This window comes from Mesorhizobium sp. B2-5-11 (genome assembly GCF_006440835.1).
Lineage (GTDB): Bacteria > Pseudomonadota > Alphaproteobacteria > Rhizobiales > Rhizobiaceae > Mesorhizobium.
Genome location: NZ_VFUK01000006.1, coordinates 1 through 227,228, shown reverse-complemented (window position 1 = coordinate 227,228; position 227,228 = coordinate 1). Strand labels below are relative to the sequence as shown.

Below are 227,228 nucleotides of genomic sequence, written 5' to 3'. Positions count from 1 at the left end.
AGCTCATGAAAGCCGGGCTGCTGCCGCATCCGGATGCTCTGACCGCCAACGGCAAGACAATGGGCGACAATTGCCGCGATGCCGTCAACGAGAACCGCGAGGTCATCCGCACTGTCGCCGAGCCGCTGAAGGCCAATGCCGGCTTCATCAATCTCAAGGGCAATCTGTTCGATTCGGCAATCATGAAGACCAGCGGCATCTCGCCCGAATTCCGCGAGCGCTATCTCTCCAACCCGAAGGACCCCGAGGCCTTCGAGGGCAATGCCATGGTCTTCGACGGTCCGGAGGATTACCACGCCCGCATCGACGACCCGGCGCAAGGGATCGACGAGCACACCATCCTGTTCATGCGCGGCGCCGGTCCGGTCGGCTATCCCGGCGGCGCCGAGGTCGTCAACATGCAGCCGCCGGCCTATCTCATCAAGAAGGGCATCCACGCGCTGGCCTGCATCGGCGACGGCCGCCAGTCCGGCACGTCAGGCTCGCCCTCCATCCTCAACGCCTCGCCGGAAGCCGCCATCGGCGGCGGGCTTGCGTTGCTCAAGACAGGCGACCGCGTTCGCATCGACCTGAAAAAGGGCACGGCCAACATTCTCGTCACCGATGACGAGATCACCCGCCGCCGCGCCGAGCTGCAGAACAATGGCGGCTACCATTATCCCGAGCACCAGACGCCGTGGCAGGAAATCCAGCGCGGTATGGTGGACCAGTTCTCGGGCGGCATGGTGCTGAAACCGGCGGTGAAATACCAGGACGTCGCTCATACGAAGGGCGTGCCCCGGGACAATCACTGATTATTCCCCGGGACATTCATCGATTGTTTGAAGCGACAATTGACGGATAGCGATCGACGATCGGCGGCCTGATCGGTCGCCGGTCGTTTTTTCGTTTCGTGGCCCGCTATGGACCGAGGACATTGCGTCCTTGACAAGCCTGCCCAACAAATCCACCATCGCTGCAAGGGGTTCATCGCGACGACCCCGTGAGGCGTCAGCCCAACGTTCGCGTCCAGGCTTCTCTTTCAGGAGGTGGACGCCATGCCGTCAACAACCGCTGTCACCGTGCCGCAACTGATCCGTATGGTCGGTTTGCCGGGCGCGCCTGCAATCCTCGATATCCGTACCGAGGACGACTACAACGCCGATCCACGTTTGCTGCCGGCGTCGTACCGGCGCGATTTCAAAACCGTCCAGACTTGGGCAGCCGACTTCGCCGGTGGCCGCGTGGCGGTCGTCTGCCAGCAGGGAAAAAAGCTCTCGCAAGGCGTCGCCGCATGGCTGCGCCATGAAGGGATTGCCGCCGAATCGCTCGAAGGCGGCTTCGAAGCCTGGCGGGACGCCCACGGCCTTCTGGTCCGTGCCGACAGGATGCCGCCTCGTGACGACAAGGGCCGCACCGTCTGGGTGACGCGGGCCCGGCCCAAAGTCGATCGCATCGCCTGCCCCTGGCTGATCCGCCGTTTCGTCGATCCTCAAGCGGTCTTCCTGTTCGTCGACGCCGCGGAAGTGCCCGATGTCGCCGATCGTTTTCAGGCCGTGCCTTTCGACATCGACAATGCGTTCTGGAGCCATCGCGGCGAGCGCTGCACCTTCGACACGATGCTCGAGGAGTTCGGGCTCGAATCCGAAGCGCTCGACCGCCTCGCCGTGATCGTGCGCGCAGCCGACACGGCCAGCCTCGACCTGGTTCCGCAGGCGGCGGGATTTCTCGCCGCCTCGCTTGGCTTGTCGCGCATGTTTCGCGATGACCTGCAACAATTGGATGCCGGCATGCTGCTTTACGACGCGTTCTTCCGCTGGTGCCGCGACGCCACCGACGAGACGCACAATTGGCCGGCGGGAGCGAAGGCGTCATGAACTCCCTCCTTTCCGAGGAAAGTGCCGACCTCATCGAGGCGCCCGCGGTCCCGAGCTTCCGCGAGGCCACGAAACTCTGGGCGAAGATCGGGTTGCTCAGTTTCGGCGGACCGGCCGGGCAGATCGCGCTCATGCACAGGGAATTGGTCGAGGAAAAGCGCTGGATCGGCGAGCAGCGTTTCCTGCATGCGCTGAACTACTGCATGCTGCTGCCTGGCCCCGAGGCCCAGCAACTCGCCATCTACATCGGCTGGCTGCTGCACAAGACGGTCGGCGGTCTTGTCGCCGGCATCCTCTTCGTCGTGCCCGGGGCGGTCGTCATGCTGACCTTGAGCATCCTCTATGCGCTCTATGGCGATGCGCCGCTGGTCGACTCGCTGTTTTTCGGGGTGAAGGCGGCGGTGCTGGCGATCGTGGTCGAGGCCGTGATCCGCATCGGCCGGCGCGCCTTGAAGAACCGGGTTATGGCGGCGATCGCGCTTTGCGCCTTTGTCGGCATCTACGTGCTCAACGTCCCCTTTCCGCTCCTCGTCCTGTTTGCAGGACTGGTGGGATGGGTCGGAAACGGCATCGCGCCGGCCCTGTTTTCTGGCGCCGCGCATGGCAAGGACGAAGCTCCCGACGCCACGGGCGCGGTCGATCTGATGTTCGAGCGCGGCGAACTGGCCCACACCAGGCCGACGCGATGGCACGCGCCGCGCACCATCGCGATCTGGCTGCCGATCTGGCTTGGACCGGTTGTGCTGATCTGGGCGTTCACATCGGCAAACAGCGTCTGGACGCAGATCGGCGGCTTCTTCAGCCTCATGGCGGTCGTCACTTTCGGCGGCGCCTATGCCGTTCTGGCCTATGTCGCGCAAGCGGCCGTCGGTTCTCTTGGCTGGCTTGCGCCAGGCGAAATGGTCGATGGCCTGGGCCTTGCCGAAACCACGCCAGGACCGCTCATCCTGGTCCTGCAGTTCGTCGGCTTCCTTGCAGGCTTGCGCCATTCCGGATCGCCATATCCGTTGTTTGCCGGATCGCTTGGAGCGCTGCTTACGCTGTGGGTTACCTTCACGCCGTGCTTCTTCTGGATATTCCTCGGCGCGCCCTACATCCAGGCGCTGCGCGGCAACAAGGCATTGTCGGCGGCATTGGGCGCGATCACCGCGGCGGTCGTCGGCGTCATCATGAATCTGGCCCTGTGGTTCGCCTTGCACGTCATCTTCCGCGACGTGCGCGCGACGGGGCTCGGAATGGAGATGCCGGTGCTGTCCTCGATCGACTGGCGTGCCGCGCTGCTGTCCTGCGCTACCATGATCGCCATCCTCAAGCTGAAAATCGGCATGCTGCCGACGCTTGCCGGATCGGCCCTGGCGGGTGTCTTATTGCTTGCGGCGAGTGGGTAGCTTCGGCACGGAGGAGACCATGGAAACGGTCAACGTTCGCTATATCGTCAATGACGTCGACAGGGCGATCGCCTTCTACCGCGACCATCTCGGCTTCACGGTCGCCATGCACCCGGCGCCGTCCTTCGCCATGCTTTCCAGGGGCAACCTGCGGCTTCTGCTCAATGCCGCTGGCGGCCCTGGTGGGGCGTCGCAGCCGATGCCCGACGGCAGCGTGCCCGAACCCGGTGGCTGGAACCGCATTCAGATCGAGGTCGAGGATCTCGAAGGCGTGGTTCGCAAGCTGAAAACTGCCGGCCAGGCTTTCAGGAACGACGTCGTCAAGGGCATGGGCGGCAGCCAGATATTGCTGCGGGACCCATCCGGCAATCTGGTGGAACTGTTCGAACCGGGGCGCAGATAATGCGTCGCTGTCACGAATAGCCAGCTGACATGGGCAGAAACCACCTGCACGGCATTTGCATTCCGTTGCCAGGCCACTCAATTTGCTGGGAAACAGATTGGACCATGATGGCCAAACGACGCTCTTCCCTCGGTTTCCTCGGCATGTTCGGCCGTTCAAGCGACCTCAGGCAGCTCGATGCCGCATTGCGCGGAGCCGACTTGCATCCCGCCCTTGTGCCGGAGGGCGTAAAGCTCACCATCGTCAACCTGATGAAGGATCACTGGCCCGACGAGCCGCCGCCGCAGGCTTATGCGCAAGTGGCGTGTTTGTTCAGCTATTGTATTGCTGGGCCTGAGGCATTCGAGCGCTCTCATGGCGCGCAGCCGCGGCAGGACGTGGAGCGTCGGATAGAGGCCGCGGTCGATGCCGGAGACAGTTTCGACGCCCAGATCGTGCTGATGGCGCTACACGCCAAGCTGGTCAATACCGAGGTCGTCGAACATTATGGGCTGAGCGCGGATTAACCTATTTTCAAAGGGGGGGCGTTCTCAGCCGCCCATGCCGTTGCGCGGCAGCTTGATCATGTCGCCGAAGCGGGCGCGCAGCCTGTCGTCGAGCGGCTTCGGCACATGGCGCGGGAAGCGTTCGGCGAGGATGCGCTTCTTCTCGACGATCGCCCGCTGCAATATGTCGGGTCGGCCCTTCTCGTTCCATTCCTTCGGCGAAAACCGGTCGCCGACGGCGGGGTAGAAATATTCGGTCTGCATCAGCTTCAGCGTCTGCTCGTTGCCGAGATAGTGGCCCGGGCCTTTCAGGCAGACATCAGCAATGGTGTCGATCGACAGCGCGTCGTCCGTCACCTCGATGCCGCGCACGCAGCGCAGGCAATGGCCCAGCATGTCGTTGTCGATGATCAGGCTTTCCAGGCAGAAGCCGAGCAGGGACGCATGCATGCCGGCCGATTCGTAGACCAGGTTGAGGCCGGAAAGGCCGGCCATCACATTGGTAATGCCTTTTTCATAGCCGGACTGGATGTCGGGCAGTTTCGAATCCGTCATGCCTGCGGCCGAACCGCCTGGCAGGTCGTAGAACTGCGCCATCTGCGCGCAGGCCGCGGTCAGCACCGCCTGTTCGGCCGAGCCGCCGGACATGGCGCCGGTGCGCAGATCCGACACGAACGGCCAGGTACCGAAGATCGCCGGATGGCCCGGCTTGATGGTGTTGACATAGACAAGGCCGGCCAGCACTTCGGCCACGGCTTGCACCACCGCACCCGCGATCGCCGCCGGAGCGGTGGCCCCGGCCTGTCCGGCCGAAAGCAGCAGGATCGGGATGCCGCCTTCGACGCAGGCCTCGAGCACGCCGCAGGCGTCCTCGGCGAATTTCATCGGCGGCACGACGAAACAGTTGGAGTTCGACACGAACGGCCGGGCCCGGAAATTCTCCTCGCCGCCGGCGATCGCGTAGAGCATTTCGAGCGCCGGTTGCACGTTCTCCCGCACCGTGAAGGACGTGCCGACATGCTTGGACGTGCCCATCACGCAGGCATAGAGCGTGTTGAAGTCCATTTCGAGCGGATCGGGAATATCGCGCGGCACCATGGGCCGCTGGAAGAAATGGATGTTATCGAGCCCGTCGACGATGCGCGCGGCATCATAGATGTCCTGCAGCAAGGATTCGCGATACTCGCGCTTCTCGACGTCGACAAGATGCACGGCAGCACCCGCCGTGCCGTAATGCACGCGCTTGCCCTGGATCACCATGTCGTGCTTCGGGTCCTGGCCGTGCAGCGTGAAATGCCGCGCCGCCCGCTTGATCGTGTCGAGCACCAGTGCGCGCGGGAAACGGATACGGCCGTCGTCGCCATGGCTGGCGCCGGCCTTGGTCAGCGCCTCGATGCAGGACGGGATTGCGTTGGCGAAGCCGACCGTCTCCAGCAGGGTCAGCACCGCTTCGTGGATGCGCTCGCAATCAGTGCCGCGCAGGGGGCCATAGCTCCCCCCCTCAAGGCCGGCGCGAACCGGCCTGATGTCGTCGGCGAGCGGCGCCGCCCGCATGGCGCGACGCGCTTCGCGTCCGCCGGAGCGGCGCGAACGCTGGTCGGCCGCTTCCTGCTTTTCGACAGCCACTGACATGGAAGCACTCCACCTTTTCTCGGAAGCAGGGCGGCGGTTGGTCCACCATCGGCTGCTTCGTCCCCTTTAGGCCTCGACTATGCCGCCGGCATTGGCACAGCCTATGAGCCAGCCGGTCCGGTTGCATATGCCAGTGCTAAAGAAGCAGGAGCCGCTGTTGCGCGGCTCCCGGGAGGTGGTCAGGCCCAGGTGATCAGGCGGCGGCCGGCCTGCGGCCCGCGGCGGTTGCAAGTTCGCGGATACCGGGCTCGATATGCTGCAGCGCGATCGAGGAGATGCCCAAGCGCATGAAACGCGAAGGCTTTTCGGTGCGGTCGAAGAAGCGGTCGCCTGGTTCGATGATGACGCTGCGCGAGGCGGCGGCCTCGGCCAGTCCGCGGGAATCGGTGCCGCGCGGTCCCTCCAGCCACAGCGACGTGCCGCCGGCCGAGTCGGTCGAACGCCACTCGGGCAGGAAAGCGGAAATCGCATGGACCAGGCGCTTGCGCCGCTCGTCGAAGGCGCTCGACAGCCGCCGCACCAGCGCTTCGTGGTGGCCGAGCGACAGGAACAGCGCGACCGCGCGCTGGTTGTTGGCCGGCGGATGGCGCAGCATGAAGCGGCGCAGCGCCCTGAGTTCGGCGATTAGTCCAGCCGAGGCCACGATGTAGCCAAGCCGCAGGCCCGGAGCCAGCGTCTTCGACATCGAGCCGACATAGATCACGCGGCCGGAGCGGTCGAGGCTCTTCAAGGCTTGCTGCGGCGCCTCGTCGAGAAGCTGGCTGTCATAGCCGTCCTCGATGATGATCTGGTTGTAGCGGTTGGCGCGCGCCAGAAGGTCCTGCCGGCGTTCCGCCGACAGCGGCACCATGGTCGGGCAATGATGGCTGGGCGTGACGAAGACAAAGCCGGAATCGTTGGGAATCGAAGAGGTTACGATGCCGGACTGGTCGACCGGCACCGGCTGGATGTCGGCGCCGGCGAGCCGGAAGATCGAGCGTGCGTCGGGGTAGCCCGGATCCTCCATCGCCACCTTCGAGCCCTTGGTCATCAAAAGCGTCGCCAGCATGTAGAGCGCGTTCTGGGCGCCCAGCGTGACGATGATCTCGTCGGGGTTGGCGAAGATGCCGCGCCTGGGCAGCAGCCGCGCCTGGATCTGCTCGATCAGCAGCGGATCGTCGCGATCGACCATGTCGGAGGCCCAGTTGCGGATCTCCAGCACGGCAAGCGCCATGCGGTTGCACTCGCGCCACTCGGCGGTCGGGAACAGCGCCGGATCGAACTGGCCATAGACGAAGGGGTAGGACGACTTGATCCAGTTCTCGTGCTTGGCTGGCGGCGGCATGTCGCTGGCCGCGATCTGCCGGCGTGCCTTCCAGTCGATCTCGTTGGCCTGGTCGGGCGCCTTCTGGTGCGGCTTGGCCGGCGTCGCCAAAACGTCGGGATTGACGAAATGGCCGCGCCGCTCGCGCGCCACCAGGAAGCCCTGGTCGACCAGTTGCTGGAAGGCCAGCACCACGGTTCCGCGCGCCACGCCGAGTTTTTCGGCCAATATCCGGCATGACGGAAGCGGCATCGAAGCGGCGATCTGGCGGTCGAGAATAGCGGCCACGATCGCCTGGCGGATCTGTGCCTGCAAAGTCTGGCCGGATTCGGCCGAAATCCGGAACAGGCCGGACCATATGGCCGTGTCGTTGCGCTGTGGCATGGGAAATGTTCCTCGATGGCCAGCTTTTTTCGTTTGGCTGGACCAGTCGAATGTAACGGTGGCACAAGGGGTTGCGCCAATCAATTTTTCTGATCTTTGGGATTTATGCCAGTGATCTTTCGGCCTTCGCATCCCGTGTAACGCAGTGCGTCATCGCCGCGTATTGACCGGACGGAATTCGGCTCAATAGTTTGGCGCGACGACACGCGCCGGAAACATCCGGTCTGCTAAGATAATTTAACAGTCCCAGGAGCCCGCCGGTGGATCAGTCAGCCTTCCAAAAACAGCTTGCCGCCTTGCGCGACCATCGCGCCGCGGCAGCCGGCGATATGCGCCAGGCCTTCGCCGCCGATCCGCAGCGGTTCAAGACGTTCTCCGCCAGCGACGGCGACCTGTTGCTCGACTGGTCGAAATGCGCCGTCGATGCGCGCACGATGGACCTGCTGGAGAATCTGGCTGACGCCGCCGATCTCGAAGGCCGCCGCGCCGCCATGTTCGCCGGCAAGAAGATCAACGTTACAGAGGGCCGCGCTGTTCTGCACACCGCCCTGCGCAACCTGACCGGCAAGGGCATCATGCTCGACGGGCAGGATGTGAAGGCGGAGGTCATTGCCGTATTGGACGCGATGGGCGCCTTCGCCGACGCGGTGCGTTCCGGCAAGGCGACAGGCGCCACCGGCAAGAAGATCACCGACATCGTCAATATCGGCATCGGCGGCTCCGATCTCGGCCCGGCCATGGCGACGTTGGCGCTGGCGCCCTATCATGACGGTCCGCGCGCGCACTATGTCTCCAACATCGACGGCGCCCATATCCACGACACGCTGAAGGGCCTTTCCGCCGAGAGCACGCTTTTTATCGTCGCCTCCAAGACCTTCACCACGGTCGAAACGATGACCAATGCGCAGACGGCGCGCGACTGGGTCCAGAAGGCGCTCGGCAAGGAAGCGATCGGCAAGCACTTCGCCGCTGTCTCGACGGCACTCGACCTGGTGGCGAAGTTCGGCATCGAGCCGGACCGCGTCTTCGGCTTCTGGGATTGGGTCGGCGGCCGCTATTCTGTGTGGGGCGCCATCGGCCTTCCCGTGATGATCGCCATTGGTCCACGCGATTTCCGCGCCTTCCTCGATGGCGCGCACGAAATGGACGAACACTTCCGCACAGCGCCGCTGGCCAAAAACCTGCCGGTGCTGCTTGGCCTTGTCGGCTGGTGGCATCGCGTCGTTTGCAAATACCCGGCCCGCGCGGTCATCCCCTATGACCAGCGCCTGTCCAGGCTGCCGGCCTATCTCCAGCAGCTCGACATGGAATCGAACGGCAAGAGCGTCACCCTGGACGGCGGCCCCGTGGCGACGCCGACCGGGCCGCTGGTCTGGGGCGAGCCCGGCACCAACGGCCAGCATGCGTTCTTCCAGCTCCTGCACCAGGGAACCGATTTCATTCCGGTCGAATTCCTCGCCGCGGCGAACGGCCACGAGCCGGAGCTGAAGCACCATCACGACCTGCTGCTCGCCAACTGCCTGGCGCAGTCGGAAGCCTTTATGAGGGGCCGCACGCTGGAGGAAGCGCGCGCGCAGATGCTGTCCAAGGGCATGAAGCCGGCCGATGTCGATCGCATTGCCCCGCACCGCGTCTTCTCCGGCAACCGGCCCTCGGTGACCATTCTTTATCGCAAGCTCGACCCGCGCACGCTCGGCCGCCTGATCGCTCTCTACGAACACCGCGTCTTCGTCGAGGGAACGCTGTTCGACATCAACTCCTTCGACCAGTGGGGCGTCGAGCTCGGCAAGGAACTGGCCACCGGCCTTCTGCCAGTCGTGGAAGGCAAGGAAAGTGCCGCAAAGCGGGATGCCTCGACCGCCGGCCTGGTGGAACACATCCACCAATTGCGTGGTTCGGAGTGACTGAGTTGGCAGACATCAAGGGAATATTGTTCGACAAGGACGGAACGCTTGTCGACTTCAATGCGACCTGGCTCGGGGTTGCCGACTTCATGGCCATGGACGCCTCCGAAGGCGACCGCTGGAAGGCCGACAGGCTGCTTGCGGCCGCGGGCTTCGATTTCGCCAACAGGCGCTTCAAGCCCGACTCCATCTTTGCCTCCGGCACCAATCTCGACGTCGTCGAATTGTGGTTTCCGCGCCTGTCCGATGAAGACCAGATGCTGGCCGTCGCCCGCTTCAACCAGATCACCTCGGTGCAGGGCTCGGCGATGGCGGTGGCTCTGCCGGGCATCGTCGAAACGCTCGGCACCTTGCACGCAAGGTCCTATCGGCTCGGCGTCGCCACCAACGATTCGACCAGCGGCGCGGAAAAAACGCTGGTAACGCTCGGCGTCGCGCAGCTGTTCGACGCCGCCTACGGCTATGACGCGGTGGCCAATCCCAAGCCGGCGCCGGATACGATCCAGGCCTTCTGCGATCTCACCGGCCTGAAGCCGACGCAGGTCGCCATGATCGGCGATAACCGCCACGATCTCGAAATGGCTCGTGCCGGCGGCTGCGGCCTGGCGGTCGGCGTGCTCTCGGGCACCGGCACGCGTGAATCTCTGGCCGGAATTGCCGACGTGATCCTGGATTCGGTTGTCGACCTGCCGGATTTCCTTTCAGCGCGGGTCAAGGAGACGATCTGATCTCGTCGCTAGCGGCGTCTCGGCTTCGAAGGAAAAGACGCCGCTCGGCCTGCTTGCGGCGCCCTTCGCGTCGCCGAATCCGGCACCTGATATTCGGCGAGCAGCCTGAGCCGCGACAATGGTAGATCGGCGCGGCGCGGGTCGCCGATCAGGACCTCGACGCCAGCGGCAAGGCAGCGGTCGAGGAAGGGGATCATGCGTTGGGTGACATCGGGTCCGTAGAACACGTCGCCAGCCAGCACAAGGTCGACCGCTGGTGGCGGACCGGTGGTAATGTCTTTGCAGATCACCGAGATCGTGACGCCGTTGTCTTTTGCATTGAGACCGAGCGCGGCGACGCCGTTTCGGTCGATCTCGGCGGCGATCACTTCGCGGGCCCCGGCCTTCGCGGCAGCGATGCCGACAATGCCGGAACCGGCACCAAGGTCGAGCACGCGGCGTCCCCCCACGGTCATCGGATGGTCGAGGACATAGCGCGCGAGCACGGTGCCGCCGGCCCATGCGTAGGCCCAGTAGGGCGGTTGTGGCTCCGGTGCATCTTCCGCATCGCCTTCGGGCTCGACGAGCCGTCTCAATCCGCTGCTGGGGTGCGCCGTGTAAAACCGGATTTCTGGAAGCGCAGGCGCAGGGACAAGGCGCATGTTGGCCTTGATGAACTCGGCCGGGTCGAGGCGCTGGCGCCGGTCCGGCGCATCGTCGCCGGCAAGATCGTGGTCCAAGCCGGCTCCTATTCGCGCAATGCGCGCCGCAGGATCTTTCCGACCGGCGTCTTCGGCAGTTCTGTCCTGAATTCGATGTATCTGGGCCGCTTGTAGCCGGTCAGGTTCTCACGGCAATAGGCGGTGATGGCCTCGGCGGTCAGCGCCTGGTCCTTCTTGACGATGAACAGTTTCGGCACTTCGCCCGAATGCTCGTCCGGCACGCCGATTGCCGCCACTTCGAGCACGCCGGGATGCAGCGCCACGACTTCCTCGAGCTCGGTCGGATAGACGTTGAAGCCGGAAACGAGGATCATGTCCTTCTTGCGGTCGACGATCTTGGTGTAGCCGCGCTCGTCCATGAAGCCCATGTCGCCCGACTTGAAGAAGCCGTCCTTGGTCATCACCTTGGCGGTCTCGTCAGGCCGGTTCCAGTAGCCCGCCATCACCTGCGGCCCCTTGATGCAGATTTCGCCGACCTCGCCGAGCGGCAAATTGTTGTCCTCCTCGTCGCGGATGGCGATCTCGGTAGACGGCAGCGGCAGGCCGATCGTGCCGGTGAATTCGCCGGAGCTGAACTTGTTGGCCGTTGCCACGGGCGACGTCTCCGACAGGCCGTAGCCTTCACTGACCGGGCAGCCCGTCAGCGCCTTCCAGCGCTCGGCGACGCCCTTCTGCACCGCCATGCCGCCGCCCAGCGTCAGGAGCAGCGGCTTGAAGTCGAGCTTGCGGAAATCCTCATTGTTGAGCAGCGCGTTGAACAGCGTGTTGAGGCCTGGAAAGATATGGATCGGATACTTGCCCATTTCCTTGACGAAGCCGGGGATGTCGCGCGGGTTGGGGATCAGTATGTTCTGTCCACCCATTTGCATGCCCATCAGCGCATTCACGGTCAGCGCGAAGATATGATAGAGCGGCAGTGCGCAGATGAGGTTGAGATGGGCGGGTTTTGGCTTGACCGTGTAAGCGTCCTGCAGCCACAGCGAATTCTGCGCGACATTGGCCAGCACGTTGCTGTGCAGCAGGATAGCACCCTTCGAGATTCCCGTAGTGCCGCCGGTATATTGCAGGAACGCGATATCGTCGGCCGCCACCTTGGCCGGCTTGAAACCCATGCCGCTGCCCACCTTCAGCGCCGCGTTGAACTTGACATGGCCGGGCAATGACCAGGCCGGCACCATCTTCTTGACGCGGCGCACCACCAGATTGACGATGCTTCCCTTGAGCCCGCCGAGCATGTCGCCCATGGCCGCGACGACGACGTGCTTGACCGACGTCCTGGCGATCACCGCTTGCAAGGTGCTGGCGAAGTTCTCCAGGATGATGATCGCTTGTGCCCCGGAATCCTTGAGCTGGTGTTCCAGCTCGCGCGGCGTGTAGAGAGGGTTGACGTTGACCACCGTGTAGCCGGCGCGCGCCACCGCCATCATCGCCACCGGATATTGCAGCACGTTCGGCATCATCAGGGCGACGCGTGCGCCTTTGGGCAACCCGGTCGATTGCAGGTAGGCGCCGAACGCCGCCGAAAGCCGTTCGAGTTCCGCATAGGTGATCGACTTGCCCATGCAGGTGAAGGCCGGCTGGCCGGCAAATTGCTTGCAGGCGGCAACGAGGAAATCGCCGATGGAGCTGTAGGGCAGGGCGCCGATCTCGGCCGGCATGTTCTCCGGGTAGCTTTCCAGCCAGGGCTTTTCCGGCAAGCCTGCGGCAAGGGCGGTGAGCGCTTTCGGCAATCGCTTGGCGGCCGCCGGTCTCGAGGCCGCCGGTGCCGGCTTGGCCACGGATGCGGCTTGTGCGGCCCCAGTCTTGCTAGTCCGGGTCGCCCCGGTCTTGCTCGCGCCAGTCTTCGTCGTCCCGGCCTTGGTCGAACTGGTCTTTGTCGTCCCGGTTTTAGCAGTTCCGGCCTTCGCCGACGTCTTTGCGGGGACGGCTTTGGCCGCCGGCTTCGCGGCCGGTTTGACAACAGCGTCCGCCTTGCCGGCGGAAGGTTTCCCTGCGACCTTTGCCTTTGTGCTCTTTGCGCCCTTTGCGTTCTTGGCGGAGGGCGTTGGCTGCTTGTCGGCGCCCGCGGCCGGCTTCAGGGTCGCCTTGGCCGTCTTCGGCGGAGCCGTCCTGTTCGATGCTTTTGCCAACCGTCCCTCCCTGTTTTGTTCGCCCCTGCCGCGCTCGCCTCCTGCTAAGAGAGGCGTCCCCCGCTGCCGACGGTGCCTTGTCTATGTATGGCCTCTATCGGCGGGCGTGCAAGCCTTGCCCCAGCGGCAAGCCGTCGAAAGATTTGCCGCCGAAAATCTTTCCCGCCACGGGCGCAGCGGCCCTGCATCGTCCGGCATCCCCGGTCATATGAAAGCGGGCGCGACGTTGATCTCGTAAGATTGGTGATCAATAAAAAAATGCGGTCGTTAATAATGTTGTGAATAGAAAAAAATACTGAATTTTTCCATTTTTTTGCGGAGAGGAGGATTTTTTTCCCGCTTACCATGGGGTAGGCAAACTGGGTGTTCCAAAGCCGGAGAAACGGTGCTTATATGCGCGCTTCGCGAGCCTGATAGAGGGGCTTGGAAAAACATCAGGGAGTGCTCAATGAGGAAGAAACTGACTTTTGCAGCCGCGTTGCTGGCTGCAAGCGTCCTGGGCGGCGTGGCCAACGCAAAAACCTTGGTCTACTGCGCCGAAGCTTCGCCGGAAGGCTTTGACCCGGCGCCCTACACCGCGGGACAGACGTTCGATGCGTCTTCGCGTACGGTCTTCAACCGCCTCGTCGAATTCGATCATGGCAAGACAACGGTCTCGCCGGGCCTGGCCGAAAGCTGGTCCATTTCCGACGATGGCAAGGAATACACGTTCAAGCTTCGCAAGGGTGTGAAGTTCGCCGCTACCGACTATTTCACCCCGACGCGCGACTTCAACGCCGACGACGTGGTGTTCTCGTTCCAGCGTCAGGTCGACAAGAACGGCCCCTGGTTCCAGTACATACCGGGCATTGCCTACCAGTATTACAATGACCAGTTCGGCGACAACATCACCAAGGTCGAGAAGGTCGACGACCTGACGGTGAAGTTCACCCTCAAGGAGCCGGCGATCACTTTGATCCCGACGCTGGGCATGGACTTCGCCTCAATCGTTTCCAAGGAATATGCCGACAAGCTGCAGGCGGACAAGACGCCTGAACTGTTCAACCAGAAGCCGATTGGCACCGGCCCGTTCATCTTCGTCGATTACCAGACCGACGCTGCCATCCGCTACAAGGCCAACCCCGACTATTGGGGCGGCAAGCAGAAGATCGACGACCTTGTCTTCGCCATCACCACCGATCCGGCGGTCCGTGCGCAGAAGCTGAAGGCCGGCGAGTGCAATATCATGTCCTACCCGGCGCCGGCCGACATCGCCGGCCTGCAGGCCGATCCGAACCTGAAGGTCGACGAGCAGGAAGGCCTCAATGTCGGTGCGCTGATGTACAACACCCAGCAGAAGCCGTTCGACGACGTGCGCGTGCGCAAGGCGCTCAACATGGCCATCAACAAGAAGGCTATCATCGACGCGGTCTTCCAGGGCGCCGGCCAGGTGGCCGTCAACCCGATCCCGCCGACCATGTGGTCCTACAACAAGGACGTGAAGGACGATCCGTACGATCCGGATGCGGCCAAGAAGATGCTCGAAGAGGCCGGCGTCAAGGACCTCAAGATGAATGTCTGGGCCATGCCTGTGTCGCGCCCCTACATGCCGAACGCGCGCCGCACCGCCGAGCTGATCCAGGCCGACTTCGCCAAGGTCGGCGTCACAGTCAACATCGTCAGCTACGATTGGGGTGAATACCTCAAGCGCGCTTCGGCGGTCGATCACGACGGCGCCGTCATCGTCGGCTGGACCGGTGACAATGGCGATCCGGACAACTTCCTCGGTGTGCTCTTGAGCTGCGCTTCCGTCGGTTCGAACAACCGCGCGGAATGGTGCAACAAGGACTTCGATGCGCTCATCAACAAGGCCAAGACGGTTTCCGACCAGGCCGAGCGCACCAAGCTCTACGAACAGGCGCAGGTCATCTTCAAGGAACAGGCACCGTGGGCGACGCTCGCACACTCCAAGGTGTTCATGCCGATGCAGAAGACCGTCTCCGGCTTTGCGATGGATCCGCTCGGCATCCATCGCTTCGACGGCGTCGATATCGCCGAATAAGGTTCGCGAAACGGGGCGGCGCCACAGCGCCGTCCCACCTCGCCCGCCATGCTGCGTTATATCCTCGGCAAGCTCGCCCTCATCGTCCCGACCTTCATCGGGATAACCATCCTCGCCTTCGGCTTCGTGCGCATCCTGCCCGGTGATCCGGTGCTGGTGCTCGCGGGCGAACGCGGCCTGTCGCCCGAACGTCACGCTGCGCTGATGCACCAGTTCGGCTTCGACCTGCCGATCTGGCGACAGTACCTGACCTATCTGGCCAATATCCTCAGCGGTGATTTCGGCACCTCGTTTTCCACCAAGACGCCGGTGCTCAAGGATTTCCTGGTGCGGTTCCCGGCGACGGTCGAACTTGCCATCTTCGCCATGATCTTCGCCATCGTCATCGGCGTCGCCTTCGGCATCTTCGCCGCGATCCGCCGCGGCTCCTGGTTCGACCAACTGACCATGGGAACGGCGCTGGCAGGCTATTCCATGCCGATCTTCTGGTGGGGGCTGCTGCTGATCATCGTGTTCTCCGGCATGCTGCACTGGACACCGGTTTCCGGCCGCATCGACCTTCTCTATTTCTTCAAGCCGGTAACCGGCTTCATGACCATCGATTCCCTGATCTCCGGACAGAAGGGTGCATTCCGCTCGGCCCTGTCGCACCTCGTCCTGCCCACCATCGTGCTCGGCACCATTCCGCTTGCCGTCATCGCCAGGCAGACGCGGTCGGCCATGCTCGAGGTCCTCGGCGAGGACTATGTGCGCACCGCGCGCGCCAAGGGCCTGGCGCCTCGCCGCGTCATCGGGCTGCACGCTTTCCGCAATGCGCTGATCCCGGTCGTCACCACCATTGGCCTGCAGGTCGGCACGCTCCTGACCGGCGCCATCCTGACCGAGAGCATTTTTTCGTGGCCAGGCATCGGCAAATGGATGATCGACGCTATTTCCAAGCGCGACTATTTCACCGTGCAAGGCGGGTTGCTTTTGATCGCGCTCATCGTCATGTCGGTGAACCTCATCGTCGACGTGCTCTATGCCGTCATCAACCCGCGTATCCGGGCGAATTGACATGACCAACGAAGGCCCTGCCACAATCGAAGCCGCGACCGTCGTCAGGCCGCAGGACGCCCGGCTGCAGATGTTCGCCGAGTTCTGGCACTATTTCTCGATCAACAAGGGCGCGGTGATCGGCCTCTTCGTCTTCGCGCTGCTGATCCTGATCGCCGTCTTCGCGCCGCTGCTCGCCCCGCATTCGCCGGACGACCAGTTCCGCGACTTCTTCCTGACGCCGCCGGCCTGGCAGGCGGGCGGCAACGCCCAGTTCCTGCTCGGTACCGACGCCGTCGGCCGCGACATTCTCTCGCGCCTGATCTACGGCTCGCGCTTCTCGCTCGCCATCGGCTTCGTCGTCGTCACCACGGCGCTGATCTCCGGCGTCATCCTCGGCCTGCTCGCCGGCTACTGCCGCGGCTGGGTGGATACGCTCATCATGCGCATCATGGACATCATCCTGGCCTTCCCGTCGCTGCTGCTGGCGCTGGTGCTGGTCGCCGTTCTCGGACCTGGGCTGGTCAACGCCATGATCGCCATTGCCTTCGTGCTGCAGCCGCACTTCGCCCGGCTCACCCGCGCCGCCGTGATGGCGGAGAAGAACCGCGAATATGTCATCTCGGCCAAGGTCGCGGGCGCCAGCCATTTCAGGCTGATGCTGGTCACCATCCTGCCCAACTGCATCGCGCCGCTGATCGTGCAGGCGACGCTGTCCTTCTCCAACGCCATCCTCGAGGCCGCGGCGCTGGGCTTCCTCGGCATGGGCGCGCAGCCGCCGACCCCGGAATGGGGCACGATGCTGGCCGAAGCACGCGAGTTCATCCTGCGCGCCTGGTGGGTGGTGACCTTCCCGGGCCTGGCCATCCTGATCACCGTCTTTGCCATCAACCTGATCGGCGACGGCCTGCGCGACGCGCTCGACCCCAAGCTGAAGAGGTCGTGAGCATGTCCCTGCTCGAGATCAAGAATCTCACCGTTTCCTTCGACACCGCCGCCGGTCCGTTCATGGCCGTGCAGGGCATCGACCTGTCGATCGAGCCGCGCGAAGTGCTGGCGATCGTCGGCGAATCCGGTTCCGGCAAATCGGTGGCGATGCTGGCGGTGATGGGGCTGCTGCCCAACACCGCGACCGTCAAGGCCGACCGCATGGCCTTCGACGGCGTCGATCTGCTGAAGCTCAGCCCGTCCGAGCGGCGCAAGATCGTCGGCAAGGATATCTCCATGATCTTCCAGGAGCCGATCGCCAGCCTCAACCCGTGCTTCACCGCCGGCTTCCAGATCGAGGAGGTGCTGCGCTTCCATATGGGCATGGACCGCGCCCAGCGCCGCGCGCGCGCCATCGAATTGATGAAGCTCGTCGGCATTGCCGATCCGGAAGAACGGCTGAGCTCGTTTCCGCACCAGATGTCGGGCGGCCAGTGCCAGCGCGTCATGATCGCCATCGCCATCGCCTGCAATCCGAAGCTCTTGATCGCGGACGAGCCGACCACCGCGCTCGATGTCACCATCCAGAAGCAGATCCTTGATCTCCTGGTTTCGCTGCAGGCCAAATACGGCATGGGCCTGATCATGATCACCCACAATATGGGCGTGGTGGCCGAGACCGCCGACCGCGTCATCGTCCAGTACAAGGGCCGCAAGATGGAAGAGGCCGACGTGCTGTCGCTGTTCGAGAGCCCGAAAAGCAACTACACGCGCGCGCTGCTGTCGGCGCTGCCGGAGAACGCGGTCGGCGACCGGCTGCCGACCGTTTCCGACATGCTGTTCGAGCCGGCGCCCTCGGCCGCGGGAGCCTCCGCATGAGCACCACCGTCCTCGAAGGCAAGAACATCGTTCGCGACTACCATATCGGCGGCGGCCTGTTCAGCGGGCCGCGCACGGTGCACGCGGTCAAGGGCGTCTCGTTCACCGTGGACAAGGGCAAGACGCTCGCCATCGTCGGCGAAAGCGGCTGCGGCAAGTCCACGCTCGCCCGCATCATCACGCTCATCGATCCGGCGACATCGGGCGAACTGTTCATCGACGGCAACAAGGTCGACATCGCCAGGGGCGGATTGACCAGGGAGATGCGCCGCAAGGTGCAGATCGTCTTCCAGAACCCCTACGGATCGCTCAACCCGCGCCAGAAGATCGGCGACGTGCTGGGCGAGCCGCTGCTGATCAACACCGACAAGACGGCCGCCGAGCGGCGCGACCTCGCCATGAAGATGCTGAAGAAGGTCGGCCTCGGTCACGAGCACTACAACCGCTATCCGCACATGTTCTCGGGCGGCCAGCGCCAGCGCATCGCCATCGCCCGTGCGCTGATGCTGAACCCGAGCCTTCTGGTGCTGGACGAGCCGGTCTCGGCGCTCGATCTTTCGGTGCAGGCACAGGTGCTCAACCTGCTCGCCGACCTGCAGGACGAATTCCAGCTGACCTATGTCTTCATCAGCCACGATCTCTCCGTGGTGCGCTACATCGCCGACGACGTGATGGTGATGTATTTCGGCGAGGCGGTCGAATACGGCTCGCGCGACGAGGTCTTTTCAGACCCCAAGCACAGCTACACCAGGACGCTGTTCGCCGCCACGCCGCGCGCCGATGTCGCCAGCATCAAGGCGAGGCTGGCGAAGAAGAAAGCGGCGTGACTCCAATTCGTCATCCTAGGGCGGAGCGCCGCAACGCGGTGCGGAGACCCTAGGATCCATGCCGTTATCTCAGCCGAAAAGCGCTGCGGAGCAGGTTGTGCACCGTGGTAATGCTCGCATATCACGGCATGAATCCTCGGGTCTGCGCCGCGTCGCTCCGCTCCTTGCTCCGCCCGTGGATGACGAAACGGAGGCAGTCACGCCTCCGGTTTCTCTCGCGAAAAGGGTCGAGCGCTACGACAGCTTCGCGATGACAGCCCGCAGCGCTTCACCGAAACGCCTGACTTCCTCGACCGTATTGTAGTGCACCAGCGAGGCGCGGATGGCGCCGCTGTCCATCGACAGGTTGAGGCGCTTCATCAGGCGCGGGGCGTACATGTGGCCGTCGCGAATGCCGATCTGCATCTCGGCCATTTCCTCGACGATCCGCTGCGGCGACAATTTGCCGATGTTGAAACAGAAGGTCGGCACGCGTTCGTTGATCCGGGCCTCCTCGGAAACGCCGTAGATTGTTGCCCCGCAGCTCTTCAGCACAGCCAGCATCTCGCGCGCCAGCACCAACTCGTAGTCGCGGATGGCGCCCATGCCGGCGACGATGTTTTCGCGCCGCGAGCGGTTGTTGGACGGAGCAAGATTGCGGCCGATGAGCTCGAGATACTGCACGGCCGCATCCATGCCCGACACGTTCTCGTAAATGAAGGTGCCGGCCTCGACCTTGTAGGGCGGCTCGTCGGGGATGAAGTCCTCGCGGAAGGTCGGCAGTCGCTTCAGCGTTTCGAAGCGGCCCCACAGGAAACCCATATGCGGCGAGAAATTCTTGTAGCCGGAACAGACGAGATAGTCGCAATCCCATGCCTGGACGTCGATCAGCCCATGCGGCCCGTAATGCACGCAGTCGAGGAACACTTCGGCGCCGGCGGCGTGCGCGATCCCTGCCACCGAAGCGACGTCGACGATCGAGCCGATGGAATGCGCCGTCACCGTGCAGGCGACAAGCCGGGTACGATCGGAAACAAGCGGGCGCAGATCGTCGATATGCAGGTTGCCGTCCTCGCGCATGCGCCACCACTTGAACTTGGCGCCGGCGGATTCGAGTGCCAGCCATGTCGCGATGTTGGCGTCATGGTCCATGTCGGTGACGACGATCTCGTCGCGCTCTCCAAGCATCTGGCCGATGCCGAGGCTGACTAGGCGGATGAACGAGGTGGCGTTCATGCCGAAGCAGATCTCGGATGGGCTGTAGGCATTGATCAGCAGTGCCACGCTTGTCCGCGCATCGGCGACCGATTGGTCAACGGTGACGCTGCGGCCATAGCGGCCGCCGCGCTGCACATTGTGCGATACCAGATGGTTGGTCACCGCATCGAGCACGCTCTGCGGAATCTGCGCGCCGGCGGCGTTGTCCAGGAAGATGAAGTCGCCTGCCCGCTGCAAGGCCGGAAACATCGCCCGGATTCTTTCAACAGGGAATGCGCCGGAAGTGCCGGTCGCATTGGCGGCTTGATGCTTGTTCATGGTCGTCTCCTGCGAAGTGCTCGGTAGAGGGGAAGTTGAAGGCGCGGTCAGCGCGTCTTCTCGGTTTTGAAACGGCCTTCAAGCAGGCTGACGAGGCGAACCATCGGCCACAGGAAGATGAGATAGACCAGGGCTGCGCCGATCAGCGGCGAGGGGTTGGCGTAGAGCGACTGCGCATTGGTCGCTTCTTTCAAAAGTTCCGGCAGCGCCACGGTGGAGGCGAGCGAGGTGTCCTTGAACATCGAGACGCAGTTGCTGGTCATCGGCGGGATGACCACGCGCACCGCCTGCGGCAGCACCACCTTGCGCAAGGTCAAAAGGAACGGCAGGCCGAGCGCCTGCGACGCCTCGAACTGGCCGCGCGGAATGCTTTCGATGCCGGAGCGGAACACTTCCGCCGAATAGGCCGACATGATGATGGCGAAGGCCGTCACGGCGGAAGCCCAGGACGACAGGCGGATGCCGAGGAAGGGCAGCGCATAGTAGATCAGGATCAGCACCACCAGCACCGGCAGCGCGCGGAAGATGTCGGTGTAGCCGACCGCCAGCCATCTGAGCGGCTTCGGCGCATAAAGCCGCAACAGGCTGATCACCAGGCCGATGGGGATGCCGATGCCGATGCTGAGCAGGCCGAGCAGCAGCGTGTTGAGAAAGCCGCGCAGCAGCGCCGGCAGACTGGACGCGATGACGTCGGCGTTGAAGAACGTATCGAGCAGCGACATGGGAGGCTTTCCCGAACCGTTTGGCGTCCCTTGACGCCGGAGCAGAGGTCCGGAACAGCGAAAGCGGTTTTGCCGCGCCGCGCTGGTTCCGGGAGACTATGTATCAAACGGAACGTGCCGGCCTTTCGAGCCGGCACGTTCTCCTTGGCGGCCGCCGCTCAGGCCTTCGGCACCGGCATTTCCTTGGCGGTCGAGGAATCGGCGGGCGCGTCGCTGCCGAACCACTTCTTGTGGATCGCGGCCAGCGTGCCGTCCTTCTTCATTGCCGTCAGCGCGTCGTTGAGCTTGCCGAGCAGCGGGTGGTCCTTGGTCATCATCAGCCCGTACTGTTCGCCGGTCTTGATGCGTTCCTTGACGGTGAGATCCTTCATCTTGGTGAAGGAGTACTGCATGCCCGGAATGTCGCTGACAGCCGCGTCGATGCGCCCGGCGCTGAGGTCGAGCAAAAGGTTCTGCTGTGTGTCATAGCCCTTTACGTCGCTGAGGCCATCGGCCTCCTGATGCGCCTTGACCCAGGTCTCGCCGGTCGAGCCGGACAGCACGCCGACGATCTTGCCCTTGAGGTCGGCCTCGGCCTTGATCGGGCTGTCGGTCTTGGTGGCGATGCCCATGTCGGAATCATAGTAAGGCTGCGTGAACGACTGCGACTTCAGCCGCTCCGGCGTGATGGTGATCGACGAGATGGCGACATCGATGCGCTTCGAGGTGGTGGCGGCGAACAGCGCCTGGAAGCCGAGATCGGCGATGTCGGTGGTCATGCCGACGCGCTTTGCCGCTTCGTTGACGATGTCGACTTCAAAGCCCTCGAAAGTGCCGCTCTCGTTCTTGTACTCGAACGGAGGGTTGGTCGGGTAGGCGCCGACATTGAGCACATCGGCGGCATAGGCGGTTGCCGGTCCGGCGGCGATGCCGATGGCGGCCGCGAGGAGGATGAGATTGCGACGGGTCAGGCTCATTGTTGGTCCCTCTGGGGTGTTCCCTCTGGTTGTTGATCGGGCGGGCTGATGCCCGCACGGTTTCTTGCCGCCCCACCTCCCAGCGGGGCGTCAATTCATGCTCGCCGCCATACGGTCGGGCGCTGTCCGGTCGCGGCAGACGCACATGGGCGGGAAGGCAAGGTTGGCGATGCTCTCGGTATGCGGATCGCGGATCTGGCGCGCGCACGCCATCGCACGCATGGCGCGTGTCGGAGGATGACTGGGGGCAGCATGAACGACAACGACTGAAACCCTTTGATCCCACCCGATGCACCACGATGGATGTCCGGCAAGCCCGTCCGGAACGGCAGTCGCCATCGATCGAGGAATGCTTATCCAAACCGCGGCAGTTTTCAAGGCAAAAGTTTTAAGCTTAAAAAGTTGGCGGCGACGGCGCCTGGCAAACCTTTCGATAGCGCTAGCTGCGGCCGCTACCGCCCAGCTCAACATCCGCGCCGGCTTTGCCGGCGGCAGCGCCAGCCCCCAGAAACATCGTGTCGCTGGCCAGGATAAAGAAACTGGCGCCGAGTGTCGCCCATTGGGCGACATCCTGCGGCCTCGCGCAGAAGATCCCGGATGTCCTGCCATGCGCGATCGTCACATCGATGATCCTGTGTATCGCTTGCGCGAGCTTGTCGGCGCCTTTCGGGCCGATCGCATCGATCGATACGGAGAGATCGCCGGGCCCGACGAAGGTCACGTCGACACCCTCGACGGCGGCGATCGCCTCGATATTGGCCAGCCCTTCCGATGTCTCGACCTGAACCGCCACGACGATGCTGTCATTGGCCTGAGCGAGATATTCGGAGATGCGGTAGCCATAGCCGGCGGCCCGCCCGGGCCCGACGCCGCGCTCGCCGGTCGGCGGATAACGCGAGGCCTTCACCGCCGCCTGCGCCTGGGCAGCGGTCGAGACGCGCGGGACGAGCACGCCTTGCGCGCCGCTGTCCAATGCCGCGGCGATCGCTTCCGGTGCATGGCCGGGCACGCGCACAATGGCCGGCACGCGATGGATGTCGGCCGCGCGCACCATCGCCTCGATCATGTCGCGCGAAATCTGGGCATGTTCCCAATCGATGCAGAGGAAATCGAGACCGGACTGCGCCATCACCTCGACCGCAACGGGATGCGGAATGGCGGCAAAGGAACCGACGAGGCTTTCCCTACAGATGCATTTGTGGCGAAACCCGCTCATCGTTCCATCCCCTTGTTGTCGTGCCGGAATTCATATCCGCAAACAGCGGCGAGGCGAAGCTATTTCAGGCTTGAAATATTTTCGCGCGGGCCTAGCGTGTCGATCTCCCGCCGCGAGTTCCGGACATGATCAAAGCGCATCCCCTGCACGGCCCAAACAGACTGAAGCTCGGCGTCTTCTCGACCAATGCCGACGGCGGCCTTGCCATATCGGATGTGCCTGAACGCTGGACGGCAAGCTGGCACGACAATCTGACGGCGGCGCAGATCGCCGACCGCGCGGGGCTGGAATTCCTGCTGCCGATTGCGCGCTGGCGCGGCTTTGGTGGCCGCAACAGGGTGCGCGAATGGTCGTTCGAGACCTTCACCTGGGCGGCGGCGCTCAGTGTGGCCACCCAGCAGATCGGCCTGTTCATGACCGTGCATGTGCCCCTCGTGCATCCGCTGTACGCCGCCAAGGCGCTGGCGACGGTCGATCATATCAGCCAGGGCCGTGCCGGCCTCAACATCGTCTGCGGCTGGAACCCGAAGGAATTCGGCATGTTCGGCACGCCGCTGGTCGAGAAGGGGTATGATCAGGCCGCCGAATGGATCGAAATTCTGGAAAGGCTTTATGCGTCGGCTGAACCTCTCGACTATGAGGGCACTTATTATCGTCTCAAGGAAGCCGTGAGCCGGCCGGCCAGCCTGCAAGTTCCGCGACCAGTGACGATGAACGCGGCTTTCGGCGGTCCGGGCCGCGATTTCGCTGCCGCCAGATGTGACTATCTGTTCACGACCTTTTCCGAGATGGCCGATGCCGGCAAACATGTCGCCGATATCAGTGAGCGGGCCGACAAGGCTGGCCGCGAGGTCGGCGTCTACACCGTGGCGCATGTCGTCTGCCGGCCGACGATGGAGGAGGCGCAGGCCTATTACACACGCTATGCCGTCGATCTGGCCGACCGTGAGGCGGTCGATGCCCATATGGCCGGCAAAAAGGAATTCTCGCGGTCGCACGACCCGTATGCCTATGACCGCTATCGCCAGCGTTTCGCCGGCGGCGCCGGCACCTATCCCTTGGTCGGAACGCCCGAAACGATCGCAGCCGATATGGCCGCCATTGCCGGGCATGGCTACCAGGGCATTGCGCTGTCCTTCGTCAACTACACGCAGGAACTCCCCTATTTCTGCGATCACGTGCTGCCGCTGCTGGAGCAGGCCGGCCTTCGCGGAAAATAGTCTGGCCCATGCCTTCCTGATTTCTCATCCTGGGGTCTGCGCCGTATCGCTACGCTCCTTGCTGCACCCAGGATGACGAAGCGACGGCCGATTATTCCGGAATAACCGCGGTGGCCTGAATCTCCACCTTGGCTCGGTCCTCGACCAGTGCCATCACCTGCATCGCGGCCATCGCCGGGAAATGCCGGCCGATTACCTTGCGATAGGCCTCGCCTATACCCCTGAGATTGGCCAGATATTCAGCCTTGTCGGTGAAATACCACGTCATCGACGTGATGTGCCGCGGCTCAGCTCCGGCCTCCGCCAGCACCGCGACGATATTTTGAAGCGTCTGCCGCACCTGGCCGACGAAATCGTCGGTCTCGAACTGGCACTGGCCATTCCAGCCGACCTGTCCGCCGACGAACACGAGCCTGCCGCGCGCTGCAACGCCATTGGCATAGCCGACCGGTTTTGCCCAGCCTTCCGGCTGCAGGATCTCGTGCATTTCAACTCTCCAATATCGGTCCGCAATATCCGCGTTCGAAAACAGTCCAGTCCGACGACGCGCCCTGTTCAGGCAGCGCCCATCACCTGCCGCGCGATCACCACCTTCTGCACGTCGGAAGCACCCTCGTAGATGCGCAGCGCGCGGATCTCGCGATACAGGCTTTCGACGATGTGACCCTTGCGGACGCCGTCGCCGCCATGCAGTTGCACCGCTTTGTCGATCACCTCCTGCGCCTTGTCGGTGGCGAACAGTTTGGCCATCGCCGCCTCGCGCGTTACCCGCGCCGCGCCCATGTCCTTGGTCCAGGCGGCGCGGTAGACCAAAAGCGCCGCGGCATCGACGTCGAGCGCCATGTCGGCGATATGGCCCTGCACCATCTGCAGCTCGGCCATCGGCGCGCCGAACAGCTTGCGTTCGGCCACCCGCTTGATGCTTTCATCGAGTGCGCGGCGAGCAAAGCCGAGTGCCGCCGCGCCGACGGTCGAGCGGAACACGTCGAGCACCGACATGGCGATGCGAAAGCCGTCGCCCGGTTTGCCGATCAGCGCCGAGGCGGGCAGGCGGACCTGATCGAAAGACAGTCGTGCCAGCGGATGCGGCGCTATGACTTCCAGGCGCTCCGCGATGCCGAGGCCCTTGCTGTCCCCGGGCACGATGAAGGCTGATAGCCCCTTGGCGGCGGGTGCCTCGCCTGTGCGGGCAAAGACGACATAGAGATCGGCGATGCCGCCATTGGAGATCCAGGTCTTTTCGCCCGAAAGGACATAGCCGTCACCATCGCGGGTCGCTGTCATCTCCATATTGGCGACATCCGATCCCGAGCGCGGTTCCGACAGCGCAAAGGCGGAAATGACCTTGCCGGCGCGCGTCTTCGAAAGCCATTGCTGTTGTTCCGGCGTGCCGAACAGGCTGAGCGCTCCGGTGCCGAGCCCTTGCATGGCGAAGGCGAAATCGGCGAGCCCGTCATGCCGCGCCAGCGTCTCACGCGTGATGCACAAGGTGCGCACGTCGAGCGGTCCCGGATTGTCGGTGTCGAGCGCCGTCGGCTTCAGCCAGCCGTCCCGGCCGAGTTTTTGCACCAGCTCGCGGCAGGCGGCGTCGACGTCATGGTGATCGACGGGTAGGTTCTTCGCGCACCATGCCTCGAGGTGCCCGGCCAGTTCGCGATGACGGTCTTCGAAGAACGGCCAGTCGAGGAAGGAGCGGTCAGGCATTTCTGCCTCCGCTATTCTCCAGAGTCCGTGCTCTACGGCGCCCCCCTCTGTCCTGCCGGACATCTCCCCCTCTAGGGGGAAGATCGATCCTCATCTCGGCTTTCGCAAATCGCCTGCGCCGCAGGATGGCTGCCGCCGCCGAAGCTGCCAATCTCCCCCCTAGAGGGGGAGATGGCCGGCAGGCCAGAGGGGGGCGCTGTCCCGCCAACGTCTCCATCAACCTGCTCATCCTCAATTCCCCTCGAACACCGGGTTTTCCTTGGCAACAAACGCCTTGTACGCCCGCTCGAAATCGCGCGTCTGCATGCAGATCGCCTGCGCCTGCGCTTCCGCCTCGATCGCCTGGTCGAGGCCCATCGACCATTCCTGGTTCAACTGCGTCTTGGTGATGCCATGGGCGAAGGTCGGGCCGGAGACGATGCGCGCCGCCATGTCGAGCGCGTCGGCCTCGAGCGATGCCGCCTCTACAAGCCTGTTGTAAAACCCCCAGCGCTCGCCTTCGGCAGCCGTCATGGTGCGGCCGGTGTAGAGCAGTTCGGCGGCGCGGCCCTGGCCGATGATGCGCGGCAGGATCGCGCAGGCTCCCATGTCGCAGCCGGCAAGACCGACGCGGGTGAACAGGAATGCCGTCTTGGCGTCCGGCGTGGCGATGCGGATGTCGGAGCTCATGGCGATGATGGCGCCGGCGCCGACCGCCACGCCGTCGACCGCCGCGATGATCGGCTTGCCGCAATTCAGCATCGCCTTTACGAAATCGCCGGTCATGCGGGTGAAGGCCAGGAGTTGCTTCATGTCCATCTTGACCAGCGGGCCGATAATGTCGTGGACATCGCCGCCGGAGCAGAAATTGCCGCCATTGGACAGGAACACCACGGCATCGACATCGTCGGCATAGACGAGGTCGCGGAATGTATCGCGCAGTTCCGCATAGCTGTCGAAGGTCAGCGGGTTCTTGCGCTCCGGCCGGTCGAGCCGGACCTTGGCGATCCGGCCTTCGACCTGCCAGAGGAAATGCTTCGGCTTGAAGCCGGCCATCTTGCTCATTCGCGTCCCTCCCAGTTGCTGCGGAACGAGGTCAGCATGCCGGTCAGCCGGCGCGCGTCGTCCTCGCTCACCTTGCCCAGCAATTCGCCGACCCAGCCCTCGTGAGCGGCAGCGATGACTGCGAAGGACTTCGAGCCCTCATCCGTCAGCCGCACCATCGAGGTGCGGCGGTCGCCATTGCGGCGGGCGCGCGCGACCAGCCCCTCGGATACGAGCCGATCTACGATGCCCGTGACATTGCCGTTGGATACCAGCAGGAAGCGCGACAGATCGCTCATCAGCATGCCTTCGGGCGCTCGGTAGAGCGCGGCCATCACGTCGAAGCGCGGCAACGTCGTGTTGAATTCCTTCTTCAGGCGCTCGCGCAGTTCGGCCTCGATCGTGCGCGAGGCGCGCAGCAGCCTGATCCACAGCCGCAAGCGGTCCTTGCCGGGTCCCGACGGCGCGGGCAGGGGGCCGGCTACCATGTTTCGCCTCCTGAGATCGAAATTGCCTGTCCGGTGATCGACGCTGCCGCATCGCCGCACAGCCACAGCACGGCCGCGGCAATTTCCTGCGGCTGGATGAAGCGGCCTTGCGGATTGGTCGCGGCAAGGCTCGCCCGCGCCTGCTCCACCGAGCGGTCGGTTTTTTCCACGATCCGCTGGATGGACTCCTCCAGCATTTCGGTTTCCACAAAACCCGGGCACACCGCGTTGACGGTCACGCCGGACTTCGCCGTCTCGGCGGCAAGCGCCCGCATCAGGCCGACGACGCCATGCTTGGCCGCCACGTAAGGCGCAACATAGGCGTAGCCTTTCAGTCCGGCGGTAGACGCGATGAAGACGATGCGGCCCGCCCTGCGCGCGGCCATGCCGGCGAGCGCCGGCTTCACCGTCAGGAAAGCGCCGGTCAGGTTGACGTCCAGCGTCCGCTGCCAGTCGGCCAGCGTGGTCTTGTGCGCCGGCGTGCTGCCCGCCATGCCGGCATTAGCGACGACGATGTCGAACGGCCCGCGCGCGGCCTCCGCCGTCTCGTAAAGCGATGCCATCGCCGCCTCATTGGTGACATCGGCAGTGATGGCGAAAACGCCTTTGCTTTCGCCAGCCACCTTGGCCAGCTCCGCCTCGCGGCGGCCGCATATGGTGACGTCGATGCCGGCACCAGCCAGCGCCAGAGCGATCGCTCGGCCGACACCAGACCCGCCGCCGGTGACAAGGGCATGGCTGCCGGCGATCATCGCGGCGGCCGTCATACTTTCAGCCCCGCTGCGGCATCGCGTTCGGCCAGCCGGTAGATCTGGTCGCGCCCGGGCAGATAGGGATCGGGCCATTTGACGCCACGGTCGCCGAGCGCCACCGCCGCATGCAGCGTCCAGTAGGGATCGGCGAGATGCGGCCGTGCCAGCGCCACCAGGTCGGCGCGGCCGGCCATCAGGATCGAATTGACATGGTCCGGCTCATAGATGTTGCCGACCGCCATCGTCGCCATGCCGACCTCGTTGCGGATGCGGTCGGAAAACGGCGTCTGGAACATGCGGCCATAGACCGGCTTTGCCAGCACCGAAGTTTGTCCTGCCGAGACGTCGCAAATGTCGACGCCGGCCTCATGCAACAGCCGCGCGATCTCGACGGCGTCGGCGGGTGTTACGCCTTCGATGCCGACCCAGTCATTGGCCGAAATGCGCATTGAGATCGGCTTCTGCGCCGGCCAGGCGGCGCGTACGGCGCGAAAGATTTCAAGGGGATATCGCATGCGGTTTTCCAGCGAACCGCCATACGCATCCGTGCGCCGGTTGGTGACCGGCGTGATGAAGGACGACAGGAGATAGCCGTGCGCGGCGTGGATCTCGAGCATGTCGAAGCCGCAGCGGTCGGCCATCTCAGCCGAAGCCACGAACTCGTCGCGCACTCTGTCCATGTCGGCGCGGTCCATCGCCTTCGGCACCTGATTCTGCGGCGACCAAGCGACCGCCGATGCCGCCATGACTGGCCAGTTACCCGAGGCGAGCGGCACGTCCGTGCCTTCCCACCCAACCTGGGTCGAACCCTTGGCGCCGGAATGGCCGATCTGTGCGCAGATCTTCGCCTCGGTCTCGGTATGGACGAAATCGACCAGCCGTTTCCACGCCGCCTCATGTTCGGGCGCATAGAAGCCCGGGCAGCCGGGCGTGATCCGCCCTTCGGGGCTGACGCAGGTCATCTCGATATAGATGAGCCCGGCGCCGCCCTTGGCACGCTCGGCATAGTGCGTGAAATGCCAGTCCGTCGGGCAGCCGTCGACGGCCTTGTACTGCGCCATCGGCGAAACGACCACGCGGTTGCTGAGCCGCATGTCGCGCAGCTTGAAGGGCGCGAACATCGGCGCGCGGCGCAGCCTGTTGGCGCCGGCGCCCGCCTGGCGCTGGAACCATTCCTCCGCGCTTTCAAGCCACTCCGCGTCGCGCAGCCGTAGGTTTTCGTGGCTGATGCGCTGCGAACGGGTCAGCAGCGAATAGTTGAACTGCACCGGATCGAGGCCGAGATAGCGCTCGACTTCCTCGAACCATTCGAGCGAATTGCGTGCCGCCGACTGCAGCTTCAGCACCTCGGTGCGGCGCGCATCCTCATATTTGCGGAAGGCGGCGTCGAGGTCCGGTTCGGTTTCGACATACTCGGCCAGCGCAACCGCGCTTTCCAGCGCCAGCTTGGTGCCGGAGCCGATCGAGAAATGCGCTGAAGCCGCCGCGTCGCCCATCAGCGCCAGATTCTCAGACGACCAGCGCTCGCACAGCACGCGCGGGAAATTGATCCAGGCCGAACCCCTGATGTGGTTGGCATTGGTCATCAGCTTGTGGCCGCCAAGATGCTTTTCGAAGATGCGCTCGCAGACGGCGATGGATTCCTGCTGCGTCATGGCGCCGAAGCCGAAGGCGGCCCAGGTCTGTTCGCTGCACTCGACGATGAAGGTCGCGGTGTCGCTGTCGAACTGGTAGGCGTGCGCCCACACCCAGCCATGCTCGGTCTTTTCGAAGATGAAGGTGAAGGCGTCGTCGAATTTCTGGTGGGTGCCGAGCCACACGAACTTGCATTTGCGCGTGTCGATGTCGGGCTTGAAGATGTCGACGAAGCTGTTGCGCGCCCTGGAATTCAGCCCGTCTGCGGCGACGACCAGGTCATGCGTCTCCATATAGGGCCGGGGATCGGCGATGTCGGTCTCGAACATCAGCCTGACACCGAGCTCGCGTGCGCGCCGTTGCAACAGGATCAAGAGCCGCTTGCGGCCGATGCCGCAGAAGCCATGGCCTGAGGATACAGTGCGCACGCCGTCATGGACCACGGCGATGTCGTCCCAATACGCAAAATGCTTCTTGATCCAGACGGCGCTGACCGGATCGTTCCTGGCCAGATTCTCGAGCGTTTCGGCTGACAGAACGACGCCCCAGCCGAACGTGTCGTCGGCGCGATTACGCTCGAAAACCGTCACATCGTGCGCGGCGTCCCTCAGCTTCATCGAAATGGCGAAGTAAAGGCCGGCTGGTCCGCCGCCGAGAACCGCAACCTTCATCTGTGCGATCTCCTCTTCGCTTGCTTGGTTTCAGTATCGCGCCGGGGCCTAGATATTTCAAGCTTAAAGTTTTATATCGAAACGATTATGCGAAATAGCGGGCCGCGCGCTCGCGCATCGCCGCGCGCGGCCCGTGGGGTCACTTTTCCGGGTTCTTCGGGCTCCACAGCACCGTCTCGGCACCCTTCTCGTAAGCCATGCCGTCGGGATAGCTGATCGCTTCCAGCTGCAAGCCCCAAGGCGCCTGGAAGTAAAGGATGGTCTGGCCGGCGGCGGGTCCTTCCTTGACCGGCAGCGGCCCCAACCTGGTCTTTACGCCCTTGGCCTCGAGATAGGCTTTCGCCGCCGCGACGTCGTCGACATAGAAGGCGATGTGAAAACCGCCAATGTCGCTGTTCTTCGGTGTCAGGTCCTTCTGGTCCGGCGCGGTGTATTTGAACAGCTCTATGTTCGACCCCGTGCCGCAGCGAACCATGGTGACCTGCTCGATGACGGCCTTCGGATCGACGCCGAGAAGATCCTGCATGAAGGTGCCCTTGTCGTCGGCGAACGGGCCGAACGACATCGCCTTCTTGCAGCCGACCACGTCGGTGAAGAAATCGACCGCCTGCTTCATGTCGGGAACCGTGATGCCGGTGTGGTCGTGCCCGCGCATACCGGGGATCGAGCTTGCTGCCGCCATACCGGTGCTGCCGAGGATGGCGGCAGCGAGTGCTGCATTTCGAATTGTTGTCTTCATGTCAGTTTCTCCTCCATTTGGCGGGGCTTTGTCATTGGCCGGTCGCACATCCGAGCCCGCTTTTCGGCGTGCGTATGCATTCATGTCGGAGCCTTGGCAGCGGAAGGAATATCCAGCCAGCCGTCGTCGATTTCGGGCAGTGGGATGGCCGCGATCAGGTCGCGCGTGTAGGTCTGTCGGGGATTTTCGAAGAGAGCGTCCGGCGCGCTCGCTTCGACGATCCTGCCTTCGCGCATGACGATGACCTGCCGGCACAGCCGCCGGATGACCGACAGATCGTGGCTGATGAAGGCGACCGTCAGCCCCATCTCCTCCGCCAGTTTCTCCAGAAGGGTGAGGATCTGCGCCTGCGTCGAGACGTCGAGGCCGGAGACGATCTCGTCGGCCAGCACGAATTTCGGCGCCAGCGCCAGCGCGCGCGCTATGCCGACGCGCTGGCGCTGGCCGCCCGACAGTTCGTGGCGGTAGCGGCCGGCGAAGCTCTGCGGCAGGCCGACGCGCTGCAAGGCCTCGGCCACGCGGTCCCTGAGATTGTCGCCAAGCCCGTTCTGCTTCAGCGGCGCGGCAATGATGCTGGCAATGGTGCGGCGCGGGTTGAGCGACGACATAGGATCCTGGAAGATCATCTGCAGATCGCGGCGCAGCGGCCGCAACTCCGCCTCCGGCAGATGTGTGATGTCTATGCCGTCGAAGCTGATGCTGCCGGCGCTGGGCTCCAGCAGTCGTACCAGGGCACGGCCGAGCGTCGACTTGCCGGATCCGGACTCGCCGACGATGCCGGTCACCGATCCCTTGGGCAGGTCGAAGTCCAGGCCTTTTAGGATTTCCGCCAGCGGCGCGCGGCCGATCAGCGGCTTGCGGGTCATGTCGGGCAGCGCGACTTTCAGACCGCGCACGGAAAACAGCGGCTCAGCCATGCGGTCGCCTCCACGCCTGGTCCGCGGCCGCAATCTCCGTGGCAAGCCCGGCCAGCACTGCCTCGTCGACCGGCTTTAGCGAGGCGAGGGGATCGGTGTAGCGCGGCGTTGCCGCCATCAGTGCCCGTGTGTAGGGGTGCTGCGGTGCCGCGAAGAGGGCAGCTGTTTCGGCCTCTTCCACGACCTTGCCGGCATAGAGCACCGAGACCTTCTGGCTGATCTTGGCGACGACGCCGAGGTCGTGGGTGACGAACAGGATCGCCGTGCCGTGTTCGCGCTGCAACGCAGCGATGAGCCGCAGGATCTGCTTCTGCACGGTGACGTCGAGCGCCGTGGTCGGCTCGTCGGCGACGATCAGCCGGGGCTCGGCGGCGAAGGCTGCGGCGATCAGCACGCGCTGGCGCATGCCGCCGGAAAGCTCGTGCGGGTAGCTTTTCAGTACCCGGTCGGGGTCACGGATCTGCACCTCGTCCAGCAATTGCCGGATGCGGGTTTCGGCCCTCTCGCCGCTCCAGCCGAGGATGCGCACCAGCCGGTCGGTCGTTTGCGGGCCGATGCGGCGCGACGGGTTGAGCGCGGTCAGCGGATCCTGCGGGATCAGTGCGGTGCGCGCGCCGATCAGCGTGCGCCGTGCCTTCGGGTTGAGCTTGCCGAGGTCTTCGCCCTCGAGCCGCATATCGCCCTCGACGATGCGCACGCTCGACGGCAAGACGCCAAGTACCGCCTTGCCGATCATCGTCTTGCCGGCGCCGCTTTCACCGACCAGTGCTCGCACTTCGCCGGGCTGCACGGCAAGCGACACCGAGCGCAGCACGCGCTGGCCGTTCGGCAGCACGGCGCTCAACTCCTTGATATCGAGACAGGCGCTCATCGCAGCACCGGATCGAAACGTGTCTTCAGCGCCTCGCCGAACTGGCTGAACGACAGCACGGTCAGGATCAGTGTGATCAGCGGGAATACCAGCACCCACCAGGCCTGGTGGATCGACAGCCGGCCCTCGGCGATGATGCCGCCCCAGGTCGGGTCGTCGGTCGAGATCGACAGGTTGACGAAGGACAGGATCGCCTCGACGATGACGGCGATGCCCATTTCCAGCGACAGCAGCGCCACGATCGATGGCACCACATTGGGCAGCACTTCGCGCAGCATGATGCCGATGCGGCCATAGCCGGCGATGCGGGCGTTCTCGACATAGTCCATGCGCGACTGGCCCATCGCCTCGGCGCGGATGACCCGGCAGAAACGCGTCCAGTCGATGATCGCGATCGCCAGGATGACAGAGCTCAAACCCGTGCCGAGCACGGCAACCAAAAGGATGGCGAACAGCACCGGCGGGAATGCCATCCAGACATCGACGATGCGCGAGATGATGCGGTCGGCCCAGCCGCCGAAATAGCCAGCGATCAAGCCCAGGGTCGAGCCGACAAGGCAGGCGGCGCTGGCGGCGGCGAACGCAACGATGAAGGCGATGCGCCCGCCGAAGATCAGGCGTGACAAGAGATCCCGGCCGAGGCTGTCGGTGCCCAGCCAATAGCCGGGCTCCGCGCCATCGAGCCAGAACGGCGGCAAACGTTCGAGCATAAGATCCTGCGCGAGCGGGTCCCGCGGCGCGACCAGCGGCGCCAGGATCGCCGCCAGCAGCACCAGCAGCAGCCAGCCGCCGGCCAGCCAAAGCCTGGCGCTTGAGCCGTGTCTCGAGATGCGGCTCTCATCCATGGCGCAGCCTCGGATTGAGCAGGGCGTACATCATATCCACCGCGAGATTGATCAGCACGAACAACAGCGCGAAGACCAGCACGATGCCCTGGATCAGCGGCAGGTCGCGGTTGATGACCGCGTCGATCGCCATGTTGCCGAGACCCTCATAGGAAAACAGCCGCTCGACGATGACCGTGCCCCCGATCAGGAAGGTGAACTGCACGCCGACCAGCGTCAGCGTGGGCAGGGCGGCATTCTTCAGCGCCTCGCGCAGGATGACCTGCGTTTCCGAAAAACCCTTCACCCGCGCCAGCACGACATAGTCGAGGTCGAGCACTTCCTTCAGCGATTGTTTCAGTAGCTGCGAGATGATCGCCGCCAGCGGCAATGCCAACGCCACTGCCGGCATAAGCATGTGCTTCAGGAGATCCCATGTGAGATCGAGGCGGAGCCGAAGCAAGCTTTCGAACAGATAGAACTGGCTGACGAAGGGCAGGTCGAGTTGCGGCGAGACCCGGCCGGAAATGTCGAAGATCGGCACCAGCACCCCGAACAGCAGGATCAGCACCAGGCCCCAGAGGAAGTCGGGAATGGAAAGTGCCGCCCCGCTGGCGATGTCGATGCCGGCTTCCACCGCCGTGCCTCGTTCGCGGGCGCCGAGGATGGCCGTCGTCCCCCCGATCGCCACCGCCATGATAAGCGCGACGATGGCGAGTTCCAGCGTTGCCGGCAGCCGGTTGAAGACAAGCCCGAGCACGTCTTGCCGCAGCGAGATCGAGGTGCCGAAATCGCCTTTGACGACGCCGGACAGCCAGATGAAGAACTGCTCGACAATCGTCTTGTCGAGGCCGTAGAGCGCCCGCAGCCGGGCGATGTCGACATCGGTCGCGCCGGGCGGCAGCATCATGGCGATCGGATCGCCGGGAGCGATGCGGATCACGACGAAGACGACGACGGCCACGCCGAACAGCGTGATCAGCATCGTCAAAAGACGGATCAGGAATCGTTGCAGGAGCATGTAAATCTTTGCTGGAGCCCGGAGGCTCGTATGCCGAAAGAAGATGCGCGCCGTCGCTATGGACGGCGCGCGGCAAACCCGGGCCGATATTAGGCCGGGGTCATCAGGGCCGGTAGCAGCGCGCCGGACACATGCTGGACGACGTTGACACCCTTGGCATGAACGATTGGCTGCGCGTACTGCATCAGCGGCAGCACATAGGCCTGCTCGGCGATATATTTGTCCACCGCCTTCCAGCCGGCGATGCGCTTGGCCTCGTCCTTCTCACCCCACAGCGGGTTGATCATGTCGATCAGATCCTGGCTGTCCCACACCGAGTGCGGGCTCGGACCATACATGGCAAAACCGGTCGAGGTGGTCGGGTCGCCGATGGCATTGCCCCAGTTGTAGAAGGCCGCCGGCGCCAGCTTGTCGGCGGCGCGCAGTTCGTAGTGCTTGGCGATCTCGTAGACCTCGATCGTCGCCTCGATGCCGACCTTGCGCCACATGCCGACGATCGCCTGGATCATCTCGTAGTCCTTGGGCTTGAAGCCCTTGGTCGTCTGGATGGTGAACTTGACCGGCTTTTCCGGCGAATAGCCGGAAGCGGCCAGCAATTGCTTGGCCTTTTCCGGATTGTGCTCGACCTTGATCGACGCGTCGTAGGCCGCGTATTCCGGCGTTTCCAGCGTGGCGAGCGGCTGGCCGTAGCCGCGCAGCAGCCGCTTGACCAGAAGCTCCTTGTCGACCGCCATGACGGCTGCCTGGCGCACGTTCTTGTCCAGCATCGCCTCGACGTCGTTGAAGAAGATCATGCCGATGTCGGAAACATTCTTGATCGAGCCGGCAAGACCGTCCTTGGCGATCAGGCGGTCATACTCCTCATAGGGAATCTCGAGCGTCACCTGCGAGGAGCCGGACTCGATTTCGGCGACACGGCTCGCCGCGTCTGTGACGAATTTGATCGTCACGTTCTCGAATGCCGGCTTGCCGCCCCAGTACTTCGGATTGGCCTTCAGCCGCAGGAAGGCGTTGCGTTCGAACTTCTCGACCATGTACGGGCCGGTGCCGATCGGAGCCTTTTCGAAACCTTCGGCGCCCACCTTCTCGTAATAGGCCTTCGGCATGATGTAGCCCGTGAGGAACGACATCCACTTGAAGTAGACCGGGTCGAACTGCACGACATCGCCCGTGATCTTGTTGCCCTCGATCTTGAAGTTGTTGACGTTCTTCCACACGAACTGGATCGGGTTGCCGGTCTTTTCATCGCCGGCCCGCTGCAACGACCAGACCACGTCCTCGGGCGTGAACGGCGAGCCGTCATGCCAGGTTACGCCCTCGCGCACCGTCATCATGATCTTGGTGCGGTCGTCATTCCAGCCCCACTCGGTGAGCAGCCCCGGCGCGAAGGACAGGTCCGGCTTCTGCGGGATGAACTGATCGAACACCGACTGGTAGAGGCCCTGGATGGTCGGGTTGACCGCCGAAGGTCCGGTGGTCGGATCCCAGGACGGCAGGTTGACATTGTAGGCGATGGTCAGTTCGCCGGCCGCCGCCCCGGCGATCTTCGGCAGGCCGATGGCCGTCGCCCCGAGTGCGGCGGCACCGTATCCGAGCAATTCGCGTCTGTTGATTGTCATGGTCGTTCCCCTTGTTGGTTTTTCTGTTTTCCGTGCACGGCTTCGTTGTTTGATCAGTGGGTTCCCTGGGCAACCGTACCTTGCCTTGCTCCACCCCAATGCCTTTCGGCTGCTACCTCCCGCCAAGCTGTTGCGCCAGCATGAAGCCCGAGGCGGCACCCGTGCCGGCGCCCGGCCATGTGGCGGCACCGGTGAGATGCAGATTGGCCACAGGCGTGTTCCAACCGGCGTAGCCGCGTGCCGGGCGAAACAGGAAATTCTGTGCCAGGTGGTGGCTACCACAAACCTGGTCGCCGCCGACGAGGTTCGGGTTCTCGCGCTCGAGGTCGATGGGCGAGAACACGGCCTGGCCAAGGATCTTGGCTCGCAGGCCGGGCGCGTAGGTTTCGACGATGTCGAGCACGCGCTCGGCATAGCGATCCTTGACCTGATCCCAATGCGCGGGCGTGATCTTGCCGGCGGCGTCGCCAAGGATTTCTGCCGGCAGCATGCGCACCTGCACCCACAGCACATGCTTGCCTTGAGGCGCGCGCGACGGATCGACCGCGGTTGGTTGGCCGAGGACCAGCACCGGCTCGTCCGGCAGCACGCCCGCCATCGCCTGCTGATAGGTGCGCGACATGGCGTCGAGCGACGGTGACAGATGCACATAGGCGAACTGCCGCAACTCGGCGCCGGCGCGCCAGTCCGGCAGATCGTCCAGCGCCAGATGGATCATCATGGTGCCCGGCGCGTGGCGGAATTTTTGCATCGCCGTGTTGAAGCCGGCGTCGCCGGAACCGTTGGGCAAAAGCGTGCCGGCCAACGCCTTGGGTGCAACGCCGGCAATGACCGCCCTGGTGGCCGTGTGCGTCTCACCGGACTTGAGCCGCACACCCGTCGCCTTGCCGGCCGAAACCGTGATTTCGGCCACCTCGGCGTTGGTGAAGATCTTGCCGCCGGCGCCCGTGACCATCCCCGATAAGGCACGAATGATGGTGTGGGCGCCGCCCTTGCCCAGCACCATGCCGAAACTCTGGTTGGCCATGGATTCCAGATAAGGGAACACGGCACCGCCTGCGATGTCGGGCGCAAAGTCGAGATGCATGCCCCAGGTGGCGAGCGTCGCCCGCACATGGGGCGACTCGAAAGTCTCCTCCAGCCACGCGCGGGGCGAGGAAAGCAGCAGGCGCCCGGTATCGAGCGCGCCGGTAAGGCCCTTCTTGCGCCAAAGGTTCCACGCCGTGCCGGCAAGGGCGCGGGCGCTCATCGGTGATCCCAAGAGGCGAAACAGATGCTCTGCTTCCGCCGGGAAGGCGGCGACCAGCTTGCGCCACGTGGCGGCATCGGCGGCGGAGAAGGCAGCCATGCGCGCGGCCGTCTTTTCCAGATCGTTGCTGACGCCGAACCAGCGTCCGTCCGGGAAGGCGCTGGCGAAACAGTCGGCGACCGGCGCGAATTCCAGCCCGTGGGCGTTCAATTCATTTGCATATTTCCGGTGGAAGGCCGAGCCGGCGAACAGGCTCAGATTCATCGCACCGAAATCGTGCCGAAAACCCGGCAGCGTGAACTCGCGGGTCTGGACGGCGCCGCCGATCGTTGCACTGCGCTCAAAAACCCCGGTTCTCCAGCCTTTGAGTGCCAGATGCGTGGCGCAAGCCAGACTGTTGTGGCCCGCCCCGACAAAGATGGCGTCGAACTCGCTCACGCCCCGCACCCATTTCCTTTATGCTTAAAGATAATTGCAGATGCATATGTTTTCGTCTAGTAGGATATTAAGGGCCGAGACGAGCCTTCAGCACATCAGACAAGAGGGAACAGAGACCATGGACACGCAACAACTCCTCGGCGAAGTCGCCGGCCAGCTTCTTTCAGGCGCCATCAAGGTGGTCGACCTGTCGGCGCCGCTCGGTCCTGACACGCCGCTGATCAAGCTGCCGCCGGAACTTGCCGTCGACACGCCGAAGGTCGAGATCCATAACATCTCCCGTTACGACAAGAATGGTCCCTGGTGGGCCTGGAACTGGCTGAAGCTCGGCGAACACTCGGGCACGCATTTCGACGCGCCGCAGCACTGGATCAGCGGCAAGGATTATCCGGATGGCGCCACCGACACCATTCCGGCGCAGAACTTTATTGGTCCGGTCAATGTCATCGACTGCTCCAAGGAAGCCGCCGCAGACCATGATTTCCTGCTCACCGTCGATCACATCAAGGCGTGGGAAGCCAAGCATGGCGCCATCAACGCCGGCGAATGGGTGGTGATGCGCACCGACTGGTACAAGCGCAACGGCTCGGAAGCCGAATTCCTCAACGCCAACGAGACCGGCCCACACACGCCCGGCCCGACGGCGGAAGCAATCCAGTTCCTGATCAGCAAGGACATCAAGGGCTGGGGCTCGGAGACGATCGGCACCGATGCCGGCAAGGCCGGCGGCATGGAGCCGCCATTCCCGGCCCACACGCTGATGCACAAGGCCAACCGCTATGGTCTGGCCAGCCTGTGCAACCTCGACCAGTTGCCGCCGAAGGGCGCCATCCTGATCGCCGCGCCGCTCAAGATCGAGCACGGCACCGGCAGCCCGATCCGCGCCCTGGCGCTGGTGCCGGGCAAATAGGGCGAAGTGGATCTTCGGGAGAAGATCATGCGCGCGGGCGATGCGATAGGGAGGCAGACTGGCGGCGCTCGCGCTCTACGGCGCCCCCCTCTGCCCTGCCGGGCATCTCCCCCACTTGGGGGGAGATTGGCGGCTCGGGCGCCGCATACCATCCTGCGACGTTGGAAATTGGCGAAAGCCGAGATGACGGCCAATCTCCCCCCTTGTGGGGGAGATGCCCGGCAGGGCAGAGGGGGGCGCCGTAGAGCGCTGTCCCACGCAATTGAATCCCACCCGCCGACGAAAAGCCACCGCCAATGAACGCCCCCGACCACATCATCGTCGGCAGCGGCATCAACGCGCTGGTCTGCGCGGCGATGCTGGGCGGCAAGGGCGCAAAGGTACTCGTGCTGGAGCGCAGCGACCGCATTGGCGGCTGCATGCGCACCGAGGAAATCACCGCGCCCGGTTTCATCCATGATGTGATGGCGACGACATTCGTGCTGTTCATTACCTCGCCGGCTTACGCGGCGCTGGGCAAGGACTTGGCCCGGCATGGCCTGGAGTTCTGTCACGCGGCCACCCCGACGGGGGTGCTGCGGCCCGACGGCAGCCATGCCGTGCTCAGCACCGACCGCGCCGCCAACATCGCCGCCTTCAATGCGATCGCCGCAGGCGACGGCGACCAGCACGCCGAGGATGTCGGCGGCATCGAGCGCAATGCCGGGCTGCTGTTCGGCCTGCTCGGCGGCAGCCTGTGGACCTACCCGACGGCGAAGCTGCTCGCCGGTGATGCCTGGCGGCGGAGCCCGCGCGGGCTGGCCGCCTTTCTCGGCGATGCGTTGGTGCCGGCGCGCGGATGGCTGGAGAGCACCTATCGGTCCGAAACCATACGCGCGCTGTGGGCACCGTGGGTCCTGCATGCCGGACTTGGGCCGGAAGATGCTTTCTCCGGCCAGATCGCCAAGGTCATCGCCTTCGCGCTGGAAGCTGCGGGCGCGCCGATCGTCAAGGGCGGGGCGAAGAACCTGCTGTCGGCCTTCGAGGCGCTTGTCAAAGAGCGCGGCGGGGTCATCTCCACCGAGGCCGACGTTGCCTCGATCATCCTGACCGAAGGTCGCGCCACCGGCGTGCGGCTGGCCTCGGGCGAAACCGTCCATGCGAAGAAGAGCGTCATCTGCTCGGTCACGCCAACGCAGCTTTACGGTCGGCTGCTCGGCAGTGACGGCCCCAAAACCGACGTCGAAGCGACGCAAAAATACCGCTACGGCAAAGGCAATTTCCAGATCCACTATGCCCTCGACAAGCCGCCTTCATGGCGAGGCCAGGGGTTGGACAAGGTGGCGCTGCTGCATCTGACGCCTGGGTTGGACGGGGTATCGAAGGCCTGCAACGAGGCGGTGCGGGGCATGCTGCCCGAAGTGCCGACCATCTGCGTCGGCCAGCCGCACGCGCTCGATCCCTCGCGTTGCCCGCAAGGCAAGGCGATCCTGTGGCTGCAACTGCCCGAGGCTCCCCGTCACATCAAGGGTGATGCCGCCGGCAAGCTGCAGGCACCGGCGGACGGGCAGTGGACCGACGCGCTGCGCGAGGCCTATGCCGATCGCGCCGAAGCGATCCTTGCCAGTCATATCGATGGCTTCAAGGACAGCGTCATCGCGCGCCGCGCCTATTCGCCTGCTGATCTCGAAGCGATGAACATCAATCTGGTCGGCGGCGACCCCTATGGCGGGTCCTCGACCGTCGACCAGTCCTTCCTGTGGCGGCCGTTCAAGACCAGCCGCAATCACCAGACCGGCATCAAGAACCTCTACCATATCGGCGCCTCGACCCATCCGGGCGCGGGCCTCGGCGGCGGCTCCGGCTTTCTCCTGGCGGGGAGACTGTGATGGAGCAGAAAATCGCGGAAAAGCGCCAGCGCATTTCGACCTTGGGCCAGATCGGCCTGCAGCAATTCGCGCCCTATCTGATGAACCGCATCATGGGCCGCTACAACGCCACCTTGCGCGACGATTTCCGCAAGCAGGGCCTGACCATTTCGCAGGTGCGGGCGCTCGCGGTGCTGTCGGTCACCGACGGCGTCACCGTCAACGACCTCTCGGTCTATACGGTGATCGAGCAGTCGACCTTGAGCCGCACGCTCGACACCCTTGAGGGGCAGGGGCTTGTGCGGCGCGAGCAGGGGGTTAGCGACAGTCGCATCCGCCATGTGTTCCTGACCGACGAGGGCCGCACCGAGTTCACCCGTGCCTGGCCGGCCATGCATGACGCTTTCGAGGCCATGTTCGACGATGTCGACGATGCCGAATATGCAGCGCTGATCGCGACATTGCAGAAGATGCTGAAGAACATTCGCAAGCACGACATCTAGAGCTACGCGCCGCCGAAGCCGGGCGGCAACGGAAGGAGGCCAAAAATGGCCGAACGGTCTTTTGCCAAGGAAGTCGAAAAGCTGAGGCTCGGCGCGGGCGAGGAATTTGCCGGCGAAGGCATCCTCGCCATCACCAAGGCGCTGCTGCAATGCGGCGTCGGCTATGTCGGCGGCTACCAGGGTGCGCCGATCAGCCATCTCATGGACGTGCTGGCCGACGCACAGAACATTCTGGGCGAACTCGGCGTGCATTTCGAGGCGAGCGCCTCGGAAGCCACCGCCACCGCCATGCTGGCGGCCTCGGTGCATTATCCGATCCGCGGCGCGGCGACCTTCAAGTCGACGGTCGGCACCAATGTCGCCTCCGACGCGCTCGCTAATCTGGCATCTGGCGGCGTCACCGGCGGCGCGCTGATCATCGTCGGCGAGGACTATGGCGAGGGCTCCTCGATCATGCAGGAGCGCAGCCATGCCTTCGCCATGAAAAGCCAGGTCTGGCTGCTCGATCCGCGCCCGAACCTGCCCTCGATCGTCAAGGCCGTGGAAGACGGCTTCGAGTTGTCCGAGGCCTCCAACACGCCTGTCATGCTGCAGGTGCGCATCCGCTGCTGCCATGTCCACGGTCATTTCACCGCCAAAGACAACAAGCGGCCGCCGATGACGGTGGCCGATGCGCTGGAGGCGCCCCGCCGCGACACCGGCCGCATCGTGCTGCCGCCCGCTTCCTTCCTGCACGAGAAGGAGAAGGTCGCGAAGCGCTGGCCGGCGGCGGTGGATTTCATCAAGAGCCGCAAGATCAACGAGATCTTCGGTTCCGATCACGGCTCCGTCGGCATCGTCATGCAGGGCGGCATGTACAATTCCGTCATCCGCGCTTTGCAGCGGCTCGGCCTTGCCGACACCTATGGCGAGACCGACGTGCCGCTCTACGTGCTCAATGCCGTGTATCCGTTGATCGACGACGAGTTTCTGTCCTTCTGCGAAGGCAAGCAGGCGGTGCTGGTCGTCGAGGAAGGCCAGCCCAACTACATCGAACAGGCCTTTGCCGCCATGCTGCACAAGGCCGGGCGTGGCACCCGCCTGGTCGGCAAGGAGCACCTGCCGATGGCCGGCGAATATACCGGCCAGGTCATGCTCGACGGCATCGGCGCCTTCCTGCGCACCGAGGCGCCGCATCTTCTGCCCGGCGAAGTGCGGGCTCCCAACAAGGTCGGCGACGGCGTCGACACGGCGGACCTGATCAATGTCGTTCCAGGTCGACCGCCCGGTTTCTGCATCGGCTGCCCGGAGCGGCCGATCTTTGCCGCGACAAAACTGGTCGAACAGGAACTCGGCAAGCACCACATCGCGTCCGACATCGGCTGCCACCTGTTCTCGATCATGCCGCCCTTCGAACTCGGCGCCACCACAATGGGCTACGGGCTCGGCCCGGCCTCGGCCTCGGCCTTCAATTCACCCGACGCCAAGCGCCGCTCGATCTCCTTCGTCGGCGATGGCGGCTTCTGGCACAACGGCCTGACCTCCTCGATCGGCAATGCGGTGTTCAACAAGAACGACGGCGTCATCGTCATCGTCGACAATTTCTACTCGGCCGCGACGGGAGGACAGGATATCCTGTCGTCTCGCGCCGGCAACAAGACCAAGTCGACGAAGCATCCCATCACCGAGGCCGTGAAAGGTATGGGCGTCAAGTGGCTGCGCCATGTCGACCGCACCTATGACGTCGGCAAGATGCAGGACACGCTGCGCGAGGCGCTGACCACGGACGAGAAAGGCCCGAAAGTCATCGTCGCCTCGTCGGAATGCATGCTCAACCGCCAGCGCCGCGAAAAGCCCCTGGTCGACAAGGCGATCAAGGGTGGGACGCGCGTCGTCAAGCCGAAGTTCGGTGTCGACGAGGATATCTGCACCGGCGACCACGCCTGCATGCGGCTGTCCGGCTGCCCGTCGCTGTCGGTGAAGTCGCTCGACGATCCGCTGCGCGACGATCCCGTCGCGAGCATCGACCAGAACTGCGTCGGCTGCGGCAATTGCGGCGAAGTCGCCGATGCGGCGGTGCTGTGCCCGTCCTTCTATCGCGCCGATGTCGTGCACAATCCGAGCCGCTGGGACCGTTTCCTCGAGAGCGCCCGGCGCGCCGTCATCGGTCTTTTGCAGCGTCGCCGCGAAGGCCGCCGTCTGGTGTTCGCCGATGCTTGATCACAACGCCTCATTACGCCCGAAGACAGGCGCCGCCGACGACGAACGCGTTATCAAGCTTGCGGTGCTTGCCGTCGGCGGCCAGGGCGGCGGCGTGCTTGCCGATTGGATCACCGACGTCGCCGAGCGCAACGGTTACGTGGCGCAATCGACCTCGGTGGCCGGCGTCGCCCAGCGCACCGGCGCCACCATCTACTATGTCGAGATGGCCCGTGACACCGGCCGCCTGCCGGTCTTCGCGCTGTCGCCCTCGCAAGGCGACGTCGACATATTGATCGCCGCCGAGCTGATGGAAGCCGGCCGCGCCATCATCCGCGGCTTTGTCACTCCCGACCGCACGACGTTGATCACCTCTTCGCACCGCATCGCCGCCGTGTCGGAAAAGATCGAGCCCGGCGACGGCAGGGCGTCGTCGTCGAAGGTGCACGCGACGGCTGAAGCCGCATCGAAGCGCTTCATCGCTTTCGATATGGAAAAGATCGCCGCCGACAGCGGCTCGATGATCTCGGCCAGTCTGCTTGGCGCGCTGGCCGGCTCCGACGCTCTGCCGTTCACGCGCGAAAGCTACCAGGAGGCGATCGGCGCCGGTGGCCGCGGCGTCAAGGCCAGCCTCGCCGCCTTCGCCGCCGCCTATGATCGCGCGCGCGGCACGGCATCATCGGCTGCGCCAAAGCCGGCGGAAGCGGCTGTCGTCGGCTCCGCCCTGGCCGCTGGACAGGTGAGTGGCCCGCAAGACCTCCTGCGAGGCTGGCAGGCCCTGGCCGCCCGCATCGACGTGATGCCCGTGGCGGTGCGCGACATGGCGCTGCGCGGTCTGCGAAAGGTCGTGGACTATCAGGACATTGCCTACGGACGCGAATATCTCGACCGCCTGGACAAAGCCGTCGTGCTGGACGGGCCTGATCGAGCCTATGCCCTCTCGATCGCCGCCGCCAAGCATTTGGCGAACGCCCTATGCTACGACGACATGATCCGCGTCGCCGACCTGAAGACGCGCTCGACCCGCGACAGGCGCGTGCGCAAGGAGGTCGGCGTCAGGGATGGCTCGGTCCTGCAGGTGACCGAGTATTTCCATCCGCGCATCGAGGAGTTCTGCGGCACGCTGCCGGCGGGGCTGGGCAGCTACATCGAGAACCGGCCGAAGCTCGCCGCCTTCCTTGACCGTCGCATCAATCGCGGCCGACGCATCCGTACCGATAGTTTTGCCGGCTTCACCGCTCTGTGGTTCATCGGCGGCCTGCGCCGCTGGCGCCGCCGCCTGCTGCGCCACAAGGTGGAAGCCGCACATCTGGAGAGCTGGTACGCGCTGGCGCTGGGCCATGCGCGTGAGGACTATGCATTGGCCGTCGAGATCCTGAACTGCCGCCGGCTGATCAAGGGCTACAGCGACACCCATGTCCGTGCCCAGTCGAAGTTCGACCGCGTGCTGTCGGCGCTCGACCTGCTCAAGGGGCGCGCCGACGCCGCTGACTGGATCAGGCGGCTGCGCGAGGCGGCGCTGAAGGACGAGAAGGGCGACATGCTCGACGGCGCCCTCAAGACGGTGGCGACGCTGGGGGCCGGGCCGACACACTGAGGCCGCGTCGCGCCGTCACCGTGTTTCGACTTGTGAATGAAGCGGCGCAGCTTGCGGGAAAAGATGCAGCAGTCCTGAATCGGCGCGGCGGCGCAGATGTGCCTCCACCTCGGCCCGGTCAGCACAGCCATGGAACCTGCCGCCGCAATGGTCACGCAACCGCACCAGATCAGACATGACGGGTGACATCGGCAGGCCGGCGGCATCGAGCAGGCTTGCGCTGAGAAAGGCAATATCGAGCGACGCCATATCGGGCATCGGGTGACGCAGTGGATGATGGAACGTCGTGAGGGTGTAGAAGGTGCGATAGGCGAGCGAGTCAAGCTTGGCCAGCGCGTCACTGCCTGCGGTCGCATCGACAAACGGCTTGGTTGCCGAGGACTGGTGGTCGCCGAATTCGAGCACCACGGCGCCGCGCGTGCCGGCCTCCGCTTCCCGTTGCTTAAGAAAATCCTGAAGGTCGCCGCGCGCGATCGCCATGCGGCGCAGATATTCGCCGACCTGGAAATCGTCCGCGAAAGGCTCGCCTTCCATCTTCAATCCCGGCTCCATCCGCCCCTCATAGGGCGAGTGCGGAAACATGGTCTGGATTTCGAGGAACAGTGGCCGGCCGTCTTCCCGGCGGTGCCTGGCGATGAATGCCTCCGCCGCGTGATAATAGAAACGGTCGCGCAGATGGTAGAAGGGCGCGGCGATATCCTTGATGTCGAGGACGTTCTCGAACCCGATCGACTTCAAGAAAGGCCCCTCGTTGACGAAGGTAAAGTCCATCGGCGTCATGACGGCCGTTCGATAGCCGCAGCGCGCCAGCAACTCCGGCAACGCGCCGGCGACCTTATCCTGTAGCGTGATCGTCAGATAGGGACTTCGCCAGCCGAAATCGGTGGCCGAAACCCCGGTCATCAAGGACAAATTGCTGATCCAGGTGCCGCCGCCGAACGTCTCGACCTGCATCGGGCGGGGCTCGCCGGCGGCAGGTGCAAATCGCTGCAGGAATCCCGCGCCGCTGGCGATCTGCGGAAAATAGCTTGGATCGGACTGGCTTTCGCTCAACACGAAGAAAATATCGGGAAGCGCTGCCCGGTCGCCGCAGTCGACCGTGTCGGCGAAGGGTGGCTGTGGCGCGACGGCCTGCAGCCGCTGCTCGAACGCCGGCTCGACGACCAGGTTGCGCAGATCCATCAGTGAGATGAAGAAGGCCGACATGTGCCGGCCCTGCATATAGTAGAAGTACCGGTCCTTCGAAGCCTCGGCGGGAAAGGTCAGCGGCACCAGCGTGACGAGGACGGCCAGAAGCAGGGCGCGCGCCGATGCGGGCCAGCCAAGCTTCCGGTCGGCGCGAAAGATCAGGATCGCTGCGGCGATGCCAACCACCAACGCCGCGGCGACAGGCAGGATGAGGTGGAGATAGGAGCCGAGCAGGAAGCGATACACTCCCGGATCCGAGGACACGAAGATCGTGTCGTAGAAGTGCAGCGAGAACCCCTTCATCCGGAACTTGACCGCCGAGATCAGCGTCACCAGGGCAACGGCCATCCAGGCGAGATAGACGGAAAAGGCGAGGCGCCCCGATGTCAGGAACACCGCTCCCGCGAGCGCCGCCACCAATGTCAGCGAGAACGGCACCGACAGCCATTCATGCTCGGCCCGGCCGGCACCAAAAACGCCCGCGAGGCTGATCAGCACCAACGCCAGCGGATGGCAGAGGGCCCGCAAAGGCCCTTGAAGTCGAGATATGGCTTTCCCCACGAACATGTCTGTGCGTTCCTTTGGGGGAGCTTTGTGTCATTTGCAGCTTTCGAACAATTCCATAGTAAATTTAACCTTAATCGCCATCTGCAACCGGAATTCAGACGACCAGATCGCGCATCGGCTTCATCGCCGCGGACTCCGGGAACACCTTGTCGCCGAGCACCGCCGCCGAAAGCCCGAACTGGTCGGCGAGCAGGCCTTTCAGCACCGCCCTGACATCGCTGGTCGGTGCCAGGTCGCGCTGCTCGTAGAGCTGGGCCGGCTTCAGGCCCGGCCAGTCGGCTATGACGCGGCCGCCCTTGATCGCGCCGCCGGCGAGCAGCACCACCGACCAGGGCGGCGTCCGGCGGCATGGAGCCTTTGGCCGGGATAGCCACGTCAGCTCCTTGTTCAGGCCCAGCGCGGCGCGTGAACCCGTTCTCGGCGCGATGCGCTCAGGTCGGATCGGTTGCTGCGGTCGAGGGGGCCAGGCCGGTGAAGCGGCTGGCCCCGCGCACGCTTACCAGTGGCGCCAGCGGTGCCAGACCCGATGTGGGTGCCAGACACGATGGGGGTGCCAGACGTGGAAGACCGGGCCGGGCCGATAATAACGCGGATACACAACCACCCGATTGGGCACGCAGCGCCCCCAGTGGTTGGGATGCCAGCCGGGGCCGCAACCCCATGCCACATGCTCGATCAGCGCCGGGGCGCTTGGCTGGGCCAGCATCGGCGTGGCGGATGCCGCCGCAACGGTCGCGGCCGTTCCGGTCAAGGCAAGCGCGGCGGCGGCCGCGTATTGTGTCAGACGGTTCATGACGATACTCCAAATGGTCTCGAAGTTGAAAACCTGTTCGCACCAAGCTGTCCGGCAGGTGTGCCCTTCTTGCCTTAAACGGCGGCTTCGGCGCATTCCGTCGGTGCTTATGGCGATTTTTTTGGCGCCGGCGGCAACCCGGCGCGTCTTGTCAGCCCCTCAGCCAGAACGCCGCGATCCTCTGCCGAACTTGCCGCGGCGAACTCGACGATGCGCTGCTCCAGCCGCATGCGCATGGTGACGTCGGCGTTGCGGGCCCGCTCGAGCGCGGCTGTCAGGGCTGCCGTGTCGAGGGTGGGCTGCCGCAGCAGGTCGGCGGCCTCGCGCCTGGCCTGCTGGCCGTCGAGGATGACCTGGCGGGATTCGCGCCGGACCTCACGCAACGCCTTGCGGAATATCCTGCGTTCCTGGTCCGGAAGCCGGCCTCCGACCGCTTCCAGCGAATAGCCCTGGCCCGCCTTGCCACTTCTCAGCCAGACTGCGCCGCCGGCAAGGGCGCCGGCCAGGAAGACGTTCAGCGCCACGGACGCGATGAGGAGCTTGCGGCCCGTGCTCATAGGTTTTCCTCGATCGTGTCGTCGGGACCGGCATCGCCGAACGCCGTCGTATTGGCGTCCAGCACATACTGATCGGGCTGAACCTCAGGCGTGGCGACGATCACCAAAGCCGATCCGGCAACCGCGCCGGCCAGGCCGATGCCGGCAAGTCCGAGCCCCAGCCACCACAAGCGCTGGCGCCAGCGTTGGGTGAGATGACCGTCGGCAGCCCTCACTATGCCGCCGTGCAGCGCCTTGCCGGGCGCCTCGACGCGATAGCTGTCGAGCAGGGCGTCGAGCTTGCCGGCATCCCTCAGAATGGCCGCGCCCGCGTCGCTTGCGGCAAGGATGCTGCCCGCCGCGCGTTCGGCCTGTGGCCATCGCCGCAAGTCGCCGCCATAGGCTGCCGCCAGCACGGCAAAGCGTTCGGCATCCATCGTCGGTGCGTCCCTGGATCGGTCAGACATCGGTCTTTCCCTTGCCTGTTGGCCCCTTGCCCGCTGGCATCGCGTGCCCGCACGGCGCGGCGATCATCGGAGCCGGCCGCCAGGCGGTGTCGGCAAGGCGCGAACGCTGCGCCTTCATGGCGGCGCGGTTTTCATTCATGGACACCGTCCCTGGCCAGGATCGCCTGCAACGCCCTGCGGCCGCGCGAAAGCAGGCTCTCCAGGGCATCGACGCTGATCTCCAGGGTCGTGGCCGCCTCGATGTTCGACATGTCCTGATAGTAGACCAGGATGATGGCTTCGCGCTGGCGCGGGGCGATGGCTTGCAGGGCCTGTTCGACGCGCTGCGCGTCTTCCCGCGGCTGGGCATCCGGAAGCGGCGCCGGGTCCATCACCTCCGGCAGATCGTCTGTCACCCATTCGCGGCGGCGGCGCAGCCGGTCGTAGCAGAGGTTCAGCGTCACCCGGTGGATCCAGGTGTCGAAGCGTGCATTGCCGCGCCGCCAGCCCGAGGCATAGCGCCAGATTCGGACGAAGGTCTCCTGCGCGACATCCTCGGCTTCTGCCGTGTCGCCCAGCATGCGCACGGCAAGCGCCAGGATACGCGGCAGTTTGCGCGCGACCAGCGTTTGCACGGCCGCCGGATCGCCGGCGCCGATACGACGAACCAGATCCTCGTCCGGATCCGCGCTCATCGGCTGGCGCACCCCTGATGGTCATCGCGTGCCATTACCCCCGTTCATTGCTCCGCCTTGGGAGCGGTTTTATGGCCCGGCATTTCGTCGACGCTCAGAACGCCGTCGCCATTCTTGTCCAGCCTGGCGAAGCGCTGGGCGAAGAACGCATCGAGCTCGGCGCGGTCGATGAAGCCGTCATGGTTCGAGTCGGCGCGCGCGAAGGACTGTGTCGGGTCGCCCTTGGTGCCGCGCTTTGCCTGGAGGGCCTCCCATTCCAGCAGGCTGATCTTGCCGTCGCCATCCGTGTCGGCGGCCATGATCGCCTTCTCACGCCGCTTCTGGAACTTGGCCAGCGTGATGTCGGGCCTGGTCTTTGACGTGGCTGGCGCGGCAGCGGGGGGCGGTGCAGAAGGGGACGTCGCGGCCGGAGGCTGTGTCGCCGTCTGGGCGAACGCCGTGGCGGTCAGCAGGCTCAAGGCAGCGGCAAGGATCGAACGGTGTATCATGCTGGCGTCTCCGGTTGGCGCGCTGCCATGGCATTGTGCCGTGGCGACGCTTCTTCCGTTAAACGCAGCGGCGGTAGAAATCCGTCGGTGACTTTTGTGCCGGCAGGCGCATGCCGCAACAACGCGCCCGATCGGGCGCTGCTTGCGCCATGTTCGAACCCTTCAGCCGAAGGGCAGGAACTAGAGCAATTCCAAGAAAAGTGTGTACGGTTTTCCCGGGAAAAGCGCGTAGCGCTTTCCCTATGGAATTGCGTAAAAACAAAGAGATAGAGCGTTTCGCCGCTTCCGCGAAACGGTGAACCGTTCTATGTCGATTGGTCCGCCACCACCAGCTGGTCCGGCTTGAAGCCGGCATGCTGCGGGGTCCATACATCGCCCTCGCGGTTGAACCAATGGCACATATATGTGCCGGAGGCGGCACCGTCGCTTATCGTCATCTTCGGGCCTCCGGACTTCAGCTTGACGACGTCTCCGGTCTTGAAACTGTTGGGCATTTTGACCTCCCATGCTGACGCCGGGAGTTTCACATCAAACCTCGGTCTCGACAATGGCGGATGCATTCGGCCAGCATCGCGATCCACAGTGCCAGGCGGCGTTTTGAGGTCGGGTCTCGGTCCCAGTTGTAGATTCGGTCGCAGTTGCAGCAATGTGTCTTGCCGTTTGCTGTCGAAATTGGATGTTGAAATTCCTGTTCGGCTGGTGGAGATTGATCCTCTGCTGAGTATTGAGCGCGGCTATCGCTTCGGCGATGCTGCCGATCTGGCACCATGAGTTTCGGACGGAGTTCTATCGAACCGTGATCAGAAGCAACAAACAACAGCAACCCGCATGCAGTCTCGTGCCGAATACAGTAGAGTTGCGACATTGAGTGAGAGAGGCTTGAAGCGCTTGGGGAAAAGCGAAGGGTTCCCATCAGAGCGCCGGAGGAAATGATTCGTCACGTTATGGTTGCTGCCTGCCCCAACGATCAAGCCGCTGATCAACGCCGGCTGGCAGGGGGGAGTACATGCCCGGGAAAGCATTGAGAGGAGGCCGGTTTGGCGAAGGCCAAGGGGATCGCTCTGGAGATTGCAGAGCATAGCGCAGCGAATCCCGATGCACAGAAGCCGCTGCGCAAGCGCTTGTTCGATCACCCGCTTCTGGTGGTTAAGCGGAAACTGTTATATCGCCTGCTGCATCCCCAGGCGCCACGGCACCCTGTGCCGCTTACAAAGCCGGTCCTCATCGTAGGCTCCGCGCCGGTCTCGAACCCGCCGGTGGGTTTTCAGCGCGATGCTTTCACACTCTTTACCGTGAATGGCTCGCAGACCGTGACTGCCCGCTGGGGGATGGGTACTCCTGACGCGACATTTCTTTACGTCAACCAACTTGACGCGACCAAGCCCAACGCTGTGGCCGTGCGCGCCGTCTTGACCGGCCAGGAGACCGATCTGCTCTGGATTGTGCGTGCACACCGCACGATGGAGGAATTGCGCTGCAACATCGCGGCCTTCAACTACCGCTGTCGCGACCTGCGCACGATGACCCGTCACCAGCGCATGGCGCTCTACGAAGCAGTGATGGGTGTGCCCAATTTCGAGATGCATCTGGAGGAGAAGTTCTCGACCGGGATCACGGCGGTCCTTTACGCCTTGCATAACGGCGCGCCGGCCGTGATCATCACGGGTATTGACCCAGGTTCGCACGGCCATGTGTACAACAAACTGAACATCGACCGGATGCACGTCGGTTCCGACCGTGCCACCCTGCTGGCGCTGTTGGCGCTCGGTTTCCCCCTTTATACGAGCGATCCGCATGTGGCGGGCTCGCTCGGTCTGCCACTCTGGACGGGCCAGGCCAGGAGATGTGAGGTCCAATAACAACGGTCGATGTGGCTTGCTGGTGAGCTGTCTCAAATGTGAGTGCGACGACCCGCTCGACAGGTCCGTCGTCAAGAGGCGCGATGCCGGTTGCTTGGCTCTTGTCGCGCAAAAACACCATCGACACCTTCAGAGATGAAACGCTCGTGGCAACCCGGACACACGGCATTGCGAATGTGCTTCTGGTCTTCCGCGTGCAGTGCTGCCATGCTAGATTCGTCTAAATTCACATCAGATTACAGAACTGCCACATGATACCAATCTACATTGGCTATGATCCGCGCGAATCCCGAGTTCTAGACGTGGCGCGATGGAGCGCCTATCGGCGGACAAGCACCCCGTTGCAGATACAGCCGCTCGTGCTCAAGGACCTTGTAGCCCAAGGAATCATGACGCGGCCGATGGAAGTACGTGACGGTAAGCTCTGGTGCCCGATTTCCGAGGCGCCGATGGCGACCGAGTTTGCCATATCGCGCTTTGCCGTTCCGTTCATGGGGCAAAGCGGCTGGGCCATGTTCTGCGATTGCGACGTCCTGTTTCTAAAGGATCCGGTCAAACTGCTCGATCTGCTCGATCCTTCCTACGCGATCATGGCGGTCAAGCACCAGCAACGCGAATCCGAAGCGGTCAAGATGGACGGACAAACGCAGACGTTCTATCGCCGCAAGAACTGGTCGTCGGTCGTTTTATGGAATCTGGATCATCCCGCCAACAAGCGGCTGACCAAGGAGATGCTCAATACGTGGCCCGGACGTGACCTCCACGCCTTCAAATGGCTTGAGGACCATGAGATCGGCGAATTGCCCCTGGCGTGGAACTACCTCGTCGGGGCTTCGGCTTCCGAACTCGATCCCGCCGATGTCTCGCTGGCGCATTATACGCTCGGCGGCCCTTGGTTTGCGGGTTGGTCCGGCACCACGCAATGGGACGAATTGTGGAGCCGGGAAGAGAGCATCCTGCGCGCGTTTGAGGAACAGGCGGTTCAGATTCCCGGATGAAAACTCCGCTTTCGGATCTCTTGCCAGCCTTCTCAAAGCCAATTCTTCGCCTGCCCAAGGCCACGGGTCCCGCCTTGGTGATGGGCTCGGCGCCGAATTTTCGCCTCCCGCAGGGACATGATGCCGATTGGGCACTTGTGACCGTCAATGCTTCCCAGCTTTTGGCGGAAACCGTCGGCCTCCCCGTTCCCGATATTGCCGTGATCCGCCGCGGCATTTTTGTCGACGCCAGCGAACAGGATTTCTACAAGCGTGATTTGTTGAGAGGACGGCAGGCAAAGCACCTGATCATCCCGGTTTGGCCTGATGTCGAGGACAAGCTGAAAGCCGGTTGTCGCACCTTCGACTATCATTATGAGACCTTGCAGGCGCTTACCAAATGGCAGCTTGCCAGCGTCGTCTGGCAGCTTAGCGGCAAGTATCATATGTTCCGCGGCTGGCACCGGAAGATCTCCACCGGGGCCTTCGCGATCATACTGGCGCGTTTCGCCGGTTTTGCCCCTGTCGTCGTCAGCGGGTTTTCCCTGTCCCAGGCCGGGCACGGATACGACACCCGAAACGCCTTTCGATATCACGCCAACGAAGATGCGGCCCTGCTTCGGCGGGTGGTGAGAAGAGGCGAACCGATCTACGCGGAGGACAAAGACTTCGCTGCCGAAAGTGGATTACCCTTGTGGCAGGGGCAGATGCCATGATGGCAACGGCAGCAGTGGCTGGGGAAGTGGTGCCGCTTGCGTGACTCGAACACGCGACCCCATCATTACGAATGATGTGCTCTACCAACTGAGCTAAAGCGGCCCGGGAAGCGTTAGGCCTCCAAGATGGGCTGGGTGATAGACTCAACCGACGGCGAATTCAAGATGGGCGATCGCGAATTCAGGATGCGGCCCGGCAATTCGTGTTGCGCGTCGTTCCGCCCCGACGCATCGCCGACAAAGCCGGCTGCCACGCCCTTACCGATCGGCCGGGACATTGCGCCTGGCCCCGTGCCTCCCTGCCGGCAAAGATCAATGAAGCATGTTGATTTCGTTGCCGGAATACCGCCAAGATGGACTTTGGACACTCCAACGAGGCAGAATGCGGACGCTCGCCCGTTGATTGATTGGTCGGCTGCGGCTAACGATCATGGCGAGGTTTGGGCAACGCACAGAGGGATCTCGCTTGGACGCAATCGAAAAAGCGATCCGGAACGCCCTCGAAAGAGGCAATGCCGAGGACCGCGCATACCGCGAAAAGGTCTATCGCTCGGCTTTCGCCGCGCTCGACCGCGCGCTCCAGGCCAATCCCGGCGTGACGGTGGAAGTCGCCATCAAACGCCGCAAGGCGATACAGGCCAAGATCACCGAAATCGAATCCGAATTCCTGCCGGCGGTGCCGGATGTCGCTCCCCAGGCTGAGTCCGATGCACCGGCGGTCGAGCTTCCGGCGAGCCCGGCTGCACCCGCCGCAACCGGCGAGAGCGCGGCGCCGCCCGCAGTTTCCGTCGACGAGCCTGCACAGCCGGCTGCCGATGCCCCGCGCTCGCGCGTCTTGCCGGTCGTTCCAGACATCATGCCCGACGCGACCCTTTCCGGCGTGCCGTCCATCGACATGTCGGCTCCCGCTTCGTCCGAAGCCACGGCTGAAGTGGCGCCCGATCGCGACGAGAGGCGCATCAGGGGCCGGCGCCTGCCGCTGACCGCCATCTTCCTCACCGTGACGCTGCTCGCCGCGGTCGGCATCGGCCTGTTTTTCGCCATGCAGACCGGCGTCTTCAAGACCCAGGCCCAGCTCGACACCGCGCCGCCCGAAGCGCCGCCGACCGTCGAGGACGACGATTTCACGCCGGCGGATGGCGAGACCGGGCCGGAAAAGCCCGGCGCTGCCGATCAGGCGCGCAACTGGATCAACGTGTTTTCGCCCACCGACCCGGCGCATGTCAGCGCTCCGTCGGACGCCAAGGCGGAAACGATGAAGGACGATTCCGGGCCATTCCTGCGCATCCAGTCCGGCGCTTCCGGTTCGGCGATCAGCTTCGATGTCGGGCAAGGCGTGCTGGAGAAGCTCGCCGGCAAGCACGCCGTGTTCGATATCGTCGCCCGCGCCGAGGACGGCAAGGACACGCAGATCTCGGTCGACTGCAATTTCGGCGAGCTTGGTGATTGCGGCCGCAAACGCTATGCGGTCGGCCAGCAGCGCAACGAATATCTCTTCGACGTGAAATTCCCCGACAAGCGGCCCGGCTCGGCCGGAACGATCGCCATCAACTCCGATTTCGACAAGCAGGGCAAGGCGGTCAACATTTACGAGATCCGCGTCTCCGTCGAGCCTTGAGCGCCGGCACGGGAGAGGGTGCGATCAACGATCGAGCAGCGCCTGCAGCGTCTCGATGCGGTCGGCCTCGTTGGCGGGCTTGTCCCAGCGCAGCCGCGAGATGCGGGGAAAGCGCATGGCAACGCCGGATTTGTGACGCGTCGAACGGTTGAGCCCTTCGAAGGCGACTTCCAGCACCAGCCCGTTGTCACGGTCGGCGCGCACCGAGCGCACAGGCCCGAAACGCTCGATCGTGTTGTCGCGGACATATTTGTCGATCTGCCTCAATTCCTCGTCGGTGAAGCCGAAATAGGCCTTGCCGACCGGCACCAGTTCCTCCTCGCCTTCCGCTCCGGACCAGACGCCGAACGTGTAATCGGAGTAGAAGCTCGAGCGCTTGCCGTGGCCGCGCTGGGCGTACATGAGCACGGCGTCCACCGTGTGCGGGTCACGTTTCCATTTGAACCAGGGCCCCTTCGGCCGGCCGGCGACATAGGGCGAATCCCAGCGCTTCAGCATCACGCCTTCGATGATCGGGTGCGGCGGCGCCCGGCGCAGTTCCTCCAGCGCCTGCCAGTCCGAGAACGCGACGAATGGCGAAAGATCGAAGCGGCTCGGGTCGAGCGTTTTCACGAAGGTTTCGAGGCGGACGCGCCGCTCCCGGAAGGGCAATCCCCGCAAATCCTCCGCGCCGACCTGCAAAAGGTCGTAGCAACGCATGAAAGCCGGATATTGCTGCTGCATCTTCAGTGACACCGTCTTGCGGTTCAACCGCTGCTGGAGGTCCGAGAACGTCCCTGTCGCTTCCCGGGGATCGCCGACCAGCAATTCGCCGTCGAGGGTGGCCGAGAAAACCATCGCCTCGGCGAGGTCGGGAAAGGCGCCGGAGACGTCGTCGCCGGTGCGCGAATAGAGCCGGCGGATGCCGCCTTCCGACACCGCCTGGACGCGGATGCCGTCCCACTTCCACTCGGCCGCGTAATCGGCGGGGTCGAGCCTGTCGAGATCGCCGTCGCCGACCGGGTTGGACAGCATCACCGGCCGGAACAGTGCCCGCGCGGCCCTCTCGGGCTTTGCGGCCTTGCCTTCCAGCCATGCGAACAAGGCTGTGTACGGCGGCGACAGCCCGTGCCAGAGTTCCTCGATCTCGGCGACGTCGACCTTGCCGAAATCCGCCAGTGCCTGCTTGGCCAGCCGCGCCGACACGCCGATGCGCAACCCGCCGGTGACCAGCTTGATGATGGCGAAGCGGGCCGAGATGCCGGCACTGTCGAGCAGGTTTGACAGCACTTTCGGGCCGTCGGAGCGGCTCGCCGCCTGCAGCTTCGCGACCACCTCACCGAGCGTCGGCTCACGGTTCGGTATGGTTCCGGGCGTCTGCGGCCAGACCAGCGACACGGTCTCGGCGAGATCGCCGACATAGTCGTAGGAATAGCCGAACAGCACCGGGTCCATGCGTTCGGTCACCAGCATGCGCAGCATCGCCGGCTTGATCGCGGCGATGTTGAGATCGCCGGTGATGGCAGCCAGCGCCAGCCCGCGATCAGGATCCTCGACGCTGCGGAAATAATCGGTCAGCAGCGTCAGCTTGCCGTTGCGCGACGGCGTCAGCACAAGGCGGTCGAGCAGTTCGGCGAAGCGATTCATGCCATCAATCGCCCTCGTCCTCATACCCCACCAGATGCAATGGCCGCGCAGCGATCCCTTCGAGTTCGCACCAGCGCACCAGCGCCTCCTCGCGCCCGTGTGTCACCCAGATTTCCTCTGCCCCGGTTTCCTTGATCGTGGCGGTCAGTTCGTCCCAGTCGGCATGATCCGAAATGATCAGCGGCAGCTCGACGCCGCCCTGCTTGGCGCGCTGGCGGATGCGCATCCAGCCCGAGGCGAAGCAGGAGATCGGATCGGGAAAGCGCCGCGCCCAGCGATCGGCGAAGGCGGCCGGCGGGCCGACGACGATGGCGCCGGTGAAATCATCCTTGCTGGCGCTCTCCACCGTCGCCGGCTCGAGCCTGCCGAGATCGATGCCCTGGCTCTGGTAGTAGTCGCTGAGCTTGGCCAGCGCGCCGTGGATATAGATCGGCTTGTCGTAGCCAGCGTCGCGCAACAGCCGCATCACCCGTTGCGCCTTGCCCAGCGCGTAGGCTCCGATGAGATGCGAGCGTTCGGGGAACTGCGCCGACGATTTCAGGAGCCGCGCGATCTCCTCCTCGTCCGGCGGGTGGCGAAACACCGGCAGGCCGAAGGTTGCCTCGGTGATGAACACATCGCACGCGATTGGCTCGAACGGCAGGCATGTCGCGTCCTGCTGCCGCTTGTAGTCGCCGGAGGCGACGATGCGCATGCCCTGACGCACGACCGCGATCTGCGCCGAGCCCAGCACATGGCCGGCCGGATGAAAGCTGATGTCGACGCCGTTGAAGGCAATTCGCTCGCCCAGTCTAGCCGCCTGTGTCGTGCCTGCAAAACCCTCGCCATAGCGAAGCCCCATGATGTCCAGTGTCTGCTGCGTCGCCAGCACCGAGCCGTGGCCGGAGCGTGCGTGGTCGGAATGGCCGTGCGTGATCAGCGCCCGGTTGACCGGCCGCACCGGGTCGATGAAGAAGTCGCCCGGCGGGCAGTAAAGGCCCTCGGGCCGGGGATGGAGCAGGTCGCTGGCGCGCATTGTTCCAAGATAGTGGCTAATTCGGGCGCGGGAAGCCTGTTGCAAGAGACTGCTGACTCGGCCTACAGCCAACCGCCGGGCAGCAGTCAGGCAACGCGGTCTGAGGCCTGCGGGTGCCTCTGCTGCGAAAAAGCCCCAATCGCATGCCGGATTATGTCGGGGCAGTGTCGTACGGAGGGATTTTCCATGCGCTGGAACATGATGGCCTTGGCATCTTGCCTCGTTATGGCGGGCTGTGTCGGCAACTCCATGTCCGAGCGCCAGGACGAAAACGTCCAGTCCTCATTGCAATATGACAGCGTGCCTTGCGGCCAGTTGCTGGCGCAACGCAACGCCCTGGCTCGGCAATACAATCTGTCCCAGCAGGCCAAGCCGACATTCTCCAACCCCGCGATGGGCTTCGGCCCGTTCATTCCGGATATCCGCTCCAAGACCAAGCGCGATGCCGACAAGGCAAGCGGCGAGATCGACGCCATGAACCGGTCTATCGAGCGCCGCGATTGCGGCAAGCCGGACAAGCAGAAGAAGTTCGCTCTGCCCGGCTAACACATGTCGCCTGAAGGCGGTCCCGATGACCACATGCCAGGGGCCTAATATCCCGCTTTGCGGTCTACCAGGTTCTCCAGCTTTTCGCCCCGCTCGAAGGCGTCCATCTGGCGCAGCATGATCGGCGCCAGATGGACGGGATCGGACGTGGCCGCGGCATGCGGCGTCACGAACACTTTCGGATGGGCCCATAGCGGGCTGGTCTTCGGCAGCGGTTCGACCTCGAACACGTCGAGGCTCGCTTCCTTCAGCGTGCCGTCGTCCAGCGCGCGCACGATGTCGGCGTCCTTCTGCAGGCGGCCGCGACCGGCATTGATCAGCACCGAGCCGCCAAGACCGTTGCGCTTGCGCAATTCCTTCAGCACGCCGTAATTGATGATACCCTTGGTATCCGGCGTCAGCGGCAGCAGCACGACCAGTATGTCTGTGGCATTGAGGAACGGGATAAGCCCGGCCTCGCCGCAATAGGTCGCGACACCTTCCATCGGCCGGTCCGTGCGCGACCAGCCATTGACCGCGAAGCCGAGCGACAGCAGCGCCGACGCCGCCGCGCGGCCGAGACTGCCGAGCCCCATGATGCCGACAGAGATGTCTTCAGCGGTGCGCTGCGCCGGCTCGCGCCATATCTTCTTCGGCTGCTGCGACCGGTACAGCAGGCCCTGGCGGTGATGATCGAGCACCCGCCAGACGACATATTCGGTCATGTGCTGGGCCAGGTTGCCGGCGACGACCTTGACGATCGGCACGTCCGGCAGGCTGGGATCGGAGAAGATGTGGTCGACACCGGCGCCGATCGAGAAGATGGCGCGCAGATTGGGCAGCGATCCCAACAGGTTCGGCCGCTGTTTCCACACCACCGCATAGGTGATCGAAGGATCGCTGGCGCCGTCCGGCTCGAGCACCACCTCGCGCTCTGCGGACAGCAGTTCGCGCCAGCGCTGCGGGTGAAAGCCGGTGACGGCAAGCAGGATTTTGCCTTTTTCCATTTATGGATTTTGTCCTGTTGTTCGGTTTGGAGCAATTGCGGGAAAGGCGCGCGGCGCCTTTCCGTCCGGAATTGCGAAGGAAGGAGTCACTCGCTGACGACCCCCGTCGGGGCGGTTTCTATCTTGAAGGCGGCCGAGATCAGCGCCCGAGTATAGTCGGTTTGCGGCTTTTCAAAAATCTGTTCGGAAGGACCGGCTTCGACGATCTGGCCATTGCGCATGACGATGACATCATTGGCCAGGGCCCGGATGACCTTGAGGTCGTGGCTGATGAAGAGATAGGCGAGGTCATGCTTGGCCTGCAGGCTGCGCAGGAGGTCGACGACCTGCGCCTGCACGCTCATGTCGAGCGCCGAGGTCGGCTCGTCCAGCATGACGAAACGCGGGTTGAGCACCATGGCGCGAGCAATGGCGACGCGCTGGCGCTGGCCGCCGGAGAATTCGTGCGGATAGCGGTTGCGCGTCGCCGGGTCGAGCCCGACTTCCTTCAGCACGTCGACCACCTTGTCGTCGCGCTCGTCGAGCGACAGCTTCGGCTCGTGGATCTTCAAGCCTTCTTCGATGATCTCGGCGATGGACATGCGGGGGCTCAGCGAGCCGAAAGGATCCTGGAAGACGATCTGCAATTCGCGCCTGAGCGGGCGCATGGCGTTGAACGAGAGCTGGTTGATGTCGCGCCCGTTGAACTGGATGGTTCCGCTCGACGAGATCATCCGCGCCAGCGCCAGGCCGAGCGTGGTCTTGCCCGACCCGGACTCTCCAACCACGCCCAGCGTCTGGCCGGCCCGCACGGTGACATCGATGCCGTCGACCGCCTTCACATGGTCGACGGTGCGTCGGAAGAAGCCCTGCTTGATCGGAAACCAGACTTTGATGTCCTTGCCGGTCATCACGGGTGCCGCGGCGCTGTTGGCCGCGGGTGGCTTGCCCTTGGGCTCGGCCGCCAGGAGATGGCGCGTATAGGCGTGCTGCGGATTGGCGAAGATGTCCTTGGTAGGCCCCATCTCGACGATCTTGCCCTTGGTCATCACGCACACCCGGTCGGCGATCTTGCGCACGATGCCGAGATCATGGGTGATGAACAGCATCGACATGCCCTTGCGGCTCTTCAGGCCGGCCAGCAATTCGAGGATCTGCGCCTGTACGGTGACGTCGAGCGCTGTCGTCGGCTCGTCGGCGATCAGGAGTTCCGGTTCGTTGGCCAGCGCCATGGCGATCATGACGCGCTGGCGCTGGCCGCCGGAGAGCTGGTGCGGGTAGGCGTCGAGCCGCTTCTGCGGATCACGGATGCCGACCTCGTTGAGCAGGGCCAGCGTGCGCGCCTTGGCCGGGCGGTCGGCCATGCCCTGATGCAGCTTCAGGATCTCGACGATCTGCTGCTCGATCGTGTGCAGCGGATTGAGCGAGGTCATCGGCTCCTGGAAGATCATGGTGATCTTGTTGCCGCGCACCTGCCGCAGTTGCTTCTCGTTCATGGCGAGCAGGTCGGCGCCCTGGAACAGGGTCCTGCCCGAGGGGTGGCTTGCGCTGGGATAGGGCAAGAGCTTCAGCACCGACAGCGCCGAGACCGATTTGCCGGAGCCGGATTCGCCGACCAGCGCCACCGTCTCGCCCTTGGCGATGTCGAAGGAGATGTGATCGACGGCCAGCGACTGCTGTCCGCCTTGCGCAAAGGCGACGCTGAGGTCCCGGACCGAGAGCAAGGGGGCGTCGCTCATCGGAACGTCTTGCGCGGATCGAAGGCGTCGCGTGTCGCCTCGCCGACGAAGACCAACAGCGACAGCATCAGCGAGATGACGACGAAGCCGGAAATGCCGAGCCACGGCGCGTTGAGATTGCGCTGCGCCTGCTTGAGCAATTCGCCGAGCGAGGCCGAGCCCGGCGGCAGGCCGAAACCGAGATAGTCTAGCGAGGTCAGCGTCGAGATCGAGCCTGAGAGCAGGAACGGCAGGAAGGTCAGTGTCGCCACCATGGCGTTGGGCAACAGGTGCCGGAACATGATGGTGCGGTTGCGCACGCCGAGCGCGCGCGCCGCGTTGACGTACTCGAAATTGCGCGCGCGCAGGAATTCGGCCCGCACCACGCCGACCAACGCCACCCAGGAAAACAGCAGCATCAGCCCGAGCAGGATGAAGAAGCCCGGCGGCAGTATGGCGGCGACGATAAGCAGGAGATAGAGCACGGGGATAGCCGACCATATCTCGATGAAGCGCTGGAACAGCAGGTCCGTCCAGCCGCCGAAATAGCCCTGTAGGGCGCCGGCCGCGACGCCGATCAAAGCCGAGCCGGCGGTCAGGATCAGTCCGAACAGCACCGAGATACGGAAACCGTAGATGACCCGCGCCAGCACATCGCGCGCCTGGTCGTCGGTGCCCAGCCAGTTCCAGTTGCCGATGGTGCAGGCCGGATCATCAGCCCCTTGCGGGTACTGGTTGCAGCGCATCTTGGCGTCATACTGCCAGGACGGCTTGGCCGGGGCTGCTTCGGGAATGGCATTGTTGACGGTCTGGTAGGAATAGCGGATCGGCGGCCAGATCATCCAGCCATTGGCGTTGATCTCGTCCTGGATCACTGGGTCGCGATAGTCGGTGACGGCATAGAAGCCGCCGAACTTCTCTTCGGGATAGGCGACCAGCACCGGAAACAGGATCTCGCCCTTGTAGGAGGCGATGATCGGCTTATCGTTGGCGATGAATTCGGCGAACAGCGACAGCACGAACAGGACAAGGAAGATCCACAGCGACCAGTAGCCGCGCCGGTTGGCCTTGAAGTTCTCCAGGCGGCGCTTGTTGAGCGGCGACAGAAATGGCCGCGGCATCCGCTCCGGCACGACCCCGGCGGTAACACTTGCCTCCGACATCAAACGTCTCTCCGCTCGAAATCGATGCGCGGATCGACCCAGGTGTAGATGAGGTCGGACAGCAATCCGACGAACAGGCCGAGAAGCGAGAAGATGTAGAGGTTGGCGAACACCACGGGATAGTCGCGTTCGACCACCGACCGGAAGCCGAGCAGGCCGAGCCCATCGAGCGAGAAGATGTTTTCGATCAGCAGCGAACCGGTGAAGAAGGCCGAGATGAAGGCGCCGGGAAAACCGGCGATGACAATCAGCATGGCGTTGCGGAAGACATGGCCATAGAGCACCTGCCGTTCCGAGAGGCCCTTGGCGCGGGCGGTCACCACATACTGCTTGCGGATTTCCTCCAGGAAGGAATTCTTGGTCAGCAGCGTCGTCGTGGCGAAGGCCGACAGCACCAGCGCCGTCAGCGGCAAGGTCATGTGCCAGAGATAGTCCCCGATCTTGGCCGGCCATGACAACTGGTCCCAATTGTCCGAGACGATGCCGCGCAGCGGGAACCAGTCCCAGAACGAACCACCGGCAAACAGCACCATCAGCATGATGCCGAACAGGAAACCCGGAATGGCATAGCCGACGATGACGACGCCGCTGGTCCAGATGTCGAAGGGGCTGCCGTCCTTCACCGCCTTGCGGATGCCGAGCGGGATCGAGATCAGGTAGGACAGGAGCGTGATCCACAGCCCGATCGAGATCGACACCGGCATTTTTTCCAGGATCAGGTTGAGCACCGAAATGTCGCGGAAATAACTGTCGCCGAAATCGAACCGGATATAATTCCACAGCATCAGGCCGAAGCGCTCGAGCGGCGGCTTGTCGAAGCCGAACTGCTTCTCCAGCTTCTTGATGAATTCCGGATCGAGCCCCTGCGCGCCGCGATATTTTGAACCGACGTCGCCGGCGGCATCGAAATTACCACCGCCCGCATCGCCGCCGCCACCGCCCAGACGATCGCTGCCGCCCTGGTTCGTCAGCTTGGCGATGACCTGCTCGACCGGGCCGCCGGGGGCAAACTGAATGACGGCGAACGAGATCGCCATGATGCCGAACAGGGTCGGAATCATCAAAAGGATGCGGCGCAGGATATAGGCGCCCATCAGATGGTGCCCTCCCGACGCATGTGATTGGCGAAACCGTCGATGAACGCGCCTCTTTCCCCGTCACTATACGGGCAGAGGATGCCGGTCCACCCTCCGCAGCTGCGGCGCAGCTGCTGCGGAGGACGGGCAGGCAGGTGAGGGGCGGTGCTTACGCCCGCAAGAAATTCAGCCTTTGCCAATTTTTGCCGCCTTGCCCTTGTCGAACCACCACAGCGTCTCGACCGGAAAGCCGAAATCGGGCTTTTGCTCGACGAAGCCGAACATGTCCCAATAGGCGACGCGGTGATTCGCCAGATAGTATGTTGGAATCCAGTCCAGCCGCGCGCGCAAGACCCGATCGAGCGCTCTGAGCGCGGTGACGAGTTCGGACCGGCTTCGCGCCTTGCCGGCTGCCACGATCAACGCGTCGATGGCCTTGCTTTCTGTTCCGGGGTAGTTGCGCTGCCCCGGGATTTTCGCCATTCGAGAATCATAGAGCATCTCCAGGCTGTCATCAGTCGGCGTCGCCCCGATCGACCAATGCAGCACGGTAAGATCGAAGTCGAAATCGCTCTGCCGCTGTTCATATTGCGCCGAATCGACCTGCCGGATCGAAGCGTCGATCCCGATCGCCTTCATATTCTCGGACCATGGGGTGTAGATGCGAACGATGCCGTCATCCTCCGTCAGCATTTCCACCCGCAGCCGCTCGCCCTTGTCGTTGACGACGAAATTGCCCGCCCGCTTCCAGCCGGCTTGCGCGAGCAATCTCGAAGCCTCGCCCAGCAGCTTGCGATCATGGCCTGACCCGTCGGACAGAGGCTGCGTCACGGCTTCGCCAAAAACCTCCGGTGGCAACTCGGCCCGGAATGGCTCCAGCAGGACCAGTTCCTCAGGCGAGGGCAAGCCTTCGGCCTTGTAATCCGACCGTTCGAAGTTCGATTGAGAGCGCTCGTAAGAGCCATAAAACAACGCCCGCTTCATCCATTCGAAATCGAAACACCGGGCGATCGCCCGTCGCACCCGCTCATCGCGGAATTGCGCACGACGCTGGTTCAGTGCGACGCCCTGCATGTCTGGCGTCTTCTCGCCGGGAAATTCCCGTTTGACGACCTTGCCGTCCTTGAGCGCCGGAAAATCGTAGCCGGTCGCCCAGACCCGCGCGGTAAACTCCTCGCGAAAATGCGTGTCACCCTTCTTGAAGGCTTCGAACGCCGCCTGCCGGTCGAGATAGAAGTCGATGCGGATACGGTCGAAATTATACTGGCCGCGATTCACCGGGAGGTCGCGGCCCCAATAGTCGGGCACGCGCTCATATTCGACTGTCTGTCCCGCGGCCACTCGCCCCATTTTGTATGGTCCCGAGCCGAGCGGCGGCGTCATCGTCGAGGCATTGAAATCATTGACCGCATAAAAGGCCTTGGACACGATCGGCATCGCCACGATCCTGAGGATGTTTTGCGCGGACTGTTCGCCGTTGAAGGTAAGATTGAGGGTGAGTGGATCCTCGGCGACCGCGTCGGTCATATACCGCAACGCCTGGGAAAGGTTCGGATGCCCTTGCTCTTTGTAAAGCTTCAACGCGAAGACGACGTCTTCGGCGGTTAGCGGCGAGCCGTCGTGGAAACGCGCTTGCGGTCGCAGCGCGAAGCGGAAGCCGTTGCGGTCTTGCGACAAGGTGACGGACTCGGCAAGCAGGCCGTAGACCGCATCCGGCTCGTCGAGCGCGCTTGCCATCAAGGAATCGAAACAGAGTTCGGTGCGCGGCGGCGCATCTCCTTTCAATACCAGGGAATTCAACGTGTTGAAGGTCAGGAAGCTTTGGTTGAGCGTGGCGTTCGGCGGCGCGAAATTCATCTGGCCGCCCTTGGGTGCATCCGGATTGACGTAGTCGAAATGCGTGAAATCCGGTTTGTATTTGAGGTCGCCGTAGGCGGACAGGCCGTGCAGTTTGGTGCCGGTCGCAACATTGGCAAAGGCTTTTCCGGGCAACAGGGCGGCGACAGCGGCGGCACTGCCCAGGCCCAGGAAATCGCGACGGGGCAGCACCGCCATCAATTGTTGCCCTTGTATTTGGCCGCCAGCGCCTTTTCCTTCTCCGGATCGATCCACCAGGAATTCTGGTCGGCGCCGATATAGCTCGGCTGTTTGGCGGGAATGCCGAATTTGTTCCAGTAAGCCAGCCAGACCACGGCTCGATAGTACTGCGGCACGACGTAGTAGTTCCACAGCAGCACGCGGTCGAGCGCATGGGTGGCGGCAACCAGATCGTCGCGGTCGGTGGCGAAGATGATGCGGTCGACCAGGGCATCGACGACCGGGTTCTTGATGCCGGCGTAGTTGCGCGACCCCGGCCGGTCGGCTGCCCTGGAACTCCAGAAGTCGCGCTGCTCATTGCCAGGCGATTCCGACTGGCCGAGTTGCCCGATAATGACATCGTAGTCGAAATTGTTGACGCGGTTGACGTACTGGGTCTGGTCGATGATGCGCAACGTGGCGTCGACGCCGATCTTGCGCAGATTGGCGATATAGGGGCTGGAGATGACCTGGTCGGTGTCGTTCCAGCCGAGTATCTCGAACTTGAACGGCTCGCCGGTCTTGGCATTGACCATCTTGCCGCCCTTGATCACCCATCCAGCCTTGGCGAAGAGGTCGACTGCCTGCTTCAGGTATTTCCGCTCGGCCTGCGGCGAATCGTAGACCGGCAGCTTGAATTCCTGGGTGAACAGCTCGGGCGGCAGCTTGTCGCGATACTGTTCCAGAATTTCCAGCTCCTTGCCTTGCGGCAAGCCGCTGGAGGCCAGTTCAGTTCCCTGGAAATAGCTGCTGGTGCGGGTGTTGAACCCGTAGAACAGCGTACGGTTCATCGTCTCGAAGTCGAAAGGATAGGTCAGCGCGGCCCGCACCAGGCGGTCCTGGAACAGCGGGCGCCTCTGGTTGAGCATGAAAGCCTGCATCGGCTCTGGCGAGGTGGTTTTGAATTCCTGCTTGATGACATCGCCGGCCTTGACCGCCGGGAAATTATAGAATGTCTTCCAGCGCTTCGAACTGTTTTCCGGTTTGATGTCGTCAAGTCCGCCCTTGGTGAAGGCCTGCCAGGCGGCATTGTCATCAAGAATGTAAGTGAAACGCTGCCTGTCGAAATTCTCGCGACCGACCTTCACCGGCAGCTTGGCACCCCAATAGTCCGGCACGCGCTGCCAGACGATTTCCGAGCCAGGCTTGAAGCTGGCGATCTTGTAGGCGGCGGAGCCGAGCGGCGGCTCCAGCGTCGGCCTGGTGACGTCGCGCTTCTTGCCGTTGGCATCCGTGCCTTCCCACCAGTGTTTCGGTAGCACGGCGAGGTCACCCAGGATTTTAGGCAGCTCGCGGTTGCCCTTCTGGCTGAAATGAAACTCGACTTCGCGATCCGAGACGGCCACGGCATCCGTGACATTCTCGAAATAGCGGCTGTACATCGGGCTGTTCGCCTTCAGCACCTGGAATGACCAGATCACGTCGTCGACGGTGATAGGCTGGCCGTCATGCCATTTCGCGCGGGGGTCGAGCCGGTAAGTCGCCGAGGAAAAGTCGGCCGGGTATTTGTAGGCGTCGGCGATCAGCGGATGGCTGACACTGCCTTCGTCGGTCGCCTGCTCCATCAGCGTGTCGTAGAGCAGGCCGCCGCCGAACCCGACCAGGCCGGCGGCCGGTGAACCCTGCACGATATAGGGATTGAAGCTGTCGAAAGTGCCCAGTACCACCGAATTCAGCGTGCCGCCTTTGAGTGCGTTAGGGTTCACGTAGTCGTAGTGCTGGAAATTGTCGCCATATTTGGATTCGCCGATCAGCGATGAAGTGGTGCGCCACTCATCGGCCAGGGCCGCCTGCAACCCCGCGGCCAGCAGGGCCGCCGCCAGCAACGATTTGAGAAGCACTCGGCCAAGCGTCATCCACTGTCCTCTTCGCGATGCGTGCCATCATCCAGAAAGGCAATCTAGATGATTTGCCGCGCGTGAAAACCGCCATGCGCGGCTTTGTCGCCGTAGAGGCGGTTTTCCTAACGAAAAAGCCGGGCTGAACCCGGCTTTTTCAAGGTCGTCGAGACTATATCCGGTTTATTGAGCAGGCGCCGGTGCCGGGGCGGCCGGAGCTGGTGCGGCGGGAGCCGCAGGCGCCGCCGGCTTGGCGGGAGCTGCGCCTTCGGCCGGCTTGGCCGGTGCGGCCCCTTCGGCGGGCTTGGCGGGGGCGGATGCATCGGCGGCAGCGCCCGGCGCGGGCAGCGGCTTGGGATTGTCCGACAGCGTGCGCAGATAGGCGATGACGTTGGCGCGGTCTTCTTCCTTCGGCAGGCCGGCAAAGCCCATCGCCGTGCCTTTCACGAATTTTTTCGGCGAGGTGATGAAGTGGTTGATGTTGTCGTAGGTCCACTTCTCGGTGCCGCCCTTGGAAAACTCCTTCATGCCGGCCGAATAGGCGAAGCCCTCATGCTCGGCGACCGGGCGGTCGATGAGATCCCACAAATCCGGGCCGACCTTGTTGGGGCCGCCCTTCTCGCCGGAGTGGCAGGCCTGGCATTTCTTGAAGATGGCAGCGCCCTGTTCGGCACTTGCGTTGGCCAGAAGATCCGCGATCGGCTTTTCGGCGGCTGCCGGAGCGGCGGGGCCGCCCTCGGCGGGCTCGGCGGCCTCGATGGCGAAGCCGGGCTTTTCCGGAGCGGGCGAGGCAAACAGCGCGTCCGACACGATGCCGACCGAGAACACCACGAAAACGGTTCCGAGCAATCCGGCGAGCAGCTTGTTGACTTCGTTGGAATCCATACGCCCCTTGCTCCCTTTTCCGGCGGACCGATCCGTCCACTCCGTCCGTCGGTATCGAGACCTGCCCTCCAGAGCCGGTCAAATCGCGCGGAAACTAGGTCTTTTGCTCCGGCGTTGCAACACCTATAAGGGCGCTTCCAGTGAGACCTTTTGCCACTTTCCCCTCCTCGTTTCGAACGCCCGCCAAACCGATGTCCACCTTGATCCTGATCCCCGCCCGCATGGCCTCGACCCGGCTCCCGGGCAAGCCGCTGGCCGACATTGCCGGCGCCCCGATGATCGTCCATGTCGCGCGCCGCGCCGCCGAGGCCGGGCTTGGCCGTGTGGTGGTGGCGACCGACACGCAAGGCGTGGCGGAAGCGGTGCGCGCGCATGGTTTCGAGGCGGTGATGACGCGCTCGGACCACGAATCGGGTTCGGACCGGATATTCGAGGCCCTGACGGTGCTGGATCCGGCAAACAAGGTCGAAACCATCGTCAATGTGCAGGGTGACCTGCCGACCATCGATCCCGCGATCATCGTGGCCTCGCTCAGGCCGTTCGAGGACAAGGCGGTGGACATCGCCACGCTCGGCGTCGAGATCGAGCGCGACGAGGAAAAGACCAATCCCAACGTCGTCAAGATCGTTGGCTCGCCATTGTCGGCCACCAGGCTGAGGGCGCTTTATTTCACCCGGGCCACCGCGCCCTGGGGCGAGGGCGCGCTCTATCATCATATCGGTCTCTATGCCTATCGCCGCTCGGCGCTCGAGCGCTTCGTGGCGCTCAAGCCGTCGCCGCTTGAACGCCGCGAGCGGCTGGAGCAGTTGCGGGCGCTGGAAGCCGGCATGCGCATCGACGCCGAGATCGTGCGGTCGCTGCCGCTCGGCGTCGACACGCCGCAAGACCTGGAACGGGCCAGAACGATCCTTTCAAACTGAGCGCCGAACCGACACCCCTTCAACGAGAATTGGCCATGCCTGAAAAGACCAACAGAATATCCTTCCAGGGCGAGCCCGGCGCCAATTCCGACACCGCCTGCCGTAACGTCTATCCCTCGATGCAGCCTTTGCCATGCCCGACCTTCGAGGACGCGTTCAACGCGGTCGAGACCGGCAAGGCCGATCTCGCCATGATCCCGATCGAGAACACCATCGCCGGGCGCGTCGCCGACATTCACCATCTGCTGCCGGAATCGAGGCTGCACATCGTCGGCGAATATTTCCTGCCCATCCATTTCCAGCTGATGGTGCTGCCAGGTGTGAGGCGTGACGAGATCAAAACCGTGCACAGCCACATCCATGCGCTCGGCCAGTGCCGCAAATACGTCCGCAAAAATGGCTGGAAGGCGGTTGTCGCCGGCGACACGGCGGGCGCGGCCAAGATGGTCTCCGAGGTCAAGGACCGCACCATGGCCGCCCTGTCCCCGGCATTGGCCGCAACGCTCTACGGCCTTGACATCATCGAGGAGAATGTCGAGGACACCGATTCCAACGTCACGCGCTTCGTCGTCCTGACCAAGAACAAGCAGTGGGCCGAACGCCCGTCGCCTGACGCCAAGATGATGACGACCTTCATCTTCCGCGTCCGCAACGTGCCGGCCGCGCTCTACAAGGCGATGGGCGGTTTCGCCACCAACGGCATCAACATGACCAAGCTCGAGAGCTACCAACTCGGCGCCTTCACGGCGACACTGTTCTACGCCGACATCGAGGGCCACCCCGACGATCCGCTGGTCAAGCTGGCGCTGGACGAGCTTCGCTTCTTCTCGCGCGAAGTGCGGATCCTCGGCGTCTATCCGGCGAGTGAGTCACGCGAGCAGTGGAAGGTAGCGGATTAGTGCATGTCCCCCCAAACTGCGCACCGGTTTTGGGACAACGACATGCATGAAAGTACCTAGTTCGGGAAGTCCCACGGGTTTACGAGTGCCACTCCGGTTCCCTCGAAATCCCCGATGTTGCGCGTCACCAGCGTCATACGCCGGGTGTTCCATAGTACGACATTGGGATGCGCCCTGCCGCTCGCTACCTTTCGCAGATCGGACACGACATTGGTATCGAGCAACAGCCTCAGGACAAGTCTATTGGCTTGGCATGTTCCGTGCGGGACGGGAGCGGCAAATCAAGCTCTCCAGCTTCCGGCGCAGCCAGCATGTCACCGAGCGACCGCGGTTTGCCGGTGAGCCTTTTGTACTCATCGAACGATAACAGGACATGCACCGGCCGCCCCCTGTCGGTGACGATCACCGGTCCTTCCTTGGCAGCGCGTTTTGCACGGCCAAGGTCCTGATTGAGTTCGCGACTCGAAAGCGTGGTGATCATCATATTAGCCTACGCTTCTAAATCACCGCGCCAAGGGGCACATAGTCGATCTCCATGAAGGTCTCGACTTCAGGAATCCAGCGGTCGCGCACGAAGGCGACGTGGTCGGGATGGTCGTTGTACCTGGTATAGGCGGCCTGGTCGGCGAATTCCATGGAGAAGCCGAACTGGTAGTCGTTCTTGGGGCTGACCTGACGCAGCTGTTCGAAATGGGTGACGCCCCTGATCGCCGAGAGGATTTTCCTGGCGTCGACCAGGAACCTTTTTTCCTCCAGCGAGTGCGGCGGATGCTTCAGCGTGAACACGACGGTATGGCGGATCATTTCCCTCTCCTGATTTCCCTTATTCGCTGTCGACCCAGGCGCGGATCAGGTGATGCGCTATGGCTCCCTTCGGCGGCGTGATCAGATTGCCCGGATGCTCCCTGGCCAGCATCAGGCGGACCTCGTCGCGCAAGAACCAGCGGCAGTCTTCCAGCTCGTTGAGGTCGGCCTGGATGTCTTCATTGAGCGGCTCGCCGAAGCAGCCGATCATCAGCGAATAGGGGAATGGCCAAGGCTGGCTGGCGTGGTAGACGACGCGGCCGAGCCGGATGCCCGCCTCCTCCAGCGTCTCGCGGCGCACCGCCGCCTCGATCGTTTCGCCCGGCTCGATGAAGCCGGCAAGGGCGGAGTACATGCCCGGCGCGAAATGCCGGCCGCGCCCGAGCAGGCATTTCTCGCGCGTCGCCGTCAGCATGATCGCCACCGGATCGGTGCGCGGAAAATGCTCGGTGCCGCAATTCGGGCAATGGCGCTTGTAGCCGCCGGCCCGCATTTGTGACTCGGTCCCGCATTTGCTGCAGAAACGATGGCTGGCGTGCCAGGCGAGCAGTGCGGCGCCCTGCGCCATCGCTCCGGCGGCCGCTTCGTCGATCAGGCCTTGCATGTAGACCGAGCGGTAGTCGATGGCCTTGACCGTTTCGGGAAGCTGTTCCGGCTCGAGGCCGGCGGTCACCGCCAGCACCGGGCCCTGGTCGGAGAATCCAAGCAGCACACCGCTGCCGGGCAAGGTCTGGAAGGGCAGGCTTTCGGCGACGCCGAACCAGGGGTCGAAGCTGCCGTCACGAACCTTCAGGTAGAGCCGGCCGCCCTGCATCAAAAGCAGCCTGGTTCCAGGATCGGCGAGCGCTTTGTCGACCGAATCGTCGGCGCGGTTCTCGGATTGTCGGTCGATACTGTTGCCGGCGAAGCCGACGAATTGGCTCGGCTCGCGCAAGGGCGCGTCAAACAGGCTAAAGCTCATGCGGACTCTGGGCGTTCGGGATGGACACGTTCGGGATGGACACGGGAAGGCTTATAGCGCCGCCCTTATCGTTTCGGCAAACCGGCGCAGCTCGGAGCGCTGATAGGGCTCGCGCAGGCCGTGCCCCCACACCGGGCCTGGCCAGCCGGGATCGCCTTCCGAACGGGCGATGACGTGGATGTGCAGCTGGCGCACGATGTTGCCGAGCGCGCCGGTGTTGATCTTGGTGCAGCCGGTCACCTTCTTCAGCGCCTGAGCCACCATATTGGTCTCGAAGGTCAGCATTGTCTGGTCGAGCGGCGTCATGTCGTGGATTTCCTCCACGCCCGGCCGCTGCGGCACCAGAAGCAGCCATGGCCAGCGGCGGTCGTTCATCACGCGCAGTTCACACAGCCCAAGCCACATCAACTGCTCGCTGTCCGCCTCCAGCCGGGTATCCAGCGTGAATCCGGCCTTCAGGCCCGGCAGCATCGGCGTTTCCCTTGCTTTTGGTGTTTTCCTCAGAGTCATGAACGCTAGAGCGGCTGCATCGAGGCTGCAAGCGAATCTCGTGGCTGATGCAGCCGATTTGCCTGCGCCCTTGCATTTCGTCGCCGAATTGCCGATATGGACGGCGGGAGGTTGGTGGTGGACGATCCACTCGCCAACCGGGTCAGGTCCGGAAGGAAGCAGCCCTAACGAGCCCGGAACGGGTCATTGTTCCAGCCTCCCACCTCATCGGCCCTTCTCGCGACGTTGACGACGCATTGCAGCGCGGGCGAAACTATGCGCAGGAATCGGCCGCCTTTTGGCGCGGCCATTTGGAGTTTTGCGGGCGAATGAGCGAAGCCGGAAATTCGGGACCAAAAAGCCTGGAGATAGGCAAGGCCGGCGCCTATCGCGTGCTGGCTCGCAAGTACCGTCCGGCGAATTTCTCCGAGTTGGTCGGCCAGGAGCCGATGGTGCGCACGCTCACCAACGCTTTCGCCACCGGCCGCATCGCCCAGGCCTGGATGTTGACCGGCGTGCGCGGCGTCGGCAAGACCACGACCGCGCGCATTCTCGCGCGGGCCCTGAATTATAAAACGGCAACAATCGACCAGCCTTCCGTCGACCTTGCCGTGCTCGGCGAGCACTGCCAAGCGATCATGGAAGGCCGCCATGTCGACGTCATCGAGATGGATGCCGCCTCGCACACCGGCATCGATGATATCAGGGACATCATCGAACGGGTGCGCTACGCGCCGGTCTCGGCCCGCTACAAGGTCTACATCATCGACGAAGTGCACATGCTGTCGACGCAGGCCTTCAACGGCCTGTTGAAGACGCTGGAAGAGCCGCCGCCGCACGTCAAGTTCATCTTCGCCACCACCGAAATCCGCAAGGTGCCGATCACCGTGCTGTCGCGCTGCCAGCGCTTTGACCTGAGGCGCATCGATGCGGCTGTGGTGAAGGCTGATCTCGCCCGGATAGCGGGCCTGGAAGGCATCGAGGCGGAAGACGACGCGCTGGCGATGATCGCGCGCGCGGCCGAGGGGTCGATGCGCGATGCTCAATCGATTTTCGACCAGGCCATCGCGCATGGCGGTGGTGCGGTCAGCGCCGAAGCCGTGCGCGCGATGCTGGGTCTCGCCGATCGCGCCCGCGTCGTCGATTTGTTCGAACATGTCATGAAGGGTGACGTTGCCGCGGCACTGGCGGAATTGCGCGCGCAATACGACACCGGCGCCGATCCGGCCGCCGTGCTGACCGACCTTGCCGAATTCAACCATCTCGTCACCCGGCTGCGTTTCGTGCCGGCCGCCGCCGACGACGCGGCGCTGTCGCAGGACGAGCGCGAGCGCGGCGCAGATTTCGCGCGGACGCTCTCGATCAAGGTGCTGTCGCGGACGTGGCAGATGCTGCTCAAGGGCATCCCGGAGGTGCAGTCCTCCAACCGGCCGGTAAGTGCAGCCGAGATGGTGCTGATCCGGCTGGCGCACGCGGCCGACTTGCCGACGCTGGACGAGGCATTGAGGTCGCTGGAGAACGGCCTGCCGGCGCCGGGCGCCGCGCCGCGTTCGAACGGCGCGCCGGCGAGCCCCGGTAATGGCGGCGCTCCTGGTGGCAACGGCGCCAGCGCAGTGGCGCAGGCGCGCATGCCCGGCGGGTCGGGCGGCGCGCAGACCATGCGGCTGGTGGAAGCCGCGCCCGCTCCGGCCGCCTTCATTGCGCCTGTGCAGCCGGCGCCGGAGGCGCAGCCAATACCGCTGAAATCGCTGGCCGATATTGTCGCCCTTGCCGACGCGCAGCGCGACATCGCCTTCAAGGTGCTGGTCAAGCGCTGCATCCGCCTCGTGCGCATCGAGCCCGGCCGCATCGACGTCAGCCTGACCGACGATGCGCCCAAAATGCTGCTCAACGATTTGACGACCAAGCTGCGCGCCTGGACCGGTCGCAACTGGCTGGTGTCGCTGTCGAAGGAAGAGGGCGGCCAGACGCTGGCCGAAATGGAATCGACCAGGCGCGAGAACGCTTTGCTCGACGCCAAGAGCGATCCGACGGTCGCCGCCATCCTGGCGCGTTTTCCCGGCGCCAGGATCATCGACGTGCGCATCCCCGACGCGCCGGAAGCCGACGCGGTCGAAGCCGAAGTGCCGGTCGAGCCGCCGGCGGACGACGACGAACCCTGACGAAACCACGACTCTGCAAAGGATCGGACCATGAAAGATCTTCTCGGCCTCATGGGCAAGGCGAAGGAAATGCAAGCCAAGTTCCAGGCTATGCAGGACGAGATCGCCACGGTCGAAGCCGTCGGCCAGGCCGGCGGCGGTCTGGTCATTGTCACGTTGACCGGCAAGTTTGAGATGAAGTCGCTGAAGATCGACCCGTCTCTGTTCAAGGAGGATGAAGTCGAGATCCTCGAAGACCTGCTTCTGGCCGCTCACAATGACGCCAAGGCCAAGGTCGAGCAGATCATGCAGGAAAAGACCAAGGCGCTGACCGCCGGCCTGCCGATTCCGCCGGGAATGAAACTGCCGTTCTAGATGCATGTCGCCCAAGAGTGTGCGACGGTTTTGGGGATAACGACATGCATAAAGCCAAAGACTAGTTGGCCATGGCCGAAGAGCCGTCCGAAAGGCTGATCGAGCAGCGTATCCGCAACAGGATCTACGAGATCCTGGAAATCCTGGCCGATTCTGATGCCGGCGTCGATCTCGTCGGCATCAAGGGCTATTTCAACCTGTTCGAGGATTTCGTGCATCGCCCCTCGATCGAAGCCGGCACTTCGGCGCTCTCGAAGGAAGAACGCGCCATCGTGCTGGAGATCGCGGATTTCCTGGAGGCTGCCGGGGAGGCCAACCCCGATTTCACCAGGTCCGAGTTCATCGACAGCGACTGGCCGGGAAAGATCGCGCCGGTCGCCCGCAATGCGCGAGCATTGTTCCTGAGGCGCGGGCTGTTCTCGGAGAAATTCGAAGAAATTGAGCCAGGACGGCCGGCTGCGATTTCAGCCGGGCGATAATGCATGTCGCCCAAAAGCGGTCTCGGCATGGACAAGGGCGTGCATAAAACAAAGGCTTGAAGCCCGGATCTTGCCACGTAACTGTGCCAGTTTGGCAACAGCATCTCACCAATAACGTTTTAGCCATCATTTTGCCCGAAAGTGTCTCATTCTTGCCGCAGCCTGGGGGCGGGCATCGAAGTGAGAGGGTTACCTGTTGATTGCCACGCGATGGAAGACGCCGCTGTTGCTCGGCGTCGTCACGTCTCCCCTGTTCCTGGCCGCTTGCAGCCAGACCGCGTCACACGGCATGTCCAGCCTGACCGACGCCATCACGCCGAGTTTCCTGAGCTCTCGCGGCTACCACACGCCGAAGGACAGGGAATGCCTGGAAAGGGCGATGTTCTTCGAATCCAACCGGTCGAGCCGCGATGGCATGATCGCCGTCGGCACTGTCGTGATGAACCGGCTGCGCTCCGGCAAACATGGTGACACCATCTGCGCGGTGGTGGGCGAGCGCGGCCAGTTCGCGCCCGGCGTCATGACCAGGCCGATGAATTCGCGTGCCATGCCCGATGTCGAGGAAGCCGCCGACGCCGTGCTCAAGGGCGAGCGCAAGGCCAAGCTCAAGAACACGATGTATTTCCACACCGCGGGCCTGCGCTTCCCCTACAAGAATATGCATTACACCATGGTCGCCGGCGGCAATGCGTTCTACGAGAAGCGCGGCCGCAACTGGCAGCCGCTGCCGGACGAGCCGACGGTCGCGGTCGCCTCGGCCGAGCAGCCAGCAGCCTTGCCCGGAGTAGCCGCGACTCGTGTCGCTTCCGCCGAGCCGACGGCCAAGACATCCGATCGCACCGCTGCGGCGTACGTGACTGCCGCGGCGGAGCCGGTGCGCTCCGGCAAGGCGGCCCAGCAGACCTACGTGACGGCATCGGCTGCGCCGGCCGCAAAATCCGCGCGCGTCCAGGAGAAGCCGACGATGGTGGCGATGCAGGAGCCGATGGAGGAACCGGACGCCGCTCGTTTTGGCGGGACCTTGAACACGAAGGTCATTTCCTCGGTGCAGGGCGCGCCGCAGGAAGCGGCGATGGGGTTCCAGTCGACGCCTGAGAACACGGATGCCATCGGCGCAATGATCGTCAGCCAGAGCCGTCCGCTCGAAACCAACTGAGGCGGGCCGCACTTGACGGCCTGCCGGTGCTGGTTGGAGACGCGGTCCGGACGCAAAACCGCTTCGCACTTTTCGCGGAATTGCTCTAGATCAGGGCAATGTCCAAGCGAATCGCGGGTCCCGAGATCGAACGCCTGATCCAACTCCTGGCCAAAGTGCCGGGGCTTGGTCCTCGTTCGGCCAGGCGCGCCGCGCTGCATTTGATCAAGAAGAAGGAACAGCTGCTGTCGCCGCTCGCCGCCGCCATGGGCGAGGCGGCCGACAAGGTGCGCATTTGCTCCACCTGCGGCAATGTCGACACGTCCGACCCCTGCATGATCTGCACCGATCCGCGCCGTGACGCCGGCACGCTGATCGTCGTCGAGGACGTCTCTGATCTGTGGGCGCTGGAGCGGGCGGCGGCGATGAACGTGCGCTACCACGTGCTGGGCGGCACGCTGTCGCCGCTCGACGGCATCGGCCCCGATCAGCTCAACATCCGCTCATTGGTCGACCGCGTCGCCGGCGGCGAGGTCAAGGAGATCATCCTGGCCGTCAATGCCACGGTGGAGGGCCAGACCACGGCCCACTACCTGACCGATCAATTGCACGGTTTCGAGGTGAAGATAACGCGGCTGGCGCATGGCGTGCCGGTCGGGGGCGAACTCGACTATCTCGACGAAGGCACGCTGGCGGCAGCGCTGCGCTCCAGGACGGCGTTTTGACGCGATTGCGGGGAAGGATGCTTGTCACGGTGATCCCGCATCCTCAAAAGTTGGCGTTCCGTGGCGCCCCCCTCTGTCCTGCCGGACATCTCCCCCTCAAGGGGGGAGATTGGCAATTTCGCAGCCGGCATCTCCTTTTCAACGGCGGTGTTTGGCGAAGGCAGAGACAACGGTCGATCTCCCCCCTTGTGGGGGAGATGGCCGGCAGGCCAGAGGGGGGCGCCAAGGAACGCGGCCTCCGCAAGTTCTGCTTTGCGTTTTTCCTGGCGATACTGGCTGCACTGTTCCTCTCCACCTCCGCCTCGGCCGCCAAGATCGACGACCAGTTCCGCGCCTGGCTCCGGAGCGATCTGTGGCCTGACGCCAAGGCCAAGCGCATTTCCAAGCAGACCTTCGATGCCGCTTTCGACGGTGTCAAACCCAATCTCAAGCTGCCCGATCTTGTCATGCCCGGCGAGAAGCCGAAGACGCCGCAGAAGCAGCATCAGGCCGAGTTCGGCTCGCCCGGCGCCTATTTCGCCGAGAAGACCATCCGCGCGGTCACATCGGGCGGGCGGACGCGCGCGGCGGCCAACGCCAGGACGCTCGCCGCGATCGAAAAGCGCTATGGCGTGCCGGGCGAGGTCCTTTTGGCGATCTGGGGTCGCGAAACAGGGTTCGGCGCGGCGAAGATGCCTTACGACGCCTTCGAGGTGCTCGGCACCAAGGCGTTCATGTCGACGAGGAAGGACTTCTTCCGCACCGAGCTGCTGGCGGCGCTCGAGATCGTCCAGCGCGGATTGGCCCCGGTGGATGCGATGAAATCGTCCTGGGCCGGCGCGCTCGGCCAGCCGCAATTCATGCCGACATCGTTCCTCAAGCATGCGGTGGATTTCGATGGCGACGGGCGTGTCGACATCTGGAGCTCGACGCCTGACGTGCTCGCCTCGATCGCCAACTATCTCGTCCATTATGGCTGGGTGAGGGGACGTGGCTGGGGCTTCGAGGTGACCGTGCCCGAGAGCGTCTCCTGCTCGCTCGAAGGCCCCGACCAGGGCAAGACAATCTCGCAATGGGCCGCAATGGGCATCAAGCGTGTCGGCGGCAAGGCATTCCCGGCGAGCGAGCTGAAGGCCGAGGGCTTCCTGCTGATGCCGGCCGGCCGCAGCGGCCCGGCCTTCATCGCCACGCCCAATTTCTACGTGCTGAAGCAATACAACACCAGCGACCTCTATGCCCTCTTCATCGGCCATGGCGCCGACCGCATCGCCCATGGCGATGCGAATTTTTCCGGCAGCTGGGGTGCGGTCGGTGACCTCCACCGCTCCGACATCGCCGCCCTGCAGCGGGCGCTGGAGGCCAAGGGCTACGATGTCGGCAGCGCCGACGGGCTGCCCGGCTTCAAGACCCGCCGCTCGATCGGTGCCTGGCAGGAAAAGAACGGCAAGCCCGCCACCTGCTTCCCCGATGCCGGCCTGGTCGCTGCTCTGAAGTAACTCCCACGTCAGGGTTTTTTCTCGAACGCTGGCCTCTGTTGGCCTTCGCATGCTCCGGCTCGTCCGCCTGCCACTATGATCCAGTGAGCCGACGCATAAATGCTCGTTGCCCGCCGCGAGGCCGCCGGATATGCTGTTGACCAACTGGACAAAAACCACGACGGTAAGTGGTCAAAGGGGGCCCTTGTCGGCCTGGAAAAACACCGCAACCCTGAGCCGGGAACTCAGGTCAACAAAACAGGGAACAATCACCATGATGATGGAAAAGCTTGCTCTACGATCCCGCATTCTGCTTGCGGGTGCCGCAATGTCGGCGCTGCTTCTGGCGGGAGCGCCGGCTGGCGCGGTCACGCCAGCCGACACGCTGGTCGAAGGCTTCGCCATCGATGACATCATCTCCATGGATCCGGGCGAGGCATTCGAGCTGTCGACCGCCGAGGTCACCGGCAACACCTATGACCTGCTGGTCCGGCTCGACCTCAGCGACACCTCCAAGGTCAAGGGCGACCTCGCCGAAAGCTGGACCGTCTCGGACGATGGCCTGACCTACACGTTCAAGCTCAAGCCCGGCCTGAAATTCGCCTCGGGCAACCCGATCACCGCGGCCGACGTCGCTTATTCGTTCGAACGCGCCGTCAAGCTGGACAAGAGCCCGGCCTTCATCATCGACCAGTTCGGGATCAGCGGCGACAATGTCGCCGAAAAAGCCAAGGCGGTCGATGACACCACCTTCCAGTTCATCGTCGACAAGGCCTATGCGCCGAGCTTCGTGTTGAACTGCCTGTCGGCCACCGTCGCCTCGGTCGTCGACGCCAAGCTGGTCAAGGAACATGTCGCGGCGGTCACGCCGAGCGCCGACTACAAATGGGACAATGATTTCGGCAATGCCTGGCTGAAGACCGGCTATGCCGGCTCGGGCGTCTACAAGCTGCGTGAGTGGCGCGCCAACGAGGCCGTCGTGCTCGAACGGAACGACAATTACTACGGCGAAAAGGCCAAGCTTGCTCGCGTCATCTACCGCAACATGAAGGAAAGCTCGGCACAGCGCCTGGCGCTTGAGGCCGGCGACATCGACGTCGCCCGCAATCTTGAGCCAAACGACCTCGACGCCATTGCCAAGAACGCCGACCTCACCACAACCAGTGCGCCGAAGGGCACTGTCTACTACATCAGCCTCAACCAAAAGAACCAGAACCTCGCCAAGCCCGAAGTCCGCCAGGCCTTCAAATATCTGGTCGACTATGACGCGCTGAGCTCGACCATCCTCAAGGGCATCGGTGAAATCCACCAGACTTTCCTGCCCAAGGGCGTGCTCGGAGAACTGGACAAGAACCCGTTCAAGCTCGACGTCGCCAAGGCCAAGGAACTGCTGGCCAAGGCAGGCCTGCCCGACGGCTTCAGCGTGACCATGGATGTGCGCACCGGCCAGCCGACAACCGGCATGGCGGAATCGATCCAGCAGACGCTCGGCCAGGCCGGTATCAAGCTGGAGATCATTCCCGGCGACGGCAAGCAGACGTTGACCAAGTACCGCGCCCGCAACCACGACATCTATATCGGTCAGTGGGGCCAGGACTATTTCGATCCGAACTCCAATGCCCAGACCTTTGCCTCGAACCCGGACAATTCGGATGAGGGCAAGTCCAAGACGCTGGCCTGGCGCAACGCCTGGGATATTCCGGACCTGACCAAGCAAACCGAAGCCGCTTTGCTGGAGAAGGATTCGGGCAAGCGCGCCGACATGTACAAGGATCTGCAGCAGAAGATCCTCGATACCAGTCCCTTCGTCATCATCCATCAGCAGCTGGAAGTCGCCGGGTTGCGCAAGAACCTCAAGGGTTTCGCGCTCGGCCCGAGCTTCGACACCAATTTCGTTGGGCCGGTTTCCAAGGAATAGCGCCGGCGGATGAGCGTAGCTGAAAATCAGGCGGCGGCAGGGCGCGGCAGCGCCCGTGCCGTCGCCATTTTCTCATCGATCGGCCGCTTCCTGGTGATCGCGATCACGACCTATCTCGGTCTGCTCGCGGTGACCTTTTTCATTGGCCGCGTCATCCCCATCGACCCGGTGTTGGCCGTGCTCGGCGACCGGGCGCCGGCCAATGTCGTGGAACGCACGCGCCGCGAGATGGGTCTCGACCTGCCGCTGGTCGAGCAGTTCTATATTTATGTCAAAAATGCCCTCAATGGTGATTTCGGCACCTCGGTGCTGACCACCAATCCGGTCATGACCGACATCCGCCGCGCCCTTCCGGCAACGACGGAACTGGCGACGTTGGGGACACTGATCGGCGCGCTGTTCGGCGTGCCGCTGGGTGTGCTGGCTGCCGTCAGGCGCGGCAGCCTCATCGACCAGGTCGTCCGTGTCATCGGCCTGATCGGCTATTCCGTGCCGATCTTCTGGCTTGGCCTGCTCGGGCTCGTCCTGTTCTACGCCAAGCTGCAATGGGTGGCTTTCCCGGCGCGGCTCGACGTCGTCTACGAATACACCTTCACGCCGATCACTGGCTTCTACCTTCTCGATTCGGCGATGCAGGGGCAGTGGGATGTCTTCTGGGACGCGTTCCGCCACATCATCCTGCCGGCCTCGCTGCTCGGCTATTTCTCGCTCGCCTATATCAGCCGCATGACGCGCTCCTTCATGCTCAACGAACTCACCCAGGAATACATCGTCGCCGCGCGCGCCAAGGGCCTGTCGGAAACCCGCATCATCTGGGCTCATGCATTGCGCAATGCCGCCGTGCCGATGGTGACCGTGATCGCGCTCTCCTATGCCGGGCTGCTGGAAGGCTCGGTGTTGACCGAGACGGTCTTCTCCTGGCCTGGCATCGGCCTCTACATCACCAATTCGCTGCAGAATGCCGACATGAACGCGGTGCTCGGCGGCACCATCGTCATCGGCTCGGTGTTCATAGCCATCAATCTCCTGTCCGACCTGCTTTACCGCGTGCTCGACCCGAGGACGAAGGTAAGATGAGCAGAGGAATCCCACTTTCGGGCTCGGCTGCCGCCAATCGCCCCTATTCCGGCCCTTCGGGCCACATCTCCTCTTGCCCGGGGGAGAGGAAGAGCCGGTCGCACGCCTGGCGCCTTTCCTCTCCCCCGTCGAACGGGGCAGAGTTGGTCTGCGAAGCAGACCGGAGTGGGGGTCGACAGCGCCAAGAGGCATCGTCATGACCGCCTCCGACGCCGCCCCCCTCTCCCGCCGCGACTGGCTGCTCAGCGAGCGGCCGGCCTCGCGCATGCAGGCGAGGCTCGGCCGCGCCTATGTCGCGTGGCGGCGTTTCTCCGCCAATCGGCTGGCCTTTCTCGGCCTGCTCATCATCATCGCGCTGCTGGTCATTGCCGCCCTTGCCGGGGTGCTGGCGCCTTATTCGCCGACTTTCGGCGATCTGAAGAATGCGCGCCTGCTGGCGCCAAGCGCCGAGCACTGGTTCGGCACCGACGATCTCGGCCGCGATATCCTCTCGCGCATTCTCTACGGCTCGCGCTGGACGCTCTATGTCGTTATCCTGGTCGCCATCATCGCCGCCCCCATCGGCCTCGTGGTCGGCACCGTCGCCGGCTATGCCGGCGGCTGGACCGATGCCATACTGATGCGCATCACCGACATCTTCCTCGCTTTCCCCAAGCTGATCCTGGCGCTGGCCTTTGTCGCGGCCCTCGGCCCCGGCATCGAGAACGCGGTGCTCGCCATCGCCATCACCTCCTGGCCGCCCTATGCCCGCATCGCGCGTGCCGAAACGCTGACCGTGCGCAATTCCGATTACATCAAGGCGGTGGAACTGATGGGGGCCTCGCCCTTCCGCATCGTGCTGCGCCACATCATGCCGCTCTGCATCTCCTCGCTGATCATCCGCGTGACGCTCGACATGGCCGGCATCATCCTCACCGCCGCCGGCCTCGGCTTCCTCGGGCTCGGCGCGCAGCCGCCGCTGCCCGAATGGGGCACGATGATCGCTTCGGGCCGCCGTTTCGTGCTCGACCAATGGTGGGTGGCCGGCGCGCCTGGCTTCGCCATCCTGATCGTCAGCCTCGGCTTCAACCTGCTTGGCGACGGCCTGCGCGACGCGCTCGACCCCCGGAGCGGCGACCAATGAACGGCGAAACGAGGACACGGCCGGAACGCGCATTGCTCGAAGTCGACGATCTGCGCGTCACCTTCCCGACGCGCACCGGGCTGATCGAGGCGGTGCGCGGCGTTTCCTTCTCGCTAGGCCGCGAGCGGCTCGGCATCGTCGGCGAGAGCGGCTCGGGCAAGTCGCAGACCGGCCGTGCCATCATGGGGCTGACGCCGCCCCAGGCGCGGATATCGGCGAAGAGGCTGGCTTTCGACGGCATCGACCTTCTGGCCGCATCGCCACGTGAGCGCCGGGCATTGCGGGGAAACCGCATCGCCATGATCCTGCAGGATCCGAAATATTCGCTCGATCCGGTGATGAGCATCGGCCGCCAGATCGTCGAGACGCTGCGCACGCATGAGAAGGTCTCCAAGGCCGAGGCGCGGGAGCGAGCGCTGGCCATGCTGGAAGCCGTGCAGATCCGCGACCCCCGGCGTGTCTTCGACCTGCATCCGCACGAGGTCTCCGGCGGCATGGGCCAGCGCGCCATGATCGCCATGATGCTGATCGCCGGGCCGGAAATGATGATCGCCGACGAGCCGACCTCGGCGCTCGATGTCACCGTGCAACTCGACGTGCTCGGCATTCTCGACCGGCTGGTCGGCGAGCGCGGCATGGGGCTGATCTTCATCTCGCACGATCTGCGCCTGGTCTCGTCCTTTTGCGACCGCGTCATCGTCATGTATGCCGGCAAGGTGGTGGAGCAGCTCAAGGCCTCCGAACTCGGTCGCGCCCAGCATCCCTACACGCGCGGCCTGCTCAACTGCATGCCCAAGATCGGCGCCGATCGTCACCCGTTGCCGGTGCTCGACCGCAAGCCGGAGTGGGCGGCATGACATCAGCAATCGCCGTCGACGGGCTGGAGGTCATCTTCGACCGCTTTCGCGCACTGAAGGGTGTCAGCCTGGACGTGCAGCCGGGCGAATCCTTCGGCCTGGTCGGTGAATCCGGCTCCGGCAAATCGACGCTGCTCAGGGCGATCGCCGGCCTTGCGCCGGTCGCTTCGGGCAGCATCGTGGTCAACGGCAAGAAGCTCGGCGCGCGCCGCGACAAGGCCTTTTACCGCGAAGTGCAGATGGTGTTCCAGGATCCGTACGGTTCGCTGCACCCGCGCCAGACCATCGACCGCCTGCTGCAGGAGCCGCTCGCCATCCATGGTTTTGGCGACGGCGAAAAGCGCATCCAGCGGGCGCTCGACGAGGTCGGCCTCGGCAACGGCTTCCGCTTCCGCTACTCGCATCAATTGTCGGGCGGCCAGCGCCAGCGCGTGGCGATCGCGCGCGCGCTGATCCTCGAACCGTCGATCCTGCTGCTCGACGAGCCGACCTCGGCGCTCGATGCCTCGGTGCAGGCCGAGGTGCTCAACCTGCTCGAGGAAGTACGCCGGCGGCGCAAGCTGACCTTCCTGATGGTCAGCCACGACCTCGCCATCATCACCCATATGTGCGAGCGCCTGATGGTGATGCAAAGCGGCGAGGCGGTGGAAAATTTGACGGCGGATGACCTGGTCGAACGCCGCGTGACGAAGGATTACACGCGCAATCTCTTGCGGGCCAGCGACGGGTTTGTGAGAGCTATTTGAATTCGCTTGTCTTGCGAACCGATCGTCTTAGGGGACGTCATGAAGGAATGGCAGTTTGCAGATCCTCCTAACGTCGGGGTGTTTTTGGACAGGGGCATAGTAACCCGGGGCGACTGGATCGCATATGTCTCGCATGACGATGACGACGGCAGTTGGCAATTCCACAACAGCGAAACCGGACCTGTTGAAGAAGGCGACATAATGATCGTGAGCCTGCAAAGCGTTTTGCAGCGGGATGAAAGCATCCAAATCTTGGCCGACTTGCCGGAAGGCTGGCATGCCTGGCGCAGCTCAAAATCGTCACCTTGGCAGCGGGCAAAATCGCGTCCCACACCCGCCAACGACAACGAATGACTCGGCAATGTCTCAGGTCTGAGCTTGCACCGGTTCGCCGGTCTCCAGAGCGGGCGGCTCATCCCGACGCTTCGGCTCCTTGATCCTGAACCACGTCACATAAAGCGCCGGCAGGAACAGCAGCGTGATCGCAGTACCCGCGATGATGCCACCCATCATCGCGTAGGCCATCGGTCCCCAGAACACTTCGCGCGCAATCGGGATCAGCGCCAGGCTGGCGGCGGCGGCCGTCAGGGCGATCGGCCGCATCCGGTGTTCCGTCGCTTCGATGACGGCGGCCCAGCGGTCCTTGCCCTCTGCGACAAGGTCCTCGATCTGCACGATCAGGATGACCGAGTTGCGGATCAGGATGCCGATCAGCGCCAGGACGCCGAGAATGGCGACGAAGCCGAGCGGCGCGCCGCTCGGCACCAGGGCCGCCACCACGCCGATCAGCCCGAGCGGCGCCACCGCAACGACCAGGAACAGGCGCTGGAAGCTCTGCAGCTGGACCATCAGGATGGTTGCCATCACAAACAGCATCAGCGGCACGACGGCCGCGATCGGCCCCTGGCTCTTGGCGCTTTCCTCAACGGAGCCGGCGGTCTCGATCGAATAGCCCGGCGGCAGCTTGGCGATGAAGCCATCGACCGATGGCTTCAGTTCGTTGACCACTGTTGCCGGCAGAACGTCGCCGACCAGGCCGGCCCGCACGGTGATGGTCGGGATGCGGTCGCGCCGCCATACCGTCGGTTGTTCGAGCTCGTAGCGGAAGTTGGCCACCGCCGCGAGCGGGATGGCCTCGCCGGTGCTCGTCGGCAGCTGCATGTTCTGCAAAGTCTCGATCGAGCCGCGTTCGGCCTCGCGCGAGCGCGCCACGACGTTGATCAGGTAGGTGGCGTCACGCACTTGCGTGATGGTGGCGCCGCCGACGGTGCTGTTGAGCGCGCTGGCGATGTCGGAGGAGGTGATGCCGAGCTGCCGCGCCTTGTCCTGCAGCACGTCGACCCTGAGCACGCGCTGCGGCTCATTCCAGTCGAAGGTCGGCGCGGCGAGCTTGGGATTGGCCGAGATGACGCCGGCGAATTGCTGCGCCAGCGCGCGCACCGTCTGGATGTCGGGCCCGCCGACGCGGTACTGCACGGGGCGGCCGACAGGCGGCCCGAGTTCGAGCAGCTTGACGAAGGCGTCGGTGCCGACGAATTCCTCGCGCAGCAGCTTTTCCAGCGCCGGCTTCACCCGGTTGCGAGCCTCGATGCTTTTGGTGACGATCACCGTCTGGCCGAAATAGGGATTGGCCGGTTGCACGTCATAGGCGAGCACGAAGCGCACCGCGCCCTGGCCGATATAGGACGAGAAATGGTCGATGTCGGGATTGCCGACCAGCGCCCGCTGCTCGAACCGCTCCATCTGCTCGCGCGTGTCGGCGATCGAGGAATTCTGCGGCAGGTTCCAGTCGACGATCAGCTCCGGCCGGTCCGATGGCGGGAAGAACTGCTGCTGCACCAGGCCGAAGCCGGCGATCGAGCCGGCAAACAACAGCACCGTGGCGATGATGGTCAGCCAGTGATGGCGCACCGAGCCGACAAGGGCACGCCGGAACAGCGAGGTGAAGCGGCCTGGCTGGTCGTGATGCTTCGTCTTCATCGTCGCCGGCAGAATGGTGACGCCGAGCAGCGGCGCGAAAAGCACCGCCACGATCCACGACACCAGCAGCGACACGGCGATGACGACGAACAGAGTGAAGGTGTATTCGCCGGCGGCGCTGTTGTTGAGGCCGATCGGAATGAAGCCCGCGACGGTCACCAGCGTGCCGGTCAGCATCGGGAAGGCGGTCGATGTGTAGACATAGGTCGCCGCCTTGCGCAGGCTATCACCGACCTCCAGCCGCGCCACCATCATCTCGACCGCGATCATCGCGTCGTCGACCAGAAGCCCGAGCGCGATGATCAGCGCACCGAGCGAGATGCGCTGCAGCGAGATGCCGAGATAGGACATGACCGTGAAGGTGATGGCCAGCACCAGCGGGATCGACAGCGCCACGACGAAGCCGGCGCGCATGCCGAGACTGATGAAGGACACGGCCAGCACGATGGCCACCGCCTCGAACAAGGCGCGCGTGAAGCCCGAGACCGCTTCCTCGACGATGACCGGCTGGTCGGCGACCAGATGCACGCCGACGCCTACCGGCAGGTCTGCCAGCACCTTGTTCATCGCCTCATGCAGCGCCTCGCCGAATTTGAGCAGATTGGCGTTTGGCTTCATGCCGATGGCGAGCCCGATCGCGTCCTGGCCGTTGAAGCGGAACAGTGCCGTTGGCGGATCGACATAGCCGCGCGTGATCGTCGCCACGTCGCTCAGCCGGAAGAAGCGGTCGTTGACGCGAAGATTGATGGCGCGAAGGCTCTCTTCGGAGGTGAACTGGCCGCCGACCCGCACGCTGATGCGTTCCGGGCCGGACTGGATGACGCCGGACGGGGTGATCGCGTTCTGCGCCTGCAGGCTTGCCACGATCGCCTGTTGGTTGAGGCCGAGGGCCGCGATCTGGCGGGTCGAGAATTCGAGATAGATCGCCTCGTCCTGGGCACCGACCAGGTCCACCTTGCCGGCATTCGGCACGGTCAGGATTTTTGTCCTGACATCCTCGACATAGTCGCGCAGCTGGCGCGGCGTCAGCCCGTCCGACGTAAAGGCGTAGATGTTGCCGTAGACGTCGCCGAAACGGTCGTTGAAGAACGGTCCCTGGACGCCTTGCGGGAACTGCGCCTTGATATCGTTGACCATGTTGCGCACCTGAATCCAGTTCGGCACGACGTCGCGCGCCTTGGTGGTGTCCTTCAGGTTGACGAAGATGACGGTCTGGCCGGCTGTGGTGACGGATTTGGTGTAGTCGAGGCTGTCGAGTTCCTCGAGCTTCTTCTCGATGCGGTCGGTCACCTGCTGCACCGTCTCCTTGACCGAAGCGCCGGGCCAATTGGCCTGGATGATCATGGTCTTGATGGTGAAGGCGGGGTCTTCCTCGCGGCCGAGGTTGAGGTAGGAGAAGATGCCGGCCGCAACGAAGACCAGCATGAAATACCAGACCATCGAGCGGTGGTTGAGCGCCCAGTCGGAGAGGTTGAAGCCCTTCATGAGGCCCCTCCCGCGGGCAGTTTGACCTTCTGACCTTCGGTCAGGCTGTGGACGCCGGCGGTGACGACGCGCATTCCCGCTTCCAGCCCCTGAGCCACCGTGAAGGTTCCGCCGTTCCTGGAGGCAACCTTGATCTCGCGCGTGCTCACGCTCGATGTCTGCGCATCGAGGACCCACACCCTGTCGGAGCCGTTCCTCTGGAAGAGCGCCGACAGCGGCAGTTCGATCGTCGGCTCCACCGTGGTCATGCGCGTTGCCGTCACGGTCGAGCCGAGCCGGAAGGCCTGCGGCGGATCGGTGAGCGTCAGCCGCACGCGCCGCGTGCGCGTCGAGCCCTCGGCCTGCGGCGCGATCTCGCGCAGCTTGGCCTCGGTCCGGATCGTCGGCAGCGATTGCAGGATGACCTGGAACGGCGTGCCGGCCGTGAGATTGCCGGTCAACCGGTCTGGAATATCGACCACCGCTTCGCGCGGGTCCGAGCGCGCCACGGTGACGACCGTCTGGCCGGGGGAGACCGTCTGGCCGACCTCGGCGCCGACAGCGGTGACGACGCCGTCGAAATCCGAGAACAGCCTGGCATAGCCGAGCTGCTCCTGCGATTTGGCCAGCGAGGCCCTGGCCCGCTCGACACTGGCCTCGGCCGCCTTCCTCGCCTGCTGCGCGGCATCGAACACGGCTTGCGTGGTGTTGGCGCTGGCAAGCAATTGGCGTTGGCGCTCCTCGCTGGCGGCGGCGTTGGCAAACTGTGCCTCGGCATTGGAGAGCTCGGCCTTGGCCGCCTGGACCGACAGCTCCAAGGCGGTCGGGTCCAGTGCCGCGATCGTCGTGCCCTTGCTGACGATGTCGCCGACATTGACGTCGCGGGACACGACCCGGCCGAGCAGGCGAAAGGCGAGATCGGCGCTGACCTGCGGCTCGACCGATCCGGCGAAGCCGAAGACCTGCGTGGTGCGCGGCTCGACCACCACCGACAGCACCGGCCGGATGATCTCCGGAGGCTTCTCCTCCGACTTCGAGCAGGCGGCGAGCGCGCCAAGCGCGATCAGGCCAAGCAGGAGGCGCGGCATCCGGCTCATTGGCCCGCTCCCGATATCTCGATTTTCTGACCCGCACTGAGCAGCTGTCCGCCCGCGGTGACGACGCTTTGGCCCTCCTCCAATCCCCTGGCGATGACGACGGTGCCGGAATTGAAAGCCAGCACCTCGACCGGTGCCATCGTCACCGTACCGGTCGAGGGATCGACGATCCAGACCGCCGGCTTGCCGGCGCTGGACGTCAATGCCTGCCAGGGCAGCAGGATCGCCTTGGCCGGTTTGGCGCCGGCCGAGCCGATGACGGCCGCGCCCAGCGGCATGCCGGCGGGCGTATCGGCAATGCCGACCTTGACCCGGATCGAGCCCGACGCCGGATCGACCGCCGGGGAGATTTCGCGCACCTTGCCCGTTGCCCTGATCTGCGGGTCGGACAGGAGCGTGATCGTCACCGCCGGCGAGGTCGGCGTCCTGGCGATCAACGTCTCCTGGACGTTGAACACCGCGTCGCGGTCGCCGTCCTCGGCGACGGTGAAGACGGTCTGCGCAGCCTGCACCACCTGGCCGGTTTCGACTTGGCGGGCGGTGATGACGCCCGCGGCGCCAGCCTTGAGTTCGGTGAAGGACAGGTTCTGCTTGGCATTGGCGAGCGCGCTCTGCGCCGCGTCGAGGCTGCCTTGCGCCACCTTCAATGCCTGATCGGCGGCGTCATAGTCGCGCCTGGTGGTGTAACCCTGGGCAAGCAGCGTCTTTTGCCGCTCGAAGGCGGCGGCGGACTGGGTCAACTGCGCTTGCGCCGCGTCGAGATCGGCCTGCGCCGAGCGCAAATCGGATTCCTGCTCCTGCGGGTCGATGCGGGCAAGCACCGCGCCCTTGTCGACATGCTGGCCGACATCGGCAAGCCGTTCGGCGACGCGGCCGCCGACCCGGAACGACAGATTGTTCAGCGTACGCGCCGCGATCACCCCGGTCAGCGCGGTTCTCGGCGCATAGTCGGCCATCGCCACGGTCTCGGTGCGCACCATGATCGGCAGCTTTTTCTCGGCCGCTTCCTGTTTCTGGCAGCCGGCCAAAAGCAGGACGGCCGTGCAAGTGAAAAGCGCTACGCCGATGGAAAAAGTCGAAAACTTGGAAGGTTTGACCGATGGCGGCGAGACGGACGATGTCGCGTTCCTGCTCATGGGCTCCCTCAGCCGCAGGCCGCTCGCCGATCGCGATGCCTCGCGGATCCCGGCACGATAGTCGATCTCCCGAAAAAGGAAACCGGACTCGTACCCGTGTCAGGCATCCGACTCGGGTTTGCAAAGGCCTGACGACGGCCAGTCCCGGCCGGGCAGCTTTTCGTGATAGGAATTTTTTCCTTGACGAGGTGAAGGCAACTATGATAGATATTTGGATATGGTGCTGAGTTGCGCCAGGGACCCGCCGCACAGGCGGGTTTTTCCGTTCAATGATCCTCAACAGCGCGCCGCGAAGGCTCCGAACCCGTTAACGCAGTCCGTTGGCCTGGTTACGGATATCGCCGGCTGGTCAGGCGCGCTACCTCAGGCCCAATCGCCTGCCGGCGGTGCCGACTTGAGGAAAGCATGAAATAAGCCCAGAAGACATCTGATCAAGCAGAACGGGCGCCGGCCCTATGAGGGACATCATGAAGAACTCAGCCATTTCCGAACGCAAGAGCCAGTCGATCTCGCGCGGTGTCGGTATGACCACGCAGATTTACGCCGACCGGGCCGAGAACTCGGAGATCTGGGATGTCGAGGGCCGCCGCTACATCGATTTCTCCTCCGGCATCGCCGTCGTCAACACCGGCCATCGCCACCCCAAGGTCATCGAGGCGGTCAAGGCGCAGCTCGACCGCTTCACCCACACCTGCCACCAGGTGGTGCCCTATGAGAGCTATGTACGGCTGGCCGAGCGGCTGAACGGCATGCTTCCGGGCAAGTTCGAGAAGAAGACGATCTTCGTCACCACCGGCGCGGAGGCGGTCGAGAACGTCATCAAGATCGCCCGCAATGCCACCGGCCGCCAGGCCGTCATCGCCTTTGCCGGCGGCTTCCATGGCCGCACCTTCATGGGCATGGCGCTGACCGGCAAGGTCGTGCCCTACAAGGTCGGCTTCGGCGCCATGCCGGCCGACGTTTTCCACGCTCCTTTCCCGGTGCCGCTGCACGGCGTGTCGGTGGCCGATTCGCTTGCAGCGCTCGATCGCCTGTTCAAGGCCGACGTCGATCCGGCCAGGGTCGCGGCCATCATCGTCGAGCCGGTGCAGGGCGAGGGCGGCTTCTACGAAGCGCCGCGCGATTTCATGACCGCGCTGCGCAAGATCTGCGATCAGCACGGCATCCTGCTCATTGCCGACGAGGTGCAGACCGGCTTTGCCCGCACCGGCAAGATGTTTGCCATGGAGCATCATGAGGTGACCGCCGACATCACCACCATGGCCAAGGGCCTGGCCGGCGGCTTTCCGCTGGCGGCGGTCACCGGCCGCGCCGAGATCATGGATGCGCCTGGCCCCGGCGGGCTGGGCGGAACTTATGGCGGCAGCCCGATCGGCGTTGCCGCCGCGCACGCGGTGCTTGACGTGATCGAGGAAGAGAAGCTGTGCGACCGCGCCAACTCGCTCGGCGCCAGGCTGAAGCAGCGTCTGGGCTCGATCCGCGACGACGTCCCCGAAATCGTCGACATCCGTGGCCCCGGTTTCATGAACGCGGTCGAGCTCAACGACGTCAGGAAGGGCTTGCCATCGGCGGAGATGGCCAATGCGGTCAGGCTGAAGGCGCTCGACAAGGGGCTGATCCTGCTCACCTGCGGCGTTCACGGCAACGTCATCCGCTTCCTGGCGCCGCTCACCATCCAGGACGGCATCATGAACGAGGCGCTCGACATTCTGGAAAGCTCGATCCGCGAGGTTCGCGCTGCCTGAAAGGGCGGCGCCCATTTCTCCTGACGGCTTACACCGGACCCGGTGAACGTGCCGTCAGGAGCTCGGATTCTGTAACCAGGCTGGAAGGTCCGCCTGGCGTGCAGCAACGCCGCATGCGAACCAGCTTCTCGCGTATAGTAATCGACAGCATCCTCGACATCCCGCAGGGCTAGTTTTCGAGGAATGATCGCCTTTATGGGCACTTACTCTATTGGCCCTGCGCCCGTTTCCGCAGCGCGGCGAAATAGTCGTCGTCAACCGGAGCGCCCGGGGCGGACGATGCGCCCTCAAGGAGCAAGCCGCGCAGAAGCTGACGATCCTGATCGCGGCGGATCAATTCACGCACATACTCGCTGCTCGTGCCATAGCCGCGATCGGTCACTTGCTGATCGACAAAATGCTTCAAGCTTTCCGGCAGGGAGATGTTCATGGTGCTCATTCAGGCATTTTATAGCCTATGGCAAAAATTGGCAATCTTAGGCACTGGCCTCGGCTGACTCTTTGTTCTGGAACGCGGCCAGCGCCGCTTTCAATCCGTCCGGCCCCGCTGCCACCGTCTGTGGCGCCGGCGAGAAGCCGGCGCTCAGCATCTTGCGGCCGAGCATGTGGTCGCCGGGGCGGTTGACCGATTCGATGCCGAGCAGCCTGTCTGCGGCATAATGGTAGATCGAGAACTTGTTGTCGGCGAGATCGCCCAGCACGACATGGCTGTCGCCGCCGGATGTCAGACCGACCATCTGCAGCTTCATGTCGCCGATGTCGGACCAGAACCAGGGCACGGCCGAATAGGCGTCGGCATGGCCCGTTATGGTGCGCGCGGCAAGCCGCGCCTGGTCGGTGGCGTTCTGTACCGATTCCAGCCGCACGTCGCCGCCGGTGAACCAGTGTCGATAGGAGGCGGCGTCGCCGATGGCGAGGATTTCCGGCACCGAGCTGCGCATCTGGTGGTCGACGCGAATGCCGTTGGCGATGGTGAGGCCGGCTTGCTGCGCCAATTCGACATTAGGCACGGCGCCGATGCCGACGACGACCATGCGCGCCGGCAGCCTTTCGCCTGACGAGGTGATCGCGGCCGTGACATGGCCGTTTTCGCCTTCGAGCCTTGCGATCGTGGTGCCGGTGAGAATGTGCACGCCGGTCGCTTCCAGCCGTTGGCGGACATGGCCCGCCACGATCGGCGCCACGGCGCGGCCAAGCAGCCGGTCGACCGCTTCCACGACCGTTACGGTGCGGCCGGCCGCGCGCAGCGTCGCCGCGATCTCCAGCCCGATGAAGCCGCCGCCGAGGATAACGACGTCTTCGCTCCGTGCGCTCAAGTCCCGGATCAGCCGCGCATCGGCCAGCGAGCGCAACGACACCACACCGGACAGATCCGCGCCCGGCAGCGGCAGGAGGCGCGGGCGCGAGCCGGTGGCGAGGATCAGATGATCGAAGGCAAGTTCGCCGCCGCCTGATATCTCCAAACGGCGACTGCCGGCATTGATCCGGTCAATCCGAACGCCCGGCCGGTAGTCGACGGCGCTGCCGGTGTAAAATGCCTCGCCACGCAAGGGTTGCGGCTTGGCCTCGGCATCCTTGATGAAGGTCTTCGACAGCGGCGGCTTGTGATAGGGCAGCTCGTTCTCATCGCCGACGAGGATCACCGGCCCGTCATAACCGTCCTCGCGCAGGCTTGCCGCCGACTGCACGCCCGCATGTCCCGCACCGACAATGACCACGCCGTTCTTCATCGCATTCCGATCCCGAACTTGATTTTAGGATGTCTCGCCACGTGGCAATTGTCTGGCGCCGCCGCAAGGGGGCATTTGCGGGTCGCACCCGGAACGGCGGCTGTCAATCGGACAGTTCGGTGACGAACTCGGCACACGGTGCAGGTGGCTAAAGTTGACTATCGCAGTTTAGAATAATTCTAAACTGTTGTTTCGATTGAGTTTTCCTGTCGATTTTCGTTGACTTCCATCGGTCCTGAAGCTTTATGGGGCCTCGCGCATCGGCGCATCCCTTTGATGTCTGGGCCTTGAACCCTTTCGATTGGAGGCATTTTGGTGTCTTTCTTCTTCGAACCGCGCGACAGCGCGGCATACGCTGCGAATAACGGCCTGCACATGGCCTGGCGCCGGTTGTCGCGCGCGCCGTTCACAAAATTCCCGAAAAACTGGAGAGCGACAATGACGGCACGACATGGCAGCAGGCTTGCGGCGATCAGTGCCACGGCCCTGTTGACGGCGGCGGTGTTCGTGCTGCCGGCCAAGGCCGAGAGCGATCCCAAGGCGGTCATCAAAACCTATGCCGACATCGCGCTTGCCAAATACGAGGATTCGGTGACCACCGCGCAGGCGCTCGAGAAGGCGGTCGACACCTTGTTGGCCAAGCCTTCGGCCGAGACGCTCAATGCCGCCCGCGAGGCCTGGAAGGCATCGCGCGTTCCTTACCAGCAGACCGAGGTCTACCGCTTCGGCAACAAGATCGTCGACGACTGGGAAGGCAAGGTGAATTCCTGGCCGCTGGACGAAGGCCTGATCGATTATGTCGCCAAGAGCTACGGCACAGAATCCGACGCGAATTCGCTCTACACGGCCAATGTGATCGCCAACAAGGAGATCGAGATCAACGGCAAGAAGGTCGACGCCTCGAAGCTTTCGCCGGAATTCCTCTCCGGCACGCTGCAGGAGGCCGGCGGCGTGGAGGCCAATGTCGCCACCGGCTACCATGCCATCGAGTTCCTGCTCTGGGGCCAGGATCTGCACGGCACCGGACCGGGCGCCGGCGAGCGCCCCTACACCGACTATGATCTCAAGAACTGCACCGGCGGCAATTGCGACCGCCGCGCTGAATATCTGAAGTCCGCCAGCACGCTTTTGGTGTCCGACCTCCAGGAGATGGTCGGCGACTGGAAGGAAGGCGGCGCTGCGCGCAAGAACCTGCTCGACGGCGAGCCGAACGCCGCCATTTCGGCCATCTTTACCGGCATGGGCTCGCTCTCCTACGGCGAACTCGCCGGCGAGCGCATGAAACTCGGCCTGCTGCTGCACGATCCGGAAGAGGAGCATGACTGCTTCTCCGACAACACCTACAATTCCCATCTCTATGACGCCGTCGGCATCCGCGCCGCCTATCACGCCAGCTACACCAGGCTGGACGGCACCGTTGTTTCAGGGCCGTCGGTGGCGGACATGGTCAAGGCGGCTGATCCGGCCATCGACAAGGAACTGTCTGACAAGCTCGATGTCACCGTCGCCAAGATGGGGGCGATCAAGGCCCGCGCCGAAGGCGGCGAGGCTTACGACCAGCAGATCGCCGAAGGCAACACCGAGGGCAACGCCACAGTGCAGGCGGCAATCGACGCACTGATCGACCAGACCAAATCGGTCGAACGCGCCGTCGGCGCGCTGAAGCTCAACGCCATAGCCTTTGAGGGTTCAGACAGCCTTGATGCGCCGGACAAGGTGTTCCAGTAAGCGTCGAAGCCTGGAAGCCCGGGCCGAAGTCACAAAGGGCTTCGGCGCGGGGAAGATAGAGTCAAGCCACACGGCGCGGAAGGCGCCGTCAGCCATCCGAGCAAGTTTATGCTGATCTGCCATTGCAACATCATCACCGAGAAGGAGATTGAGCAGACGATCGTCGGGCTGCTGGACCAGGATCCCTGGCAGCTCATCGTGCCGGCAAAAGTCTATCACGCCATGCACAAGCGCGGTCGCTGTTGCGGCTGCTTCCCAAATGTGGTCGAAACGATCATTCGGGTCACCGAGAACTACCACGCCCGCTCGCAGGCGAGCGGCGTGGACATCGTTTCACATCTGGATCGCGTCAGAGGCCTGCGCGTCCAATACGGGAGCAGAACCCATGAAAGGCGAACCACAGGTCATCGAGCGGCTTAACGAGGCTCTGTTCCTGGAGCTTGGTGCCGTCAATCAGTATTGGGTCCATTTCCGTCTGCTGGAGGACTGGGGATACGCCAAGCTCGCCAAGAAGGAACGCGCCGAATCGATCGAGGAGATGCACCATGCCGACAAGCTCGTGGCCCGGATCATCTTCCTGGAAGGGCACCCCAATCTGCAGTCCGTGGCGCCGCTGCGTATCGGACAGAACGTGAAGGAAGTGCTCGAATCCGACCTTGCCGGCGAGTATGACGCTCGCACCGCCTACAAGCGCTCGCGCGAGGTCTGCAACGAAGCCGGCGACTATGTCAGCATGAAACTGTTCGAGGAACTCTTGGCCGACGAGGAGGGGCACATCGACTTCCTCGAGACGCAGCTCGATCTGCTTGCCTCGATCGGCGAGGAAAAATACGGCCAGCTCAATGCCGCATCGGCGGACGAGGCGGAGTAAGGGCATGCGGGAATGCGGCGCACCCTAGCATTGCTGCGCCGCTGGCGGCGGGCCAAAGGGCTGTCGTCAAACAGAAAACCGGGAAGCGTCGTGCTTTCCGGTTCGGCCGCCATCATCCTTTTGGCCTTCGCCACGGGCGGGTCCGGCTCGCAGCAGCCCGCCAATTTCGCCGCCACGCGCACCGACCTCAGCCCGAAGGATCAGGCGCGCGTCACAGCCGTTACCAGGCCGACCAAGGACTTCTCGAAACCCGAGCAGTTCGAATTGATGCAAGGCGGCGCCGGCACATCCAGGAAGGACGTCAACCGCGATTCCTTCTCGCAATCGTCGGCCAACATCACCTTCGAGGAAGAAGGCACCTTCAAGCTGGGCAACGCCCTGTTCCGCAAGAATTGGGTCTCGTCGCCGTCCTCGACGCAGGCTTCCGACGGGCTCGGACCGCTGTTCAACGAACGCGCCTGCCAGAACTGTCATCTGAAGGACGGCCGCGGCCGTCCGCCGCAAGGCACCGGCAGCACGTCGATGTTCCTGCGGCTGGCGCGCGAGCCGAGCACCGAGGAGGAGAAGGCTGGGCTTGCCGACCACAGGCTGCTCAACATCCCCGATCCGGTCTACGGTTCGCAGCTGCAGGATCTTGCCGTCCCCGGCCTGCGCGGCGAGGGCCGGATGCGCGTCGATTACAGCGAGGAAAAAGTCGGGCTCGGCGACGGCACCGTGGTTTCGCTGCGCAAGCCCACTTACGCGGTCGATGATCTGGCCTACGGCCCGCTCGATCCGCGCACCACGCTGTCGCCGCGCCTGACGCCGCCGATGATCGGGCTTGGCCTCATCGAGCAGATCGCGCCCGCTGATATATTCGCCCATGCCGATCCGAACGACCGGGACGGCGACGGCATTTCCGGCAGGCCGAACATCGTGCGCGACGGCATGAGCGGCGAGCTCACCCTTGGTCGTTTCGGCTGGAAGGCGCAGACCGCGTCGATCCGCCAGCAGGCCGCGGATGCCTTTGCCGGCGACATCGGCATCTCGACGCCGGAGGAGCCCAAACATTGGGGCGACTGCACCGCCGCCGAGAAGGATTGCTTTGCCATGCCGGATGGCGTGCAGGAGCGGCTCGGTCAGGCCGAGGCGCCGGCGCCGGTCATGGACCTCGTCACCTTCTATTCGCAGAACCTGGCCGTGCCGGCACGCCGCGACCTCGGCGCCCCTGATGTGCTCGCCGGCAAGAAATTGTTCTACGAGATCGGCTGCGTTTCCTGCCACGCGCCGAAATTCGTAACCCGCCGCGACGCGCCCAACAAGGCGCAGGCCTTCCAGCTTATCTGGCCCTATTCCGACTTCCTGCTGCACGACATGGGCCCCGGCCTTGCCGACGGCCAGGCGGTGGGCGAGGCGACGGGCAACGAATGGCGCACGCCGCCGCTATGGGGCATAGGCCTCACCGAAACGGTCAACGGCAACAATTTTTATCTGCACGATGGCCGCGCCCGCAGCCTGGTCGAGGCGATTCTTTGGCATGGCGGCGAGGGCCAGAAATCGCGCGACCGCTTCGCCGCCGCCGATGCGGCCGACCGCGATGCCTTGGTCAAATTCCTGGAGTCCCTGTGATGTTGAAGCGTTCCGCGCTGGTAATCCTTCTTCCTCTGGCCCTGCTGGGCGTCAGCCCCACATCGGCGGCGGTGAAGGCCACCGACGTCATCCAGCGGGCAATCGACGGCTTTGTCCGGCCAGCCTATGCCAGTCTGCACGATCGCGCGGCGGGCTTGAACAAGGCGATGCACGCGCTTTGCGAAAAACCCTCAAAGGGCGATCTCGATGCGGCACGCGCCGAATTCTCGCGCACGGTGGATGCCTGGTCGTCGGCCGAGATCATCGGGTTCGGCCCGATCAAGGAAAACAACCGGCTGGAGCGAATGCTGTTTTGGCCGGATCGCAAAAGCATCGGCCTGAAACAGGTGCAGGCCGCGCTGGCGGCCCAAGACCCGAGCGCCACCGATCCGGCACAGCTTTCCGGCAAGAGCGTCGCCATGCAGGGGCTCGGCGCCTTGGAGTTCGTGCTCCACGGTGACGGCGCCGATGCGCTTGCCGGCAAGAACGATCCCTATCGCTGCGCCTATGGCGCCGCGGTTGCCGGCAACATCGAAACCATGGCCGGCGATGTCGCCGACGCCTGGAACAAGCCGGACGGCTTTGCGGCGCTCTGGGCCAATCCGGGGCCGCAGAATCCGCTCTATCGCGACGGCACGGAAGCGGTGACGGAACTGGTCGGCATCTTCATCAACGAGCTGGAAATGGTTCGCGACGTGCGCCTGAAAGGCTTCCTGGGCGGCAAGCCGGAGGCGGACAAGCCGAAACAGGCGATCTACTGGCGTTCGCAAAACACCACCAATTCGCTGGCCGGAAACCTTGCCGGCATCGACGGGCTGTTCGAGGCCTCAAAGCTCGGCGATGCGCTGCCGGCCGATGCGCGCTGGATGGCGGAATCGATCCGTATCCAGCTGGTCAACGGCGTCGCCACCGCGAAGTCGGTCCAGGGCCCGATCGACATGGCGCTCGCCGACCCGGCGCTGCGCGCAAAGCTCGAGCATCTCGCGCTGATCACCTCCAGCCTGTCGACCCTGTTCGGCACCAGGCTGACCGCCGAATTCGGCCTGACCGCCGGTTTTTCCTCGCTGGATGGGGACTGAGCGTGAAAACCTCCCTCATTGACCGTCGCGATTTCCTGAGAGCCGCGGGCATCGGTTTTGCCGCCGCGATGGCGCCGCCGGCCTGGGCAAATACGCTTGCCGCCGATGCCGTCTTCGCCACCGCCTTCGTCAAGCGCGACGGCAGCTATGGCGCCGCAATCCTGTCCGAGGCCGGCAAGCTCCTGCACGCGATCGACTTGCCCGACCGCGGCCACGACGTCACCTTCGATCCCATATCGAAGCGCTCAGTGGTGTTCGCCCGCCAGCCCGGCACCTTCGCCGTGGTCTTCGATCACGCCGGGCGCGATGAACCGCTGACCATCGCCAGCATCACCGGCCGGCATTTCTTCGGCCATGGCGTGTTCTCCCCGGACGGCGCCTTGCTTTATGCCACCGAGAACGATTTCGACAACGCGGCCGGCGTCGTCGGCGTCTACGACGCGCGGGCGAAATTCAAGCGCCTTGGTGAATTCCCGACCTATGGCATGGGACCCCACGAGCTTCTGCTCCTGGGCGACGGCAGGACGATCGCCGTTGCCAATGGCGGCATCGAGACTCATCCCGATTATGGCCGCGCCGAACTCAACATCGCCACCATGAAGCCGTCCTATGTGCTCATCGACCGTGTCACCGGCGATCTGGTCGAGAAGCACGAATTGCCGGCGGCGCTGCACCAGCTGTCGATCCGCCACATGGACACCGACCAGACCGGCACCGTCTGGTTCGGCTGCCAGTACAGGGGGCCCGGCACCGACCGTCCGCTGCTGGTCGGCCGCGCCGCGCGCGGCAAGGATTTGCAGCTCCTCGACATGCCGCAGGATGTCCTGTCCGGCTTCCGCAACTATATCGGTTCCGTCGCCGCCAATCCGGTTGCCGGCACCATTGCCGTCTCTTCGCCGGAAGGCAATTCGCTTGTGGTGATCGATGCGGCGAGCGGGCGGCTCGTCTCGTCAAGCGCACTGGTCGAGGTCTGCGGCGTGGCGCCAGACGGGACGGGTTTTATGGCCACCACCGGAGCCGGCGAAATCGTCGAATGCAATGGCGCGACACGGTCCGAACCGGACTACGTCTGGGACAACCATATGCTGCGCATAGAGCCGGCCGCATAGACACCTTCCCGCTGCGTCGGAGCGAAGCCGCTTAAGAAATTATGCGCTTTCCCCTTGCGGTGGCGCGCTGTGGCAGGCACAGGGAATTGTTTTTCGAACCGGTCGTTTCATGAAAATGCTCGCCATCGACTGTGCCGCCAACCTCTGCGCCGCCTGCGTCTATGATGCCGGGGCGAGGCAGGAACTCGGCCGCGCGGTGCTCGATCTAGGCAAGGGCCATGCCGAGCATCTGATGGGCGTCATCGCCGAGGCGCTGAAGGCCGGTGCAACCGCCTATGCCGGCCTTGGCGCCATCGCCGTCTCCGTCGGCCCCGGTTCCTTCACCGGCCTGCGCGTCGGGGTTTCCACTGCGCGTGGCCTGGCGCTGGCGCTCAAGCTGCCTGCAATCGGCGTGACGACGCTCGAGGCGCTGGCGGCCGAGGCGGCAGGGGCATTTCCCGGCCGTGCCGTGCTGGCCGCGCTCGATGCCGGCCGCGAGGAGATCCATGCCGCTCTCTATGATGAAATGTCGGTTTTGACTTACGGTCCGGCCGTGGTCACGCTGGCGGATGCCGTGGCCATGGCGAGCGAGCGGTCTTCGGTGCTCGCCGGAACCGCCGCGACGCGGATCGCGGCATCCGCCGGACGCTCCTTCGACATCGGACCCGAGACGGCGACCGCGGACATTCTCACCTACGCCCGCCTGGCGGTCACCAAGGGCGAGGGCGAGAGGCCGAAACCTCTTTATCTGCGCGGCGCCGACGCCAAGCCGCAGGCCGGGTTCATACTTTCCAGGCAAGGGAAATAATGCGCATACCTTTTCTCCAGCCGCGCCGCCGCGATTACGCGCTCGAACCGCTCAGGACCACCGACAGTCCGGCGGTCTCGCTCCTGCACCGCGAGGACTTCGTCCGCCCATGGACCGATGGCGAGTTCGCGGCCTTGCTCGAACAGGACACCGTGTTCGGCTATGCCGCGCGCGAAACCGGGCAGGGCGCCAAGCCGCCGGTCGGCTTCGTGCTGGCCCGGCTGGCGGCCGGCGAGGGCGAGATCCTGACCGTCGCGGTGGCGCGGTCGCATCGCCGCCAGGGGCTGGGCTGGCAGTTGATGGACGCGGTGCTGCGCGAACTGCACGCGCAACGCGCCGAAGCGCTCTTCCTCGAGGTCGACGAGACCAATGTCGCCGCGATCGCCCTCTACAGGCGTCTCGGATTCCGCGAGGTCGGCAAGCGCCCCAACTATTACAGGTCGCCCGAGCATGGACCGACCGGCGCGCTTGTCATGCGCCGCGATCTTCGCTAGCCAGGGTTTCGGGGTGGAGCGATGATCGGAAAAATCAGGATTTTCCTGGCGATAGGGCTGGTCGTCGCCGGTTCGCTGATCCTGGTGCCTTTGCAGGTCCTGTCGATGAAGACCGGCTGGTGGCCGGAAACCTTCATCCTCAAGATCTGGCACAGGCTGATCGTCAGGGCGCTCGGCATGCGCATCCATGTAAACGGCACGATGTCCGACCGCCGCCCCTTGTTGATTGCCTCAAATCACATCTCCTGGACCGACATCATGGTGCTGGGCTCGTTTGCCGATGTGAAGTTCATCGCCAGGGCCGACATGGAAGGCTGGCCGCTGATCGGCATGCTGTCGAAGCTGCAGCGTACCGTCTTCATCGAGCGTGAGCGCAAGCGCTCGTCCGGCGACCAGGCGAGCGAGATCGCCAACCGCATGGCCAAGGGCGATGCCATGGTGCTGTTTGCCGAAGGCTCGACGGGCGACGGCAACATCGTCCTGCCTTTCAAGAGCACGCTGTTCGGTGCCGCCTCGATGGCGATTTCGGAGGGCGCGGCGGAGCAGGTCTTCATCCAGCCGGTAGCGATCGCCTATACCCGGCTGCATGGCGTGCCGCTCGGCCGCCGGCACCGGCCGATCGCGGCGTGGATCGGCGACGAGGATCTGATGCCGCATCTCAAAGTGCTGATGGCGGAAGGCGCGCTCGATGTCGAGGTGCATTTCGGCGAACCCATCGCCTTCGCCAAGGGGTCGAACCGGAAGGAAACGGCGAAGCTGATGGAAAGCCGCGTGCGCGAAATGATGCAGGCGGCACTGGCCGCGCCGCGCCCGAGCCGCTGAATCCCGAAGGCCCCCAGGCAGAATCGTCTGTTTTTTGTCGCGGAAAGGCGTTAGAAGCCGCCGGATGGACTTGAACACGGTTGAAAGCGACGACATCGGCACTGCGGCTGGACAGCAGGCAGTGATTTCCGCGGCAGCGAAAAAGGTCTTCGTCAAGACTTATGGCTGCCAGATGAACGTCTATGACTCGCAGCGCATGACAGATGCGCTGGCCGCCGACGGCTACACGGCGACGCAGACCATCGGCGAAGCCGATCTGGTGCTGCTAAACACCTGCCATATCAGGGAAAAAGCGGCTGAAAAGGTCTATTCCGAGCTCGGCCGCATCCGCGAAATGAAGGCCGAACGCGCCGCCGCCGGCCGCGAATTGCTGATCGGCGTCGCGGGTTGCGTGGCGCAGGCCGAAGGCGCCGAGATCATCCGCCGCTCGCCCGCCGTCGACCTGGTCATCGGCCCGCAGACCTATCACCGGCTGCCGGACGTACTGGCCAGGGTGCGCGGCGGCGAGAAGATCGTCGAAACCGACTACGCCATTGAGGACAAGTTCGAGCACTTGCCGCAGCCGAAGCGCGCCGAGGTGATCAAGCGCGGCGTCACCGCCTTCCTCACCGTCCAGGAGGGCTGCGACAAGTTCTGCACCTTCTGCGTCGTGCCCTACACCAGGGGGTCCGAAGTGTCGCGGCCGGTGGCACAGATCGTCGCCGAAGCCGAGCGCCTGGCGGAAGCCGGGGTGCGCGAGGTGACGCTGCTTGGCCAGAACGTCAATGCCTGGCATGGGCAAGGCGAAAACGGCGAGGAATGGGGCCTTGGCCGCCTTCTGTTCAGGCTGGCCGAAATTCCCGGGCTGGCGCGCCTGCGCTACACCACGAGCCACCCGCGCGACATGGACGACGAGCTGATAGCGGCCCATCGCGACCTGCCGGCACTGATGCCGTATCTGCATCTGCCGGTGCAATCCGGGTCCGACCGCATCCTGAAGGCGATGAACCGCAGGCACACGGCGGATGATTATCTGGCGCTGCTCGACCGCATCCGCGCCGTGCGGCCCGATATCGCGCTGTCGGGCGATTTCATCGTCGGTTTCCCCGGCGAGACCGAGGCGGATTTCGAGGCGACGATGGAGCTGGTGCGCCAGGTGAACTACGCCTCGGCCTTCTCGTTCAAATATTCGCCGCGCCCCGGCACGCCGGGCGCCGAGATGGCCGGCCATGTGCCGGAAGCGGTCAAGGACGAGCGTTTGCAGCGGCTCCAGGCGCTGCTTTTGAAGCAGCAGCAGGATTTCGGCTTGAGTCTCGTCGGCCGCACCATAGATACGCTGATTGAGAAGCCAGGTCGCCAGGCCGGCCAGAAGGTCGGACGCTCACCTTGGCTTCAGCCCGTTATTGTTGATGAAAAGGCCGGCGAAATCGGTGACATTATCCAGGTGCGAATCACGAAGACGGGTTACAATAGCCTGTTCGCCGAATTGGTCTGATGACCTCGGCAGATGAGGAGAGACGGTTGAGCGCAGCGGAGCTGAAGAACCTGCCCCCGGTACCGGCATCTGGGGCTTCTGACATGGCGCACATCGTACTGACTTTCGACAACAACAAGCTTGCCAGCGCCCTCTACGGCCAGTTCGACGAGAACCTCGCCCGGCTTGAGCAGAAACTGGGCGTTGACATCCGCTCGCGCGGCAACCAGCTGACCATCAAGGGGTCGGCTTCCGCCGCCGAGCAGGCCCGCCGGGCGCTCGACAATCTCTACGGCATTCTCCAGAAGGGGGTGGATATCGGCCAGTCCGATGTCGACGGCGCCGTGCGCATGGCGGTCGCCGCCGATGACCAGCTCACGCTGCCGACGCTGGAGCGCAAGGGCAAGGTTTCGGCCGCCCAGATATCGACGCGCAAGAAGACGATCTACGCCCGCTCGCTCACGCAGGATGCCTATATGCGGGCGCTGGAGCGCTCGGAACTGGTGTTCGGCATCGGCCCGGCCGGTACCGGCAAAACCTACCTGGCGGTGGCGCATGCGGCGATGCTGCTCGAACGCGGCATGGTCGAGCGCATCGTGCTGTCGCGGCCTGCCGTCGAGGCCGGCGAGCGGCTGGGCTTCCTGCCGGGCGACATGAAGGAGAAGGTCGATCCCTATCTGCGGCCGCTCTACGACGCGCTCTATGACATGATGCCGGCCGACAAGGTCGAACGCGCCATCGCCGCCGAGGTGATCGAGATCGCACCGCTCGCCTTCATGCGCGGCCGCACGCTCGCGCATGCCGCCGTCATTCTCGACGAGGCGCAGAACACCACGCCGATGCAGATGAAGATGTTCCTGACCCGTCTGGGCGAGAATTCGCGCATGATCGTCACCGGCGACCCAACGCAGATCGATTTGCCGCAGAACACCAAGTCCGGCCTTGTCGAGGCGCTCCGGATTCTCGACGGTGTGACCGGCATGGTGACGGTCCGCTTCAATGAAGGCGACGTCGTCAGGCATCCGCTGGTCGCCGAGATCGTCAAGGCCTACGACCGTGACGGCAAGCTCGCCCGCGGTCTGGGGACCGAAGGCTGATTTGATCGAGCGACCTCATGGTTGAGCCCGAAACGCCGAACGGGCCGGCTCCGCCGCTGCCCGTCGACATCGATCTGGCGGTCGAGGCCGGGCATTGGCCGGACGAAGCCGAGCTTGTCCGGCTGGTCGGCGCCGCCGCCGCCGCTGCATTCGCCGAGACGGGCGCCACGGGCCATTCCGAACTCAGCGTCGTTTTTTCCGACGATGCCCATGTCCAGGCGCTCAATGCCGGCTGGCGCGGCAAGGACAAGCCGACCAACGTCTTGTCTTTTCCGGCTTTTCCTTTCCCCAAGGGCGGTCCCCTGCCGCCGATGCTCGGCGATATCGTGCTGGCCGCGGAGACGGTGGCGCGCGAGGCGGGACTGGAAGACAAGCCGCTGGAGAACCATATTTCCCATCTCGTCATCCACGGCCTGCTGCATCTCATGGGCCATGATCACGAGACCGATGCCGAGGCCGAGGAGATGGAGGCCGTCGAGCGCGCCGCGCTCGCCAGACTTGCCATTCCCGATCCCTACGCGTAACTACAAAACACCAATTGACGGACGAAGATGAACGACAAACCTGAAACTGCCGTCCGCCCCGACGCCGGCAGTGCGACCAAGGCTTCCGATACGTCGGAAGAGGGATCAAGTCCGAGTACCATTACCCCTGGCGTTGCCAACACCGGCAGCGCTGCCAGTGAGCCGTCGCCTGCCGGGCCTTCCCTGTTCAACCGCGTTCTGGGCCTGTTCAGGCAACGCAACGGAACCAGCCTGCGCGAGGAGATCGCCGGCGCGCTCGCGGAGACGACGAGCGATGTCGAATCCTTTTCGCCGGGCGAACGCGCCATGCTCAACAACATCCTGCGGCTGCGCGAGGTGCGCGTCGAGGACGTCATGGTGCCGCGCGCCGACATCGAGGCGGTCGAGATCACGACCACGCTTGGCGATCTGCTTGGCATGTTCGAGCAGTCCGGCCATTCCCGCATGCCGGTCTATGCCGAGACGCTCGACGACCCGCGCGGCATGGTCCATATCCGCGACGTGCTGGCCCATATCACCAAGATTGCGCGCGTCAGGAAAGGCCGGGCGACCAGGAAGACACCCGCGGCCACGGTTCTCGACCTCACCCAGGTCGACCTCTCGCGCACCATAGGCGAACTGAACCTGATCCGGCCGGTGCTGTTCGTGCCGCCGTCCATGCTGGCCTCCGATCTGATGGGCCGCATGCAGACGACCCGCACGCAGATGGCGCTGGTCATCGACGAGTATGGCGGCACCGACGGGCTCGTCTCGCTCGAGGATATCGTCGAGATGGTGGTCGGCGACATCGAGGACGAGCACGACGACGACGAGCCGATGATCACCCAGACCGGTGAAGGCGTGTTCGTCGTCGACGGCAAGGCCGAGATCGACGAGGTTGCCAAGATGATCGGCGGGGATTTCGCCGCCGGCGAACATGGCGAGTATGTCGACACCATCGGCGGCATGATCTTCAACACGCTTGGCCGGGTGCCGGCGCGCGGCGAGGTGGTGCAGGCCATCCCTGGCTTCGAGTTCCATGTGCTCGACGCCGATCCGCGCCGCGTCAAGCGCGTGCGCATCGTGCAGAACCAGAAGGGCGAACGTCGCCGCCGCGCCGCGGCGCGCACCGAGCAGGCTTAAGCGCCTGCGGATGACCGAAGACGCCTTCAAGCACGCCGCCTTGGGATCCGGCGTGTTCTACAGGAATCCGCGGGCCGCGCTGGATTGGCTGGAGGCAGCTTTCGGCTTCGAGCGCAGCATGGTGGTCAGCGATGCCGACGGCAAGCTCGTCCATTCCGAGATGCGGTTCGGCGACTGCTACATCATTGTCGATTCCGAATGGAGCGACTACGTCGCCAGCCCGGCCTCGGTCTCGGGCAAGAACACGCAGTCGGTCTATGTCAGGCTGAAAGACGGCATTGATGCACATTGTGAGCAGGCGCGGACGGCGGGTGCCGGTATAATCCAGGAGCCGGCGGACCAGTTCTACGGCGAGCGCCAGTATCGGGCGCGCGATCCCGAGGGCCATGTCTGGACCTTCACCCAGACCATCCGCTCCGTTCCGCTGGAAGAGGCCGAACGGCTCGGCGACGTGCGCATAGAAGGGTGGCACCGCTGATCCATGTCGCCCTAAATAACTTCGGTTTTGGGAGGAGGACATGCACAAAAACAAAGACCTAAGGCGCGTCGTCTGATCAGTTCAAACGCGATGCGCTCCAGCAGTGGTGAGTGGGTTTCACGGCAGACCACCCGAAGTTTGGAGCGCAGGCCGCGGCCTGATAAATCTGCTGCCGTGATTCGCACGACTCGGAACAATGCATGAACCGCCTGGCCGGCCGGATAATTCTGTTTTGGGGTTGGCGGCGTGCGCTCGTGGCGTTCCTCGCGGGCGCCCTGGCGGTGCTCGGCCAGGCGCCGTACGATTTCTTTGCCGCTTGTTTCATTTCGTTTCCGCTGCTGGTCTGGCTGCTCGACGGGGCGACCGGTGAGGCCTCGGGCAGCCTGTTTGCGCGGCTGCGGCCGGCCTTTGCCGTCGGCTGGTGGTTCGGCTTCGGCTATTTCCTCGCCGGCCTGTGGTGGATCGGATCGGCGCTGCTTGTAGAGGCCGACAGTTTCGCCTGGGCGCTGCCCTTCGCGGTGGTCGGCATCCCCTTTGCATTGGCCTTCTTCTACGGCTTTGCGGCCATGGTCGCCCGGCTCCTGTGGAGCAACGACATCGGCCGCATCGCGGCCCTGGCCGCCGCCTTCGGGCTGGCCGAGTGGCTGCGCGGCTTCCTGTTCACCGGCTTTCCCTGGAACGCGATCGGCTACGCGGCGATGCCGGTGCCCCTGCTGATGCAGAGCGTCTCGGTCACCGGGATGGTCGGCATGAACGTGCTCGCCGTGTTCGTCTTCTCGCTGCCGGCGCTGCTGGCGGCGCGCACGCATCTTCGTCTTGGCGTCGCGCTGCTTGTCGTGCTCGTCGCCGCTCATGCCGGCTTCGGCTATCTCAGGCTCAACGCTCCGGCCGCGCCTGAGGCCCGCACGATCGATGTGCGCATCGTCCAGCCGGCCGTCGACCTTTCGGAAAAGTGGGACGCCTCGGTGCGCGACCGTATCTTCGCCACCTTGATAGGCCTGTCGGCCAAGGCGCCGGACCCCGGCCATGAAAAGCCGCAACTGATCCTGTGGCCCGAAACCGCGGTCCCGTTCCTCCTCACCGAGCGGCCGGACGCTTTGACCGCACTGGGCGACATGCTGGACGCCGGCCAGATGCTGATCGCCGGCGTCGTGCGCGAGGAAGGCGGTGCGGCGGCCGGTGCCGGCAGCCGCTACTACAACTCCGTGGTGGCGATCAACGACAAGGGCGAAATCGCTGACGCCGTCGACAAGGTCCATCTGGTGCCGTTCGGCGAATACCTGCCTTTCGCCGACCTGCTCGATCGTTTCGGCATCGAACAACTGGTCGCTGGCCCGGTGACCTTCACGGCAGGCAATGAGCGGCACGCGATCACGCTGCCGGATGGCGTCCGCGCCTTGCCCTTCATCTGTTACGAAGTGATCTTTCCCGAACTGGTGGCGGTTGACGCAACGTCAGCGCAGCTTATTGTCAACGTTACCAACGATGCGTGGTTCGGCGATACGCCGGGTCCCTATCAGCATTTCAGGCAGGCTCAGATTCGCGCGGTGGAGAACGGGTTGCCCTTGTTGCGTGCGGCCAACAACGGCATCTCGGCGGTTGTCGACCCACGGGGGCGCATCGTCGATGCGCTGGCGATCGACGCGCGCGGGGCCATCGACGTCCGTGTGCCAATCTCGCGGCAAGCGGTCGTGTCCGCCGGCCAGCTGCGCATTAACGGAATGCTGATCATGTTGCTGTTTGCCCTGGCTGCCGTCCTGTTCAATGTAAGGCAAAGGCTACGGGTGAATTGACAGTCGACACATTAGAAACTCATACTGTAACGCCTGAAAATTTCTCGAAGCCGGTGGATCGTTCTGTTGGGGCAGTCGCCTCCGGCTTTGTTTGGGTAGGAAAAAAATCACAAAGCCGAAAAAATTCGGCGAGGAAAAAATGACAGAAGATAACAAGAAGAAACCGAATCCGATCGACATCCATGTTGGAAGTCGCATCCGGCTTCGCCGCAATATGTTGGGAATGAGCCAAGAAAAACTAGGCGAGAACCTCGGCATCACATTTCAGCAGATACAGAAATATGAAAAGGGCACCAACCGGGTCGGCGCAAGCCGCCTGCAGGCGATAGCATCCATACTCGGCGTGCCTGTCGCCTTCTTTTTCGAGGATGCGCCGGGCCAGGAGAGCCCGGCCGGCCGCGGTTTCGCGGAGGATGCTTCGATGGCTTTCGCCGTGGAATTCTGCGGCAGCCCGGAGGGCCTTCAACTCAACCGGGCCTTCGTCAAGATCGCCGACGTCAAGGTGCGTCGCAGGATCATAGACCTGGTGAAGTCGCTGGCGTCCGAAGATTCCGACTGATCCGCAACAGGACTCGACCGGCGGCATTTCGGCCGCTGGTGGTACAAAATATCGACATCGACATTCATGCCAGAAGGGCGGCACCGCTTGACGAGCGGCGCTTCGCCCCGCTAACACGTGGCGCGCCAAATCGGCAGCCTGCCGATCGTTTTTTCAAGAGGGGACACCCGTGACGCGGCAGAACTACTTCTTTACCTCGGAATCCGTTGCCGAGGGCCATCCCGACAAAGTTTGTGACCGGATATCCGACGAGATCGTCGACCTGGTCTACCGTGAGGCCAAGAAGACGGGCATGGACCCGTGGAAAGTCCGCGTCGCCTGCGAGACGCTGGCGACCACCAACCGCGTCGTCATCGCCGGCGAGGTGCGCGTTCCCGAGACGCTGCTGAAGAAGGACAAGGAAGGCAACATCCTGAGGGATGCCGCCGGCCATCCGGTCGTCAACCCGGCGAAGTTCAAGTCGGTCGCCCGCAAGGCGATCCGCGAGATCGGCTATGAGCAGGCCGGCTTCCACTGGAAAAAGGCCAAGATCGACGTTCTGTTGCATGGCCAGTCGCCCGACATCGGCCAAGGCGTCGACAATGCCTCCGACCGCCAGGGCGAGGAGGGTGCCGGCGACCAGGGCATCATGTTTGGCTATGCCTGCCGCGAGACGCCGGACCTGATGCCGGCACCGATCTACTACAGCCACAAGATCCTCGAACTCCTGGCCGCCGCCCGCCACCAGAACAACGGCGATGCCGGCAAGCTCGGGCCGGACGCCAAGAGCCAGGTCACCGTCCGCTATATCGACGGCAAGGCCGCCGAAGCGACGCAGATCGTGCTGTCGACCCAGCACCTCGATGCGAGCTGGGATTCCAAGAAGGTGCGCAAGGTCGTCGAGCCCTATATCCGCGAGGCATTGGGTGACCTCAAGATCGCCGACGATTGCATGTGGTACATCAATCCGACCGGCAAGTTCGTCATCGGCGGGCCTGATGGCGACGCCGGGCTGACCGGCCGCAAGATCATCGTCGACACCTATGGCGGCGCCGCACCCCATGGCGGCGGCGCCTTCTCGGGCAAGGACACCACCAAGGTCGACCGTTCGGCCGCTTATGCGGCGCGCTACCTGGCCAAGAACGTTGTGGCGGCGAAACTTGCCGACCGCTGCACCATCCAGCTTTCCTACGCCATCGGCGTCGCCCAGCCCTTGTCGGTCTATGTCGACCTGCACGGCACCGGCAAGGTCGACGAGGCAAGGCTCGAGGAGGCGCTGCGCACTGTGATGGACCTGTCGCCGTCCGGCATCCGCCGCCACCTCGACCTTAACAAGCCGATCTACGCCAAGACCTCGTCCTACGGTCATTTCGGCCGCAAGGCCGGCCGCGACGGATCTTTTTCCTGGGAAAAGACCGATCTCGCCAAGGCGCTCAAGGATGCTGTCGCTGCCTGAGGGCGGCGACAGGACCTTGATCAGCCGATGAGTTCCGGGGACAGGCCAAGCCGCGCGACAGAAGCCTTCTTCGGCCGTCGGCGCGGCAAGCCGGTTCGCCCGCAGCAGGCGGCGGCGCTGGAAAGCGGCCTCGACACCTATCGGATCGATCTGACGACCGAGGCGCCGTCGGATCTGCGGGCTCTGTTCGAAGCCGATGTTTCCGCCGTTCGCCTCGAAATCGGCTTTGGCGGCGGCGAGCATCTCCTGCATCGCGCGACCGAAGCGCCGATGACCGGCTTTATCGGTGTCGAGCCCTTCGTCAACGGCATGGCCAAGATGATGATGGCGGTGCGGGAAAAGCCGCTGGCCAACCTCAGGGTCTACGACGACGACGCCACGCGGCTGCTCGACTGGCTGCCGCAGGCCTCGCTCGATGGCATCGACCTGCTCTATCCCGATCCGTGGCCGAAGAAGAAGCACTGGAAGCGCCGTTTCGTCAGCCCGGTCAATCTCGAGCGTTTCGCACGCGTTGTGAAGCGTGGCGGCGAATTCCGTTTCGCTTCCGACATCGACACCTACGTGAACTGGACCCTGCTGCATTGCCGCGCGCATGGCGGTTTCGCCTGGCAGGCTTCAGAGGCCGTCGACTGGCATCGCCCCTACGATGGCTGGCCAGGCACCCGCTACGAGGCAAAAGCCGTCCGCGAGGGCAGGCGGCCGGCCTATCTTACCTTCATCAGGACCTAGGCATCAGATCCCAGGCATCGGGATTTGGGCATCAGGATCCAGGCTCCCTTCGTGAGGGGGCGATCTTCCATCGTTGCGGGGACACAGAAATCGAATGTCGCCCGTTGGCCGGAGTTCAGAAACGGCCGATCTTGTCGAAAGCCGTCGGATCCATGCCGAGCCTGCGCAGATCCTGGGCGTGCGGCTTGCGGCTGGCTTCCACCGCCCGCGACGCGGCTACGGCGCTGCCGAATGTGGTGAAGAGATCGCCTATGGCGGAAAAAACCTTGCGGCTGTTCATTGTCATGTCCTTTCGCGTGCGGTGACGCGCTATCGCTATCGTTTTGTGCAATGCAACATAGATAGGAGCGCGGCTTGAGGACCAACAAGGGCTGTTGCCGCATGGATGGCATGCACCTGGCGCAAGCCCAATGCACCGGACATGCGCGCAGTTGGGACGGCGGGCTTGAAACACCGGGGCGGATCGTTTATATCAGCCTCAAATTCTTGGTCGGTATGACGAAGAGTGGGTCCACCCGGTCCCGCTCTTTTTTATTACCTGCCGACGGCTAGAGAATGATCGACAGGAATCGAATGACGTCAACGGCAAGCGAGAGCGACGATCGCATCATCCGCGAAAGCGGCATCGATGCGCGCATCGCGCTGATCGTCCAGCCGGTGCTGCGCGGCATCGGCTTTCGCCTTGTACGCGTGCATCTGTCCGGCCAGAACGGGCTGACGCTGCAGATCATGGCTGAGCGCGAGGACGGCACCATGACCGTCGAGGATTGCGAAGAGGTGAGCCGTGCGGTGTCGCCGGCGCTCGACGTCGACGATCCCATCGAGAAGGCGTATCATCTCGAAGTCTCATCGCCCGGCATCGACCGGCCGCTGGTGCGCAAATCGGATTTCGTGACCTGGACCGGTCATCTGGTGAAGATGGAAACATCGGTCGTTGTCGCGGATCGCAAGCGCTTCAAGGGCAAGATCGCCGAAGCCGGTGAGAACGATGTGCTGATCGAGCGCGACAAGGCGGCCTACGGTGAGGAGCCGACAGTGCGCGTGCCCTACGACGCCATTGCCGAAGCCCGGCTGATCCTGACCGACGACCTCATCCGTGATGCGTTGTCGAAGGACAATAGGGCGCGCAAGGAAGCCAAGAAACGCCGCGGCGAACCGGACGACGACGTACCGGAGGGTACGGAACCGGGCGCTACGGAAGAACACGAACAGGAAAGTTGATTGAGCTGCCAGGCCCCAGGGGCCGGCAAACAGGCTCGGGAGAAAAAACATGGTTGTAAGCGCCAACAGACTTGAACTGCTGCAGATCGCCGACGCGGTCGCGCGTGAAAAGTCGATCGACAAGTCGATCGTCATCGCCGCCATGGCTGATGCGATCCAGAAGGCGGCACGCTCGCGTTATGGCCAGGAGACCAACATCCGCGCCGACATCAACCCCAACACCGGTGAGATGAAGCTGCAGCGGCTGATGGAAGTGGTCGAGAAGGTCGACGACTATGCCACGCAGATCGCCATTTCCTCGGCGCGCGAGCGCAATCCCGACGCCCAGCTCGGCGACTTCATCGCCGAACAGCTGCCGCCGATGGATTTCGGCCGCATCGCCGCCCAGTCGGCCAAGCAGGTCATCGTGCAGAAGGTGCGCGAGGCCGAGCGCGACCGCCAGTATGACGAATACAAGGACCGCATCGGCGAGATCGTCAACGGAACCGTCAAGCGCGTCGAATACGGCAATGTCATCGTCGATCTCGGCCGTGGCGAAGCGATCATCCGCCGCGACGAGCTGATCCCGCGCGAAAACTACAAATATGGCGATCGCGTCCGCGCCTATGTCTACGACGTGCGCCGTGAGCAGCGCGGCCCGCAGATCTTCCTGTCGCGCACCCATCCGCAGTTCATGGCCAAGCTCTTCACCATGGAAGTGCCGGAGATCTATGACGGCATTATCGAGATCAAGTCGGTCGCCCGCGATCCCGGTTCGCGCGCCAAGATCGCCGTCATCTCGCGCGACAGCTCGATCGATCCGGTCGGCGCCTGCGTCGGCATGCGCGGCAGCCGCGTCCAGGCGGTCGTCGCCGAATTGCAGGGCGAGAAGATCGACATCATTCCGTGGTCGCCCTCGGCCGCATCCTTCATAGTCAATGCGTTGCAGCCGGCGGAAGTCGCCAAGGTCGTGCTCGACGAAGACGCCGAGCGCATCGAAGTGGTGGTGCCGGACGACCAGCTGTCGCTGGCCATCGGCCGCCGCGGCCAGAATGTGCGCCTCGCTTCGCAGCTCACCGGCTGGGATATCGACATCCTGACCGAGGCCGAGGAATCCGAGCGCCGCCAGAAGGAATTCGTCGAGCGCTCGGCGCTGTTCATGGAAGCTCTCGACGTCGACGAGATGGTCGGCCAGGTGCTCGCCTCCGAAGGCTTCACCAGCGTCGAGGAAGTCGCCTATGTCGATGCCGGCGAAATCGCCTCGATCGACGGCTTCGATGAGGATACCGCCTCGGAGATCCAGACCCGGGCCCGCGAATATCTGGAGAAGATCGAAGCCGAGCACGACGAAAAGCGCAAGGCGCTGGGCGTCAAGGACGAGCTGCGCGAAATCCCCGGCATCACCACCGCCATGATGGTGACGCTCGGCGAGGACGGCGTGAAGACGATCGAGGATTTCGCCGGCTATGCCGCCGACGACCTCACCGGCTGGAAGGAACGCAAGGACGGCGAGACCAAGGTGTATCCGGGCGTGCTGGCCGATCATGGCGTTTCGCGCGCCGATGCCGAGCAGATGGTGCTCGCGGCCCGTCTCAAGGCCGGCTGGATTTCCGAAGACGAGCTTGCAGCCGAAGAAGCGCCGGCTGACGAAGCCGTTGGTGCGTGAGGTGAAACCGCATCGCACAGAAACCGCCCTTGGACGTGATGAACGATCGCACCTGCATCGTCACCCGCAAGCAGGCCGAACCGGATGAACTGATCCGGTTCGTCGTCGGCCCGGATTCGGCCGTCGTTCCGGATCTCAAGAGAAATCTGCCCGGCCGTGGTTGCTGGGTGAGCGCCGACCGCCTACATATCGACAAGGCGGCGGCCAAGAACCTTTTTAGCCGCGCCTTTAAGGCACAGGTGGTCGTGCCGCCCGATCTCGGCGGCATGGTCGATGGGCTGCTTTCCAGATCCGCCCTTGGCATGCTGGGTCTCGCTCGCAAGGCAGGGGCGATCGCGCTGGGCGCCACCAAGGTGGAGAGCGCGGTGCGCGGTGGATTGGCGCTTTTCGTGCTCCACGCGACCGAAGCCTCAGACGATGGCGTGCGCAAGATCAGCCAGGCGCGGCGGGCGACCGTCCATATTGGCGGCCCCTCCATCCTTGCCTACAAACTTTTCTCCGAGGCCGAGTTGAGCTTGGCATTGGGGGGTACAAATGTGATACATGCTGCCGTCCTCGCGGGAGACGCGGGTAAGGCGGTCCAGAAGCGCATGGTTGCGCTCGACCGATATCGGGGCGGTACCCCGGACGATCTGGCAATGCTTGCGGCCGTTGCTGACGAAGATGAGGCCGCAGAGGATATGGAATGAGCGATACGAAATCGGGCGACGACAAGACGTTGAGTGTTACGCCGAAGAAGACCTTGACGCTGAAGCGCCCCGGCATGGAACAGGGCACCGTGCGCCAGAACTTCTCGCACGGCCGCACCAAGTCGGTCGTGGTCGAGACCAAGAAGCGCAAATTCTCGCTGCCCGGCGACAAGCCGGAGCCGGCGGTGGCGGCACCCGTGTTCACCCCGAAGCCGGTGGTCGCGGCGGCTCCCGTCGTGCAGGAGGCACCCAAGGCGCCGCCTCCACCTCCGCCGGCACCGGTCGAGCGCAGCGGCATGGTGTTGAACGAACTGTCGCGCAGCGAAATGGAAGCGCGCCGCAGGGCGCTCGAAGGCTCCAAGGCGCGCGAGGTCGAGGACCGCCAGCGCGCCGTCGAGGAAGCCAAGCGCCGCGCCGAGGATGAGGAGCGCCGCAAGCGCGAGCGCGAGGAATCCGCACGCCGCCAGGCCGAGGAAGAAGCGCGGTTGCAGGCCGAGGCCGAATCCCGCCGCCGCGCCGAGGAAGAGGCGCGTCGCCGCGCGCCGCAGGCCGCCGAACTGGCGACCGCCGACGAGGAAGAAGAGGTCAAGCCGAAGCGGACTGGCGCCGGTGCGCCGGTGCGCCGTCTGGTGACGCCCGAAGTGGCGCGTCCGGCCAAGCCGACCAAGGGCGAGGAAGACCGCCGTCGCGGCAAGCTGACTTTGAACTCCGCGCTTTCCGACGAGGATGCGCGGGCCCGTTCGCTGTCGTCGATGCGCCGCCGCCAGGAAAAGTTCAAGCGCGCGATGCACAATGAGCCGCGCGAGAAGGTTATGCGCGAAGTGATCCTGCCCGAAACTATCACTATCCAGGAACTGGCGCAGCGCATGTCCGAGCGCGCCGTCGATGTGGTCAAGTTCTTCATGAAGCAGGGCCAGATCCTGAAGCCGGGCGACGTCATCGACGCCGACACGGCGGAACTGGTCGCCACCGAATTCGGCCACACGGTCCGCCGCGTCGCCGAGTCCGACATCGAGGAAGGCCTGTTCAACATCGCCGACCGTCCGGAAGACCTGGTGTCGCGGCCGCCTGTCGTGACCATCATGGGGCATGTCGACCACGGCAAGACCTCGCTGCTCGACGCGATCCGCAACGCCAATGTCGTCTCCGGCGAGGCCGGTGGCATCACCCAGCATATCGGCGCCTATCAGGTCGAGAAGAACGGTCAGAAGATCACCTTCATCGACACGCCCGGCCACGCCGCCTTCACGGCCATGCGCGCCCGCGGCGCCCAGGCCACCGACATTGCCATCCTGGTGGTGGCGGCCGACGACAGCGTGATGCCGCAGACGATCGAATCGATCAGCCATGCCAAGGCGGCCGGCGTTCCGATCATCGTGGCGATCAACAAGATCGACAAGCATGACGCCGATCCGCAAAAAGTGCGCTCGGAACTTCTGCGCCATGAGGTATTCGTCGAATCCATGGGCGGTGAAGTGCTTGATGTCGAAGTATCGGCGACCAAGGGCACCAACCTCGACAAGCTGCTAGAAGCGATCCTGCTGCAGGCCGAAATCCTCGACCTCAAGGCCAATCCGGACCGCACCGCCGAGGGCGTCGTCATCGAGGCGCAGCTCGACAAGGGCCGTGGCCCCGTCGCCACCGTGCTGGTGCAGACCGGCACGCTGATGCCGGGCGACATCCTTGTCGCCGGCAATGAATGGGGCCGGGTGCGCGCGCTGGTTGACGATCGCGGCGAACACGTCAAGGAAGCGCCGCCGGCTATGCCGGTCGAGGTGCTCGGCCTCCAGGGCACGCCGCAGGCCGGCGACCGCTTCGCCGTGGTCAACAACGAGGCCCGCGCCCGCGAGATCACCGAGTACCGCCAGCGTCTGGCCCGCGAGAAGGCGGTTGCCCGTCATGCCGGCCAGCGCGGTTCGCTCGAACAGATGATGTCGCAGCTGCAGACGAGCGGACTGAAGGAGTTCCCGCTGGTCATCAAGGGTGACGTGCAGGGTTCGATCGAGGCGATCAACGCAGCGCTCGACAAGCTTGGCACCGACGAGGTGCGTGCGCGCATCGTCCATGCCGGCGCCGGCGCCATCACCGAAAGCGACGTGTCGCTGGCGGAGACGTCGGGTGCGGCGATCATCGGCTTCAACGTCCGCGCCAATGTGCAGGCACGCGCCGCGGCGGCGGCCGCTGGCATCGAGATCCGCTATTACTCGATCATCTACAACCTCGTTGATGACGTGAAGGCGGCTCTGTCGGGTATGCTCTCGCCGGAGCGTCGCGAGACCTTCATCGGCAATGCGCAGATCCTCGAGATATTCGACATCACCAAGGTCGGCAAGATCGCCGGCTGCCGTGTCACCGAAGGCAAGGTCGAGCGTGGCGCGGGCGTGCGCCTGATCCGCGACAACGTCGTCATCCACGAAGGCACGCTGAAGACGCTGAAGCGCTTCAAGGACGAGGTTTCGGAAGTCCCGGGCGGCCAGGAATGCGGCATGGCCTTCCAGAACTACGAGGACATGCGCGTCGGCGACATCATCGAGTGCTTCCGCGTCGAGATGGTAACCCGCACGCTCTGAGTTCGTGTGACGTCCGTCATGCCAGGCGGTGGCCGAGAGGCCGCCGCCTGGCAAACATTTGAGACATGAGGCACGGTCCTATCCCGCGCCCCACGCTTTCAGGATCGAGAAAAAATGCCCCGTTCGACCACATCAGGCCCATCCCAGCGCATGCTGCGCGTCGGCGAGCAGGTGCGCCATGCGCTGTCCGAAACCTTGCAGCGCGGCGAGATCATCGATCCGCTGGTCGAGAATGCCGTGGTTTCGGTGTCGGAAGTGCGCATGTCGCCCGACCTCAAGATCGCAACCGCCTTCATCTCGCCGCTCGGCGCTACGGACGCCGGCGCCGTGGTCGAGGCACTCAACAAGCATGCCAAGTTCGTCCGCGGCCGTGTCTCCGGCGCGCTGCGGCAGATGAAGTACATGCCCGAGTTTCGCTTCCGGCTCGACACCTCCTTCGACAATTTCGCCAGGATCAACGATCTCCTGAAATCGCCGGAAGTGGCGCGCGATCTGGATGCGGACGACGACGATAAGGACAGCGAATAATGGCGCGCCGCGGCAAGAAGAAGGGCCGGCCGGTCTCGGGCTGGGTGGTGCTGGACAAGCCGGTCGGCATGGGCTCGACGGAGGCCGTCTCCAAGATCAAGTGGCTGTTCCAGGCGGAGAAGGCCGGCCACGCCGGCACGCTCGATCCGCTCGCTTCCGGTATGCTGCCGATCGCGCTCGGCGAAGCCACCAAGACCGTGCCCTACGTCCAGGACGGCGCCAAGATCTACCGCTTCACCGTGGCCTGGGGGCAGGAGCGCTCGACCGACGACCTCGAAGGTCCGGTGACGAGGGACTCCGACCGGCGCCCCGTGGAGGCCGAAGTGCAGGCGCTGCTGCCGAAATACACCGGCGTCATCATGCAGACGCCGCCGCAATTCTCGGCCATCAAGATCGCGGGCGAACGCGCCTATGATCTCGCCCGCGACGGCGAGACGGTCGACATTCCCGCGCGCGAGATCGAAATCGGCCGCCTCGACATCGTCGAGCACGGGGCCGATCACACGGTTTTCGAGGTCGAATGCGGCAAGGGTACCTATGTGCGCTCGCTGGCCCGCGACATGGGCCGCGATCTCGGCTGCTTCGGCCATATTTCTGAACTGCGCCGGATCGAGGTCGAGCCGTTCACCGCCGAGGATTTCGTCACCGTCGCCGAACTGGAGGCGGCGCGCTTCGGCGAGCAGGGTCATGGCACGCAGCAACCGTCCCCCGATTCGATAGAAGCGCCGATCGATTTTGCCGCGATCGACGCGCTGCTTGTCGACACCTCGGCGGCACTCGACTGCCTGCCGCAGATAGCCATCAGCGACGATGCGGCGACGAAGATCCGCCTCGGCAATCCCGTCATCATCCGCGGCCGCGACGCGCCGGTGGAGGCCGAGGAAGCCTGCGCGACCGCGCGCGGCAAGCTGGTGGCCATCGGCGCCATCGAGCAGGGCATGTTCAAGCCCAAACGGGTCTTTGCCGGGTGAGGGCCCTCGTCTAATCTCTATGCGATATCTATCCGAGGGGCCGCATGGCAAAGGTTGAGGCGATCAAGACGCGGGCGCCGCTCAGGGCCAGGCGGCCGCCGGTCGGTGCATCGCCCGGAACGCTGATCGCCGATCCCGCGGCGCGACGCTCGGAACTGCGGCTCACCCTGATCTCGCCGCAAAAGTCCAAAACGATCGACAATGCCAGCATCGACGACGTCAATGCCAATTGCGAAAAGTGGCCGGTCATCTGGCTGGACTGCACCGGCCTGGCCAATATCGAGCTGATCAAGGAGATCGGCCGCATCTTCAGCCTGCATCCGCTGGCGCTGGAGGACGTCGTCAACACGGGCCAGCGGCCGAAGGTGGATTTCTACGAAGACCATGCTTTCGTGGTCGTGCGGATGATCGACGACGTCGCCTCGCACCGCTACGAGCAGATCACCGTTTTCCTTGGCAAGAATTTCGTCGTCACCTTCCAGGAGCGCGAAGGCGATCCGTTCGATCCGGTGCGCAAGCGCATCGAAAGCTCGGCGCCGAACCGGCTGCGCGCCCGTGGCGCCGACTATCTCGCCTATGCGCTGATCGACGCTATCGTCGACAGCTACTTTCCGCCGATCGAGGCGGCGGGCGAACTCGTCGACAGCATCGAGGACCAGATGCTGCACGCACCGCACAAGCATCAGATGCAGCAGCTTCATGGATTGCGGCACGACGCCAATGTGCTGAAGGGGGTGCTGTGGCCGATGCGCGACGCGCTGGCGACGCTTATCCGCAACGACGTGCCCTATGTGAAGGCCGAAACCAAGGTCTTCCTGAACGATACGCTCGACCACGCGCTGCGGCTGATCGAGCTGGTCGAGAACCAGCGCGACATGCTGACCGGCCTGATCGAGATGCATCTGTCGCTGAGCCAGGCACGCACCAACGACGTCATTTCCTATCTGACGATCGTCTCGGTCATCTTCATGCCGCTCACGTTTCTGGTCGGCGTCTGGGGCATGAATTTCGATCCGGAGACGTCGCCCTGGAACATGCCTGAGCTGAAGGCCTATTACGGCTATCCCTTGTCGCTGCTGTTCATGGCCGTGGTCGCGGTTGGGCTGATTGCCTTCTTCAAATGGAAAAAATGGCTTTGACAGGGATAACTTGCCGTTTTGGCGTGAAAAGCCGGCTTCGTGAATTGGGCTGGTGTTTTCTTGGGAATTGCACTATATGCGCCGCAGCTTAGCGCTATGACGCTCTGCTTGCACCGGCTCCTGCTGGACGACATCCCGGCTGAGGGCGACCCGTTTCCTCGAACAGATAAGGAAAAACACGATGTCGATTACTGCCGAGCGCAAACAGGAATTGATGACTGAATTCGCAACCGCCAAGGGCGACACCGGGTCTCCGGAAGTTCAGGTAGCCATCCTATCCGAGCGCATCAAGAACCTGACCGACCATTTCAAGGACCACAAGAAGGATAACCATTCCCGCCGTGGTCTGCTCGCTCTCGTCTCCCAGCGCCGAAGCCTGCTTGATTATCTCAAGCGCAAGGACGACACGCGCTACCAGACGCTGATCGAGAAGCTCGGCCTGCGCCGTTGACGAATTGACCGGCGGGCCTCACAAGGGCCCGCCGGTCGCGCATTTGAGCACCGGACCAATCCGATCTCGAATGCAGGTACTGGAGCGCCGCGCACCCATCCGGATGCCGGACGGACGCTCCAACAAGTTGAGTTTGCGCGTGACGCATTCCACAAGCCGCTGCTTGTGGGGTCATGCGCAGGGCCAGTCGGATCGATTGGCCAAATCCGGTTTCGAGCGTGCAGAGGGCCCCCTCGAAGCCACCCCATGGACGGTCATGGGGCAGGATTGCAGGACGCTCGCGCGGCCATCCGGCCGACATGGATCGAGCTTCCCGTTGTCTTGCCCGTGGCTGCCCGAGAAAGGAAGCCAGGGGAAAGGGCACCCGCGCACGCTGAAACGGCGCGGCCCTTTCCTCATATGAAGGACAAGACATGTTCAATCACCACAAAGTGGAAATCGAATGGGGCGGTCGCCCGCTCATCCTCGAAACCGGCAAGATCGCGCGCCAGGCCGACGGCGCCGTGCTCGCCACCTACGGCGAGACCAAGGTTCTCGCCACGGTCGTTTCGATGAAGGAGCCCAAGCCGGGCCTCGACTTCTTTCCGCTGACCGTCAACTACCAGGAAAAGACCTACGCCGCCGGCAAGATCCCGGGCGGCTATTTCAAGCGTGAAGGTCGTCCGAGCGAAAAGGAAACGCTGGTTTCGCGCCTCATCGACCGCCCGATCCGCCCACTCTTTGCCGACGGCTACAAGAACGACACGCAGATCGTCGTCACCGTCGTCCAGCATGATCTCGAGAACGATCCGGACATCCTGTCGATCGTCGCCACTTCGGCGGCCCTGACCCTGTCGGGCGTGCCCTTCATGGGCCCGATCGGCGGCGCCCGCGTCGGCTACATCAACGGCGAATACGTGCTCAACCCGCATGTCGACGAGATGCAGGAATCCAAGCTCGACCTGATCGTCGCCGGCACCGCCGACGCCGTGCTGATGGTCGAGTCCGAAGCCAAGGAACTCGGTGAAGACCTGATGCTCGGCGCGGTCATGTTCGGCCATCGCGGTTTCCAGCCGGTGATCGACGCGATCATCAAGCTGGCCGAAGTCGCCGCCAAGGACCCGCGCGACTTCACCGCGCCGGACTATTCCGCTCTCGAAGCCGAGATGCTGAAGATCGTCGGCGACGAGCTTCGCGACGCCTACAAGATCACCGACAAGCAGAAGCGCTATGCCGCCGTGGACGCCGTCAAGGCCAAGGTCAAGGCGGCCTTCGCTCCGGCCGAAGGCGAAGAGCCGAAATATTCCTCCGAGCAGATCGGCAGCGTGTTCAAGGAGCTCCAAGCCAAGGTCGTGCGCTGGAACATTCTCGACACTGGTTCGCGCATTGACGGCCGTGACCTGAAGACCGTGCGCAAGATCGTATCCGAGGTCGGCGTCCTGCCGCGCACCCACGGTTCGGCGCTGTTCACCCGCGGCGAGACCCAGGCGCTGGTCGTCGCCACGCTGGGCACCGGCGAGGACGAGCAGTATGTCGATTCGCTGACCGGCATGTACAAGGAGAAGTTCCTCCTCCACTACAACTTCCCTCCCTATTCCGTCGGCGAGACCGGCCGCATGGGCTCGCCCGGCCGCCGCGAGATCGGCCACGGCAAGCTCGCCTGGCGCGCCATCCGCCCGATGCTGCCGACATCAGACCAGTTCCCCTACACGCTGCGCGTGGTCTCGGAGATCACCGAGTCCAACGGCTCGTCGTCGATGGCAACCGTCTGCGGCACCTCGCTGGCGCTGATGGATGCCGGCGTGCCGCTGGCCAAGCCGGTCGCCGGTATCGCCATGGGCCTGATCAAGGAAGGTGAGCGCTTCGCCGTGCTCTCCGACATCCTGGGCGACGAGGATCACCTCGGCGACATGGATTTCAAGGTCGCCGGCACCGCCAACGGCATCACCTCCTTGCAGATGGACATCAAGATCGAGGGCATCACCGAGGAGATCATGAAGATCGCTCTCGACCAGGCCAAGGACGGTCGTCAGCATATTCTCGGCGAAATGGGCCACGCGCTGTCCGGCGCGCGCGCCGAGCTCGGCGAGTTCGCGCCGCGCATCGAGGTCATGCACATCCCGACCGACAAGATCCGCGACGTGATCGGTTCCGGTGGCAAGGTCATCCGCGAGATCGTCGAGAAGACCGGCGCCAAGATCAACATCGAGGATGACGGCACGGTCAAGATCGCTTCGGCGAACGCCAAGGAGATCGAGGCGGCGAAGAAGTGGATCCACACCATCGTCGCCGAGCCGGAAGTCGGCGAAATCTACGAAGGCACGGTCGTCAAGACCGCCGACTTCGGCGCTTTCGTCAACTTCTTCGGCCCGCGTGACGGCCTCGTCCACATCTCGCAGCTTGCCAACGACCGGGTCGCCAAGACTTCGGACGTCGTCAAGGAAGGCGACAAGGTGTGGGTCAAGCTGATGGGCTTCGACGAGCGCGGCAAGGTCCGCCTGTCGATGAAGGTCGTCGACCAGGCCACCGGCAAGGAAATCGTTCGCGACAAGAAGGCCGAGAGCGAAGAAAACGCCGCCTGAACTGGCTAACGGAAAAATCGAAGCGGGCGCGGCTCATGTCGCGCCCGTTTTCGTTTATGGAGCAAAGGCATGTCCGCTGAAGTGCTGAAGACGCTGTTCCATCCATTCGAGGCCGAGGCGGTCGCCTTGCCGCGAAAGGGCGAGCGCATGCTTTTTCTCGGGGCCGAATCCGGCTTGCGGACACCGCGGGACTTCGACGCCGAGCTGCACGTGGTGCAAGGCTTCCGGCCGCATTTTCGCGCGCTGCAAGCTGCGGGCTTCACTGTCACCCCGCAAACGCAAGGCGATGGCTTTGACGCCGCGCTGGTGCTCGCGGGCCGCCATCGCGGCCAGAACGAGCTGCGCATCGCGGATGCGCTGGAGCGCGTCGCCGAGGGCGGATTAATCGTCATTGCCGGCGGCAAGGATGATGGCATCGCCAGCCTGCGCAAGCGCATGGACGAGCTTGTGCCGCTCGAAGGCCATCTGCCCAAATATCACGGCATCGCCTTCTGGCTTCGCCGGCCGGCCGGGACGGACGCGTCGACAGCGCTGCGTGCCGCCAATCCCGCCGGGCTGGTCGACGGCCGCTTCAGCACGGCGCCCGGCATGTTTTCCTTCGATCGTGTCGATGCCGGTTCGAAGTTGCTGGCGGACCATCTTCCGGCCGACCTGCGCGGCCATGTCGCCGATTTCTGCGCCGGCTGGGGCTATCTGGCGGCGGAGATGGAAGCGCGTTCGCCCGGCATCTCGGCACTTGATCTCTATGAGGCGGATTTCGCTTCTCTCGAAGCCGCCAAAGCCAATCTTGCCACGGCCAGCCAGTCGGTTGCGAAAGGTTTCTTCTGGACGGACCTGCAGGGGGAGCCGGTCGAGCGTCGCTACGACGCGGTCATCATGAACCCGCCTTTTCATCGCAGCCGCGCGGCCGAACCGGAGATCGGCGCCGGCCTGATCCGGGCAGCGGCAAAGGCGCTGAAGCCGGGAGCACGGCTGTACATGGTGGCGAACCGCCAGCTGCCCTACGAGCCGGCACTGGCCGCCGCCTTCTCCAGCCATGCCGAGCTCGCCCGTGACGGCATGTTCAAGGTTCTTTCCGCGCGTCGCTGACACGCAACGGCGTGGCACTCAGTGCAGATTGGCGACGCGCCTCGAATCCTCGATGACATGTCCCTCGCCGGCCATGACCGCAAGCGGCGCCGGCCGGCCGAACAGATAACCTTGCACCACCTCGCAACCGGCTGCCCTGAGCAGTGTCGCCTGGTCCTCTGTCTCGACACCCTCGGCAATGATACTGACGCCGAGTGCTCGCGAGAGGCCGACAATGGTCGATACGACGGCGCCGGAGCTCGAATCCGTATCGATGCGGCTGACGAAGGAGCGGTCGATCTTCAGCTTGCCGAATGAAAAATCGATCAGGTAGCTGAGATTGGAATAGCCGGTGCCGAAATCGTCGACGGCAACCGAGATGCCCATATCGGCAAGCTCTTTCAGGATGGCGGCGGCGCGGTCGCGGTCCTGCATCATGGCCGTCTCGGTGACTTCCAGCTCCAGCCGCGAGGGCTTGATGCCGGTGGTCCGCATCGTGTCGCGCACGAGGCCGATGAAGTCCTTGGTCATGAACTGGACCGGCGAGATGTTGACAGCGACGAAGCAGTCGTCGGGTAAATGGCGGGCGTCGCTGCATGCCTTGCGCAGAACCCATTCGCCGATCGGATTGATCATGCCGGTTTCCTCGGCGATCTGGATGAACTCCAGAGGTGGGATCATGCCGCGTTCTGGATGGTTCCAGCGGATCAGCGCTTCATAGCCGACGATGCGGCCGCTCGGCAGGTCCAGCTGCGGCTGATAGTGAAGGTCGAAATCACCGCGCTCGAATGCGATGTGCAGCTCGGATTCGACCCATTGGCGATGATCGGCGACCCGACCCATCTCGGTATCGAAGACCGACCAGTTGCCGACTCCCCTGGCGCGCGCATTTTGCAGCGCCAAGTTGGAGCGGCGCAGGATGAGGACCGGGTCGACGCCGTCCTTGGGCATCGCCACGATGCCCACCGACAGGCTCACCGATTGCTGGTGGCTGCTGAGCTCATAGGGCTCCATCATCTCGTCGATGAGCCTCTCCACCATAGCTTCCATCGTTCCCTGAATCTGATGATCGGGAAGCAGCACCGCGAACTCGCCGGCGCCGATGCGCCCGATCTGCACGCGCTCGGGCACGCAGGCCTGCAGCCGCTTGGTGAAGGCGCGGATCAGTTCGTCGCCCTGGCTGTAGCCGATCGCGTCGTTGATCTGCTTGAACCGGTCGATGTCGATGTCGATGAGGAACATCGGGGCCCCGGTGCGGCTCGTCGCGCAGGCTGCCTCGGCGATCTTGCCGACCATCGCCGGACGCGCCAGCAATCCGGTCAGCTTGTCGAACTGGGTTTCGTTGAAGACGAAATCAGCCGATTCATCGACGCCGGCGAAGAAAGACATCGCGGCTCCCGCCGCCGCCAATGCGCAAAGGGCAGCCATGATCGCCACCATCACGTCCGCCGGCATGCCGGCAAAGCCGTCGCCAAGCGCGTGCTTCAGCCCCCAGATGCCGAGAATGAAACTGCCAATGCCCGAACTGGCTATGGTGATCAGCCGGAACACCGGTGTGCGGTTCGGGTTGCTGACGGCAGGCATTGAAAGTCCCCAAATTGCGGGACTCTATAGCCGATAGGCCCTTAAAATGAGTTTCCGCGAATGCATCCAATTTTATTGGAAGGGAATTATTTCTTCGCAGGAGAAAAGACTATTTCGCGAAATGGCCTATTCGCTCGCGCGATCCGTCTGCTTCAGCTCCTCGAGCGTCGGCATGGAAACGATATGATAGCCGGAATCGACATAGTGGATTTCGCCGGTGACGCCGGAAGCGAGGTCGGACAGGAGATAGAGTGCCGAGCCGCCGACCTCGTCGATGGTCACGGTGCGGCGCAGCGGAGAATTGCGCTGCTGGTAAGAGAACATGTGGCGCGCGTCGGAAATCCCGGCGCCGGCAAGCGTTCGCACCGGTCCGGCCGATATGCCGTTCACCCTGATGCCGCGCGGGCCGTAATCGTTGGCGAGATAGCGCACGCTGGCCTCGAGACCGGCCTTGGCGACGCCCATGACGTTATAGTTCGGCATGACGCGCACCGAACCGGCATAGGTCAGGGTGATCATCGATCCGCCATCCTGCATCAGGGCCGCGGCGTGGCGCGCGACCTCGGTGAAGGAATAGCAGGAGATGACCATGGTGCGGACGAAATTGTCGCGGCTGGTGTCGGCGTAGAGGCCCTTGAGCTCATTCTTGTCTGAAAAGCCGATGGCATGGACCACGAAGTCGAGCCCGCCCCAGGCCTTGCCCAAGGTCTCGAAGGTGGCGTGGACCGAGGCGCTGTCCTCGACATCGCAGGGAACCACCAGCGCCGCGCCGAGCTTGTCGGCAAGCGGCTTGACCCGGCGGCCGAAGGCGTCACCCTGGTAGGTGAAGGCAAGTTCGGCCCCATGTTCGGACAGTTTCCGGGCTATGCCCCAGGCGATCGAATGATCGTTGGCGACGCCCATGACAAGCCCGCGCTTGCCCTTCATCAATCCGTCCATGATCGCCAATCCTCGTGGAAAAAACGTGGCCTTATGCGGAATAGCGCTGGAAAACCAGCGTTGCGTTGGTGCCACCAAAGCCGAAGGAATTGGACAAAACGGTGTCGATCCTGGCGTTGTCGATGCGCTTTCGCACCACCGGCATGCCCTCGAATTCGGGGTCGAGAGTCTCGATATGGGCGCTTTCGCCGATGAAACCGCCTTGCATCATCAGGATCGAATAGATGGATTCCTGCACGCCGGCCGCGCCCAGCGAATGGCCCGTCAGCGATTTGGTCGAGGTGATGAAGGGCATCTTCTCGCCGAACACCTCGCGGATCGCGCCCATTTCGCGGGAATCCCCCACCGGCGTCGAGGTCCCATGGGTGTTGATGTAGTCGACCGGGGTGGTGACGGTCGCCAGCGCCTGCCGCATGCAGCGGACCGCGCCTTCGCCCGAGGGCGCAACCATGTCGAAGCCGTCCGAGGTGGCGCCGTAGCCGACGATCTCTGCATAGATCTTGGCGCCGCGCGCCTTGGCATGCTCCAGTTCCTCGAGCACCAGCACGCCGGCGCCGCCGGCGATGACGAAGCCGTCGCGATCGACGTCATAGGCGCGGGAAGCGGCAGATGCCCTGTCATTGTACTTCGACGACATGGCGCCCATGGCATCGAACAGGTCCGACATCGTCCAGTCGAGATCTTCGTGGCCGCCGGCGAACACCATGTCCTGCTTGCCCCACTGGATCAGTTCGTAGCCATTGCCGATGCAATGCGCCGAGGTCGAACAGGCCGACGAGATCGAATAGTTGACGCCGTGGATCTTGAACCAGGTGGCCAGCGTCGCCGACGCGGTCGACGACATCGCCTTCGGCACCGCGAATGGGCCGATGCGCTTGGGGCTGCCATTCTTGAGCGTGGTTTCGGCCGCCTCGACGATGGTGCGGGTGGAAGGCCCGCCCGAGCCCATGACGATGCCGGTGCGCTCATTGGTGATGTCGCTCTCGCCAAGGCCGGCATCGGCGATCGCCTGGTCCATGGCGACATGGTTCCAGGCCGCTCCCTGGCTCAGGAAGCGCATTGCGCGGCGATCGATCATGGCGCTGGGATCGAGCGTCGGCGCGCCCCAGACCTGACAGCGGAAGCCGTGCTCGGCGAAGGAGTCGGAGAAGCTGATGCCGGATTTGGCGTCATGCAGCGAGGCTTGCACCTCGTTGGCATTGTTGCCGATCGACGACACGATGCCGAGGCCTGTGACTACGACACGTCTCATTCGCAACTCCTTCCAGGAATGCTGGCCACGAAGTCGGCCAGGGCGACGGTCAAGCGACCGCCGACTGCTTGGACAGACCGACTTTCAGGTCCGTTGCCGCGTATATGGGTTCGCCGTCCGCCTTTAGCCAACCATCGGCGATGCCCAGCACCAGCCGGCCACGCATCACACGTTTGAATTCCACGCCATACTCGACCTTTTTAACCGAGGGCGTGACCATTCCCTTGAACTTGACCTCGCCGGTCGACAGCGCCATGCCTTTGCCGGGTTCGCCCAGCCAGCCGAGATAGAAACCCGTCAGCTGCCACAGGGCATCGAGGCCCAGGCATCCAGGCATGATGGGATTGCCGATGAAATGGCAGGCAAAGAACCACAGGTCCGGCTTGATGTCGAATTCGGCGCGGATGAAGCCCTTGTCGAAAGCCCCGCCTGTTTCGCTGATCTCGGTGATGCGGTCAAACATCAGCATCGGCGGGTAAGGCAACTGGGCATTGCCCGGTCCGAACAGCTCGCCGCGGGCGCAGGCCAGCAATTCTTCGTAGTCGTAGCTGGATTTCGAACCCGCCATCAATCTCGTTCCCATATGTCCCGGGCGCTGGCGCGCCCTTGTCGTTGGTGTCCTAACACAATCTGTTTCAGGCCGGAAACCGGCGTTTGCGCTTAACCCGCCAGTCTTGCCGGGTCAATGCGCGCTATTGATCGCATCCGGACGACAGAATATATGTCGAAAGGGGTCCGGTTTCGGCAGACATCCATTTTTTTGCCATTCTGGACGTGTCTTGAGGCGGAACTGTGAGCTTGGACGACCAGATGGACCGGGGCTGCCGGAAGGAAAATGTCGCTGTGGACAAGCGGGTTCGTGAAGCCGGCCTGAGGCCGACACGGCAGCGCATTGCGCTTGCCGACCTGCTTTTCGCCAAGGGCGACCGCCATCTGTCGGCCGAGGAACTGCACGAGGAGGCCGTCGCCGCCGGCGTGCCGGTGTCGCTGGCCACCGTCTACAACGCCCTTCACCAATTCACCCAGGCGGGACTCCTGCGCATTCTGGCTGTCGAGGGCGCCAAAACCTATTTCGACACCAACACCTCCGATCATCACCATTTCTATATCGAAGGCGAAAACCGTATTTTCGACATCGCCAATGGTCCGGTCACCGTCACCAACCTACCGGAACCACCCGAGGGGATGGAGATCGCCAATGTCGACATCGTGGTGAGGCTGCGCCCCAAACGCGCCGAATGACCGAAGGCCAAGCACGTATGCACGGCCGGGCACGTATGAACGGCCAGGAATGAAACCCCTCGATCTGGCTGTCCGGCTGGAATGGGCCGCTGTCGCGGTGTCCGCTATCGTCTTTTATGCACTCGCCGGTGCGTCCTGGTGGTTGTTCGCCTTGTTGATCCTGGCGCCTGATCTGTCCATGTTCGGCTATCTCGCCGGGCCGCGCGTCGGCACCGCCTGCTACAATGCCTTCCACATCTTGGTCCCACCGGTGTTTTTGGTGCTTGCCGGCAGCCTGTTCGGCAATGCAGCCGCTATAGCGGTTGCATTGATCTGGATCGCCCACATCGCTATCGATCGCGCGCTGGGTTACGGCTTGAAGCTGTCGAGCAGCTTTCAGGATACCCATCTCGGCCGCATCGGCCGCTAAACGGTCCGGCCTGCGGTTCAAACGAATCGGGCAAGGCCAAAAATCAGTCCTTGACCCGCTCGCCGGGATAGGCGCCCCAGACGACGGATTGGGCGAGCCAGCCGGTATGGCCATCGAGCGTCATTTCGCACCACTGGCCGTCGCAGGATTTGATCGTGCCCATGACGCCCGGCTCGACGATCGCCACCACGCTGGCGTCCTTTTCGGGGCTCCTGAGGAGATTGATCTGGGCGCCCTTGCCGCGCTGCCACGGCGCCACGATCGCCGTGCGCCGGCCCGAAAGCAGCGACTGGTTGATCCAACCTTCCGAACCGTCGGCGTCGCGCACGCGGCGCCATGTGTCGAACTCCTGGATGATCTCCATCGGCAGGCCGGCCTTCAGATACATCCAGTCGACCGAGTAGTTGGCGCCCGGCCCGACACGCGAATTGACGCGGCCGGATTTCAGGCTGACGAATCGTGGCAGCGGCAGGCCGCTCGGCCCGAGCGTGACGACGCTCTGGGCGGGAGCCGCTGCACCTTGCGCGCACAGTTGGGGTGAATAGAGCAGAGCGCCGAGAAATGCTGCGCTGAGGGTCAGGCGAAGCGACGCGAAACCAGACACTTTCGTTCCTTTCGGCGCTGGCCTGCCGGCCCCGGCGCCCCTTTTTCTTTGTCTTCGGCGGCACCGCTTGGTACATGGGTAAATCGGCTACCGCGACCGGCTTCCAGTTTCGCCGGTCTTGGTTAAAGAGGTCTCAACGAGGGAAGCAATGGCAGGCAAAAAGAAGCCTCTCGTGGTCATCACGCGAAAACTGCCCGACCCTGTCGAGACCCGCATGCGCGAGCTGTTCGACGCAAGGCTGAATGTCGAGGACAGGCCGATGACGCAGCCGGAACTGGTCGCGGCGGTCAAGGAGGCCGACGTGCTGGTGCCGACGGTGACCGACCGCATCGACGCGGCATTGATCGCCCAGGCCGGCGAAAACCTCAAGCTGATCGCCAATTTCGGCAATGGCGTCGACAAGATCGACGTGGCGGCCGCGGCCAAGAAAGGCATCACCGTAACCAACACGCCCAACGTGCTGACCGAGGATACGGCCGACATGACGATGGCGCTGATGCTGGCGGTGCCGCGCCGGCTGGCGGAGGGCGCCAATGTACTCACCGGCGACAAGAAATGGGCCGGCTGGTCGCCGACATGGATGCTTGGCCGGCGCATCTGGGGCAAACGGCTCGGCATTGTCGGCATGGGGCGTATCGGCACCGCCGTTGCCAGGCGTGCCAAGGCTTTCGGCCTCTCCATCCACTATCACAATCGCCATCGCGTGCTGCAGGCGGTCGAGGACGGGCTGGAGGCGACCTATTGGGAAAGCCTCGATCAGATGCTGGCCCGCATGGACATCATCTCGGTCAACTGCCCCTCGACGCCGGCGACGTTCCATCTGCTTTCGGCGCGGCGGCTGGCGCTGCTTCAGCCCACCGCCTATATCGTCAACACCGCGCGCGGTGACATCATCGACGAGGAGGCTCTGGTCAAGCTGATTCAGGATGGCAGGATCGCCGGCGCCGGCCTCGACGTCTACGAGCACGAGCCCGCATTGAACGGAAAACTGCTCAAGCTCGCGACCAAGGGCAAGGTCGTGCTTTTGCCACATATGGGGTCGGCGACGCTCGAGGGCCGCATCGACATGGGCGAGAAGGTGATCATCAACATCCGCGCCTTCGTCGACGGCCACCGCCCGCCGGATCGCGTGCTGCCGCTCAGGACCTGAGCGGCTTCGCAACGTAATGTAAGTGAAGACTTATTAAAGAGTCTTGCGCATGGTGACCGAAGTCGGTCGCGCATAACCTTCATGCGCCGTTCTCACGGTCTCGCGAAAACCGAGCCGGGCAAAGGCTGCCTGGTTCCCAGCCAGCTCGATTCGCGTCTGCAGCTCGATTGCGACCTTGCCGCGGCTGCGGGCAAAATCCTGGACGGCTTGCATCAACAACCTGCCGATGCCCTGGCCCTGACAGTCCGGCGTGACGGCGAGCTTGCCGACATAGAGGTGGTCGGTTCGTTCCAGGGCGAAGATGCAGCCGACGATCCTGTTGCCGCTGAGCGCCAGCAGGCCGGTCTCGCGGCGGGCTTTGTCGCGCATAGTTTCCGCAGTGAGCAGGTGCGCCGAGGACGGCGGGTCGATGATGCCGTCCATGAAGGCGAATGCGCGCAGGATCAGGGCGAGCACTTCGTTCCAGCGGTCGAAATCGGCCGGAATCCGGATGATGGCGATATCGGCAGTGCGCTTCAACGTCAGTTTCGTCTCTTGTAGCGGATGGTCTCGAAACGCGCGGCCAGCGCGTCGTAGAGCAGCAGTCGTCCGATCAGCGGCTCGCCAATGCCGGTGATCAGCTTGATGGCTTCCATCGCCTGCAACGTGCCAATCACCCCAGTCAGCACGCCAAGCACCCCGGCCTCGGCACAGGACGGCACCAGACCCGGCGGTGGGGCCTCCGGGAAGAGGTCGCGGTAGCCGGGGTTGGAGGTGCCGTCCCTATCGGCTTGGAACGGCATCAGCACGGTCACGGAGCCATCGAAACGGCCCACGGCGGCGTGCACCAGCGGCTTTCCCTCCGCCGCGCAGGCATCGGCCACGACATAGCGCGTCTCGAAATTGTCGGACCCGTCGACGACCACGTCGTAACGGGCGACGACGGCTTGGGCATTGTCCGCGGTCAGGCGCAATGTGTGGATTTCGACAGCGGTGTTGGGATTGATGCGGGCGATTGCCGCCTTGGCGCTGTGGGTTTTCAGCATGCCGACAGTGTTCGTGCCGTGAATCACCTGCCGCTGCAGGTTGGAGAGCGAAACCGTGTCGTCGTCGATCACGCCGAGCGTGCCGACGCCGGCTGCGGCAAGATATTCAAGCACTGGTGCGCCCAATCCGCCGGCGCCGATGACCAGCACCCGCGCTCGCTTCAGGCGCTGCTGGCCGGCGCCGCCAATTTCGGGCAGCACGATGTGGCGGGCATAGCGTTCGAGTTCTTCGTCGGTGAGGGCGGTGGCGATCATGGCTCGATCATATAGCGGGAGAAAAACCTTGTCAGGTGCTCACACAGCCATCGGCGCGACCGTGCCGTGATCCACGATCAGGAACTGCGCCCGGCCCGCCAGGCTGGAAAACAGCGCAGCATCGGTTCCCGTCATGAAAGCCTGGCAGTTCAATTCCTCCAGGATCGAGAACAGCGCCGCACGCCGGCCACCATCGAGATGTGCCGCGATCTCGTCGAGCAGCAGGATTGGCGTCAAGCCGGACATCTCGCCGGTCAATCTGGCATGCGACAGGACAATGCCGACAAGCAAGGCTTTCTGTTCGCCGGTCGAACACAGCTCCGCCGGCATCGCCTTGGGTCGGTGCCGGACCACGAGATCGGAGCGGTGCGGGCCCTCGAGCGCGCGCCCGGCGGCGCGGTCGCGGTCGCGGCCCCCGGCGAGCGTGCGGCGGAACCGCTCCTCGACGTCGACAGCCGGCATGGTGGCGATCTCGGCTTCCAGATCGCCCGACAGGCCGATATCGGCCTGCGGAAACGGGCCGCTGTCGGGCAGCCTGTCGATCATGGCGGCCAGAAGGCGCACCATTTCGGCGCGCGCCGCGGCGATCGCCACGCCCGTCTCGGCCATCTGCATCTCGATCGCCTCGAACCAGCTCAAATCCCGCGAACCTTCCGTCAGCAACCGGTTCCGGCCGCGCATCGCCTTTTCATAGTCGAGGGCGCGCTGTCCGTGGCCTGGATCGATCGCCAGCACCAGCCGGTCGAGAAAGCGCCGGCGGTCCGCGGCCGGTCCGGTGAACAGAGCGTCCATGGCCGGCGTCAGCCACACGACGCGCAGCCATTCCAGCATGTCCTCGGCGGATCGCGCCGTGGCGCCGTTGATGCGCACCCGTCTGCCGCCCTCGCCAAGACTGTCGCCACCCGAAATGCCCGTCCCTATCTCGACTTGGCCGTCAGGTCCGTCGAGCCGTGCGTGCAGCGCAAAGCCGCCGTCACCGCCCTCACGCGCGACGTCCGCGTAAGGCGCGCGGCGCAGGCCGCGGCCCGGCGTCAACAGGGAAATCGCTTCCAGCAGATTGGTTTTGCCAGCGCCATTGTCACCGGAAAACACCACCGCGCCCGGCTCAAGCTCGACCGACAGCGCCGCATAGTTGCGGAAATTGGTAAGTGTAAGCTTACTTATATGGGTTTGTGCCGGCAACCGCTACTGCTCTACACCCGCATCGGCATCAGCACATAAAGCGCGGTTTCATCGGCCATGTCGTGGATCAGCGTTGGCGAACCGGCGTCGGCCAACATGAACCGGGCCTCTGAACCGGTCAATTGTGCGGCAACGTCGAGCAGGTACTTGGCGTTGAAGCCGATCTCGATCGGATCGGCTGAATAGTCGGCGGCCAACTCCTCGGTGGCGCTGCCCGAATCCGGATTGTTGACCGCAAGCGTCACCTGGCCCTCACTGATCGAAAGCTTCACCGCGCGCCCGCGTTCGGAGGAGATGGTCGAGACGCGGTCGACGGCGGCCGCGAAGCTCTGGCGGTCGATGATCAGCTTCTTGTCGTTGCCGGTGGGAATGACCCGCTGATAATCGGGGAAGGTGCCGTCGATCAGCTTGGAAGTCAGGATGACGCTGCCGATGGTGAAGCGGATCTTGGTGTCCGACAGTTCGGTGGTGACCGCCACGTCGGGATCATCGACCAGCTTCTGCAATTCGCTGACCGTCTTGCGCGGTATGATGATGCCCGGCATGCCTTCGGAACCCGCCGGCGCGTCGATCTCGGCGCGCGCCAGGCGATGGCCGTCGGTCGCCACCGAGCGCAGCTTCAGCTTGCCGCCGACCTCATGTGTGTGAAGATAGATGCCGTTGAGATAATAGCGCGTCTCCTCGGTGGAGATGGCGAACTGGGTCTTCTCGATCAGCCCCTTGAGCGCGACCGAGTCGAGCCGGAAGATATGCGAGAAGGATCCGGCCGAAAGCTCGGGGAAGTCCGATTGCGGCAGGCATTGCAGTCGGAAGCTCGAGCGGCCGGAGGTCACCGTCATGGCGTTGCCGTCCTCGTCCGTCTTCAGCATCACCTCGGCACCGTCGGAAAGCTTGCGCACGATGTCGTAGAGCAGATGCGCCGGAACCGTTGTCGCGCCACCCCGCTCGACCTTGGCCGGCGTCGCTTCCGTCACCTCCAGGTCGAGGTCGGTGGCCTTCATTTCCAGGCTGGCGCCTTCGGCGCTGAGCAGCACGTTGGACAGGATCGGTATGGTGTTGCGCCGTTCGACCACGCGGTGGACGTGGTTGAGCGACTTCAGGAGATTTGACCGTTCCAGGATAACACGCATGACGAACCAGGCTCGCTTGAATGAATGAGCGGGTCTCCGGCTGGCGGCGTCCCGCGAAAGGTCTGAACAGGCTTCAGAATCTGCGTAAACTGACAGGAAAAAACCAGCAAACGCAAGCCCGCGCGACCGGTTCGGGCCGGCTACGCGGGCTTTCTGGGGATAAAGGCGGCGAAGCACGCCGCCAGGCGTTTTCGAACGGCTCAGGCCTGGTCGTTGATCAACCGTCTCAACAGTTCCAGTTCCTGCGCCAGCGTGTTGTCGCCGCCGGAAAGATCCTCGATCTTGCGCACTGCGTGCAGCACCGTTGTGTGGTCGCGGCCGCCGAAGCGCCGCCCGATCTCGGGCAGCGAGCGCGGCGTCATCACCTTGGACAGATACATGGCGACCTGCCTCGGCTTGACGATGGTGCGCGTGCGCCTGTTGGACAGCAACTCGGTCTTCGACACATTGTAGTGCCGCGCGACGATGCGCTGAATATCCTCGATACGGACCCGCTTCGGCTCGCCGGTGCGGTAGATATGGCCGAGGATCTCGTCGATGCGATCGATGGTGATCTGCGGCTCGAACGACTGGCGGAACAGGAGTTGATTGAAGGCGCCTTCCAGTTCGCGGCCGCTGCCGGTCACCGTACGGGCGACGTGATTGAGGATCTCGTCGGAGATGTCGAGGGAAGCGTCGTCGTGCCTGGCGGTGGCGAGGCGCAGCTTGAGCATGCCCAGGCGCATGGCGAAATCGGGGGCCGACATTTCGAGCGCGACGCCGCCATTGAGGCGCGAGCGGACCCGCGGTTCGAGGGATTCCAGTTCCGACGGGGGCCGGTCGGCGGCGACGACGACCTGCTTGGCGCTGTCGAGCAGCATGTTGATCAGATGGCAGAATTCGTGCTGGATCGACTTGCCCTGCAGGAATTGCATGTCGTCGATGATGAGCAGGTCGATATCGCGAAGCTGTTCCTTGAGCGTCAAGGCATTGTTGTCGCGGATCGCGGTGGCGAAGCGCCACATGAAATATTCCGCCGTCAGGTAGACGACGCGCGATTTCGGGTTCTGCTTCAGCGATTCCGCGGCGATAGCCTGCAACAAATGGGTCTTGCCGAGGCCGACCGTCGCATGAAGGAAGAGCGGGTTGAAGCGCACCGCGCTCGACTGCGATTCCGCCACGGCCTTGGCCGCGGCGAAGGCCACCCGGTTCGACGGCCCTTCGATGAAAGAGGCGAACGTGTAACGCGGATCGAGCGGCGATCCCAGCACATTGTGGCGGAACTCGCTCTCGGCCGGCATGCCCGGGCGCGGCGCCGGAGCCCGCTCCAGCCTGCCGGGACTTACGGTGCCGGCGGCCAGCGCCGTCTGCGTTTGTCGCGTCATCTTGCGCGCCGGCGCCAATTCCGGTTCGGCATGGCTGCGCCCCTGGCGGGTGGCTGTGCGCACGATGATCTCGATCTTGAGGATCTCGGGATCCTCGTGCTTCCAAAGCTCGCAGATAAGGTCGAGATAATGGCCGTTGATCCACGAGCGCAGGAAGGCAGTAGGCACCGAAATGCGAACGATGCCCTTTGAAGCCTCCGCGACCTTCATGCGCCCGAACCAGCTCGAATAGACTTCGGTTCCCAACCGCGCCTTCAACTGGGCCTTGACCCGGTCGAACTTCTGTTCCGCGTCGCTGGAAGCCGCCATCTCATCAGCTCCGATCAGATTTCCTGAAAATGGGATGTCATTGGTAAGCTCCCTTTCGACGCCGCTCTGCATGATCGAGTTCCTTGTCTCTGTACCTGTTTTTCCGCCGGGGATGCGCCTCCTGCATCCGTGTTCCAGCGACTGCGCTTTGCTACGACGCCCGCTGCCGCCGCCGGCAGATGAACGTCGCCCATTATCCAGGGAACCGGTGCCGGCCCATGGAAGCCAGTCCGTGTTGGGTATGTCAGAACAATGCAACACCGTCCGGCGAAAATCGCCGGCGCTGTCGACCTGCCATGTATAGTTACGCCAGTCCCCTACCGTATCGAAAAAGAGCAAACCAACCCTGTCCGCGGACTTGATCCGCGCCACAAACCCCGCCAATTTAAGCTGGCCCATTCAGGCTGGGTCAGGGCCACCCGGCCCATCCCTTTCGATGGACCGACATTACCGAAATCGCTGTGGATAGGGCAAGGCCACGTCTAACGGATTTTTAAGGAATCTGGTTAGGTCCGGCGCGCCGAAGCGCCATGCGGCAGCACTATAGTTTGACAAAGCCATTGTGATTCAAACCCTTTTCCGGCGAATATGAAAAAGCCGGGCTGGCGCGAAATTTTGTGAAATAAATCGCTTGACAGCCAGTTGTTCTCCTGGCGCTTCGCCGCGCTGTGGACAACGTGTGGATGACTATCTGTAACTAGCTGGGAAATATTGATTATTTCGGCGGAGGGAGAATTTTTTAGCCGACACTTTTCAAGTATCTGGACCATCAGCCGGCACGCATATGCCGGCAAAGCATTTCGGACCGCAAACTCCGCTTTCGACGCCGTTTCCGAGTATTCTTTTTAAGTGCTTGCCGGCAAACGAAAAAACCCGGCACTATCGGCCGGGTTCTCAGAAGATCAGTCCGGAAAGGGACGTCAGGCCGACAGCACCTTGAGGCGCTGGGCCAGCCGTGAAACCTTGCGGGCCGCGGTGTTCTTGTGGATCACGCCCTTTGTCGCGGCACGCATCAATTCCGGCTCGGCGGCCTTGAACGCCGCCTGCGCGGCGGCCTTGTCGCCGGAGGCGAGCGCCTCCTCGACCTGGCGCACATAAGTGCGGACGCGCGAGCGGCGGTTTTTATTGATCGCCGCGCGGCGGACGATCTTGCGCGTTGCCTTTTTGGCCGAGGATGTATTGGCCATGATGCCTCTCTTCTGATCTGGTCGGCGCATGCGGCATGCCGCAGGGCACAAAAAACAAACGGGCAGCCACAGGGCCGCCTCGGTTGGTGCGGCTTATAGTTCAGCTTTCCCGGCGCGTCAACGCTGGCTGGCGTTCTTTTTGGCTGTCGTCGCGCCGGAGCATTTTTTCAGCCACGCCGAAGCATTTCGCGCCCCGGAGGTGCGCTGTCAGCGATTGGTGAAATTCGGCTTGCGCTTCTCGGCGAAGGCCGCCATGCCTTCCTTCTGGTCGTCGAGCGCAAACAGCGAATGGAACAGTCGACGTTCGAACCGCAGCCCCTCGGCGAGCGTCGTTTCATAGGCTCGGTTGACGGCTTCCTTTGCCATCATCACCGACGGCAGCGAAAAATCGGCGATCTTGGCCGCCGCCTTGACGGCCTCCTCGACAAGCTCGCCGGCAGGCACGACGCGCGAGACCAGCCCGGAACGCTCGGCCTCCGCGGCATCCATCATCCGCCCGGTCAGGCACATGTCCATCGCCTTCGACTTGCCGACGAACCGGGTCAGGCGTTGTGAGCCGCCCATGCCGGGAATGACGCCGAGCGTGATTTCGGGCTGGCCGAATTTTGCCGTGTCGGCGGCGATGATGAAGTCGCACATCATCGCCAGTTCGCAGCCGCCGCCCAGCGCATAGCCCGCCACCGCCGCGATGATCGGCTTGCGCGCCCGGGTCAACTCTTCCCAGCCGACGAAAAAGTCCTTGATGTAGGCATCGACGTAGGAAATCGACAGCATTTCCTTGATATCGGCGCCTGCGGCGAAGGCCTTCTCGGAACCAGTGACGACCATCGCGCCGATGCCGTCATCTGCCCCGAACACGTTTACCGCGGCCACCAATTCCGCCATGACCTGGGAATTCAGCGCATTGAGCGCCTTCGGCCGGTTCAAGGTGATCAGCCCGACCTTGCCCCTGGTTTCAACGACGATCGTTTCATAGGCCATGGCTTCGGCTCCTCTTCCAGGCAATTGAAGATCGATCTAGCTCACCGCTGACAGGTCCGGCAATAGAAGGTCGAGCGGCCGCTCTGCGTGATGCGCTCGATATGGCCGCCGCAGCCAGGCTTGGAGCAGGGTTCGCCCTCCCGGTCATACACCGCGAAGGAGTGCTGGAAATAGCCCAGCGAACCGTCGGTCTGCATGTAGTCGCGCAGCGACGATCCGCCGGCCGCAATGGCATCTGCGATGACCGAGCGGACCGCCACGGCAAGCCCCCGGCTTTGCTCACCCGCTTTCTTGCCGGCTTTGGCTATCGTGCCCGCCTCGCGCAGCGGCGACAGCCCGGCGCGCCATAGCGCCTCCGAGACATAGATGTTGCCGAGCCCGGCTATCAATCTCTGGTCGAGAAGAGCGGCCTTCAGCGGCGATTTCCGGCCCTTCAGCAGTGAGGCCAGCAGCACTCCGTCAAGCGCATTGCCGGTGGGTTCGACGCCGAGCCCCGCCAGCATCGGATGGGTGTCCGGCGGCCCTTCGCAAAACAGCATGAAGCCGAAGCGACGCGGATCGTTGAAAACCACGCGCGAGCGGGTGCCGTCCCGAGAGGCGACGTCGAAGATGACATGGTCGTGCGTCGAACTCTTCGACCGCTCGTGATGGAACACGCCGGGCATTTCGGCAGCGTCGGCCGTCTCGATGCGAAACGAGCCCGACATGCCGAGATGGCAGATCAGGGCGGGACCGCCTTCGAGATCCATCGTCAGATATTTGGCTCGGCGTCCGAGCGCCGTGATCGTCTTGCCGGTCAGCCGCTCGGCGAATTTTTCGGGGAATGGAAAACGCAGGTCCGGCCGGCGTGCCTCGGCGCGGATGATGCGGGCACCCTCCAGAACCGGCTCCAGCCCGCGCCGGACCGTCTCGACCTCGGGCAATTCAGGCATGGCCGCCCATATCCGGGTAAAAGGAAGTGCCGTAGCGGCCGTGCGCCAACCCGAGATGTTCGGCCACGGTTTCACCAATGTCGCAGAATGTCGTTCTCAGCCCGATGTCGCCGCCCGTCAGACCTGGTCCGATGCCGATCACCGGAATGCGTTCGCGTGTGTGGTCGGTGCCGCGCCAGGTCGGGTCGTTGCCGTGGTCGGCCGTCAGGATCAGCAGATCGCCCTGTCGCAATCTCGCGAATGCTTCCGGCAGTCGCCGGTCGAAGGCCTCGAGCGCGGCGGCATAACCTGCAACATCGCGGCGATGGCCGAACTCGGTGTCGAAATCGACGAAATTGGCGAAGACGAGATCGCCGTCGCGGGCCGCATCCATTGCATCAAGCGCCTGGTCGAACATGGCCATGTTGCCCGCGGCCTTGCGCACTTCCGAAATCCCCCGATGGGCAAAGATGTCGCCGATCTTGCCCACGGCGATGACGCGGCTGCCACGCGCCGTCAGCCGGTCGAGCAATGTCGGCTCGGGTGGCGGCACGGCGTAGTCGTGTCGGTTGTAGGTCCGCTCGAAAGTGGCTGCCGTCTCGCCGACGAACGGTCGCGCGATCACCCTTCCGATCCTCAACGGATCAACCAGGCGACGCACCACCTTGCAGAATTCGTAGAGCCGCTCCAGTCCGAAATGGACCTCGTGCGCGGCGACTTGCAGGACTGAGTCCACCGAGGTGTAGCAGATCGGCTTGCCCGTGCGGATGTGCTCCTCGCCGAACCGTTCGATGATCTCGGTACCAGGCGCATGGCAGTTGCCGAGAATGCCCGGCACCTTGCCCTCGCGGATGATCGCCTCGGTCAGTTCGGCGGGAAAGGCTGGGATCGTGTCGGGAAAATAACCCCAGTCGAAACGCACCGGCAGGCCGGCTATCTCCCAATGACCGGATGGCGTGTCCTTGCCGCTCGAAACCTCCTGGGCGGCACCGTGGAAGGCATTGTCGACGAGATCCGTCCCGAAAGCGGCAAAGCCCAGCCCCGTCGCGGTCTCGGCAGCCTTGCCAAGTCCGAGCGACGCCATGTTGGGAACAAACAACGGCCCCTGGCGAAGTCCTTCGCGATCGGCGCGGCCTTCCGCACAGGCCTCGGTGATATGGGCGAAGGTGTTGGCACCGGCATCTCCGTAGCGTTCGGCGTCGGCGGCGCCGCCTATGCCGAAGGAATCCAGGACGAAGAGGAAAGCACGCGCCATGAGGTCATTGTTGCCGGTTTGAGCACCCAGACATAGGGTTCCACGGCGGCATTGGCAATTCGGAAACCAAACGGCAACCGCTCGGCGCGATAGTCCGGAACCAATTCATTGACGGATCGCAGGACCGGGTCTCCCATGAAAGCTGCCCTGAAGACATGCGCCGCTCTCATGATCGCGCAAGGCGCGGTCTGGTCCGGCTCGGCGCACGCCGACTGGCGTGACGATATCGGCACGTTTCGCATCGGCATCGTCGCCGAACCCGGCGCCGCCAACACCGTTCCAGGCCTGGCGCGGTTGACCGAGGCCTTTACCAACGCGCTGGGCATGAAGGTGGAGTTCGTCGTTGCCCGTGACTATGCCGCGCTGATCGATGCGCAGGCCAATGCTCGCATCGAATATGCCGTCTACTCGGCGACCGCCTATGCAACGGCGTCAAGACGCTGCGAGTGCGTCGAACCGCTTGTGGCACCGGTCGATTCCGATGGCGCGGTCGGCATCCGCGCCGTGCTGCTGACGAAGGATGGCAAGGTGCCCAGCCTGGCCGCGATGGAAACCCACCGGATCGCCATGCCGCCGGCGGACAGCATTGGTTCTCTTTTGCCATTGGCCGGACTGGCTGCCGAGCACGTCAAGATCGCAGAGGACGCATCGTTTCTGGTTCACGCCGGTTCCGCCTCGGCCGCGGAAGGAATGCTGGTCGATGGCCAGGCCGATGCCTTGTTCGGCTGGGCGACGGCGGCGGCCGACGGCGAGCCAAGACTATCGGGCACGCAGGCAAGGCTCGAAGCCGCCGGGCTTTCGGCGACCGCCCTTCAAGTCGTATGGACGTCGGGTTTGCTGAGATACGGTCCTCACGCGGTGCGTAGCGATCTCGACCCGGAAGCCAAGCGCCGGTTGGCGGTTTTCCTGACCAATCTCAAATCGACGACGCCCGACATCTACGACCTGCTGGAATCGAGGCATTCCGGCGGTTTCGCCACCGTGGTTCCCAAGGATTACGAGATGGCGCACGCCATCGTGCGTCTGGTGTCGGATGGTGGCGTGCGGCGATAGGGGTCGTCAGCAGTCGCCGCAGGGTATCGTCAGGCTCCTGCGCGGACGCAGATAATAGGTCTCGCCCATCGATATGTGGTTGAAGACCGTCGTCAATCCGGCCGTCTGTGAGCTGTCTGCGGACCAGGTGATGATCGGTTTGTAACCAAGTTTGCTTTCGACACGAATGAGAAAGGTGCCTGCGACCCTGAGCGTTGCCGGAACCGTAGTGGTTGCGGGCAGGGCGGTGCCGATACTGTAAGCACCATTGACCACCTTGCGCGACCACACCACGTTCACCCTGGGCGGCGTGTCGGTTGTGACCTGTATTGCCGTGATGGTGATATCCGGCTTCGAGCGATTGTACGGCTGCAAGGTGGAGGTGCCGATCTTCATGATGGCATCCAGATCCGCCTTGACGATGGTCGGTTGCTGCGTGACCAGATCCGCGACCATGCTGCCGATGCGGCTGACCTTCTTGCTGGTCTCGATGGCCTGCGAAGCCTCCATGGTGATGAAATACATGATCAGCAGGATTGGCACGATGAGAGCGAACTCGACCGCCGCGATGCCGCGGCGATCGCGTATGAAACCGACCCACTTCCCCCAGCGTCCTGCAATTTCTGGATGTGCCCCCGCACGCATCATGCCCGTCCCTTTTTCTTGGCTTTGCTTTCGCCGCGAACTCAGTTGTCGAATGGCTCGTTCTGCCAGGTCACCGATGCAAAATGCAGTGTCTTGTTACCGCCCATCGACTGAGCCAGAAGATCGGTCATGACGGGCCATTTGTAGAAGACCCGCAGCATGTTCTTCGATTCTGCCAGGCCCGGCGTGGTCGCGAAGGGCTGCGAGTTGGCGCCTTGCATCAAGATGATCTCGCCATTCTCGATCTTGAAGCTGGCCGTGGCCGCGTCGGCGAACGTGGTATATGCGCGAAGGTCCACGTCCAGCTGATTTGGGCAATCCTGCGAGACGATGATCTTCAGTTTGTCGCAGATCATGGTCTTCAACTTGTCCCCGGCGACGTCGGCCGGTCTCAACTGCCCGGTGCGCAATTTGCGCGCGATGTCGTCGGTGATGTTGGCCATAACTTCCTGGCCGGCAAATGAGATGCAGCTTTCCAGGATGGCGAAGACAAGAACCGCGAACGGCAATGCGAGCAGCGCGAATTCCAGTGCCGTACTGCCGCGGCGGTCGCCGGCGAAGCGTGCGAAAAGCCGTGCCCGTCTTGCCTTGCGGTCGCTTGTCGAGACGAATTCGATGCTCATGCTCTGATCCTGCCCATCCCCAGACGGTCTCGGCAGGTGTACTAGTGCAAACCAGTTGAAGTCCGGTTTGAATGATCGTTAAAGTCGCCGCGGGCGCCTTAACCACCCGCTAACCTGGACCGCGTGCCTACCGGCTGACGCTCATCTCGGCTTCTGAGGATTTTTCGGCTTCGCTCTTGTAGGAGCTTTCGCAATAGGGCGTGCAGGACATGGTCTGAACTTCAGCGCGCCGGTAGATGCGCACCGACGAGGCCGCCTGCCGCACGACGGTGATCTGTTCATCGATGATCGGGCTGCCATCCTGGTCGAGGACGACGAGGTTGGTGACGCCGAAGCCCTTGCCAGTCAGCACGATCGTCGAGGCGTCCTGCACGGACGCGTCGGCGATTGCCGGGTTGCCGACCACGATCGTGTCGGCGGGGCGCGACAGTTTGACGATCTTGGCCTGGTTCATGGTGACCTCGATGCCGGTGTCGGCCCTGGCGGGCATGACAAAGCTCACGGCGGCAAGAAGCACGGCAATCAGGATCGACGATTTCGGCTCGGCCATTGACGCGCTCCAGGCGGGCGGACTGTTCAACGGAACATGAACGAGATTGGTGAACCAACGGTTAAGCAGGCCCGGGCGCCATATGCCGCGATCGTCATACGCGCCGCGGAGCTGTTTCTTTTGCGGCTGCTTGCCTGGGAATTGCGCCTCGGCCGGCGCTTAGCCCATAGTTAACCACGCAATATGTTCCAACCGGGAAAGGAATCGGTAAGGCTGTTTATTAAGTCGATCGAAAGAGCTTCTCCCTAGATTGGCAGCATCCGATCAACCATCACAGAAGTTGACGGAAGTGCTGTAACACGTGGAGTAGGAGCTCTCGAATGTCTAATCTCATTGCACGTTTCGTAAAGGACGAATCCGGCGCGACCGCTATCGAATATGGTCTGATCGCCGCCCTCATCGCGCTCGCCATCATCGTCGGCGCCGGCGCGCTTGGCAACGCCATCAACGCCAAGTTCGAAGCTATCGGAACGTCCCTGAACAACGTCCCGACGCCCTGAACGACGTCAAGTATATTGAGCGCTCGGATTGCGTTCTGAACAAGGGCCGCCACCTGGCGGCCCTTGTTCTATTCAATGTCTTTTTGCTCTGGGCCTCATCAATCGTTAATCGAACATGCTTAGATTGAGTGCGGCTTAATCCGATAATAGGCATAGCGCCGATGCTTGAAGCCCTGATCTTCGTCGTCTTCCCGTTCTGCATGCTGTTCGCCGCGATCTCCGACATGCTGTCGATGACGATCGCCAATCGCGTGCCGGTGCTGCTCGTCGTCGTCTTCGCACTGGTTGCGCCGCTGACCGGCATGGAATGGGCGGCCTATGGCTGGCATTTCGCCGCCGGCGCGCTGGTTCTTGCCGCAACGTTCGGCCTCTTTGCAATGGGCGGCATGGGCGGCGGTGATGCCAAGCTGCTGGCCGCGACCGCCGTGTGGATGGGACTCAACATCCAGTTCGTCGAGTATCTCGTGGTCTCGACCTTCATAGGCGGCTTGCTGACGCTTGCCATTCTCGTCTACCGGAAGTCGCCGCTTGCGGTTTTTACCGGCCGCAATCCGTTCCTGCGTCACTTCGCGGACGAGACGACCGGGGTTCCCTACGGCATCGCGCTCGGTTTGGGCGGATTGCTGACCTACCCGGATTCGCCCCTGATGGTCTGGGCGCTGGCCAGGCTGGCGGCCTGACCTTACCGATCATTCCTTGGCTGTGTTGCGGCTGGCTCCGCGGAGCGGGGCTGGCTGTTTGTCCGTGGCTGCGCAATACAGCTAATTTATGTAAACCTTAAATTAATCACGATCGTAAGCATTACATTAACCTTGTTTTGACGATTGCCGCTGCAAAGTCCGGCCTGGCTAGGTGGTTTGCCAAGGCGAGGGTTCGGACAGATGCCAGCATCCCGATTGATTATTCTGAGCGTGGCGGTCGCCGCGGCGGGTGGTGCTGGCTATGTCGCGAAGAACATGGTCGCCGCGCCGCCACCGCAGATCGTCGAGTCCGGTCCAGCGGCTCCCGCCGTGGCATTGCAGGACGTGCTTGTCCTGTCGGGCGATGTCACCATGGGCAGCCCGCTCGAGAACAACATTGCCTGGCAATCCTGGCCGGCTGACGGCATCAACGCCAATTTCATCACCAAGGCCACTGCTCCCGACGCCCTGGAGAAACTGAAGGCGTCCATAGCCCGTGTGCCGATGTACGCGGGCGAGCCGGTGCGGCGTTCCAAGCTGATCGGCGAGGGGCAAAGCTTCATGTCGTCGATCCTGCCCTCCGGCATGCGGGCGGTCGCCACGACGATATCGGCCGACACCTCTGCCGGCGGCTTCATCCTTCCGAACGATTTCGTCGACGTCATCATGACCCGCCGGGCCGATGCCAACAGCGGCGGCTCCGGCTTCAACACCGAAACCATCCTCAAGAACATCCGCGTCCTGGCGATCGACCAGACCATCCAGGAGGACGAGGAAGGCAAGAAGACCAGGGTAGGCCAGACCGCCACGCTGGAACTGACGCCCAAGCAGGCGGAGATCATCACCGTCGCCCAACAGATGGCGGATCGCCTGACGCTCGCGCTGCGCGCGATCACGGACACCCAGGAAAAGAATTTGGATGAGGCCGACTATCTCGTTTCCGGCAATGGCCGCAAGGGAACGGTCAGGCTGATCAAGTCGGGCGAAGTTTCCGAAGTGGGGGCAAGGAAATGAGGCTAAGCGGTAAACTGCCGGCGATCATGGCAGCGGCTTTCGGCCTGCTGCTCATTGGGACAAACGTGCAGAGCGTTGTCGAGGCCAAGAGTGCACAGGTTTCGGCTTCGGCGGCCACCCAGCGCGTCAAGCTCGGCCTCAACAAGTCGGTGGTCATCGACCTGCCGAGTGATGCCTACGACATTCTTGTCGCCAATCCGACCGTCGCCGATGCGGTGACCCGCACCGCGAGGCGCATCTACCTGTTCGGCAAGGCGGTTGGCGAGACCAACATCTTTGTGTTCGGGCCGAATGGCGAACAGATCGTCAGCCTCGATCTGGCCGTCGAACGCGACGTCGCAGGCCTGGAGGATTATATCAAGCGCTTCATCCCGACATCGTCCATCAAGGTCGAACTGCTGAACGACAACGTCGTCCTGACGGGAACCGTCGACACGCCGCTGGACGCCAAACGCGCCGTCGACCTGGCGACGATCTTCGTCTCGGGCGGTGAAGCGACGACGGGACAATATTCGCAGACCGCGGCCGGCGGCTCGGCCCAGAGTGGTGTCGACATCAACAATCCGGACCAGGAACGCCGCGTCTCGAAAATCGTCAATCTTTTGCAGATCATCGGCGACGACCAGGTCACGCTCAAGGTGACGGTCGCCGAAGTCAGCCGCTCCGTGATGAAGCAGCTTGGCGTCAACATGGTGGGCAGCGGCGGTAGCAACGGCATCAGCTATGACGCGATGAGCACCCCGGCATACGGGCTCGGGAAACCGCTGTCGCAATTCTCGGGAGCTTCGATCGGCACCTCGGCGCTTCAGGCGTATCTAAACGCAATGGAGCAAGGTGGCGTCATGAAGACGCTGGCGGAGCCGACCCTCACCGCCGTGTCGGGTGAGAAGGCAACATTCAGGGTCGGTGGCGAGTTCAATCTCATCACCAGCCGTACGAACAATGTTTCGGACGAGAACAAGACAGGGCAGGTCACATACACCAACGACAAACTCGAATACGGCATCGGCCTGGAGTTTCAGCCGGTTGTGCTGTCGGCCGGTCGGATCAGCCTCAAGGTCCGGACGTCCGTGTCGGAGCCTACTGCCGAAGGCGCCACCACGCTGGAAGCTGCAGGCAGGTTGCCCGGAACCACGCTGTTGTCTATCCGCAAGAGACTTGCCGACACGACCGTCGAATTGCCGTCAGGTGGTTCGATGATGATCGCCGGCCTCGTCCGCGATGACGTCAGGCAGGCTGTCGCCGGCCTGCCCGGGCTGACAAAGATCCCGGTGCTCGGCACACTGTTCCGAAGCAGAGACTTCGTGCGCAACGAGACCGAACTGGTGATCATCATCACGCCCTATCTGGTGAAACCGGTGGCACGAAACGACCTCGCCAAACCTGACGACAATTTCAACGCCGCCAGCGATGGCGCCGGTATGTTCCTGGGCCGAGTCAATCGTGTCTACGGCACAATGCAGACGGACAAGCCCAGCGGCCGTTATCACGGCGTCGTCGGCTTCATCTACAAGTGAACGGGGAAGCGGACATGTCTCAGTCAGCATTGCAGGCAAGGATCATCGCCATGACCACGCGCTCCGGCCGTTCGGGAATTCTCCGGCGCGCCATTCCTGCCCTGGCGGTGGCGATGGCGGCATTGCTGGCCGGCTGTGCCCAGCGCGACAGTGTCACCGTCGGCGCCATTCCAGACGACTACCGCACCAACCATCCGATCGTGATCGCCGAGAAGAACCAAAAGATAGATCTACCTGTCGGTGCGGGTGACCGCGGCATGACCGGCTCGCAGCGCGATACGCTCCTGGGTTTCCTCGACGGCTATGACAAGAGTGCTGCCCCGACGCTGACGATCCAGGTTCCGAGCGGCTCGGCCAACGAGGTCGCCGCCGCCGCAGCAGCGCGCGATTTCGCCCGGCTCGCGATTGCCGCGGGCGTCAAGCGCAACCGGATCGTGGTCGTCTCCTATCAGGCTGCCTCGAGTGAGACATCCGCCCCGATCCGGGTCGCGTATATCGCCGTGAAGGCCCAGACCGACAAATGCGGACGATGGCCAGATGACCTGCTGGAGACGTCTGAGAACAAACACTATGCCGATTTCGGCTGCTCCTATCAAAACAATCTCGCCGCCCAGATGGCCAATCCGGCCGACCTGATCGGGCCGCGCAAGCAGACCACCATCGACGCGGAAAATCGTGGCGCGGTGATCGACGTCTACCGCAGCAGGGGTATTTCGGACGAGTTCCTCGGCAATTCTGAAGTGACATACTGAGCCGCGCCCTAAGGAAAAGAGAAGTCACGGAAAGATGACCATGAGCAATCTTGCCTATGACACCCCCGTGGACGGCGGTGAGACCTCGCCGCAGGACATCGCCGCGATGCAGGCGCTGCGGCCGGTTCCCCGCATCTCGATCCAGGCATTCTGCGAGACCGAGGGTGTCGCCAATCCAGTCGAGCGCGCCGGCGAGGACCGCCGCATGACCAAGGCCCATCTCAAGGTCCATATGGGCGGCGTTCCCACCGCCATAGAATTCTACCAGTCGGCGCCGACGCCGAACCTGATCCTGCTGGAGTCGCGCAGCGAACCAAAGCAGCTGCTGGAACAACTCGCGCAGCTCTCGGAATATTGCGACCCGTCTTCCAAAGTGGTGGTAATCGGCCACTACAACGACGTCGGCCTCTATCGCGAGCTCATCCGCTCCGGCATTTCCGAATATGTCATCGCGCCGGTGTCGATGGCCGACATCGTCAGCGTCATATCGTCGATCTTTGTCGATCCGGAAGCCGAGCCGCTCGGCCGCTCGATCGCCTTCGTCGGCGCCAAGGGTGGCGTCGGCTCTTCCACCATCGCCCATAACGTGGCTTGGGCGATGTCCTCCCTGTTCAAATCCGAGGTGGTCGTCGCAGACCTCGACCTCGCTTTCGGCACGGCCAACATCAATTTCGACCAGGATCCCGCGCAAGGCATCGCCGAAGCGGTGTTTTCGCCCGAGCGCATCGATGAAGTCTATCTCGACCGGCTGCTGACCCAGTGCGCCGAACACCTTTCGCTGCTCGCCGCGCCCTCGACGCTCGAACGCGTCTATGATTTCGATCCCGACGCCTTTACGCAGCTTGTCGACACCGCGCAGCGCACCGTGCCGCTCCTGGTGCTCGACCTTCCCCATGTCTGGACGGGTTGGGCCAAGAACACCCTGATCAAGGCCGATGAAATCGTCATCACGGCGACGCCGGAACTGGCCAATTTGCGCAATACCAAGAATTTGGTCGACATGCTCAAACGGCTTCGTCCCAACGACTCGCCGCCCAAACTCATCATCAATCAGGCCGGCGTGCCCAAACGTCCGGAGATTTCCCCGTCCGATTTCGCCGAGCCGCTCGGCCTGGCCGCGATGGCGATCATCGGCTTTGACCCGCTGCTGTTCGGCAATGCCGCCAACAACGGACGTATGCTTGGTGAAATGGACGCCAAGAACCCGGTTGTCGCCACGATCAACGAAATTGCCCATGTGCTGACCGGTCGCAGCGAAATCCGGGTGAAGAAAAAAGCGGGTCTCGGAAATCTGCTCGGCAAGCTTTCGCGCAACAAGAAATGATGCTTCTTCAGTGGAATCGGTAGTCGATCATGTTTGGTAAGAGAGGCAGCGACGACGGCAACCGGTTCAAGCCGGAATTCCGCCAGCCGGCACCGGCGCCGACCGCGCCAGCCGTCGCGGATTCGGCCGATACGGCGGTTCTTGCGAGGCCGGCGGCCGCACCTGCGTCGAGCGCTCCTGTTGCACCGCCGGCCCGCCGCGCGGTCGAGTCGCCGCCGATAGCTCCGGAGCCGAAGCGGGCGGCGCGCGAAAAGAGCGAAACCTACTACGACACCAAGAGCCAGGTCTTCGCCGCCCTGATCGACACGATCGACCTGTCGCAACTCGCCAAGCTCGATCCCGAAAGCGCGCGCGAGGAAATCCGCGACATCGTCAACGACATCATCGCGATCAAGAATTTCGCGATGTCGATCGCCGAACAGGAAGAACTGCTCGAGGATATCTGCAACGACGTGCTTGGCTATGGGCCGCTCGAGCCATTGCTCGCCCGCGACGACATCGCCGACATCATGGTCAACGGCTCCAAGAACGTCTACATCGAAGTCAACGGCAAGGTCGAACAGACCGGCATTCGTTTTCGTGACAACCAGCAGCTTCTCAACATCTGCCAGCGCATCGTCAGCCAGGTTGGCCGCCGCGTCGATGAATCCAGCCCGATCTGCGATGCGCGTCTTCCCGACGGCTCCCGCGTCAACGTCATCGCGCCGCCGCTCGCCATCGACGGCACCGCGCTCACCATCCGCAAATTCAAGAAGGACAAGCTGACGCTCGATCAGCTGGTGAAGTTCGGCGCCATCTCGCCGCAAGGAGCCGAGGTTCTCAAGATCATCGGCCGTGTCCGCTGCAACATCGTCATCTCCGGCGGCACCGGCTCGGGCAAGACGACGCTGCTCAACTGCCTGACCAACTACATCGACCGCGAGGAACGCGTCATCACCTGCGAGGACTCGGCCGAACTGCAACTACAGCAGCCGCATGTTGTCCGTCTGGAAACCCGCCCGCCCAACCTTGAAGGCGAAGGCGAGGTGACGATGCGGGATCTGGTCAAGAACTGCCTGCGCATGCGGCCCGAGCGCATCATCGTCGGCGAAGTGCGCGGACCCGAGGTGTTCGACCTTCTGCAGGCGATGAACACCGGCCATGACGGCTCGATGGGAACGATCCACTCGAACAGCCCGCGCGAATGCCTGAATCGTATCGAATCCATGATCGCAATGGGCGGTTTTTCGCTGCCGCAGAAGACCGTGCGCGAAATCGTCGTCGGCTCCATCGACGTGATTATCCAGGCGGCACGCCTGCGCGACGGGTCGCGCCGCATCACTCACATCACCGAGGTGATCGGAATGGAAGGCGACGTCATCATCACGCAGGACATCGTCCTCTACAACATCAAGGGCGAGGACGCGAATGGGCGGCTGCTGGGAGAGCATGTATCGACCGGCATCGGTCGCCCCCATTTCTGGGACCGCGCCCGTTACTATGGCGAGGAGCAGCGCCTCGCAATAGCGCTTGAGGCGATGGAGAAACGCGCTGACTGACGCTGCTGCAGGCGTAAGGGTTCTGGTCGATGTTTGGAATTGACGGCACCGTATTGGCGTTTGTCGTGCTCGCCGGCTTCAGCGCCGGCGCGGTCGCCTATGCATTCCTGTTCACCCGGATCAGCAACGAAAAGCAGGCCGGCAAGCGGCTGGAAACGATCAAGACCGCGGAGACGGATCGCTCCGTCGTCAAGGCCTCGCGCGATCGCGTGGCGGAGGCGGCCAAAAGACGCAAGTCGGTCCAGGATTCCTTGAAGGAACTCGACGAGAAGCAGAAATCCAAGGACAGCGCGGTCAAGAAACCGCCGCTGAAGGCCCAACTGCGCCAAGCCGGCCTGAAGGTTTCCATCGAACGCTTCTACATCTATTCCGCCATTTGCGGCCTAGCCCTGACGATCATCGCCTTTGTGGTGGGGGCGCCGCTTTTTGTTTTGCCTGGCGTGCTGCTGGCCGGTGCGCTCGGCCTGCCGCGCTGGTTCGTCTCATTTCGCCGCGCGCGGCGGGTCAAGGCATTCCTCAACGAATTTCCCAACGCGCTCGACATCATCGTGCGCGCGGTCAAATCCGGCCTGCCGCTGAACGATGCGGTGCGCCTGATCGCCAATGAATCCCCCGAGCCCGTCAAGGCCGAGTTTCGCCGCATCGTCGATTCGCAGCAGATGGGCCTGTCGATCCCGGATGCCACCTTGCGTATGCCCGAGACCATGCCATGCACCGAGGCGAGCTTTTTCGGCATCGTCATTCAGATCCAGTCGCAGGCCGGCGGCAATCTCTCCGAGGCGCTGGGCAATCTTTCGCGCGTGCTTCGCGACCGCAAGAAGATGAAGGCCAAGGTCCAGGCGCTGTCGATGGAAGCCAAGGCGTCCGCCGCCATCATCGGCGCGCTGCCTTTCATCGTCGCATTTCTCGTCTATCTCTCCAGCCCCAACTACCTGATGCCGCTGTTCACCACGAGCATCGGTAACCTGATCCTGGGGGTTTCGGCCGTCTGGATGTCGATCGGCATCTTCGTGATGCGCAAGATGATGAACTTCGAAGTCTAGGGCCGCGGCATGACCGAACAAGTCGTCAAATCACTGACGGATCCCGGCCTCCTGATCGCGCTGCTGGTCGGCATTGCCGTGTTCGCGACGGTCTTCACCTTGCTGCCGGCATTTGGCGGAAACCAGCTCAAGGCGCGCATGAAGTCGGTCGCGCTGGAACGCGACGAATTGCGCGCCAAGCAGCGCGCGCGGCTTGCAAGCGAGGCGGATCGCCGCCGCAAGGGCCTGCGCGAAGAACAGTCGATCGGCATGCGCAACATCGTCGACAGGCTCGACCTGCGGCGCGCCCTCGCCGACGAGGGTACTTTGCAGAAGCTCAAGGTTGCCGGTTTCCGTGGACAGAACCCGCTGACGCGGTTTCTCTTCTTCCGCCTCGTGCTTCCGTTTGTCGGCTTCGCACTGGGCGTGATCTACATATTCGTGCTCGGAGGACTGCCGCAGCAGCCATTGTTCATCCGGCTGTTCGTCTGCGTCCTCGTTGCCTATGGCGGCTTCTACGCACCGGTCGTCTATGTCAACAACCGCGCCACCAAGCGCAAGCAATCGATCCAGATGGCATGGCCGGACGCGCTTGACCTGATGCTGATCTGCGTCGAATCTGGCATGTCGGTGGAAGCGGCATTGCGCAAGGTCGCCGACGAGATCGGCGCCCAATCGGTGGCCCTTGCGGAAGAATTCATCCTGACGAACGCCGAGCTCTCCTATCTGCAGGAGCGCAAGCAGGCCTATGAGAACCTCGCCAGCCGCACCGGCCTGGAATCCGTCAAGTCGGTGTCGCAGGCACTCGTCCAGGCCGAGCGTTACGGCACCCCTGTGGCGCATGCGTTGCGCGTGCTCGCGGGTGAAAGCCGGGACCAACGCATGAACGCTGCCGAGAAGAAGGCCGCCGCCTTGCCGCCCAAGCTCACCGTGCCGATGATCCTGTTTTTCCTGCCGGTGCTGTTCGCCATCATCCTCGGCCCTGCCGGCATCCAGGTCAGCCAGCGCGGCATCTTCGGCCAGGCGCACGAAACCAGCAGCCAGTAGGTGAATCTGACCGATCCAAAGAAAAACCGCGCGGCTGACGCAGCGCGGTTCTCTTATGCAGGGTTCGGTGGCCGCGTGCCGCTCAGTTGGTTGCGGCTTTCGCCTTGTCCTGATCCTTGAGCTGGCTCCAGGCATTTTGCTGAGCCAGCATCTGCCTGAGATAAGCGACATTGGCCTGCGCCTGTTCGGGTGACAGCTCCTGCGAGGCGATCTTCTCGGCTTCGTCGAAGCGGCCCTGCAGGCCGACGACCAGCGCCAGGTTCTGGCGCACGCGGCTGTCGGCATTCGGCTGCTGTGCGGCCGAGCGCATATAGGTTTCGGCGGTGCGCAGGTCGCCTCCCAGCACATAGGACATGCCAAGGTTGGAAAGCACCGAAGGTTCGTTCGGCTTGAGCTCCAGCGCCTTGCGGTAGAGCTGGCGCGCGTCGTCCTTCTGGCTGAGCTGGTCGAGAATGGCCGCTTCCGCCGACACCAGCCTCCAGTCGGGATATTCCGGCGTCTGCGCCCGGCGCACGGCATCAAGCGCCGCCTCGAACTGGCCGTTGGCGGCCAGCGCCTTGCCGTAGGCGGCAAGCACGTCGCGATCCTTGGGATAGGCGATCGCCAGCTTGCGCATCACGGCAAGCGACTGGTCGGCATCGCCATCCATCTGCAGCGCCGCGGCGAAGTTGGTCGCTATCCGCTTATCGTTGGGATTCCTGGAATAGGACTGGCCAAGCGCTGCCGTCGCATTGTGCAATTCTCCCGCCGACATCGTCTCCAGCGGCTTGCCGCTGGTGCGTCCGATCGAGCCTGTGCTGATCTTGTCGGTTCCGCAGCCGGCAACGCCTGCGGCCAGCGCGAGCATGAAGGCCGTGGTGATGAGCCGCTTTCCGCTGGCGTTCATCGTGCGGTTCGTCGACATCGGCACCCTGGGCCTCCATTCGTGCGCGTGGCCATTGCGTGACCATCTTCCCTCTCGAAGAAATATTCTGTTAACCCTAACGGACAGTTAAGAAGCGCCGAATCGACGGACGTCGGCAGGAGAACATCGAATGTCAGTGGAACTGGTCGAGAACAAGCTGAACAACCCGCTTCCTGTCCATCTGGTGGCTAAGGACGGTCTGGAGACGGCCGGTCTGACGTCATCAGCCGTGGCGTGGGCCAGGGCCAACGGCTTCTCCGGCGAAGCGGGCAGGACGCTCATCGTGCCTGCGGAAAACGGCGCGCTCGGCGGTGCCTTGTTCGGCATTGGCGACGGCGAGGGCGCGCTGGCCGTCGGCGCGCTGGCGAAAAGCCTGGCGGAGGGCGACTGGCATTTCGCCTCCGCGCCGGCCGAGCCGGAGCTGGCGGCGATCGCGCTGGCCCTCGGCGGCTATGTCTTTACCCGCTATGGCAAGAAACCGGGCAAGGCGCTGCGCTTCGAATTGCCGGCCGGCGTAGAGGCAAAACGCGTTCGCCGCATCGTCGAAGGCGTCTTCCTGACGCGCGATCTTGTCAACACGCCGACCAGCGACATGGGGCCGGACGAGCTGGAGAAGGCGGTTCGAGCCCTGGCCGAAATTCACAAGGCCGAAGTGTCGGTGATCAAGGGCGACGACCTCATCAAGCAGAATTTCCCGATGATCCATGCCGTCGGCCGCGCTTCGTCCGGTGCACCGCGCCTTATCGACATGGGCTGGGGGCCAAGGAGCGCGCCGAAAGTGACGCTGGTCGGCAAGGGCGTCTGTTTCGATACCGGCGGCCTCGACATCAAGCCGTCGTCCGGCATGCTGTTGATGAAGAAGGACATGGGGGGCGCCGCCAATGTGCTGGGTCTGGCCTCGATGATCATGGCCTCCGGATTGAACGTGCGGCTGCGCGTGCTGATCCCGGCCGTCGAGAATTCGATCGCCGGCAACGCCTTCAGGCCTGGCGACGTGTTGGCGAGCCGTAAGGGCATGTCAGTCGAGATCGGCAACACCGACGCCGAGGGGAGACTGGTTCTGGGCGACGCGCTGGCGCTGGCCGACGAGGAGGAGCCGCAGTTGCTTGTCGACATGGCGACACTGACCGGGGCTGCCCGTGTCGCGCTCGGTCCGGACCTGCCGCCCTTCTACACCGGCGACGAGGCGCTGGCCTCGGACCTGGCGGCCGCCTCGCTGGCGGTCGAGGATCCGCTGTGGCGCATGCCGCTGTGGCGGCCCTATGATGCGAAGCTGTCGTCGAAGATCGCCGACATCAACAACGTCACCACCGATGGGTTCGCCGGTTCGATCACCGCGGCGCTGTTCCTCAAGCGTTTTGTCGAGAAGACGGCAAGCTGGGCGCATTTCGACATCTTCGCCTGGAACCCCGCCGATCGTCCGCACGGACCTGCCGGCGGCGAGGCGCAAGGCATCCGGGCACTGGAGCACGTCATCTCGAAGCGTTTTGGCTGAGGTGGCGGCGACTTTCAGGGCCGGCAGGTTGCCGAAACTGAAACGGAACCGAAACAATTTGCCGTCATTCTCGTGCGATGTCGATTTCGATGCGCCCGAGCCAGGCCTTGCGATTGTGGCAGCAAGTGATGCTGTCGCAGGTGCGCGACGACGCGCCCGACCTCACCATGCGCCAGACGGCTATCCTGTTCACCATCTATCTCGATCCGCCGCCGCACACGGTGCGCGGGCTGGCGGCCCGTCTCAACGTCACCAAGCCGGTCATCACCAGGGCGCTCGACACGATGGGCGCGCTCAAACTGGTGTCGCGCCATCGCGACGAGCTCGACAAGCGCAATGTGCTGATCAAGCGCACGGTCGAAGGCGCCCTCTTTGTCGAGCGCTTCGGCGATGGTATCATCGCCAAGGCACAAGAGCTGCCCATCTGACGACTAGCCGCTTCAATGGATAAACTGATTTGACCGCCAGGGATGCCCGCCTCCACGCCTTTCGGCCCGATCTTGCCGATGCGAGATTGAAAGGAGAGATCGCTGCCGACCGCTTTGTCGCCGGCCGGCCGGCGCGGATTTCGATCCCGGTTGCCGATATCCGCAAGGCTCCGCGTCCAGACGCTGGTGTCAACACGCAAGCCCTGTTCGGCGATGACGTGCTCGTTTTCGAGGACAGAGAGGGCTGGGCCTGGATCCAGGCCGAACGGGACGGTTATGTCGGCTATGTCGCCGACGCCATGTTGGGCGGGCGGGATCATGCGCTCACCCATATCGTCTCCGTGCCCCGAACTTTCCTCTATCCCGGCCCGGATCTGCGCCTTCCGATCGCGGGACAGCTGTCGATGGGGTCCACCGTCACGGTGACCGGGTCCGCCGAAACGCGCGGCACCCACTATGCCGTCCTGCCCTCCGGTGAGGCAATCATAGCGGGTCACCTGCGGCCGCTCAGTAATGTGGCCGCCGACTATGTTTCGGTGGCCGAGACGTTCCTTGGCACCCCTTATCTCTGGGGCGGTGTCTCCGGCTTCGGCATCGATTGCTCCGGCCTCGTGCAACTGGCGATGCGCATGGCCGGCGCCGATGTCCTGCGCGATTCCGACATGCAGGCGCAGAGCATCGGCGAGCCGCTCGATCCGGGCCCCGATTATTCCGGCCTGCGCCGCGGCGATCTCGTTTTCTGGAAAGGCCATGTCGCCATCATGACCGATGCCGAGACCATGATCCACGCCAACGGCCACACCATGCTGGTATCGCGCGAAGGTCTGAAGGAAGCCGTCGCCCGCATCGGCTATCTCTACGGCGGGCCGACGGAGTTCCGGCGGCCATAGCGCCGATCCTCCCTTCTTCCGGGGGAGAGAAAAACTGCTCGATCACCTTTTGTTCCGATTGTTCTTGGCGTTCGCACGCCGTCGCGCTACCTCTGACGCGTGACAGAGAAGCCGCGCCTTGCCGACCAGAATGCCGCCGTTGTCCTGCCCGAGCCATTCCTGAGATGGTTTGGCGAGAAAGGCTGGTCGCCGCGCGCCCACCAGATCGAATTGCTGGCGAGGGCTCAAGCAGGGCAGTCGGTGCTGCTGATTGCACCGACCGGCGCCGGCAAGACGCTGGCCGGGTTCCTGCCTTCGCTGACCGAACTGGCCGTCAGGGCCAGGCGAAAACCGGGACAGGCCCGCCGCGGCATCCACACGCTCTACATCTCGCCGCTGAAGGCGCTGGCTGTCGACATCGAGCGCAACCTCGGCAAACCGGTGGAAGAGATCGGGCTCTCCCTCACCATCGAGACCCGCACCGGCGACACGCCGGCGCACAAGCGCCAGCGGCAGAAGCTGGTGCCGCCCGACATCCTGCTCACCACGCCCGAGCAGCTTGCGCTGCTGATCGCGGCACCCGATGCCAGGCGTTTCTTCGAAGACCTGCGCTATGTCGTGCTCGACGAGTTGCATTCGCTGGTGATTTCGAAGCGGGGTCATCTCCTGGCGCTTGGTCTGGCGCGCCTGCGCCAGTTCATGCCCGAGCTTCAGACCATTGGACTGTCCGCCACTGTGGCCGAACCGGACGAATTGCGCCGCTGGCTGGTCGGCCAGAATCCGCCCAAAAATACGGCAAGTCCCGAAATGGCCGAACTGATCGTCGTTACCGGCGGCGCAAAGCCCGAAATATCCATCTTGGATTCGGAGGAGCGCGTGCCCTGGGCCGGACATTCGGCCCGCTACGCGACGCCCGAGATCTACCGCGAGATCAAGCGCCATAAGACTACCCTGCTGTTCGTCAATACGCGCAGCCAGGCGGAGTTGCTGTTCCAGGAATTGTGGCGCGTCAACGAAGATACCTTGCCGATCGCGCTGCATCACGGATCGCTCGATGTCGCGCAGCGGCGGCGGGTCGAGAAGGCGATGGGCGACAATGCGCTGCGCGCCATCGTCGCCACCTCTACGCTCGACCTCGGCATCGACTGGGGCGACGTCGACCTTGTCGTGCATGTCGGCGCACCGAAAGGAGCGAGCCGGCTGGCACAGCGCATCGGCCGCGCCAACCACCGCATGGACGAACCGTCCAAAGCCATCCTCATCCCGGCCAACCGCTTCGAGGTGCTCGAATGCCGGGCAGCGCTGGATGCCAACTACCTCGGCGCGCAGGATACGCCTCCACTGGTCGATGGCGGGCTCGACGTGCTGGCGCAACATGTCCTTGGCTGTGCTTGCGGCGCACCGTTCCGCGCGGACGATCTTTACGAGGAGGTGCGGTCGGCGGCCCCCTATGCCGGGCTGGGTCGGCCGACATTCGACCGCGTCGTCGATTTCGTCGCCACGGGTGGCTACGCCTTGAAGAGCTATGAGCGATACGCCCGCATCCGCCTCAACAAGGAGGGATTGTGGCGGGTATCCAATCCGCGCGTGGCCCAGCAATACAGGCTGAACGTCGGCACTATCATCGAGGTGCCGGCGCTCAACGTGCGTTATGTCCAGGCCGGCAGCAAGGGTTCCGTGTCGCGCGGCGGCAGGGTTTTAGGCAAGATCGAGGAGGCTTTCCTCGAGACGCTGACGCATGGCGACACCTTCATGTTCGCCGGCAAAGTTCTTCGCTTCGAAGGCATTCGCGAGAATGAGTGCTTCGTCTCGAACGCGCCCGGCAGCGATGCGAAGGTGCCTTACTATGGCGGCGGCAAGTTCCCGCTTTCGACCTATCTCGCCGAACAGGTCCGCGCCATGCTGGACGATCCGCAGCGGTGGAAGAAACTGCCCGAGCAGGTGGCCGACTGGCTGCGCTTCCAGGCCGACAAATCGGTGCTGCCCAAACGCGATGACCTGCTGATCGAGACCTTTCCGCGCGGCAACCGCCACTATCTGGTCGCCTACCCCTTCGAGGGCAGGCTGGCCCACCAGACGCTCGGCATGCTGCTTACCCGCCGTCTGGACAGGACGGGCGCCAGGCCGCTTGGCTTCGTCGCCACCGACTATGCCTTGGCCATTTGGTCGCTGGGCGACATGGGGGCGATGTTCAAAGCCGGAAAACCCTCGCTCGGCGCGCTTTTCGATGAGGACATGCTTGGCGACGATCTCGAGGCCTGGCTGGCAGACAGCTGGCTTCTCAAGCGCACTTTTCGCAATTGCGCGCTGATTTCAGGGCTGATCGAAAAGCGTCATCCCGGCAAGGAGAAGAGTGGCCGTCAGGTGACTGTCTCGACAGACCTTATTTATGACGTCCTGCGCAGCCATGAGCCGGATCACATATTGCTCCAGGCGACGCGCGCGGACGCGGCGGCGGGCCTGCTCGATGTCAGCAGACTTGCGGACATGCTCTCGCGCATTCAAGGTCGAATCATGCATAAGAACCTCGAACAGATATCGCCGCTCGCCGTGCCGATCATGCTCGAGATCGGCAAGATGCCGGTGCACGGCGAAGCCGATGAAACGCTGCTGATGGATGCGGCCACGCTGGTTGAGGAAGCCATGGGGCCGGAGATGGCTGAGGAATGAATTTTTCGCTGGCGCGCGCATCGTTGATCGCCGACGCCGATCTGGTCGGCATCGCCGGCGAACGTGCGGTCTGCGATCCGCGCGGCGTGCTCTACTTTCCCGAGCTCAAGCTTCTGGCCGTTTCCGATCTGCATCTGGAAAAAGGCTCATCGCTGGCAAGGCGCGGCATGCTGCTCCCGCCCTATGACACCGGCGCGACCTTGCTGCGATTGCAGGCCGTCATCTCGGACTACCAGCCGGCAATCGTCATCAGCCTGGGCGATTCCTTCCATGATGGCGGCGGCGCCGAGCGCATGCATCGAAGTTTCCGCGAACGGCTGGAGGCGCTGATGGCGGGCCGCGACTGGTTCTGGGTGGCCGGCAACCATGACCCGGAGGCGCCGGCCGACCTGCCGGGCGATACGGTGCGCGAACTCGCCATCGGCTCGTTGCTGTTCCGGCACGAGCCGTCGAAGCTGCGCGTCGAGGGCGAGATATCGGGCCATCTCCATCCCTGCGCCCGCATCGTCCAGCAGGGCCGTTCAGTGCGGCGGCGCTGCTTCGCCGGCGATGGCGGCCGCATGATCATGCCCGCCTTCGGCGCCTATACCGGCTCACTCAACGTGCTCGACCGCGCCTATGCCGGCCTGTTCCGCCTGGAATCGCTGATGGCCTATATGCTCGGCACGGACCGCATCTTTGCGATTTCAGGCTCGATGCTGCGACCCGGCTGAAGCCGCTATTTCCCGTAGTAGAGAGTGACCGTGTGCTTCGCTTCGGCGAAGAACAGCCAACGTTCGACCAGCATGCCGACAAACTGTGCGACCGCGGCGAACACCGATGCGAGCGCCGCGAAAGGTGACGGCAAGGCGAAGGCCGTAATCAGCAGCAAGGCGGGCAGCGCGAAACCCAGGAGCTGGGTGATCCGCCGCAGCTTTGCGCTGTGCTTGCGCGCGATGCGAAAACCCATTTCCTTGAGCAAATAATTTTCCTCGGTATGCGGCCATTCCAGCGATCTAACCGTCCCCCCGGCAAGCCCGGTTGCGGTGTTGGCGTTGGTGGGGATTTCCAATTGGTCGTTGTACCGCCAGGTCGCAAGCTTCCAGGCCCAACCGAGCAGGGTCAGCAGTACGCAGGCTGCCAGAAGCATTTTGGAACCGACGGCAAAGCCTTGGCATAGCGCGGCCAGAAGCACACTGCCGCTCATCGCCGAGAAAATGAGATAGCCGGGCAAGGTGTAAGGGCTGTGCCACTGAGCGATGGGTTTCAGCGAGGCATAGATCATGCCGGTCATGCAGACGGTGATGACGGCGCCAATCGTTGCCAGAAGTCCGGCGGCGGCGACCCAGCCATCGGTGCGGCCAAGAATGACCCAGCCAATGCCGAACAGTCCCGCCGGGACGAACGTGGCGACCGAGGCGACGCCTTCGCGCGACAGCCAGGAACTGCGCCATTGCGAGAAGGCACGCCAGGCGCGTTCGGGGCGGCCGAGATGTCCGGTCGAGGACAACAGGCCGGCGGTGATCAGGCCGAGCGCCAGTCCCATGCCGATGATGCCCAGCCAGAAATCGGGTGCGATAACGCCAAGTGGCGCCAGCACGCCGAGCAGTGCCAGCAGGCCGTAGCCGGCGCCGGTGGCGGTGGTGAAGAAGACGACGGAGAAGGCTGGATGCATGGGGTTTAGTTCGAGAGCATGCGGTCGACCCAGCCGAGGAACCCACCCTCGGCCCTCACCGGCTCCAGGGTTGGCGCAGAAATCTTTGCGGCGCGTTCGGTATGCGCGCGCGGCGGCAGGTATTTGTTGGTCGGGCGGTAGCCGAGTTCCGGCATCAGGTCGACACCGCCACGCTCCTCAACCAGTTGCGACACCGCCGAGGCGGGGTCGCCGAGATCGCCGAAATGCCGTGCGCTAGTCGGACAGGCCGCGACGCAGGCCGGCACGCGGTCCTCCTCGGCCAGATTGTCATTGTAGATGCGGTCGACGCAGAGCGTGCATTTCTTCATTACGCCGACATCGGTGTCGAATTCGCGCGCGCCATAGGGGCAGGCCCAGCTGCATAGCTTGCAGCCGATGCACTTGTCCTCATCGACCAGCACGATGCCGTCCGAGGCTCGTTTGTAGGAGGCGCCGGTCGGACACACAGTGACGCAGGCCGGCGTCTCGCAATGCAGGCACGAGCGCGGGAAGTTCACCGTGCGGCCGCCCATCGCGGTGGTGTGCTCGTAGCTGTGCACGCGATTGAACCAGACGCCGTCGACATGGCCGCCATAGGGGTCGATGTCGGTCAGCGGCGCCATGTGGCCGCCGGTGTTCCATTCCTTGCAGGCGGTGACGCAGGCCTGACAACCGACGCAGGTGTCGAGGTCTATGACCAGGCCTAGTTTTTTGCCCGTGTGGGCGGGGACGCAGGTCATTTGGCGGCTTCCCTGTTCATGCGGAATTCGGCGCCAAAGCGAAGTGTGTCCGGCGATGGCTGGAATTGCGGCGGCTGGTGGAAACGCTCGAATTGCGGCTCGGTGAAACCGGCTTCCTCCGCCGCGCATTTGACGATGCGCACCTTGAGATCGAACCATGCCGCCTGGCCGGTCACCGGATCGGAATTCGAATACCGCCTGCCGTTGGTGTCTGCCGTGGTCTGGTCGCCGATGATGTGGTTGAGCAGGAAGCCGCGATTGCTCTCGGCGGCATCGTCCTTCAGCCCCCAGCTGCCGCGCCTTTTGCCGATGGCGTTCCAGGTCCAGACCGTGCTTTCGTTCACGCCCTCGACCAGCTTGATCTGTCCCTTGACCTTGCCATTGATGCTTTCGATCCACACCCAGTCGTCGTCGGCAAGGCCGAGACCTGCGGCGGTCCTCTCATGCACGAACAGCCGGTTTTGGCTGGTGATCTGCCTCAGCCACGCATTCTGCGAACCCCAGGAATGGTACATGTGCATCGGCCGCTGCGTCAGCGCATGCAACGGATATTTCTGCTGGTCGACGGCCGCTTCCTCGAACGGCACGTACCAGAAGGGTAGCGGGTCCATGTAGGTCTCGATGCGCTGGCGTTCGCTCTCGGGCGGCACGGCCCGACCATGGCCGCGCGCGGCCAGACGAAAGCGCTGCAAGGGTTCGGAATAGAGCTGGAAGACGACTGGTTCGGCCTTCGGGATGAAGCCCATCTGCACCGCGAAATCGAGATAGGACCGGTTGGCCATCTTGTAGTAGCGCTGGTCCTCAGCGAAATCGTGGTGCCAGAAGCCGCCATTGTCGATGTAGCGCTGCAACTGGTCCGAGTTTGGCTCGCCCTTGCCGGTCGAATTGCCGTCCTTGCCGCGCCAGCCGGCAAGCGGGCCGATACCGGGCGTGCGCTCGTGATTGACGATGTAGTCGGCATAGTCGGCATATTTGGCCGCCCCGTCTTCTCTGACGAAACCCGGCAGGCCGAGGCGCGCGCCGAGCTCGATCAGCACCGATTGGAACGGGCGCACGTCCCGGTCCGGCTCGACCACGGGATGGCGTATAGCATCGCCCGGTCCGTCGGCATGGCTGATCGGCCGGTCGAGCAGGCTGATGCAGTCGTGCCGTTCGAGATAGGTTGTGTCGGGCAGCACGAGGTCAGCGAACGGCACGGTCTCGGAATAATAGGCGTCGGAATAGATGATGAAAGGGATCTTGTAATTGCCCGCCTCGTCGAGGTCGGTCAGCATACGAATCGTCTCGACGGTGTTCATCGAGGAATTCCAGGCCATGTTCGACATGTACATCATCAGCGTGTCGATCTTGTATGGATCGCCGGCCCAGGCGTTGCGGATGACGGTGTGCATCAAGCCGTGCGCAGCGAGCGGCGCCTCCCAGGAATAGGCCTTGTCTATGCGGATCGGCACGCCTGCCTCATCGACCAGAAGGTCGTCAGGCCCGCAGACGAAGCCGAGCGGCATGCCGTCCAGTGGCGTCATCGGCCGGACGTTCTTGCCGGCAGGCTTCGGTCCTGGCGGCGCGCAACGCGGATAAGGCGGTTTGAAGCGGAAGCCGCCCGGGACGTCCACCGTTCCGAGCAGCACCTGCAGCAGGTGAATGGCGCGGCAAGAATGAAAACCGTTGGAATGGGCTGAGATGCCGCGCATCGCGTGCATCGACACGGGCCGTCCCCTAATCGTCTCGTGGCGGCGGCCGGCCCAGTCGGTCCACGCCACCGGCAGTTCGATCGTCTGCTCAAAGGCGACATGAGCGAGCTCGGCGGCGATCCTGCGGATCGTATCGGCGGCAATGCCGCAGCGCTCCGCGACCGCATCGGGCGAATAGCTCTCATTGAGGTATCGATCGGCGATCAGCTGGAACACCGGAACGCAGCGACGACCGTCGACGGTGAAGCTGCCGGTCAATGCCGGTTTGGCGCTGGCGTCGGTGGCGCGGACAGGCACCTTCGCCACCCTGTCCCAGGCGAGCGGGTTGCCGGCGCTGTCGCGGACAAACAGCCCGTCATCGGCCGCACCCGGATCCTGGATGACGAGCACATGGGCGTTGGTGTAGCGCAGGAGATAGTCGAGATCGACGCGGCCTGCCTTCAAGAGCTCGTGGATGAGGGCGAACACGAACAGGCCGTCGGTGCCCGGCCGGATGCCGATCCAGTCGTCGGCGATGGCGTTGTAGCCAGTGCGACATGGGTTGATCGACACCACCTTGGCGCCGCGCGCCTTCAGCTTGCCGAGGCCGATCTTGATCGGGTTGGAATCATGGTCCTCGGCGACGCCGAAAAGCATGAAATACCGGGTATTGTCCCAGTCGGGTTCGCCGAACTCCCAGAACGAGCCGCCGATCGTATAAAGCCCGCCTGCGGCCATGCTCACCGAACAGAAACCGCCATGCGCGGCGAAGTTCGGCGTGCCGAACTGGCTTGCCCACCAGCCGGTCAGGGATTGCGATTGGTCGCGGCCGGTAAAGAAGGCGAGTTTCTTCGGGTCGCTGCGGCGGATGGACGAAAGCCGCTCCGCGGCGATCGTCAGCGCTTCTTCCCACTCGATCTCGCGGAATTCTCCCGAGCCGCGCGAGCCGGTGCGCAGCAGCGGCTTTTTCAGCCGGGCAGGGCTGTAATGCTGCATGATGCCGGAGCTGCCCTTACCGCAGATCACGCCGCGATTGACCGGATGATCCTTGTTGCCGTTGATGTAGCGGACCTTGCCGTCCTTGATGTGCACGTCGATGCCGCAGCGGCAGGCGCACATATAGCATGTGGTCTTGGCGATGCGGTCGGAGATGGCGGGCGAGGTGTCGACGCCATCGTTCTCGTCGGGTGCGTTCGTGTCGGCGAGCGGGCGTTGGGACGGGGCGGAATTCGCGCCGCGCAGAGATCCTTGGGTCATGATCCCCGAGCGCTTCTGCGGTTCGCGGCTTTGGCCCTGGTTTTCGGCCCGGGACCGCGCATGTAATGCTCTTCCGGATGATAGCGATCGCCGGCCAGCCGCCGCCGCAGGCCGCGGGTCCAGTGCGCGAACAGGGACTTGAACCGCCCGATCATTTCATTCTCTGTCAATCGGTAGCGAATTTTTTCTAACTTCGATTGAAAACTTAGAATAAGCCTATCAACCCGTCTAATCAGTTGTTCTTGTAAATTCGATCGATATTGGTTCTTAATGCCTTATGACACTTGACCAGTTGCGGATATTTGTCGCCGTCGCCGAGCGCGGCCACATGACCAAGGCGGCGGAGCTGCTGGGCATCTCCCAATCGGCCGCGTCGGCCGCCATCCGCGCGCTTGAGGAGCAGCACGGCGTCCATCTGTTCAACCGCGTCGGCCGCAACATCGAGCTTGCCCAGACCGGTCACCGGTTCCTGCCAGAAGCCAAGGCCGTACTGGAACGAGCCGCCGCCGCACGCAATGTGCTGGAACATGTCTCGCAGACGGTTGCCGGCAGCCTCTCCATCGCCGCCAGCCTGACGATCGCCAGCTATTGGCTGCCGCGCCGGCTGGCGTCCTTCCACGAAGCCTATCCTGCGGTCAGGCTGAGCGTCAGCATAGGCAACACCAGGCAGGTCGAAGCCAGCGTGCTGGATGGAACCGCCGATCTCGGCTTGGTCGAGGGGCGCACCGAGTCCGACATATTGCGCCGCGCCAAGGTCGATATCGACCGGTTGATGCTGGTGGTTGCCGGTTCTCATCCCGAGATCGCCGAAATCGCGCCGGGCCGCCCCGACATAAAAGGGCTGCGCTGGATCATCCGCGAGGGCGGTTCCGGCACGCGGGAGGTGCTGGAGGATCTGGCGCGCCGCGAAGGGATTTCGCTTGACGACCTGCAGATATTTCTGGTGCTGCCGAGCAACGAGGCGGTTCGCCAGGCGGTCGAGGCCGGTGCCGGCGCCACCATCATTTCGGAGCTCGTCGTCGGACGCGCCGTCGCCGAAGGCAGCCTGCGGTCCGTGCCGCTCGAACTGCCGAAACGCGACTTCGCCATGATTACACATCGCGACCGCCAGGCAAGCTTGGCCCAGATGGCGCTCAAGGCGCATTTGGGGGCCGACGAGAAGGCGTCCGCGCGTTCGTGAATTGTCCGGATATCAGCCGAACTTGCGCTGCGCGTCCAGCGCAAGGCCAAGTCCGACCGAGCCGAACATGTCGCCCTCGATGACCGAAGCCTGAGGCACCAGGGACAGGATTTTTTGTCTCGCCAGCGGGATCGCGGTGGATCCTCCGGTCAGGAACACGGCGGTGATGTCGGACGACTTGACCCCGGCGTCGCCGATGGTCTGGACGACCGTGGCGGCAACGCGCTCGATGTCCCTGGCGATCGTGGCGTCCAGCGCCTTTCGGGTGATCTCGGCGGCGAACTGGACTTCCGGCAGCCTCACCTCGACATCGGCCGAGACCTTGTCGGTCAGCTCGATCTTGGCCCTTTCGACAAGAGCGGCCAGCGCGTGCCCGTACCGGTGCTCGACGATATGGATGAAGCGGTCGACGAGATCGGCGCGCTCGGCCTCGTAGCGGATCTGGCGCAGATGCGTCATCGCCTTGGCCGTGTAGACTAGGTTGATGCGTTGCCATGTGGCAAGATCGATGAAGTAGCTGGCCGGCAGGTTGCGCTTGCCGTCCTTGGTCGGGCTGAGATAGCCGAGTTCCGGCATCACATGCGCGATGCTAAGCAATCGGTCGAAGTCGGTGCCGCCGATATGGATGCCGCGGCTGGCCAGGATATCGTCCTTGCGGTCAAGCGAGCGGGCACGCTGCGGCGAGACCCTTACGATCGAGAAGTCCGACGTGCCGCCACCCATGTCGATGATCAGCGCCAGTTCCTCGCGCGTCACCTTCTGCTCGTAGTCGAGGGCCGCCGCGATCGGTTCGAACTGGAAGGCGATATGCTTGAAGCCTTGGGCGCGGGCGGCTCCTTCGAGCTCGCTTTGTGCCCTGGCATCGGCCTCGGCGTCGTCGTCGACGAACTGCACCGGCCGACCGAGCACCACGCTCTCGACGGCGCCGCCGGCATCGTCCTCCAGTCTTTTTCGCAGATGGCCGAGGAACAGGCCGACGATCTCCATGAAGCCGATCGACCGCGCCTTGATGCGCGTCTTTTCCTGCGCGAGCGCGCTGCCGAGCACGCTCTTCAGCGAGCGCATCAGCCGACCTTCGACGCTGTCGGTGTAATTGGCGATGGCGTGGCGGCCGAAACAGGTACGGTTGTCCTCGAAGTTGAAGAACACGGCGCTTGGCAGCGTGACCTCGCCGCCTTCCAGCGCGACGAGGTGCGGCTGGCCGCTCCTGACCACGCCGACGGTGGAGTTGGAAGTGCCAAAATCGATGCCGGCGAATGCTGGGCGCATCGCAGCCTCCTGTCATCTCTGCCAAGGCAGTGGTTCGGCGCCGCCTGTGAAGCGTGCGCTCTCTGTCGTCCGGGGTGGCCGGACCGCTCTGCCGAATTGAATTGTGCGTGTTGCCCGGCGGGCCGGGAGGTGGCGGTCTATAGCATGATCCAGGAAAGGGGAACCCCCTTGTAGCCGCCTTAGTCCTTGCGGAAGATCAACCTTCCGAGCCAGCCCGTCACCATGGCCAGCGATATGGCGAAGACGCCGTAGAGGAAGGAATAGTCGTGGGCGACACGGAAGATCGACTGTTCGAAACCGGATTTGCGGATTTCGAGCTGGGCCGAGCTCTCCTTGATGAACAGGCCGCTCTTGAACAGGAACGCGCGCGCCTTGTGGGTGCCGACCGGAACGTTCGGCGCTAGCCGCACCGTGGCGCGAAACAGGTTCTGCGACAGGAACTGCACGCCGCCGACATTCTCGCTGTAGAGGCCGGTCGCGGCCTTGCGTTCGCGCAACGCCGCGGTGAATTCCTCGATCGTCGCCGGGCTGTCGCCGGCGTCCGCCGGCTGCATGTAGAGATTGGAGGCGCCAAGCGACAATTGCCTGTAGCTGTTCGGCTCGGTGATGTCCTGCAACGGCCGCGTCGTCGCCACCGAATAGGACACCGGCACGTTTTCGAAGGTCTCGGATTCCAGGTTGACCCAGACGCCGAGCACCCGGTCTTTGCGGCGCACCACCACCGGCTTGGGTGGACCTTCGAGCACGACGATGATGTCGTAGCGGCCTTGGCGCGCCACCAGCGGATCAGGATTTTCCAGCGAGCCGAAAATGGTCAGGTCGGCCCCGGAAAAGCCGGCGGTGATCGAGACTTTGTCGGTGGAAAGGCCGATCTGGATGCTTTCGGTCGGCGGCGTCTGCGCCTTCGCGGGTGCGGCGGCGATCAATGACAGAAGAGCGGCGGTTGCGAGCGCTTTCAGGCCATTCATCAGTTGAAGCCCGCGCCGGACAGCGAATAAAGATTGGGCGGCGTGACGAAGAGGTCGATGGCAAGCCTTATCGCCACCGCCAGCACCAGCATCGCCAGCAGCGCTCTCAACTGCTCGCCGCGCAGCCGCTGGCCGGCCTTGGCGCCATATTGCGCGCCGGCGACACCACCGGCCATCAAAAGAAAGGCCAGCATCACGTCGACCGTCTGATTGGTGGTGGCGTGGACCAGAGTGGTGTAGGCCGAGGTAAAGATGATCTGGAACAGCGAGGTGCCGATGACGACGTTGGTCGGCACTTTCAGGAGATAGATCAGAGCCGGCACCATGATGAAGCCGCCGCCGACACCCATGATAGACGACAGGAAGCCGATGGCCGCGCCCAGCCCAAGCACTGGGATGACGCTGACAAACAGCTTCGAGGCCCTGAATCGCATCTTCAGCGGCAGGCGGTGGATCCAGTTGTGCTGGCCGGATTTCTTCAGCACCGGTGCCGCGCCGCTGCGCGTGGCGCGCAGCGCATTGATGCTTTCGACCAGCATCAGCCCGCCGACGGTGCCCAGAAGCACGACATAGAGCAGCGAGATGAACAGGTCGAGCTGTCCCAGCCTGCGCAGGAAAGCGAAGACGTAGATGCCGCCGGTGGAGCCGACGATGCCGCCGGCAAGCAGCACCCCGCCGAGCTTGAAGTCGAGCGTGCCGCGCTTCATATGCGACAGCGCGCCGGAGAAGGATGAGGCGATGACCTGGTTGGCGCCGGTCGCCACCGCGATTGCCGGTGGGATGTTGTAGAAGATCAGGAGCGGCGTGATGAGAAAACCGCCGCCGACGCCGAACATGCCCGACAGAAAGCCCACCGCAGCGCCCATGGCCAGCAGCACGAAGACGTTGACGGAAATTTCCGCAATCGGGAGATAGATGCCCACCCGTCGGTCTCGATCAGTTTGCCAGTCGGCGAATACCGCCGTTGCGGATAGTATCGCACCGAAAAGCCAATTTTTCCTTGCGCCGAAGCGGCGGCCGGGTCAAACCCCGCCGCCGCGCCGAAACAAAAAACATCTCAAGCAGTTAACAGGCAAATGTGTGGCAGGGGCGTCGCGGATACGACGCTCCTGCCGCTATTTGCGCGCCAGCAACGCCTTGACCAGCTTTTCGTCGACCGCACCGGTCGCAGGCAGCTTGTTGTCGGTCTGGAACGCGACGATCGCGTTCTTGGTCTTCGCGCCCATCACGCCGTCGGCGCCGCCGGCGTCGTAGCCGTTCTTGTTGAGGATGAGCTGGATGTTCTTGACCGCCTTCTTCATATCGATGCTGGCCGTGGTCTGCGGTGTGCCATCTTGCCAGGATTCGGGAATGTCGGCCGAATTGGCGGCCTGATCGAGCGGCTTGGCCTTCCACAGTTCGGTGGCGGCGCGGGCGCGCTCGAGTTGCTCGGGACGCAGCGCGTTGGCGATCTCGTCGCGCTTGGCGGCAGCGTCCTTGTCGCCGGTCTTGGCGACGAGCGCGAACCATTTGTAGGACTCCTCCAGGTTCTGCTTCATGCCGACGCCCTTGGCGGCGAGGATGCCGAGATTGAACTGGCTGTCCTTCACGCCGAGATCGGCGGCCTCCTGGAACCAGTGCGCGGCCGATTCATTGTCGGTCACGCCGTCCGCGGCCATGGCGAACAGCACTGCCAGATTGTGCATTGCGCTGGCGTTGCCCTGCTCGGCGGCGAGCTGGTACCAGGTCTTCGACTTCTTGATGTCGCGCGGGACGCCGATGCCCTTCTCGTAGAAATTGCCGATGCGATACTCGGCCGGAGCGAAGCCGAGTTCCGCGGACTTTTCATACCATTTGGCCGCGGCCGCCATGTCTTCCTTGACGCCGCGCGCCTCGGAATAGCGCGAGCCGATCTCGAACAGCGCCTTGGCGTCGCCGGTGGCTGCGGCGTCGCGCAGGGCGACCGGGCCTGCATCGGCGGGAATGTCGAATTTGGCCGGGGCCGCGGGAGCGCCGGCGGGCACGACGGCGCCGGTGCTGTCATTGGCCATGGCCGGTGCAGCCACTGTCGGTTGGACACCGCTGTCCGTCGTTTGCGTTCCGCCGGCAGCAGCGGAAGGTGCCGGAGAAGAAGGAGCCGCTGCGACGGGACCGGCGGAAATGGGTTCTGCCGAAGCCATCGCGTCGGAGCCTGCCGCACCCGCGCCGGCAGGCATGACGGGAGCCATCGCCGTCGGAGCCCGCTCCGCCGTCGGGCCAGCGTTCGTCGGCCCATCGCCGTCCGACGGCATGGCGAGCGCGGTCTGCGCCACCATGTCGTCCTTGACCGCCGGAGCGGAGGGCTCGGCCTGCCTGACCTCACGGGCCGGTTCGCTGTTCGCTGCCGCCAACTGGGTTTTCGGCCTGGGCGGGCTCGCAGCGTCGACGAATGCGGTTTCCAGCGGTTGCGAGGCAACGGCCGGCGCATCATTGCTTGCCACCTGGGCGGGATCGGCGAGGAACGCCTTGCCAAGCTGCAGGCCGGCAAGCGCCAGCATGATCGCAGCGGCCGCCATCAGAATCGGCTTGCGCCGCGCCTTGAGCAGGTCGCCGATCCTGAGCGCCTTCACCGGTCCCTTCATCGTCGACTGGCGCTTCAAGGCGTCGGCCTCGGCGGCGGCGGCCTGCGCCGCGCGGCGGGCAGCCGCGATGAAGTCCGATTTTGCGGCATCGCTGTCGCTGAGCTTTGCCGGTTGCCCGCGCTCGTCGCGCACGCGCTTCATGATGGCGTTGAGGTCGGGCGCGCCGGAGCCGGGCTCCAGTGGCCGATTGGCCATTTTCGGGTCGAGCGGCTCGTCGAGGTCGACGCTCGGGATTTCCGGACCCGGCATCGAGCCCGCCAGCGGCGGAACGTCTGCTTCCTTCTTGCCCTTGAAGGCGCGCGCCAGGCCGCCCAGCATCGATTTGCGGCGGCTTGCCGGCTCGCCCTTCCCGGCGATCGGATCGGAACCAAGCGCGGCCATGGCGGCGGCGGCCGCCGCCTCCGCGGGCGAGCGCGCACCCGGCCCGCGTGGCGAAGCGGGCTGGCTGCGCATGATCGCGGCGGCGCGGCCGTCGAGATCGGCCATGTCCCCTGTCAGCGGCATGGGCTCGTCGATATCCATCGACGGAGCGTCCACGGCCATCTTGCCGGCTCGCCCACGGCGCTTGCCGATCGCTTCATCCGGGCGTGCGTCCAGGAACTCGCTCATCGCCTCGGACGGTTCGCCTGGTTCCAGCGAACCCAGCCTGTCGACGATCTTGAGCAGCGTGTCGTGGATGGCCTCGAACGTTCTCGAGTTACGCTCGTCGGAACGGCGTGTCAGCGTCTCGAGCGTCTTCAGGTCCTGGGCAAGGCCGGAAACCGCCGACGTGTCGGCGCCCGAGCCGGCCAGCGAGCGCACCGCGTTCTCGGCCGCCTCGCGCGCCGCGCCAAGGATGGAGTCGCGCGTTCCCGCCAGCGCCTTCTCGATTTCATTGAGGCGTGGGCTGATGTCCTCGAACTCCGGCAGCGGTGCGCTGGGCCTGGACAGGTGGGCGGACAGGCTGGCGACTTGCGCCTCCAGGCTGCGGATCAGCGCCGGATCGATGACGGCGACTTGCGCGGCGGACGAGTCCAGGCGGCTCGAAATGTCTTCGAGCCGGCTTTCCAGGCCACGGATCGCGGCTTCGCCGGCGGGGTCGGGAATGCGTGTTTCCATGCGCTTGGCGAGCGCCGTGAAGCGGGCATCGATGGCTTCCATGATGCCGGCGCCGTCGACTTGCGGCATGCGCCGGTCGAGCCGGTCGGCAACCTCGTCCAGTCGGCGCTCAAGATCGCGGAACAGCATGTTGCCCTGTTCGATGGCGTCGCCCTGGCGCCGTTCCATCATCGACGACAGCACGTCGAAGCGTTGCTCCAGCCCGTGGAAGATATAGTCGGCGTCTGGCATGGCCGGCGCCTGGTCGATCTTGTCGGCGATGAGCGCGATCTGCTTGGCCAGCCGTTCCATTGCCTGCTCGGGCAGGGTGGCGCGGCCGGCGAGTTCGTCGACCCGGCTCGACAGCGTGTTCAGCCGGTCGACGACGGCGTTGCCGGGGTGGTCCTGCGCCACTTCCTCGATCTGCCGGGCGAGCGAATCGATCCGTTTCTCGATGCGCTCGAAGGCTTCATGGTCGAGCGAATTGGCCTGTGCCGCGACGGTTGAGGCGACGATGGCGCGGGAGATCTCGTCCAGCCGCTCATCGATCATGGCCAGCGTGCTGCCGCCGCGATTGTCCTGCTGGCTGGCGAAATGATCCACGGCGCTGGCCAGCGTGCGGACCTTTTCCTCCAGCGAGCGCAGGGATAGCGATTCCGGCAGGTTGTTGACGGCGTTGCTGATCTGCTCCAGCCGATCGGTCAGGCCCGAAATGGCGGGGTCCGGTGAGCGGTTGCGCTGGTCGGCGTCGACGCGGTCCTCGAAGGCTGTCCAGCGACGGTCGAAATCGTCCCAGCGGCGGTCGACCTTCTGCACGCTCTCCTCGCGCGCCAGCGTGTCGAGCGCGGCTTTGACCTGTTCGAGTTCGAGCCGCAGCATGTTGACGCTTCTGTCGTCGCTTTTTTCCGACAGCGTCTTGATGGCGCCGGAAAGCCGCTCGAATTCGAGGCCGAGTTCGGCGCTGCCCTTGCCCGAAGCGCCTGACTTGGCGTTTGCCAGCAGTGCGCGGTCGATGTCCTTGCGCAGCGCCTCGAATTCGCTCTTCAGCCCGGCAGTCATCTGGTGGCGCAATTCCTCGCGCATGCCGCGCAGCTCGCCGGCGATCTTGCCGACCATGGCAACGCTGTCTTCCTGGCCGCGGATGCGGTCGATATCGCGGGCAAGGTTCTGGTAGTTCTGGCCGACGGCCGGCGCCGGCATCGGAGCCTGCGGATGCGGCGCGGGCTGCGGATCCTGGTACCAGCGCGGCTGAGCCGAAGGCTGTGCTGCGGGATAGCGCGGTTCGGCGCCATAGTGGCGGGGATCGGGACGTGCCATCGTATCCTCGCGCGTCCTCTCCAGCCGCTGTTCCAGCGTCTCCAGCGAGCGGTTCAACTGCTCGAGCGTGGTCTGAGGCCTGCGCTGCCTGCCGGCGTTGAGTGTGTCGAGGTAGGACCGCTTGCTGTTCATCGGTGCGTCCGTCTTTCAGATTGGCCGGTTTGCGACCAGCTCCCCAAATCCTCGCCGGAACGAAGGCGACCGCACCACGGTGGAAGACAAGCCTCCCGGGGTTCACCCGCGCTCCGAAAAACCGTGAAAAAATCGATACAGGATAAACACGGGTAGCCGACATGCGCACAATTCGCCCAACGTGGTAAACAACGCGTTAACCAAGCTTAAGAAGTTGCGACGAAGTTCGCGGTGAACCAGCCGCTGCGGCATAAAGCGCCGCCCGCACAACGCCCTTGCGTCATGTGAGGGCTATCGGTATAGAATTGACGTAAACGTAAAAGGCGCATCAAGCGTGCTGTTTGCGATTTGTTTGTTGAAACCACGGCTGGAAGCACGCCCCCGCTTTCAGTCAGGCATCGCTTGGTCCAGGACCGCGACGCCGCAGACGGGGAAAGCCAGTGACCATGAAGCTTATCTCGGCCGGCGAGACCGCGGCCAATACCAACACTATATCCGTCGACTCGGGCGAGGACCTCGTCCGCATCGGCGAAATGGCCAAGAAATATGGCGTGACGCTGCGCACGCTGCGTTTCTACGAAGACAAGGGCCTCCTCAACCCGCAGCGCGACGGTTCAACCCGCCTCTACACGCGCCGCGACAGGGTTCGGCTGAAACTGATCCTGCTCGGCCGCAAGGTCGGGTTCTCGTTGCGCGACGTCAAGCAGATGATGGATCTCTATGATCCCACCGGCTCCAACACCAAGCAGTTGCGGCTGGCATTGGACAAGTCGGAGAAGCAGCTTGCCCGCCTCCAGAAGCAGCGCGCGCTCATCGATGACGCCATCAGCGAGTTGAGCACCTCCATGGCTGCCGTCCGGCAGATGCTGGTCGAGCGCTCGGCGCCGCAGGCGAGCGTCGCCGGCTGATTTGGGCCGCCGCCTTGCGGCGCAACATCCATGATCGAAAAAAGCCGTGTGGCGAGCGCCACGCGGCTTTTGTCATTGAGGGTTCCAACACATGTACTGCATCGCGTGCGGTTTGCTGCGGTGCAGGAGAAATTTTGTCGCATCGGCTGAATTGACGTTTACGCAAACGTCAATTTTTGTTATCTCCCGCTGAACACGGGTCCGCATGCCGCCTGACATGAATTCGGGGGTTTCGGATCAGGTCCGAGGGTGGAGAAGAGCATGCCGATCTACAGGGCGCCGGTGCAGGATACGCTGTTCGTGCTCAACGAGGTGCTGGGCTACCAGCGCTATTCCAATCTCCCCGGCTTTTCTGATGCAACGCCCGACGTGCTGGAGGCGATCCTCGCCGAGGGCGCCAAGCTCGCGGAAAACGTAATGCATCCGCTCAACCGTGTCGGCGACATGGAAGGCTGTGTGCGCCATGACGATGGCTCGGTGACGACGCCGAAGGGCTTCAAGGAAGCCTTCGATCAGTATCGCGAGGGCGGCTGGATGGGGCTGGCGGCGCCCGTCGAGTTCGGCGGCCAGGGCCTGCCCTATGCCGTTCATACCGCCGTGGCCGAGTATATGGTGTCGGCCAATATGTCGCTGATGATGTATCCGGGCCTGACGCAGGGCGCGATCGCGGCGATCATCACCCATGGCACCGACGAGCAGAAAGCCAAATGGCTGCCGAAGATGGTCGAGGGCGCCTGGACCGGCACCATGAACCTGACCGAGCCGCATTGCGGCACCGATCTGGGCCTGCTGCGCACCAAGGCCGTGCCGAATGGCGACGGCACTTACAAGATCTCGGGCCAGAAGATATTCATCTCGGCCGGCGAGCACGACATGGCGGACAACATCGTCCACCTGGTGCTGGCCCGCATCGAGGGGGCGCCCGAAGGGGTGAAGGGCATCTCGCTGTTCATCGTGCCGAAGCTCAAGCTCGATGCTTCTGGCAATCCCGATGAGAGGAACACCGTCTCCTGCGGTTCGATCGAGGAGAAGATGGGCATCCACGGCAATTCGACCTGCGTCATGAATTATGACGAGGCGCAAGGCACGCTGCTGGGTGAGGCCAATGGCGGTCTCAAGGCGATGTTCACGATGATGAACGAGGCACGGCTCGGCGTCGGCCTGCAGGGGCTGTCGCTGTCGGAGATTGCCTACCAGAATGCCGTCGCCTACGCCAAGGACCGCTTGCAGGGCCGCTCGCTGTCGGGGCCGAAGGCGCCGGACAAGAAGGCCGATCCTATCATCGTCCATCCCGACATCCGCCGCAGCCTGATGACCATGAGGGCCTTCAACGAGGCCGGCCGTGCGCTGGCGCTGTGGACGGCGATCAAGTCGGACATCGCCCATCGCTCCGCCGACGACAAGGACCGCCAGGCGGCCGACGACTACACCGGGCTGATGACGCCGGTGGTCAAGGGCGTGCTCACCGACAAGGGCTTCGATCACGCCGTGATGGCGCAGCAGGTGTTCGGCGGCCATGGCTACATCGAAGAGCACGGCATGAGCCAGTTCGTGCGCGATGCCCGCATCGCCATGATCTATGAAGGCGCCAACGGCATCCAGGCGCTCGACCTCGTCGGCCGCAAGCTGGGTCTGAACGGCGGCCGCGCGGTGCAGGCGTTCTTCAAGGAAGTCGGCGAATTCTGCGAAGAGAACCGCGCCGACGAGAAGATGGCCCCCTTCACCAAGGCATTGAAGAAGAGCCTCAACGATCTTCAGACGGCGACCATGTGGCTGCTGCAGAACGGCATGGCCAAGCCCGACAATGCCGGCGCCGCCTCGACCGACTACATGCATCTCTTCGGCCTCGTGGCGCTCGGCTATATGTGGGCGCGGATGGCCAGGGCCGCCCAAGGCAAGCCGGGCGCCAACGGCGCGTCGTCCTTCTACGACAACAAGCTGGTGACGGCGCGCTTCTTCATGGAGCGGAGCATGCCGGAAACCGCGACGCGTCTCGCCCGCATCTCCAGTGGCGCCGATACGTTGATGGCACTGCCGGCGGAAGCGTTCTAGAAATGGTCCCTCTCCCTTTGAGGGGAGGGCGGTCCAGAGGGGCCGGGAGGGGGCGCCGCGACAGTGCGCGGATCTCAATTTCGATGGCAGACCTTGGGAGGAAGATCATCGCATGACCAACCCAGCCGAAATCCTTGGCCTGCCGAAGCCCGCCTGGGCGGCGGACGAGGTCGGCATGCTCTACGACATGGCGCACCGCTTCATGTCCGAAGAGATCGCGCCGCGTTACGACGAGTTCGAGAAGAACGAAATGGTCGACCGCGAGAGCTGGCTGAAGGCCGGTGCCGCCGGCCTGCTCTGCGCCTCAATGCCGGAGGAATATGGCGGATCGGGCGGCACCTTCGCCCATGAGAGCGCCATCATCGAGGCCATCGGCCATGTCGGCGTCGACGGCTTCGGCATCGGTCTGCACAATTCGATCGTCGCCCCCTACATCCTCCACTACGGCTCGGAGGAGCAAAAGAAGAAATGGCTGCCGAAGCTCGCCACCGGCGAACTGATCGGCGCCATCGCCATGACGGAGCCCGGCGCCGGCTCCGACCTGCAAGGCGTCAAGACGCGGGCCGAGAGGGACGGCAACCAATACAAGATCAATGGCTCCAAGACTTTCATCACCAATGGCCAGCTCGCCAATTTCATCATCGTCGTCACCAAGACCGATCCGGACAAGGGCGCCAAGGGGACTTCGCTGATCGTCGTCGAGACCGACGAGGTCGACGGCTTCGAGCGCGGCCGCAACCTCGACAAGATCGGCTTGAAGGCCAATGACACATCGGAGCTGTTCTTCAACGATGCGCGTGTGCCGACCTCCAACCTGCTCGGCCACGAGGAGGGACAAGGCTTCATCCAGCTCATGCAGCAATTGCCGCAGGAGCGTTTGCAGATCGGCACAGGCGCGATTGCCATGGTCGAGCGCGCGCTGGCGCTGACCATCGAATACGTCAAGGAGCGCAAGGCGTTCGGCAAGGCGGTCATCGATTTCCAGAACACCCAGTTCAAGCTGGCCGAACTGAAGACCGAGGCCACGATCGGCCGCGTCTTCTACAATGATTGCGTGGCGCGCCACATCGATGGCGGTCTCGATCCGGTGACGGCGTCGATGGCCAAGTACTGGCTTTCCGACCTGCAGGGCAAAGTCGTCGACGAATGCCTTCAACTGCATGGCGGCTATGGCTACATGAATGAATATCCGATCGCCCGCATGTTCCGCGACGCCCGCGTCCAGCGCATCTATGGCGGCACCAACGAGATCATGAAATTGCTGATCGGCCGCTCGCTCTGAGCATCGGTCGGCAAACCCAAGGAGCAGGAAAATGGCCGAAGCTTACGTCTATGACGCCGTTCGCACGCCGCGCGGCAGGGGCAAGAAGGATGGCTCGCTGCACGAAGTGCCGGCAGTGCGGCTCGCCGCCAGGACGCTGGAGGCGCTGCGCGACCGCAACGGGCTCGACACTGCAACTGTCGACGACATCATCTTCGGTTGTGTCGACCCGGTCGGCGAGGCGGGGTCGGTCATTCCGCGCGCCGCGGCCTTCGAGGCCGGCTACGCGACCTCGGCGCCCGGCATGCAGATCTCGCGCTTCTGCGCCTCCGGCCTCGACGCCATCAATTTCGGCGCCGCCAAGATAGCCCAGGGCGCCGATGAGATCGTCATTGCCGGCGGTGTCGAATCGATGTCGCGCGTCGGCATGGGCGCCTCGGGTGGCGCCTGGTTCATGGACCCTTCGGTCGGCCTGCCCGGCTGGTTCGTGCCGCAAGGTATTTCGGCCGACCTGATCGCCACAAAATACGGCTTCAGCCGGGATGATGTCGACGCCTACGCCGTCGAGAGCCAGAAGCGCGCGGCAAAATCCTGGGCCGATGGCCGCTTCAGGAATTCGGTGATCCCGATCAAGGACCAGAATGGTCTCACCATCCTCGACCATGACGAGCATATGCGCCCATCGACCGACATGCAGTCGCTGGCCTCGCTCAATCCCTCCTTCGTCATGCCCGGCGAAATGGGCGGCTTCGACGCCGTCGCGGTGCAGAAGCATCCGGAAGTGGAGGAGGTCAATCACGTCCACCATGCCGGCAATTCGTCGGGCATCGTCGATGGCGCGGCGGCCGTGCTGCTCGGTTCGAAGAAGGCCGGCAAGGCCATGGGCCTGAAACCGCGCGCGCGCATCCGCGCCTTCGCCAACATCGGCTCCGAGCCGGTGCTGATGTTGACCGGCCCCGTTGACGTCACCGAGAAGCTGTTGAAGCGCGCCAAGATGAAGCTGTCGGACATCGATCTGTTCGAGCTCAACGAGGCCTTCGCCTCCGTGGTGCTGCGCTACATGCAGGCCTTCGATATCGAGCACGACAGGATCAACGTCAATGGCGGCGCCATCGCCATGGGCCATCCGCTGGGCGCCACCGGCGCGATGATCTTCGGCACCGTGCTGGACGAGCTCGAGCGCCGTGATTTGAACACCGCGCTGGTGACGCTGTGCATCGGCGCCGGCATGGGCACCGCAACCATCATCGAACGCGTCTGACGGGGAGAGAAACGATGAGCTACACCAATTTCACCCTCGACATCGACGCCGACGGCATTGCGCTGGTCACCTGGAACATGCCGGACCGCTCGATGAACGTCTTCACCGAGAAGGTGATGCGCGAGCTGAACGCCATTGTCGACAAGGTGGCGGGCGACGCCGCCATCAAGGGCGCGGTCATCACCTCCGGCAAGGATACGTTCTCAGGCGGCGCCGACATCACCATGCTCCAGAAGATGCTGACGACCTTCGCGACTGAAAAGGGCAAGGATCTCGAAAAGGCCACCAGGGCGCTGTTCGAAAACGCCGGCATCATGACCGGCCTGTTCCGAAAGCTGGAAACATCGGGCAAGCCGTGGGTTTCAGCAATCAACGGCACCTGCATGGGCGGTGCCTTCGAAATGTCGCTGGCCTGCCATGGCCGCGTCGCCGCCGATTCCGACAAGGTGAAGATGGCGCTCCCCGAGGTGAAGATCGGTATTTTCCCGGGCGCCGGCGGCACCCAGCGGGTGCCGCGTCTCACCGACCAGCAGCAGGCGCTGCAAATGCTGACCTCCGGCCAGAACCTGTCGCCGCAGAAGGCGAAGTCGATGGGCCTGATCCACGAGATCGCCGAGCCGGCCAAGCTGGTCGAGACTGCGAAGGCCATGATCAGGAACGGCCTCAAGCCGGTAGCGCCGTGGGACGAGAAGGGATTCAAGTTGCCCGGCGGTCCGGTCTATTCGGCGGCGGGCGCCAATCTGTGGCCCCCGGCCATCGCCATCCTGCGCCGCGAGACCTATGGCAATTATCCGGCCGCCGCGGCGATCCTGAAATGCGTCTATGAGGGCCTGTTGGTGCCGTTCGACACCGCGCTCAGGATCGAACAGCGCTATTTCACGGAGATCATGCAGACCAAGGAAGCGGCGGCGATGATCCGCTCGCTGTTCGTGTCGCTGCAGGAATTGAACAAGGGCGCGCGCCGCCCGGCTGGCGTGCCGGAAACTAGGTTCAAGAAGATCGGTATTCTCGGCGCGGGCTTCATGGGCGCCGGTATCGCCTATGTCACGGCCAAAGCCGGCATCCCGGTGGTGCTGCTCGACCGCGACATGGAGTCCGCCGAGAAGGGCAAGGCCCATTCGGATGGTCTGATCTCGGATCAGGTGAAGAAGGGGCGTGCCAAGCCTGAGGACAAGGACAGGCTCCTGTCGCTGATCACGCCGACATCGGACTATGCCGACCTTGCCGGCTGCGATCTCGTGGTCGAGGCGGTGTTCGAGGATTCCGCGGTGAAGAAAAGCGCTATCGAACAGGCGGAAGCGGCGCTGAAGTCGTCGGCGGTCTTCGCGTCGAACACCTCGACCATTCCGATCACCGCCCTGGCCAAGAATTCGGCGCGGCCGAAGAATTTCATCGGCATCCATTTCTTCTCGCCCGTCGACAGGATGATGCTGGTCGAAATCATCCTTGGCAAGAAGACCGGTGACAAGGCGCTGGCCACCGCGGTCGACTTCGTGCGCGCCATCAAGAAAACGCCGATCGTCGTCAACGATACGCGCGGTTTCTACGTCAACCGCTGCGTCCTGCGCTATATGTCGGAAGCCTACAAGATGTTGATCGAGGGCGTTCCGGCGCCGATGATCGAGAACGCCGCCAAGGCCGCCGGCATGCCGGTCGGCCCGCTGGCGCTGACCGACGAGACGGCCATCGACCTCGCCCAGAAGATCATGAAGCAGACCATCAGGGATCTCGGCGAGAAGGCGGTCGACCCGAAGCAGATGGCGCTGATCAACACCATGGTCGACGACCACGGCCGCTTCGGCCGCAAGAACGGCAAGGGCTTCTACGACTATCCGGCCAAGCCGGCCAAGAAGAAGCTGTGGCCGGGCCTTAAGGAGCTCTATCCGCAGCTCAAGCCGGAGAAGGTCGACTATGCGGAATTGCAGCAGCGCCTGCTGGTCACCATCGCGTTGGAAGCGGCCCGGGTGATGGAGGAGGGCATCGTCACCGATCCGCGCGAGGCCGATGTCGGCTCGATCCTGGCCTTCGGCTTCGCGCCCTATACGGGCGGCGCGCTGTCCTACATCGACGGCATCGGCGCCGGGCAGTTCGTCAAGATCGCAAAGGGCTTGCAGAAGAAATACGGCGCCGAGTTCAAGGTGCCCAGGCTGCTGCTCGACATGGCCGAAAAGGGCGAGACTTTTTACCAGCGCTTCGACCCCTACGCGAAGGGCGACGTGAAGCAGGCGGCCTGAGCGTGGTCGGAATCAAAGGTGCCGCGGCGTCCCTTGCGCGTCCGAAAAGACGCGCCGCGCCGTAATGTATGTCTGGGGGCGCCTTGCGCGTATGATGGCCACGGCGGGCAGCCGTGGCTCCTACCAGATGGGTGATGAAAGCCGATTGGCCTTTCGCTGCCTGCCGACGGACATCGATTTTAACCGCCATCTCAACAATGCCCGCTATATGATGCTGGCGGACCTTGGCCGCATCGATATCTTCATCCGCGCCGGCCTCATCACTCTGGCGAGAACGAATGGCTGGGCGCCGATGATCGGCGGGCTGCAATCGGCCTATGTGCGTGAGATCAAACTGTGGCGGCGTTTCGAAGTGGTGTCTTCGATCGAGACCTGGGAAGGCAGCCAGGTCATCGGCAAGCACCGTTTCGTCCTCGACAATGGCGAGACCGCCGCATTGATCATGACGACAGCCGGCGTCTACGACCGCGCCGCCCGGCGCTTTCTCGATATTGACGAGGTCGTCGCCGCGCTTGGCCGCTCCGCCCAGCCGCGTCCGCCCAGCGAAGCCGAGCGGGCGTTCATGGCCTCGCACCGGAACCTGCGCGGGCAGGCCAAGCGGATCGGTTGACCCGGAAACCGGAATTGGCGCGGCCAGCAGGAAGATGTAGTGCCATGGCACAACCGGTGGACAAACCTTCATTCGAAGACTAGAAAGGAAAGGCATTTTTTCCTTTTTGCAAGGAGAGCGGAATTGCTCTCGCATGACCGTGTTTGGGCCGCCATCGACGCTCTGGCCGAGCGGTATTCGCTCTCGGCTTCCGGCCTGGCGAAGCGGGCCGGCCTTGATTCGACTGCCTTCAACAAGTCGAAGCGACTGTCGTCGGACGGCAGGCCGCGCTGGCCCTCGACCGAATCGCTGGCCAAGATCATCGAGGCGACGGGCGCTTCGCTCGACGAATTCACCGGGCTGATAGAAGGTCGGGCCGGCCACGGCGCGATGCCCGCCCGCGGGCGTGCCGTTCCGTTGCTCGGCTTTGCCCAGGCCGGCGCCGGCGGGTTTTTCGACGATGCCGGCTTCCCGGCCGGTCAAGGCTGGGATCTGGTGGAACTGCCGGCGCAATCGACCGAGAGTTCCTATGCGCTTCAGGTGCAAGGCGATTCAATGCTGCCGCTCTACCGCAATGGCGACGTGCTCATCGTCGAGCCGGCAGCCCTCATCCGCAAGGGCGATCGCGTCGTCGTCAAGACGACGGGCGGCGAGGTGATGGCCAAGGTGCTCGATCGCCAGACCGCTAGGTCGATCGCACTGGTTTCGCTCAATCCCGATCATCCGGACCGCGACATTCCCATGCGCGAGGTTGAATGGGTGGCGCGGATCGTCTGGGCAAGCCAATAGGGTGCGGGCTGGTGCGGCTTCCTCATCTTGTCCTTGCGGTTCTGATGGTCCCTGGAATGGCCGCGCTGGTAGTCGCCGGCGGCCGCGCGCTGAAGAGCGGCGAAGCTGCCGTCGGGGTGGAACAGATCGATCCGAGCGCCGATACGGTCTCTCAGCCAGGCACCGACGGTGTGCCGGAGGAGCCGGCCACATCGGCCATTGCCGCTCCGCCGCCCCCCGCCGCTAGCCCGCACTCGCGTGCGATCGATCCCCAAGTCGTGGCGCCGCCGGAGCTTCCCAGCAAGGAGCTGGAGCGGGTGGAGCCGCGCGCGCCGTTGAGCAAGCTGGCGCTGGCCATGCCGCCCAAGCCGAAAATGCCGGACGACTGGAAAGGGACGAAGCTGTTCCAGCCGGTCGCGCCCGCCGCCGGACTGATCGAGGCGAAGGGCTATTCTGTCGCGGTTTCCGGCGTCGACATTGTCGGGCAGGACGAGACCTGCACCTCGGACGGTAAATCCTGGCCCTGCGGCGTCCGCGCGCGCACGGCGTTCCGCGCCTTCCTGCGCGGCCGGGCGGTGGTCTGCGCCGTGCCGCCGGAAGGCGGCCGCGACCTGATCGCCGCCGACTGCCGGATCGGCAAGCAGGATGTCGGCCGATGGCTGGTCGAGAACGGCTGGGCGCGCGCCGCCAAAGGCGGCCCTTACGTCGAAGTCGGGGAAAAAGCGCGCAGCGAAAGGAAAGGCATTTTCGGATCGGCGCCAAGCCTTTCAGGCGTGCCTTCGATGCCGGCCGCCCGCGCCCCGGCGCCGCAAGCGCCGGGCTCGATCTTGGAAGAGGTCGGCGGCATTCTCAAGCCAGCTGACCAGCCAACGCCTTCTGAATGAGCCCGCGCGTCTCGGCGATGCCGTAGAGTGCCGCGAACGAGCCGAAGCGCGGTCCGCGCTCCTGCCCGATCAGCACCTGGTAGATCATCTGGAAGAAGGCGCCCGAAACGCCCGGACCACCTTCGGGGCTCTTCTTGGAATGATCCTGATAGCGTTCCACCTTGCGGGCGACGTTGAGCGCGGCATTCTGGATCGCCTCGCCGTCCGAGCCCGCCGGCAGGGCGCCAAGCGCCTGATCCAACGCTTCCAGCGCCTCCCGCTCGACGTCGTCGGGCGCACGGAAGGTCTTCGTCGGCTTCACGAAATCGTCGAAATAGCGGATCGCATAACCCGTCAGCCTGTCGAGCTCAGGGTGGGTCGCCGGCGTCACGCCCCGCACATGGCGCGAGATGAAGCCCCACAGCACGTCCTTGTTCTGCGCATTGGAGGCGCTGACCAGGTTGAGCAGCAGCGAGAACGGCACGGGCATGTCGATGGCGGGCGGATTGCCGTCGTGCATGTGCCAGACCGGGTTGCCCAGCCGTTCCTTCCAGTCCTGCCTCCGATAGGCTGCAAGGAAGGTGTAATATTCGTCCACGGCCCGCGGGATGACGTCGAAATAGAGCTTCTTGGCCTGTCGCGGCCGCTGGTACATATAGAGTCCCAGGCTCTCCGTCGGCGCGTAAGTCAGCCATTCGTCGATGGTCAGCCCATTGCCCTTGGATTTGGAGATCTTCTGGCCGTTCTCGTCCAGGAACAGCTCGTAGACGAAATGCTCCGGCGCGTGCCCGCCAAGGATGTTGCAGATGCGGTCGTAGACCACTGCATTGGTCTGATGGTCCTTGCCGAACATCTCGAAATCGACCCCGAGGGCCGCCCAGCGCATGCCGAAATCGGGCTTCCACTGAAGCTTAACCTTGCCGCCGGTAACTGGCAGCGTGGTCTCGGTACCGTCATCGTCGAAGGTGATGGTGCCCGCCCTGGCATCGACATGCTTCATGGGAACGTAGAGCACGCGGCCGCTCTTCGGCGAGATCGGCAGGAACGGACTGTAGGTCGCCTGCCGCTCCTCGCCCAGCGTCGGCAGCATCACCGCCATGATCTGGTCGTAGCGTTCGGCCGCGCGCAACAGCATCGCGTCGAAGCGGCCGGTCTTGTAGTACTGCGTCGCGCTGGCGAACTCGTAGTCGAAGCCGAACGTGTCGAGGAAGCGGCAGAGCATCGCGTTGTTGTGGTCGGCGAAACTCGCATAATCCCCGCCGAAAGGGTTGGGTACCGAAGACAGCGGCTTGTGCAGGTGCGGCTCCAGCGCCGCGCGATCCGGCACGCTGTCGGGTATCTTGCGCATCCCGTCCATGTCGTCGGAAAAGCACAGCAGCTTGGTGGCGACCTTGTCCTGCGTGATGACGCGGAAGGCATGCCGCACCATCGACGTGCGCGCCACCTCGCCGAACGTGCCGATATGCGGCAGGCCGGACGGGCCATATCCGGTTTCGAACAGCACCGTTTGCGGGAGTTCGCGGCCCTTGTAGCGCTCGATGATCTTGCGGGCTTCCTCGAACGGCCACGCCTTGCTTTCGGCCGCCGCCGTCAGCACTTCGGGATTGAGATCGATGATGTTTGATCCCGCCATGTCACTGTTTTCCAAATTAGACGCCGGCAAAGCCGCAAGTGAGGATTTTCAACCGGTCTCTATGCGCGCCTGACCGGAGCGTCAACGAGCGCGGCGCTTTTTCCTTGCAGCGCAGGGAACGCGTTCCTACCTTCGCAGCCCGTATCGAGGAGTTGTTGAATGCCGACCCCGCATGAAGCGCTGATCTACCTGATGGTCATCACCTCCGCCTCCGACCGCGACATGACGGATGTCGAGCTGGCGCGGATCGGCGAGGTCGTCCGCTCATGGCCGGTATTCGAGGATTTCGACCACGACCGCCTGGTTGGCGTCGCCCAAGCCTGCCAGAAGAAGCTGCATGAAAAGGGCGGGCTGGAGGGTGTCCTGGCAAGCGTGGCCGAGGCCCTGCCGGAGCGCCTGCGCGACACCGCCTATGCAGCCGCTTTCGAGGTCGCGGCCGTCGATCTCGAAATGCGGATGGAGGAGGTGCGGGTGCTCCAACTCATTCGCCTCAAGCTCGATCTCGACACGCTGACCGTCGCGGCGATCGCCCGTGCGGCCAAGGCGCGCCTGCGCACGCTGACCTGAGCGGCGACACTCAACCGACCGGAAGAAACTGATCGGGACCGGATCAGAAAAAGCTGACCGGGACCGGATCAGAAGAAACTGACCGGGAAATAGCGCAGGTAGAACTCGGCGAACGTGCCTTTCAGCGAAATCTCCTGCAGCGCGTAGTCGAGAGCGGCGGCCAGCGCCGGGTCATCGGATCGGGCGGCGACGGCCATGCCCGAACCCAGATATTCCGGCGCCAGATAAGGTCCGCCGGCAAAGCGGCAGCAGCCGGCCGCATCCGAACCGCCCAGCCAAAAGGCGAAACGCATGCCATCGCCGAAGGCGGCATCGATCTTGCCGGCCTTGAGGTTGGCGTAGAGGTCTTCCGGCCTGTCGAAGGTGACGACCTGAACGGTGTTGAAATAATCGCGCAGCATGCGCTCATGCGCCGAGCCTGATATCACGCCGACACGCTTGCCGCGCAGCTTGGCGAACAGCGGCTCGGTCAGCGCCTCGCCCTTCGGCATGATGAAGCGCGCCGGAAATTGCAGGTAGGAGCGCGAGAAGGCGTATGTCTGGCGTGACTGCGGCGTCGCGGCGATGCCGGCAATGATCGCTTCGCCTTCGCCTTTCTCAAGCGCTCCTTCGAGCTCGGTCCAGGGCAATGCCTGGATCTGACATTTGTCGACGATGCCGAGCTCGGCGCAGATGGCGCGCGCCAGGTCGATGTGGAAACCGGACAGCTTTCCCGCGGCGTCCAGGAAGTTGAAGGGCGGGAAATCGGTTGTGGTCAGGAACCGCAGCCGCGGCAGTGCGGAGAGCTCCGGTTTCGGTAGCCGCTCCTTGGCATCCCACAGCACCGGCACCTGCGGCTCGGCCGCGCGCGCGCGCTCACCCAACGCCAGCGACGCGATCAGCATCGACGCAAGGACGAGAGACCTCCGCTGGAACGCCATGATAAACTTCCATCGCACCTGTGTTCGCATCGGTTCTGGTACGAAAATAGTACAGGCACAATGCTTTTTGATTTCAACGCGTCGATTTCAGGATATGCTTTAGCAGGTTTGCAAACAGCGGTGGCTGCCCGGGTGGGGACCAGGGTCGAGAACCACAACCACAAGGCAACGCTTTGCAATCCCTGGTCGGTGGCGAAGTGCCAACAAGGCACGGATCATCGATTTCAACGAGGCAACATGGGGTTTGATGTTGCGATGGGTCAGTTCGATCGCACGCTGGAATACATAGATCACCTGCAGCAAGCCGGAACGGCGGCTGCGGTTTGCGAGAGGCTGTTGGGCATAACGTCGGATTTTGGCCTGACCGCTCTGATGGCGGGCACCGTACCGCAACCGGGCACGCCGACCGGCCAGCAAAAGCAGCATGTGCTGCTTTGCGACTGGCCTGTCGAATGGTTGGAGCGCTACGTGGCGCGCAACTATGTCGATCACGACCCGATCGTCAGCCACATGAAACAGTTGCAGGCGCCGTTCCAGTGGCGGGAAGCGGCCCAGGGCGTTAGCATCGACAGAAGCAGCGGCGAAGTGATGGGCGACGCCGTCGTGTTCAAGCTGCGCGACGGGCTGGCCTTCCCGCTGATCACGCTCGACGGCCAGATCGTCATGGTGTCACTGGGTGGCGAGGCCGTGGAACTGTCCGCCGCCGAGTTCGGCCTGGTGTCGCTGGTGTCGACCTATGCGGTGGGCCGGGCCATGCAGCTTCACACGAAGGCCAGCAAGACCATCGATAATGTCGAGCTGACGCCGCGCGAACGCGAATGCCTGCAATGGGCCGCCGTCGGCAAGTCCGAATGGGAGATTTCGCAAATCCTCGGCATCTCCGAACACACGTCGGAGAAACACCTCCTTAACGCCAAAAGCAAACTCGGCGCCGTCAACCGCGTACAGGCAGTCGCTGAAGCGATAAGGCGCGGCTATATTAGTTAGGTCGGCCGGGTCGGCCTAGAAATTCCTGCCTACGTGATCGCGTAATTTTCTTGCGAGGGCACGGCCGTATCTTCCTCTTGAACAGGAGACGGCAAAATGATTTTTTCCCTTACAACAAAAGAACTGATGGAACATCCCGATCTGTGGGAGGCCGTGCATCGGCTGCGCTACAGGATTTTTGTCGAGGAAATGGGGTGGGAGGACCTGCGGCGCCCCGATGGCTTCGAGATCGACCAGTTCGATCATGACGAAGCGGTGCATCAGATCGTCATCAGAGGCAACGAGGTCGCGGGCTATCAGAGGATGTTGCCGACCACGCGGCCGCATCTGCTAACGGAGGTGCTGACCGACCTTTCCGTGGGAACGCCGCCGTCGGGTCCGAACATCTGGGAACTGACCCGCTATGCGGTCGCTCCCGGCTTTCGCGACGGCCGCCGAGGTGTTTCGACCGTCGGTACCGAACTCATTGCCGGCTTCGTCGAGTGGGGGCTGAAGCGCGGCGTCGACAAGGTGATCATCGAGTTCGAGCCGATGTGGGTTCTGCGCGCGCTCCAGCTGCATTTCCTGGCCACACCGCTGGGCTATCAGCGCACCTATGGCAACCAGCAGGTCGTCGCGACGCTGCTCACCTTCAATGAGCACACGCTGGATGTGGTGCGTTCGCGCCGCAATCACCACGCTCCCGTTCTGGCCAGGGGATATCCCGATATGTTCGGGCAAAGGCGGGCGTCATGAGATCGGAAACGGCCATGAACGCGCACCCGCAACCCGAACTGCGCAACCACACGCTGATCGTTACCGTATCGTCGACCGACGGCCGGCCGGTGCTCGACAGAAGGGCCTATGAAAGCCTGGCCAGGACATTTCACGAAGCCGCCGACAATGACGATGTGCGTGTCGTCGTGCTGCGCGGTCTGGCGGGCTGCTTCTGCCTCGGCGGCGATTTTTCCGAATTTCTCGAGGCTACCAAGCACCAGAAGCTGATCGCCGCCGTCACCGACATGTTCCGCACGCTGGCGACGTTCCCCAAACCCATACTGGCCTGTGTCGACGGCGATGCGGTCGGCGTTGGCTGCACCATCCTGTTCCATTGCGACATGGTGATCGCGTCCGCCGAAAGCACGTTCCGGGTGCCGTTCGTCGATTTCGGCCTGGTGCCGGATGCCGCGACCAGCATCCTGGCGCCGCAGAAGCTCGGCTACGCCGGCGCCTTCCGCTTTTTCTGCCTCGGCGACACGCTGCGCGCCGACGACGCCAGGGCGCTCGGCCTGGTCGCCGAGATCGTCTCCGAAGGCAGCGTCGAGGAGGCAACCCTCGGCCGGGCAAGGCAGCTCGCCAGGAAGCCGGTCGCCGCGCTGCTGCAGACGCGCGGCCTGCTCAAGGGGAACCCCGCGGAACTTTGCGAACGCATCGATCAGGAGATTTCGTTGTTCCAGCAGGCGCTGCAGGACGACACCACGTTGCGGCGGCTGCAGCGGATTGCCCGGTTGGCGGCCTGAGCGTCGCGCCGAAGGCGTTGCGCCACGCGGTCCAGTGCCGCGTGGCGCAGGCACCGTCAGTCCTGTTTTGCCAGGAATGACGGCCCTTCGCCGATGATTTTCTTGTCTTCCTTGCCGATGATGTCGAGGTCGCGGCCGTCATAAGGCAGCGACAGGAGGATGCGCCGCATCACCGCCAGCCGCGCGCGGCGCTTGTCGTTGGCCCGCACGATGACCCACGGAGCGAATTCCTTGTGGGTGCGCTCGAACATGGTATCGCGCGCCCTGGTGTAGTCGTCCCACTTGGTAATGCCGGCAATGTCGATCGGCGAAAACTTCCAGCTCTTCAGCGGGCTGTGGCGGCGATCGTGAAATCGCTCGAGCTGCGTCTCCCGGCCGATGTTCAGCCAGAATTTGAAGAAGTGAATGCCGTCATTGACGATCATCCTTTCGAAGTGCGGCGTCTCGTCGAGAAACTTCTCGTGCTGTTCGGGCGTGCAGAAGCCCATCACCGGTTCGACGCCGGCGCGGTTGTACCAGGAACGGTCGAACGTGACGAATTCGCCCGCGGTCGGGAAATGGTCCGCATAACGCTGGTAGTACCATTGCCCCAGCTCGGTCGGCGTCGGCTTGGTCAGCGCTACGTTGCGTGCCGTGCGCGGATTGAGGTACTGGCGCAGGACGAAAATCGTGCCGCCCTTGCCGGCCGCGTCGCGGCCCTCGAACAGCGCCATCATCCGCTTGCCTGTCGACTGCAGCCACGCCTGCGCCTTGACCAGCTCGATCTGCAAGGCCTCGAGCGTCTCGTCATACTCGTCGCTCTTCATCTTCTTGTCGTAGGGATAGCCACCCGCGGTCAGCTTGCGCTCCTCGACCCAGTCCGGCAGTGCCGGATTCTCGATGTCGAACTCCCGCTCCTTGCCGTTGATCCTGAGCTTCAGCGGCCCCTGGGTCGGCGCGGCGGTGTTTTCCTTGGCTTTTTTCATCGAGGCGAACCTTTCCAGCTTACGGACTCGTGCTATTGAGCCATTGCAGTGCCGCGCGCCGCTTCAGACGCAAAGGGCGCTGCACTTTTGGATTTTGCGCATGATCCTTTCCGAAAATCGATTCTGATTTTTCGGCGTCATGCGCCAGGCCGGTCCAGCGAAATTGCCGGACCGGGAGCGGGGCGCAGGCGCGAATGGCGGACCAGGGCGCAGACGAGAAGGGTATGGCGCAAGCGCTTGCCGCGCGGCTGTGGAACAGCCGATGGTTGCTGGTCGCCGGTCTTGTCGCGGTCATGGCGGTTTATGCCTTTGCGGGCATTTCCGCCTATGTGCTGCTGCCGGCGCTGGCTTTGCTGCTGGTGGCGGCGATGATACCGGCTGGAGCCACGCGCCAGCCCGGCGAAAGCGGCGCGGCGATCGAGGCCATCGGCCTGCAACGCCTGTCCGGCGAATATCTGGCGGCGGCCGTCGCCGACCCCTTGATCATCTTCGACCATGCCGCGGCGATCGTTCATGCCAACGCCGCCGCCTTCGCCGCCTTTGGCGGCATCGCGCCTGGCGTATCGTTGTCGCTGAAATTCCGGGCGCCGGAAATGCAGGCTCTTCTGGACGGCGTGCTGTCGGGCGAGGTCGCGTCGGATGTCATCGATTACACCGAGAGGCTGCCGGTCGAGCGGACTTACCGGGTCAGTGCCTCCTCGGTCGGTCACGGCACCGATCTCTACGTGATGGTGTTCAAGGACCAGAGCGAAGCGCGCCGCATCGACCGCATGCGCGCGGATTTCATCGCCAATGCCAGCCACGAATTGCGCACGCCGCTCGCCTCGATATCGGGTTTCATCGAAACGCTGCGCGGACCGGCCCGCAATGACCCGGCGGCGCGCGAGCAGTTCCTGCAGATCATGCAGAACCAGACCGGCCGCATGGCACGCCTGATCGATGACCTTTTGTCGCTGTCGCGGCTGGAGATGAAGCCCTATCTGCGGCCGGGGACCGAGGTCGACCTGCGCCAGACCGTCGACAGCGTCATCGATTCGCTGGCCCCGCTGGCGCGGGAAAACGGCGTCGTCATCGAGCGGGATTTCGCCGACGGCCCTCTCGACGTGCCGGGCGATCGCGACGAACTGTTCCAGGTCTTCGAGAACCTTCTGGAAAACGCCTGCAAATATGGGCAGTCGGGCGGCCGCGTGGTGGTGTCGATCGCGCGCGGCGACGCCGAGGGCGAAGCGGGCATCGACGTGACGATCAGGGATTTTGGCCCCGGCATTCCCGAGGAGCACATTCCGCGCATCACGGAGCGCTTCTATCGCGTCGACGTCGAGAGCAGTCGAACCCAGAAGGGTACAGGCCTTGGCCTGTCGATCGTCAAGCATATCCTGACGCGCCACAACGCCAGGCTCTCGATCAAGTCCGAAGTCGGCAAGGGCGCCGCCTTCTCGGTTCATTTGCCGGCGGCCTGAGCCGCCCTAGTTTCCAAGCTGCCATTTCTTTTTTCTGTCATCCGGTTAGCGTATCAGCGGGGATTCGAGGAAACGACTCAAAATCAGATCATCCGTGGGAAGGCATCCGGTCATGCAGTCCGTGCACATAGTCAGCGCCTATGACGAGGAGCTGAAAGATCTGTCGAAGCGCATCGCCGCCATGGGCGGACATGCCGAACGCATGGTCGAACAGGCGATCTCCGCCCTGGTCAATGCCGATCCCGGCCTTGCCCAGAAGGTGATCCGCGACGACGCCGTCCTCGACGAAGGCCAGCGCGAAATCGACGACAGGGCAATCATCATCATCGCCCGGCGCCAGCCGATGGCGACGGACTTGCGCGAGATCGTCGGCGCGATCCGCATCTCGGCCGATCTCGAGCGGGTCGGCGATCTCGGCAAGAATGTCGCCAAGCGTGTGGTGGCGGTTGCCGACGGGCGCCAGCCGACCAGCCTGTTCCGCGGCCTCGAAGCCCTGGCCGACCTGGCGTTGACCCAACTCAAGGAAGTGCTCGACGTCTACGCCTCGCGCTCGGTCGAAAGGATCGGCTTCGTACGTGACCGCGACGACCAGATCGACGCCATGTACACGTCGCTGTTTCGCGAATTGCTGACCTACATGATGGAAGATCCGCGCAACATCACGCCTTGCACGCATCTGCTGTTCTGCGCCAAGAACATCGAACGCATCGGTGACCATGCCACCAACATTGCCGAGACGATCTACTATATCGTCACCGGCGACCAGATGCCGAGCGAGCGGCCGAAGGGCGACAAGACGGACAAGATCGGCCTTTCCGCAACGCAGCCGGTCAAGTGAACGCACTTTTTCTCGAACGCTTGGTCGTATTGCGCTAGACTATCCCTGAGGCAAGCCTGCTGGTTCCCAGCAAAGGCAGTGCTTCGGGAGGCTGCGATGGAATATGTCCGGGACTTCAAGCCCGCGCCGCCGACATCGGCCGTCATCGCCTCCAGCGTCTACACAGCCGGGCGCCGCATCGCCGACATCCCGATCGAGGAAGCCGGCACATGGGCCAGGAAAGCGGGACACGTCGTGTGGATCGGGCTGCTTGAACCCGACCGCGAGCTTCTGCTGCGCGTGCAGGCGCAATTTCATCTGCATGAGCTCGCAATCGAGGATGCCGAGCATCCGCACCAGCGGCCGAAGATCGAGCAATATGGTGATGCGCTGTTCATCGTCGCCCGCACCGCGCAGCTGATCGAGGGCCGCGTCACCTTCGGCGAGACGCATCTGTTCGTGGGCAGCGGCTACATCGTCAGCGTCAGGCACGGCCCTTCGACATCCTATGCTGTGGTGCGCCAGCACTGGGAAAGCTGCCCGCATTCACTGGCCAAGGGCGAGGATTTCGTCCTCTATGCCATTCTCGATTTCATCGTCGACAACTACATGCCGGTGCTCGAGCAGATCGAGGATGAGGTCGAGGCGATCGAGGACCGGGTCCTGCTGAAGCCGATGACCGGCCCCGATATCGAACGCCTTTATATGCTGCGTCGCGATCTGTTGCGGCTGCGCAATGCCGCACTGCCGCTGGTGGAGGTCTGCCGCCGGCTGACCAGCGCCGACCTGCCGCAGATCCATTCAGCCATGCACCCGCTGTTTCGCGACGTGACCGACCATATCCGCACCGTCCAGGAAAAGATCGACAGCTTGCGCGAAGTGCTGGCCTTTGCTTTCGAGGCGAGCCTGCTGGTGGGCCAGAGCCAGGAAACGGCGATCTCCAAAAAGCTCGCCTCATGGGCGGCAATCCTGGCCGTGCCGACAGCCTTCGCGGGCATATACGGCATGAATTTCAGCGACATGCCGGAACTGAAGATGGAATACGGCTACCCGATGGTGCTGCTGGCGATCGCGCTGATCTGCAGCTTCCTCTACTGGCGGTTTCGCAAGAATGGATGGCTGTGAGAGTAGGGCAGTAGGCAGTAGGCAGTAGGCAGTAGGCAGTAGGCTAAACGCTCGGGAGCGCAAATTCAAAACATACTGCCCTACTGCCCTACTGCCTTAGTCCCTTATCTATTCCGCCGCCGCTCCGCTGCCGGCTGGAACGCCACGCGGGCATGGTATTTACAATAGGGTCCGGTTTCGGCGGCTTCGTTGCCGCAGAAATTGAAGTCCTCCGACAGCGGATCGCCGTTCGGCCATTTGCAGGTGCGCTCGGTGAGTTCGGTGAGCTGGAGATGCCGCGAGATCGGCACCACCACATTCTCGACCGGCCGGATATAGTGGCGGGCCACCGGCTCGGCATCGAACTGCGCTTGCAGCGCCGTTGCTCCGATCGATGTCGTGACGTGGCGGGTCGCACTCGCGGGGCGCGACACCGATTTCTGCGCGCCCGACCCTTGCGCCGTCTTCTTCTGGCGTGCCGGCGCTGCCGTGGCGCGCCCGCGGCCCGACAATTTCAGCCGGTGCACCTTGCCGATGACGGCATTGCGGCTGACCCCTCCAAGCTGGGCAGCAATCTGGCTTGCGCTCAGACCTTCCGACCACAGTTTTCTCAAGAGTTCGACCCGCTCGTCAGTCCAATTCATGACCGCGCTCCTGCTAAGCGTACGGCAATCGGAATCCATTCCCGGCCCAGCACCACTGCTGGGGCAGACACCACATATATCTGGTGATTAGGTCCGCCGCACGAAATCTAGTTATTTCCCGACTACAACTACCTTATGCGCTGACTCGGTGACAAGAGTCCGAAGTGCAACACGAATCGGTTTTTTCGGTTTTCCCCAACTTGCCAGCTCACTTATGAGCCGGCGTCCCGTCGGGAGGCTTGCCGCGCGCCACTACGCGACGTTTTCGTTGACTTCATGGCTGAAAAACCCGATAAGCCGCAAAGGCCGCCGCTTTGGCGGCTTTTTTGATTTTCCGGTTCCGGAGACGCATATAATGAGCGGTTCGGCGCTTTTCGAGACCTTTGCTCGCGCACCCCTGGCCTTCGATCACGGGGAAGGCACTTGGCTGGTTACCGACAAGGGCGAGCGATATCTCGACTTTGCCGGCGGCATAGCCGTCAATTCGCTGGGCCACGGCCATCCGCATCTGGTCGCGGCGCTCACCGAGCAGGCTGCCAAACTCTGGCACGTCTCCAATCTCTACGAGATCCCGGGGCAGAGCCGGCTCGGCGAGCGGCTGGCCGACGCCACCTTCGCCGACAAGGTGTTCTTCACCAATTCTGGCGCCGAGGCGCTGGAATGCGCGATAAAGACGGCGCGGCGCTACCATTTCGTCAAGGGGCATCCCGAGCGCTTCCGCGTCATCACTTTCGAGGGCGCCTTCCATGGCCGCACGCTGGCGACCATCGCGGCCGGCGGCCAGTACAAATATCTCGAAGGTTTCGGCCCCAAGGTCGAGGGTTTCGACCAGGTCGGCTTCGACGATATCGACGCCGCCGAAAAGGCGATCACGCCGGATACCGCGGCGATCCTGATCGAACCGGTGCAGGGCGAGGGCGGTATCCGCCCGGTGCCGACACAGTCGCTGAAGCGGCTGCGGCAGCTCTGCGACCAGCACGGCCTGCTGTTGATCTACGATGAGGTCCAGTGCGGCATCGGCCGCACCGGCAAGCTGTTCGCGTATGAATGGTCGGGGGTCGCTCCAGACATCATGGCCATCGCCAAAGGCATTGGCGGCGGCTTCCCGATGGGCGCTTGCCTTGCCACCGACGAGGCGGCTGTCGGCATGACCGCGGGCGTCCACGGCACTACGTTCGGCGGCAACCCGCTGGCCATGGCGGTCGGCAATGCCGTGCTCGACGTGGTGCTGGAGGAGGGCTTCCTGGCGGATGTGCAGCGCAAGGCGCTGTTGTTGAAGCAAGGGTTGGCAGGGGTGGCCGACGAATTCCCCGAGGTCATCGAGGACATCAGGGGCACGGGGCTGATGCTGGGCCTCAAATGCGCCATGCCCAACGGCAAGGTGAACATGGCGCTGCGCGACCAGCATCTGCTCGCGGTTCCGGCCGGCGACAACGTCATTCGCCTGCTGCCGCCGCTCACCGTCACGGACAGCGAGATCCATGAAGCGCTGGAGCGCATTCGCGCCGGCGCCAAGGCCCTGTCCGAGGCCATCGCCGCTGAAGCCGCGAAGTAAATTCGAAAGCTCCTGATGTCACTTCGTCATTTCACCGACCTCTCCGCCGTTTCCGAAGGCGACCTGCGCTCCATGCTGACCGACGCAGTGGAGCGCAAGGCGCGCCTCAAGGCGGGCGAGCGCTCGAAACCGCTCGAAGGCAAGGTGCTGGCGATGATCTTCGACAAGCCGTCGACGCGCACGCGCGTCTCCTTCGATGTCGGCATGCGTCAGCTTGGCGGCGAGACCATCATGCTGACCGGCACCGAGATGCAGCTCGGCCGCTCCGAGACCATCGCCGACACCGCCAAGGTTCTGTCGCGCTATGTCGATGCCATCATGATCCGCACCACGTCGCATGAGCGGCTGCTGGAGCTGACCGAGAATGCGACCATCCCGGTGATCAACGGGCTCACCGACGATACCCATCCTTGCCAGCTGATGGCCGACATCATGACCTTCGAGGAGCATCGCGGTCCGGTCGCCGGCAAGACCATCGCCTGGACCGGCGACGGCAACAACGTGCTGCATTCGCTGCTGGAAGCCTCGGCGCGGTTCCGCTTCAACCTCAACGTCGCCGTGCCCGAAGGCAGCGAGCCGGCGCAGAAGCATGTCGACTGGTCAAAGGCGCATGGCGGCAAGCTCTCCTTTACCCGCTCGCCAGAGGAAGCCGTCGACCAGGCCGACTGCATCGTCACCGACTGCTGGGTGTCGATGGGCCAGGAGCACCGCGCCCGCGGCCACAACGTGTTTTCGCCCTACCAGGTCAACGCCAAGCTGATGGCCAAGGCAAAGCCCGACGCGCTGTTCATGCATTGCCTGCCGGCGCATCGCGGCGAGGAAGTGACGGACGAGGTCATCGACGGTCCGCATTCGGTGGTCTTCGACGAGGCCGAGAACCGGCTCCACGCCCAGAAGGCCGTGCTTGCCTGGTGTCTTGGGGCCTGAAGTGGACTTGAAGTGTCTTGGCGCTTGACGTGCCGGGGAACTTGATCTCCGGAGGCGCGATGCCTATCTGCGCGGCATCACGCAAATCAAGCGCGTTTAGACGCATGCTCCCCAAAGGGCGGCATGGCCGCGCCCTGGAGCTTTGTCATGCTGGAAACCCATCAAGTGGCTGAACATCACCCCAAACTCGGCGAATTCGGTTACGCCGGCGATGATCACGTTGTGCCCTTCGAGGTCGGCCCGCTCGATGTGCGCGGCCGCACCGTTCAGCTCGGGCCGATGCTCGATGCGATCCTTGGCCGCCATGATTATCCCGAGCCGGTCGCCCGGTTGCTGGCGGAAGCCTGTGTGCTGACGGTGCTGCTCGGCACCTCGCTCAAGTTCGAGGGCAAGTTCATCCTGCAGACCCGCACCGACGGCCCTGTCGACATGCTGGTCGCGGATTTTTCCACGCCCTCGGCGCTGCGCGCCTATGCGCGCTTCGATGCCGACCGGCTGGAGGCGCTGATTGCGGCCGGCGAGACCTCGCAGCAAACGCTGCTCGGCAATGGTGTGCTGGCGCTGACCATCGACCAAGGTGCTCACACGCAGCGCTACCAGGGCATCGTCCAACTCGACGGCGAGACCCTGGAAGAGGCCGCGCGCACCTATTTCCGCCAGTCGGAGCAGATCCCGACCGATCTCCGGCTTTCGGTCGCCAAGCTTTTGACGCCCGGCCCCGGCGGCGCGCGCGAGCAGTGGCGGGCGGGCGGCATCCTGGCGCAATTCCTGCCGCAGGCCTCCGAGCGCATGCGCGTTCCTGACCTGCCCGGCGGGGATGGCGATCCGCGCGAGGAGATCCACGATCCCACAGACAATTCCTGGCAGGAATTGCTGGCGCTGCTCGGCACCATCGAGCCGACCGAACTGATCGATCCGACCATCGGCGCAGAGCGGCTGCTCTATCGTCTGTTCCACGAGCATGGCGTGCGCGTCTTCGGCGGCGTTCCCGTCGCCGATCAGTGCTCATGCTCCCGCGACAAGATCCGCGGCATCCTCGAGGGCTTCTCCGCGCAGGAGATCAAGGACAGCACCGAGGACGGTGGGATCCACGTCGCCTGCGAGTTCTGCTCGACGCAATATGACTTCGACCCGGCGGAATTTACGACGCAGTAGGGTTCCACCTTCTCCCCGTTCTACGGGGAGAAGGTGCCCGAAGGGCGGATGAGGGGCGGCGCTGCCCCTCATTCCTGCCGGACATTTCTCGCCGTATAGTGACGGGGAGAACGACGCTGTCGCCGATTTCGCCTCGTCTAATTCACCGTCCGCCTTGTCCCCGGCAGGTCGAGTGAGAAGGCGGGGATGGCGATGTCGAATGTCTCGCCCCGCTCGTTGCGCATGGTGTAGTGACCGACCATGATCCCCGACGGGGTCGAGAGCGGACAGCCCGACGTGTATTGATAGCTGTCGCCGGGATTGAGTTCGGGCTGATCGCCGACCACGCCGGCACCTCGCACTTCCTCGACCCGGCCGGCGCCGTCGGTTATGTGCCAATAGCGCGACAACAGCTGCACGAATTCGTCGGACTGGTTGTCGATCGTTATCTGGTAGCCCCAGACATAGCGGTTTTCCGAAGGATCCGAGCGGTCCTCGAGATAGAACGGCCTGACCTGCACTTCGATGTTGCGCGTGACGGCGCGGTACATGAGCGGCTCCAAAACAAATCCGGTGTGGAACATTCGGCGCTCTTTGCGGTTCGATCAACCGTGCGCGTCCGAGTTGCTGTCCCTGAAGGGCAGGTGCCGACAAACAATGTCATTTGAGTGACACATGACAATGATGGTGTGCACCAGCAATGCCGGGCGACTCGGGCGCTCTGTCGAACTGTCGAAAACGGCCGCCAAGCGGGCCGGGTTTTCTGGAGTGACCGGATATCGATGGAACTCGCTCTCATAACCGGCTCGCTTTCGATCGCTCTCATCGCCTCAAATCTCGCCAGCATCCTGCTCGCCTGCTCGCGCCTGAAACGGCGCGCCGCCATCGCGCCGCCGGCCGGCAAGCCGCTGCCTGTCTCGATCGTCATCCCGGCGCGCGGCGTCGAGCCGTTTACCCATGAGACGCTTGAGCGCGCTTTCTCGCTCGACTGGCCGCGCTACGAACTGATCTTCTGTGTCGCCCATGCCGACGACCCCGCGGTCAAGCCGATCCGCGCCGCGATTGCCCGCTTTCCAGCCGTGCCGGCCCGCCTGCTCACCGGCGACGACCGCGTCAGCGCCAACCCGAAACTGAACAACTGCGTCAAGGGCTGGGAGGCAGCGCGCCACGACTGGGTCATTCTCGCCGATTCCAACGTGCTGATGCCGAAAGACTACGTCCAGCACCTGATGGCGGCATGGCGGCGGGACACCGGCCTGGTTTGCTCGACGCCGATCGGTTCGCGGCCCGACGGCTTCTGGGCAGAAGTCGAATGCGCTTTCCTCAACACGCTGCAGGCGCGCTGGCAATATGCCGGCGAGGCGCTTGGCCTCGGCTTTGCCCAGGGCAAGAGCATGTTGTGGAACAAGCAGATGCTCGACGCCAATGGCGGCATCCGTGCGCTCGCCGCCGAGATCGCGGAGGATGCCGCGTCGACCAAACTGGTCAACAGGCTCGGCCTGCGCGTCAATCTCGTCGCTTCGCCCTTCGAGCAGCCGCTCGGGCAGCGCATGCCGGGCGAGATCTGGTCGCGCCAGGCCCGCTGGGCGCGCCTGCGCCGCGTCACCTTTCCGCTGTTCTTCGCACCCGAGATCCTGACCGGCGTGGCGGCTCCGCTCGTGCTGGCATTGATCGCCGCGGCCAGCGCCGGCGTCAGCCTGCCCATGACAGCGCTTTGCGTGCTGGCGCTCGCCTACCTGCCGGAATGCATGCTCGCCTCGGCAAAGGGCTGGTATCTGTCGCCGCGCATCGTCACCGCGATGATCGCACGCGACCTGATTTTGCCCGCGATCTGGATGCGCGGTTGGCTGGGCGGGGCCGTCGACTGGCGCGGCAACGCCATGACCATCGGCACCCAGGCGGCCGAGCTCGAAGAGACGCCCTCCCGCGCTTGATGTCGGCAGTTCAGCTTGATGTCGAGGAAGGTTATCGTATATACAAAAATTGTTGAACTAGGCTCTATTTTTGTGTATACAATAACCTATGGAGCGCCCCGACGGCGATGCTGTTCGAGTGGGATGAAAACAAGGCAAAGACAAACAGGGCCAAGCATGGCGTGGATTTCGCGATCGCTCCGTCCTTCGATTTCGCCAATGCCGTTATCCGGCTCGATGACAGCGAGGATTTTGGCGAGGATCGTCTTGTTGCCATCGGTCTGATCGAGGCTGGCGTTTATGTGATGGTCTATGTCGAGCGAAGCCATGCGATCCGGGTAATTTCGCTACGCAAGGCAACGAGACAGGAGATTACGGACTATGTCGAAAACCTCTAAGACGATCGTTCGCCGCGAGGCTACTCCCCCAAAGCAGTCGCGCGCTGATGCTTTGGGGCTCGCCAGAAAGGCGCTTGGCGCGAGGACCGACGAGGAAGATGCTGCGATCACTGCCGCCGCCGAGGCCGATCCGGATGCGCAGCCGACCGATGCCGCTTCGCGCCGCAAAGTTGGCCGACCGCCGCTTGCGCGACCCAAACGTGCGGTACAGTTGCGCCTCGACGCCGATGTTGTCGACCGTTTCAGGGCCGGTGGTGATGGCTGGCAGACGCGCATGAACGAAGCGTTGCGCAAAGCGGCAGGTCTGTAATCCTCGGTCTGCCACCAGTCCTCATCGGGCCTTCAACGCCTGCGCGATGTCGTCCAGCAAATCGTCGGTATCTTCCAACCCGACCGACAGCCTGAGCGTGCCGGGTCCGATGCCGAGCTCGGCGCGCGCTTCGTCGCTGAGGTTCTTGTGCGTCGTCGTCGCCGGATGGGTGATCAGGCTTTTGGCGTCACCGAGATTGTTCGAGATCAGGACGATGTCGAGCGCGTTCTGCAAGGCGAAGGCACCCTGCTTGCCGCCCTTGACGTCAAAGCAGATCAGGGTGGAGCCGCCCGACATCTGCTTCTTCACGACGTCAGCCTGCGGATGGTCGGCGCGCCCGGGATAGATCACGCGGGCGATCTCCGGCTGCTCGGCCAGAAAATCGGCGATCTTGCCGGCGCTCTCCGTCTGCTGGCGCACGCGCAGCGGCAGCGTTTCCAGGCCCTTCAGCAGCGTCCAGGCATTGAACGGCGACAGGCTGGGGCCCGTATGGCGGAAATAATCGTGCAGGTTCTCGTCGATCCACTTCTTGTCCGACAGGATGACGCCGCCGAGACATCGGCCCTGGCCATCGATGTGCTTGGTCGCCGAATAGACCACGATATGCGCGCCGAGCTGCAACGGCTTCTGCTGCAGCGGCGTGGCGAAGACATTGTCCACGACCAGCCGCGCGCCGATCGAATTGGCAAGCGAAGCGACGGCGGCGATGTCGACCACCTCAAGCGTCGGGTTGGTCGGGCTTTCCAGGAAAAACAGCTTGGTGTTGGGCCGAACCGCCTTTTCCCAATTGGCGATGTCGGTGCCGTCGACCAGCGTCGCCTCGATGCCGTAACGCGGCGCCAGCGTCTCGACCACCCAGCGGCAGGAGCCGAACAGGGCGCGCGCCGCAACGATATGATCGCCGGCCTTGACGCTGCACAGGAGTGCTGCCGTCACCGCCGCCATGCCGGACGCGGTGGCGCGCGCGTCCTCGGCGCCTTCGAGCGCGCACATGCGCTTCTCGAACATGTCGACGGTCGGATTGGCGTAGCGCGAATAGATGAAGCCCGGTTCCTCGCCCTTGAAGCGGGCTTCGGCGGCTTGGGCCGTTTCATAGACATAGCCCTGGGTCAGGTACATCGCCTCGGAAGTTTCACCGAAGCCGGAACGCAGGGTCCCGCCATGCACGAGTGCGGTCTGAGGCTTCCAGTTGCGCGTCTTGCTCGTCATCGTCCTATCCAAACATAAAAAAACCGGCCGCGAAAAAGTCGCAACCGGTCCATGCGGCCTTGCGGCCCGACGGTCCTTTAGCGACTTGTTTAACGTGGCTGCAAGCCGACCGGCCAAATCACCACGGGATAACGACCCTTTAGACCCGCGCCACGCTTGCGTCAATTGCCGGCTTCATTAAGAGACTTGTACCAGCAGAGCGGAGCCAGACTTTGCGGCAGACAGGAATTCTTCCCGATCAGGACATTGCGGCGCTGTTCCAGTCCGGCGCGCTGAAGTCGTCGCGTGCGCTCGACGCCGACCAGATCCAGCCGGCCAGCCTCGATCTGAGGCTCGGCGACAAGGCGTGGCGGGTGCGCGCGTCCTTCCTGCCGGGTCCCAACCACAAGGTCAGTGAAAAACTCGACCGGCTGAAGCTGCACGAGATCAGCCTGGCCGACGGCGCCGTTCTGGAAACCGGCTGCGTCTACATCGTGCCCCTGCTCGAAAGCCTGGCGCTGCCGGCGGAAATTTCGGCGTCCGCCAATCCCAAGAGCTCGACCGGGCGGCTCGATATCTTCACCCGCGTGATGACCGATCGCGGCCACGAGTTCGACAAGATCGCCGCCGGCTATCATGGTCCGCTCTATCTCGAAGTCAGCCCACGCACCTTCCCGATCGTCGTGCGCGCCGGCTCGCGCCTTTCGCAGATACGCTTCCGCACCGGCAATGCGCTGCTCTCGGAAGCAGAGTTGCATCAATTGCACCGGGCCGAAATGCTGGTCGCCACCGAACCGCCGAACATCTCCGGCGGCGGCATCGCATTGTCGATCGATCTCAACGGCGACAGTGACGGGCTGGTCGGCTATCGCGGCAAACACCATACCGGCCTCGTCGATGTCGACAAACGCGCGGCGCAGGAGATCGTCGACTTCTGGGAGCCGATCCACAAGAGCGGCGCCGGCGAGCTGGTGCTCGATCCGGACGAGTTCTACATCCTCGTCAGCCAGGAAGCGGTGCATGTGCCGCCGCTCTACGCGGCCGAAATGACGCCCTTCGATCCGCTGGTGGGCGAGTTCCGTGTCCACTATGCCGGCTTCTTCGATCCGGGTTTCGGCCATTCGGCGGCCGGCGGCACCGGCAGCCGCGCCGTGCTCGAAGTGCGCAGCCATGAGGTGCCGTTCATCCTCGATCATGGCCAGATCGTCGGCCGGCTGGTCTACGAGCATATGCTGAAGCGGCCGCAGGCGCTTTACGGCACCGAGCTCGGCTCGAACTACCAGGCGCAGGGCCTGAAGCTGTCCAAGCACTTTCGCGCCGCGCCCTGAACGCTCATCACCGTCAGGCAAGATACTTGCCTGCGCCGGCTCGCCATGCTTGGCTGCCTCGCCGGCCGCCGACGTGGCGGCGCTCAAGGGGAATGAAAATGCAGATTTCGAAATGGATAATATCGGCGGCGGCCGCCGCCATGCTGACGCTTGGTGCCGGCGCCCTGTCGGCGCATGCGGCGGAGAAAATCAAGATCGGCACCGAGGGAGCCTATCCGCCGTTCAACACCATCACGCCCGACGGCAAGGTCGAGGGCTTCGACATCGACATCGCCAACGCCTTGTGCGCGCAGATGAAGGTCGAATGCGAGATCGTCACCCAGGACTGGGACGGCATTATCCCGGCGCTGCAGGCCAAGAAGTTCGACGCCATCATCGCTTCGATGAGCATCACCGAGGAGCGCAAGAAGCAGGTCGCGTTCACCCACAAATACTATACGACGCCGCTGTCGCTCGTCGCCCTGAAGGACAGCGACATCGCCTCGACCGAACCGGCGGCACTCACCGGCAAGACGGTCGGCGCCCAGGCGGCGACCACGCAGGCCAACTACGCCCAGGACGTCTATGGCAAGGCCGGCGCCGAAGCGAAGCTCTATCCGACCCAGGAAGAGGCAATCACCGATCTCCAGAACGGCCGCCTCGACGCCGTCCTTTCCGACAAGTTCGTGCTGATGGACTGGATGAAGAAGGCGAGCGACGGTTGCTGCAAGATGGTCGGCGACGTCAAGGGCACCGAGACCGAAGCCGGCATTGCCGTGCGCCTCGAGGATACGGCGCTGCGCGACAAGCTCAACGCAGCCATTGACGCCATCGTCGCCGACGGCACCTACAAGAAGATCCAGGACAAGTATTTCGATTTCGATATTTATTGAGATCTGAGACGCTTCTTACCTTCTCCCCTTGTGGGAGAAGGTGGCCTCGCGAAGCGAGGTCGGATGAGGGGTGTTCCAGGGAACGCCAACGCCTCACTCCGGCCAGCACCCCTCAACCGTCTCGGCGCTGCGCGCTGATCCACTGCCCTGGGGCGAGCCACGGGTCTCGCCCCGTCCTTCGGATCCCACAGGGGAGAAGGAATGATGGCCACCCTCACAGCGCCTTCACCGCCACCTTCACCGGCTTTTCGATTTCGAGCGGGTTGCGCAGCGGCAGGCCGAAATCGCCGGCCTCGATCTCGAACACGTCGCCGGCCTCGGTCTTGATGCCGTCGGCGAAGGACAGGGTCGCGGTGCCGAACATGTGCACATGCACGTCGCCCGGCTGGCGGAAAGCCGAATATTTGAAATGGTGGTGTTCGAGATTGGCGATGGTGTGCGACATGTTCGCTTCGCCCGACAGGAACGGCTTTTCCCACATCAACTTGCTGTCGCGCCAGATGCGTGAGGAGCCCCTGATGTCGGCGGGCAGGTCGCCGACCAGGATCTCCGGTCCGAAGGAAGCGTTGCGCAGCTTGGAATGGGCGAGAAAGAGGTAGTTCACGCGTTCGGTCACATGATCGGAAAATTCGTTGGACAGCGTGAAGCCGACCCGGAACGGCGCGCCGTCGTCGCCGATGACATAGATGCCGGCAACCTCGGGCTCCTCGCCGGCATCCTTGGCGAAGGCCGGCGACAGGAGCGCGGCACCCGGCGCCACGGCCATCGTGCCATTGCCCTTGTAGAACCATTCCGGCTGCACCCCGATCTGGCCTTTCGCGGGTTTGCCGCCTTCCAGCCCCATGCGGAACATCTTCATGGAATCGGTGAGCTGCTCCTCGCCGTCGGTGCTGAGCTTCTTGTGCATGGAATCGCGCGTCGCCGCCGAGCCGAGATGCGTTAGCCCCGTGCCGGTCAGATGCAGATGCGCCGGATCGGGATGATTGATCGGCGACAGCAGCCGCCCCTTCTTGTAGGCGGCGTCGAGATCGACGGTCTCGCCGAGCCCCTTGCGTTCGATCAACGCGGCAAGGCCCACGCCGGTACGAGCGGCTTCCATCGCCAGCGAATAGACGCTGCGCGCGCCGTTGATGATCCGGGTCTTGCCGCCTGTGCGGGCAACGACACGGATGGTCTCGGCGTCGTCGAGAATCTGCGAGATCAGCATGATCAGTCCTCTCTCATATGTCTTGGCATGGCTGCCTTCTGGCAAACCCTGACCTGCGCGGCTCGGACTGGCCGTGCCACGGGTTGAACTCTTCGTCCGGATTGCGCTCGCGAGCCCGGTCCCTGAAGGACTTCTTCAAGCCGGCGAATTGCCGGCAGCGCCGCGACCGTATGCCTCCTGCTTGCCTCGCCTGAAACCTGTTCAGGCCTTGTTCTTGTTGTAGACGTCGAAGATCACGGCGCCGAGCAGCACCAGGCCCTTGACCACTTGCTGCCAGTCGACATTGACGCCCATGATCGACATGCCGTTGTTCATCACGCCCATGATAAAGCCGCCGACCACCGCGCCGATGACCTGACCGACGCCGCCCATCGCCGAGGCGCCGCCGATGAACACCGCGGCGATGACGTCGAGCTCGCTGCCGAGGCCTGCCGCCGGCACGGCCTGGCCAAGGCGTGCCGCGATGATCAGGCCGCCAAGCGCCGACAGCACGCCCATATTGACGAACACGTAAAGCGTCAGGCGCTCGGTCTTGATGCCCGACAGCTGCGCGGCCTTGGCATTGCCGCCCATCGCATAGATGCGGCGGCCGATCGTCATGCGCTTGGTGACGAAGACGAACAGCGAGATCAGCAGGCCCATGACGAGCAGCACCACCGGCAGGCCCCGATAGCTGGCGAACTGGTAGACCAGGAACAGCGCCAGCGCGCTGCCGACCAGCGTCTTGATGACGAACAGGGTAAAGGGCTCGGCCTCATAGCCGTGGCGTTCGCGTTTGCGTCGCGTCCGTAGCCCGAAATAGGCATAGGCCAGCACGGCGATCAGGCCCAGCACGATCGTCGTCATGTGCAGCGTCAGACCGCTGCCCATAATCGTCTTGCCGGCTGCATTCACCGTTGGCGGGATCAGCGTCAGCGGTCCGATGACATCTGGAATGAAGCCGGAGCTGAGCGCCTTGAACTCGGGCGGCAGCGGTCCGACCGAAGATCCGCCGCCGAGCAGCGCCTGGCATATGCCGCGGAAGATCAGCATGCCGGCCAGCGTCACGATGAAGCTCGGTATTCGATGGTAGGCGATCCAGTAGCCTTGCGCCGCGCCGATCAGGCCGCCAACGATCAGGCAGACGATGGAAACCACCAGCGGGTTGCTGAATATGCCGAGAGGCCAGATCACCATCATCATCGCCGCCAGCGCACCGATGAAGCCGGCCACGGACCCCACGCTGAGGTCGATATGGCCCGATACGATGACCAGCAGCATGCCGAGCGCCATCACGATGATGAAGGAGTTCTGCTGCACCAGATTGCTCAGGTTCACCGGCTTGAACAGCGTTCCCGAGGTGGTGAACTGGAAGAACACCATGATGGCGATCAGCGCCAGGATCAGGCCGTATTCGCGCAGGTTCGTCGCCAGCGCCGATACGGCGATGCGTGGACGCTGCCCTACATCTTCGGCGACGTTGCTTTGCGGGGCGGGGGCGCTTTCCGTGCTCATGCTGCTTTTCCTTCTCCCCGAACGATGGCGCGCATTATTCTTTCTTGGCTTGCGTCCGCCGCGGGCATTTCGCCGACGATGCGGCCTTCGTTCATGACATAGATGCGGTCGGTGATGCCGAGCAGTTCTGGCATTTCCGACGAGATGACCACGATCGCCTTACCTTCGGCCGCAAGGCGCGCGATGATCGTATAGATTTCATATTTGGCGCCGACATCGATGCCGCGCGTCGGCTCGTCCAGGATCAGCACTTCCGGGTCGGCGAACAGCCATTTCGACAGCACCACCTTCTGCTGGTTGCCGCCGGAAAGATTGCCGGTCATCTGATAGACGCTGGAGGCGCGGATGTTGGTCTGCTTGCGATAGTCGTTGGCGACGGCAAGCTCGCGCAAATCATCGATCACGCTGTGGCGCGACACGCCGCCGAGATTGGCCAGCGTAATGTTGTGCTTGATATGGTCGATGAGGTTGAGGCCGTAGGTCTTGCGATCCTCGGTCACATAGGCAATGCCGTGTTCGACCGCCCTGCTCACAGAGGAGACGTCGATCGGCTTGCCCTTGAGCAGCACCTCGCCGGTGATGCGGCGCCCATAGGAGCGGCCGAACAGGCTCATGGCGAATTCGGTTCGCCCGGCGCCCATCAGCCCGGCAATGCCGACCACCTCGCCCTTGCGCACATTGATGTCGATGCCCTTGATCACCTGCCGCTCGGCGTGGAGCGGGTGATAGACCGACCAGTTCTTCACCTCGAACACGACCTCGCCGATATCGGGCTCGCGCGGCGGGTAGCGGTCGTCGAGCGAACGGCCGACCATCGAGGTGATGATGCGGTCTTCCGAGATGTCCTTCCTGGACAGCGTCTCGATGGTTCGCCCGTCGCGGATGACGGTCACCTTGTCGGCGACCCGGTTCACCTCGTTGAGCTTGTGCGAGATCAGGATCGAGGTCATGCCTTGCCGCTTGAATTCGAGCAGAAGGTCGAGCAGCGCCTGGCTGTCCTTTTCGCTGAGCGACGCCGTCGGCTCGTCGAGGATCAGGAGCTTGACCTCCTTGCTCAGCGCCTTGGCGATCTCGACCAGCTGCTGCTTGCCGACACCGATATTGGTGATCAGCGTCTTGGGGTCCTCCTTGAGGCCCACCTTCTTCAGCAGGGCGCTGGTGCGCGCCTCGTTGGCATTCCAGTCGATGACGCCGTATCGGGCGTGTTCGTTGCCGAGGAAGATGTTTTCGGCGATCGACAGCATCGGCACCAGCGCAAGCTCCTGGTGGATGATGACGATGCCCTTGCGTTCGCTGTCATGAATGCCTTTGAACTGGCATTCCTGGCCCTGAAAGATGATCTGGCCGTCATAGGTGCCGGAGGGATAGACGCCCGACAGCACCTTCATGAGCGTCGATTTGCCGGCGCCGTTCTCGCCGACCACGGCGTGGATCTCGCCTTCCTCGACCCGAAGGTTGACGTTCGACAGCGCCTTGACGCCGGGAAACGTCTTGGTGATGTCCTGCATCTCCAAAATCGTCGAGGCCATGGGTAAAGTGCTCCTGCGAGACCCGCAACAATACCGGGGTCGCTGGTGAACGAAAAGGGGCCCTGCGTTGCGCAGGACCCCTGGCTATACAACCGAATTTACTTCAGTTCGTCGGCCTTGATGTAGCCGGAGTCGACGACCAGGGCCTGGTAGTTCGACTTGTCGACCTCATGCGGCGTCAGCAGGATCGAGGGAACGACCTTGACGTCGTTGTTGTAGGTCTTGGTGTCGAGGCCTTCCGGCTTGCCGCCCGAGAGCACCTTGTCGACGAGCTCGACGGTGGCCTTGGCCAGTTCGCGGGTGTCCTTGAACACGGTCGAGTACTGCTCGCCCGAGATGATCAGCTTCACCGAGGCGGTCTCGGCGTCCTGGCCGGTCACGATCGGCCACGGCTGGGCCTCCGTGCCGTAACCGACAGCGCGCAGCGAGGCGGTGATGCCGCGCGACAGGCCATCATAGGGCGACAGAACGCCATCGACGCGGCTGCCGTCCGAATAGTTGGCCGACAGCAGATTGTCCATGCGCGCCTGGGCGGTGGCGGCGAGCCAGCGCAGCGTGCCGACCTTGTCCATGCCGGTCTGGCCGGACTTGATCTTGATCGAACCGTCGTCGATCAGCGGCTGCAGGACGGAAATCGCACCATTGTAGAAGAAGAAGGCGTTGTTGTCGTCGGGTGAGCCGCCGAACAATTCGACGTTCCACGGCTTGGTATTCGGGAAGCGCTCCTTGAGGCCCTTGACCAGCGAATTCGCCTGGATCACGCCGACGCCGAAATTGTCGAACGTGGTGTAGTAGTCCACATTGGGCGTCTTCTTGATCAGGCGGTCATAGGCGACGACGACGACGCCGGCATCAGCGGCCTTCTGCAGCGCATCCGACAGGGTGGTGCCGTCGATCGAGGCGATGATCAGCGCCTTCGGACCCTTGGTGATTTCGTTTTCCAGCTGGCTGAGCTGGTTGGGGATGTCGTCCTGCGCATATTGCAGGTCGACCGTATAGCCCAAAGCCTCGAGCTGGGACTTGACGGCATCGCCGTCGTTGATCCAGCGCTGCGAGGTCTTGGTGGGCATCAGCACGCCGACGAGACCCTTGTCGGCGGCGTGCGCCGAATAGGTCATGGCAGCGATGCCAAGGGCCGCGACGGCGGCCAGCGTCTTGATGATCTTCACAATTACTCTCCCTGGTTGATGGACGCGACACCTCGGGGCTTCGCGGGCCGCGCAGGCGAGCAGGAGCGCAAGCGCCGCTGTCGTCTATCGATCTCCGGTATCCTCCCAATCGGCCCTGGGACTGATTTCAATCGACACGATTTTCCTCGTCATCGACTGGCACGCCCCAGGACGCGCGAAGGGTGTGTCCCTTTGCCATAACTGTCAAATGCGATCTTTGATGATTGCTATACCGAAACTGGTATACGTTGACGCTAAACTCAAGGGCATTGGGAGCGAAGGGAAATCAATGGCAACGTTGCGCAATCCTGGCGGGATTTCAGAAGGTTACGAGGTGCTCCCCGGTGACGGCGAGACCCTGCTGCGCAGCGGCCTCAGCCTGCGCCATATGCGCATGATCGTTGCACTGGACGATCACGGCCGGGTCAGTTCCGCCGCCCAGGTCATGAATATCTCACAGCCGGCGGCCTCGCGCATGATCGCCGAGATGGAAGCCGTGCTGGACGTCACGCTCTGCGAAAGGCTGCCGCGCGGCGTCACCTTGACGCCCTATGGCAAGGCGCTCGCCAGGCGCGCGCGCTCCATCCTTTTGGAGATGCGCGAGGTCGATCGCGAGATCTCCGAACTCAAGGCGGGCAAGGGCGGCTCGGTGTTCCTTGGTGCGGTGACGGCGCCCGCGATCGAGCTCGCGGTGCCGGCGATCCGCGAAATCCGCCGCATCTACCCGCGCATCGAGATCACCATGCAGGTCGAGACCTCCAACGTGCTGGCGCGCGAGTTGATCGCGTCGCGCCATGACTTCATCATCGCGCGCATCCCCGACGATCTCAACCCGCGGCTGTTCGAGTCCCGTGTGATCGGCGTCGAGAAAGCCTGCCTGATCGTGCGCCGGGGCCATCCGCTGACCGAGGGCAAGGCGGTGCGGTTGGAGGAGACCGCGGCCTATGACTGGGTTTTCCAGTCCGGCGGCTCGCCGCTGCGCCAGGCCATGGAGAGCAATTTCCTGAACCGCAACATCGCGCTGCCGGACCGCATCCTCAACACCAGTTCGCTGCTCCTGACCCTGGTCATGGTCGCGCACTCCGACGCCATCGCGCCGGTCTCGGTCCAGGTGGCGAAATTCATCCAGAATCCCGAAGGGCTGGCCGGCGCCATCGACGTCGTGCAGACCGAATTCGACATCGAGGTTCGGCCTTACAGCCTGATCACAGTGAAGAACCGTGCGCTGTCGCCGGCGGCGAAGATGCTGCATGATTTCATCCTGCGCGAAGTGGGGTGACCGGAACAAAAACCAGGTAAGTGCGTTCAAAGGCCAATCGGCGTTCGCGCCGGAGCTCGTTTTGAGCCGGGGAACGATGCGCCGATGATAAACAACTCGGGAGATTTTGATGGAACGTCGGTTGTTTCTTACTGGAATGCTTGGCGTCGCGGGGGCAGTTGCTTTTGCAGGCCTGGCCAGGCCTGGCAGAGCAGTTGCCGGGGTCCCGAACGGCAACGGAATCCTTGACGAACTCGATAAGGACGACCTCGACAGGGCTGATGCGGCCGTCTTCGAAGGAGACGATCAAGTCGAGGTGGAGCAGATCTCGCATCGCCGGTGGCATCGCCGGCACCGTCGTCATGGGCGCCGCCGCGCCTGGCGCAGGGTCTGCCGCAGCTATTGGCGCCGCGGTCGCCGCCATGTCCGCTGCTGGCGCAGGCGCGTCTGGGTCAGTGTTTGGCTCTAAAGCGATGCCGGGAAAACGGCTGGAGCGGTTTTCCCGGAATGCGTGCGAAACCGATAGTTGGAGCGGCTTGGCAAGGGTGCAAGCCCCTTGCTGCGCAGACTGGAGCGGGTAGCGGGAATCGAACCCGCGCGTTCAGCTTGGGAAGCTGACAGGCTACCATTACATCATACCCGCGCAGCAGCCTCGTTACCATGAGGGCTGGCCATCGGGCAATCGCAAAGCGGCTCACTTTCCACACGGTACCGTCCCAGCGACCGGCGCGCCGCATGCCGGTTCCGTCTGCTATCTCACTTTCGCGATCTCGGTGCCGGCTGCAAAGCTCGGCCAGTATCTCGAGATGGCGAGTGCTGCGCCCGCCGAAGAGAAGTGACCATAGTCGAAATAGAGAAATTGCTTGTTGCCGGCATCGGCATACGAGCAGCCTGCGGCGTCGCACAGATAGGTCAGCGGGTCTATGAAGTCAGCGCCTTTGACGAAGGGCAGAACCCGCTTGTTGATGTCCGGATCCATGGCCATCGGCCAGGACATGTTCGCGGCATCTCCTCGTCTTGCGAAGAAGGCGATTTTCTGGACGTCGGCGATGAATTCGGGAGACTGGCCGATGACGTAGACCTTGACGCCCATCTGGCGAAGCCGGTCGATCGTCTTCTGGAGACCGCCGAAGCCCCTGACCTCGTAGTCGGTCCATCGGCCACTCAGGATCACGGCCTGAATGTTGGCTTCGCGGATGATCGACATGGCCCGCTCGTTGAAGCTGGTACAGGCAGGTCGGGCATAGGAAAAATAGGTCAGGTCCGGGGGGCAGCCGGCATAGGTGTATTGGATGACGTTAGCCTGGATTTTCTGGGCGTTGGCTTCAAGTCCCGAGACATAGTGGGCGGCGAAGGAATCGCCCCACAACAGCACATTGGTGGCAAAGCCGCTCGTTCGGGTGCAGGCGGCAAGGTTCCAGTCCTCGATCCGGTTCGAGCCTTCGTTGAAGCAGATGCCGTTGCGCCAGTCGCCAACCTGGATCCGTTCCGTTGAAAAGTCCGGGAAGCGTTCCGGAAAACCGTTGCCGAGCGCCCCGGCCACGCCGCCGACGCAGAGCAGGACGATTGCCGTCGCGGAAAAGGCGAAGATAGGCAGCGGTGCGGTGTAGGCCCGTTTCCGCCGAAACGGCTGCTCGACATATTTCCACGAGAACGCCGCCAGGGCGAAGCTTGCCACGGTCATGGCGATGATCGTCGGCACGCCGATGGCTTTCAGCGAAACGTAATGGACGAAGGAATTGATCGGCCAATGAACGAGGTAGAGCGAATAGGAAATGAGGCCGATCCAGACCAGCGGCGGAAACTGCAACACCCGCGTGGCGATGGTTGCCGGCCCCTGTTCGCCCGCCCTTTCGTGGCCGGCATAGATGAGCAGCGCGGTGCCGATGCAGGGGAACAAGGCATTGTAGCCCGGAAAGGGGTCGCTCTCCGAAATCGTGACGAAGCCGAAGGCGACCATGGCAAAGCCGGCGAGGCCGATCAGTTCCATTGCCGGCTGGCTGGCAAGTGCCGGCGGCTTTCTCAGCATCAGCATGGCCCCCAGCGCCAGTTCCCAGATGCGCGTCGGCAACAGGTAGAAACCCGCCGTGGGCGCCATCGAGGTCGCCATGACCGCCAAGACGAAACTGCCGATCGCGATCGGCAGCAATATCGTCAGCCAGCGTTTCGAGGCATAGCGATAGATCAGGTACACCAGTATCGGCGCGAAGATGTAATATTGCTCTTCGACCGAGAGCGACCATGTGTGCAGCAGCGGCCGCAGCTCGGCGTCGATCGAGAAATAGTTCGTCGTCTTCCAGAAATAGATGTTCGACCAGAAGGTCGAGGCCGCGATGACGCTGAGGCTGAATTCGTGCAGGTCCGATGGCAAAAGGATGAACCAGGCGGCAGTGCCTGCGAGCACGATGACGAAGGTCAGCGCCGGCAGGATGCGCCGAGCGCGGCGCCAATAGAAGCGGCCGATCGAAAACTGGCCGCGTTCGAGATCGTCGAGCAGGCTGCCGCTGATCAGATAGCCCGATATGACGAAGAAGATGTCGACGCCGGTGAAGCCGCCTGGGATGGCGGACAAGCCGAAATGAAAGAGGACGACAGGCAGCACCGCTATGGCCCGCAGGCCGTCGATGTCGCGTCTGTAGTTCATGCGGCCGGTTCGCGCGCCATGGCCGGCGGCAGTCGTGGCGCACCCGGTTCACCGGCCCATGCGGCGGCATTGCCGCGATGCGAGAAAGCCTTGATTCTCGATCCCACTTTGTTCGTCCTCTCCGGTGCAATTTGCTGCACCGCAACATCGGTGTCAAGGCGAATGCTGGAGGGCCGAAGCCGGTTTGGGCTGGCGCCGCGGATCAGGCGCCGGGCAGGTAGATCACGGCGTATTCGTCCGCGTAGGCCCGCTTCCAGCCCAATTCCTCGAAGAAGGGAATGCGGGTGTCGCCGGCCGCCAGCAGCGCCCAGCCTATGGCGTATTTCTTCAGCCGGGCCTCGAGCAGTGGTTTGCCGTCACTGTGTCCGGTCGCGTCGTCGGTTTTCGTGAACCCGTCCAGGAACAGCTGGTCCGTCCTGCCGTCGATGTAGGTCTTGATCCCGTGGAAGATCAGCGTGCCGCCGAAATTGTAGGAATTCAGCACGTTGCCGGACAGGTGCTGATCCCTTGCGAAGGCGAGTGCTCCGCTGGCGGACGTCTTCGGGCTCGGCGCGATCTGTTGGACGCTGCCGAGGACCGAGACCGCGCCGATCAGCAGGACGGCCACCGCGCCTGAGATTGCGTAGTAATGCCTGGCGAAGAAATTTTCCAATCCGTCGCGCTTTTGCGCCAGCCAGGTCGCGGCTGAAAGTGCGGGATATTGCTGTGCGACCTCAGCCATGATCACCAGCGGAACCAGCAGGAAGAACAGATACATGAACCGCTGGTGACTGAGATAGGCATGCAGGGTGAAGAGGATGAACAGTGCCTTGGCCCAGCCGATCCGCAGCCGTGACACCAACAGCCCGAAAAGCGCCAGCAGCATCACGGCTTCCTTGACGAGCTCTTCCTGGGCGTTGAAGGGCCGCCACTCCAGGATAAGCGGCACCGCTTCATTGCCATAGGCGACGGTAAGCGTCGCCAGGATGGCCTTGACGCCATAGGGATGGACCAGGCTGACCACTGGGCAGAGCAGGCCGAACGCGACCCATTTCGCCAGGAGAACCGGTTTCGACAGGCCTATGCGCGACAGGAGATACAGACCGGCAAAGCCGGCGATGACGAAGCTCAAGGTGAATGTGGCATGCAGGTTCGCCCACAACACGACGAGCGCGAGCAGCCACGGGGATGGCGCTCTTTCCTCCTGCGCCGCGCGAAACAGCATTGCCGTCCAAATGACGATGATCGGCAAAGTGAAGACGTGGGGGCGCGCGGTATAGATCGGGGCGACAAGGAAAGCCGCGACGAAAGCCAGCACCACCGCTAACACCGGCTTCAGCCATGCGCTGAGGAACCATCCCATCAGGAAGACTGTCAGGCCGATCGTGGCGATGATCAGCGTGACGACGCCATTCCAGCCTCCGGCGTCATAGGCGAGGGCCAGAAGCACCTGCCCCAGCCATTCCTTGGCGATCCAGGGCTGGCCGGCGAAGGTATAGGAATAGGGATCGACAGTCGGAAATGTCCGGTTCGCCAGGAAATCCAGCCCAACCTTCACCTGCCACCAGCTGTCAGGATCCAGAAGGAGGGAGTTGGCATGCCTCATCAGCACGTAGGCAACGGTGCAGGCGCAGAAAAGACAGAACAACAGCCTGCTGCGCTGTGCGTCTTCGAGCGACGGCGTAGCCATCGCGATTGCCGTGGCTTGGTTCATGTCGCGGCCCCCGGCCATTTCGCGCTCGTTCCGGTCGAGAGGTCCGGTCGCGGCCGGTCGATCGTCGCCTTAGCCACGCGCGGCTCTCTTCACCATTTCCTGGAGGCGGTGGACAGGCAGGTCCTTGTTTTCGAGGGCCACATCGCTTCGCGAAACGATCTCGTTGACGAAATAGAGCGGCCGCCGCTTCGTCTCCATGTACATCCGGCCGAGATATTCGCCGAATATGCCGAGCACCAGAAGCTGAACACTGCCCAGGATCAGCATGATCGCGGCAAGGCTGGTCCAGCCCGGCAGCACGTTTCCCAGCGACCATTCGAGCAGCGTATAGCCGAGCACGACCATTCCCAGTGCGCCGGAAAGCATTCCCAGAAGCGAGGCAAACCGCAACGGCGCGATGGAAAAGCTGGTCATCGCATCGACAGCCAGGAGAACCATCTTCTTGAGCGGATAGTGGGTGGCGCCGGCGAAACGCCGTTGCCGCTCATAGGAAAAGGCGGCCTGTCTCAGCCCGATCCAGCTCACCATGCCGCGAATGAACCTGTAGCGCTCCGGCATGGCGTTCAGATGATCGAGGGCGCGGCGGCTCATCAGCCTGAAATCACCGGTGTCCGGCGCGATCTCGACGTCGACCATCCGGCGCAGCAGCCGGTAGAATATCGACGCGGAAGCCAGCTTGAACCAGCCTTCGCCATCACGCTTGGCCCTTTGACCGTAAACGACGTCGAAGCCTTCATCCATCTTCGCCATCATCGCGCCGAGCAGTTCAGGCGGATCCTGGAGATCGGCATCGAGAATGAGGATGCGCTGGCCCCGGCAGAACTCCAGCCCCGCGCTCAGCGCGATCTGGTGGCCATAGTTGCGGGCAAGGTCGATGGCGACGACATGGTCGTCCTTTTGCGCCAGTTCGAAAACGGCCTCGCGGGTGCCGTCGGTCGCCCCGTCGATGACGAGCACGATCTCGTAGGAAGGGTTTTGCGCCAGGCAAGCGGCGGTGACGCGTCGGTGAAGCTCAGCCACGCCGTCCCGCTCGTTATAGCACGGCACGACAACCGAAAGCATGACCGCGCGGCGCGCGCCGATTTTTTCCGCTTCCATCAAAGCCTGGCTCCCGCTCCAGGAATGGCAATAGCGGCAATTGGTTAGAAAACAGATAAGCCGGCCGCGATCAGCCGCCGCCGGCTGCTCGCCTGCCATGCGCCTATGGTCGCCGGCTTGGTACCAGGGCACGATCCGCGTTAACGAGTTCCTTCGGAGCCTTCGACGGTGCGCTGTTGACGGAGCCTTGAACGGATAAACCCGCCTGTGCGGCGGGTCCCTGGCGCAACTCAGCACCATAGCCAAATATCTACCATAGTTGCCCTCACCCCGTCAAGGAAAAAATTCCTATCATGAAAAGCCGGCGGCACCGCCGGACCGGCCGTCATAGGCTTTGTCAGCCAGGTTCAGAGCCTTGGCCCGCCCGGCTTGAAGCGGGGCGGCCAAGTGCGTATTTCTGATCCTGTCGCCGAATCGGGCGATCAGAGCCGGAGACAGGTCTTGTCCGCATTGACGCGCTTTCTCGGCGACACCCCGCTCAGGGTACTCCTGAAGTTGCTGGTGGTGTCGTTCCTCGTCGGCCTCGTCATGACCGCCTTCGGCTGGTCGCCGATGGACGTGCTCTATGGCATCCGCAAATTCTTCCTGGATCTCTGGAATCTGGGCTTCCATGCCATCGACCGCTTCCTGGGTTATATTCTGCTGGGTGCGGCGATCGTGGTTCCGGCGTTCATCCTGCTCAGAATCGCCAACTACAGGAAATAGCGGTCAGGCGTAGTCCGCCGCCGCCTCGAACAGAATGGCGTGGCGCGCCGCGAGCGCGGCTACGTCGGTAGAATAGCCGCCGCCGATGACGCCGCATAGCGCGATGCCGCGCGAGCGGAAGTGACCGATGACCATGGCGTCGCGGGCACGAAGCCCGTCGTTTGAAAGCGCCAGCCTGCCGAGCCGGTCCTCGACATGGACGTCGACGCCGGCATTGTAGAAAACGATGTCCCAGCGCGCATGAGCGGACAGCTCCGGCAAGATGGCGATCAGCCTTTCGAGATAGGCGGCATCGCCCGTGCCGTCGGGCAGTGCGACATCGAGGTCGGAGGCGATCTTGCGCGCGGGATAGTTGTGCTCGCCATGCATGGAGAAGGTGAACACGCGCGGATCGCCGGCCAGGATATCCGCCGTGCCGTCGCCCTGATGCACATCCAGATCGACCACGAGTATGTTCCGCGCCGCGCCTTCGGCGAGCAGCACCAGCGAAGCGACGGCGACGTCGTTGAAGGTGCAGAAGCCCGCGCCTTGCGCGCGCCGCGCATGATGGCTGCCGCCGGCGGTGTTGCAGGCGATGCCGTGGCGCAAGGCCAGCCGGGCCGCCAGTACGGTGCCGCCGGTGGCGAGTTGGGCGCGCAGCGAGACGCGTGGGCCGACCGGAAAGCCGATCTCGCGTTCGATCTTGTCCGGCACCGAACAGCTGATGACCTGGTCGACATAGTCGGCCGCATGGGCAAGCTTCAGCCATGGCGCCGGCGCCGCTTCCGGCATGCTGAGCGCCCCCTGCATGGCCAGTCCGCGTGCGCGCAAGGCTTCCATCAGCAGCGGATATTTGCTCATCGGAAAGCGATGGTTGACGGCGAAGCCGGCGTCGTAGTCGGGGTGATGGACGATCTGGAGGGACATGGACCGGATCCGGCGGCTCGCGCCAGACCGGAATTTCGGTTGGCCGCCATGGCAAGGATGGATTGCGCGGTGGCCGGAAAATGGGGCACACCGGCTGTTCGATCAAGCCGCAATCAGCAAGGCAGCAATTCTTTGGAGAAGGGTGCAATCCCAGCCGACGCCGGATCCCCAATCGTTCCCGGATCCTTTGTCGTCACCAACCGCACGGTGCTCGTCATCGCCGTGCCGATGACGCTCGCCTACCTGACGACGCCGCTGCTCGGCATGGTCGATACGGCTGTTGTCGGACAGCTCGGCGACGCCGCCTTGCTTGGCGGCCTGGCGGCAGGCGCACTGGTCTTCGACGTCGTCTTCACCACCTTCAATTTCCTGCGCTCCGGCACCACCGGTCTGGTCGCCCAGGCTTTCGGGCGCAACGACGCGCTGGAGGAACAGGCGGTGTTCTGGCGCGCGGTGCTGATCGCTGTTGTCGCCGGCATCGTGCTGGCGGCGCTTTCGCCGCTGATCGCGGCCGGCGGGCGGTGGTTCATGGATGCCGGGCCGCGCGTCAGCGAGGCGATGGGCGTCTATATCGGCATCAGATTGCTCGCGGCACCTTTCTCGCTTATCAACTACGCCATTCTCGGCTATGTCCTCGGCCGAGGCGAGGGCGGGCTCGGGTTGGTGCTGCAGCTGGTGCTGAACGGCATCAACATCGCGCTCTGCATCCTGCTTGGCCTGGAGCTTGGCTGGGGCGTCGCCGGCGTCGCATGGGCAACCGTCACCGGCGAATTCCTGGCCATGTTGCTTGGCCTCGCCATCGTCATCAGGCGGTTCAGGGCAAGCCCGCCCGTGCCACGCCAACGCCTGCTCGACATGAGCGCGTTCCTGCGCATGCTGTCGCTCAACCGCGATATCATGATCCGCTCGTTCTCGCTGCTTGCCGCCTTTGCGCTGTTCACCCGCCAGGGTGCGCAATTCGGCACGGTTACGCTGGCCGCCAACGCCGTGCTGATGAATTTTTTCCTCGTCGCAGGCTATTTCCTCGACGGTTTCGCCACCGCCGCGGAACAGCTCGCCGGCCGCGCCGTCGGTGCGCGGGCTGAGCACCCGTTCCGGCGCGCGGTGCGGTTGACCCTGTTCTGGGGTTTCGGATTGGCGGGCGCCGCAACCCTGGTGCTTCTGCTGGCCGGTGCCAATCTGGTTGCCGTCGTCACCACGTCGCAGGAAGTCCGCTCGGTGGCCGACACCTACCTGCCCTGGGCGGCCTTCACCGCACTGAGCGGCGTGCTGGCTTTCCAGATGGACGGCGTCTTCATCGGCGCGACCTGGTCGCGCGACATGCGCAACATGATGCTTTTGTCTTTCCTGGCCTTCGCCGCCGCGCTGATTACGCTGGCGCCTGCTTTCGGCAATCATGGCCTGTGGGCGGCATTGCATGTCTTCCTGCTGGTGCGTGGCCTCAGCCTGTTGGCCATCCTGCGGCTGCGGCTGCGGACGGCGTTCAGTTGAGCGGCCTTGAAGCCCATTGGTCGAGATGGCGGTCGCGCAAGTCGCTGATGGAGTTGAGCCGTTCCGTCTCGGCGAAACGCGCCATGCCGGCGACGATGCGCCCCGGCAACGCCGGCCCGGCATAGATCATGCCGGTGTAAAGCTGGACGAGATCGGCGCCTGCGCGGATCTTCTCCAGCGCAGTCTCGGCGGAGTTGACCCCACCCACGCCGATGATGGCCATGTCCGGCCCCAGCAGCCTGCGCATACGGGCCAGCACGATGGTCGAGCGCTCGAATAGCGGCCGGCCGGAAAGCCCGCCGGTCTCGCTTGCCGCGCCGCTGGAGCGTAGCGCCGGGCGAGAAATGGTGGTGTTGGAGACGATGATGCCGTCTATGGCCTTCTGGGTGACCTCGGCGGCGATGTCTTCCAGCTCGGCTTCGACCAGGTCCGGCGCAATCTTGAGAAACACCGGCGGCTGCCTTGCCGCCGCCGCGCGCGCGGCCATGACGCGCGACAGGAGCTCGCCAAGCTGTTCGCGCGCCTGCATGGTGCGCAGGCCGGGCGTATTGGGCGAGGAAATATTGACGGTGAGATAGCTGGCGTAAGGCGCGAAGCGGATGACACCGCGCTCATAGTCGTTGACGCGGTCGGCGCTGTCCTTGTTGGCGCCGATGTTGACGCCGACGATGCCGGAGCGCTCCTCGCGGCCGACCAGGCGTTTCTCGGCGGCCGCATGGCCTTCATTGTTGAAGCCGAGCCGGTTGATCACCGCTTCATCCGCCGGCAACCGGAAGATGCGCGGCTTCGGATTGCCAGGCTGCGGCAGCGGCGTCACCGTGCCGACCTCGGCAAAGCCGAAGCCGAGGCCGAGAAGCGCATCGGGCACCTCGGCATTCTTGTCATAACCGGCAGCCATGCCGAGCGGATTGGGAAAATCGAGGCCGCAGAGGCTGACCTTCAGCCGTGCGTCGCGCGCCGTCCGTGCGCCGACCGGCAGGCCGCAGCGCAGCGCCGCGATCGACAGGCCATGCGCGGTTTCCGGGTCGAACGTGAAGAGCAGCTTCTGGCCAATCCGGTCGAGCACGCTCATTCGGCCTCCAGCGCCGGGAACTGGTGGGTGCCGTCGGCGCCGAGCGGCAGCGGCCGAACCCACAGCACGGCTTTCAGGTCGAGCACGCCGTAGAGGTGCGGAAACAGCGCGCCGCCGCGGGAGGCCTCGTATTTTAGCGCATCGCCCAGGCTGGTCCCGTCGATGGCGACCAGCAGAAGCCCCGCCTGGCCGGCAAAATGTTTCGCCGCCGTCTCTTTGACCTGTGCCGCCGTGGAGAAATGGATGAAGCCGTCGGCGACATCGATCGGCGCTCCGGTGAAGCGGCCGTTCGCTTCGGCCTCGCGCCAGGGCCCTTCCGGGGTTATCTTGTAGATAATCTGAGACATGGTTGCGCTATAGTCCGAACCAGCCGTGCGGGGAAGGCCGTGCCAAGGATCTTCCCCATTTCCGGCGCAAACATGCGATATCTCAGGCTTTGGCCATGGAGGACAACATGCGTCTGCAGCACATCTTGATCCCCGCCGCGCTCGTTTCGCTGGTCGCGGCGTCCGCCTTTTCCGAGGAGACCGACCGCTATCGTCTGGAGAAATCCGCCAACGGCTATGTCCGCATGGACACGCAGACAGGCGCGATGTCGATCTGCGAGGAGCGCTCCGGCCAACTCGTCTGCAAGATGGCGGCCGATGAACGCGCTGCCTTCCAGGACGAGGTCGATCGCCTGCAAACTTCGATGAAAGCCATGGACGAGCGCGTCACCAGGCTCGAGAATTCGCTCTCGGCCCGCCTCGAATCGACATTGCCGAGCGAGGAGGATTTCAACAAGACGATGAGCTACATGGAGCGTTTCCTGAAGGGCTTCATGGGCATCGTCAAGGATATGGACAAGGACAGCGGCGACGGCGCCAAACCCAACTCGCAGAAGACCTGAAGACAGGCCGTCTGGGGAAATCCGGTGCGCCGGCTTTGCTGCTTGAAAACAGCGCGAAGCGCCTCATAATCGTTGCATCAGGTCCCGAGAAAACAGAAGACCATCAAGGGATCCGGGGAGGGATATTTGCCATCAGGCTATTCTTTCGTCATCGCCGACGATCACCCGCTGTTTCGCGGTGCGTTGCGCGAAGCGCTTGCCGGCATCGGCAATGTCACCGCTATTCACGAAGCCGGCGATTTCGAAAGCGCCAAGGCGCTGGTCGTGGCCAACGAGGAGGTCGATCTGGTGCTGCTCGACCTGTCGATGCCGGGCGCGAGCGGCCTTTCCGGCCTGATCTCGTTGCGCGGCATCCATCCGGCGGCGCCGCTGGTGGTGGTCTCCGCCCATGACGACCCGGCGACCATCCGGCGCGCGCTCGACCTCGGCGCGTCCGGTTTCATCTCCAAATCGGCCAGCATGGAGGAAATCCGCGACGCCGTGCGATCGGTCCTTGCGGGCGATATCGCGGCACCGGCCGGCATCGATCTCGGTGTCGAGCGCGATCCCGAAATATCGGACCTGATCAAGCGCTTGCAGGCGCTCACGCCGCAGCAAACCCGCGTGCTCGGCATGCTGGCGGAAGGCCTTCTCAACAAGCAGATCGCCTATGAGCTCGGCGTCTCAGAGGCGACGATCAAGGCGCATGTCTCGGCGATATTGCAGAAGCTCGGCGTCGACAGCCGCACCCAGGCGGTGATCCTGCTGTCCAAGATCGGCAGCGATCCGCTGCAGCCGGTGAGCTGAGCGCCCGAACCTGGCGGATGGTTATGCGGATGTCGGCCCGGCGACCAGTTTTTCGGAAACGCCTCGCCCGTCGGCAGAGATAGAAGCCATGCCGATGCGATGGCCGACATGTTTTGCGCCTATCTCGAAGCCTGGGCGCCGTCGGCGGGGCCGAAATGAAGCAGATCTGACAGTTACTCCGCCGCCGGCGCCAGCGGCCTGACCCTGGCCATCATCGAGCGCAGCACGGCCGGTTTGAGCGGCTTGTTGATCACCGGGACGTCGAGCCCGGCCGCCGCCGTGCGTACCTCGTTGGAACGGTCGGCGGTGACCAGCACGGCGGGCAGGTCGTCGCCGTGGATCGCTCGCAGCCCGACGATGGCGTCGAGGCCGGTTTCGCCATCGAGATGATAGTCGGCAAGGACAATGTCCGGGCGGCGGATCGCGATATCCCGGTTCGTTGTGCCGGACACGGTCTCGACGGCGCAGCCCCAGCCTTCGAGCAGCAGCCGCATGCCTTCCAGGATGCGGGCGTCGTTGTCGATACACAGCACGCTCAGTCCGGACAGCGAAGCCGCCGCGCGGGCCGGCGCCCTGGTTTCAACCTCGCGTTTCGGTTCCTGCACGGCCGCCACCGGCAGGATGACGGAAAAGCGCGTGCCCTTGCCCGGATTGGAGAAAATACGGATCTCAAGCCTCAGCACCCGCGCGATGCGATCGACGATCGAAAGGCCGAGGCCGAGGCCTTCGGCCTCGCGCGCGCCTTCGTCCAGCCGGGTGAATTCGCGAAACACCGTGTTCAGCTTGTCGCCGGCAATGCCGATGCCAGTGTCGATCACCTGGATTTCCGCCAGTTCGCCGCGCCGCCGCACGCCAACCAGGATGCGGCCGTGACGTGTGTATTTGATGGCATTGGAAACGAGGTTCTGGATCAGGCGGCGCAACAGGTTGCGATCCGTCATCACTGTCAGCGACGAGGGCATGATCGTCAGCTTGAGTTGCTTTTCCGCGGCAAGCGGCCGGAAATCGTTGCCGATCTGGCGCAGCAATGCGTCTAGGTTGAAGGCCGTGTCGTCCGGTTTCATGGCACCGGCATCGAGGCGGGAAATGTCGAGCACGGCGCCCAGAATGGTCTCGACCGATTCCAGCGAGGAGTCGATGTTGACCGCGGCCTTGCCGGCCGGGCCCTTGCCGGCCTTTTCGATCAACGACGAGCAGTAGAGCCTGGCGGCGTTGAGCGGTTGAAGGATGTCGTGGCCGGCCGCGGCGAGGAAGCGCGTCTTGCCCAGATTGGCCTCCTCGGCAAGCATCTGCGCCTGCGCCAGTTCCTCGTTGACCCGGGTCAACTCCTCGTTGACCCTGGTCAGTTCGATGGTGCGGGTCTTCACCCGCTGTTCCAGCGACTCGTTCGCCCGCTTCAGCGCCAGGTCCTGCTCGACGCGGCCGGAAATGTCGGCATAGGTGGCGACGATGCCGCCGTCCGGCATCGGGTTGGAGCGCAGCTCCAGGATCCGGCCGCTGGTCTTCAGTTCCATCTGCCAGGGGCTGACGAAGCTGGTCAGCCGGTTGAGCATCGTCACCCGCTGGTCGGTCGGGATATCGCCGCGCTCCGCCAGATGGCGCAGGATCTGGTCGAGCGAGACGCCGACCTGGCCCATGTCGTCGGGCAGGTCGAACAGCTCGCGGTACTGGCGGTTCCAGCAGATCAGCCGGAAATCCCGGTCGAAGACGGTGATGCCCTGTTCCATCTGGTCGAGCGCGATCTGCAACAGGTCGCGGTTGTGTTGCAACGCTTCCGTGGCGTCGTCGAGCAGCCGGAAGGCATCCCTGGATTCGCGGTCGTGGCGGCGAAACAGCAGCGACAGGATCAGCCGCGCCGACGAAGAGCCGACGGCGCTGGCCAAAAGCTGCTCGGAAAAGCGGATGACGTCCATGCTGGCTTGCTCATTGCCATGCAGGATGACGTTGGTGGTCTTTTCGAAGGACTGGAACGACCGCTCGGTGCGCTGCACGCCGAGATAGCGCGCGATGGTGTCCTTCAGGTCGTTGACGGTGACGGCGGTGCGGAAACGGCGCAGGCTGGGCATCGGCCCGGCTTCGCGCGGCACGAAGATCGACGCCTGGATGCGCTCCAGCGGCACCGCGGCGCGCGACAGCGAGCCCAGCACGAAAAACAGTGCGTTGATCGACAGGCTCCACAGCACGCCGTGGTTCAACGGCTCCGCGACGGTGCCGAACAGCGCCTGCGGCCGCAGCGCCTCGAAGCCGAACAGGCCATGCACCAATATGCCGGTTTCGGGCGCGACGAGCGACGGCAACAGCAGCGTGTAGCCCCAGATCAGGATGCCGGCGACCATGCCGAGGGCCGCGCCCCTGCCATTGGCGCCGCGCCAGATCAGCCCGCCGATCAGCGCCGGCGCGAATTGCGCGATCGCCGCGAACGACATCAGGCCGATCGACGACAGCCGCGCGCTGTCGGTGCTCTCGCGGTAGTAGAGGAAGGCGATGAAAAGCATGATGAAGATCGATGCCCGCCGCACGTTGAGGATGAGCGTCGACCAGTCCTCGTTTTCGGAAGACGTCGTCCTCAGCAGCCGCCGCACGAACAGCGGGATGATGAGGTCGTTGGAGATCATGATCGACAGCGCCACGCTCTCGACGATGACCATGGCGGTGGCCGCCGACAGGCCGCCGATGAAGGCAGCCATGGCCAGGAAATCGTGACCGCCGAACAAGGGCAGCGACAGCACATATAGGTCGCTGCTCGTCTTCGTGCCGACCAGCGACAGTCCGGCGAAGGCGATCGGCAGCACGAACAGGTTGATCGCCACCAGATAGAGCGGAAACACCCATGTCGCGGTGCGCAGTTCCGCCTCGCTGCGGTTCTCGACGATGGTGACGTAGAATTGCCGGGGCAGAAGGATGATAGCGAAGCCACTCAGGCAGGTCAGCACCAGCCAGGTGGCGAGTGACGTCGAATAGCTCATCGCCTGCCGCACCTGGCCGTTTTCGGCCAGCTTGCCGAACATGTCGCCGGGCCCGCCGAAGATCAGGAAAGTGACCATCAGGCCGATCGCCAGGAAGGCGGCAAGCTTGACCACGGTTTCGACCGCCACCGCCAGCACCAGCCCGTCCTGGTGCTCGGTGGCGTCGGCGTGGCGCGTGCCGAACAGCACCGCGAACAGCGCCAGCAGCATGGCGACCACCAGCGAGATGTCGCTGACGAAAGGATCGAACGAGGGCGGCGAGCCGGTGTAATGCTCGACCATCAGGCTGACGGAACCGGAGATCGCCTTCAGCTGCAGCGCGATGTAGGGCACCGCGCCGATGGTCGCGATCAGCGTGGCGATGGCGGCCACGGTGAAGCTCTTGCCATAGCGCGCGCCGAGGAAGTCGGCGATCGAGGTGATCTTCTCGGTCTTGGCCAGCCGCACGAGACGGTTGAGCAAGGGAAAACCGAACACGAACACCAGCACCGGGCCGGTGTAGATGCCGAGGAACTCCAGGCCGCGCTCGGAAGACAGGCCGACAGAACCGAAAAACGTCCAGGAGGTGCAATAGATGGCCAGGCTGAGCGCGTAGATGAACGGACGTGCGCGACCGGGCCCGGAGCTGGCCGAGCGGCGGTCGCCAAGGCTGGCGATGGCGAATAGAAGCGTCACATAAGCGATCGCGATGACAACGATGAACAAGCCCTGCACGGCTCGCGCTTCCTCCCTGGCCGGCTCGACGCCCGCTCACCGCACGCAACCACAGCTTGGAAGCTGAGTCCATCGGCGCATGGACGTCTGATGATGCGGGTAAAAACAAACCGGTGCCTTGGCCCTTTTTCCGGTTTTGCAACCGGAGGTTTTTGCTATTGTGGGCTTGGCCGGCGCTGGAGAATGCGGCCGATCATGGCAAGGAGGGTCGAAATGCTGAAAGAATTCCAGGAATTCATTTCCAAGGGCAATGTGATGGACCTGGCCGTCGGCGTCATCATCGGCGCTGCTTTCGGCAGGATCGTCGATTCCCTTGTCAACGACATCATCATGCCGATCGTGGGCGCGATTTTCGGTGGGTTGGACTTCAACAACTACTTCTTCGGACTGTCCTCGAACGTCCACTCGGGCACGCTGGCGGAGGCAAAGAAAGAGGGCGCCGTCTTCGCCTATGGCAGCTTCATCACCGTCGTGCTGAACTTTCTCATCCTCGCATTCATCATCTTCTTGATGGTCAAGGCGGTGAACAACCTGCGCAGGCGCCTGGAGGCCGAAAAGCCCGCGCCTGCCGCCGCGCCGCCGCCTGCCGATGTGCAGCTTCTGACCGAAATCCGCGATCTGCTCGCCAGGAGATAAAGACATCAGGTTTTTCTGGACCAAAACCCCGGTCGTTCACCGCCGGGGTTTTTTGCTTTTGCCCGTAGTAGAACAGCCGGCATGCTATCCCTGTTCGAACGGACCTGCCCATGACCCTGATCCAGAACCTGCGCCCCGAGGCCCTGGCTGCGCCTGAAAGCGGTATCGTCGCCGTCGTCAACTATGGCAGGCTGCGCGACGGCTTGATCCCGCTCTGGGCCGGCGAGGGCGATCTGCCGACGCCGTCCTTCATCACCGATGCCGCGTCGAAGGCGCTGGCCGGTGGCGAGACGTTCTACACCTGGCAGAGGGGCATCCCCGATCTCAGGCAGGCGCTTGCCCGCTATTACCAGAGGCATTTCGGCAAACACTTCGCCGAGGACGAATTCATCGTCACCGGCTCGGGCATGCATGCGATCCAGCTTGCGCTCGACGCGCTCGCCGGTGCCGGCGACGAGGTGATCTATCTGTCGCCCGCCTGGCCGAATTTCGACGCCGCCGCCGCCATCGCCGGTGCAGTGCCGGTGCCGGTCACGCTCGATCAATCCGGCAATGGCTGGTCGTGCGACGTCGAGAAGATCGCGGCCGCCATCACGCCCAGGACCAGGGCGCTGTTCGTCAACACGCCGTCCAATCCGACCGGCTGGACCGCCGACCATGAGACTTTGCGCGCCATTCTCGATCTCGCCCGGGCAAATGGCCTTTGGATCATCGCCGACGAGATCTATTCGCTGTTCCACTATGGCCAAGGCCGCGCGCCGTCCTTCCTCGACATCGCGACCGCAGAGGACCGCATCCTGTTCGTGAACAGCTTCTCCAAGAACTGGGCGATGACCGGCTGGCGCGTCGGCTGGATCAAGACCCATCCGAGCTTGCAGCAGGTGTTCGAGAACCTGATCCAGTATTCGAATTCAGGTGTCGCCCAGTTCATGCAGCGCGGCGCGGTCGCGGCGCTCGATGAAGGCGATGTCTTCGTCGCCGGACAGGTGGAGAGGGCAAGAAAGGCGCGCGATCTGGTCTGCGGCATTCTCGGCGCCACCGACCGCGCCCGGTTCACTGTGCCGCAAGGTGCTTTCTATCTGTTCTTCAGGGTGGACGGCATTACCGATTCGCGCAGCGCCGCCTTCGAGATCGTCGACAAGGCCAATGTCGGCCTGGCGCCGGGCACGGCTTTCGGCCCGGGCGGCGAAGCCTTCCTCAGGCTGTGCTTCCACCGCCGCCTCGACCAGCTCGAGGAGGCGGCGCACCGGCTTGCGAAGTGGATGACAGCTGTTTGAGAGATTGACGAAGCCCGAATTGAAAGTCGCTCCGGCGCGCCAGATGGCCGCCGGAGTGGAGTTTCAAACGGCTTTCAGCCGCCTGACTTGGGCACCAGCAGGGGAATGATCCGGTCGGTCTTGGCCACGGAAGGTCGTCCTGCTGAACCATAGGAAATGCCGAGCGCGTCCCAGGTCTCGACCAGGGCGTCCTGCAGCTCGGCGATCAGCGCATCCGAATGGAACGGCGTCGGCGTGATGCGCAGCCGCTCCGTGCCGCGCGGCACGGTCGGATAGTTGATCGGCTGGATGTAGATGCCGTGCACGCCGAGCAGCCGGTCGCTTGCCATCTTGCAAAGCTCGGGGTCGCCAACCAGCACTGGCACGATGTGGGTCGCCGATTCCATCACCGGGAGGCCGGCGGCGGAGAGGATCTGCTTGGTCCGCGTCGCCTGCTGCTGCTGGGCGTCACGCTCGGCCTGCGAGCGCTT

Annotated in this window: 208 protein-coding genes, 2 tRNA genes, 1 other RNA gene, 4 pseudogenes and 1 riboswitch (1 of these 216 running past the window's edge); of the genes and pseudogenes, 117 read left to right on the top strand and 98 right to left on the bottom strand. The window is 63.7% G+C overall.

The window, feature by feature from the left end; all coding sequences use genetic code 11:
- The 5 genes from FJ490_RS20340 to FJ490_RS20320 form a co-directional block, all read left to right on the top strand.
- On the top strand, positions 1-794 hold the end of the coding sequence (locus FJ490_RS20340; RefSeq protein ID WP_140728840.1) for an IlvD/Edd family dehydratase. Its footprint begins 1,012 nt before the window's first position; the window shows 794 of its 1,806 coding nt (coding positions 1,013-1,806); the start codon falls outside the window, past its left edge; it ends in the stop codon at positions 792-794.
- A gap of 243 nt (positions 795-1,037) precedes the next feature.
- Entirely contained in the window at positions 1,038-1,856 is an 819-nt protein-coding gene (locus FJ490_RS20335) for a sulfurtransferase/chromate resistance protein (protein WP_140497022.1), read from the top strand.
- A complete protein-coding gene (gene chrA, locus FJ490_RS20330; RefSeq protein ID WP_140728841.1) occupies positions 1,853-3,244 on the top strand; it encodes a chromate efflux transporter in 1,392 nt (463 codons plus the stop codon). Before FJ490_RS20335 ends, chrA begins: the two co-directional genes overlap by 4 nt.
- A 19-nt stretch (positions 3,245-3,263) precedes the next feature.
- Entirely contained in the window at positions 3,264-3,647 is a 384-nt protein-coding gene (locus FJ490_RS20325; protein WP_140513038.1) for a VOC family protein, read from the top strand.
- A gap of 107 nt (positions 3,648-3,754) precedes the next feature.
- Complete coding sequence (locus FJ490_RS20320; protein WP_140497299.1) at positions 3,755-4,153, top strand: hypothetical protein; 399 nt, start codon at positions 3,755-3,757, stop codon at positions 4,151-4,153.
- 24 nt (positions 4,154-4,177) lie between these two features.
- On the opposite strand, the gene FJ490_RS20315 is transcribed toward FJ490_RS20320, so the two are convergent.
- Together FJ490_RS20315 and FJ490_RS20310 are read right to left on the bottom strand one after the other, a co-directional pair.
- A complete protein-coding gene (locus FJ490_RS20315; RefSeq protein WP_140497016.1) occupies positions 4,178-5,764 on the bottom strand; it encodes a trimethylamine methyltransferase family protein in 1,587 nt (528 codons plus the stop codon).
- 193 nt (positions 5,765-5,957) lie between these two features.
- Positions 5,958-7,451 (bottom strand): PLP-dependent aminotransferase family protein, encoded by a 1,494-nt coding sequence (locus FJ490_RS20310; RefSeq protein ID WP_140497014.1) that lies wholly within the window; start codon positions 7,449-7,451, stop codon positions 5,958-5,960.
- 260 nt (positions 7,452-7,711) lie between these two features.
- Here FJ490_RS20310 and pgi point away from each other — a divergent pair, with 260 nt between their 5' ends.
- Positions 7,712-9,355, top strand: a complete 1,644-nt coding sequence (gene pgi, locus FJ490_RS20305; RefSeq protein WP_140649424.1) for a glucose-6-phosphate isomerase — start codon at positions 7,712-7,714, stop codon at positions 9,353-9,355.
- A gap of 5 nt (positions 9,356-9,360) precedes the next feature.
- Complete coding sequence (locus FJ490_RS20300; protein ID WP_140497010.1) at positions 9,361-10,083, top strand: HAD family hydrolase; 723 nt, start codon at positions 9,361-9,363, stop codon at positions 10,081-10,083.
- On the opposite strand, the pseudogene FJ490_RS20295 reads toward FJ490_RS20300, so the two are convergent.
- Both FJ490_RS20295 and FJ490_RS20290 read right to left on the bottom strand, forming a co-directional pair.
- Positions 10,057-10,802, bottom strand: a pseudogene (locus FJ490_RS20295) (methyltransferase). The gene FJ490_RS20300 and the pseudogene FJ490_RS20295 sit on opposite strands and share 27 nt — an antisense overlap.
- An 8-nt stretch (positions 10,803-10,810) precedes the next feature.
- Positions 10,811-12,913: a long-chain fatty acid--CoA ligase gene (locus FJ490_RS20290; protein WP_140728842.1), complete on the bottom strand. Its 2,103-nt coding sequence runs from the start codon at positions 12,911-12,913 to the stop codon at positions 10,811-10,813.
- 448 nt (positions 12,914-13,361) lie between these two features.
- Here FJ490_RS20290 and FJ490_RS20285 point away from each other — a divergent pair, with 448 nt between their 5' ends.
- The 5 genes from FJ490_RS20285 (at position 13,362) to FJ490_RS20265 (ending at position 18,622) form a co-directional block, all read left to right on the top strand.
- Positions 13,362-14,954, top strand: a complete 1,593-nt coding sequence (locus FJ490_RS20285) for an ABC transporter substrate-binding protein (RefSeq protein ID WP_140497006.1) — start codon at positions 13,362-13,364, stop codon at positions 14,952-14,954.
- 48 nt (positions 14,955-15,002) lie between these two features.
- Positions 15,003-16,010, top strand: coding sequence for an ABC transporter permease subunit (locus FJ490_RS20280; RefSeq protein ID WP_140497004.1), 1,008 nt, complete (start codon positions 15,003-15,005; stop codon positions 16,008-16,010).
- Positions 16,011-16,080: 70 nt separating this feature from the next.
- Complete coding sequence (locus FJ490_RS20275) at positions 16,081-16,935, top strand: ABC transporter permease subunit (protein WP_181165298.1); 855 nt, start codon at positions 16,081-16,083, stop codon at positions 16,933-16,935.
- Positions 16,936-16,937: 2 nt separating this feature from the next.
- Positions 16,938-17,795 (top strand): ABC transporter ATP-binding protein, encoded by an 858-nt coding sequence (locus FJ490_RS20270; protein ID WP_140728843.1) that lies wholly within the window; start codon positions 16,938-16,940, stop codon positions 17,793-17,795.
- The gene (locus tag FJ490_RS20265) at positions 17,792-18,622 is read left to right on the top strand and encodes a dipeptide ABC transporter ATP-binding protein (RefSeq protein ID WP_140496998.1); all 831 of its coding nucleotides are present in this window, start codon (positions 17,792-17,794) and stop codon (positions 18,620-18,622) included. The genes FJ490_RS20270 and FJ490_RS20265 overlap by 4 nt, the downstream gene beginning before the upstream one ends.
- Before the next feature lie 234 nt (positions 18,623-18,856).
- On the opposite strand, the gene FJ490_RS20260 is transcribed toward FJ490_RS20265, so the two are convergent.
- The 4 genes from FJ490_RS20260 to FJ490_RS20245 form a co-directional block, all read right to left on the bottom strand.
- Complete coding sequence (locus tag FJ490_RS20260) at positions 18,857-20,137, bottom strand: cysteine desulfurase-like protein (protein WP_140523731.1); 1,281 nt, start codon at positions 20,135-20,137, stop codon at positions 18,857-18,859.
- Between the two features lie 47 nt (positions 20,138-20,184).
- A complete protein-coding gene (locus FJ490_RS20255) occupies positions 20,185-20,859 on the bottom strand; it encodes an amino acid ABC transporter permease (protein ID WP_140556801.1) in 675 nt (224 codons plus the stop codon).
- A gap of 158 nt (positions 20,860-21,017) precedes the next feature.
- Complete coding sequence (locus FJ490_RS20250; protein WP_140496991.1) at positions 21,018-21,815, bottom strand: ABC transporter substrate-binding protein; 798 nt, start codon at positions 21,813-21,815, stop codon at positions 21,018-21,020.
- A 439-nt stretch (positions 21,816-22,254) separates the two neighbouring features.
- Positions 22,255-23,031: an HpcH/HpaI aldolase/citrate lyase family protein gene (locus tag FJ490_RS20245; RefSeq protein ID WP_140728844.1), complete on the bottom strand. Its 777-nt coding sequence runs from the start codon at positions 23,029-23,031 to the stop codon at positions 22,255-22,257.
- 125 nt (positions 23,032-23,156) lie between these two features.
- Between FJ490_RS20245 and FJ490_RS20240 the strand changes: the two genes are divergently transcribed.
- Positions 23,157-24,251: an LLM class flavin-dependent oxidoreductase gene (locus FJ490_RS20240; RefSeq protein ID WP_140728845.1), complete on the top strand. Its 1,095-nt coding sequence runs from the start codon at positions 23,157-23,159 to the stop codon at positions 24,249-24,251.
- A 91-nt stretch (positions 24,252-24,342) separates the two neighbouring features.
- Here FJ490_RS20240 and FJ490_RS20235 read toward each other — a convergent pair whose 3' ends face one another.
- The 13 genes from FJ490_RS20235 to FJ490_RS20170 form a co-directional block, all read right to left on the bottom strand.
- Positions 24,343-24,738 carry a RidA family protein gene (locus FJ490_RS20235; RefSeq protein ID WP_140630000.1) on the bottom strand — a complete coding sequence of 132 codons (396 nt, stop codon included), beginning with the start codon at positions 24,736-24,738 and terminating at the stop codon, positions 24,343-24,345.
- A gap of 68 nt (positions 24,739-24,806) precedes the next feature.
- Entirely contained in the window at positions 24,807-25,955 is a 1,149-nt protein-coding gene (locus FJ490_RS20230; RefSeq protein WP_140629997.1) for an acyl-CoA dehydrogenase family protein, read from the bottom strand.
- A 231-nt stretch (positions 25,956-26,186) separates the two neighbouring features.
- The gene (locus FJ490_RS20220; RefSeq protein WP_140629994.1) at positions 26,187-26,999 is read right to left on the bottom strand and encodes an enoyl-CoA hydratase family protein; all 813 of its coding nucleotides are present in this window, start codon (positions 26,997-26,999) and stop codon (positions 26,187-26,189) included.
- Positions 26,996-27,466 carry a MarR family transcriptional regulator gene (locus tag FJ490_RS20215; protein ID WP_140513060.1) on the bottom strand — a complete coding sequence of 157 codons (471 nt, stop codon included), beginning with the start codon at positions 27,464-27,466 and terminating at the stop codon, positions 26,996-26,998. Before FJ490_RS20215 ends, FJ490_RS20220 begins: the two co-directional genes overlap by 4 nt.
- Positions 27,460-28,233: an SDR family NAD(P)-dependent oxidoreductase gene (locus FJ490_RS20210; protein ID WP_140629991.1), complete on the bottom strand. Its 774-nt coding sequence runs from the start codon at positions 28,231-28,233 to the stop codon at positions 27,460-27,462. Before FJ490_RS20210 ends, FJ490_RS20215 begins: the two co-directional genes overlap by 7 nt.
- Positions 28,230-30,524: a bifunctional salicylyl-CoA 5-hydroxylase/oxidoreductase gene (locus tag FJ490_RS20205; RefSeq protein ID WP_140496975.1), complete on the bottom strand. Its 2,295-nt coding sequence runs from the start codon at positions 30,522-30,524 to the stop codon at positions 28,230-28,232. Before FJ490_RS20205 ends, FJ490_RS20210 begins: the two co-directional genes overlap by 4 nt.
- A gap of 139 nt (positions 30,525-30,663) precedes the next feature.
- On the bottom strand, positions 30,664-31,263 hold the full coding sequence (locus FJ490_RS20200) for a VOC family protein (RefSeq protein WP_140728846.1): 600 nt from the start codon (positions 31,261-31,263) through the stop codon (positions 30,664-30,666).
- A gap of 80 nt (positions 31,264-31,343) precedes the next feature.
- Positions 31,344-32,180, bottom strand: coding sequence for an ATP-binding cassette domain-containing protein (locus FJ490_RS20195; protein WP_140728847.1), 837 nt, complete (start codon positions 32,178-32,180; stop codon positions 31,344-31,346).
- A complete protein-coding gene (locus FJ490_RS20190; protein WP_140496969.1) occupies positions 32,173-33,051 on the bottom strand; it encodes an ABC transporter ATP-binding protein in 879 nt (292 codons plus the stop codon). Before FJ490_RS20190 ends, FJ490_RS20195 begins: the two co-directional genes overlap by 8 nt.
- Positions 33,048-33,896 carry an ABC transporter permease gene (locus FJ490_RS20185; protein ID WP_140496967.1) on the bottom strand — a complete coding sequence of 283 codons (849 nt, stop codon included), beginning with the start codon at positions 33,894-33,896 and terminating at the stop codon, positions 33,048-33,050. The genes FJ490_RS20190 and FJ490_RS20185 overlap by 4 nt, the downstream gene beginning before the upstream one ends.
- Complete coding sequence (locus tag FJ490_RS20180) at positions 33,889-34,896, bottom strand: ABC transporter permease (RefSeq protein ID WP_140564904.1); 1,008 nt, start codon at positions 34,894-34,896, stop codon at positions 33,889-33,891. Before FJ490_RS20180 ends, FJ490_RS20185 begins: the two co-directional genes overlap by 8 nt.
- A gap of 89 nt (positions 34,897-34,985) precedes the next feature.
- Positions 34,986-36,515, bottom strand: coding sequence for an ABC transporter substrate-binding protein (locus tag FJ490_RS20175; protein ID WP_140556779.1), 1,530 nt, complete (start codon positions 36,513-36,515; stop codon positions 34,986-34,988).
- Positions 36,516-36,627: 112 nt separating this feature from the next.
- Positions 36,628-38,202, bottom strand: coding sequence for an NAD(P)/FAD-dependent oxidoreductase (locus tag FJ490_RS20170; RefSeq protein ID WP_140728848.1), 1,575 nt, complete (start codon positions 38,200-38,202; stop codon positions 36,628-36,630).
- A gap of 118 nt (positions 38,203-38,320) precedes the next feature.
- Here FJ490_RS20170 and FJ490_RS20165 point away from each other — a divergent pair, with 118 nt between their 5' ends.
- The 5 genes from FJ490_RS20165 to FJ490_RS20140 all read left to right on the top strand — a co-directional run bounded on the left by FJ490_RS20165 (position 38,321) and on the right by FJ490_RS20140 (position 45,237).
- Positions 38,321-39,112: a cyclase family protein gene (locus FJ490_RS20165; RefSeq protein WP_140496959.1), complete on the top strand. Its 792-nt coding sequence runs from the start codon at positions 38,321-38,323 to the stop codon at positions 39,110-39,112.
- A 296-nt stretch (positions 39,113-39,408) separates the two neighbouring features.
- Entirely contained in the window at positions 39,409-40,980 is a 1,572-nt protein-coding gene (locus tag FJ490_RS20155) for an NAD(P)/FAD-dependent oxidoreductase (RefSeq protein ID WP_140728849.1), read from the top strand.
- The gene (locus tag FJ490_RS20150; RefSeq protein WP_140496955.1) at positions 40,980-41,462 is read left to right on the top strand and encodes a MarR family transcriptional regulator; all 483 of its coding nucleotides are present in this window, start codon (positions 40,980-40,982) and stop codon (positions 41,460-41,462) included. Before FJ490_RS20155 ends, FJ490_RS20150 begins: the two co-directional genes overlap by 1 nt.
- Positions 41,463-41,507: 45 nt before the next feature.
- Entirely contained in the window at positions 41,508-43,661 is a 2,154-nt protein-coding gene (locus FJ490_RS20145) for an indolepyruvate ferredoxin oxidoreductase subunit alpha (protein ID WP_140728850.1), read from the top strand.
- Positions 43,654-45,237 (top strand): indolepyruvate oxidoreductase subunit beta family protein, encoded by a 1,584-nt coding sequence (locus FJ490_RS20140; RefSeq protein WP_140564895.1) that lies wholly within the window; start codon positions 43,654-43,656, stop codon positions 45,235-45,237. Before FJ490_RS20145 ends, FJ490_RS20140 begins: the two co-directional genes overlap by 8 nt.
- Before the next feature lie 15 nt (positions 45,238-45,252).
- Here FJ490_RS20140 and FJ490_RS20135 read toward each other — a convergent pair whose 3' ends face one another.
- From FJ490_RS20135 to FJ490_RS20100, 9 genes and pseudogenes are all read right to left on the bottom strand, one after another.
- A complete protein-coding gene (locus FJ490_RS20135; RefSeq protein ID WP_246672688.1) occupies positions 45,253-46,992 on the bottom strand; it encodes a sulfatase-like hydrolase/transferase in 1,740 nt (579 codons plus the stop codon).
- 94 nt (positions 46,993-47,086) lie between these two features.
- A pseudogene (locus FJ490_RS20130) lies at positions 47,087-47,320 on the bottom strand (hypothetical protein); the annotation flags it as partial.
- A gap of 168 nt (positions 47,321-47,488) precedes the next feature.
- The gene (locus tag FJ490_RS20125; protein ID WP_140728851.1) at positions 47,489-47,785 is read right to left on the bottom strand and encodes a hypothetical protein; all 297 of its coding nucleotides are present in this window, start codon (positions 47,783-47,785) and stop codon (positions 47,489-47,491) included.
- Between the two features lie 107 nt (positions 47,786-47,892).
- Complete coding sequence (locus FJ490_RS20120) at positions 47,893-48,342, bottom strand: periplasmic heavy metal sensor (RefSeq protein WP_140496947.1); 450 nt, start codon at positions 48,340-48,342, stop codon at positions 47,893-47,895.
- Positions 48,339-48,788, bottom strand: coding sequence for a hypothetical protein (locus FJ490_RS20115; RefSeq protein ID WP_140728852.1), 450 nt, complete (start codon positions 48,786-48,788; stop codon positions 48,339-48,341). The genes FJ490_RS20120 and FJ490_RS20115 overlap by 4 nt, the downstream gene beginning before the upstream one ends.
- Positions 48,781-48,927 carry a hypothetical protein gene (locus FJ490_RS32750; protein WP_181165287.1) on the bottom strand — a complete coding sequence of 49 codons (147 nt, stop codon included), beginning with the start codon at positions 48,925-48,927 and terminating at the stop codon, positions 48,781-48,783. Before FJ490_RS32750 ends, FJ490_RS20115 begins: the two co-directional genes overlap by 8 nt.
- Positions 48,920-49,462 carry an RNA polymerase sigma factor gene (locus FJ490_RS20110; protein WP_140728853.1) on the bottom strand — a complete coding sequence of 181 codons (543 nt, stop codon included), beginning with the start codon at positions 49,460-49,462 and terminating at the stop codon, positions 48,920-48,922. Before FJ490_RS20110 ends, FJ490_RS32750 begins: the two co-directional genes overlap by 8 nt.
- Before the next feature lie 44 nt (positions 49,463-49,506).
- Positions 49,507-49,950 (bottom strand): EF-hand domain-containing protein, encoded by a 444-nt coding sequence (locus tag FJ490_RS20105; protein WP_140728854.1) that lies wholly within the window; start codon positions 49,948-49,950, stop codon positions 49,507-49,509.
- A 305-nt stretch (positions 49,951-50,255) separates the two neighbouring features.
- Positions 50,256-50,444 carry a DUF2158 domain-containing protein gene (locus FJ490_RS20100; RefSeq protein ID WP_140496939.1) on the bottom strand — a complete coding sequence of 63 codons (189 nt, stop codon included), beginning with the start codon at positions 50,442-50,444 and terminating at the stop codon, positions 50,256-50,258.
- A 543-nt stretch (positions 50,445-50,987) separates the two neighbouring features.
- Between FJ490_RS20100 and FJ490_RS20095 the strand changes: the two genes are divergently transcribed.
- A complete protein-coding gene (locus FJ490_RS20095; protein WP_246672686.1) occupies positions 50,988-51,809 on the top strand; it encodes a membrane-anchored protein in 822 nt (273 codons plus the stop codon).
- A 10-nt stretch (positions 51,810-51,819) separates the two neighbouring features.
- Here the strand turns inward: FJ490_RS20095 and FJ490_RS33140 are convergent.
- Positions 51,820-51,955: pseudogene (locus FJ490_RS33140) on the bottom strand (IS630 family transposase); the annotation flags it as partial.
- A 255-nt stretch (positions 51,956-52,210) separates the two neighbouring features.
- Here FJ490_RS33140 and FJ490_RS20090 point away from each other — a divergent pair.
- Both FJ490_RS20090 and FJ490_RS20085 read left to right on the top strand, forming a co-directional pair.
- A complete protein-coding gene (locus FJ490_RS20090; protein WP_224646591.1) occupies positions 52,211-52,807 on the top strand; it encodes a hypothetical protein in 597 nt (198 codons plus the stop codon).
- An 80-nt stretch (positions 52,808-52,887) separates the two neighbouring features.
- A complete protein-coding gene (locus tag FJ490_RS20085) occupies positions 52,888-53,502 on the top strand; it encodes a hypothetical protein (RefSeq protein WP_246676719.1) in 615 nt (204 codons plus the stop codon).
- A gap of 27 nt (positions 53,503-53,529) precedes the next feature.
- On the opposite strand, the gene FJ490_RS20080 is transcribed toward FJ490_RS20085, so the two are convergent.
- A tRNA-Thr gene (locus FJ490_RS20080) sits at positions 53,530-53,605 on the bottom strand.
- A 363-nt stretch (positions 53,606-53,968) separates the two neighbouring features.
- Here FJ490_RS20080 and FJ490_RS20075 point away from each other — a divergent pair.
- Complete coding sequence (locus tag FJ490_RS20075; protein WP_140496901.1) at positions 53,969-55,120, top strand: hypothetical protein; 1,152 nt, start codon at positions 53,969-53,971, stop codon at positions 55,118-55,120.
- Between the two features lie 24 nt (positions 55,121-55,144).
- On the opposite strand, the gene FJ490_RS20070 is transcribed toward FJ490_RS20075, so the two are convergent.
- Complete coding sequence (locus tag FJ490_RS20070; RefSeq protein WP_140513094.1) at positions 55,145-56,746, bottom strand: cisplatin damage response ATP-dependent DNA ligase; 1,602 nt, start codon at positions 56,744-56,746, stop codon at positions 55,145-55,147.
- 4 nt (positions 56,747-56,750) lie between these two features.
- Entirely contained in the window at positions 56,751-57,761 is a 1,011-nt protein-coding gene (locus FJ490_RS20065; RefSeq protein ID WP_140728856.1) for a ligase-associated DNA damage response exonuclease, read from the bottom strand.
- Between the two features lie 186 nt (positions 57,762-57,947).
- Here FJ490_RS20065 and FJ490_RS20060 point away from each other — a divergent pair, with 186 nt between their 5' ends.
- Positions 57,948-58,307 carry a hypothetical protein gene (locus FJ490_RS20060; protein WP_140513098.1) on the top strand — a complete coding sequence of 120 codons (360 nt, stop codon included), beginning with the start codon at positions 57,948-57,950 and terminating at the stop codon, positions 58,305-58,307.
- Between the two features lie 44 nt (positions 58,308-58,351).
- Here FJ490_RS20060 and FJ490_RS20055 read toward each other — a convergent pair whose 3' ends face one another.
- The 7 genes from FJ490_RS20055 to FJ490_RS20025 form a co-directional block, all read right to left on the bottom strand.
- On the bottom strand, positions 58,352-59,293 hold the full coding sequence (locus FJ490_RS20055) for a glyoxylate/hydroxypyruvate reductase A (protein ID WP_140496893.1): 942 nt from the start codon (positions 59,291-59,293) through the stop codon (positions 58,352-58,354).
- A gap of 86 nt (positions 59,294-59,379) precedes the next feature.
- Positions 59,380-61,011: an ABC transporter ATP-binding protein gene (locus tag FJ490_RS20050; RefSeq protein WP_140728857.1), complete on the bottom strand. Its 1,632-nt coding sequence runs from the start codon at positions 61,009-61,011 to the stop codon at positions 59,380-59,382.
- A complete protein-coding gene (locus FJ490_RS20045; protein ID WP_140564887.1) occupies positions 61,008-62,153 on the bottom strand; it encodes an ABC transporter permease in 1,146 nt (381 codons plus the stop codon). The genes FJ490_RS20050 and FJ490_RS20045 overlap by 4 nt, the downstream gene beginning before the upstream one ends.
- A complete protein-coding gene (locus tag FJ490_RS20040) occupies positions 62,153-63,247 on the bottom strand; it encodes a microcin C ABC transporter permease YejB (RefSeq protein WP_140496886.1) in 1,095 nt (364 codons plus the stop codon). The genes FJ490_RS20045 and FJ490_RS20040 overlap by 1 nt, the downstream gene beginning before the upstream one ends.
- A gap of 168 nt (positions 63,248-63,415) precedes the next feature.
- Complete coding sequence (locus FJ490_RS20035; protein WP_140728858.1) at positions 63,416-65,284, bottom strand: extracellular solute-binding protein; 1,869 nt, start codon at positions 65,282-65,284, stop codon at positions 63,416-63,418.
- Positions 65,284-67,161, bottom strand: coding sequence for an extracellular solute-binding protein (locus FJ490_RS20030; RefSeq protein ID WP_140728859.1), 1,878 nt, complete (start codon positions 67,159-67,161; stop codon positions 65,284-65,286). Before FJ490_RS20030 ends, FJ490_RS20035 begins: the two co-directional genes overlap by 1 nt.
- A 165-nt stretch (positions 67,162-67,326) precedes the next feature.
- Complete coding sequence (locus FJ490_RS20025) at positions 67,327-68,028, bottom strand: cytochrome c family protein (protein ID WP_140496880.1); 702 nt, start codon at positions 68,026-68,028, stop codon at positions 67,327-67,329.
- Between the two features lie 191 nt (positions 68,029-68,219).
- On the opposite strand from FJ490_RS20025, the gene FJ490_RS20020 reads away from it, so the two are divergent.
- Both FJ490_RS20020 and FJ490_RS20015 read left to right on the top strand, forming a co-directional pair.
- A complete protein-coding gene (locus FJ490_RS20020; protein WP_140496878.1) occupies positions 68,220-68,948 on the top strand; it encodes a 3-deoxy-manno-octulosonate cytidylyltransferase in 729 nt (242 codons plus the stop codon).
- Positions 68,949-68,983: 35 nt separating this feature from the next.
- Positions 68,984-69,847 carry a prephenate dehydratase gene (locus FJ490_RS20015; protein WP_140496876.1) on the top strand — a complete coding sequence of 288 codons (864 nt, stop codon included), beginning with the start codon at positions 68,984-68,986 and terminating at the stop codon, positions 69,845-69,847.
- A 56-nt stretch (positions 69,848-69,903) separates the two neighbouring features.
- On the opposite strand, the gene FJ490_RS20010 is transcribed toward FJ490_RS20015, so the two are convergent.
- The 5 genes from FJ490_RS20010 to FJ490_RS19990 are packed head-to-tail and all read right to left on the bottom strand — an operon-like array spanning position 69,904 to position 72,083.
- Complete coding sequence (locus tag FJ490_RS20010; protein WP_181165286.1) at positions 69,904-70,053, bottom strand: hypothetical protein; 150 nt, start codon at positions 70,051-70,053, stop codon at positions 69,904-69,906.
- A gap of 23 nt (positions 70,054-70,076) precedes the next feature.
- The gene (locus FJ490_RS20005; RefSeq protein ID WP_140658014.1) at positions 70,077-70,331 is read right to left on the bottom strand and encodes a type II toxin-antitoxin system Phd/YefM family antitoxin; all 255 of its coding nucleotides are present in this window, start codon (positions 70,329-70,331) and stop codon (positions 70,077-70,079) included.
- A 14-nt stretch (positions 70,332-70,345) separates the two neighbouring features.
- Positions 70,346-70,651: a Dabb family protein gene (locus tag FJ490_RS20000; RefSeq protein WP_140513116.1), complete on the bottom strand. Its 306-nt coding sequence runs from the start codon at positions 70,649-70,651 to the stop codon at positions 70,346-70,348.
- 19 nt (positions 70,652-70,670) lie between these two features.
- Positions 70,671-71,612, bottom strand: a complete 942-nt coding sequence (gene nudC, locus FJ490_RS19995; RefSeq protein ID WP_140496871.1) for an NAD(+) diphosphatase — start codon at positions 71,610-71,612, stop codon at positions 70,671-70,673.
- 51 nt (positions 71,613-71,663) lie between these two features.
- Positions 71,664-72,083, bottom strand: a complete 420-nt coding sequence (locus tag FJ490_RS19990) for an HIT family protein (protein WP_140556749.1) — start codon at positions 72,081-72,083, stop codon at positions 71,664-71,666.
- A 145-nt stretch (positions 72,084-72,228) separates the two neighbouring features.
- Here FJ490_RS19990 and ffs point away from each other — a divergent pair.
- The 13 genes from ffs (at position 72,229) to FJ490_RS19920 (ending at position 84,485) form a co-directional block, all read left to right on the top strand.
- An RNA gene (gene ffs / locus FJ490_RS19985) (signal recognition particle sRNA small type) lies at positions 72,229-72,325 on the top strand.
- 105 nt (positions 72,326-72,430) lie between these two features.
- Positions 72,431-74,263 carry a DNA polymerase III subunit gamma/tau gene (locus FJ490_RS19980; RefSeq protein ID WP_140559691.1) on the top strand — a complete coding sequence of 611 codons (1,833 nt, stop codon included), beginning with the start codon at positions 72,431-72,433 and terminating at the stop codon, positions 74,261-74,263.
- A 30-nt stretch (positions 74,264-74,293) separates the two neighbouring features.
- Positions 74,294-74,617, top strand: a complete 324-nt coding sequence (locus tag FJ490_RS19975; RefSeq protein WP_140496865.1) for a YbaB/EbfC family nucleoid-associated protein — start codon at positions 74,294-74,296, stop codon at positions 74,615-74,617.
- A 71-nt stretch (positions 74,618-74,688) separates the two neighbouring features.
- On the top strand, positions 74,689-75,096 hold the full coding sequence (locus tag FJ490_RS19970; RefSeq protein ID WP_140670846.1) for a hypothetical protein: 408 nt from the start codon (positions 74,689-74,691) through the stop codon (positions 75,094-75,096).
- Between the two features lie 196 nt (positions 75,097-75,292).
- Positions 75,293-76,252, top strand: coding sequence for a cell wall hydrolase (locus FJ490_RS19965; RefSeq protein WP_140496861.1), 960 nt, complete (start codon positions 75,293-75,295; stop codon positions 76,250-76,252).
- Between the two features lie 98 nt (positions 76,253-76,350).
- Complete coding sequence (recR, locus tag FJ490_RS19960) at positions 76,351-76,956, top strand: recombination mediator RecR (RefSeq protein WP_140496859.1); 606 nt, start codon at positions 76,351-76,353, stop codon at positions 76,954-76,956.
- A gap of 197 nt (positions 76,957-77,153) precedes the next feature.
- Positions 77,154-78,431 (top strand): lytic murein transglycosylase, encoded by a 1,278-nt coding sequence (locus FJ490_RS19950; RefSeq protein WP_140496857.1) that lies wholly within the window; start codon positions 77,154-77,156, stop codon positions 78,429-78,431.
- 253 nt (positions 78,432-78,684) lie between these two features.
- A complete protein-coding gene (locus tag FJ490_RS19945; RefSeq protein ID WP_140496855.1) occupies positions 78,685-80,328 on the top strand; it encodes an ABC transporter substrate-binding protein in 1,644 nt (547 codons plus the stop codon).
- Positions 80,329-80,337: 9 nt separating this feature from the next.
- Positions 80,338-81,405 (top strand): ABC transporter permease, encoded by a 1,068-nt coding sequence (locus FJ490_RS19940; RefSeq protein ID WP_140496853.1) that lies wholly within the window; start codon positions 80,338-80,340, stop codon positions 81,403-81,405.
- Between the two features lie 196 nt (positions 81,406-81,601).
- Positions 81,602-82,528, top strand: coding sequence for a nickel transporter permease (nikC, locus tag FJ490_RS19935; protein WP_140496850.1), 927 nt, complete (start codon positions 81,602-81,604; stop codon positions 82,526-82,528).
- Positions 82,525-83,385: an ABC transporter ATP-binding protein gene (locus tag FJ490_RS19930; protein WP_140513126.1), complete on the top strand. Its 861-nt coding sequence runs from the start codon at positions 82,525-82,527 to the stop codon at positions 83,383-83,385. The genes nikC and FJ490_RS19930 overlap by 4 nt, the downstream gene beginning before the upstream one ends.
- On the top strand, positions 83,382-84,131 hold the full coding sequence (locus FJ490_RS19925) for an ABC transporter ATP-binding protein (RefSeq protein ID WP_140728860.1): 750 nt from the start codon (positions 83,382-83,384) through the stop codon (positions 84,129-84,131). Before FJ490_RS19930 ends, FJ490_RS19925 begins: the two co-directional genes overlap by 4 nt.
- Positions 84,132-84,170: 39 nt before the next feature.
- The gene (locus FJ490_RS19920) at positions 84,171-84,485 is read left to right on the top strand and encodes a hypothetical protein (RefSeq protein ID WP_140728861.1); all 315 of its coding nucleotides are present in this window, start codon (positions 84,171-84,173) and stop codon (positions 84,483-84,485) included.
- Positions 84,486-84,497: 12 nt separating this feature from the next.
- Here FJ490_RS19920 and FJ490_RS19915 read toward each other — a convergent pair whose 3' ends face one another.
- Genes FJ490_RS19915 through FJ490_RS19905 form a run of 3 tightly spaced genes read right to left on the bottom strand, consistent with a single transcriptional unit; the run spans position 84,498 to position 89,652 of the window.
- Positions 84,498-87,596, bottom strand: coding sequence for an efflux RND transporter permease subunit (locus tag FJ490_RS19915; RefSeq protein WP_140728862.1), 3,099 nt, complete (start codon positions 87,594-87,596; stop codon positions 84,498-84,500).
- The gene (locus FJ490_RS19910; RefSeq protein WP_140513132.1) at positions 87,593-88,672 is read right to left on the bottom strand and encodes an efflux RND transporter periplasmic adaptor subunit; all 1,080 of its coding nucleotides are present in this window, start codon (positions 88,670-88,672) and stop codon (positions 87,593-87,595) included. The genes FJ490_RS19915 and FJ490_RS19910 overlap by 4 nt, the downstream gene beginning before the upstream one ends.
- Positions 88,669-89,652, bottom strand: coding sequence for an efflux RND transporter periplasmic adaptor subunit (locus FJ490_RS19905; RefSeq protein WP_246671670.1), 984 nt, complete (start codon positions 89,650-89,652; stop codon positions 88,669-88,671). The genes FJ490_RS19910 and FJ490_RS19905 overlap by 4 nt, the downstream gene beginning before the upstream one ends.
- Here FJ490_RS19905 and FJ490_RS33135 point away from each other — a divergent pair.
- Together FJ490_RS33135 and FJ490_RS19900 are read left to right on the top strand one after the other, a co-directional pair.
- Positions 89,651-89,869, top strand: coding sequence for a hypothetical protein (locus FJ490_RS33135; RefSeq protein WP_246672684.1), 219 nt, complete (start codon positions 89,651-89,653; stop codon positions 89,867-89,869). The genes FJ490_RS19905 and FJ490_RS33135 overlap by 2 nt on opposite strands.
- Before the next feature lie 406 nt (positions 89,870-90,275).
- Positions 90,276-91,553 carry a 4-aminobutyrate--2-oxoglutarate transaminase gene (locus FJ490_RS19900; protein ID WP_140728864.1) on the top strand — a complete coding sequence of 426 codons (1,278 nt, stop codon included), beginning with the start codon at positions 90,276-90,278 and terminating at the stop codon, positions 91,551-91,553.
- Positions 91,554-91,657: 104 nt separating this feature from the next.
- On the opposite strand, the pseudogene FJ490_RS33630 reads toward FJ490_RS19900, so the two are convergent.
- From FJ490_RS33630 to FJ490_RS19885, 3 genes and pseudogenes are all read right to left on the bottom strand, one after another.
- Positions 91,658-91,750 (bottom strand): annotated as a pseudogene (locus FJ490_RS33630) (type II toxin-antitoxin system RelE/ParE family toxin); the annotation flags it as partial.
- Positions 91,751-91,761: 11 nt separating this feature from the next.
- Positions 91,762-91,992, bottom strand: coding sequence for a type II toxin-antitoxin system ParD family antitoxin (locus FJ490_RS19890; RefSeq protein WP_140496834.1), 231 nt, complete (start codon positions 91,990-91,992; stop codon positions 91,762-91,764).
- Between the two features lie 37 nt (positions 91,993-92,029).
- Positions 92,030-93,283, bottom strand: a complete 1,254-nt coding sequence (locus FJ490_RS19885) for an FAD-dependent oxidoreductase (protein WP_140728865.1) — start codon at positions 93,281-93,283, stop codon at positions 92,030-92,032.
- 438 nt (positions 93,284-93,721) lie between these two features.
- Between FJ490_RS19885 and FJ490_RS19880 the strand changes: the two genes are divergently transcribed.
- From FJ490_RS19880 to FJ490_RS19795, 18 genes are all read left to right on the top strand, one after another.
- Positions 93,722-95,011, top strand: a complete 1,290-nt coding sequence (locus FJ490_RS19880; protein ID WP_140728866.1) for an imelysin family protein — start codon at positions 93,722-93,724, stop codon at positions 95,009-95,011.
- A gap of 108 nt (positions 95,012-95,119) precedes the next feature.
- Positions 95,120-95,431, top strand: a complete 312-nt coding sequence (locus FJ490_RS19875) for a (2Fe-2S)-binding protein (RefSeq protein ID WP_140513144.1) — start codon at positions 95,120-95,122, stop codon at positions 95,429-95,431.
- Entirely contained in the window at positions 95,397-95,882 is a 486-nt protein-coding gene (gene bfr / locus FJ490_RS19870; protein WP_140513146.1) for a bacterioferritin, read from the top strand. Before FJ490_RS19875 ends, bfr begins: the two co-directional genes overlap by 35 nt.
- A 12-nt stretch (positions 95,883-95,894) precedes the next feature.
- The gene (locus FJ490_RS19865; protein ID WP_140513148.1) at positions 95,895-97,490 is read left to right on the top strand and encodes a di-heme oxidoredictase family protein; all 1,596 of its coding nucleotides are present in this window, start codon (positions 95,895-95,897) and stop codon (positions 97,488-97,490) included.
- Positions 97,490-98,569 (top strand): imelysin family protein, encoded by a 1,080-nt coding sequence (locus FJ490_RS19860; RefSeq protein WP_140513150.1) that lies wholly within the window; start codon positions 97,490-97,492, stop codon positions 98,567-98,569. The genes FJ490_RS19865 and FJ490_RS19860 overlap by 1 nt, the downstream gene beginning before the upstream one ends.
- A 2-nt stretch (positions 98,570-98,571) precedes the next feature.
- Entirely contained in the window at positions 98,572-99,678 is a 1,107-nt protein-coding gene (locus FJ490_RS19855) for a DUF1513 domain-containing protein (RefSeq protein ID WP_140728867.1), read from the top strand.
- A 109-nt stretch (positions 99,679-99,787) separates the two neighbouring features.
- Positions 99,788-100,465, top strand: a complete 678-nt coding sequence (gene tsaB, locus FJ490_RS19850) for a tRNA (adenosine(37)-N6)-threonylcarbamoyltransferase complex dimerization subunit type 1 TsaB (RefSeq protein ID WP_140513154.1) — start codon at positions 99,788-99,790, stop codon at positions 100,463-100,465.
- A complete protein-coding gene (gene rimI / locus FJ490_RS19845) occupies positions 100,465-100,959 on the top strand; it encodes a ribosomal protein S18-alanine N-acetyltransferase (RefSeq protein ID WP_140496816.1) in 495 nt (164 codons plus the stop codon). Before tsaB ends, rimI begins: the two co-directional genes overlap by 1 nt.
- Before the next feature lie 21 nt (positions 100,960-100,980).
- Positions 100,981-101,781 (top strand): lysophospholipid acyltransferase family protein, encoded by an 801-nt coding sequence (locus FJ490_RS19840; protein WP_140513156.1) that lies wholly within the window; start codon positions 100,981-100,983, stop codon positions 101,779-101,781.
- A gap of 64 nt (positions 101,782-101,845) precedes the next feature.
- The gene (gene miaB, locus FJ490_RS19835; protein ID WP_140496812.1) at positions 101,846-103,255 is read left to right on the top strand and encodes a tRNA (N6-isopentenyl adenosine(37)-C2)-methylthiotransferase MiaB; all 1,410 of its coding nucleotides are present in this window, start codon (positions 101,846-101,848) and stop codon (positions 103,253-103,255) included.
- An 83-nt stretch (positions 103,256-103,338) separates the two neighbouring features.
- Positions 103,339-104,331, top strand: coding sequence for a PhoH family protein (locus tag FJ490_RS19830; RefSeq protein ID WP_224518987.1), 993 nt, complete (start codon positions 103,339-103,341; stop codon positions 104,329-104,331).
- 17 nt (positions 104,332-104,348) lie between these two features.
- Positions 104,349-104,855: an rRNA maturation RNase YbeY gene (ybeY, locus tag FJ490_RS19825; RefSeq protein WP_140728868.1), complete on the top strand. Its 507-nt coding sequence runs from the start codon at positions 104,349-104,351 to the stop codon at positions 104,853-104,855.
- A gap of 27 nt (positions 104,856-104,882) precedes the next feature.
- Complete coding sequence (locus FJ490_RS19820; RefSeq protein ID WP_140496806.1) at positions 104,883-105,977, top strand: hemolysin family protein; 1,095 nt, start codon at positions 104,883-104,885, stop codon at positions 105,975-105,977.
- A gap of 10 nt (positions 105,978-105,987) precedes the next feature.
- Positions 105,988-106,455, top strand: a complete 468-nt coding sequence (locus tag FJ490_RS19815; protein ID WP_140670881.1) for a VOC family protein — start codon at positions 105,988-105,990, stop codon at positions 106,453-106,455.
- A gap of 200 nt (positions 106,456-106,655) precedes the next feature.
- Positions 106,656-108,248 (top strand): apolipoprotein N-acyltransferase, encoded by a 1,593-nt coding sequence (lnt, locus tag FJ490_RS19810; protein ID WP_140728869.1) that lies wholly within the window; start codon positions 106,656-106,658, stop codon positions 108,246-108,248.
- Between the two features lie 139 nt (positions 108,249-108,387).
- Positions 108,388-108,807, top strand: a complete 420-nt coding sequence (locus tag FJ490_RS19805) for a helix-turn-helix transcriptional regulator (RefSeq protein ID WP_140496800.1) — start codon at positions 108,388-108,390, stop codon at positions 108,805-108,807.
- A 169-nt stretch (positions 108,808-108,976) separates the two neighbouring features.
- Positions 108,977-110,242 (top strand): methionine adenosyltransferase, encoded by a 1,266-nt coding sequence (gene metK, locus FJ490_RS19800; protein ID WP_140496798.1) that lies wholly within the window; start codon positions 108,977-108,979, stop codon positions 110,240-110,242.
- A 27-nt stretch (positions 110,243-110,269) separates the two neighbouring features.
- Positions 110,270-110,971 (top strand): tRNA (guanosine(46)-N(7))-methyltransferase TrmB, encoded by a 702-nt coding sequence (locus FJ490_RS19795; protein WP_140523870.1) that lies wholly within the window; start codon positions 110,270-110,272, stop codon positions 110,969-110,971.
- 115 nt (positions 110,972-111,086) lie between these two features.
- Here FJ490_RS19795 and FJ490_RS32745 read toward each other — a convergent pair whose 3' ends face one another.
- Positions 111,087-111,251, bottom strand: a complete 165-nt coding sequence (locus tag FJ490_RS32745; RefSeq protein WP_181165285.1) for a hypothetical protein — start codon at positions 111,249-111,251, stop codon at positions 111,087-111,089.
- 293 nt (positions 111,252-111,544) lie between these two features.
- Here FJ490_RS32745 and rimP point away from each other — a divergent pair, with 293 nt between their 5' ends.
- The 10 genes from rimP to FJ490_RS19745 all read left to right on the top strand — a co-directional run bounded on the left by rimP (position 111,545) and on the right by FJ490_RS19745 (position 123,835).
- Positions 111,545-112,192, top strand: a complete 648-nt coding sequence (rimP, locus tag FJ490_RS19790; protein ID WP_140496792.1) for a ribosome maturation factor RimP — start codon at positions 111,545-111,547, stop codon at positions 112,190-112,192.
- A 49-nt stretch (positions 112,193-112,241) separates the two neighbouring features.
- Positions 112,242-113,837, top strand: a complete 1,596-nt coding sequence (gene nusA, locus FJ490_RS19785; RefSeq protein WP_140496790.1) for a transcription termination factor NusA — start codon at positions 112,242-112,244, stop codon at positions 113,835-113,837.
- Between the two features lie 38 nt (positions 113,838-113,875).
- Positions 113,876-114,526, top strand: a complete 651-nt coding sequence (locus tag FJ490_RS19780; RefSeq protein ID WP_140497289.1) for an RNA-binding protein — start codon at positions 113,876-113,878, stop codon at positions 114,524-114,526.
- Positions 114,523-117,096 carry a translation initiation factor IF-2 gene (gene infB / locus FJ490_RS19775; protein ID WP_140728870.1) on the top strand — a complete coding sequence of 858 codons (2,574 nt, stop codon included), beginning with the start codon at positions 114,523-114,525 and terminating at the stop codon, positions 117,094-117,096. The genes FJ490_RS19780 and infB overlap by 4 nt, the downstream gene beginning before the upstream one ends.
- A gap of 114 nt (positions 117,097-117,210) precedes the next feature.
- On the top strand, positions 117,211-117,624 hold the full coding sequence (gene rbfA / locus FJ490_RS19770) for a 30S ribosome-binding factor RbfA (RefSeq protein ID WP_140564850.1): 414 nt from the start codon (positions 117,211-117,213) through the stop codon (positions 117,622-117,624).
- Entirely contained in the window at positions 117,624-118,595 is a 972-nt protein-coding gene (gene truB / locus FJ490_RS19765; protein WP_140523878.1) for a tRNA pseudouridine(55) synthase TruB, read from the top strand. The genes rbfA and truB overlap by 1 nt, the downstream gene beginning before the upstream one ends.
- A gap of 44 nt (positions 118,596-118,639) precedes the next feature.
- The gene (gene corA / locus FJ490_RS19760; protein WP_140728871.1) at positions 118,640-119,734 is read left to right on the top strand and encodes a magnesium/cobalt transporter CorA; all 1,095 of its coding nucleotides are present in this window, start codon (positions 118,640-118,642) and stop codon (positions 119,732-119,734) included.
- Between the two features lie 181 nt (positions 119,735-119,915).
- Positions 119,916-120,185, top strand: a complete 270-nt coding sequence (gene rpsO / locus FJ490_RS19755) for a 30S ribosomal protein S15 (RefSeq protein WP_140496780.1) — start codon at positions 119,916-119,918, stop codon at positions 120,183-120,185.
- Between the two features lie 413 nt (positions 120,186-120,598).
- On the top strand, positions 120,599-122,746 hold the full coding sequence (gene pnp / locus FJ490_RS19750; RefSeq protein WP_140513176.1) for a polyribonucleotide nucleotidyltransferase: 2,148 nt from the start codon (positions 120,599-120,601) through the stop codon (positions 122,744-122,746).
- Between the two features lie 69 nt (positions 122,747-122,815).
- The gene (locus tag FJ490_RS19745) at positions 122,816-123,835 is read left to right on the top strand and encodes a class I SAM-dependent methyltransferase (RefSeq protein ID WP_140557597.1); all 1,020 of its coding nucleotides are present in this window, start codon (positions 122,816-122,818) and stop codon (positions 123,833-123,835) included.
- Positions 123,836-123,853: 18 nt separating this feature from the next.
- Here FJ490_RS19745 and FJ490_RS19740 read toward each other — a convergent pair whose 3' ends face one another.
- From FJ490_RS19740 to fabA, 4 genes are all read right to left on the bottom strand, one after another.
- Positions 123,854-125,398 (bottom strand): bifunctional diguanylate cyclase/phosphodiesterase, encoded by a 1,545-nt coding sequence (locus FJ490_RS19740; RefSeq protein ID WP_140513180.1) that lies wholly within the window; start codon positions 125,396-125,398, stop codon positions 123,854-123,856.
- A 126-nt stretch (positions 125,399-125,524) separates the two neighbouring features.
- Positions 125,525-126,337, bottom strand: a complete 813-nt coding sequence (gene fabI, locus FJ490_RS19735; RefSeq protein WP_140629776.1) for an enoyl-ACP reductase FabI — start codon at positions 126,335-126,337, stop codon at positions 125,525-125,527.
- A gap of 31 nt (positions 126,338-126,368) precedes the next feature.
- Positions 126,369-127,589 carry a beta-ketoacyl-ACP synthase I gene (fabB, locus tag FJ490_RS19730; RefSeq protein ID WP_140496770.1) on the bottom strand — a complete coding sequence of 407 codons (1,221 nt, stop codon included), beginning with the start codon at positions 127,587-127,589 and terminating at the stop codon, positions 126,369-126,371.
- Between the two features lie 49 nt (positions 127,590-127,638).
- A complete protein-coding gene (fabA, locus tag FJ490_RS19725) occupies positions 127,639-128,157 on the bottom strand; it encodes a 3-hydroxyacyl-[acyl-carrier-protein] dehydratase FabA (RefSeq protein ID WP_140496768.1) in 519 nt (172 codons plus the stop codon).
- A gap of 242 nt (positions 128,158-128,399) precedes the next feature.
- On the opposite strand from fabA, the gene irrA reads away from it, so the two are divergent.
- The gene (gene irrA, locus FJ490_RS19720; RefSeq protein WP_181165297.1) at positions 128,400-128,831 is read left to right on the top strand and encodes an iron response transcriptional regulator IrrA; all 432 of its coding nucleotides are present in this window, start codon (positions 128,400-128,402) and stop codon (positions 128,829-128,831) included.
- A 49-nt stretch (positions 128,832-128,880) separates the two neighbouring features.
- Entirely contained in the window at positions 128,881-129,240 is a 360-nt protein-coding gene (locus FJ490_RS19715) for a DUF4260 domain-containing protein (RefSeq protein ID WP_140557599.1), read from the top strand.
- 43 nt (positions 129,241-129,283) lie between these two features.
- Here the strand turns inward: FJ490_RS19715 and FJ490_RS19710 are convergent, their stop codons facing one another.
- Positions 129,284-129,844: an SH3 domain-containing protein gene (locus FJ490_RS19710; RefSeq protein ID WP_140496762.1), complete on the bottom strand. Its 561-nt coding sequence runs from the start codon at positions 129,842-129,844 to the stop codon at positions 129,284-129,286.
- Between the two features lie 148 nt (positions 129,845-129,992).
- Here FJ490_RS19710 and FJ490_RS19705 point away from each other — a divergent pair, with 148 nt between their 5' ends.
- On the top strand, positions 129,993-130,994 hold the full coding sequence (locus FJ490_RS19705; protein ID WP_140496760.1) for a D-glycerate dehydrogenase: 1,002 nt from the start codon (positions 129,993-129,995) through the stop codon (positions 130,992-130,994).
- A gap of 33 nt (positions 130,995-131,027) precedes the next feature.
- Here the strand turns inward: FJ490_RS19705 and FJ490_RS19700 are convergent, their stop codons facing one another.
- From FJ490_RS19700 to FJ490_RS19660, 9 genes are all read right to left on the bottom strand, one after another.
- Positions 131,028-131,513 (bottom strand): GNAT family N-acetyltransferase, encoded by a 486-nt coding sequence (locus FJ490_RS19700; RefSeq protein ID WP_246671081.1) that lies wholly within the window; start codon positions 131,511-131,513, stop codon positions 131,028-131,030.
- Positions 131,514-131,515: 2 nt separating this feature from the next.
- Entirely contained in the window at positions 131,516-132,274 is a 759-nt protein-coding gene (locus tag FJ490_RS19695; RefSeq protein ID WP_140728872.1) for a molybdopterin-synthase adenylyltransferase MoeB, read from the bottom strand.
- A 39-nt stretch (positions 132,275-132,313) separates the two neighbouring features.
- Positions 132,314-133,456: a DNA replication/repair protein RecF gene (gene recF, locus FJ490_RS19690; protein ID WP_140728873.1), complete on the bottom strand. Its 1,143-nt coding sequence runs from the start codon at positions 133,454-133,456 to the stop codon at positions 132,314-132,316.
- An 11-nt stretch (positions 133,457-133,467) separates the two neighbouring features.
- Entirely contained in the window at positions 133,468-134,586 is a 1,119-nt protein-coding gene (dnaN, locus tag FJ490_RS19685) for a DNA polymerase III subunit beta (RefSeq protein WP_140496751.1), read from the bottom strand.
- Between the two features lie 200 nt (positions 134,587-134,786).
- Positions 134,787-136,331, bottom strand: a complete 1,545-nt coding sequence (gene dnaA, locus FJ490_RS19680) for a chromosomal replication initiator protein DnaA (protein WP_140496749.1) — start codon at positions 136,329-136,331, stop codon at positions 134,787-134,789.
- An 848-nt stretch (positions 136,332-137,179) separates the two neighbouring features.
- The gene (rpsT, locus tag FJ490_RS19675) at positions 137,180-137,446 is read right to left on the bottom strand and encodes a 30S ribosomal protein S20 (protein ID WP_140496747.1); all 267 of its coding nucleotides are present in this window, start codon (positions 137,444-137,446) and stop codon (positions 137,180-137,182) included.
- 207 nt (positions 137,447-137,653) lie between these two features.
- Positions 137,654-138,427 carry an enoyl-CoA hydratase gene (locus FJ490_RS19670; protein ID WP_140564841.1) on the bottom strand — a complete coding sequence of 258 codons (774 nt, stop codon included), beginning with the start codon at positions 138,425-138,427 and terminating at the stop codon, positions 137,654-137,656.
- A gap of 41 nt (positions 138,428-138,468) precedes the next feature.
- Complete coding sequence (gene mutM, locus FJ490_RS19665) at positions 138,469-139,359, bottom strand: bifunctional DNA-formamidopyrimidine glycosylase/DNA-(apurinic or apyrimidinic site) lyase (protein WP_140496743.1); 891 nt, start codon at positions 139,357-139,359, stop codon at positions 138,469-138,471.
- Positions 139,352-140,593 carry a phosphopentomutase gene (locus tag FJ490_RS19660; protein ID WP_140728874.1) on the bottom strand — a complete coding sequence of 414 codons (1,242 nt, stop codon included), beginning with the start codon at positions 140,591-140,593 and terminating at the stop codon, positions 139,352-139,354. The genes mutM and FJ490_RS19660 overlap by 8 nt, the downstream gene beginning before the upstream one ends.
- A 135-nt stretch (positions 140,594-140,728) precedes the next feature.
- On the opposite strand from FJ490_RS19660, the gene FJ490_RS19655 reads away from it, so the two are divergent.
- Positions 140,729-141,646 (top strand): PhnD/SsuA/transferrin family substrate-binding protein, encoded by a 918-nt coding sequence (locus tag FJ490_RS19655; protein ID WP_140557605.1) that lies wholly within the window; start codon positions 140,729-140,731, stop codon positions 141,644-141,646.
- A gap of 6 nt (positions 141,647-141,652) precedes the next feature.
- Here FJ490_RS19655 and FJ490_RS19650 read toward each other — a convergent pair whose 3' ends face one another.
- From FJ490_RS19650 to FJ490_RS19640, 3 genes are all read right to left on the bottom strand, one after another.
- A complete protein-coding gene (locus FJ490_RS19650) occupies positions 141,653-142,273 on the bottom strand; it encodes a TadE/TadG family type IV pilus assembly protein (protein ID WP_140624819.1) in 621 nt (206 codons plus the stop codon).
- Positions 142,274-142,311: 38 nt separating this feature from the next.
- Positions 142,312-142,893, bottom strand: coding sequence for a TadE/TadG family type IV pilus assembly protein (locus FJ490_RS19645; protein ID WP_140513202.1), 582 nt, complete (start codon positions 142,891-142,893; stop codon positions 142,312-142,314).
- Between the two features lie 127 nt (positions 142,894-143,020).
- The gene (locus FJ490_RS19640) at positions 143,021-143,443 is read right to left on the bottom strand and encodes a pilus assembly protein N-terminal domain-containing protein (protein WP_140496732.1); all 423 of its coding nucleotides are present in this window, start codon (positions 143,441-143,443) and stop codon (positions 143,021-143,023) included.
- Positions 143,444-143,763: 320 nt separating this feature from the next.
- Between FJ490_RS19640 and FJ490_RS19635 the strand changes: the two genes are divergently transcribed.
- The 9 genes from FJ490_RS19635 to FJ490_RS19595 all read left to right on the top strand — a co-directional run bounded on the left by FJ490_RS19635 (position 143,764) and on the right by FJ490_RS19595 (position 152,837).
- Positions 143,764-143,943, top strand: a complete 180-nt coding sequence (locus tag FJ490_RS19635; RefSeq protein WP_140496730.1) for a Flp family type IVb pilin — start codon at positions 143,764-143,766, stop codon at positions 143,941-143,943.
- 161 nt (positions 143,944-144,104) lie between these two features.
- Positions 144,105-144,623 carry a prepilin peptidase gene (locus tag FJ490_RS19630; protein WP_140728875.1) on the top strand — a complete coding sequence of 173 codons (519 nt, stop codon included), beginning with the start codon at positions 144,105-144,107 and terminating at the stop codon, positions 144,621-144,623.
- A 201-nt stretch (positions 144,624-144,824) separates the two neighbouring features.
- Positions 144,825-145,637, top strand: a complete 813-nt coding sequence (gene cpaB / locus FJ490_RS19625; RefSeq protein ID WP_140624818.1) for a Flp pilus assembly protein CpaB — start codon at positions 144,825-144,827, stop codon at positions 145,635-145,637.
- Positions 145,634-147,154 (top strand): type II and III secretion system protein family protein, encoded by a 1,521-nt coding sequence (locus FJ490_RS19620; protein ID WP_140513208.1) that lies wholly within the window; start codon positions 145,634-145,636, stop codon positions 147,152-147,154. Before cpaB ends, FJ490_RS19620 begins: the two co-directional genes overlap by 4 nt.
- A 14-nt stretch (positions 147,155-147,168) precedes the next feature.
- Positions 147,169-147,906: a CpaD family pilus assembly protein gene (locus FJ490_RS19615; protein ID WP_140728876.1), complete on the top strand. Its 738-nt coding sequence runs from the start codon at positions 147,169-147,171 to the stop codon at positions 147,904-147,906.
- A 34-nt stretch (positions 147,907-147,940) separates the two neighbouring features.
- Complete coding sequence (locus FJ490_RS19610) at positions 147,941-149,230, top strand: CpaE family protein (RefSeq protein WP_140728877.1); 1,290 nt, start codon at positions 147,941-147,943, stop codon at positions 149,228-149,230.
- Between the two features lie 29 nt (positions 149,231-149,259).
- Positions 149,260-150,768: a CpaF family protein gene (locus FJ490_RS19605; RefSeq protein WP_140560882.1), complete on the top strand. Its 1,509-nt coding sequence runs from the start codon at positions 149,260-149,262 to the stop codon at positions 150,766-150,768.
- A 29-nt stretch (positions 150,769-150,797) separates the two neighbouring features.
- Positions 150,798-151,811, top strand: coding sequence for a type II secretion system F family protein (locus tag FJ490_RS19600; protein ID WP_140496708.1), 1,014 nt, complete (start codon positions 150,798-150,800; stop codon positions 151,809-151,811).
- A 9-nt stretch (positions 151,812-151,820) separates the two neighbouring features.
- Positions 151,821-152,837, top strand: a complete 1,017-nt coding sequence (locus FJ490_RS19595; protein ID WP_140496706.1) for a type II secretion system F family protein — start codon at positions 151,821-151,823, stop codon at positions 152,835-152,837.
- Positions 152,838-152,919: 82 nt separating this feature from the next.
- Here FJ490_RS19595 and FJ490_RS19590 read toward each other — a convergent pair whose 3' ends face one another.
- Positions 152,920-153,741, bottom strand: a complete 822-nt coding sequence (locus FJ490_RS19590) for a tetratricopeptide repeat protein (RefSeq protein WP_140523904.1) — start codon at positions 153,739-153,741, stop codon at positions 152,920-152,922.
- 130 nt (positions 153,742-153,871) lie between these two features.
- Between FJ490_RS19590 and FJ490_RS19585 the strand changes: the two genes are divergently transcribed.
- The 5 genes from FJ490_RS19585 to pdeM all read left to right on the top strand — a co-directional run bounded on the left by FJ490_RS19585 (position 153,872) and on the right by pdeM (position 159,916).
- On the top strand, positions 153,872-155,236 hold the full coding sequence (locus tag FJ490_RS19585) for a leucyl aminopeptidase family protein (protein ID WP_140629770.1): 1,365 nt from the start codon (positions 153,872-153,874) through the stop codon (positions 155,234-155,236).
- Positions 155,237-155,313: 77 nt separating this feature from the next.
- Positions 155,314-155,664 (top strand): MarR family winged helix-turn-helix transcriptional regulator, encoded by a 351-nt coding sequence (locus tag FJ490_RS19580; RefSeq protein WP_140513216.1) that lies wholly within the window; start codon positions 155,314-155,316, stop codon positions 155,662-155,664.
- 29 nt (positions 155,665-155,693) lie between these two features.
- Positions 155,694-156,554 (top strand): NlpC/P60 family protein, encoded by an 861-nt coding sequence (locus tag FJ490_RS19575; protein ID WP_140728878.1) that lies wholly within the window; start codon positions 155,694-155,696, stop codon positions 156,552-156,554.
- A 99-nt stretch (positions 156,555-156,653) separates the two neighbouring features.
- Positions 156,654-159,203, top strand: a complete 2,550-nt coding sequence (locus FJ490_RS19570) for a ligase-associated DNA damage response DEXH box helicase (protein ID WP_140728879.1) — start codon at positions 156,654-156,656, stop codon at positions 159,201-159,203.
- Entirely contained in the window at positions 159,200-159,916 is a 717-nt protein-coding gene (gene pdeM / locus FJ490_RS19565) for a ligase-associated DNA damage response endonuclease PdeM (RefSeq protein ID WP_140496693.1), read from the top strand. The genes FJ490_RS19570 and pdeM overlap by 4 nt, the downstream gene beginning before the upstream one ends.
- Before the next feature lie 5 nt (positions 159,917-159,921).
- Here the strand turns inward: pdeM and FJ490_RS19560 are convergent, their stop codons facing one another.
- Genes FJ490_RS19560 through FJ490_RS19550 form a run of 3 tightly spaced genes read right to left on the bottom strand, consistent with a single transcriptional unit; the run spans position 159,922 to position 164,524 of the window.
- Positions 159,922-160,857 carry a DmsC/YnfH family molybdoenzyme membrane anchor subunit gene (locus FJ490_RS19560; RefSeq protein ID WP_140629765.1) on the bottom strand — a complete coding sequence of 312 codons (936 nt, stop codon included), beginning with the start codon at positions 160,855-160,857 and terminating at the stop codon, positions 159,922-159,924.
- Between the two features lie 5 nt (positions 160,858-160,862).
- Positions 160,863-161,597: a 4Fe-4S dicluster domain-containing protein gene (locus tag FJ490_RS19555; RefSeq protein WP_140496689.1), complete on the bottom strand. Its 735-nt coding sequence runs from the start codon at positions 161,595-161,597 to the stop codon at positions 160,863-160,865.
- On the bottom strand, positions 161,594-164,524 hold the full coding sequence (locus tag FJ490_RS19550) for a molybdopterin oxidoreductase family protein (RefSeq protein ID WP_140728880.1): 2,931 nt from the start codon (positions 164,522-164,524) through the stop codon (positions 161,594-161,596). The genes FJ490_RS19555 and FJ490_RS19550 overlap by 4 nt, the downstream gene beginning before the upstream one ends.
- Before the next feature lie 277 nt (positions 164,525-164,801).
- On the opposite strand from FJ490_RS19550, the gene FJ490_RS19545 reads away from it, so the two are divergent.
- Positions 164,802-165,704: a LysR family transcriptional regulator gene (locus FJ490_RS19545; RefSeq protein WP_140496685.1), complete on the top strand. Its 903-nt coding sequence runs from the start codon at positions 164,802-164,804 to the stop codon at positions 165,702-165,704.
- 12 nt (positions 165,705-165,716) lie between these two features.
- On the opposite strand, the gene FJ490_RS19540 is transcribed toward FJ490_RS19545, so the two are convergent.
- From FJ490_RS19540 to FJ490_RS19525, 4 genes are all read right to left on the bottom strand, one after another.
- The gene (locus FJ490_RS19540) at positions 165,717-166,973 is read right to left on the bottom strand and encodes an Hsp70 family protein (protein WP_140728881.1); all 1,257 of its coding nucleotides are present in this window, start codon (positions 166,971-166,973) and stop codon (positions 165,717-165,719) included.
- 179 nt (positions 166,974-167,152) lie between these two features.
- Positions 167,153-167,941, bottom strand: coding sequence for a TIGR02186 family protein (locus FJ490_RS19535; protein WP_140496681.1), 789 nt, complete (start codon positions 167,939-167,941; stop codon positions 167,153-167,155).
- Positions 167,941-168,864 carry a sulfite exporter TauE/SafE family protein gene (locus FJ490_RS19530; RefSeq protein WP_140496679.1) on the bottom strand — a complete coding sequence of 308 codons (924 nt, stop codon included), beginning with the start codon at positions 168,862-168,864 and terminating at the stop codon, positions 167,941-167,943. Before FJ490_RS19530 ends, FJ490_RS19535 begins: the two co-directional genes overlap by 1 nt.
- A 192-nt stretch (positions 168,865-169,056) precedes the next feature.
- Positions 169,057-173,067, bottom strand: coding sequence for a peptidoglycan-binding protein (locus FJ490_RS19525; protein WP_140728882.1), 4,011 nt, complete (start codon positions 173,065-173,067; stop codon positions 169,057-169,059).
- Positions 173,068-173,513: 446 nt separating this feature from the next.
- On the opposite strand from FJ490_RS19525, the gene FJ490_RS19520 reads away from it, so the two are divergent.
- From FJ490_RS19520 to FJ490_RS19485, 8 genes are all read left to right on the top strand, one after another.
- Positions 173,514-173,975, top strand: a complete 462-nt coding sequence (locus tag FJ490_RS19520; protein WP_140728896.1) for a MerR family DNA-binding transcriptional regulator — start codon at positions 173,514-173,516, stop codon at positions 173,973-173,975.
- Positions 173,976-174,236: 261 nt separating this feature from the next.
- Entirely contained in the window at positions 174,237-176,027 is a 1,791-nt protein-coding gene (locus FJ490_RS19515; protein ID WP_140728883.1) for an acyl-CoA dehydrogenase, read from the top strand.
- 112 nt (positions 176,028-176,139) lie between these two features.
- The gene (locus tag FJ490_RS19510; RefSeq protein ID WP_140496673.1) at positions 176,140-177,309 is read left to right on the top strand and encodes an acyl-CoA dehydrogenase family protein; all 1,170 of its coding nucleotides are present in this window, start codon (positions 176,140-176,142) and stop codon (positions 177,307-177,309) included.
- Positions 177,310-177,340: 31 nt separating this feature from the next.
- On the top strand, positions 177,341-178,549 hold the full coding sequence (locus FJ490_RS19505) for an acetyl-CoA C-acetyltransferase (protein ID WP_140523939.1): 1,209 nt from the start codon (positions 177,341-177,343) through the stop codon (positions 178,547-178,549).
- A gap of 14 nt (positions 178,550-178,563) precedes the next feature.
- Positions 178,564-180,783 (top strand): 3-hydroxyacyl-CoA dehydrogenase NAD-binding domain-containing protein, encoded by a 2,220-nt coding sequence (locus tag FJ490_RS19500; RefSeq protein ID WP_140728884.1) that lies wholly within the window; start codon positions 178,564-178,566, stop codon positions 180,781-180,783.
- A 64-nt stretch (positions 180,784-180,847) separates the two neighbouring features.
- Positions 180,848-181,393: a thioesterase family protein gene (locus tag FJ490_RS19495; protein ID WP_140523944.1), complete on the top strand. Its 546-nt coding sequence runs from the start codon at positions 180,848-180,850 to the stop codon at positions 181,391-181,393.
- Positions 181,394-181,516: 123 nt separating this feature from the next.
- A complete protein-coding gene (locus FJ490_RS19490) occupies positions 181,517-182,161 on the top strand; it encodes a helix-turn-helix transcriptional regulator (RefSeq protein ID WP_140496665.1) in 645 nt (214 codons plus the stop codon).
- Between the two features lie 11 nt (positions 182,162-182,172).
- On the top strand, positions 182,173-183,024 hold the full coding sequence (locus FJ490_RS19485; protein WP_348640083.1) for a thermonuclease family protein: 852 nt from the start codon (positions 182,173-182,175) through the stop codon (positions 183,022-183,024).
- Here the strand turns inward: FJ490_RS19485 and FJ490_RS19480 are convergent.
- Positions 182,990-184,636, bottom strand: a complete 1,647-nt coding sequence (locus tag FJ490_RS19480; protein ID WP_140523947.1) for a lysine--tRNA ligase — start codon at positions 184,634-184,636, stop codon at positions 182,990-182,992. The two genes, FJ490_RS19485 and FJ490_RS19480, sit on opposite strands and share 35 nt — an antisense overlap.
- A gap of 159 nt (positions 184,637-184,795) precedes the next feature.
- Between FJ490_RS19480 and FJ490_RS19475 the strand changes: the two genes are divergently transcribed.
- Complete coding sequence (locus FJ490_RS19475; RefSeq protein ID WP_140496659.1) at positions 184,796-185,203, top strand: tellurite resistance TerB family protein; 408 nt, start codon at positions 184,796-184,798, stop codon at positions 185,201-185,203.
- Positions 185,204-185,271: 68 nt separating this feature from the next.
- Here the strand turns inward: FJ490_RS19475 and FJ490_RS19470 are convergent, their stop codons facing one another.
- Positions 185,272-186,123, bottom strand: coding sequence for a transporter substrate-binding domain-containing protein (locus tag FJ490_RS19470; RefSeq protein ID WP_140728885.1), 852 nt, complete (start codon positions 186,121-186,123; stop codon positions 185,272-185,274).
- 60 nt (positions 186,124-186,183) lie between these two features.
- Between FJ490_RS19470 and FJ490_RS19465 the strand changes: the two genes are divergently transcribed.
- The 3 genes from FJ490_RS19465 to FJ490_RS19455 all read left to right on the top strand — a co-directional run bounded on the left by FJ490_RS19465 (position 186,184) and on the right by FJ490_RS19455 (position 188,609).
- Entirely contained in the window at positions 186,184-187,110 is a 927-nt protein-coding gene (locus FJ490_RS19465; RefSeq protein WP_224647240.1) for a LuxR family transcriptional regulator, read from the top strand.
- 96 nt (positions 187,111-187,206) lie between these two features.
- The gene (locus FJ490_RS19460; RefSeq protein WP_140629547.1) at positions 187,207-187,845 is read left to right on the top strand and encodes an acyl-homoserine-lactone synthase; all 639 of its coding nucleotides are present in this window, start codon (positions 187,207-187,209) and stop codon (positions 187,843-187,845) included.
- The gene (locus FJ490_RS19455) at positions 187,842-188,609 is read left to right on the top strand and encodes an enoyl-CoA hydratase-related protein (protein WP_246672682.1); all 768 of its coding nucleotides are present in this window, start codon (positions 187,842-187,844) and stop codon (positions 188,607-188,609) included. The genes FJ490_RS19460 and FJ490_RS19455 overlap by 4 nt, the downstream gene beginning before the upstream one ends.
- A 56-nt stretch (positions 188,610-188,665) precedes the next feature.
- Here the strand turns inward: FJ490_RS19455 and ppk2 are convergent, their stop codons facing one another.
- Entirely contained in the window at positions 188,666-189,574 is a 909-nt protein-coding gene (gene ppk2, locus FJ490_RS19450; RefSeq protein ID WP_140670920.1) for a polyphosphate kinase 2, read from the bottom strand.
- A gap of 194 nt (positions 189,575-189,768) precedes the next feature.
- On the opposite strand from ppk2, the gene FJ490_RS19445 reads away from it, so the two are divergent.
- From FJ490_RS19445 to FJ490_RS19435, 3 genes are all read left to right on the top strand, one after another.
- Positions 189,769-191,034: an ATP-binding protein gene (locus FJ490_RS19445; RefSeq protein ID WP_140685020.1), complete on the top strand. Its 1,266-nt coding sequence runs from the start codon at positions 189,769-189,771 to the stop codon at positions 191,032-191,034.
- A gap of 112 nt (positions 191,035-191,146) precedes the next feature.
- Positions 191,147-191,872 carry a phosphate signaling complex protein PhoU gene (phoU, locus tag FJ490_RS19440; protein ID WP_140513249.1) on the top strand — a complete coding sequence of 242 codons (726 nt, stop codon included), beginning with the start codon at positions 191,147-191,149 and terminating at the stop codon, positions 191,870-191,872.
- Between the two features lie 96 nt (positions 191,873-191,968).
- Positions 191,969-192,976, top strand: a complete 1,008-nt coding sequence (locus FJ490_RS19435; RefSeq protein ID WP_140496643.1) for a magnesium and cobalt transport protein CorA — start codon at positions 191,969-191,971, stop codon at positions 192,974-192,976.
- A 104-nt stretch (positions 192,977-193,080) separates the two neighbouring features.
- Here the strand turns inward: FJ490_RS19435 and FJ490_RS19430 are convergent, their stop codons facing one another.
- On the bottom strand, positions 193,081-193,599 hold the full coding sequence (locus FJ490_RS19430; RefSeq protein ID WP_140496642.1) for a GcrA family cell cycle regulator: 519 nt from the start codon (positions 193,597-193,599) through the stop codon (positions 193,081-193,083).
- 355 nt (positions 193,600-193,954) lie between these two features.
- On the opposite strand from FJ490_RS19430, the gene FJ490_RS19425 reads away from it, so the two are divergent.
- From FJ490_RS19425 to FJ490_RS19415, 3 genes are all read left to right on the top strand, one after another.
- Positions 193,955-195,154 carry an aspartate aminotransferase family protein gene (locus FJ490_RS19425; RefSeq protein WP_140685019.1) on the top strand — a complete coding sequence of 400 codons (1,200 nt, stop codon included), beginning with the start codon at positions 193,955-193,957 and terminating at the stop codon, positions 195,152-195,154.
- A 15-nt stretch (positions 195,155-195,169) separates the two neighbouring features.
- Positions 195,170-196,081, top strand: a complete 912-nt coding sequence (argF, locus tag FJ490_RS19420; protein WP_140496638.1) for an ornithine carbamoyltransferase — start codon at positions 195,170-195,172, stop codon at positions 196,079-196,081.
- Between the two features lie 123 nt (positions 196,082-196,204).
- A complete protein-coding gene (locus tag FJ490_RS19415) occupies positions 196,205-197,236 on the top strand; it encodes an Hsp33 family molecular chaperone (protein ID WP_140513251.1) in 1,032 nt (343 codons plus the stop codon).
- Positions 197,237-197,373: 137 nt separating this feature from the next.
- Here FJ490_RS19415 and apaG read toward each other — a convergent pair whose 3' ends face one another.
- Entirely contained in the window at positions 197,374-197,766 is a 393-nt protein-coding gene (gene apaG, locus FJ490_RS19410) for a Co2+/Mg2+ efflux protein ApaG (RefSeq protein ID WP_140496634.1), read from the bottom strand.
- Positions 197,767-197,997: 231 nt separating this feature from the next.
- On the opposite strand from apaG, the gene FJ490_RS19405 reads away from it, so the two are divergent.
- The 3 genes from FJ490_RS19405 (at position 197,998) to FJ490_RS19395 (ending at position 199,836) form a co-directional block, all read left to right on the top strand.
- On the top strand, positions 197,998-199,149 hold the full coding sequence (locus FJ490_RS19405; protein WP_140560867.1) for a ceramide glucosyltransferase: 1,152 nt from the start codon (positions 197,998-198,000) through the stop codon (positions 199,147-199,149).
- A gap of 107 nt (positions 199,150-199,256) precedes the next feature.
- Complete coding sequence (locus FJ490_RS19400; RefSeq protein WP_140513255.1) at positions 199,257-199,526, top strand: BrnT family toxin; 270 nt, start codon at positions 199,257-199,259, stop codon at positions 199,524-199,526.
- On the top strand, positions 199,510-199,836 hold the full coding sequence (locus tag FJ490_RS19395; RefSeq protein ID WP_140496628.1) for a BrnA antitoxin family protein: 327 nt from the start codon (positions 199,510-199,512) through the stop codon (positions 199,834-199,836). The genes FJ490_RS19400 and FJ490_RS19395 overlap by 17 nt, the downstream gene beginning before the upstream one ends.
- A 21-nt stretch (positions 199,837-199,857) precedes the next feature.
- Here FJ490_RS19395 and FJ490_RS19390 read toward each other — a convergent pair whose 3' ends face one another.
- Entirely contained in the window at positions 199,858-201,045 is a 1,188-nt protein-coding gene (locus tag FJ490_RS19390) for an O-succinylhomoserine sulfhydrylase (protein WP_140560866.1), read from the bottom strand.
- Between the two features lie 57 nt (positions 201,046-201,102).
- A riboswitch (SAM riboswitch) is annotated at positions 201,103-201,180 on the bottom strand.
- A 77-nt stretch (positions 201,181-201,257) separates the two neighbouring features.
- Here FJ490_RS19390 and FJ490_RS19385 point away from each other — a divergent pair.
- Positions 201,258-202,352: a 2'-deoxycytidine 5'-triphosphate deaminase gene (locus FJ490_RS19385; protein ID WP_140496624.1), complete on the top strand. Its 1,095-nt coding sequence runs from the start codon at positions 201,258-201,260 to the stop codon at positions 202,350-202,352.
- A 98-nt stretch (positions 202,353-202,450) separates the two neighbouring features.
- The gene (locus FJ490_RS19380) at positions 202,451-203,224 is read left to right on the top strand and encodes an ABC transporter substrate-binding protein (RefSeq protein WP_140496622.1); all 774 of its coding nucleotides are present in this window, start codon (positions 202,451-202,453) and stop codon (positions 203,222-203,224) included.
- 214 nt (positions 203,225-203,438) lie between these two features.
- On the opposite strand, the gene araD1 is transcribed toward FJ490_RS19380, so the two are convergent.
- From araD1 to chvE, 4 genes are all read right to left on the bottom strand, one after another.
- Positions 203,439-204,431: an AraD1 family protein gene (araD1, locus tag FJ490_RS19375; RefSeq protein ID WP_140550479.1), complete on the bottom strand. Its 993-nt coding sequence runs from the start codon at positions 204,429-204,431 to the stop codon at positions 203,439-203,441.
- A gap of 201 nt (positions 204,432-204,632) precedes the next feature.
- Positions 204,633-205,925 (bottom strand): multiple monosaccharide ABC transporter permease, encoded by a 1,293-nt coding sequence (mmsB, locus tag FJ490_RS19370; protein WP_140496616.1) that lies wholly within the window; start codon positions 205,923-205,925, stop codon positions 204,633-204,635.
- Positions 205,922-207,454 (bottom strand): multiple monosaccharide ABC transporter ATP-binding protein, encoded by a 1,533-nt coding sequence (gene mmsA, locus FJ490_RS19365; RefSeq protein WP_140496613.1) that lies wholly within the window; start codon positions 207,452-207,454, stop codon positions 205,922-205,924. The genes mmsB and mmsA overlap by 4 nt, the downstream gene beginning before the upstream one ends.
- 98 nt (positions 207,455-207,552) lie before the next feature.
- On the bottom strand, positions 207,553-208,623 hold the full coding sequence (gene chvE, locus FJ490_RS19360; protein ID WP_140496611.1) for a multiple monosaccharide ABC transporter substrate-binding protein: 1,071 nt from the start codon (positions 208,621-208,623) through the stop codon (positions 207,553-207,555).
- A 289-nt stretch (positions 208,624-208,912) separates the two neighbouring features.
- On the opposite strand from chvE, the gene FJ490_RS19355 reads away from it, so the two are divergent.
- Complete coding sequence (locus FJ490_RS19355) at positions 208,913-209,902, top strand: LysR family transcriptional regulator (protein ID WP_140513261.1); 990 nt, start codon at positions 208,913-208,915, stop codon at positions 209,900-209,902.
- Here the strand turns inward: FJ490_RS19355 and FJ490_RS32740 are convergent.
- The 5 genes from FJ490_RS32740 to FJ490_RS19330 all read right to left on the bottom strand — a co-directional run bounded on the left by FJ490_RS32740 (position 209,880) and on the right by FJ490_RS19330 (position 215,316).
- Positions 209,880-210,245, bottom strand: a complete 366-nt coding sequence (locus FJ490_RS32740; protein ID WP_181165284.1) for a hypothetical protein — start codon at positions 210,243-210,245, stop codon at positions 209,880-209,882. The genes FJ490_RS19355 and FJ490_RS32740 overlap by 23 nt on opposite strands.
- Before the next feature lie 205 nt (positions 210,246-210,450).
- Positions 210,451-210,524: transfer RNA gene (locus FJ490_RS19345), tRNA-Gly, on the bottom strand.
- 108 nt (positions 210,525-210,632) lie between these two features.
- Positions 210,633-212,525, bottom strand: coding sequence for an acyltransferase family protein (locus FJ490_RS19340; RefSeq protein ID WP_140728887.1), 1,893 nt, complete (start codon positions 212,523-212,525; stop codon positions 210,633-210,635).
- A gap of 202 nt (positions 212,526-212,727) precedes the next feature.
- On the bottom strand, positions 212,728-214,218 hold the full coding sequence (locus tag FJ490_RS19335; protein WP_140728888.1) for a hypothetical protein: 1,491 nt from the start codon (positions 214,216-214,218) through the stop codon (positions 212,728-212,730).
- A 69-nt stretch (positions 214,219-214,287) separates the two neighbouring features.
- Positions 214,288-215,316, bottom strand: a complete 1,029-nt coding sequence (locus FJ490_RS19330) for a glycosyltransferase family 2 protein (protein ID WP_140728889.1) — start codon at positions 215,314-215,316, stop codon at positions 214,288-214,290.
- Between the two features lie 441 nt (positions 215,317-215,757).
- Between FJ490_RS19330 and FJ490_RS19325 the strand changes: the two genes are divergently transcribed.
- Complete coding sequence (locus FJ490_RS19325) at positions 215,758-216,021, top strand: DUF6460 domain-containing protein (protein WP_140496599.1); 264 nt, start codon at positions 215,758-215,760, stop codon at positions 216,019-216,021.
- A 3-nt stretch (positions 216,022-216,024) separates the two neighbouring features.
- Here FJ490_RS19325 and FJ490_RS19320 read toward each other — a convergent pair whose 3' ends face one another.
- The gene (locus tag FJ490_RS19320; RefSeq protein WP_140496597.1) at positions 216,025-216,927 is read right to left on the bottom strand and encodes a histone deacetylase; all 903 of its coding nucleotides are present in this window, start codon (positions 216,925-216,927) and stop codon (positions 216,025-216,027) included.
- A 228-nt stretch (positions 216,928-217,155) separates the two neighbouring features.
- On the opposite strand from FJ490_RS19320, the gene FJ490_RS19315 reads away from it, so the two are divergent.
- Complete coding sequence (locus FJ490_RS19315; protein ID WP_224518988.1) at positions 217,156-218,418, top strand: MATE family efflux transporter; 1,263 nt, start codon at positions 217,156-217,158, stop codon at positions 218,416-218,418.
- Here the strand turns inward: FJ490_RS19315 and FJ490_RS19310 are convergent.
- Both FJ490_RS19310 and FJ490_RS19305 read right to left on the bottom strand, forming a co-directional pair.
- Positions 218,411-219,490 carry a quinone-dependent dihydroorotate dehydrogenase gene (locus FJ490_RS19310; RefSeq protein ID WP_140728890.1) on the bottom strand — a complete coding sequence of 360 codons (1,080 nt, stop codon included), beginning with the start codon at positions 219,488-219,490 and terminating at the stop codon, positions 218,411-218,413. The genes FJ490_RS19315 and FJ490_RS19310 overlap by 8 nt on opposite strands.
- Complete coding sequence (locus FJ490_RS19305; RefSeq protein WP_140496591.1) at positions 219,487-219,837, bottom strand: DUF952 domain-containing protein; 351 nt, start codon at positions 219,835-219,837, stop codon at positions 219,487-219,489. Before FJ490_RS19305 ends, FJ490_RS19310 begins: the two co-directional genes overlap by 4 nt.
- A gap of 107 nt (positions 219,838-219,944) precedes the next feature.
- On the opposite strand from FJ490_RS19305, the gene FJ490_RS19300 reads away from it, so the two are divergent.
- Entirely contained in the window at positions 219,945-220,379 is a 435-nt protein-coding gene (locus FJ490_RS19300) for a hypothetical protein (protein ID WP_140496589.1), read from the top strand.
- Positions 220,380-220,505: 126 nt separating this feature from the next.
- Entirely contained in the window at positions 220,506-221,165 is a 660-nt protein-coding gene (locus FJ490_RS19295) for a response regulator transcription factor (RefSeq protein WP_140513279.1), read from the top strand.
- 173 nt (positions 221,166-221,338) lie between these two features.
- Here the strand turns inward: FJ490_RS19295 and FJ490_RS19290 are convergent, their stop codons facing one another.
- Positions 221,339-224,845, bottom strand: coding sequence for a NahK/ErcS family hybrid sensor histidine kinase/response regulator (locus FJ490_RS19290; protein ID WP_140728891.1), 3,507 nt, complete (start codon positions 224,843-224,845; stop codon positions 221,339-221,341).
- A gap of 213 nt (positions 224,846-225,058) precedes the next feature.
- On the opposite strand from FJ490_RS19290, the gene mscL reads away from it, so the two are divergent.
- Complete coding sequence (gene mscL / locus FJ490_RS19285) at positions 225,059-225,481, top strand: large conductance mechanosensitive channel protein MscL (RefSeq protein ID WP_140496583.1); 423 nt, start codon at positions 225,059-225,061, stop codon at positions 225,479-225,481.
- Between the two features lie 110 nt (positions 225,482-225,591).
- Entirely contained in the window at positions 225,592-226,758 is a 1,167-nt protein-coding gene (locus tag FJ490_RS19280; RefSeq protein WP_140560858.1) for a pyridoxal phosphate-dependent aminotransferase, read from the top strand.
- A gap of 74 nt (positions 226,759-226,832) precedes the next feature.
- Here the strand turns inward: FJ490_RS19280 and FJ490_RS19275 are convergent.
- Positions 226,833-227,228 (bottom strand): aminotransferase class I/II-fold pyridoxal phosphate-dependent enzyme (locus FJ490_RS19275; protein ID WP_140728892.1); only part of this gene is annotated, 396 nt, incomplete at its 5' end.

What these genes read in the sequence shown, in the direction of transcription:
- ybeY (WP_140728868.1), top strand. Translation starts at nt 104,349, where the DNA reads ATGGTTGAGCCCGAAACGCCGAACGGGCCGGCTCCGCCGCTGCCCGTC.
- FJ490_RS20335 (WP_140497022.1), top strand. Translation starts at nt 1,038, where the DNA reads ATGCCGTCAACAACCGCTGTCACCGTGCCGCAACTGATCCGTATGGTC.
- FJ490_RS19560 (WP_140629765.1), bottom strand. Translation starts at nt 160,857, where the DNA reads ATGCATCCAGCCTTCTCCGTCGTCTTCTTCACCACCGCCACCGGCGCC.
- FJ490_RS19475 (WP_140496659.1), top strand. Translation starts at nt 184,796, where the DNA reads ATGCCGACCCCGCATGAAGCGCTGATCTACCTGATGGTCATCACCTCC.
- FJ490_RS20100 (WP_140496939.1), bottom strand. Translation starts at nt 50,444, where the DNA reads ATGCCCAACAGTTTCAAGACCGGAGACGTCGTCAAGCTGAAGTCCGGA.
- FJ490_RS20145 (WP_140728850.1), top strand. Translation starts at nt 41,508, where the DNA reads ATGGCCGAACGGTCTTTTGCCAAGGAAGTCGAAAAGCTGAGGCTCGGC.
- FJ490_RS19460 (WP_140629547.1), top strand. Translation starts at nt 187,207, where the DNA reads ATGATTTTTTCCCTTACAACAAAAGAACTGATGGAACATCCCGATCTG.
- FJ490_RS20255 (WP_140556801.1), bottom strand. Translation starts at nt 20,859, where the DNA reads ATGTCGCTGCTCGATACGTTCTTCAACGCCGACGTCATCGCGTCCAGT.
- FJ490_RS19930 (WP_140513126.1), top strand. Translation starts at nt 82,525, where the DNA reads ATGAACGGCGAAACGAGGACACGGCCGGAACGCGCATTGCTCGAAGTC.
- FJ490_RS19585 (WP_140629770.1), top strand. Translation starts at nt 153,872, where the DNA reads ATGTCAGTGGAACTGGTCGAGAACAAGCTGAACAACCCGCTTCCTGTC.
- FJ490_RS19780 (WP_140497289.1), top strand. Translation starts at nt 113,876, where the DNA reads ATGAACGATCGCACCTGCATCGTCACCCGCAAGCAGGCCGAACCGGAT.
- FJ490_RS20015 (WP_140496876.1), top strand. Translation starts at nt 68,984, where the DNA reads ATGCCTGAAAAGACCAACAGAATATCCTTCCAGGGCGAGCCCGGCGCC.
- FJ490_RS19745 (WP_140557597.1), top strand. Translation starts at nt 122,816, where the DNA reads ATGTCCGCTGAAGTGCTGAAGACGCTGTTCCATCCATTCGAGGCCGAG.
- mutM (WP_140496743.1), bottom strand. Translation starts at nt 139,359, where the DNA reads ATGCCTGAATTGCCCGAGGTCGAGACGGTCCGGCGCGGGCTGGAGCCG.
- FJ490_RS19480 (WP_140523947.1), bottom strand. Translation starts at nt 184,636, where the DNA reads ATGGCGGGATCAAACATCATCGATCTCAATCCCGAAGTGCTGACGGCG.
- FJ490_RS19425 (WP_140685019.1), top strand. Translation starts at nt 193,955, where the DNA reads ATGAGCGGTTCGGCGCTTTTCGAGACCTTTGCTCGCGCACCCCTGGCC.
- FJ490_RS19415 (WP_140513251.1), top strand. Translation starts at nt 196,205, where the DNA reads ATGGCCGCGCCCTGGAGCTTTGTCATGCTGGAAACCCATCAAGTGGCT.
- FJ490_RS20180 (WP_140564904.1), bottom strand. Translation starts at nt 34,896, where the DNA reads ATGCTCCTGCAACGATTCCTGATCCGTCTTTTGACGATGCTGATCACG.
- FJ490_RS19600 (WP_140496708.1), top strand. Translation starts at nt 150,798, where the DNA reads ATGTTTGGAATTGACGGCACCGTATTGGCGTTTGTCGTGCTCGCCGGC.
- FJ490_RS19615 (WP_140728876.1), top strand. Translation starts at nt 147,169, where the DNA reads ATGTCTCAGTCAGCATTGCAGGCAAGGATCATCGCCATGACCACGCGC.
- FJ490_RS20280 (WP_140497004.1), top strand. Translation starts at nt 15,003, where the DNA reads ATGCTGCGTTATATCCTCGGCAAGCTCGCCCTCATCGTCCCGACCTTC.
- FJ490_RS19470 (WP_140728885.1), bottom strand. Translation starts at nt 186,123, where the DNA reads ATGGCGTTCCAGCGGAGGTCTCTCGTCCTTGCGTCGATGCTGATCGCG.
- ppk2 (WP_140670920.1), bottom strand. Translation starts at nt 189,574, where the DNA reads ATGAAAAAAGCCAAGGAAAACACCGCCGCGCCGACCCAGGGGCCGCTG.
- FJ490_RS19335 (WP_140728888.1), bottom strand. Translation starts at nt 214,218, where the DNA reads ATGAACCAAGCCACGGCAATCGCGATGGCTACGCCGTCGCTCGAAGAC.
- FJ490_RS19885 (WP_140728865.1), bottom strand. Translation starts at nt 93,283, where the DNA reads ATGAAGAACGGCGTGGTCATTGTCGGTGCGGGACATGCGGGCGTGCAG.
- dnaA (WP_140496749.1), bottom strand. Translation starts at nt 136,331, where the DNA reads ATGCAGAGCGGCGTCGAAAGGGAGCTTACCAATGACATCCCATTTTCA.
- FJ490_RS19315 (WP_224518988.1), top strand. Translation starts at nt 217,156, where the DNA reads ATGACGCTCGCCTACCTGACGACGCCGCTGCTCGGCATGGTCGATACG.
- FJ490_RS20110 (WP_140728853.1), bottom strand. Translation starts at nt 49,462, where the DNA reads ATGAGCGCGGATCCGGACGAGGATCTGGTTCGTCGTATCGGCGCCGGC.
- FJ490_RS19320 (WP_140496597.1), bottom strand. Translation starts at nt 216,927, where the DNA reads ATGTCCCTCCAGATCGTCCATCACCCCGACTACGACGCCGGCTTCGCC.
- rpsO (WP_140496780.1), top strand. Translation starts at nt 119,916, where the DNA reads ATGTCGATTACTGCCGAGCGCAAACAGGAATTGATGACTGAATTCGCA.
- FJ490_RS20325 (WP_140513038.1), top strand. Translation starts at nt 3,264, where the DNA reads ATGGAAACGGTCAACGTTCGCTATATCGTCAATGACGTCGACAGGGCG.
- araD1 (WP_140550479.1), bottom strand. Translation starts at nt 204,431, where the DNA reads ATGCTGATCTCGCAGATTCTCGACGACGCCGAGACCATCCGTGTCGTT.
- FJ490_RS19405 (WP_140560867.1), top strand. Translation starts at nt 197,998, where the DNA reads ATGGAACTCGCTCTCATAACCGGCTCGCTTTCGATCGCTCTCATCGCC.
- FJ490_RS19280 (WP_140560858.1), top strand. Translation starts at nt 225,592, where the DNA reads ATGACCCTGATCCAGAACCTGCGCCCCGAGGCCCTGGCTGCGCCTGAA.
- FJ490_RS19390 (WP_140560866.1), bottom strand. Translation starts at nt 201,045, where the DNA reads ATGACGAGCAAGACGCGCAACTGGAAGCCTCAGACCGCACTCGTGCAT.
- FJ490_RS20250 (WP_140496991.1), bottom strand. Translation starts at nt 21,815, where the DNA reads ATGAGCCTGACCCGTCGCAATCTCATCCTCCTCGCGGCCGCCATCGGC.
- FJ490_RS19805 (WP_140496800.1), top strand. Translation starts at nt 108,388, where the DNA reads ATGACAGAAGATAACAAGAAGAAACCGAATCCGATCGACATCCATGTT.
- FJ490_RS19510 (WP_140496673.1), top strand. Translation starts at nt 176,140, where the DNA reads ATGACCAACCCAGCCGAAATCCTTGGCCTGCCGAAGCCCGCCTGGGCG.
- rbfA (WP_140564850.1), top strand. Translation starts at nt 117,211, where the DNA reads ATGCCCCGTTCGACCACATCAGGCCCATCCCAGCGCATGCTGCGCGTC.
- FJ490_RS19620 (WP_140513208.1), top strand. Translation starts at nt 145,634, where the DNA reads ATGAGGCTAAGCGGTAAACTGCCGGCGATCATGGCAGCGGCTTTCGGC.
- FJ490_RS20140 (WP_140564895.1), top strand. Translation starts at nt 43,654, where the DNA reads ATGCTTGATCACAACGCCTCATTACGCCCGAAGACAGGCGCCGCCGAC.
- FJ490_RS19645 (WP_140513202.1), bottom strand. Translation starts at nt 142,893, where the DNA reads ATGAGCATCGAATTCGTCTCGACAAGCGACCGCAAGGCAAGACGGGCA.
- nikC (WP_140496850.1), top strand. Translation starts at nt 81,602, where the DNA reads ATGACCGCCTCCGACGCCGCCCCCCTCTCCCGCCGCGACTGGCTGCTC.
- FJ490_RS19705 (WP_140496760.1), top strand. Translation starts at nt 129,993, where the DNA reads ATGGCAGGCAAAAAGAAGCCTCTCGTGGTCATCACGCGAAAACTGCCC.
- FJ490_RS19400 (WP_140513255.1), top strand. Translation starts at nt 199,257, where the DNA reads ATGCTGTTCGAGTGGGATGAAAACAAGGCAAAGACAAACAGGGCCAAG.
- FJ490_RS20205 (WP_140496975.1), bottom strand. Translation starts at nt 30,524, where the DNA reads ATGAAGGTTGCGGTTCTCGGCGGCGGACCAGCCGGCCTTTACTTCGCC.
- FJ490_RS20005 (WP_140658014.1), bottom strand. Translation starts at nt 70,331, where the DNA reads ATGATGATCACCACGCTTTCGAGTCGCGAACTCAATCAGGACCTTGGC.
- FJ490_RS19840 (WP_140513156.1), top strand. Translation starts at nt 100,981, where the DNA reads ATGATCGGAAAAATCAGGATTTTCCTGGCGATAGGGCTGGTCGTCGCC.
- FJ490_RS19875 (WP_140513144.1), top strand. Translation starts at nt 95,120, where the DNA reads ATGCTGATCTGCCATTGCAACATCATCACCGAGAAGGAGATTGAGCAG.
- FJ490_RS19540 (WP_140728881.1), bottom strand. Translation starts at nt 166,973, where the DNA reads ATGCGCCCAGCATTCGCCGGCATCGATTTTGGCACTTCCAACTCCACC.
- FJ490_RS19330 (WP_140728889.1), bottom strand. Translation starts at nt 215,316, where the DNA reads ATGGAAGCGGAAAAAATCGGCGCGCGCCGCGCGGTCATGCTTTCGGTT.
- FJ490_RS20150 (WP_140496955.1), top strand. Translation starts at nt 40,980, where the DNA reads ATGGAGCAGAAAATCGCGGAAAAGCGCCAGCGCATTTCGACCTTGGGC.
- cpaB (WP_140624818.1), top strand. Translation starts at nt 144,825, where the DNA reads ATGCCAGCATCCCGATTGATTATTCTGAGCGTGGCGGTCGCCGCGGCG.
- fabB (WP_140496770.1), bottom strand. Translation starts at nt 127,589, where the DNA reads ATGAGACGTGTCGTAGTCACAGGCCTCGGCATCGTGTCGTCGATCGGC.
- FJ490_RS20085 (WP_246676719.1), top strand. Translation starts at nt 52,888, where the DNA reads ATGGGCTCGGCGCCGAATTTTCGCCTCCCGCAGGGACATGATGCCGAT.
- FJ490_RS32745 (WP_181165285.1), bottom strand. Translation starts at nt 111,251, where the DNA reads ATGAACAGCCGCAAGGTTTTTTCCGCCATAGGCGATCTCTTCACCACA.
- mmsA (WP_140496613.1), bottom strand. Translation starts at nt 207,454, where the DNA reads ATGGCCTCGACGATTTTGGAGATGCAGGACATCACCAAGACGTTTCCC.
- FJ490_RS20020 (WP_140496878.1), top strand. Translation starts at nt 68,220, where the DNA reads ATGTCCACCTTGATCCTGATCCCCGCCCGCATGGCCTCGACCCGGCTC.
- FJ490_RS20060 (WP_140513098.1), top strand. Translation starts at nt 57,948, where the DNA reads ATGCGCTGGAACATGATGGCCTTGGCATCTTGCCTCGTTATGGCGGGC.
- FJ490_RS20315 (WP_140497016.1), bottom strand. Translation starts at nt 5,764, where the DNA reads ATGTCAGTGGCTGTCGAAAAGCAGGAAGCGGCCGACCAGCGTTCGCGC.
- FJ490_RS20070 (WP_140513094.1), bottom strand. Translation starts at nt 56,746, where the DNA reads ATGAATCGCTTCGCCGAACTGCTCGACCGCCTTGTGCTGACGCCGTCG.
- FJ490_RS20275 (WP_181165298.1), top strand. Translation starts at nt 16,081, where the DNA reads ATGTTCGCCGAGTTCTGGCACTATTTCTCGATCAACAAGGGCGCGGTG.
- FJ490_RS20320 (WP_140497299.1), top strand. Translation starts at nt 3,755, where the DNA reads ATGGCCAAACGACGCTCTTCCCTCGGTTTCCTCGGCATGTTCGGCCGT.
- FJ490_RS20185 (WP_140496967.1), bottom strand. Translation starts at nt 33,896, where the DNA reads ATGGATGAGAGCCGCATCTCGAGACACGGCTCAAGCGCCAGGCTTTGG.
- nudC (WP_140496871.1), bottom strand. Translation starts at nt 71,612, where the DNA reads ATGAGCTTTAGCCTGTTTGACGCGCCCTTGCGCGAGCCGAGCCAATTC.
- truB (WP_140523878.1), top strand. Translation starts at nt 117,624, where the DNA reads ATGGCGCGCCGCGGCAAGAAGAAGGGCCGGCCGGTCTCGGGCTGGGTG.
- recR (WP_140496859.1), top strand. Translation starts at nt 76,351, where the DNA reads ATGTCCAAGCGAATCGCGGGTCCCGAGATCGAACGCCTGATCCAACTC.
- FJ490_RS19910 (WP_140513132.1), bottom strand. Translation starts at nt 88,672, where the DNA reads ATGAGCCGGATGCCGCGCCTCCTGCTTGGCCTGATCGCGCTTGGCGCG.
- FJ490_RS19990 (WP_140556749.1), bottom strand. Translation starts at nt 72,083, where the DNA reads ATGCTGCCGGGCCTGAAGGCCGGATTCACGCTGGATACCCGGCTGGAG.
- rpsT (WP_140496747.1), bottom strand. Translation starts at nt 137,446, where the DNA reads ATGGCCAATACATCCTCGGCCAAAAAGGCAACGCGCAAGATCGTCCGC.
- FJ490_RS19925 (WP_140728860.1), top strand. Translation starts at nt 83,382, where the DNA reads ATGACATCAGCAATCGCCGTCGACGGGCTGGAGGTCATCTTCGACCGC.
- FJ490_RS19495 (WP_140523944.1), top strand. Translation starts at nt 180,848, where the DNA reads ATGTATGTCTGGGGGCGCCTTGCGCGTATGATGGCCACGGCGGGCAGC.
- FJ490_RS20230 (WP_140629997.1), bottom strand. Translation starts at nt 25,955, where the DNA reads ATGCCTGACCGCTCCTTCCTCGACTGGCCGTTCTTCGAAGACCGTCAT.
- FJ490_RS19535 (WP_140496681.1), bottom strand. Translation starts at nt 167,941, where the DNA reads ATGAATGGCCTGAAAGCGCTCGCAACCGCCGCTCTTCTGTCATTGATC.
- FJ490_RS19980 (WP_140559691.1), top strand. Translation starts at nt 72,431, where the DNA reads ATGAGCGAAGCCGGAAATTCGGGACCAAAAAGCCTGGAGATAGGCAAG.
- lnt (WP_140728869.1), top strand. Translation starts at nt 106,656, where the DNA reads ATGAACCGCCTGGCCGGCCGGATAATTCTGTTTTGGGGTTGGCGGCGT.
- FJ490_RS32750 (WP_181165287.1), bottom strand. Translation starts at nt 48,927, where the DNA reads ATGAATGAAAACCGCGCCGCCATGAAGGCGCAGCGTTCGCGCCTTGCC.
- FJ490_RS33135 (WP_246672684.1), top strand. Translation starts at nt 89,651, where the DNA reads ATGATCGGCAGCTTTTTCTCGGCCGCTTCCTGTTTCTGGCAGCCGGCC.
- FJ490_RS20030 (WP_140728859.1), bottom strand. Translation starts at nt 67,161, where the DNA reads ATGACGCTTGGCCGAGTGCTTCTCAAATCGTTGCTGGCGGCGGCCCTG.
- FJ490_RS20200 (WP_140728846.1), bottom strand. Translation starts at nt 31,263, where the DNA reads ATGAAGACAACAATTCGAAATGCAGCACTCGCTGCCGCCATCCTCGGC.
- FJ490_RS19515 (WP_140728883.1), top strand. Translation starts at nt 174,237, where the DNA reads ATGCCGATCTACAGGGCGCCGGTGCAGGATACGCTGTTCGTGCTCAAC.
- FJ490_RS19605 (WP_140560882.1), top strand. Translation starts at nt 149,260, where the DNA reads ATGTTTGGTAAGAGAGGCAGCGACGACGGCAACCGGTTCAAGCCGGAA.
- FJ490_RS20125 (WP_140728851.1), bottom strand. Translation starts at nt 47,785, where the DNA reads ATGAACCGTCTGACACAATACGCGGCCGCCGCCGCGCTTGCCTTGACC.
- FJ490_RS19520 (WP_140728896.1), top strand. Translation starts at nt 173,514, where the DNA reads ATGAAGCTTATCTCGGCCGGCGAGACCGCGGCCAATACCAACACTATA.
- tsaB (WP_140513154.1), top strand. Translation starts at nt 99,788, where the DNA reads ATGAAAATGCTCGCCATCGACTGTGCCGCCAACCTCTGCGCCGCCTGC.
- FJ490_RS20240 (WP_140728845.1), top strand. Translation starts at nt 23,157, where the DNA reads ATGATCAAAGCGCATCCCCTGCACGGCCCAAACAGACTGAAGCTCGGC.
- FJ490_RS20165 (WP_140496959.1), top strand. Translation starts at nt 38,321, where the DNA reads ATGGACACGCAACAACTCCTCGGCGAAGTCGCCGGCCAGCTTCTTTCA.
- phoU (WP_140513249.1), top strand. Translation starts at nt 191,147, where the DNA reads ATGCAGTCCGTGCACATAGTCAGCGCCTATGACGAGGAGCTGAAAGAT.
- rimP (WP_140496792.1), top strand. Translation starts at nt 111,545, where the DNA reads ATGACGTCAACGGCAAGCGAGAGCGACGATCGCATCATCCGCGAAAGC.
- FJ490_RS20120 (WP_140496947.1), bottom strand. Translation starts at nt 48,342, where the DNA reads ATGAGCACGGGCCGCAAGCTCCTCATCGCGTCCGTGGCGCTGAACGTC.
- FJ490_RS19655 (WP_140557605.1), top strand. Translation starts at nt 140,729, where the DNA reads ATGAAAGCTGCCCTGAAGACATGCGCCGCTCTCATGATCGCGCAAGGC.
- fabI (WP_140629776.1), bottom strand. Translation starts at nt 126,337, where the DNA reads ATGGACGGATTGATGAAGGGCAAGCGCGGGCTTGTCATGGGCGTCGCC.
- FJ490_RS19740 (WP_140513180.1), bottom strand. Translation starts at nt 125,398, where the DNA reads ATGCCTGCCGTCAGCAACCCGAACCGCACACCGGTGTTCCGGCTGATC.
- FJ490_RS20035 (WP_140728858.1), bottom strand. Translation starts at nt 65,284, where the DNA reads ATGGCGGTGCTGCCCCGTCGCGATTTCCTGGGCCTGGGCAGTGCCGCC.
- FJ490_RS20310 (WP_140497014.1), bottom strand. Translation starts at nt 7,451, where the DNA reads ATGCCACAGCGCAACGACACGGCCATATGGTCCGGCCTGTTCCGGATT.
- FJ490_RS19595 (WP_140496706.1), top strand. Translation starts at nt 151,821, where the DNA reads ATGACCGAACAAGTCGTCAAATCACTGACGGATCCCGGCCTCCTGATC.
- FJ490_RS20245 (WP_140728844.1), bottom strand. Translation starts at nt 23,031, where the DNA reads ATGAGCGGGTTTCGCCACAAATGCATCTGTAGGGAAAGCCTCGTCGGT.
- dnaN (WP_140496751.1), bottom strand. Translation starts at nt 134,586, where the DNA reads ATGCGTGTTATCCTGGAACGGTCAAATCTCCTGAAGTCGCTCAACCAC.
- FJ490_RS19660 (WP_140728874.1), bottom strand. Translation starts at nt 140,593, where the DNA reads ATGGCGCGTGCTTTCCTCTTCGTCCTGGATTCCTTCGGCATAGGCGGC.
- FJ490_RS20055 (WP_140496893.1), bottom strand. Translation starts at nt 59,293, where the DNA reads ATGGAAAAAGGCAAAATCCTGCTTGCCGTCACCGGCTTTCACCCGCAG.
- FJ490_RS19465 (WP_224647240.1), top strand. Translation starts at nt 186,184, where the DNA reads ATGCTTTTTGATTTCAACGCGTCGATTTCAGGATATGCTTTAGCAGGT.
- FJ490_RS20135 (WP_246672688.1), bottom strand. Translation starts at nt 46,992, where the DNA reads ATGTTCGTGGGGAAAGCCATATCTCGACTTCAAGGGCCTTTGCGGGCC.
- FJ490_RS20000 (WP_140513116.1), bottom strand. Translation starts at nt 70,651, where the DNA reads ATGATCCGCCATACCGTCGTGTTCACGCTGAAGCATCCGCCGCACTCG.
- FJ490_RS20155 (WP_140728849.1), top strand. Translation starts at nt 39,409, where the DNA reads ATGAACGCCCCCGACCACATCATCGTCGGCAGCGGCATCAACGCGCTG.
- FJ490_RS19455 (WP_246672682.1), top strand. Translation starts at nt 187,842, where the DNA reads ATGAGATCGGAAACGGCCATGAACGCGCACCCGCAACCCGAACTGCGC.
- FJ490_RS19355 (WP_140513261.1), top strand. Translation starts at nt 208,913, where the DNA reads ATGGCAACGTTGCGCAATCCTGGCGGGATTTCAGAAGGTTACGAGGTG.
- infB (WP_140728870.1), top strand. Translation starts at nt 114,523, where the DNA reads ATGAGCGATACGAAATCGGGCGACGACAAGACGTTGAGTGTTACGCCG.
- FJ490_RS19545 (WP_140496685.1), top strand. Translation starts at nt 164,802, where the DNA reads ATGACACTTGACCAGTTGCGGATATTTGTCGCCGTCGCCGAGCGCGGC.
- FJ490_RS19695 (WP_140728872.1), bottom strand. Translation starts at nt 132,274, where the DNA reads ATGATCGCCACCGCCCTCACCGACGAAGAACTCGAACGCTATGCCCGC.
- FJ490_RS20285 (WP_140497006.1), top strand. Translation starts at nt 13,362, where the DNA reads ATGAGGAAGAAACTGACTTTTGCAGCCGCGTTGCTGGCTGCAAGCGTC.
- FJ490_RS19630 (WP_140728875.1), top strand. Translation starts at nt 144,105, where the DNA reads ATGCTTGAAGCCCTGATCTTCGTCGTCTTCCCGTTCTGCATGCTGTTC.
- FJ490_RS19670 (WP_140564841.1), bottom strand. Translation starts at nt 138,427, where the DNA reads ATGGCCTATGAAACGATCGTCGTTGAAACCAGGGGCAAGGTCGGGCTG.
- FJ490_RS19815 (WP_140670881.1), top strand. Translation starts at nt 105,988, where the DNA reads ATGACCGAAGACGCCTTCAAGCACGCCGCCTTGGGATCCGGCGTGTTC.
- FJ490_RS19505 (WP_140523939.1), top strand. Translation starts at nt 177,341, where the DNA reads ATGGCCGAAGCTTACGTCTATGACGCCGTTCGCACGCCGCGCGGCAGG.
- FJ490_RS19550 (WP_140728880.1), bottom strand. Translation starts at nt 164,524, where the DNA reads ATGACCCAAGGATCTCTGCGCGGCGCGAATTCCGCCCCGTCCCAACGC.
- FJ490_RS20025 (WP_140496880.1), bottom strand. Translation starts at nt 68,028, where the DNA reads ATGGATTCCAACGAAGTCAACAAGCTGCTCGCCGGATTGCTCGGAACC.
- mscL (WP_140496583.1), top strand. Translation starts at nt 225,059, where the DNA reads ATGCTGAAAGAATTCCAGGAATTCATTTCCAAGGGCAATGTGATGGAC.
- FJ490_RS19340 (WP_140728887.1), bottom strand. Translation starts at nt 212,525, where the DNA reads ATGAACTACAGACGCGACATCGACGGCCTGCGGGCCATAGCGGTGCTG.
- FJ490_RS20210 (WP_140629991.1), bottom strand. Translation starts at nt 28,233, where the DNA reads ATGACGGCCGCCGCGATGATCGCCGGCAGCCATGCCCTTGTCACCGGC.
- FJ490_RS19525 (WP_140728882.1), bottom strand. Translation starts at nt 173,067, where the DNA reads ATGAACAGCAAGCGGTCCTACCTCGACACACTCAACGCCGGCAGGCAG.
- FJ490_RS20040 (WP_140496886.1), bottom strand. Translation starts at nt 63,247, where the DNA reads ATGGGCGCCTATATCCTGCGCCGCATCCTTTTGATGATTCCGACCCTG.
- FJ490_RS20065 (WP_140728856.1), bottom strand. Translation starts at nt 57,761, where the DNA reads ATGCGCGCCAGCGACCTGCTCCATCCCCGGCCCGAGGGCCTTTACTGC.
- FJ490_RS19905 (WP_246671670.1), bottom strand. Translation starts at nt 89,652, where the DNA reads ATGGTGCGCACCGAGACCGTGGCGATGGCCGACTATGCGCCGAGAACC.
- fabA (WP_140496768.1), bottom strand. Translation starts at nt 128,157, where the DNA reads ATGGCGGGTTCGAAATCCAGCTACGACTACGAAGAATTGCTGGCCTGC.
- FJ490_RS19580 (WP_140513216.1), top strand. Translation starts at nt 155,314, where the DNA reads ATGTCGATTTCGATGCGCCCGAGCCAGGCCTTGCGATTGTGGCAGCAA.
- bfr (WP_140513146.1), top strand. Translation starts at nt 95,397, where the DNA reads ATGAAAGGCGAACCACAGGTCATCGAGCGGCTTAACGAGGCTCTGTTC.
- FJ490_RS20045 (WP_140564887.1), bottom strand. Translation starts at nt 62,153, where the DNA reads ATGTCGGAGGCAAGTGTTACCGCCGGGGTCGTGCCGGAGCGGATGCCG.
- FJ490_RS19950 (WP_140496857.1), top strand. Translation starts at nt 77,154, where the DNA reads ATGGCCGGCAGGCCAGAGGGGGGCGCCAAGGAACGCGGCCTCCGCAAG.
- FJ490_RS19830 (WP_224518987.1), top strand. Translation starts at nt 103,339, where the DNA reads ATGGCGCACATCGTACTGACTTTCGACAACAACAAGCTTGCCAGCGCC.
- FJ490_RS19865 (WP_140513148.1), top strand. Translation starts at nt 95,895, where the DNA reads ATGCGGCGCACCCTAGCATTGCTGCGCCGCTGGCGGCGGGCCAAAGGG.
- FJ490_RS20235 (WP_140630000.1), bottom strand. Translation starts at nt 24,738, where the DNA reads ATGCACGAGATCCTGCAGCCGGAAGGCTGGGCAAAACCGGTCGGCTAT.
- FJ490_RS19380 (WP_140496622.1), top strand. Translation starts at nt 202,451, where the DNA reads ATGCAGATTTCGAAATGGATAATATCGGCGGCGGCCGCCGCCATGCTG.
- pdeM (WP_140496693.1), top strand. Translation starts at nt 159,200, where the DNA reads ATGAATTTTTCGCTGGCGCGCGCATCGTTGATCGCCGACGCCGATCTG.
- FJ490_RS19395 (WP_140496628.1), top strand. Translation starts at nt 199,510, where the DNA reads ATGTCGAAAACCTCTAAGACGATCGTTCGCCGCGAGGCTACTCCCCCA.
- apaG (WP_140496634.1), bottom strand. Translation starts at nt 197,766, where the DNA reads ATGTACCGCGCCGTCACGCGCAACATCGAAGTGCAGGTCAGGCCGTTC.
- FJ490_RS20115 (WP_140728852.1), bottom strand. Translation starts at nt 48,788, where the DNA reads ATGTCTGACCGATCCAGGGACGCACCGACGATGGATGCCGAACGCTTT.
- FJ490_RS20220 (WP_140629994.1), bottom strand. Translation starts at nt 26,999, where the DNA reads ATGAGCAAGATGGCCGGCTTCAAGCCGAAGCATTTCCTCTGGCAGGTC.
- FJ490_RS20105 (WP_140728854.1), bottom strand. Translation starts at nt 49,950, where the DNA reads ATGATACACCGTTCGATCCTTGCCGCTGCCTTGAGCCTGCTGACCGCC.
- mmsB (WP_140496616.1), bottom strand. Translation starts at nt 205,925, where the DNA reads ATGAGCACGGAAAGCGCCCCCGCCCCGCAAAGCAACGTCGCCGAAGAT.
- argF (WP_140496638.1), top strand. Translation starts at nt 195,170, where the DNA reads ATGTCACTTCGTCATTTCACCGACCTCTCCGCCGTTTCCGAAGGCGAC.
- FJ490_RS20265 (WP_140496998.1), top strand. Translation starts at nt 17,792, where the DNA reads ATGAGCACCACCGTCCTCGAAGGCAAGAACATCGTTCGCGACTACCAT.
- FJ490_RS19900 (WP_140728864.1), top strand. Translation starts at nt 90,276, where the DNA reads ATGAAGAACTCAGCCATTTCCGAACGCAAGAGCCAGTCGATCTCGCGC.
- FJ490_RS19610 (WP_140728877.1), top strand. Translation starts at nt 147,941, where the DNA reads ATGACCATGAGCAATCTTGCCTATGACACCCCCGTGGACGGCGGTGAG.
- FJ490_RS20090 (WP_224646591.1), top strand. Translation starts at nt 52,211, where the DNA reads ATGGAAGTACGTGACGGTAAGCTCTGGTGCCCGATTTCCGAGGCGCCG.
- FJ490_RS19975 (WP_140496865.1), top strand. Translation starts at nt 74,294, where the DNA reads ATGAAAGATCTTCTCGGCCTCATGGGCAAGGCGAAGGAAATGCAAGCC.
- FJ490_RS19305 (WP_140496591.1), bottom strand. Translation starts at nt 219,837, where the DNA reads ATGTCTCAGATTATCTACAAGATAACCCCGGAAGGGCCCTGGCGCGAG.
- FJ490_RS19300 (WP_140496589.1), top strand. Translation starts at nt 219,945, where the DNA reads ATGCGTCTGCAGCACATCTTGATCCCCGCCGCGCTCGTTTCGCTGGTC.
- FJ490_RS19500 (WP_140728884.1), top strand. Translation starts at nt 178,564, where the DNA reads ATGAGCTACACCAATTTCACCCTCGACATCGACGCCGACGGCATTGCG.
- FJ490_RS19940 (WP_140496853.1), top strand. Translation starts at nt 80,338, where the DNA reads ATGAGCGTAGCTGAAAATCAGGCGGCGGCAGGGCGCGGCAGCGCCCGT.
- pnp (WP_140513176.1), top strand. Translation starts at nt 120,599, where the DNA reads ATGTTCAATCACCACAAAGTGGAAATCGAATGGGGCGGTCGCCCGCTC.
- chrA (WP_140728841.1), top strand. Translation starts at nt 1,853, where the DNA reads ATGAACTCCCTCCTTTCCGAGGAAAGTGCCGACCTCATCGAGGCGCCC.
- rimI (WP_140496816.1), top strand. Translation starts at nt 100,465, where the DNA reads ATGCGCATACCTTTTCTCCAGCCGCGCCGCCGCGATTACGCGCTCGAA.
- FJ490_RS20270 (WP_140728843.1), top strand. Translation starts at nt 16,938, where the DNA reads ATGTCCCTGCTCGAGATCAAGAATCTCACCGTTTCCTTCGACACCGCC.
- FJ490_RS20175 (WP_140556779.1), bottom strand. Translation starts at nt 36,515, where the DNA reads ATGACAATCAACAGACGCGAATTGCTCGGATACGGTGCCGCCGCACTC.
- FJ490_RS19715 (WP_140557599.1), top strand. Translation starts at nt 128,881, where the DNA reads ATGAAACCCCTCGATCTGGCTGTCCGGCTGGAATGGGCCGCTGTCGCG.
- FJ490_RS19430 (WP_140496642.1), bottom strand. Translation starts at nt 193,599, where the DNA reads ATGAATTGGACTGACGAGCGGGTCGAACTCTTGAGAAAACTGTGGTCG.
- FJ490_RS20195 (WP_140728847.1), bottom strand. Translation starts at nt 32,180, where the DNA reads ATGGCTGAGCCGCTGTTTTCCGTGCGCGGTCTGAAAGTCGCGCTGCCC.
- nusA (WP_140496790.1), top strand. Translation starts at nt 112,242, where the DNA reads ATGGTTGTAAGCGCCAACAGACTTGAACTGCTGCAGATCGCCGACGCG.
- FJ490_RS19945 (WP_140496855.1), top strand. Translation starts at nt 78,685, where the DNA reads ATGATGATGGAAAAGCTTGCTCTACGATCCCGCATTCTGCTTGCGGGT.
- FJ490_RS19795 (WP_140523870.1), top strand. Translation starts at nt 110,270, where the DNA reads ATGAGTTCCGGGGACAGGCCAAGCCGCGCGACAGAAGCCTTCTTCGGC.
- FJ490_RS32740 (WP_181165284.1), bottom strand. Translation starts at nt 210,245, where the DNA reads ATGACGACGGTGCCGGCGATGCCACCGGCGATGCGAGATCTGCTCCAC.
- FJ490_RS19590 (WP_140523904.1), bottom strand. Translation starts at nt 153,741, where the DNA reads ATGTCGACGAACCGCACGATGAACGCCAGCGGAAAGCGGCTCATCACC.
- corA (WP_140728871.1), top strand. Translation starts at nt 118,640, where the DNA reads ATGGCAAAGGTTGAGGCGATCAAGACGCGGGCGCCGCTCAGGGCCAGG.
- FJ490_RS19860 (WP_140513150.1), top strand. Translation starts at nt 97,490, where the DNA reads ATGTTGAAGCGTTCCGCGCTGGTAATCCTTCTTCCTCTGGCCCTGCTG.
- FJ490_RS19920 (WP_140728861.1), top strand. Translation starts at nt 84,171, where the DNA reads ATGAAGGAATGGCAGTTTGCAGATCCTCCTAACGTCGGGGTGTTTTTG.
- FJ490_RS19820 (WP_140496806.1), top strand. Translation starts at nt 104,883, where the DNA reads ATGAACGACAAACCTGAAACTGCCGTCCGCCCCGACGCCGGCAGTGCG.
- FJ490_RS20050 (WP_140728857.1), bottom strand. Translation starts at nt 61,011, where the DNA reads ATGAGCGACGCCCCCTTGCTCTCGGTCCGGGACCTCAGCGTCGCCTTT.
- FJ490_RS20190 (WP_140496969.1), bottom strand. Translation starts at nt 33,051, where the DNA reads ATGAGCGCCTGTCTCGATATCAAGGAGTTGAGCGCCGTGCTGCCGAAC.
- FJ490_RS19880 (WP_140728866.1), top strand. Translation starts at nt 93,722, where the DNA reads ATGACGGCACGACATGGCAGCAGGCTTGCGGCGATCAGTGCCACGGCC.
- FJ490_RS19890 (WP_140496834.1), bottom strand. Translation starts at nt 91,992, where the DNA reads ATGAGCACCATGAACATCTCCCTGCCGGAAAGCTTGAAGCATTTTGTC.
- FJ490_RS19445 (WP_140685020.1), top strand. Translation starts at nt 189,769, where the DNA reads ATGGCGGACCAGGGCGCAGACGAGAAGGGTATGGCGCAAGCGCTTGCC.
- FJ490_RS19310 (WP_140728890.1), bottom strand. Translation starts at nt 219,490, where the DNA reads ATGAGCGTGCTCGACCGGATTGGCCAGAAGCTGCTCTTCACGTTCGAC.
- FJ490_RS19435 (WP_140496643.1), top strand. Translation starts at nt 191,969, where the DNA reads ATGGAATATGTCCGGGACTTCAAGCCCGCGCCGCCGACATCGGCCGTC.
- miaB (WP_140496812.1), top strand. Translation starts at nt 101,846, where the DNA reads ATGGACTTGAACACGGTTGAAAGCGACGACATCGGCACTGCGGCTGGA.
- FJ490_RS19650 (WP_140624819.1), bottom strand. Translation starts at nt 142,273, where the DNA reads ATGATGCGTGCGGGGGCACATCCAGAAATTGCAGGACGCTGGGGGAAG.
- FJ490_RS19915 (WP_140728862.1), bottom strand. Translation starts at nt 87,596, where the DNA reads ATGAAGGGCTTCAACCTCTCCGACTGGGCGCTCAACCACCGCTCGATG.
- FJ490_RS19635 (WP_140496730.1), top strand. Translation starts at nt 143,764, where the DNA reads ATGTCTAATCTCATTGCACGTTTCGTAAAGGACGAATCCGGCGCGACC.
- irrA (WP_181165297.1), top strand. Translation starts at nt 128,400, where the DNA reads ATGGACCGGGGCTGCCGGAAGGAAAATGTCGCTGTGGACAAGCGGGTT.
- FJ490_RS19555 (WP_140496689.1), bottom strand. Translation starts at nt 161,597, where the DNA reads ATGACCTGCGTCCCCGCCCACACGGGCAAAAAACTAGGCCTGGTCATA.
- FJ490_RS20215 (WP_140513060.1), bottom strand. Translation starts at nt 27,466, where the DNA reads ATGGTAGCCGGCCCCCTGCCCGCGCCGTCGGGACCCGGCAAGGACCGC.
- FJ490_RS19970 (WP_140670846.1), top strand. Translation starts at nt 74,689, where the DNA reads ATGGCCGAAGAGCCGTCCGAAAGGCTGATCGAGCAGCGTATCCGCAAC.
- FJ490_RS20260 (WP_140523731.1), bottom strand. Translation starts at nt 20,137, where the DNA reads ATGAACAAGCATCAAGCCGCCAATGCGACCGGCACTTCCGGCGCATTC.
- FJ490_RS19640 (WP_140496732.1), bottom strand. Translation starts at nt 143,443, where the DNA reads ATGGCCGAGCCGAAATCGTCGATCCTGATTGCCGTGCTTCTTGCCGCC.